The 230,686-nt window shown below is 57.0% G+C and carries 194 protein-coding genes, 1 pseudogene and 1 other annotated feature (2 of these 196 running past the window's edge); of the genes and pseudogenes, 82 read left to right on the forward strand and 113 right to left on the reverse strand.

The window, feature by feature from the left end:
- On the reverse strand, positions 1-860 hold the 5' portion of the coding sequence (gene pyrD, locus ACJ8M3_RS09365; RefSeq protein WP_089196856.1) for a quinone-dependent dihydroorotate dehydrogenase. 151 nt of this gene lie to the left of the window's left edge; 860 of the gene's 1,011 nt are visible here — the first part of the coding sequence; its start codon is at positions 858-860; its stop codon lies beyond the left edge, outside the window.
- Positions 861-1,118: 258 nt separating this feature from the next.
- Here pyrD and ssuE point away from each other — a divergent pair, with 258 nt between their 5' ends.
- Genes ssuE through ssuB form a run of 5 tightly spaced genes read left to right on the forward strand, consistent with a single transcriptional unit; the run spans position 1,119 to position 5,431 of the window.
- On the forward strand, positions 1,119-1,697 hold the full coding sequence (gene ssuE / locus ACJ8M3_RS09370; RefSeq protein WP_069100870.1) for an NADPH-dependent FMN reductase: 579 nt from the start codon (positions 1,119-1,121) through the stop codon (positions 1,695-1,697).
- Positions 1,698-1,721: 24 nt separating this feature from the next.
- On the forward strand, positions 1,722-2,687 hold the full coding sequence (locus ACJ8M3_RS09375) for a sulfonate ABC transporter substrate-binding protein (RefSeq protein ID WP_089196855.1): 966 nt from the start codon (positions 1,722-1,724) through the stop codon (positions 2,685-2,687).
- A gap of 19 nt (positions 2,688-2,706) precedes the next feature.
- The gene (gene ssuD / locus ACJ8M3_RS09380; RefSeq protein ID WP_016928301.1) at positions 2,707-3,855 is read left to right on the forward strand and encodes an FMNH2-dependent alkanesulfonate monooxygenase; all 1,149 of its coding nucleotides are present in this window, start codon (positions 2,707-2,709) and stop codon (positions 3,853-3,855) included.
- 11 nt (positions 3,856-3,866) lie between these two features.
- Positions 3,867-4,661 (forward strand): aliphatic sulfonate ABC transporter permease SsuC, encoded by a 795-nt coding sequence (gene ssuC / locus ACJ8M3_RS09385; RefSeq protein ID WP_033642581.1) that lies wholly within the window; start codon positions 3,867-3,869, stop codon positions 4,659-4,661.
- Complete coding sequence (gene ssuB, locus ACJ8M3_RS09390) at positions 4,658-5,431, forward strand: aliphatic sulfonates ABC transporter ATP-binding protein (RefSeq protein WP_089196854.1); 774 nt, start codon at positions 4,658-4,660, stop codon at positions 5,429-5,431. Before ssuC ends, ssuB begins: the two co-directional genes overlap by 4 nt.
- A gap of 52 nt (positions 5,432-5,483) precedes the next feature.
- On the opposite strand, the gene pepN is transcribed toward ssuB, so the two are convergent.
- Complete coding sequence (gene pepN / locus ACJ8M3_RS09395) at positions 5,484-8,102, reverse strand: aminopeptidase N (protein WP_047572033.1); 2,619 nt, start codon at positions 8,100-8,102, stop codon at positions 5,484-5,486.
- Positions 8,103-8,438: 336 nt separating this feature from the next.
- On the opposite strand from pepN, the gene ACJ8M3_RS09400 reads away from it, so the two are divergent.
- The 5 genes from ACJ8M3_RS09400 (at position 8,439) to ACJ8M3_RS09420 (ending at position 16,080) form a co-directional block, all read left to right on the forward strand.
- Positions 8,439-10,139 (forward strand): GGDEF domain-containing protein, encoded by a 1,701-nt coding sequence (locus ACJ8M3_RS09400; protein WP_042784121.1) that lies wholly within the window; start codon positions 8,439-8,441, stop codon positions 10,137-10,139.
- Between the two features lie 255 nt (positions 10,140-10,394).
- Positions 10,395-11,600 (forward strand): nicotinate phosphoribosyltransferase, encoded by a 1,206-nt coding sequence (pncB, locus tag ACJ8M3_RS09405; RefSeq protein WP_033642577.1) that lies wholly within the window; start codon positions 10,395-10,397, stop codon positions 11,598-11,600.
- Positions 11,601-11,817: 217 nt separating this feature from the next.
- A complete protein-coding gene (gene asnS / locus ACJ8M3_RS09410) occupies positions 11,818-13,218 on the forward strand; it encodes an asparagine--tRNA ligase (RefSeq protein ID WP_089196852.1) in 1,401 nt (466 codons plus the stop codon).
- Positions 13,219-13,519: 301 nt separating this feature from the next.
- The gene (ompC, locus tag ACJ8M3_RS09415; protein WP_046686781.1) at positions 13,520-14,644 is read left to right on the forward strand and encodes a porin OmpC; all 1,125 of its coding nucleotides are present in this window, start codon (positions 13,520-13,522) and stop codon (positions 14,642-14,644) included.
- A 245-nt stretch (positions 14,645-14,889) separates the two neighbouring features.
- Positions 14,890-16,080, forward strand: coding sequence for an amino acid aminotransferase (locus ACJ8M3_RS09420; protein ID WP_033642574.1), 1,191 nt, complete (start codon positions 14,890-14,892; stop codon positions 16,078-16,080).
- Between the two features lie 74 nt (positions 16,081-16,154).
- On the opposite strand, the gene ACJ8M3_RS09425 is transcribed toward ACJ8M3_RS09420, so the two are convergent.
- The 7 genes from ACJ8M3_RS09425 to cmoM all read right to left on the reverse strand — a co-directional run bounded on the left by ACJ8M3_RS09425 (position 16,155) and on the right by cmoM (position 26,884).
- A complete protein-coding gene (locus ACJ8M3_RS09425; protein WP_033642573.1) occupies positions 16,155-16,802 on the reverse strand; it encodes an MBL fold metallo-hydrolase in 648 nt (215 codons plus the stop codon).
- Positions 16,803-16,866: 64 nt separating this feature from the next.
- Positions 16,867-17,415 carry a YcbK family protein gene (locus ACJ8M3_RS09430; RefSeq protein WP_004928217.1) on the reverse strand — a complete coding sequence of 183 codons (549 nt, stop codon included), beginning with the start codon at positions 17,413-17,415 and terminating at the stop codon, positions 16,867-16,869.
- Positions 17,416-17,595: 180 nt separating this feature from the next.
- Complete coding sequence (gene ldtD / locus ACJ8M3_RS09435; RefSeq protein ID WP_072022477.1) at positions 17,596-19,404, reverse strand: L,D-transpeptidase; 1,809 nt, start codon at positions 19,402-19,404, stop codon at positions 17,596-17,598.
- Between the two features lie 221 nt (positions 19,405-19,625).
- On the reverse strand, positions 19,626-24,074 hold the full coding sequence (gene mukB / locus ACJ8M3_RS09440) for a chromosome partition protein MukB (protein WP_089196851.1): 4,449 nt from the start codon (positions 24,072-24,074) through the stop codon (positions 19,626-19,628).
- A complete protein-coding gene (gene mukE, locus ACJ8M3_RS09445) occupies positions 24,071-24,799 on the reverse strand; it encodes a chromosome partition protein MukE (RefSeq protein ID WP_004928226.1) in 729 nt (242 codons plus the stop codon). The genes mukB and mukE overlap by 4 nt, the downstream gene beginning before the upstream one ends.
- Positions 24,780-26,102 (reverse strand): chromosome partition protein MukF, encoded by a 1,323-nt coding sequence (mukF, locus tag ACJ8M3_RS09450; RefSeq protein WP_004928228.1) that lies wholly within the window; start codon positions 26,100-26,102, stop codon positions 24,780-24,782. Before mukF ends, mukE begins: the two co-directional genes overlap by 20 nt.
- Positions 26,099-26,884, reverse strand: coding sequence for a tRNA uridine 5-oxyacetic acid(34) methyltransferase CmoM (gene cmoM, locus ACJ8M3_RS09455; RefSeq protein ID WP_033642570.1), 786 nt, complete (start codon positions 26,882-26,884; stop codon positions 26,099-26,101). Before cmoM ends, mukF begins: the two co-directional genes overlap by 4 nt.
- A 152-nt stretch (positions 26,885-27,036) precedes the next feature.
- On the opposite strand from cmoM, the gene elyC reads away from it, so the two are divergent.
- Positions 27,037-27,810: an envelope biogenesis factor ElyC gene (elyC, locus tag ACJ8M3_RS09460; protein WP_042784114.1), complete on the forward strand. Its 774-nt coding sequence runs from the start codon at positions 27,037-27,039 to the stop codon at positions 27,808-27,810.
- A gap of 8 nt (positions 27,811-27,818) precedes the next feature.
- On the opposite strand, the gene ACJ8M3_RS09465 is transcribed toward elyC, so the two are convergent.
- The 6 genes from ACJ8M3_RS09465 to cspE form a co-directional block, all read right to left on the reverse strand.
- A complete protein-coding gene (locus ACJ8M3_RS09465; protein WP_047024941.1) occupies positions 27,819-28,715 on the reverse strand; it encodes a YcbJ family phosphotransferase in 897 nt (298 codons plus the stop codon).
- A 151-nt stretch (positions 28,716-28,866) separates the two neighbouring features.
- A complete protein-coding gene (gene kdsB / locus ACJ8M3_RS09470; protein ID WP_033642567.1) occupies positions 28,867-29,616 on the reverse strand; it encodes a 3-deoxy-manno-octulosonate cytidylyltransferase in 750 nt (249 codons plus the stop codon).
- Positions 29,613-29,795 (reverse strand): Trm112 family protein, encoded by a 183-nt coding sequence (locus tag ACJ8M3_RS09475; RefSeq protein ID WP_004928237.1) that lies wholly within the window; start codon positions 29,793-29,795, stop codon positions 29,613-29,615. Before ACJ8M3_RS09475 ends, kdsB begins: the two co-directional genes overlap by 4 nt.
- Before the next feature lie 297 nt (positions 29,796-30,092).
- Positions 30,093-31,319 carry a winged helix-turn-helix domain-containing protein gene (locus tag ACJ8M3_RS09480; protein ID WP_089196850.1) on the reverse strand — a complete coding sequence of 409 codons (1,227 nt, stop codon included), beginning with the start codon at positions 31,317-31,319 and terminating at the stop codon, positions 30,093-30,095.
- 113 nt (positions 31,320-31,432) lie between these two features.
- The gene (locus tag ACJ8M3_RS09485; RefSeq protein WP_004928241.1) at positions 31,433-31,654 is read right to left on the reverse strand and encodes a cold-shock protein; all 222 of its coding nucleotides are present in this window, start codon (positions 31,652-31,654) and stop codon (positions 31,433-31,435) included.
- Positions 31,655-31,876: 222 nt separating this feature from the next.
- Positions 31,877-32,086 (reverse strand): transcription antiterminator/RNA stability regulator CspE, encoded by a 210-nt coding sequence (gene cspE / locus ACJ8M3_RS09490; protein ID WP_004928244.1) that lies wholly within the window; start codon positions 32,084-32,086, stop codon positions 31,877-31,879.
- A gap of 525 nt (positions 32,087-32,611) precedes the next feature.
- Between cspE and hglS the strand changes: the two genes are divergently transcribed.
- Positions 32,612-34,018 carry a 2-oxoadipate dioxygenase/decarboxylase HglS gene (hglS, locus tag ACJ8M3_RS09495; RefSeq protein WP_033642565.1) on the forward strand — a complete coding sequence of 469 codons (1,407 nt, stop codon included), beginning with the start codon at positions 32,612-32,614 and terminating at the stop codon, positions 34,016-34,018.
- 2 nt (positions 34,019-34,020) lie between these two features.
- Here hglS and lpxK read toward each other — a convergent pair whose 3' ends face one another.
- From lpxK to ansB, 9 genes are all read right to left on the reverse strand, one after another.
- The gene (gene lpxK / locus ACJ8M3_RS09500) at positions 34,021-35,001 is read right to left on the reverse strand and encodes a tetraacyldisaccharide 4'-kinase (protein WP_033642564.1); all 981 of its coding nucleotides are present in this window, start codon (positions 34,999-35,001) and stop codon (positions 34,021-34,023) included.
- Positions 35,001-36,749, reverse strand: coding sequence for a lipid A ABC transporter ATP-binding protein/permease MsbA (gene msbA, locus ACJ8M3_RS09505; protein WP_033642563.1), 1,749 nt, complete (start codon positions 36,747-36,749; stop codon positions 35,001-35,003). The genes lpxK and msbA overlap by 1 nt, the downstream gene beginning before the upstream one ends.
- 35 nt (positions 36,750-36,784) lie before the next feature.
- On the reverse strand, positions 36,785-39,061 hold the full coding sequence (locus tag ACJ8M3_RS09510; protein WP_407028792.1) for a ComEC family protein: 2,277 nt from the start codon (positions 39,059-39,061) through the stop codon (positions 36,785-36,787).
- Between the two features lie 270 nt (positions 39,062-39,331).
- Entirely contained in the window at positions 39,332-39,616 is a 285-nt protein-coding gene (gene ihfB / locus ACJ8M3_RS09515) for an integration host factor subunit beta (protein WP_004928264.1), read from the reverse strand.
- A gap of 62 nt (positions 39,617-39,678) precedes the next feature.
- Positions 39,679-41,352 carry a 30S ribosomal protein S1 gene (gene rpsA, locus ACJ8M3_RS09520; protein WP_004928267.1) on the reverse strand — a complete coding sequence of 558 codons (1,674 nt, stop codon included), beginning with the start codon at positions 41,350-41,352 and terminating at the stop codon, positions 39,679-39,681.
- Positions 41,353-41,536: 184 nt separating this feature from the next.
- Positions 41,537-42,226, reverse strand: coding sequence for a (d)CMP kinase (gene cmk / locus ACJ8M3_RS09525; protein ID WP_101453232.1), 690 nt, complete (start codon positions 42,224-42,226; stop codon positions 41,537-41,539).
- A 258-nt stretch (positions 42,227-42,484) separates the two neighbouring features.
- A complete protein-coding gene (aroA, locus tag ACJ8M3_RS09530) occupies positions 42,485-43,771 on the reverse strand; it encodes a 3-phosphoshikimate 1-carboxyvinyltransferase (RefSeq protein ID WP_047572043.1) in 1,287 nt (428 codons plus the stop codon).
- 113 nt (positions 43,772-43,884) lie between these two features.
- Entirely contained in the window at positions 43,885-44,970 is a 1,086-nt protein-coding gene (gene serC, locus ACJ8M3_RS09535) for a 3-phosphoserine/phosphohydroxythreonine transaminase (protein ID WP_046686771.1), read from the reverse strand.
- 302 nt (positions 44,971-45,272) lie between these two features.
- On the reverse strand, positions 45,273-46,319 hold the full coding sequence (gene ansB, locus ACJ8M3_RS09540) for an L-asparaginase 2 (RefSeq protein WP_096242108.1): 1,047 nt from the start codon (positions 46,317-46,319) through the stop codon (positions 45,273-45,275).
- A 148-nt stretch (positions 46,320-46,467) separates the two neighbouring features.
- Between ansB and ycaO the strand changes: the two genes are divergently transcribed.
- The 4 genes from ycaO to pflA all read left to right on the forward strand — a co-directional run bounded on the left by ycaO (position 46,468) and on the right by pflA (position 52,910).
- Positions 46,468-48,231, forward strand: a complete 1,764-nt coding sequence (ycaO, locus tag ACJ8M3_RS09545; protein ID WP_033642559.1) for a 30S ribosomal protein S12 methylthiotransferase accessory factor YcaO — start codon at positions 46,468-46,470, stop codon at positions 48,229-48,231.
- 460 nt (positions 48,232-48,691) lie between these two features.
- Positions 48,692-49,552: a formate transporter FocA gene (gene focA, locus ACJ8M3_RS09550; protein WP_019454548.1), complete on the forward strand. Its 861-nt coding sequence runs from the start codon at positions 48,692-48,694 to the stop codon at positions 49,550-49,552.
- A 54-nt stretch (positions 49,553-49,606) separates the two neighbouring features.
- Complete coding sequence (gene pflB, locus ACJ8M3_RS09555; RefSeq protein WP_004928286.1) at positions 49,607-51,889, forward strand: formate C-acetyltransferase; 2,283 nt, start codon at positions 49,607-49,609, stop codon at positions 51,887-51,889.
- Between the two features lie 280 nt (positions 51,890-52,169).
- Positions 52,170-52,910, forward strand: coding sequence for a pyruvate formate lyase 1-activating protein (gene pflA, locus ACJ8M3_RS09560; RefSeq protein ID WP_031299859.1), 741 nt, complete (start codon positions 52,170-52,172; stop codon positions 52,908-52,910).
- 51 nt (positions 52,911-52,961) lie between these two features.
- Here pflA and ACJ8M3_RS09565 read toward each other — a convergent pair whose 3' ends face one another.
- Entirely contained in the window at positions 52,962-54,113 is a 1,152-nt protein-coding gene (locus ACJ8M3_RS09565; RefSeq protein WP_033642558.1) for an MFS transporter, read from the reverse strand.
- Positions 54,114-54,276: 163 nt separating this feature from the next.
- On the opposite strand from ACJ8M3_RS09565, the gene ACJ8M3_RS09570 reads away from it, so the two are divergent.
- Positions 54,277-54,642, forward strand: coding sequence for a DUF1801 domain-containing protein (locus tag ACJ8M3_RS09570; protein WP_033642557.1), 366 nt, complete (start codon positions 54,277-54,279; stop codon positions 54,640-54,642).
- A gap of 54 nt (positions 54,643-54,696) precedes the next feature.
- Here ACJ8M3_RS09570 and serS read toward each other — a convergent pair whose 3' ends face one another.
- The 5 genes from serS to lrp form a co-directional block, all read right to left on the reverse strand.
- On the reverse strand, positions 54,697-55,989 hold the full coding sequence (serS, locus tag ACJ8M3_RS09575; RefSeq protein ID WP_123061552.1) for a serine--tRNA ligase: 1,293 nt from the start codon (positions 55,987-55,989) through the stop codon (positions 54,697-54,699).
- 109 nt (positions 55,990-56,098) lie between these two features.
- Positions 56,099-57,385 carry a replication-associated recombination protein A gene (locus ACJ8M3_RS09580; protein WP_046897122.1) on the reverse strand — a complete coding sequence of 429 codons (1,287 nt, stop codon included), beginning with the start codon at positions 57,383-57,385 and terminating at the stop codon, positions 56,099-56,101.
- Between the two features lie 67 nt (positions 57,386-57,452).
- Positions 57,453-58,064, reverse strand: coding sequence for an outer membrane lipoprotein chaperone LolA (gene lolA / locus ACJ8M3_RS09585; protein ID WP_033642555.1), 612 nt, complete (start codon positions 58,062-58,064; stop codon positions 57,453-57,455).
- A 198-nt stretch (positions 58,065-58,262) separates the two neighbouring features.
- The gene (locus ACJ8M3_RS09590) at positions 58,263-61,865 is read right to left on the reverse strand and encodes a DNA translocase FtsK 4TM domain-containing protein (protein ID WP_101453229.1); all 3,603 of its coding nucleotides are present in this window, start codon (positions 61,863-61,865) and stop codon (positions 58,263-58,265) included.
- Positions 61,866-61,985: 120 nt separating this feature from the next.
- Complete coding sequence (gene lrp, locus ACJ8M3_RS09595) at positions 61,986-62,480, reverse strand: leucine-responsive transcriptional regulator Lrp (protein ID WP_004928318.1); 495 nt, start codon at positions 62,478-62,480, stop codon at positions 61,986-61,988.
- 55 nt (positions 62,481-62,535) lie between these two features.
- On the opposite strand from lrp, the gene ACJ8M3_RS09600 reads away from it, so the two are divergent.
- From ACJ8M3_RS09600 to infA, 6 genes are all read left to right on the forward strand, one after another.
- Positions 62,536-62,976, forward strand: coding sequence for a hypothetical protein (locus ACJ8M3_RS09600; RefSeq protein ID WP_129993320.1), 441 nt, complete (start codon positions 62,536-62,538; stop codon positions 62,974-62,976).
- Positions 62,977-63,134: 158 nt separating this feature from the next.
- A complete protein-coding gene (gene trxB, locus ACJ8M3_RS09605) occupies positions 63,135-64,106 on the forward strand; it encodes a thioredoxin-disulfide reductase (protein ID WP_019454557.1) in 972 nt (323 codons plus the stop codon).
- A gap of 240 nt (positions 64,107-64,346) precedes the next feature.
- Positions 64,347-66,113 carry a heme ABC transporter permease/ATP-binding protein CydD gene (cydD, locus tag ACJ8M3_RS09610; protein WP_102948074.1) on the forward strand — a complete coding sequence of 589 codons (1,767 nt, stop codon included), beginning with the start codon at positions 64,347-64,349 and terminating at the stop codon, positions 66,111-66,113.
- 2 nt (positions 66,114-66,115) lie between these two features.
- Positions 66,116-67,855, forward strand: coding sequence for a heme ABC transporter ATP-binding protein/permease CydC (cydC, locus tag ACJ8M3_RS09615; protein ID WP_198772162.1), 1,740 nt, complete (start codon positions 66,116-66,118; stop codon positions 67,853-67,855).
- Positions 67,856-67,884: 29 nt separating this feature from the next.
- The gene (gene aat / locus ACJ8M3_RS09620; protein WP_033650663.1) at positions 67,885-68,610 is read left to right on the forward strand and encodes a leucyl/phenylalanyl-tRNA--protein transferase; all 726 of its coding nucleotides are present in this window, start codon (positions 67,885-67,887) and stop codon (positions 68,608-68,610) included.
- Positions 68,611-68,715: 105 nt separating this feature from the next.
- Positions 68,716-68,934, forward strand: coding sequence for a translation initiation factor IF-1 (gene infA, locus ACJ8M3_RS09625; protein WP_002211347.1), 219 nt, complete (start codon positions 68,716-68,718; stop codon positions 68,932-68,934).
- 205 nt (positions 68,935-69,139) lie between these two features.
- On the opposite strand, the gene clpA is transcribed toward infA, so the two are convergent.
- Both clpA and clpS read right to left on the reverse strand, forming a co-directional pair.
- Entirely contained in the window at positions 69,140-71,419 is a 2,280-nt protein-coding gene (gene clpA / locus ACJ8M3_RS09630) for an ATP-dependent Clp protease ATP-binding subunit ClpA (RefSeq protein ID WP_004928343.1), read from the reverse strand.
- A 27-nt stretch (positions 71,420-71,446) separates the two neighbouring features.
- Positions 71,447-71,767: an ATP-dependent Clp protease adapter ClpS gene (gene clpS / locus ACJ8M3_RS09635; protein WP_004928347.1), complete on the reverse strand. Its 321-nt coding sequence runs from the start codon at positions 71,765-71,767 to the stop codon at positions 71,447-71,449.
- A 355-nt stretch (positions 71,768-72,122) separates the two neighbouring features.
- Between clpS and cspD the strand changes: the two genes are divergently transcribed.
- The gene (gene cspD / locus ACJ8M3_RS09640; RefSeq protein WP_004928349.1) at positions 72,123-72,344 is read left to right on the forward strand and encodes a cold shock-like protein CspD; all 222 of its coding nucleotides are present in this window, start codon (positions 72,123-72,125) and stop codon (positions 72,342-72,344) included.
- A gap of 87 nt (positions 72,345-72,431) precedes the next feature.
- On the opposite strand, the gene macB is transcribed toward cspD, so the two are convergent.
- Positions 72,432-74,378, reverse strand: a complete 1,947-nt coding sequence (macB, locus tag ACJ8M3_RS09645; protein ID WP_033642549.1) for a macrolide ABC transporter ATP-binding protein/permease MacB — start codon at positions 74,376-74,378, stop codon at positions 72,432-72,434.
- Positions 74,378-75,493 carry a macrolide transporter subunit MacA gene (gene macA / locus ACJ8M3_RS09650; RefSeq protein WP_442514651.1) on the reverse strand — a complete coding sequence of 372 codons (1,116 nt, stop codon included), beginning with the start codon at positions 75,491-75,493 and terminating at the stop codon, positions 74,378-74,380. The genes macB and macA overlap by 1 nt, the downstream gene beginning before the upstream one ends.
- Before the next feature lie 194 nt (positions 75,494-75,687).
- On the opposite strand from macA, the gene ACJ8M3_RS09655 reads away from it, so the two are divergent.
- Positions 75,688-76,641, forward strand: a complete 954-nt coding sequence (locus ACJ8M3_RS09655) for a VirK/YbjX family protein (protein WP_033642547.1) — start codon at positions 75,688-75,690, stop codon at positions 76,639-76,641.
- 14 nt (positions 76,642-76,655) lie between these two features.
- Here the strand turns inward: ACJ8M3_RS09655 and ACJ8M3_RS09660 are convergent, their stop codons facing one another.
- Complete coding sequence (locus ACJ8M3_RS09660) at positions 76,656-78,314, reverse strand: ATP-dependent endonuclease (RefSeq protein ID WP_033642546.1); 1,659 nt, start codon at positions 78,312-78,314, stop codon at positions 76,656-76,658.
- 187 nt (positions 78,315-78,501) lie between these two features.
- Between ACJ8M3_RS09660 and ACJ8M3_RS09665 the strand changes: the two genes are divergently transcribed.
- From ACJ8M3_RS09665 to ltaE, 5 genes are all read left to right on the forward strand, one after another.
- Positions 78,502-79,398 carry a lysine exporter LysO family protein gene (locus tag ACJ8M3_RS09665; protein ID WP_033642544.1) on the forward strand — a complete coding sequence of 299 codons (897 nt, stop codon included), beginning with the start codon at positions 78,502-78,504 and terminating at the stop codon, positions 79,396-79,398.
- Between the two features lie 181 nt (positions 79,399-79,579).
- Positions 79,580-81,229 (forward strand): hydroxylamine reductase, encoded by a 1,650-nt coding sequence (gene hcp, locus ACJ8M3_RS09670; protein WP_201884460.1) that lies wholly within the window; start codon positions 79,580-79,582, stop codon positions 81,227-81,229.
- A gap of 56 nt (positions 81,230-81,285) precedes the next feature.
- Positions 81,286-82,287 (forward strand): NADH oxidoreductase, encoded by a 1,002-nt coding sequence (hcr, locus tag ACJ8M3_RS09675; protein WP_197800340.1) that lies wholly within the window; start codon positions 81,286-81,288, stop codon positions 82,285-82,287.
- A gap of 199 nt (positions 82,288-82,486) precedes the next feature.
- Entirely contained in the window at positions 82,487-84,208 is a 1,722-nt protein-coding gene (poxB, locus tag ACJ8M3_RS09680) for a ubiquinone-dependent pyruvate dehydrogenase (RefSeq protein WP_198810749.1), read from the forward strand.
- 75 nt (positions 84,209-84,283) lie between these two features.
- Entirely contained in the window at positions 84,284-85,300 is a 1,017-nt protein-coding gene (gene ltaE, locus ACJ8M3_RS09685; RefSeq protein WP_442514652.1) for a low-specificity L-threonine aldolase, read from the forward strand.
- A 29-nt stretch (positions 85,301-85,329) separates the two neighbouring features.
- Here ltaE and ACJ8M3_RS09690 read toward each other — a convergent pair whose 3' ends face one another.
- Positions 85,330-85,677 carry a DUF1294 domain-containing protein gene (locus ACJ8M3_RS09690; RefSeq protein WP_099783632.1) on the reverse strand — a complete coding sequence of 116 codons (348 nt, stop codon included), beginning with the start codon at positions 85,675-85,677 and terminating at the stop codon, positions 85,330-85,332.
- 150 nt (positions 85,678-85,827) lie between these two features.
- Between ACJ8M3_RS09690 and ACJ8M3_RS09695 the strand changes: the two genes are divergently transcribed.
- Positions 85,828-87,267: a DUF2867 domain-containing protein gene (locus ACJ8M3_RS09695; RefSeq protein WP_047572070.1), complete on the forward strand. Its 1,440-nt coding sequence runs from the start codon at positions 85,828-85,830 to the stop codon at positions 87,265-87,267.
- A 158-nt stretch (positions 87,268-87,425) separates the two neighbouring features.
- Positions 87,426-88,436, forward strand: coding sequence for an NAD-dependent epimerase/dehydratase family protein (locus tag ACJ8M3_RS09700; protein WP_004928393.1), 1,011 nt, complete (start codon positions 87,426-87,428; stop codon positions 88,434-88,436).
- Here the strand turns inward: ACJ8M3_RS09700 and ACJ8M3_RS09705 are convergent, their stop codons facing one another.
- On the reverse strand, positions 88,437-89,273 hold the full coding sequence (locus ACJ8M3_RS09705; RefSeq protein ID WP_033642537.1) for an N-acetylmuramoyl-L-alanine amidase: 837 nt from the start codon (positions 89,271-89,273) through the stop codon (positions 88,437-88,439).
- A 187-nt stretch (positions 89,274-89,460) separates the two neighbouring features.
- Here ACJ8M3_RS09705 and ACJ8M3_RS09710 point away from each other — a divergent pair, with 187 nt between their 5' ends.
- A complete protein-coding gene (locus ACJ8M3_RS09710) occupies positions 89,461-90,951 on the forward strand; it encodes a DUF3300 domain-containing protein (protein ID WP_442514653.1) in 1,491 nt (496 codons plus the stop codon).
- Positions 90,952-91,004: 53 nt separating this feature from the next.
- On the opposite strand, the gene ACJ8M3_RS09715 is transcribed toward ACJ8M3_RS09710, so the two are convergent.
- On the reverse strand, positions 91,005-91,328 hold the full coding sequence (locus ACJ8M3_RS09715; RefSeq protein ID WP_442514654.1) for a heavy metal-binding domain-containing protein: 324 nt from the start codon (positions 91,326-91,328) through the stop codon (positions 91,005-91,007).
- Positions 91,329-91,487: 159 nt separating this feature from the next.
- Here ACJ8M3_RS09715 and ACJ8M3_RS09720 point away from each other — a divergent pair, with 159 nt between their 5' ends.
- The 8 genes from ACJ8M3_RS09720 (at position 91,488) to ACJ8M3_RS09755 (ending at position 96,742) form a co-directional block, all read left to right on the forward strand.
- Positions 91,488-92,030 carry a lipoprotein gene (locus ACJ8M3_RS09720; protein ID WP_033642535.1) on the forward strand — a complete coding sequence of 181 codons (543 nt, stop codon included), beginning with the start codon at positions 91,488-91,490 and terminating at the stop codon, positions 92,028-92,030.
- A 264-nt stretch (positions 92,031-92,294) separates the two neighbouring features.
- On the forward strand, positions 92,295-93,023 hold the full coding sequence (gene artP, locus ACJ8M3_RS09725; protein ID WP_089192582.1) for an arginine ABC transporter ATP-binding protein ArtP: 729 nt from the start codon (positions 92,295-92,297) through the stop codon (positions 93,021-93,023).
- Positions 93,024-93,055: 32 nt separating this feature from the next.
- On the forward strand, positions 93,056-93,787 hold the full coding sequence (artJ, locus tag ACJ8M3_RS09730; protein WP_033642533.1) for an arginine ABC transporter substrate-binding protein: 732 nt from the start codon (positions 93,056-93,058) through the stop codon (positions 93,785-93,787).
- A gap of 9 nt (positions 93,788-93,796) precedes the next feature.
- A complete protein-coding gene (gene artQ, locus ACJ8M3_RS09735; protein WP_025159684.1) occupies positions 93,797-94,513 on the forward strand; it encodes an arginine ABC transporter permease ArtQ in 717 nt (238 codons plus the stop codon).
- Positions 94,513-95,181: an arginine ABC transporter permease ArtM gene (gene artM / locus ACJ8M3_RS09740; protein WP_033650651.1), complete on the forward strand. Its 669-nt coding sequence runs from the start codon at positions 94,513-94,515 to the stop codon at positions 95,179-95,181. The genes artQ and artM overlap by 1 nt, the downstream gene beginning before the upstream one ends.
- Before the next feature lie 199 nt (positions 95,182-95,380).
- Positions 95,381-96,115 (forward strand): arginine ABC transporter substrate-binding protein, encoded by a 735-nt coding sequence (artJ, locus tag ACJ8M3_RS09745; protein WP_015377297.1) that lies wholly within the window; start codon positions 95,381-95,383, stop codon positions 96,113-96,115.
- 101 nt (positions 96,116-96,216) lie between these two features.
- Complete coding sequence (locus ACJ8M3_RS09750; RefSeq protein ID WP_004928423.1) at positions 96,217-96,468, forward strand: type II toxin-antitoxin system Phd/YefM family antitoxin; 252 nt, start codon at positions 96,217-96,219, stop codon at positions 96,466-96,468.
- Positions 96,458-96,742, forward strand: a complete 285-nt coding sequence (locus tag ACJ8M3_RS09755; protein WP_033633469.1) for a type II toxin-antitoxin system RelE family toxin — start codon at positions 96,458-96,460, stop codon at positions 96,740-96,742. The genes ACJ8M3_RS09750 and ACJ8M3_RS09755 overlap by 11 nt, the downstream gene beginning before the upstream one ends.
- On the opposite strand, the gene rlmC is transcribed toward ACJ8M3_RS09755, so the two are convergent.
- From rlmC to ACJ8M3_RS09800, 9 genes are all read right to left on the reverse strand, one after another.
- The gene (gene rlmC, locus ACJ8M3_RS09760; protein ID WP_442514655.1) at positions 96,739-97,866 is read right to left on the reverse strand and encodes a 23S rRNA (uracil(747)-C(5))-methyltransferase RlmC; all 1,128 of its coding nucleotides are present in this window, start codon (positions 97,864-97,866) and stop codon (positions 96,739-96,741) included. The two genes, ACJ8M3_RS09755 and rlmC, sit on opposite strands and share 4 nt — an antisense overlap.
- Before the next feature lie 68 nt (positions 97,867-97,934).
- A complete protein-coding gene (locus tag ACJ8M3_RS09765) occupies positions 97,935-98,414 on the reverse strand; it encodes a YbjO family protein (protein ID WP_047024958.1) in 480 nt (159 codons plus the stop codon).
- A gap of 161 nt (positions 98,415-98,575) precedes the next feature.
- On the reverse strand, positions 98,576-99,421 hold the full coding sequence (gene potI, locus ACJ8M3_RS09770; RefSeq protein ID WP_042784088.1) for a putrescine ABC transporter permease PotI: 846 nt from the start codon (positions 99,419-99,421) through the stop codon (positions 98,576-98,578).
- On the reverse strand, positions 99,418-100,380 hold the full coding sequence (potH, locus tag ACJ8M3_RS09775; RefSeq protein WP_046686755.1) for a putrescine ABC transporter permease PotH: 963 nt from the start codon (positions 100,378-100,380) through the stop codon (positions 99,418-99,420). Before potH ends, potI begins: the two co-directional genes overlap by 4 nt.
- Before the next feature lie 24 nt (positions 100,381-100,404).
- Positions 100,405-101,538 (reverse strand): putrescine ABC transporter ATP-binding subunit PotG, encoded by a 1,134-nt coding sequence (gene potG / locus ACJ8M3_RS09780; RefSeq protein ID WP_069100891.1) that lies wholly within the window; start codon positions 101,536-101,538, stop codon positions 100,405-100,407.
- Positions 101,539-101,658: 120 nt separating this feature from the next.
- Positions 101,659-102,768, reverse strand: coding sequence for a spermidine/putrescine ABC transporter substrate-binding protein PotF (potF, locus tag ACJ8M3_RS09785; protein ID WP_033650647.1), 1,110 nt, complete (start codon positions 102,766-102,768; stop codon positions 101,659-101,661).
- 406 nt (positions 102,769-103,174) lie between these two features.
- Positions 103,175-103,654 carry a YbjN domain-containing protein gene (locus ACJ8M3_RS09790; RefSeq protein ID WP_004938666.1) on the reverse strand — a complete coding sequence of 160 codons (480 nt, stop codon included), beginning with the start codon at positions 103,652-103,654 and terminating at the stop codon, positions 103,175-103,177.
- A 136-nt stretch (positions 103,655-103,790) separates the two neighbouring features.
- Positions 103,791-104,693, reverse strand: a complete 903-nt coding sequence (gene rimK, locus ACJ8M3_RS09795) for a 30S ribosomal protein S6--L-glutamate ligase (RefSeq protein ID WP_033642523.1) — start codon at positions 104,691-104,693, stop codon at positions 103,791-103,793.
- A gap of 56 nt (positions 104,694-104,749) precedes the next feature.
- Complete coding sequence (locus ACJ8M3_RS09800; RefSeq protein WP_033642522.1) at positions 104,750-105,064, reverse strand: YbjC family protein; 315 nt, start codon at positions 105,062-105,064, stop codon at positions 104,750-104,752.
- A 230-nt stretch (positions 105,065-105,294) separates the two neighbouring features.
- On the opposite strand from ACJ8M3_RS09800, the gene ACJ8M3_RS09805 reads away from it, so the two are divergent.
- Entirely contained in the window at positions 105,295-105,558 is a 264-nt protein-coding gene (locus tag ACJ8M3_RS09805) for a GrxA family glutaredoxin (RefSeq protein ID WP_004938676.1), read from the forward strand.
- A 39-nt stretch (positions 105,559-105,597) separates the two neighbouring features.
- Here the strand turns inward: ACJ8M3_RS09805 and ACJ8M3_RS09810 are convergent, their stop codons facing one another.
- Positions 105,598-105,987 (reverse strand): inner membrane protein YbjM, encoded by a 390-nt coding sequence (locus tag ACJ8M3_RS09810; RefSeq protein WP_033642521.1) that lies wholly within the window; start codon positions 105,985-105,987, stop codon positions 105,598-105,600.
- 294 nt (positions 105,988-106,281) lie between these two features.
- Here ACJ8M3_RS09810 and ACJ8M3_RS09815 point away from each other — a divergent pair, with 294 nt between their 5' ends.
- Positions 106,282-107,970: an aspartate:alanine antiporter gene (locus tag ACJ8M3_RS09815; RefSeq protein ID WP_004938680.1), complete on the forward strand. Its 1,689-nt coding sequence runs from the start codon at positions 106,282-106,284 to the stop codon at positions 107,968-107,970.
- A 477-nt stretch (positions 107,971-108,447) separates the two neighbouring features.
- Here the strand turns inward: ACJ8M3_RS09815 and ACJ8M3_RS09820 are convergent, their stop codons facing one another.
- The 5 genes from ACJ8M3_RS09820 to eco all read right to left on the reverse strand — a co-directional run bounded on the left by ACJ8M3_RS09820 (position 108,448) and on the right by eco (position 113,321).
- Positions 108,448-109,191, reverse strand: coding sequence for an ankyrin repeat domain-containing protein (locus ACJ8M3_RS09820; protein ID WP_442514656.1), 744 nt, complete (start codon positions 109,189-109,191; stop codon positions 108,448-108,450).
- 88 nt (positions 109,192-109,279) lie between these two features.
- Positions 109,280-110,053, reverse strand: coding sequence for an ankyrin repeat domain-containing protein (locus ACJ8M3_RS09825; RefSeq protein ID WP_123061522.1), 774 nt, complete (start codon positions 110,051-110,053; stop codon positions 109,280-109,282).
- Between the two features lie 88 nt (positions 110,054-110,141).
- Positions 110,142-110,915, reverse strand: coding sequence for an ankyrin repeat domain-containing protein (locus ACJ8M3_RS09830; RefSeq protein WP_046686750.1), 774 nt, complete (start codon positions 110,913-110,915; stop codon positions 110,142-110,144).
- A complete protein-coding gene (locus tag ACJ8M3_RS09835) occupies positions 110,912-112,393 on the reverse strand; it encodes a phospholipase (protein ID WP_442514657.1) in 1,482 nt (493 codons plus the stop codon). Before ACJ8M3_RS09835 ends, ACJ8M3_RS09830 begins: the two co-directional genes overlap by 4 nt.
- A 415-nt stretch (positions 112,394-112,808) precedes the next feature.
- Positions 112,809-113,321 (reverse strand): serine protease inhibitor ecotin, encoded by a 513-nt coding sequence (gene eco, locus ACJ8M3_RS09840; protein ID WP_103101110.1) that lies wholly within the window; start codon positions 113,319-113,321, stop codon positions 112,809-112,811.
- Positions 113,322-113,612: 291 nt separating this feature from the next.
- Here eco and ACJ8M3_RS09845 point away from each other — a divergent pair, with 291 nt between their 5' ends.
- Positions 113,613-114,347, forward strand: coding sequence for a phosphatase PAP2 family protein (locus tag ACJ8M3_RS09845; protein ID WP_047024962.1), 735 nt, complete (start codon positions 113,613-113,615; stop codon positions 114,345-114,347).
- 5 nt (positions 114,348-114,352) lie between these two features.
- Complete coding sequence (gene ybjG, locus ACJ8M3_RS09850) at positions 114,353-114,958, forward strand: undecaprenyl-diphosphate phosphatase (protein WP_033642512.1); 606 nt, start codon at positions 114,353-114,355, stop codon at positions 114,956-114,958.
- A gap of 39 nt (positions 114,959-114,997) precedes the next feature.
- Here the strand turns inward: ybjG and ACJ8M3_RS09855 are convergent, their stop codons facing one another.
- Complete coding sequence (locus ACJ8M3_RS09855; RefSeq protein ID WP_033642511.1) at positions 114,998-115,831, reverse strand: hypothetical protein; 834 nt, start codon at positions 115,829-115,831, stop codon at positions 114,998-115,000.
- Positions 115,832-116,048: 217 nt separating this feature from the next.
- Here ACJ8M3_RS09855 and deoC point away from each other — a divergent pair, with 217 nt between their 5' ends.
- The 4 genes from deoC (at position 116,049) to ACJ8M3_RS09875 (ending at position 121,388) form a co-directional block, all read left to right on the forward strand.
- The gene (gene deoC, locus ACJ8M3_RS09860; protein ID WP_033642510.1) at positions 116,049-116,729 is read left to right on the forward strand and encodes a deoxyribose-phosphate aldolase; all 681 of its coding nucleotides are present in this window, start codon (positions 116,049-116,051) and stop codon (positions 116,727-116,729) included.
- Positions 116,730-116,882: 153 nt separating this feature from the next.
- The gene (deoR, locus tag ACJ8M3_RS09865; protein WP_042784074.1) at positions 116,883-117,647 is read left to right on the forward strand and encodes a DNA-binding transcriptional repressor DeoR; all 765 of its coding nucleotides are present in this window, start codon (positions 116,883-116,885) and stop codon (positions 117,645-117,647) included.
- 981 nt (positions 117,648-118,628) lie between these two features.
- Complete coding sequence (locus tag ACJ8M3_RS09870; protein WP_033650641.1) at positions 118,629-119,927, forward strand: HAAAP family serine/threonine permease; 1,299 nt, start codon at positions 118,629-118,631, stop codon at positions 119,925-119,927.
- A gap of 93 nt (positions 119,928-120,020) precedes the next feature.
- Positions 120,021-121,388 (forward strand): L-serine ammonia-lyase, encoded by a 1,368-nt coding sequence (locus tag ACJ8M3_RS09875; protein WP_033642507.1) that lies wholly within the window; start codon positions 120,021-120,023, stop codon positions 121,386-121,388.
- 54 nt (positions 121,389-121,442) lie between these two features.
- Here the strand turns inward: ACJ8M3_RS09875 and ACJ8M3_RS09880 are convergent, their stop codons facing one another.
- The 9 genes from ACJ8M3_RS09880 to ACJ8M3_RS09920 form a co-directional block, all read right to left on the reverse strand.
- Positions 121,443-122,108 carry a response regulator transcription factor gene (locus ACJ8M3_RS09880; protein ID WP_060659724.1) on the reverse strand — a complete coding sequence of 222 codons (666 nt, stop codon included), beginning with the start codon at positions 122,106-122,108 and terminating at the stop codon, positions 121,443-121,445.
- Positions 122,105-123,493: an FKBP-type peptidyl-prolyl cis-trans isomerase N-terminal domain-containing protein gene (locus ACJ8M3_RS09885; protein WP_069100895.1), complete on the reverse strand. Its 1,389-nt coding sequence runs from the start codon at positions 123,491-123,493 to the stop codon at positions 122,105-122,107. Before ACJ8M3_RS09885 ends, ACJ8M3_RS09880 begins: the two co-directional genes overlap by 4 nt.
- Positions 123,490-123,912, reverse strand: coding sequence for a hypothetical protein (locus ACJ8M3_RS09890; protein WP_046686746.1), 423 nt, complete (start codon positions 123,910-123,912; stop codon positions 123,490-123,492). Before ACJ8M3_RS09890 ends, ACJ8M3_RS09885 begins: the two co-directional genes overlap by 4 nt.
- A gap of 24 nt (positions 123,913-123,936) precedes the next feature.
- Positions 123,937-124,491, reverse strand: a complete 555-nt coding sequence (locus ACJ8M3_RS09895) for a fimbrial protein (RefSeq protein ID WP_033642504.1) — start codon at positions 124,489-124,491, stop codon at positions 123,937-123,939.
- 50 nt (positions 124,492-124,541) lie between these two features.
- Positions 124,542-125,180: a fimbrial protein gene (locus tag ACJ8M3_RS09900; protein WP_046897038.1), complete on the reverse strand. Its 639-nt coding sequence runs from the start codon at positions 125,178-125,180 to the stop codon at positions 124,542-124,544.
- 74 nt (positions 125,181-125,254) lie between these two features.
- Positions 125,255-126,019 (reverse strand): fimbria/pilus periplasmic chaperone, encoded by a 765-nt coding sequence (locus ACJ8M3_RS09905; RefSeq protein WP_080350172.1) that lies wholly within the window; start codon positions 126,017-126,019, stop codon positions 125,255-125,257.
- Between the two features lie 79 nt (positions 126,020-126,098).
- The gene (locus tag ACJ8M3_RS09910; protein WP_074446877.1) at positions 126,099-128,633 is read right to left on the reverse strand and encodes an outer membrane usher protein; all 2,535 of its coding nucleotides are present in this window, start codon (positions 128,631-128,633) and stop codon (positions 126,099-126,101) included.
- Positions 128,634-128,680: 47 nt separating this feature from the next.
- Positions 128,681-129,217 (reverse strand): fimbrial protein, encoded by a 537-nt coding sequence (locus ACJ8M3_RS09915; RefSeq protein ID WP_033642500.1) that lies wholly within the window; start codon positions 129,215-129,217, stop codon positions 128,681-128,683.
- Positions 129,218-129,295: 78 nt separating this feature from the next.
- A complete protein-coding gene (locus tag ACJ8M3_RS09920) occupies positions 129,296-129,817 on the reverse strand; it encodes a fimbrial protein (RefSeq protein WP_025302212.1) in 522 nt (173 codons plus the stop codon).
- 664 nt (positions 129,818-130,481) lie between these two features.
- Between ACJ8M3_RS09920 and ACJ8M3_RS09925 the strand changes: the two genes are divergently transcribed.
- From ACJ8M3_RS09925 to ACJ8M3_RS09935, 3 genes are all read left to right on the forward strand, one after another.
- Positions 130,482-130,814 carry a hypothetical protein gene (locus tag ACJ8M3_RS09925; protein WP_046686743.1) on the forward strand — a complete coding sequence of 111 codons (333 nt, stop codon included), beginning with the start codon at positions 130,482-130,484 and terminating at the stop codon, positions 130,812-130,814.
- A gap of 232 nt (positions 130,815-131,046) precedes the next feature.
- Positions 131,047-131,865 (forward strand): fimbrial protein, encoded by an 819-nt coding sequence (locus ACJ8M3_RS09930; RefSeq protein WP_033633691.1) that lies wholly within the window; start codon positions 131,047-131,049, stop codon positions 131,863-131,865.
- A 19-nt stretch (positions 131,866-131,884) separates the two neighbouring features.
- Positions 131,885-132,376 (forward strand): fimbrial protein, encoded by a 492-nt coding sequence (locus tag ACJ8M3_RS09935; protein WP_226772988.1) that lies wholly within the window; start codon positions 131,885-131,887, stop codon positions 132,374-132,376.
- 102 nt (positions 132,377-132,478) lie between these two features.
- Here the strand turns inward: ACJ8M3_RS09935 and ACJ8M3_RS09940 are convergent, their stop codons facing one another.
- Complete coding sequence (locus ACJ8M3_RS09940; RefSeq protein ID WP_172428002.1) at positions 132,479-133,684, reverse strand: serine hydrolase; 1,206 nt, start codon at positions 133,682-133,684, stop codon at positions 132,479-132,481.
- A gap of 467 nt (positions 133,685-134,151) precedes the next feature.
- Here ACJ8M3_RS09940 and ACJ8M3_RS09945 point away from each other — a divergent pair, with 467 nt between their 5' ends.
- Together ACJ8M3_RS09945 and ACJ8M3_RS09950 are read left to right on the forward strand one after the other, a co-directional pair.
- The gene (locus ACJ8M3_RS09945; protein WP_033642499.1) at positions 134,152-135,519 is read left to right on the forward strand and encodes a pyridoxal-phosphate dependent enzyme; all 1,368 of its coding nucleotides are present in this window, start codon (positions 134,152-134,154) and stop codon (positions 135,517-135,519) included.
- Positions 135,520-135,531: 12 nt separating this feature from the next.
- Positions 135,532-136,677 (forward strand): trans-sulfuration enzyme family protein, encoded by a 1,146-nt coding sequence (locus ACJ8M3_RS09950; protein WP_089196833.1) that lies wholly within the window; start codon positions 135,532-135,534, stop codon positions 136,675-136,677.
- 59 nt (positions 136,678-136,736) lie between these two features.
- On the opposite strand, the gene ACJ8M3_RS09955 is transcribed toward ACJ8M3_RS09950, so the two are convergent.
- Positions 136,737-137,759, reverse strand: a complete 1,023-nt coding sequence (locus ACJ8M3_RS09955; RefSeq protein ID WP_033644235.1) for an isopenicillin N synthase family dioxygenase — start codon at positions 137,757-137,759, stop codon at positions 136,737-136,739.
- A complete protein-coding gene (locus ACJ8M3_RS09960; protein WP_071845076.1) occupies positions 137,704-137,940 on the reverse strand; it encodes a hypothetical protein in 237 nt (78 codons plus the stop codon). Before ACJ8M3_RS09960 ends, ACJ8M3_RS09955 begins: the two co-directional genes overlap by 56 nt.
- 107 nt (positions 137,941-138,047) lie before the next feature.
- Here ACJ8M3_RS09960 and ACJ8M3_RS09965 point away from each other — a divergent pair, with 107 nt between their 5' ends.
- Both ACJ8M3_RS09965 and ACJ8M3_RS09970 read left to right on the forward strand, forming a co-directional pair.
- Positions 138,048-138,704, forward strand: coding sequence for an HAD family hydrolase (locus ACJ8M3_RS09965; protein WP_033642497.1), 657 nt, complete (start codon positions 138,048-138,050; stop codon positions 138,702-138,704).
- A gap of 91 nt (positions 138,705-138,795) precedes the next feature.
- Positions 138,796-139,416, forward strand: a complete 621-nt coding sequence (locus ACJ8M3_RS09970) for a glutathione S-transferase family protein (protein WP_033642496.1) — start codon at positions 138,796-138,798, stop codon at positions 139,414-139,416.
- A gap of 13 nt (positions 139,417-139,429) precedes the next feature.
- On the opposite strand, the gene ACJ8M3_RS09975 is transcribed toward ACJ8M3_RS09970, so the two are convergent.
- Complete coding sequence (locus tag ACJ8M3_RS09975) at positions 139,430-140,530, reverse strand: PQQ-dependent sugar dehydrogenase (protein ID WP_089196832.1); 1,101 nt, start codon at positions 140,528-140,530, stop codon at positions 139,430-139,432.
- A gap of 131 nt (positions 140,531-140,661) precedes the next feature.
- On the opposite strand from ACJ8M3_RS09975, the gene ACJ8M3_RS09980 reads away from it, so the two are divergent.
- Both ACJ8M3_RS09980 and ACJ8M3_RS09985 read left to right on the forward strand, forming a co-directional pair.
- Positions 140,662-141,081 carry a GNAT family N-acetyltransferase gene (locus ACJ8M3_RS09980; protein WP_033642494.1) on the forward strand — a complete coding sequence of 140 codons (420 nt, stop codon included), beginning with the start codon at positions 140,662-140,664 and terminating at the stop codon, positions 141,079-141,081.
- A gap of 11 nt (positions 141,082-141,092) precedes the next feature.
- Positions 141,093-142,076, forward strand: coding sequence for a magnesium and cobalt transport protein CorA (locus ACJ8M3_RS09985; protein WP_089196831.1), 984 nt, complete (start codon positions 141,093-141,095; stop codon positions 142,074-142,076).
- A 74-nt stretch (positions 142,077-142,150) separates the two neighbouring features.
- Here ACJ8M3_RS09985 and ACJ8M3_RS09990 read toward each other — a convergent pair whose 3' ends face one another.
- The 4 genes from ACJ8M3_RS09990 to speB all read right to left on the reverse strand — a co-directional run bounded on the left by ACJ8M3_RS09990 (position 142,151) and on the right by speB (position 146,799).
- Positions 142,151-142,963: a nitrilase-related carbon-nitrogen hydrolase gene (locus ACJ8M3_RS09990; RefSeq protein ID WP_047572100.1), complete on the reverse strand. Its 813-nt coding sequence runs from the start codon at positions 142,961-142,963 to the stop codon at positions 142,151-142,153.
- On the reverse strand, positions 142,960-144,387 hold the full coding sequence (locus ACJ8M3_RS09995) for a purine-cytosine permease family protein (protein WP_089196830.1): 1,428 nt from the start codon (positions 144,385-144,387) through the stop codon (positions 142,960-142,962). Before ACJ8M3_RS09995 ends, ACJ8M3_RS09990 begins: the two co-directional genes overlap by 4 nt.
- A 16-nt stretch (positions 144,388-144,403) precedes the next feature.
- Positions 144,404-145,789, reverse strand: a complete 1,386-nt coding sequence (locus tag ACJ8M3_RS10000; RefSeq protein WP_089196829.1) for a sodium:solute symporter — start codon at positions 145,787-145,789, stop codon at positions 144,404-144,406.
- Positions 145,790-145,866: 77 nt separating this feature from the next.
- Entirely contained in the window at positions 145,867-146,799 is a 933-nt protein-coding gene (gene speB / locus ACJ8M3_RS10005; protein ID WP_442514658.1) for an agmatinase, read from the reverse strand.
- A gap of 249 nt (positions 146,800-147,048) precedes the next feature.
- Here speB and ACJ8M3_RS10010 point away from each other — a divergent pair, with 249 nt between their 5' ends.
- Positions 147,049-147,963 carry a LysR family transcriptional regulator gene (locus tag ACJ8M3_RS10010; RefSeq protein WP_089196827.1) on the forward strand — a complete coding sequence of 305 codons (915 nt, stop codon included), beginning with the start codon at positions 147,049-147,051 and terminating at the stop codon, positions 147,961-147,963.
- Between the two features lie 6 nt (positions 147,964-147,969).
- On the opposite strand, the gene ACJ8M3_RS10015 is transcribed toward ACJ8M3_RS10010, so the two are convergent.
- Entirely contained in the window at positions 147,970-148,794 is an 825-nt protein-coding gene (locus ACJ8M3_RS10015; RefSeq protein WP_033642487.1) for an SDR family oxidoreductase, read from the reverse strand.
- Between the two features lie 229 nt (positions 148,795-149,023).
- On the opposite strand from ACJ8M3_RS10015, the gene hisL reads away from it, so the two are divergent.
- From hisL to hisIE, 9 genes are all read left to right on the forward strand, one after another.
- Positions 149,024-149,071 (forward strand): his operon leader peptide, encoded by a 48-nt coding sequence (gene hisL / locus ACJ8M3_RS10020; RefSeq protein ID WP_100396937.1) that lies wholly within the window; start codon positions 149,024-149,026, stop codon positions 149,069-149,071.
- Positions 149,047-149,173: a sequence feature (His leader region), on the forward strand. (Overlaps the previous gene by 25 nt.)
- Before the next feature lie 70 nt (positions 149,174-149,243).
- Complete coding sequence (gene hisG, locus ACJ8M3_RS10025) at positions 149,244-150,143, forward strand: ATP phosphoribosyltransferase (protein WP_015377256.1); 900 nt, start codon at positions 149,244-149,246, stop codon at positions 150,141-150,143.
- A 4-nt stretch (positions 150,144-150,147) separates the two neighbouring features.
- Entirely contained in the window at positions 150,148-151,455 is a 1,308-nt protein-coding gene (gene hisD / locus ACJ8M3_RS10030) for a histidinol dehydrogenase (RefSeq protein WP_089196826.1), read from the forward strand.
- Positions 151,452-152,540: a histidinol-phosphate transaminase gene (hisC, locus tag ACJ8M3_RS10035; RefSeq protein ID WP_089196825.1), complete on the forward strand. Its 1,089-nt coding sequence runs from the start codon at positions 151,452-151,454 to the stop codon at positions 152,538-152,540. The genes hisD and hisC overlap by 4 nt, the downstream gene beginning before the upstream one ends.
- Complete coding sequence (hisB, locus tag ACJ8M3_RS10040; RefSeq protein WP_015377254.1) at positions 152,537-153,604, forward strand: bifunctional histidinol-phosphatase/imidazoleglycerol-phosphate dehydratase HisB; 1,068 nt, start codon at positions 152,537-152,539, stop codon at positions 153,602-153,604. Before hisC ends, hisB begins: the two co-directional genes overlap by 4 nt.
- A complete protein-coding gene (gene hisH, locus ACJ8M3_RS10045; protein WP_021504315.1) occupies positions 153,604-154,194 on the forward strand; it encodes an imidazole glycerol phosphate synthase subunit HisH in 591 nt (196 codons plus the stop codon). The genes hisB and hisH overlap by 1 nt, the downstream gene beginning before the upstream one ends.
- 5 nt (positions 154,195-154,199) lie before the next feature.
- The gene (gene hisA / locus ACJ8M3_RS10050) at positions 154,200-154,937 is read left to right on the forward strand and encodes a 1-(5-phosphoribosyl)-5-[(5-phosphoribosylamino)methylideneamino]imidazole-4-carboxamide isomerase (RefSeq protein WP_089196824.1); all 738 of its coding nucleotides are present in this window, start codon (positions 154,200-154,202) and stop codon (positions 154,935-154,937) included.
- Complete coding sequence (gene hisF, locus ACJ8M3_RS10055) at positions 154,919-155,695, forward strand: imidazole glycerol phosphate synthase subunit HisF (protein WP_033642483.1); 777 nt, start codon at positions 154,919-154,921, stop codon at positions 155,693-155,695. Before hisA ends, hisF begins: the two co-directional genes overlap by 19 nt.
- Complete coding sequence (gene hisIE, locus ACJ8M3_RS10060; protein WP_015377251.1) at positions 155,689-156,309, forward strand: bifunctional phosphoribosyl-AMP cyclohydrolase/phosphoribosyl-ATP diphosphatase HisIE; 621 nt, start codon at positions 155,689-155,691, stop codon at positions 156,307-156,309. Before hisF ends, hisIE begins: the two co-directional genes overlap by 7 nt.
- A gap of 73 nt (positions 156,310-156,382) precedes the next feature.
- Here the strand turns inward: hisIE and gndA are convergent, their stop codons facing one another.
- Positions 156,383-157,789 carry an NADP-dependent phosphogluconate dehydrogenase gene (gene gndA / locus ACJ8M3_RS10065; protein WP_004938815.1) on the reverse strand — a complete coding sequence of 469 codons (1,407 nt, stop codon included), beginning with the start codon at positions 157,787-157,789 and terminating at the stop codon, positions 156,383-156,385.
- Positions 157,790-158,049: 260 nt separating this feature from the next.
- Between gndA and ACJ8M3_RS10070 the strand changes: the two genes are divergently transcribed.
- Entirely contained in the window at positions 158,050-159,090 is a 1,041-nt protein-coding gene (locus tag ACJ8M3_RS10070) for an acyltransferase family protein (protein ID WP_089196823.1), read from the forward strand.
- A 72-nt stretch (positions 159,091-159,162) separates the two neighbouring features.
- Here ACJ8M3_RS10070 and ACJ8M3_RS10075 read toward each other — a convergent pair.
- From ACJ8M3_RS10075 to galU, 28 genes and pseudogenes are all read right to left on the reverse strand, one after another.
- Positions 159,163-160,179: pseudogene (locus ACJ8M3_RS10075) on the reverse strand (IS4 family transposase).
- 119 nt (positions 160,180-160,298) lie between these two features.
- The gene (locus tag ACJ8M3_RS10080) at positions 160,299-163,874 is read right to left on the reverse strand and encodes a GT99 family glycosyltransferase N-terminal domain-containing protein (RefSeq protein WP_089196822.1); all 3,576 of its coding nucleotides are present in this window, start codon (positions 163,872-163,874) and stop codon (positions 160,299-160,301) included.
- The gene (locus tag ACJ8M3_RS10085; protein ID WP_089196821.1) at positions 163,874-165,199 is read right to left on the reverse strand and encodes an ABC transporter ATP-binding protein; all 1,326 of its coding nucleotides are present in this window, start codon (positions 165,197-165,199) and stop codon (positions 163,874-163,876) included. The genes ACJ8M3_RS10080 and ACJ8M3_RS10085 overlap by 1 nt, the downstream gene beginning before the upstream one ends.
- Positions 165,189-166,022, reverse strand: coding sequence for an ABC transporter permease (locus ACJ8M3_RS10090; protein ID WP_089196820.1), 834 nt, complete (start codon positions 166,020-166,022; stop codon positions 165,189-165,191). Before ACJ8M3_RS10090 ends, ACJ8M3_RS10085 begins: the two co-directional genes overlap by 11 nt.
- A 122-nt stretch (positions 166,023-166,144) precedes the next feature.
- A complete protein-coding gene (locus tag ACJ8M3_RS10095) occupies positions 166,145-166,993 on the reverse strand; it encodes a glycosyltransferase family 2 protein (RefSeq protein WP_089196819.1) in 849 nt (282 codons plus the stop codon).
- A 170-nt stretch (positions 166,994-167,163) separates the two neighbouring features.
- A complete protein-coding gene (gene rfbD, locus ACJ8M3_RS10100; RefSeq protein ID WP_089196818.1) occupies positions 167,164-168,030 on the reverse strand; it encodes a dTDP-4-dehydrorhamnose reductase in 867 nt (288 codons plus the stop codon).
- Entirely contained in the window at positions 168,030-168,563 is a 534-nt protein-coding gene (rfbC, locus tag ACJ8M3_RS10105) for a dTDP-4-dehydrorhamnose 3,5-epimerase (protein WP_004938850.1), read from the reverse strand. Before rfbC ends, rfbD begins: the two co-directional genes overlap by 1 nt.
- Positions 168,564-168,977: 414 nt before the next feature.
- Entirely contained in the window at positions 168,978-169,994 is a 1,017-nt protein-coding gene (gene galE / locus ACJ8M3_RS10110) for a UDP-glucose 4-epimerase GalE (RefSeq protein ID WP_089196817.1), read from the reverse strand.
- Between the two features lie 396 nt (positions 169,995-170,390).
- A complete protein-coding gene (gene wcaJ / locus ACJ8M3_RS10115) occupies positions 170,391-171,788 on the reverse strand; it encodes an undecaprenyl-phosphate glucose phosphotransferase (RefSeq protein ID WP_089195471.1) in 1,398 nt (465 codons plus the stop codon).
- A gap of 62 nt (positions 171,789-171,850) precedes the next feature.
- Positions 171,851-173,224, reverse strand: coding sequence for a phosphomannomutase CpsG (gene cpsG / locus ACJ8M3_RS10120; RefSeq protein ID WP_089196816.1), 1,374 nt, complete (start codon positions 173,222-173,224; stop codon positions 171,851-171,853).
- A 14-nt stretch (positions 173,225-173,238) separates the two neighbouring features.
- Positions 173,239-174,663: a mannose-1-phosphate guanylyltransferase/mannose-6-phosphate isomerase gene (locus tag ACJ8M3_RS10125; protein ID WP_089194480.1), complete on the reverse strand. Its 1,425-nt coding sequence runs from the start codon at positions 174,661-174,663 to the stop codon at positions 173,239-173,241.
- Positions 174,664-175,271: 608 nt separating this feature from the next.
- Positions 175,272-176,648: a TolC family outer membrane protein gene (locus tag ACJ8M3_RS10130; RefSeq protein WP_089194479.1), complete on the reverse strand. Its 1,377-nt coding sequence runs from the start codon at positions 176,646-176,648 to the stop codon at positions 175,272-175,274.
- Positions 176,649-176,650: 2 nt separating this feature from the next.
- Positions 176,651-177,982 (reverse strand): HlyD family type I secretion periplasmic adaptor subunit, encoded by a 1,332-nt coding sequence (locus ACJ8M3_RS10135; protein ID WP_042784051.1) that lies wholly within the window; start codon positions 177,980-177,982, stop codon positions 176,651-176,653.
- 54 nt (positions 177,983-178,036) lie between these two features.
- Positions 178,037-179,803 (reverse strand): type I secretion system permease/ATPase, encoded by a 1,767-nt coding sequence (locus tag ACJ8M3_RS10140; RefSeq protein WP_033650615.1) that lies wholly within the window; start codon positions 179,801-179,803, stop codon positions 178,037-178,039.
- Between the two features lie 380 nt (positions 179,804-180,183).
- On the reverse strand, positions 180,184-182,823 hold the full coding sequence (locus ACJ8M3_RS10145) for a beta strand repeat-containing protein (RefSeq protein WP_089196815.1): 2,640 nt from the start codon (positions 182,821-182,823) through the stop codon (positions 180,184-180,186).
- Between the two features lie 310 nt (positions 182,824-183,133).
- A complete protein-coding gene (locus ACJ8M3_RS10150) occupies positions 183,134-184,111 on the reverse strand; it encodes a polysaccharide pyruvyl transferase family protein (protein WP_089196814.1) in 978 nt (325 codons plus the stop codon).
- Between the two features lie 11 nt (positions 184,112-184,122).
- The gene (locus ACJ8M3_RS10155; RefSeq protein ID WP_145957719.1) at positions 184,123-185,646 is read right to left on the reverse strand and encodes a hypothetical protein; all 1,524 of its coding nucleotides are present in this window, start codon (positions 185,644-185,646) and stop codon (positions 184,123-184,125) included.
- An 89-nt stretch (positions 185,647-185,735) separates the two neighbouring features.
- On the reverse strand, positions 185,736-186,794 hold the full coding sequence (locus tag ACJ8M3_RS10160; protein ID WP_158524116.1) for a glycosyltransferase: 1,059 nt from the start codon (positions 186,792-186,794) through the stop codon (positions 185,736-185,738).
- Positions 186,795-187,329: 535 nt separating this feature from the next.
- On the reverse strand, positions 187,330-188,349 hold the full coding sequence (locus tag ACJ8M3_RS10165; protein WP_145957718.1) for a hypothetical protein: 1,020 nt from the start codon (positions 188,347-188,349) through the stop codon (positions 187,330-187,332).
- Between the two features lie 61 nt (positions 188,350-188,410).
- Entirely contained in the window at positions 188,411-189,562 is a 1,152-nt protein-coding gene (locus ACJ8M3_RS10170; RefSeq protein ID WP_089196810.1) for a glycosyltransferase family 4 protein, read from the reverse strand.
- A 109-nt stretch (positions 189,563-189,671) separates the two neighbouring features.
- On the reverse strand, positions 189,672-190,733 hold the full coding sequence (locus ACJ8M3_RS10175) for a glycosyltransferase family 4 protein (RefSeq protein ID WP_320204662.1): 1,062 nt from the start codon (positions 190,731-190,733) through the stop codon (positions 189,672-189,674).
- A 90-nt stretch (positions 190,734-190,823) separates the two neighbouring features.
- Positions 190,824-191,993, reverse strand: a complete 1,170-nt coding sequence (locus tag ACJ8M3_RS10180) for an EpsG family protein (protein WP_158524115.1) — start codon at positions 191,991-191,993, stop codon at positions 190,824-190,826.
- A 71-nt stretch (positions 191,994-192,064) separates the two neighbouring features.
- Complete coding sequence (locus ACJ8M3_RS10185; RefSeq protein WP_145957717.1) at positions 192,065-193,153, reverse strand: glycosyltransferase family 4 protein; 1,089 nt, start codon at positions 193,151-193,153, stop codon at positions 192,065-192,067.
- Positions 193,154-193,292: 139 nt separating this feature from the next.
- Positions 193,293-195,482: a polysaccharide biosynthesis tyrosine autokinase gene (locus ACJ8M3_RS10190; protein ID WP_442514659.1), complete on the reverse strand. Its 2,190-nt coding sequence runs from the start codon at positions 195,480-195,482 to the stop codon at positions 193,293-193,295.
- Positions 195,483-195,498: 16 nt separating this feature from the next.
- Positions 195,499-195,933 carry an arsenate reductase/protein-tyrosine-phosphatase family protein gene (locus ACJ8M3_RS10195; RefSeq protein ID WP_089196805.1) on the reverse strand — a complete coding sequence of 145 codons (435 nt, stop codon included), beginning with the start codon at positions 195,931-195,933 and terminating at the stop codon, positions 195,499-195,501.
- Positions 195,934-195,948: 15 nt separating this feature from the next.
- The gene (locus ACJ8M3_RS10200; RefSeq protein WP_060440721.1) at positions 195,949-197,082 is read right to left on the reverse strand and encodes a polysaccharide export protein; all 1,134 of its coding nucleotides are present in this window, start codon (positions 197,080-197,082) and stop codon (positions 195,949-195,951) included.
- Positions 197,083-197,377: 295 nt separating this feature from the next.
- The gene (locus ACJ8M3_RS10205; protein WP_089196804.1) at positions 197,378-198,271 is read right to left on the reverse strand and encodes a sugar phosphate nucleotidyltransferase; all 894 of its coding nucleotides are present in this window, start codon (positions 198,269-198,271) and stop codon (positions 197,378-197,380) included.
- Between the two features lie 41 nt (positions 198,272-198,312).
- Entirely contained in the window at positions 198,313-199,212 is a 900-nt protein-coding gene (gene galU / locus ACJ8M3_RS10210) for a UTP--glucose-1-phosphate uridylyltransferase GalU (RefSeq protein ID WP_089196803.1), read from the reverse strand.
- 644 nt (positions 199,213-199,856) lie between these two features.
- On the opposite strand from galU, the gene ACJ8M3_RS10215 reads away from it, so the two are divergent.
- Positions 199,857-201,440, forward strand: a complete 1,584-nt coding sequence (locus ACJ8M3_RS10215) for a TerC family protein (protein WP_046686711.1) — start codon at positions 199,857-199,859, stop codon at positions 201,438-201,440.
- Positions 201,441-201,471: 31 nt separating this feature from the next.
- Here ACJ8M3_RS10215 and dcuC read toward each other — a convergent pair whose 3' ends face one another.
- The 4 genes from dcuC to udk form a co-directional block, all read right to left on the reverse strand.
- Positions 201,472-202,824, reverse strand: coding sequence for an anaerobic C4-dicarboxylate transporter DcuC (gene dcuC / locus ACJ8M3_RS10220; RefSeq protein ID WP_033642456.1), 1,353 nt, complete (start codon positions 202,822-202,824; stop codon positions 201,472-201,474).
- A 173-nt stretch (positions 202,825-202,997) separates the two neighbouring features.
- The gene (gene asmA, locus ACJ8M3_RS10225; RefSeq protein ID WP_089196802.1) at positions 202,998-204,830 is read right to left on the reverse strand and encodes an outer membrane assembly protein AsmA; all 1,833 of its coding nucleotides are present in this window, start codon (positions 204,828-204,830) and stop codon (positions 202,998-203,000) included.
- Positions 204,831-204,874: 44 nt separating this feature from the next.
- Positions 204,875-205,456, reverse strand: a complete 582-nt coding sequence (gene dcd, locus ACJ8M3_RS10230) for a dCTP deaminase (RefSeq protein WP_019454407.1) — start codon at positions 205,454-205,456, stop codon at positions 204,875-204,877.
- Between the two features lie 125 nt (positions 205,457-205,581).
- Positions 205,582-206,223, reverse strand: coding sequence for a uridine kinase (udk, locus tag ACJ8M3_RS10235; protein ID WP_033642454.1), 642 nt, complete (start codon positions 206,221-206,223; stop codon positions 205,582-205,584).
- Positions 206,224-206,455: 232 nt separating this feature from the next.
- Here udk and ACJ8M3_RS10240 point away from each other — a divergent pair, with 232 nt between their 5' ends.
- On the forward strand, positions 206,456-207,085 hold the full coding sequence (locus ACJ8M3_RS10240; protein WP_089196801.1) for a phosphatase PAP2 family protein: 630 nt from the start codon (positions 206,456-206,458) through the stop codon (positions 207,083-207,085).
- 45 nt (positions 207,086-207,130) lie between these two features.
- Here the strand turns inward: ACJ8M3_RS10240 and apbC are convergent, their stop codons facing one another.
- Positions 207,131-208,243 (reverse strand): iron-sulfur cluster carrier protein ApbC, encoded by a 1,113-nt coding sequence (apbC, locus tag ACJ8M3_RS10245; protein WP_004938926.1) that lies wholly within the window; start codon positions 208,241-208,243, stop codon positions 207,131-207,133.
- 159 nt (positions 208,244-208,402) lie between these two features.
- Here apbC and metG point away from each other — a divergent pair, with 159 nt between their 5' ends.
- The 10 genes from metG to sanA all read left to right on the forward strand — a co-directional run bounded on the left by metG (position 208,403) and on the right by sanA (position 221,306).
- A complete protein-coding gene (metG, locus tag ACJ8M3_RS10250; protein ID WP_046686707.1) occupies positions 208,403-210,430 on the forward strand; it encodes a methionine--tRNA ligase in 2,028 nt (675 codons plus the stop codon).
- A gap of 230 nt (positions 210,431-210,660) precedes the next feature.
- On the forward strand, positions 210,661-211,728 hold the full coding sequence (locus ACJ8M3_RS10255) for a sugar ABC transporter substrate-binding protein (RefSeq protein ID WP_047572131.1): 1,068 nt from the start codon (positions 210,661-210,663) through the stop codon (positions 211,726-211,728).
- 131 nt (positions 211,729-211,859) lie between these two features.
- On the forward strand, positions 211,860-213,074 hold the full coding sequence (locus tag ACJ8M3_RS10260; protein WP_442514660.1) for an MFS transporter: 1,215 nt from the start codon (positions 211,860-211,862) through the stop codon (positions 213,072-213,074).
- A 138-nt stretch (positions 213,075-213,212) separates the two neighbouring features.
- Positions 213,213-213,620 carry a CidA/LrgA family protein gene (locus ACJ8M3_RS10265; protein WP_033642448.1) on the forward strand — a complete coding sequence of 136 codons (408 nt, stop codon included), beginning with the start codon at positions 213,213-213,215 and terminating at the stop codon, positions 213,618-213,620.
- The gene (locus ACJ8M3_RS10270; RefSeq protein WP_033642447.1) at positions 213,617-214,312 is read left to right on the forward strand and encodes a CidB/LrgB family autolysis modulator; all 696 of its coding nucleotides are present in this window, start codon (positions 213,617-213,619) and stop codon (positions 214,310-214,312) included. Before ACJ8M3_RS10265 ends, ACJ8M3_RS10270 begins: the two co-directional genes overlap by 4 nt.
- A 137-nt stretch (positions 214,313-214,449) precedes the next feature.
- On the forward strand, positions 214,450-215,334 hold the full coding sequence (gene cdd / locus ACJ8M3_RS10275) for a cytidine deaminase (protein ID WP_060659738.1): 885 nt from the start codon (positions 214,450-214,452) through the stop codon (positions 215,332-215,334).
- A gap of 221 nt (positions 215,335-215,555) precedes the next feature.
- The gene (locus tag ACJ8M3_RS10280) at positions 215,556-217,253 is read left to right on the forward strand and encodes an NAD-dependent malic enzyme (RefSeq protein WP_089196799.1); all 1,698 of its coding nucleotides are present in this window, start codon (positions 215,556-215,558) and stop codon (positions 217,251-217,253) included.
- Between the two features lie 499 nt (positions 217,254-217,752).
- Positions 217,753-219,192 (forward strand): lipopolysaccharide biosynthesis protein, encoded by a 1,440-nt coding sequence (locus tag ACJ8M3_RS10285; protein ID WP_089196798.1) that lies wholly within the window; start codon positions 217,753-217,755, stop codon positions 219,190-219,192.
- Positions 219,193-219,387: 195 nt separating this feature from the next.
- Positions 219,388-220,329, forward strand: a complete 942-nt coding sequence (locus tag ACJ8M3_RS10290; protein ID WP_089196797.1) for a glycosyltransferase family 2 protein — start codon at positions 219,388-219,390, stop codon at positions 220,327-220,329.
- 233 nt (positions 220,330-220,562) lie between these two features.
- Positions 220,563-221,306, forward strand: coding sequence for an outer membrane permeability protein SanA (gene sanA, locus ACJ8M3_RS10295; protein WP_004938948.1), 744 nt, complete (start codon positions 220,563-220,565; stop codon positions 221,304-221,306).
- A gap of 66 nt (positions 221,307-221,372) precedes the next feature.
- On the opposite strand, the gene mglC is transcribed toward sanA, so the two are convergent.
- The 7 genes from mglC to ACJ8M3_RS10330 all read right to left on the reverse strand — a co-directional run bounded on the left by mglC (position 221,373) and on the right by ACJ8M3_RS10330 (position 229,745).
- Positions 221,373-222,383: a galactose/methyl galactoside ABC transporter permease MglC gene (gene mglC, locus ACJ8M3_RS10300; RefSeq protein ID WP_033650595.1), complete on the reverse strand. Its 1,011-nt coding sequence runs from the start codon at positions 222,381-222,383 to the stop codon at positions 221,373-221,375.
- Between the two features lie 11 nt (positions 222,384-222,394).
- Positions 222,395-223,903, reverse strand: a complete 1,509-nt coding sequence (gene mglA / locus ACJ8M3_RS10305) for a galactose/methyl galactoside ABC transporter ATP-binding protein MglA (RefSeq protein WP_004938959.1) — start codon at positions 223,901-223,903, stop codon at positions 222,395-222,397.
- Positions 223,904-224,002: 99 nt separating this feature from the next.
- A complete protein-coding gene (mglB, locus tag ACJ8M3_RS10310) occupies positions 224,003-224,995 on the reverse strand; it encodes a galactose/glucose ABC transporter substrate-binding protein MglB (protein WP_033650594.1) in 993 nt (330 codons plus the stop codon).
- Between the two features lie 265 nt (positions 224,996-225,260).
- Positions 225,261-226,298, reverse strand: a complete 1,038-nt coding sequence (galS, locus tag ACJ8M3_RS10315) for an HTH-type transcriptional regulator GalS (protein WP_033642442.1) — start codon at positions 226,296-226,298, stop codon at positions 225,261-225,263.
- Between the two features lie 127 nt (positions 226,299-226,425).
- Positions 226,426-227,598 carry a DUF418 domain-containing protein YeiB gene (yeiB, locus tag ACJ8M3_RS10320; protein ID WP_442514661.1) on the reverse strand — a complete coding sequence of 391 codons (1,173 nt, stop codon included), beginning with the start codon at positions 227,596-227,598 and terminating at the stop codon, positions 226,426-226,428.
- Between the two features lie 79 nt (positions 227,599-227,677).
- Positions 227,678-228,343: a GTP cyclohydrolase I FolE gene (folE, locus tag ACJ8M3_RS10325; protein WP_004938969.1), complete on the reverse strand. Its 666-nt coding sequence runs from the start codon at positions 228,341-228,343 to the stop codon at positions 227,678-227,680.
- Between the two features lie 244 nt (positions 228,344-228,587).
- A complete protein-coding gene (locus ACJ8M3_RS10330) occupies positions 228,588-229,745 on the reverse strand; it encodes a YbfB/YjiJ family MFS transporter (protein ID WP_033650593.1) in 1,158 nt (385 codons plus the stop codon).
- Positions 229,746-229,850: 105 nt separating this feature from the next.
- On the opposite strand from ACJ8M3_RS10330, the gene ptrR reads away from it, so the two are divergent.
- Positions 229,851-230,686, forward strand: the 5' portion of a protein-coding gene (gene ptrR, locus ACJ8M3_RS10335; RefSeq protein WP_016928453.1) for a putrescine utilization regulator PtrR. Its footprint extends 85 nt past the window's final position; only the first 836 of its 921 coding nucleotides appear in the window; it begins with the start codon at positions 229,851-229,853; its stop codon lies off the right edge, out of view.

Below are 230,686 nucleotides of genomic sequence, written 5' to 3' on the forward strand. Positions count from 1 at the left end.
TGCAGCTCGGTGGAGAGGCGACGGATCACTTCGGTGCTGCGTGATTGCAACGGACGCCCACTTAACCCGCCCGCTTGTTCGCAGTAATTCAGCCCTTGGATCAATTTTCGATCCAACGTGGTATTGGTGGCGATCACGCCATCGATATTATGCCGCACCAGGCTATCGGCAATTTGGATCAATTCTTCTTCAGAAAGATCCGGCGCGATCTTTACCGCCACCGGCACATATTTGTGATGGCGCGCATGTAATTCCTGCTGCTTATTTTTAATCGCAGCCAAAAGATCGTCTAACGCTTCGCCATACTGTAAGGATCGTAACCCCGGCGTATTCGGTGAAGAGATGTTAATCGCGATATATCCGGCATACGGATAAACTTTATCCATGCAGATCAAATAATCGTCTTTGCCCTGCTCGACCGGCGTGTCTTTATTCTTGCCGATATTGATCCCAAGAATGCCGCCGAAATGGGATTTCTTAACGTTTTCAACCAGATTTTCCACACCATGGTTATTGAACCCCATGCGGTTAATCAGGCCTTCCGCCTCAACCACGCGGAACAAGCGCGGCTTGTCGTTGCCCGGTTGCGGACGCGGCGTCACGGTGCCGACTTCCACATGGCCGAAGCCCATCGCGCCGAACGCATCGATGCATTCGCCGTTTTTATCCAGACCGGCGGCCAACCCCAGCGGGTTTTTAAACGACAACCCCATGCAGCTGACCGGTTTGGTCGGCACGGACTGACGGACAAGAAACGCTAATGGGGTGCCGGTAATACGGCTGAGCTGACGAAAGGTCACTTCGTGCGCGCGCTCCGGATCGAGCTGGAACAACGCTTTCCTGATGAGGGGGTAGTACATGGACTCTCCTGATTTCCCGGTTGCAAACCGGGGGCGTATTATCCGGTATCCCCCGCCTAATTGGAATTGATTAAAGGCAAAAAAAGCCGTTTTTACGCAATCGTTTTCCCTTGTCACTGCCAAATCGGCGCCAATCCGCTTTTACGCATATCCAAATCAAAAAATGAGATTTAAAAAACGCGCCCGGTTGCTGGTAGGTTTAAAACACTTCCCATTAATTTTCTAATTAAACCTAACTTTTAGTTATAAGGAGTGGCAATGCGCGTTATATCACTGGCCGGTAGCCCACGCATCCCATCACGTTCCGCCGCGCTGCTCTCGCTGAGTCAGAACTGGCTGCGGCAACAAGGGGTGGAGGTGACGGCCTATACCCTGCACGACTTCGATGCCGAAGATCTGCTGTACGCCAACTTCAACAGTCCGGCGATCAAAGCGTTTGCCGACCAGCTGGCGCTGGCCGACGGCCTGCTGATTTCCACGCCGGTTTATAAAGCGTCGTTCTCCGGGGCGCTGAAAACCTTGCTGGATCTGCTACCGGAACGCGCGCTGGATCATAAGGTGGTGCTGCCGCTGGCGACCGGCGGTTCTGTCGGCCACATGCTGGCGGTGGACTATGCGCTGAAACCGGTGCTGGCGGCACTGAAAGCGCAAGAGGTGCTGCATGGCGTGTTCGCCGACGACAGCCAGATCCAGCTGACCGGCGAAGGCGCCACGCTTACCGACGCCGTCGCCGCCCGATTGGAAGAAGCGCTCGCCAGTTTCTATTTGGCGCTTGGGCGCCGCAAACCGCCCGCGCTGCGCGTCGCGTCGCCGCTGACGGCGCGTCAAACCGCCTGAAACGCCTGGAAAAGGAGAGCCTGAATGAAAGAACGCAACGCTTTGCGACGTTGGCTGAGCGCCGCGGCCTTCACCGGCCTGCTGTCGCTGGTCTGGGCCAACGCCGCCGTCGCGCAGGATCCGGCGCAATTTCGCATCGGTTACCAGAAAGGATCGGTGAGTCTGGTGCTGGCGAAAAGCCACCGGCTGCTGGAGGAGCGCTTCCCCGCCACCCGCATTAGTTGGATTGAATTTCCCGCCGGCCCGCAGATGCTGGAAGCCTTGAACGTCGGCAGCATCGATCTGGGCAGCACCGGTGATATTCCGCCGATCTTCGCGCAGGCCGCCGGGGCGGACCTGCTGTATGTCGGCGTTGAGCCGCCCAAACCGAAGGCGGAAGTGATCCTGGTGCCGGAAAACAGCCCGATCAAAACCGTCGCCGATCTGAAAGGCCATAAGGTCGCATTTCAGAAAGGATCCAGCTCACACAACCTGCTGCTGCGATCGCTGCAAAAGGCCGGCCTGAAATTTACGGATATCCAACCCGCCTACCTGACCCCCGCCGATGCGCGCGCCGCATTCCAGCAAGGCAACGTCGATGCCTGGGCTATCTGGGATCCTTATTATTCCGCCGCGCTGCTGCAGGGCGGCGTGCGGGTGCTCGGCGACGGCACCGATCTGAACCAGACCGGTTCCTTCTATCTGGCGGCGCGCCCTTATGTCGAAGCCAATGGCGCCTTTATCAGCCAGGTCCTGACGGTGCTGACCCAGGCCGATGCGCTCACCCGCAGCGACCGGGCGCAAAGCGTGACCTTGCTGGCCAACGCCATGGGGCTGCCGGAACCGGTGATCGCCAGCTATCTGGATCACCGTCCCCCGACCGCCATCACACCGCTCGATGCGCATACGATCGCCGCGCAGCAGCAAACCGCCGACCTGTTTTACGCCAACCGGCTGGTGCCGGTGAAGGTCGACATCTCGCAACGCATCTGGCGCCCAAGCGCGCAATAAATACGGGAGAGCATTGACGATGAGCCTGAACGTTTTCTGGTTTTTACCCACCCACGGCGACGGCCACTATCTTGGCAGCGCACAGGGCGCTCGCAGCGTCGATCACGGTTACTTGCAACAAATCGCCCAAGCGGCGGACCGGCTGGGATTCGGCGGCGTGCTGATCCCCACCGGTCGCTCTTGCGAAGACTCCTGGCTGGTGGCCGCCTCGCTGATCCCGGTCACCCAGCGGCTGAAATTTTTGGTCGCGCTGCGGCCGGGTATCATCTCCCCTACGCTGGCGGCGCGTCAGGCGGCGACGCTGGATCGCCTGTCCAACGGGCGCGCCCTGTTCAATCTGGTCACCGGCGGCGATCCGGAAGAGCTGGCGGCGGAGGGGTTGCATCTCAGTCATGAAGAGCGTTACGAAGCCTCGACCGAGTTCACTCATATCTGGCGCCGGGTGCTGGAAGGTGAAACCGTCGATTTCCACGGCAAGCATATTCAGGTGAAAGGCGCCAAACTGCTGTTCCCGCCGGTGCAGCAACCGCGCCCGCCGCTCTATTTCGGCGGATCCTCCGCCGCCGCGCAGGATCTGGCCGCCGAGCAGGTAGAAATGTACCTCACCTGGGGAGAGCCGCCGGCGCAGGTCAAAGAGAAGATCGAAGAGGTGCGCGCCAAAGCGGCGGCGAAGGGCCGGCAGGTACGCTTCGGCATCCGTCTGCACGTCATCGTGCGGGAAACCACCGAAGAAGCCTGGCGCGCCGCCGATCGGCTGATCGCTCACCTCGATGAGGAAACCATCGCCAACGCGCAGCAGGCCTTTGCGCGCTTCGACTCCGTCGGCCAACGGCGCATGGCGGCGCTGCACGGCGGCAAGAAGGATAATCTGGAGATCAGCCCGAACCTGTGGGCCGGCATCGGCCTGGTGCGCGGCGGCGCCGGCACCGCGCTGGTGGGCGATGGCCCGACGGTCGCGGCGCGCATGCAGGAATACGCCGATCTGGGCATCGACACCTTTATTCTCTCCGGCTATCCGCATCTGGAAGAGGCCTACCGCGTCGGCGAACTGCTGTTTCCGCACCTCGATCTGGCGCAGGAGGAAACGCCCGCGCGCCTTCAACCAGTGCGCCCGCAGGGCGAAGTAGTGGCCAACATCTATGTTCCGCAAAAAGTGTCGCAGAGCTGAGGAGCGCCCCGATGGCAAAGAACGCGCAACGCATCCTGTACCGGCTGGCCCCTTGGGCGCTGCCGCTGGCGCTGGTGATCATCTGGCAAGTCGCCGTCGAAACCGGCTGGCTGTCCAACCGCATTTTGCCGGCGCCGAGTGCGGTGCTGGCCGCCTTCTGGCGCCTGAGCCAAAGCGGCGAACTGTGGCAGCACCTGAGCATCAGCAGCCAGCGTGCGTTGTTAGGCTTCGCCATCGGCGGCAGCATCGGACTGATTCTCGGCTTTATTACCGGGCTGTCGCGCTGGGGTGAACGCCTGTTGGACAGTTCGGTGCAAATGATCCGCAACGTGCCGCACCTGGCGCTAATCCCACTAGTGATCCTGTGGTTCGGCATCGATGAATCCGCCAAGATCTTTCTGGTAGCGCTCGGCACGTTGTTCCCGATTTATCTCAATACCTATCACGGCATCAAAAACATCGATCGCGGCCTGCTGGAGATGGCGCGCAGCTACGGTCTGAGCGGTTTTCGCCTGTTCACGCAGGTGGTGCTGCCGGGCGCGTTGCCGTCGATTATGGTCGGCGTGCGTTTCGCCCTCGGGTTCATGTGGTTGACGCTGATCGTCGCCGAAACCATCTCGGCCAACTCCGGCATCGGTTATCTGGCGATGAACGCGCGTGAATTTCTGCAAACCGACGTGGTGGTGGTGGCGATCGTGCTGTACGCCCTGCTCGGCAAGCTGGCGGACGTGGGCGCACAACTGCTGGAACGCGTCTGGCTGCGCTGGCATCCGGCCTATCAACTGAAACAGGGAGAAGCGCTATGACCCTTCCCGCTCGCCTTGCGCAAGGCACGCCGGTGACGCTGGAGTCCATCGGCAAACGTTACGGCAACCGCACCGTGCTGGATAACATTCAGCTACGCATCTCTGCCGGGCAGTTCGTGGCGGTGGTCGGCCGCAGCGGCTGCGGCAAGAGCACCCTGCTGCGTCTGTTGGCCGGCCTGGAACAGGCCAGCAGCGGCGCGCTGCTCAGCGGCAATGCGCCGCTTGCCGCCGCCAAAGAGGATACCCGGCTGATGTTTCAGGATGCGCGCCTGTTGCCGTGGAAAACGGTGATCGACAACGTGGGTCTGGGGCTGCGCGGCCACTGGCGCGACGCGGCGCTGCAGGCGCTGGCCGCGGTCGGTTTGGCGGATCGCGCCCGCGACTGGCCGGCGGCGCTGTCCGGCGGACAAAAGCAGCGGGTCGCCCTGGCACGCGCGTTGATCCACCGCCCCCGCCTGCTGCTGCTGGACGAACCGCTCGGGGCGCTGGATGCCCTGACGCGCATCGAGATGCAAGGGCTGATAGAATCGCTGTGGCAACAGCACGGTTTTACCGTACTGCTGGTGACGCACGACGTCAGCGAAGCCATCGCGCTGGCGGATCGGGTGATGCTGATTGAAGAGGGCCACATCGGACTGGATCTGAGCATCGATCTGCCGCGGCCACGCCGTAAGGGTTCAGCCAGGCTGGCGGAACTGGAAGCTGAAGTGCTGGAGCGGGTGTTATCGCCGCCGGTCACCGCGGCCAGCCCACGCCAGGCGGCGAATTGAACGAAAAAAGGGACGGCGCAGGCCGTCCCTTTGGGTATTCACGGTGAAAAGATTAGGCGTCGAGCGCCTTGCTGATCTTCTCGTACAGATCGCCGGACAGGTTTTCCAACCCTTTCAGCTGTTCCAACGCTTTGCGCATCAGCGCCTGGCGACCGGCGTCGTAACGCTTCAGGCGAATCAGCGGTTCGATCAGGCGCGCGGCGATCTGCGGGTTGCGCTGGTTGAGATCGCTGAGGATCTCCACCAAGAATTGATAACCGCTGCCATCCGCCGCATGGAACGCCGCCGGATTGCCTGAAGCGAAGCCGCCGATCAGCGAGCGGGTGCGGTTCGGGTTGCTCAGGCTGAACGAGCGGTGTTGCAGCAGCGCACGCACCTTGCTCAACACATCCGCCGATGGGCTGCTCCCCTGCAGCACGAACCATTTGTCCATCACCAGGCCATCCTGATGCCAGCGCTCGTCGAACGCCGCCAACAGCGCATCGCGACACGGCAACTGGGCCGCAACCGCAGCGGACAGCGCCGCCAGCGAGTCGGTCATGTTATCCGCCTGGCGATACTGTTCGCTCACCAGTTGGTCCGCCAGCGCCGCATCTTCGCCGAACGCCAGATAACCCAGGCACACATTGCGCAAGGCGCGCTTGGCGATGTCGGCGTGCTCCACGCGGTAGCCGTCGGTCTTGTTGGCGTGATACACCGCCAGCCACTCATCGGCCAACTCCCGCGCCAGGCAGCGAACGATCGCTTCGTGCACCGCGGCGATCGCTTCCGGATCGATGGTGGCGAACAGTTCAGCGATTTCGTTCTCCGACGGCAGCGTTAGGATCTGCGCCGCCAGCGCCGGATCCAGCGTCTCGTTCAGCAACACCGCACGGAACGCGTCGGCCACGTGCAGCGGCAGCGACAACGGCTGCTTCTGCTGGTGCCGCGCCACGTTCAGTTTGATGTAGGTCGCAAGCAGGCTCTGCGCCGCATCCCAACGCGCAAACTCATTGCGCGCGTGCTGCATCAGGAAGGTCAGTTGCTGATCGCTGTACGGATAATCCAGTTTCACCGGCGCAGAGAATTCACGCAGCAGCGACGGCACCGGCTTGTGCGCCACGCCGTCGAACACGAAGGTCTGCTCCGCTTCGGTGACGTTCAGCACGTTGTTGACCGGCAGGCCGCCCTTCTGCAGCGCGATGACGTTACCTTCGCTGTCGTACAGCTCGATATCCAGCGGGATATGCAGCGGCAACTTCTCAGGCTGATCGGCGGTCGGCGGGGTTTTCTGGCTGACATGCAGGCGATATTGCTGAGTTTCCGCATCGTACTCGTCGCGCACCGTCAACAGCGGCGTGCCGGACTGGCTATACCAACGGCGGAAGCGCGACAGATCCACGTTGGACGCGTCCTCCATCGCCTGTACGAAGTCATCGCAGGTGGCGGCGCTGCCGTCGTGGCGTTCGAAATAGAGCTGCATCCCTTTCTGGAAGTTCTCTTCCCCCAGCAGGGTGTGCATCATGCGGATCACTTCAGAACCTTTCTCATACACCGTCAGGGTGTAAAAGTTGTTCATCTCGATGACTTTATCCGGACGAATGGCATGCGCCATCGGGCTGGCGTCTTCGGCGAACTGCGCGCCGCGCATCACGCGCACGTTATCGATGCGGTTGACCGAACGCGAGCCCAGATCGGAACTGAACTCTTGATCGCGGAACACCGTCAGCCCCTCTTTCAGGCTGAGCTGGAACCAGTCGCGGCAGGTGACGCGGTTGCCGGTCCAGTTGTGGAAGTATTCGTGGCCAATCACTGCTTCGATGTTCAGGTAATCTTTGTCGGTGGCGGTTTCCGCCTTCGCCAACACGTATTTGGAGTTAAAGATATTTAACCCTTTGTTCTCCATCGCGCCCATATTGAAGAAATCGACCGCCACGATCATATAAATGTCGAGATCGTATTCCAGACCGAAGCGGGTCTCGTCCCACTTCATCGAGTTTTTCAACGAGGTCATCGCCCAGTCGGCGCGATCCAGGTTACCGCGATCGACAAACAGCTCCAGCGCGACCTTACGGCCGGAACGGGTGGTGAAACTGTCGCGCAGCACGTCGAAGTCCCCCGCCACCAACGCGAACAGGTAGCAAGGTTTCGGGAACGGATCCTGCCATTGCACCCAGTGGCGACCATCGGCCAATTCACCCTGGCCAATACGGTTGCCGTTCGACAGCAGGAACGGATAGCGCGCCTTGTCGGCCACGATGCGGGTGGTAAAGCGCGCCAGCACGTCCGGGCGATCCTGGTAATAGGTAATATGATGGAAGCCTTCGGCTTCGCATTGCGTGCACAGCGCATCGCCGGACAGATACAGCCCTTCCAGCGCGGTGTTTTTCGCCGGGTGAATATCGTTGACGATGGTCAGAGTGAATTGTGCCGGCAACGCTTCGACGATCAGCTGGTTATCCTGCTGACGATAGGCGCTCCACGGTTGACCGTCGACCTGAATGCTCACCAGCGTCAGATCCTCGCCATCCAGCACCAGCGGTGCGCCGGCTGCGCCCTGACGTTTGATTTTACTGACGGCGGTCACGCGCGTGGTTTCCGCGTCCAGACTGAAGTCCAAATCGATGTCGGTCGTGGTGTAATCGGGCGCGCGATAATCGTGGCGATATTTTGCCTGTGGCTGTTGTGTCATAAAAACCCTTAAACGTCTCAGTGAGTTATAGGTGCCAGGCCGCTCTTCTCCTCCGCGCCGTCGCTGGAGATTTCCCCTGCGGCGCTCGGCGAACCTGATTGTGAATAAACTGTATCACAGCTGGCTGAAAAGCCCAGATCCGCCGGGCAAGCGCGATAAAGAAATCAGAGGCAAATCATAGTTCACCCACCAGATGGCAGCGCGGGTGACCAATGGCTAAATAAAAATCAGCATTTAATGCTAAAAAACCGCCTTCGCGGCGCTCCGGCATTGTTGAGGCGGCACAGGCGGCATGATGGTATAATTGCCGAATCAGGCTCAGGGATGACTCGCACTATGAAAATCAAATACGCTATCTATTTTTTCACCCTGTGCCTGATGACCTCCTTCTCGCTGTTCATCGTCGAGGAACTGCTCGAAGCCCATACCGAGTACCGCGATAACCAGCTCAACCTGTATAAGATCGATCGCGCCAAAGAAATCTCCGAGGCCTTTCAGGCTTCGCTGCAGGCTCACCGTCTCAAACGCTTGAGCCTGATCGATCCGCAAATCACTCGCGCGCAGTGTCTGGCCGCCGATCGGGTGGCGCGCGAGAAAATCGCCCGGATCCGCGAGCATCTGAACGACACGGTCGCCAGGGAGCTGGGTGTGCGGCAAAAAATCGCCGCGCTGTCGATGATCGGCCTGATGGAACAGTTGCTGGATAACGACAACCTGCAGCTTTCGCAGGTCAACAACGCCAACGCCAACCTGTTCAATATCAACAGCGCCTACTACATCTCGCAAACCAGCAAGAGCTATTACCGCTACACCTACGATACCCGAATGGTGGATACCGACTCCTTTATGTTTCTCGAGGCCATTCGCCTCAACAACCGGCTGAATATGTCGCTGACGGAGTTAAGCGATCAGATTATCGACGTCAACGTCAGCCCACTCGATCGCAAAGACGCCTATCTGAAGTCCATTCAGTTGACCGGCGTCCTGAACGCGCTGAGCACCCGGTTGATCTTCATGAAGCTCAACTACGACGACGTGCAAACCACCAGCATCGTCAATCAGTTGCTCACCCAGGTGTCTACCGAACGCCTCAAGCAGATTACCGATGGGCTATACACCGCCATCAATACCCAAAAGCCCTATCCCGCCGCGCTGATCTCGCGCTATGTCGACGAGTTGAGCGGGCTTTCTCAGACGCTGTATCAACGCAGCTTCGAGCTGGAAACCGTCGCTTCGCGTCACAAGATTTATGACAGCCAGACCACCATTTACGGCATGATCGCGCTCGCCGGTCTGGGGGTGCTGCTGTTCATTTTGCCGGCGCTGGTGTTCTGCACCAACATCAACCGCTGGTTGACCAAAACCCACAACAATATCGTGCGGCTGTCGCGCGGCGAGATGAATATCGATCGCAACGACGCCTTCTACAGCCGGGAACTGATCGCCATCAGCGACGCCATTCAACAGCTCAGACAATATCAGTTGGACAAGGTCTCGCTGGAAAGCGAGAAACAGCTGCTGATTAAAGAGCTTGAGGCCTCTTCCTTCCTCGATCCGCTCACCAACATTTATAACCGCCGTAAATTCTTCCTCGAATGCCAGCTATTGGGCGACGGTAGCTACCCGCAGGCCTTTTGCCTGATCGATATCGACAACTTCAAACAGCTCAACGACAGCTACGGCCACGATGTCGGTGACCGGGCGCTGGTGGAATTCGGCCATCTGTTGCAACGCGCGTTTCGCGCCAGCGACATCTTCTGCCGCTACGGTGGCGAAGAGTTCGCGGTGCTGCTGGGCAACTGTTCGTTGGACAACGCGCGGGACATCATGGAGCAATTGCGCGCCCGCACCCATCGCCTGACGCTGAATCTGGCCGACGGGCGGCAAGTGCGTTTCACCACCAGCTGCGGCATTGCGCCGGTCAACGCGTTCACTGCGCTGCAGGCGGCGATCAAACAGGCGGACGAAGCGCTCTATTTTTGCAAAAAGAACGGCAAGGATCGGGTCAGCGTGCACACCCAGGCCGGGTTTATCTGATTTGTTGTTTAAAATAATTAACATTATAATTTTTATGACTAATTAGGCTAAGTCATTCACCTTACAGGCATATCTGGCTTTTTTCCCCCGCCGCCGTCGCCAGCCCGCCATAAAGGCACGTTTAATCCTCGACCCGCTTCGGTGATTTATGGTGTGATGCAGCTTCAATAACAGGATAATCCGGGTATACTCCACCCCCACTTTTATGATTATCCGGATTTGGACACGCGCCTGACGAGGATGCTGTAACGCGCTATGACTCAATACGCTTCCCCGATTTTGACATCACTGCTTGATACCGATGCTTACAAGCTTCATATGCAGCAAGCAGTGTTCCATCGCTATCCCGCGATCAGCGTGGCGGCGGAATTCCGCTGCCGCGGCGACGAACTGCTGGGCGAATATGCCGACGAGATCCGCGCGCAGGTCGCCCTGATGAGCCAGCTGGCGCTGACCGACGCCGAATTCGCTTACCTTTCGGGTCTGCCCTTCTTCCGTCAAGATTACCTGAGCTGGCTGCGCACGTTCCGATACGATCCGCAGCAGGTGACCATCGACAACCGCGACGGCAAGCTGCAAATCCGCATCGCCGGGCCGTGGCGTGAAGTGATCATGTGGGAAGTGCCGCTGCTGGCGGTGATCAGCGAAGTGGTGCACCGCCGGCGTTCTCCGCTGGCGACGCCGGAACAGGCGGTAGCCCACCTGCAAACCAAGTTGGCGCAGTTCAAGACGCTGGCGGGCGATTTGGATCTTTCACGCTTCAAGCTGATGGACTTCGGCACCCGTCGCCGTTTCTCCCAGGGCGTACAACAGGCCATCGTCAGCACCTTGCAGGCCGAATTCCCGTACCTGTCGGGCACCAGCAATTACGATCTGGCGCATCAGCTCGGCCTGGCGCCGGTCGGCACGCAGGCGCATGAATGGTTCCAGGCGCATCAGCAGATAAGCCCGGTGCTGGCCAACAGCCAGCGCGCCGCATTGCAGGCCTGGCTGGATGAATACCCCGATCAGCTTGGCATCGCGCTCACCGACTGCATTACCATGGATGCTTTCCTGCGCGACTTCGGCCCGCAGTTCGCCGAGCGTTATCAGGGGCTGCGCCACGATTCGGGCGATCCCGTCGAGTGGGGTGAGAAAGCCATTGCCCACTATCAGAAACTGGGCATCGACCCGATGAGCAAAACGCTGGTGTTCTCGGACAACCTGGATCTGGAAAAAGCGCTGGCGCTCTATCGCCACTTCTATCAGCGCATCAATCTCAGCTTCGGTATCGGCACGCGCCTGACCTGTGATATTCCGGGCGTTAAACCGTTGAATATCGTGATCAAGCTGGTCGAATGCAAAGGCAAACCGGTGGCTAAGCTCTCCGACAGCCCCGGCAAGACCATCTGCCAGGACCAGGCATTCGTGCGGGCCTTGCGCAAGGCCTTCGATCTGCCGCTGGTGAAGAAAGCCAGCTGAACCTTCTCTATATAGAGAGAAAGAAAGCCGGCCCGGTTTACGCGCCGGCTTTTTTGTTTTTATCCCGAACGCCCTCTTTTCAGTCAGCCGCGATAAATGTTGCGCCAATCCGATGATTTCTGCTTGTGCTCTGCACCGCGGCAAGTAACATAGCCATTACCCCCATATTCTTGGGTTGTAAGCTATTTCTAAACCAAATTATTAAAGAGAGAAATCTATGAGCGTAGTGCCTGTAGTCGACGTACTGCAAGGTCGTGCTGCGGTTGACAGTGAAGTCACCGTACGCGGCTGGGTACGTACCCGGAGAGATTCAAAAGCTGGTATCTCCTTCCTGGCCGTCTATGACGGTTCCTGCTTTGATCCGTTACAGGCCGTCGTTAATAATTCTCTGCCGAATTATCAGGATGAAGTGCTGCATCTGACCACCGGTTGTTCGGTTGAAGTCACCGGCAAAGTCGTCGCTTCACCGGGCGAAGGCCAGAGCTTCGAACTGCAGGCTACCGCAATCAAAGTGGTCGGCTGGGTCGACGATCCGGACACTTACCCGATGGCGGCCAAGCGCCACAGCATCGAATACCTGCGCGAAGTGGCTCACCTGCGCCCGCGCACCAACCTGATCGGCGCCGTGGCGCGCGTACGTCATACTCTGGCGCAGGCGATCCACCGCTTCTTCCATGAAAATGGGTATTTCTGGGTCTCTACTCCGCTGATCACCGCCTCCGATACCGAAGGCGCCGGCGAGATGTTCCGCGTGTCCACGCTGGATCTGGAAAACCTGCCGCGCACCGACAAAGGCACCGTCGATTTCAGCGAAGACTTCTTCGGTAAGGAAGCCTTCCTCACCGTTTCCGGCCAGCTGAACGGCGAAACCTACGCTTGCGCGCTGTCGAAGGTTTACACCTTCGGCCCAACCTTCCGCGCCGAAAACTCCAACACCAGCCGCCACCTGGCGGAGTTCTGGATGATCGAACCGGAAGTGGCCTTCGCTACGCTGGACGACGTCGCCGGCCTGGCCGAAAGCATGCTGAAGTATGTGTTCCAGGCGGTGCTGGATGAACGTGCCGACGATCTGAAATTCTTCGCCGAGCGCGTGGATAAAGACGCTATCGCTCGTCTGGAGCGCTTCGTGTCTTCCGATTTCGCCCAGGTGGACTACACCGAGGCCATTGAGATCCTGCTGGCCTCGGGCCAAACCTTCGAAAACCCGGTTTCCTGGGGCATCGATCTCTCTTCCGAGCATGAACGTTACCTGGCGGAGAAACACTTCCAGGCGCCGGTGGTGGTGAAAAACTACCCGAAAGACATCAAAGCGTTCTACATGCGCATGAACGAAGACGGCAAGACCGTCGCGGCCATGGACGTGCTGGCGCCGGGCATCGGCGAAATCATCGGTGGCTCGCAGCGTGAAGAACGCCTCGACGTGCTCGATCAGCGTCTGGAAGAGATGGGGCTGAATAAAGAAGACTACTGGTGGTATCGCGATCTGCGCCGCTACGGCACCGTGCCGCATTCCGGTTTCGGCCTGGGCTTTGAACGTTTAATCGCCTATGTCACCGGCGTGCAAAACGTGCGCGATGTGATTCCATTCCCGCGCACGCCGCGTAACGCAAGCTTCTAATTTATACGATCACACGTTTTTTAAACGATTTCGTTACAAAACAAAGGCCAGCATCGCTGGCCTTTCGCATTTTTTAATATTGACGCACGTCACAAAGTTCCCGAAAAATTACATTTGGTTACACATGTTTTCCTTTTGCAACCTGATTGGGACATTGGTATCATTTTCGTCCTAGATTAACCCGCCTGTGAATGGAACACTGCGTTCAGACACAGGACGACACCAATCTATCAACAATAGTTCCCAAAGAATTATTGGCGGCAGTGGCAAAGGTGTCCGAATAACACCAATGAGGGTAATAATGATGAAGCGCAACATTCTTGCAGTGGTAATCCCGGCTCTGTTGGCTGCTGGTGCAGCAAACGCAGCTGAAATCTACAACAAAGACGGCAACAAGCTGGATCTGTACGGCAAAGTTGACGGTCTGCACTACTTCTCCAAAGACAAAGGTAATGACGGCGATCAGACCTATGTTCGTTTCGGCTTCAAAGGTGAAACCCAGATTACTGACCAACTGACCGGTTACGGCCAGTGGGAATACAACGTTCAGTCCAACCACGCCGAATCTCAGGGCACCGAAGGCACCAAAACCCGTCTGGGCTTCGCCGGTCTGAAATTCGCTGACTACGGCTCCTTCGACTACGGCCGTAACTACGGCGTACTGTACGACGTGGAAGGCTGGACCGATATGCTGCCAGAGTTCGGTGGTGATACTTACACCTACTCCGACAACTTCATGACCGGCCGTACCAACGGCGTTGCGACCTATCGTAACAACAACTTCTTCGGTCTGGTTGACGGTCTGAACTTCGCTCTGCAATACCAGGGCAAAAACCAGAACGACGGCCGTGACGTCAAAAAACAAAACGGCGACGGCTGGGGCATTTCCTCTACTTATGACATCGGCGAAGGCGTAAGCTTCGGCGCTGCATACGCTTCTTCCAACCGTACCGACGACCAGAAACTGCGTTCCAACGAGCGTGGCGACAAGGCTGACGCATGGACCGTGGGCGCGAAATATGACGCCAACAACGTCTACCTGGCGGCAATGTATGCAGAAACCCGTAACATGACTCCGTTCGGTGGCGGTAACTTCACCAACACTTGCGCAGCGACTGAAAACTGCGGCGGCTTCGCTAGCAAAACTCAGAACTTCGAAGTGACTGCTCAGTATCAGTTCGACTTCGGTCTGCGCCCAGAAGTGTCTTACCTGCAGTCTAAGGGTAAAAACCTGAACGTCCCAGGCGTGGGTTCTGACCAAGATCTGGTTAAATATGTTTCTGTTGGCACCACTTACTACTTCAACAAAAACATGTCCACCTACGTTGATTACAAAATCAACCTGCTGGATGACAACGACTTCACCAAAGCAACCGGCATCGCAACTGACGATATCGTAGGCGTTGGTCTGGTATACCAGTTCTAAGTTGTCTCGCTTATCGGCGGTTCACCGTCGACTAAGTTAAAAAAACAGGGCTTCGGCCCTGTTTTTGTTTGTATCAGCCGGTAACTTTTTATCCTGCCGATTCCCCCTTCCCCATCATTTTTTCTGTCGAATCCTTCACGTTCATAAGATCGCGGTGTTTTTATCGCAAACGGTTGGCAAAGCCGATAACTGGCGCTACCCTGATGCTTCTGTCTGCTTAACTCCGAGATTTGGAAGCACCTGACATGTTTGAAAAAATCACCGCCGCACCCGCCGACCCGATCCTGGGCCTGACCGACATTTTCCGCGCCGACGCCCGCCCGAATAAAATCAATTTAGGCATTGGCGTTTATAAAGACGAAACCGGTAAAACCCCGGTGCTGACCAGCGTAAAGAAAGCTGAACAGTATCTGTTGGAAAATGAGACCACCAAAAACTATCTCGGCATTGAGGGCATCCCGGCGTTCGCCAGCTGCACGCAAGAGCTGCTGTTCGGTAAAGAGAGCCCGATCGTCGCCGATCGCCGCGCGCGCACCGCACAGACGCCTGGCGGCACCGGCGGCCTGCGCGTGGCGGCAGACTTTATCGCCAACCAGACCAGCGCCAAACGCATCTGGATCAGCAACCCAAGCTGGCCGAACCACAAGAACGTCTTTAGCGCCGTGGGCCTGGAAGTGCTGGAATACGCCTACTATGACGCCGCCAACCACGCGTTGGATTTTGACGGCCTGCTGAACAGCCTGAAACAGGCGCAGGCCGGCGATGTCGTGCTGTTCCACGGCTGCTGCCATAACCCGACCGGTATCGATCCAACGCCGGAACAGTGGGCGCAGCTGGCTGAACTTTCCGTCGCCAACGGGTGGTTGCCGCTGTTCGACTTCGCTTATCAGGGCTTCGCCAACGGCCTGGAAGAAGATGCGCAGGGCCTGCGTATTTTCGCCGCCAAACATAAAGAACTGATCGTCGCCAGTTCCTATTCGAAAAACTTCGGTCTGTACAATGAACGCGTCGGCGCTTGCACTATTGTAGCCGCCGATGCCGAAACCGCCGATCGCGCCTTCAGCCAGGTGAAAGCGGCCATTCGCGCCAACTACTCCAACCCGCCGTCACACGGCGCCGCCGTTGTCGCCACTATTCTGGGCAACGATGCGCTGCGCGCGATGTGGGAACAAGAGCTGACCGATATGCGCCAACGCATTCACCGCATGCGTCAGCTGTTTGTGAACACCCTGCAGGAGAAAGGCGCGCAGCAGGACTTCAGCTTCATCATCCAGCAGAACGGCATGTTCTCGTTCAGCGGCCTGACCAAAGAGCAGGTGCTGCGTCTGCGTGAAGAGTTTGGCGTTTACGCTGTGAACTCGGGTCGGGTGAACGTGGCGGGCATGACGCCGGACAATATGGCGCCGCTGTGTGAAGCCATCGTCGCCGTGCTCTAAGCGCGTCGGCGAAAGCCACCAGTTTGAAGGGGCGCGCTATGCGCCCCTTAATTATTTCTGCCGGGAAATGATCGTTACCACACCGCCGGCTCTTCGCGCAGGAACGGGTTGGTCTGGCGCTCGTGACCGAAGGTCGACATTGGACCGTGGCCGGGAATAAAGCGCATGTCGTCGCCTAACGGCAACAGCTTGGTGCGAATAGAGGCGATCAGCGCCTGATGGTCACCGCGCGGGAAGTCGCTGCGCCCCACGCCGCCGTTAAACAGCACATCACCCACCAGCGCCAAACGCGCCTGCTCATTGATAAAGACGATGTGGCCCGGTGTGTGCCCAGGACAATGCAACACCTTGAGCTTCATCTCGCCCACCTGCATCTCATCGCCTTCCGACAACCAACGGGTCGGGGTCAGCGGCGCACACTCTTCCAGCCCGAACATCCGGCTCTGCGCCGGCAAACCATCCAGCCAAAAAGCGTCCTCTTTATCCGGGCCGTAAATCGGCACCTGATAATGTTCCGCCAGCTCCGCCGCCGCGCCGACGTGATCCAAATGGCCGTGCGTCAGCAAAATCTGCGTGATTGTCACACCCTGCTTCGCCACTTCCGCTTTGATTTTTTCCGCTTCGCCGCCGGGATCGACCAACGCCGCCTGCTGCGTGTTTTCACACCAGATCAGGCTGCAATTCTGGCTAAAAGCGGTAACGGGAATAAGATGGTATTTCATAAGGCTCCAACGACAATAACGCCGCCTCCGCAAGGAGCGGCGTTATTCACTGAGGGCACCGCGATTACCAGCTCCGAACCGGGCCGGTATCGATGTGCACGAAGTTGCTACGTGGGTAATATCCTACACCACCAGCGCGCATTTTTAACGCCGCTTTACGGATATTACTCAATTGGATACCTTCAATATGGAAATCCATCGCCTGGCCCTTGGTATGGTAGCTGTGCTTGGCCACACCACGGCTGTGCGCGCGCAATTCGTTGTTGGTATCTACGGAACGGTAACCGGAGATCAGCTGCACCGGCTTGCTGGTACCCAGCAGCCCCTGCAGGCGATAGAGGTGATCAAACAAACTGGGATCGATCGATTTAACCTTGTTGGCGCGATAATCGCGGAACAGATGATTTAGCCGAACCAACTCTTCTTTATTGTAGCCTTTGCCGTCAAAGAACTCGGCTTTAATAGATTCACCGGTATTCAGGTTATTCAACACTAAAATACGCGGTCGAGCGGTGGAAAGACTGGCAAACGCCTGCCCAGGGAGCAGCGCTATGCCCATAGCTGCGCCGCCTAGCGCCAGCCATTTACGGCGATGATGATCAATTTTGTCCATGACTCTGTTAAACCCGGCAAGAATGTCAAAATAAATGCACAAAGCAGCGCACTGTCCGAACCATAACCGCCTGCGTATGCTGAGTCAACCCGCGATACGCCTAGGTTTACAGGCCCCCAGGTAAGAGGGCCTGCGGTATAGCCAAACATTCTGACCGTTATTTATTTATAATTACTGCATTTACTGCATTAATTTTTTGGCCTGAGCCAAAATTTGTGCGCCCGATCTCACCGTATTATCATAATTGTAAATATCTGTACGGAATTGCGGTTGGCCGTCATCCGAAACCCAGGCGGTCAGATAATACAGTTTTACGGGAATACGCTGGCGAATATTCACATAAGTAGTATTCCCTTCTTTCAGCGTGGAGGAAACGCGGCTATTGTTCCAGCCGGCATCCTGCAGCAGCATATTTGCCAAATCGGAAGCCTTGTTCACCCGCACGCAGCCGGAGCTGAGCGCGCGAATGTCTTTCTGGAACAGGCTGTGGTTCGGGGTATCGTGCAGGTAGATCGCGTCCGAACTCGGCATATTGAACTTGAAACGCCCCAGCGAGTTGGTGGCACCCGGCGCCTGGCGCACACGATACGGGAAGTTGCGCGCAGAGACCATGCTCCAGTCGATCATCGCCGGGTTGATCACCTCCGCATCGTTGCTCCAGCCCGACAGCACGGTATAGCCGTGTTTCTGGAAATAGTTACCGTCGCGCATCGCCTTCGGCACGATATCCTCACGCACCAGCGTAGTCGGTACGTTCCAAGGCGGGTTGACCACCACGTTGTTCAACGCGCTGCTCATCAGCGGTGTCTTGCGGCTCGGCCGCCCGACGATAACGCGGGAGGACAACACTTCGTTGCCGTTCTGGTAGTAGGTCAGCGAGTAGTTGGGAATATTCACCATAATGCCGGTGCCGACATGCCCCGGTAAAATTCGCAGACGTTGGATATTCAGCGCCAGCAGCGCGGCGCGGGTTTTCGGTGACACGTTGAGCCACTCGCGAGTGCGCACGCCGATCACGCCGTCCGCCGTCAGCCCCTGCCATTTCTGGAAACGTTTGACGCCCTCCACCAGCTCGTTGGTGTAGAGGTTGTCGCTCACCACGCTGCCGACCTGCGGCGGCGTCTGTTCAGCGGTCAACTCCGTCACTGGCGCCGCCGACGGACTGACCGTCACACGCCCCTTCTCTTCGTCTACCGTCAGCCCGCCGTCATCAGGCTCATTGCTCTTCGCCGAGACTACCGCCGGCTCCGGCTCGGCCTCCGGTGCCGAAGCGGCCAACATGCCGGTGCGCGTCAGGATCTCACGCAGCGCAGGAATATCGTTGCTCATTTGTCCTGGGCGCAGGCTCGGGCCGCTGCCCACCTGCGGCCAGGGGCGGTTATCCGCCAGCATATCGCGCAGCGCCTGATGCATCTTGGCGTATTGCGGGTGCTGCGGCGCGAGCGAATTCACGTAACTCAGCGTGCGCGCCTGACGCACCGCCAGCTGCCATTGGTTGATCACCGCAGTGGGCGGCAAGCTAAGCTTGTAGGGAATATTGCTGTACAGCCAACTGGTGCCGTTGGCGCCGATAGCGGACACGAACTGCAAATAGCCCAGCATCGCATCGGACAGCACCACATCGCGGCCTACGTCATTGAGCGCCGGATTGGTCAACATCTTCACCCATTGGGTGAACTGCGGCTGCACGCCGGACATCGCCAGCTCGGCCAGCTGCTGTTGAAACTGCTGAACGGCCTCGCGATCCTGCCACATCGGCTGCATATGATTCGCCGCATACAGCGGCGCCAGCGTGGAAAGGTAGTGCAGATCCATGCCGCGCGGCAACGCGGCCAGCAGTTCAGAACGGCTCTGCGCAACGGACATGCCTGCTGATGCCACCGGTAACGCCGTTACGGTGGCCAATGCGGAAAACGACGACACAAGACTACAGGCGATAGCGCCACTCAGCGCCAAACGTCGTAGAGAGTTTCCCTTTTTAAGCAACATCCCTTGCCCCCTGTATGCTCACAAAAAAAACGTCAAAAAACTGCATATAGCTTCAGTATACAAACAGAAAGGCCGTTTCGCCCTGCGGACGTCGAATTACTGTTTATCTGATTAAACTAACCGCTTTTCAACGGATAAAAAAGCAGGACTATCATCCACGCGCACAAAAAAATAGCCACCCTGCGGCGGCTATTTTCAGATTTTTAGGGCGTTTTTCTGCGTTACGGCGTTTCGACCGGCGCAGTGCCCAGCGCCGGCGGCTCGCTGGCGAAACCGCGCAGCCCCACCACGTGCACATGCTCGTGGTTCTGGAACACCTTACGCACCAGTTTATAGGTGGTGCCCTTCTCAGGACTGATGTTTTCCGGCGCCGCGATAATCAGCTGCATCTCCAGACGGTCACATAACTCGAACAGCGTGGCGATCGATTTGGCATCCAGACGCGCCGCTTCATCGAGGAACAGCAAGCGACATGGCGAGATGTCTTTACCGCGCAGGCGGCGGGATTCTTCTTCCCAGCTCTGCACCACCATCACCAGAATTGACATCCCGGTACCGATGGCTTCGCCGGTAGACAAGGCGCCGCTTTCCGCACGCAGCCAGCCGTCGGAGCCACGGTACACTTCCACTTCCATCTCCAGGTAGTTGCGGTAGTCCAGCAACTCCTCACCGATGGTCTGCGGCGTGCGCTGCCCCATATCGATCTGCGGATTCAGACGCTGATACAGCTTGGCCAACGCTTCGGAGAAGGTCAGGCGGTTGCTGTTGAACAGATCCTGATGCTGTTCCTGCTGCTCGGAGAGCACGTCCAGCAGGGTGGCATGCGCTTCGCGCACGTTGACGTTCAGACGGACGCTCTTCACCTGGCCGAAAGCAACGGCCTGCAACCCCTGGTTCAGCATGCGAATGCGGTTCTGCTCGCGCTGAATGGTTTTGCGAATGATGTTGGCCACGCTTTTCGAACTGATCGCCAGCTTCTGCTCGCGCGCGGTCAGTTCTTCGGTCAGACGGCCCAGCTCAATCTCCATCTGCTCGATGGCCTCGACCGGATCGTCGGTACGGATGATGTCCTGGCGGATACGTTCGCGCAGGTGTTGGTACACCGCGATATAGAACTGAATCTTACGCTCTGGCCGCTTCGGATCTTCCGACAGACGCAGCACGTCGCGCAGGTGTTCGTTGTCCGCCACCGCCAGACGCAGCGCGCCGAGCGCCTTATCCGACATCGAGCGCAGCTCGTCGCCATCCATATACGCCAGTTCGCGGCGATGCAGGCGGCGTTCCACGCCGTTGTCTTTCACCAGACGCATCACCGCGCACCAGCCCGCCTTGGCGGTCACCACCTGCTCGCGCAGCTGATGGTAGTCGCGTTCCAGCTTGCGCAGTTTCTTCTGCAGGCCATCCATTTCGGCTTCGCAGAAGGTCAGCTGTTTCTCCAACTGATTACGGCGAGCGCGGTTGTTGCTCAGCGCCGCATGCAGCTCGTCGCGGCGCTGACGCGCGCGCGCTTCCGCGTTGGCGTCGGCCTGCACGCCGATATCCACCAGCTCCTGGCTCAGCTCTTTCAGCATGTCGCGCTTGGCGTCATACGAGCTTTTCAGCGAGGCCAGCACCTGGCTGTATTGGGTGAACTGGGTTTGATATTGACGCAGCTGCTCACGGGCGCGGGCGCGTTCGGCTTCCGCCTGTTCCAGACGCTGGCGCAGCTTGTCGTTGAGATCGTTGTTGGCATTCTGCATGCCGGCGGAGTCGGTATAGCTGAAGTGCGCGCGACGCTGCACCACCTCTGTCAACGCGAACGCCTGCTGTTTGGCCTGACGCTGCACGCTTTGCGCCTGCGCGTAGTCCTGCTGCAGCTGTTCATGCTGCTGCGGATCGCTCTGCAGCACCGACAGCAGCGGCTCCAGTTTGGTCAGCGACACCCCGTGCTGTTGAATGTGGCGCGCGGCGTCCTGCGCTTCTTCCAGCTCTTCACGGATCTCGTCGACGCGATCCTGCAGCGTTTCATCGTTCAGCAACGACACCAGCGGCATCAGGCGGTTGAGCGCGGAAATGCCCTCTTTGGCCTGCTCGTACTGCTGGCGCTGCTGCTGATTCTGCGCTTCGTGATTGTTCAGCGCACGCTCGATCTCGCCGCGACGGGCGTTCAGATTGCGGATCTCCGCTTCCGGGTCAGCGTCGAACGCCACCGCCAGATGGGTGCCGATAAAGCGGCTGAAGGCCTGATGCGAACGCTGGGTTTTCTGCACGTCGAACGACAGCGTGGCATAGCGCTCCGCCAGCGTTTCACGCTCGGCATGCAGCACTTCCAGACGGTTTTCGCGCGCCGCGCGGCCGAACAACGGCACTTCCGGGTAGCGGGAATAACGCCACTGGCGATCGGCGATCTTCACCACCACCGCTTTGTCCTGCTCTTCGACGGCGAATACGCTGTCATCGAACGACTGCGGATCCCCTTCGATCAGGTAAAGATCTTCCGGGCAATCTTCCAGCCCTTCCAGCATCTCGCGCACCAGCGACAGATCCGGCACCACGATGGCGTGGCGCGAAGGGCCGTACAGCGCCGAGAAGTAAGGCGCGTCGTCGATGGTGACGTCATCGTAAATTTCCGACAGCAACACGCCGCCGAAACGTTCGGCCAAGGTGACCAGGCGTTGATCTTCCGCGCCGCCCGGCTGGCTGAGACGTTCGATCTGCGCTTCCACTTCGCGCTTGCGGGCCGCCACTTCGTCGCGCTCGACGGTGGTTTCACGCTCGCGCTCCAGCAGCTGCTGCATGTATTCGGTCACCTGCTGGCTGTTTTCCAGCGGCTCTCCGCTCTGATCGCTGAGCTGGCTCAGGGCGTCCTGCGCCGCCAGCCACACCGGTGCGCGCGCCGTCAGCTCACGGATGCGCTGCTGGATCTGCTCCAGCTCCTGGCGCATCTCCATGCGGCGTTCACCGGCTTCGCTGACGTTCTGCGACAGCGCTTCCAGGCGCTCTTCCAGCTCCTGCTGCAGCATGTCGAGATCGTCCGGCTGGTACTCCTGACCATGGCGTTTGCAAAATTCTTGCAGCAGCCGCTCGGCGTCCTGCTGCGAGCGCAGGCGCTGTTCCAGTTCGCTCAGGCGCAGTCGCAGCGGCTGAACGCGCTCGGCGAGGTGTTGCTGCGAAGGCCAGTCGCGCAGCAATTCGCGCGCGCACTGCCAGGCTTCGCTGCGGCTGACCTGGCCGGCGATTTTACCCACCAGCTGATAGGCCTGCTCGAACTGGCCGTGCGCGGCGTCGGCCACGCTCAGCTTTTGCTCCAGCATCAGCAGCGCTTCGGTCGCCTCCTGCTCACGAGCCTGGAAGGTGTCCAGCCACTGTTCGGCGTTGTCGGCGGTCAGGTCCGGCAGTTGGCACAGCGCGCGCGCGCGCTCCAACGCCTGCAGCGCCTGTTGGTACTGAATGGCGCGGGTCTGCTGCACGTCAAGCGCCTGCTGGTAGTCGGCCAGCTGGCTCTTCAGCTCGTCCACTTCCAGCTCGGCCGCTTCGGCGCGCGCTTCGTTCTCGGCCTGCTGCTCGCTCGCCTCGGCCACCACTTCGTTCTGCTCTTCCAGACGGTAGGTCAGCTCTTCCAGATCGGCTTCATAGCGTTCGATCTTCTCCTGCTGACGCATCGCCGTCTGCACCAGGTTCAGGTGGTCGCTGGCGGCCTGGTAATCGGTTTCCAGATCGGATTCGGCGCCGCTCTGCTCGCTCAGCTCACGCGCCATTTCCACATGGCGATACTGTTCGGCGGCCAGCTGCTTGCGGCTGCCCAACAGATCGCTGCGCAACGCCAGCGCGCCGTCCAGGTGGATGCGGCGTTCGTTGGCGTGGCGCATATAGTCCGCCGCCACATAGGAGGTGGCCTCGGAGATCAAATGCTTGAACAGGTCGCGATCCGACTGGGTAACGCGGATCGCTTCCAGCGTCATGCGGTTTTCGCGCAGCGCCGCTTCCATGTCCTGGAACGCCTTGCGCACGCCGCTGTTTTCCGGCAACAGGTAGTCGCGCAGCGAGCGGGTGATGGCGCTGGAGATGCCGCCGTACAGCGACGCTTCAATCAGACGATAGAATTTGCTGCGATCGGCGGACGAACGCAGGCGTTTCGGGATCACGCCCAGATCGAACATCAGCGAGTGGTAATCGGTGATCGAGTTGAACTGCTTGAACTGCACGCCTTCCATCTCTTCCACGCGCTCTTTCAACTCTTGCAGCGACAGCACGCGCGCCTGGCGCTCACCCACGGTCTGGGTCAGCAATTCAGTCGGCTGTACCGCGGTCGGCAGGCCCTGGATGGTGAAAGGTTTGATATCGACCTTGCGATCGCGTCCCGCCACCTGCTGCAGACGCACCCCAACCACCACGCGCTGGTGGCGCGAGTTGACGACGTCGAGGGTGGAGTAACATACGCCGGCGCGCAGCTTGCCGTGCAGGCCCTTGTCGCGCGAACCGCTGGTGGCGCCCGCTTCGGTGGTGTTACGGAAGTGCAGCAGCGTCAGATCGGGGATCAGTGCGGTGACGAAGGCCGCCATGGTGGTGGATTTCCCCGCCCCGTTCCCGCCGGACAGCGTGGTCACCAGCTCATCGAGATCAAAGGTGCGGGCAAAGAAGCCGTTCCAGTTAACCAGCGTCAGCGAGCGAAATTTACCGCGTTCAATCATTCCTGTTCATCCTCTGCACCGTCAGGAGCGTTATCAACCTGCTGATCCTCAGCGTCATTCTCATCGTTAAGCGACAGGCTGGTTTCAACCGGCATCGCCTCGCCGTCGCGAATCATGCGCAGCTGCGCTTCACGCGGATCGTCGCCGCTGCGCACGTCGGCGCCGAAGCGGAACACCGCCTCGGTAATGCGGAACTTGCTGCTGTCATTGCCCATGAAATAGACCATGCCGAGGCGGCGCAGGCGGTTGAGCGAGGTGCGCACCTTCTCGTGCAGCTTCTGCCGATCGAGATCCGAACCGGTGGAGCGCTGGTTGACGAACTTGAGCAGCTTGTTCTCATCCGCCAGGCTCAGCAGTTCATCGTACAGCTCCTGATGGCTGAAAATGCCTTCGTGCGCCAGGCGCTCGGGGCTGAGATACAGGTAACACAAGATCTTGCCGACCATCATATCCAGCTCGGACAGCACCGAACGCGGGATCAGCGTGGTGGAGCGCGGGCGCAAATAGAAGAAACCTTCCGGCGCCCGAATCAGCTCGACGCTGTAACGGTTGTAAAACTCTTCCAGCTCATCCTGGAAATCCATTAAAAAGGCGTGGTTGTCCAGCTCATCGATACCGATGTGACGACCCGCGCGCAGTTGGCTGTCCAGCGCCGGGAACAGCGAGTTGGACAACGCTTTGGCCAGCTTGACTGGCATTACTTGTTCAATATTTGTCGATGACATGGGCCTGGACCTTGGCTCCGTAATCATTGATTGCCTGCCATTCCGCCGGCAACCCTGAGAAATCTGCTTCAGCCACACCGAGGCGCACTGCCTGGTCGACCACTAAACGTGCCACGTCGAAATGACGCGCACGCGGATATTGCGCCAGGTAATCGCGCATCACCGCTGCAAGGTTGAGCGGCATCTGCTGTTCCTGGTACACCTTCAACGCCTCTTCGATCATCGCCGCCAGCTGTTCGCGAATCTCGCTGAACTCTTCGAACTCCAGATCCGGCGGCAGTTCCCCGGTCACTTCCTCGCTGCGCAGCGCCAGTTCTTCGTCGCGCATGTCCAGCAGACGATCGGCATTGGCATGAGTCAGCGCCCACGGGTGGTCGAAATAGGTTTGCACCGACTGGCGCAGGCGTTGGGCGAACACGCGGTTTTTATCCATATCGATAGCGGTACGGATAAATTTGTGCACGTGACGATCGTAGCCGATCCACAGGTCGATCGCCTGCTGGCCCCAGCTGATGATGCGATCCAGCTTGCTCTGCAGATCGAACACCAGCTTGTCGACGAAGCCGAGCTCCACGTTGCCGAGGGTTGCGTCCTGGATGCGCAGCAGATTGGCCTGCAGCTTGTCGCCCGCCGCATCCAGCGTATCCTGCAGTTCGCGCAGGGTGCCTGAGGTTTCCGACAGCAGCATTTCGCAGCTGGAGATCGCCGCCCGCCAGTCTTTGCTCAGCAGCGCCGCGATGTCGTTTTTCACGCTCTGCTGCTGCTCGTCCATCACGCGTTGCGTCATGTCGATGCTGTCGAAGATTTCCGCCACCGAATATTTCAACGGCGCGAACACGTTGCGGTGCCAATGGAAATCGTCGCCGCCCTCGTCGGCGGCATCGGCGGCGCGCTTCAGTTCCTGCGCCACGATCGACAGCTGCATCGACAGACGCAGCGTGGAGAATTCGCGTTGGCGAATATAGTAATCGGTAATGCCGATACCCAGCGGCGTCAGGCGGTAAATCGCGTTACCGTCCGCCAGTTCGCTGGTAAAGCGGTTCAACAGGCGCTGGCGCACCATGTCGTTGATCGCATTGTTGGCGCGCATCGCCACCGTTTCATGCGTCTGTTCAAAACCCTTGCTGACATGGCGAAATGCATCAACCAGCTCACCTTCGCTCATCTCGCCGTCCAGCCGTTCGCCATTCAGGGTGGCGATAGCGAGCAGAAATGCGAGACGCTCCGTAGGGAGCGAAATAGAGAAATCATTTTTCCGTGCCCAGGCGACCAGTTCGGGTACTGTCTGGGAAAATTCACTCATAGTTCGTCCTTCAGGTTTGGTTTATGCGCCATGACGTGAATATAGCGCCCCAAACTCACGTACGGCTCCTGCCGGCAATAGTGCTGTTCAAGCGCCAGTAACTCTTCAAATTTTTGGGTTTGCAGCTGTCTGCTCTGCAGATAGTCGTGGAACACCCGCACGCCGGTTTTGCCGCTGATGCGCATGCCCAGCTGTTCCAGCCAGCCGTAGACCAATAGCGGATCGTGCGGATATTGCGGCGACAGCGAACGCTTGCGGCGCCGTCTGACCTCGGGATCCACCAATTGGAAGTTACCCAACACCACGTTACGCATCAAGAGACCGTTGGCGTTGAAGAACATCAGCGACAGCGCGCCGCCCGGCGTCAGACAATCGCACAACGCCTGCAGCGCCGCCACGGGTTCAGCGATCCATTCAAGCACTGCATGAAACAATATCAGATCAACCGGCTGTTCCAAATGTTGAGCGATATCCTGCGCAGAACTTTGTACGAATTGCATGTTCTGGCTCACACCTTTCTGCTCCGCCAGCTGCGCGGCGCGCTGGATCATCTCACCAGAAAGATCGCACAACAACACCTGATGTCCTAATTCTGCCAGTTGGCAAGCCATATGGCCTTCACCGCCCCCGGCATCAAGGATGCGCAGCGGCCGCTGCGGCAACTGGGCCAGCAGCCCGGTCAGATCCTGCCAAACCACCGCCTGGCGGATTTTTCCTTTCGTGGTGCCGTAAATATTACGCGCAAATTTTTCAGCAATATCGTCAAAATTACGATCCTGCATGGACAACGGCTCCGCTGATCTCAGTCTTGTCGGCGGCAAAGCGCACGCCCATTCAAACCTGCTATTTTGGCACAGACTGGCTTAGAATGTATCTTCTTGCGGCCTGTTTATGCCTGGATGCCGTTTTTTCACTCAAAAGGATCTGATTTTCGATGCTGTTCAACCTGAAAAAGTTCTTTGGTGCTCTGCTGATGCCGCTGCCGCTGTTGATGCTGCTGATGGGGCTGGCGCTGCTGCTGCTGTGGTTCACCCGCTGGCAAAAAAGCGGTAAGACGATTTTCACGCTGAGCTGGCTGTTTTTACTGCTTTTCAGCCTGCAACCGGTGGCCGACCGCCTGCTGCGGCCGATCGAAGCCGAATACCAGACATATCGCGGCAACGATGCGGTCAGCTACATCGTGGTGTTGGGCGGAGGCTATACCTACAATCCCGACTGGGCACCCAGCTCGAACCTGCTCGGCAACAGTCTGCCGCGCGTGACGGAGGGCGTGCGGCTCTATCTGGCGCACCCTGGCGCCAGGATGGTGTTTACCGGCGCGCCCGGCGGACGCATGCAGAGCAACGCCGCCACGGCAGCGCTGGTAGCGGAAAGCCTGGGCGTGCCGCGCAGCGACATGGTGATCCTGGGGGAACCGCGCGATACCGAGGAAGAAGCCGCTCAGGTAGCCAAGTTGGTCGGCGAACACCCCTTCCTTCTGGTGACTTCCGCCAACCATCTGCCGCGCGCCATGCGTTTCTTCGAGGCTAAGGGCCTGCACCCGATCCCGGCCCCGGCCAACCAATTGGCGATCGACTCGCCGCTGAATATCTGGGATCGCGCCACGCCGTCGTCCATGTTCCTCGGCCATACCGAGCGCGCCTGGTATGAAACGCTGGGCAGTCTGTGGCAGCGGCTGAAAGGCGCGGATAGCGCCGGCGCCGAGTAAGGCCCCGTTCAACCGGCCAGCCAGGGCAGCAGCTGTTGCGACGCATAGTCGAACAGCTGCCGCTCCAGCTTGCCGGTATGGATCAAACGCCCTACCGCTTCCCACACCACGTACAGCCAGCGCCGCGCCAGGAAAGCGTCGGCGACCGGCGCCCGCTGCAGATAGCTGAACAACAGTTGGCTGGGCATGCCCGCTTCACAGAGGCGGAAAAGATCGTATTCGCGCGGCGCCCACAGCACCACACCGGGATTAAGCATCGCCAACAGCTGATCGCTTTTGGGATCTTTCAACATGCTGCGCAGCGACAGGTTACCGTGCACCAGGACGCAGGGATCGTCGAAACCGACGAAGAAATGGGTCAGCGCTTCGCGCGTGCGATACAGCAAACGCCGATCTGCCATGGTCAGCTGCGGGGTAGTGAGATTGACCACCGTCGCCCACAGCACTTCGACCCGCTGTTGATACCAGCAAAACCAGTCATTCTCCTGCGTACTGTCAACGGTGCCGACGCTGCCATGGCTGTCGATGCGGTGCCAGGCCAACATCCCGTCAACGATCTGCTCCATTAACATGTTCCAGCGATCCGGCGAACGCGTTGGCGCTTCGGCCGACACGCCGCGCAGACGCTCGATCAGCAGGATTTCCGTATACGGCGCCTGGTGGGTGCATACCACGCCGTACACCGTGGGCAGGCGGATATCCCCGTCGCGCGCCAGCATCGACAGCTTGTACGCCTCCTGCTGGGCGATGCCCTGGCAGATAAAACTTTTCGCCATCAGCGGGATAGCGTTGCCCTGGCGATCGTACAGTGAATACATGTGCGCATAAGGCTGCTCGCTCACCCGCTCCAGCCGGCTGACGGACTCACCCAGCACGATGCTCAGTTCGGCGCGTAACTGCTCCATAAGGCATTCACCTCAGGCTAATAAGGAGGTATGCGTAACATCATCGAACGGTGAGCGGAAAAATTCTTCAACGCAGATCAACAAAACGGGGATCAATAATGGGAGGTATTGCATCGTCGGCGCGTTGCGCGCCGCGCCGACGAAATCAGGCTCAGGGTTGAATGCTGTCGCGCACGCGCTGGAGATCTTCCGGCGTATCGACCCCCACGCTCGGGACCGCTTTCGCGACCGCCACGTGGATTTTTTCACCGTACCACAGCACGCGCAGCTGTTCCAACAGCTCGATCTGCTCCAACTGGCTCGGCGCCCAGCTGACGTAGCGGCGCACGAAACCGGCGCGGTACGCATAGATGCCGATGTGGCGCAGCAGGCTGTCGCCGATGCTCTCCTTCGATGCGGCGAAACGCTCGCGATCCCAGGGAATGGTGGCGCGCGAGAAGTAGAGCGCGTAGCCCTGCGCGTCCATCACGACCTTCACCGCATTGGGGTTGAATGCCTCTTCGGCGCTGTCGATCGGCACCGCCAACGTCGCCATGCCGGCCTGGCTGCCCGCCAGGTTTTCCGCCACCTGCCGCACGATAACGGGTGGGATCAGCGGCTCATCGCCCTGCACGTTAACGATGATCTGGTCGTCGGCAAAGCCGTAGTGCGCGATCACTTCCGCCAAACGCTCGGTGCCGGAATGGTGATCCGGGCTGGTCATGCACACTTCGCCGCCGGCGGCTTCTACCGCTTTGGCGACTTCAGGGTGATCGGTCGCCACGATGACCCGGCTGGCGCCGGACTCACGGGCGCGTTCCATCACGTGCACCACCATCGGCTTGCCGTGAATATCGGCCAGCGGTTTGCCCGGCAAACGGGTTGAGGCGTAGCGGGCGGGAATAATAGCGATAAAACTCATGCGTGCTTCTCGTCCAGCGACAGCGCACGCGCTTCATTTTCCAACAGCACCGGAATGCCGTCGCGCAGCGGGTAAGCCAACCCGTCCGCTTTGCACACCAGCTCCTGGTTTTCTTTATTGAAATAGAGTTTGCCGTTGCATACCGGGCAGGCAACGATTTCGAGTAAACGGTGGTCCATGCATCCTCCGCAAGGGGATAGGTCATCTGGGAAGGCTGTGAGGATAGCATAACGCCCGGCCTCAGGTTAATCATCGGCGGCACCAAGCCGCCGATATTTCCTCATGGCGCCCGCGCAACGGCTTGAACTGCGGCGCCACACGGCGTAGAATTTTGTGATTAAAATCACAAAAAAGACCGTAATACGTGATCAAACGTCTGCATAAAATCATCGCTCTGTTCGCTAACTTCAGCCACTGAGCCCCCTTTGTAACGAGCGGCGCTTAACTTCGTTTTACCCCACCGACGGCGTCGCTCGTTATCCCACTTCCCAGCCGGCTCCCCATTCAGCGGCCAACGCCGCCGGAATGTCGCCCAGCGCAACGCGTTGCGCGCCGTGCCAATGAGCCGTGCGCGCGATGGCTTGCCGGATATCCTGCGTTCGCTGTTTGCCGAAGCGCACCTGCGGCTCCGCATGGAAACTGATGATCTCGAAGATGCCCTGGCGTCGGTGCGCCTTGGCATCAATCCGCCCCACCAGGTCGCCCCGATGCAGCACTGGCAACGTGAAGTAACCGTAGCGGCGTTTTTCTTTCGGCGTGTAACACTCCAGCCGATAGTCAAAGTTGAACAGCTCCAGCGCCCGACGACGATCCCACACCACCGGATCAAAAGGCGACAACAGGCTGGTGACCGTCGATTTGAGTTTGCCCTGCTCCGCCAGCGGCAGCAGTTCCGCCAGTGATTCATGCACATAAAACGGCCCTTCCAGCCCCTCGACCCGCACCGGCATAATCTCGCCCTGCTCCTGCAGCGCTGCCAGCAAGGCTTTTGGCGCCACGCGCTTCAGCCGATAGTAGTCCGCCAACCACTCGGCGCGGAAAATGCCCAGATAGCGGCAGGTGCGGCACAGCATCTGCCGGCGCGCCTGTTCCACGGGCAGCGCATGCCGCGCATCGTCCCAGGCCGGCAGCAGCCTTTCGGTCAGATCGTAAACCCGGTGGAAGTTGCGACGTTCGGCCACCATCAGCTTGCCGGCGGTAAACAGGATCTCCAGATGCCGTTTCTCCGGTTTCCAGTCCCACCACCCGCTGTTGCCCTTCTTCTCGGCGCTGAAATCCGCGGAGCGCACCGGCCCCTGTTGTTCGATGTGCCGCAGCAAGCTGTCCATCGCCGCCTGGTGCTGCTGCACCCAGTCGGCGGAGTATTTCCAGCCCATATCATGCGGCGCCAGCATGCGGTGGCGCAGCAGACCAAAATCTTCGATCGGCAGGAAACAGGCCTCGTGCGCCCAATACTCGAACAGCTTGCGGCCGGCGAGCGCCTGCTCAAGCCACTCCGGCTGATAGGCTCCCAAACGGCTGAACAGCACCAGATACGGGCTGCGAGCAACGACGCTAATGGTATCGATTTGTAACAGCCCCATGCGCTGGATCGCACTCACGACATCATCGGGCCGAGCCTGGCGTTTAAGCGGAGAAAGTAGCCCCTGGGCGGCAAGGTGCAGCGCGCGAGCGGCGGTAAGGGAAATGGTCGGGGTGGTCATCCTGATATCCGTGGCGAGTAGGCAATGGCCTGATAATAGTGGATATCGCGGGATTTATCTTCGCCAGTGCTTGCGGGTGGCGACACCGGCACTGGCGAGGAAGGAGGATGCGATCAGAACGCGATAACGTCTGCCGCGGACAGCCCATGCGAGCTGCGATAGATCGAGAACTCAACGTTCTGACCTTCGTTCAACGACTTATTTTTGGTGTTGGCAATAGCGTTGCGATTGACATAGATTTCGTCGCTGCCATCTACCGGTGAAATAAAACCATAGCCTTCGGCCTGATTAAACCATTTCACACGGCCCATTTTTAACACAGTATTTTTAAACATAACTTATATCCTTTTACTTGAGCATCCTTGACAACGTCATTTTTTATATTGTCTGGACGCTACCAGCCCATCCTAAAGTTTTTCGTAACAAACCTCTCGTGAGCAAAAAATTAAAAAACCCGCACTAAGGCGGGCTTGTTGAACTTAATATCTTCCGCATGACTCAGCGCTGAGCGTCACCATGGTTGTATTAAGATCTCTTTATACGCGTTCCCTGTCTTCTTACAGAGCAACTACGTTGGCGGCAGCCGGCCCGCGCGGGCTGTCCTGGATGGTGTACTCGACGCGCTGGCCTTCAGCCAGGGTCTTGAAACCGTCGGTCATGATTGCGGAGAAGTGTACGAATACATCTTTGCCGCCATCGTGCTGCTCAATGAAACCAAAACCTTTGCTTTCGTTGAACCACTTAACTTGACCCGTCTTCTTAGACATTACTTTTACCTTTAAATATATTTACAAAATCTGCCATAAGAGGCAATTGCGGCCATTTCAGAAACATTACTTATGGGAGGTACTTAGAAGGTTCGTCTTTGAAGCGGAATCGGATGATAACGTTTTTGGAGGAACTGCTTAACTCTAAACTCGAACATAAATAGGTCTGGATTACAGGCCGACTTGCATTTACTCATAAAAATGGTGAATGCACAAGGGGTTTATTGCATTAAATTCATAAATACGCCGAATTTATTTTTATCCCTCTGAATATGCATGACTTAATTTAACGCTCGCCGCGGCCGAACCATCGCATTCCCCTCCTCACCGGGGCATCATTTGTCCGTCCGTGCGCTGCAAATGAGAGCTAACGCATAAAACTCTAATATGCTTGCCACGTCTATAACAAATCCCAAATCAGATGGCTAAACTTGAGGGGAAAACAAGGCAGACGGCTTTTTCGCCAGCACTTTTGCCGCTAAAAACACTATTTTTCAGATTATGCTGAATCAAGGAGCTATGCGCATGACCGCCCAGCAGTTCGTTTCACCTAATGAAATCCGCGCCAGATTCTCTCACGCGATGTCGGACATGTACCAAAAGGAGGTACCGCTGTACGGCGATCTGCTGGAACTGGTGGCGGAAACCAACCGACAGGTTCTGCGCGAAGATGCCGCACTGGCTCATCAACTGCAAATCACCGGCGAGATCGAACGCCTTGCGATGGAGCGCCACGGCGCGATCCGGGTCGGCACGGCGGACGAACTGGCCACCCTGCGCCGTCTGTTCCGGGTGATGGGCATGGCGCCGGTCGGTTACTATGATCTGTCGGTGGCGGGCGTTCCCGTGCACTCGACCGCCTTTCGCGCCGTACACGAAGACGCCCTGCAAATCAGTCCGTTCCGCGTGTTTACCTCCCTGCTGCGCCTGGAGCTGATAGAAGATCCCGCGCTGCGTGAGCTGGCTGAGCGCTTGCTGGCGCGCCGCCGCATCTTTACCGATCGCGCGTTGGAACTGATCGCGCTGCAGGAAGCGCAAGGCGGGCTAAATGAGGTGCAGGCGCAAGAATTTGTCGAACAAGCGCTGGAAACCTTCCGCTGGCACAACCAGGCGACGGTCAGCGCCGAAGAATACCGGCAGTTGCACGATCAGCATCGCCTGATCGCCGACGTGGTGGCGTTTAAAGGGCCGCATATCAATCATCTGACACCGCGCACGCTGGATATCGATCGCGTTCAGCAGGCGATGCCCGCCCGCGGCATTACGCCCAAGGCGGTCATCGAGGGCCCGCCGCGTCGCCGTCGCGCGATCCTGCTGCGCCAGACCAGCTTCAAGGCGTTGGAAGAACGCGTCGATTTCGTCGAGCATGACGGCCGCGTCGTCGCCGGCCATCATACCGCGCGCTTCGGCGAGATCGAACAGCGCGGTGTGGCGCTGACGACTAAAGGAAGAGAACTCTACGACCGTCTGCTGAAGGCCACCAACGATGCGCTGCAGGCGCCGCCGAGCGAGAAAAATGCCGAACGCTATTATCAGCTGCTGGAAGAAAACTTCCGGGCGTTTCCGGATGATTACGCCACGCTGCGCGAGCAACAGCTGGCCTGGTTCCGCTATTTCCCGACCGAATGCGGCCTGGCGGCCAAAGAATCACTGGATAAGCACAGCACCCTGGAGCAACTGATCGAGAAAGAACACGTTCGCTTCCAGCCACTGGTATATGAAGATTTTCTGCCGGTCAGCGCGGCGGGGATTTTCCAATCGAATCTGGGGGACAGCCGCCATACACAGTACAATGCGGCGTCAAGCCGGGCAGCGTTTGAACAAGCGTTGGGCAGTGAGGTGATCGACGAGCTGGCGCTGTATCAGCAAACCCAGCAGCGCTCGCTGGAAGCCTGCGCGCAAGCCTTGGGGCTTGTCACGCTGGCATCCTGAGATTACTTAGACAGCAGGGACTCGATATCCTGCAGCAGTTGCTCAGCCTGAGCGGACGGTAGCACCGCATCAACCGGTAGATACCACCAATTGGGCTGGGCAAAGGCGCGACACTTCACCGCGTCCTTCTCCGTCATCAACAGCGTTTGATCTGCATTAACCAACGCCGCCAGCTGCGCCTGCTGATATTCCTGATGATCGGCAAACGCCACTTCCTGCACGACTTCGACGTTCAACTTTTCCAACGTCGCGAAGAAACGCGGCGGATGGCCGATACCCGCCATCGCCACCACGCGCGGCAGCTCGGCCACCGGGCGACGTTCACCGCTCAGCAGGTTCACCGCATCACGCGCCTGCAGACGCATGGCAATTTCCCCGGCCTGCGCCACGCCGCCATTGGCGACGCGCGCATCGACGCTGCCAAGTCGCGCAGCGCGCTCGCGCATCGGCCCGGCCGGCAACCACCAGCCGTTACCGAACCGACGCACACCGTCGATGACCACCAGCTCGAAGTCACGCTGTAAAGCGTAGTGCTGCAAGCCGTCGTCGGTGATGATCACATCCAGCGGCTGTTGTTGCAGCAGAGCCTGCACCGCCTCGGCGCGCTTGGGCGCGATCGCCACGGGCGCCCCGGTACGCTGATAAATCAGCACCGGCTCATCACCCGCCTCGCGGGTCGACGTATTCTGACCCAGCACCAGAGGATAGACCGCTGACTTGCCGCCGTAGCCGCGCGACACCACCCCAACACGGTAGCCCCGTTGCTGCAGGTGCTCCACCAGCCAGATCACCATCGGCGTTTTGCCGTTGCCGCCGGCGGTGAGATTACCCACCACCACGACCGGCACCGGCGAACGCCAACTTTTACGCAGGCCGCAGCGGTAACTGAGGCGGATCAGCCAACTGAACAGGCCATACAGCCACGAGAGCGGCAATAGCGCCAGATAAAGCAGCGAACCGCCGGACCAGATGCGCTCAATCATTATTGACCAAACTGCATGCGGTGCAGCTGCGCATAGGCGCCCTGCCGCTCAAGCAACTCGGCGTGCTCACCGCGTTCGACGATGCGGCCGTCTTCCACCACCAGGATCTCGTCCGCCTTTTCAATGGTCGACAGACGGTGCGCGATCACCAGTGAAGTTCGGTCTTTCTGCAGTTCGTCCAGCGCGGCCTGAATGGCCCGCTCGGACTCGGTATCCAGCGCAGAGGTCGCCTCATCCAGGATCAGGATCGGGCAGTCACGCAGCAGCGCGCGCGCGATGGCGATGCGCTGGCGTTGGCCGCCGGACAGCATGACGCCGTTTTCACCGATCACCGTATCCAGGCCGTTTTCCATCTTGTTGATGAAGTCCATCGCGTACGCCATTTCGGCCGCTTTCTCGATCTGCTCGCGGCTGTATTCGCTCTCACGCGCATAGGCGATATTGTTGGCGATGGTGTCGTTGAACAGGTGCACGTTTTGCGAAACCAGGGCCACCTGATTACGCAGTGAGGCCAGGGTGTATTCGCGCAGATCGTGGCCATCCATCAGAATTTCGCCTTCCTGGATATCATAGAAACGCGTCAACAGGTTGGCGATGGTCGATTTCCCCGAACCGGAACGGCCCACCAGCGCTACGGTCTTGCCTTCGGCGATGTTCAGGTTGATATCACGCAGCGCCGGCGTTTCCTTCGACGGGTAGTAGAAGGTGACATTGCGGAATTCGATATCGCCTTTCGCGCGCTTCACTTCGCGGGTGCCGGTATCTTTTTCCTGTTCCATATCCAAAATGGAGAACAGCGTCTGGCACGCCGCCATCCCGCGTTGGAACTGGGCATTGACGTTGGTCAGCGACTTCAGCGGACGCATCAGCGCAATCATCGACGAGAACACCACGGTAATGGTACCGGCGGTCAGGGTTTCCATCACGCTTGGGAAGCTGGCGGCAAACAGCACGAACGCCAGCGCCAGCGAAGCGATCAGCTGAATGATCGGATCGGAAATCGAAGACGCGGAAACCAGCTTCATGCCTTGCTGACGCATGCGGTTGCTGACCGAATTAAAGCGCTCGGTTTCCACCTGCTGGCCGCCGAAGATCAGCACTTCTTTATGGCCTTTCAGCATCTGTTCGGCGCTGGTGGTCACCTGCCCCATCGTGTTCTGCATGTTCTTGCTGATGTTGCGGAAACGCTTGGACACCAGGCGAATGGCAATGGAGACGATCGGCGCCAGCACGATCAGGATCACCGACAACTGCCAGCTGTAATAGAACATCATGATGAACAGGCCAATGATCGAAGCCCCTTCGCGCACCACGGTCACCAGCGCGCTGGAAGAGGAGGAAGCCACCTGTTCGGAATCATAGGTAATGCGCGACAACAGGGTCCCGGTGGACTGTTGATCGAAGAAGGCCACCGGCATTCTCATCATGTGGCCAAACAGGCGGCGGCGCATCTGCATCACCACCATGCCGGAAACCCAGGAAATGCAGTAGCTTGAAACAAAGCTGGTTACGCCGCGCATCAACATCAGCGCGATGACGGCCAACGGCATCCACACCAGCACGCTGCTGTCGGTTTTTCCAAACCCATCGTCCAATAGCGGTTTAAGCAGAGACAGCATCAGCGTGTCCCCCGCTGCGTTCATAATCAACGCAATGGCGGCTACAATCAGCCCGGTCTTAAAAGGAGTGATCATCGGCCAGAGTCGACGGAATGTCTGCCAGGTCGAGAGATCTTTATCATTCATCATGCAAATACCAGCATCGGAAGAAATAGCGGCCTATTTTACTCATTATCACCCTCTACGCCAAACCGCTGATGGTACCAACGGGGCATTAATTGTTCGCGAAAGCCTTTAATTTGCCAATCGTTGTCGAAAAAAAGTACCGATAACTGGCCGGAGCGCGTCGTATCGCGCCATATAATGCCATTTGCCCGGTATCTGGCGACCACTTTACGCGCCGGCAAACGCCATTTGTTGTAACGAGATGCTGACGCCAATGCCGCCTGAGGATTAACCGCGCGCAGAAACGGCGGCGTGGAAGAGGTTCGGCTGCCATGATGCCCCACCTGCAACACCGTCGCCGCCAAGCGATCGCGCCGCAATCGGAGCAGCTGCGCCTCCGCCTTTTTTTCCGCGTCGCCGGTAAGCAGCAGGCTGTGTTTCCCGTCGTCGATACGGATCACGCAAGAGTCGTCATTGCCCGGCTTTTTACGCGTTTTCGGCGGCCACAGCACTTCGAATTGTAACCCTTGCCAGCGCCAGCGCTCACCGGCGACGCAGGGCAAGTGCCCCTCCCCGCGCATCGGGCTGCGTACCGTAGCCCCTGGAAACGCCCGTCGCACCGTCGGCAGGCCACCGGTATGATCGAGATGATCATGGCTGATAATGATCTGTTCCAATTCAATTCCCCGCCAGTTCAACATTGGCATAATATGCCGTTCGGCGGCGCTGCCGCCCGGCCAACGCTCGCCGGTATCGTACAGTATTCCCTTGCCGTTTCGCTCAATGACCACCGCCAAGCCGTGCCCGACATCGAGCATATCGACTCGCCAGCGGTATCCCGGCTCTTTTTCCCGCCACAGCACACAGCATATCGCTACCGTCGCCAGCCCCGGTGCATAACGCCGCCACCAATGAAAGCGCCAACAGACGACGATGAGCCACCCCGCCGCGCTGGCCAGCAGCGAGGCAGCCCCCAGATCCACCCAACCGCGTTGCAGGTAATGCAGCGGCACAAACACCCAGTGCAGCGTGAAGTCCGCCAGCCACCATAGCCCGTAGCTTAACGAGGGAAAGAAGCCAAATATCACCGCCAGCAAAATCAGCGGCACCGTCACCAATGAGACAATAGGTACCGCCCACAGATTGGCGGGTAGCGAGGTCAACGTCAGGCCCAGAAACAGCGCGGCCTGCATCGGCACCAGCAGCAGCGTCATGCCGAGCTGAATATGCAGCCAGCGCACCGGCGCCCAATACCAGGCCGACCGGAATCGCTCACCGAGCGGCGCCCATTCAAACCAAAAAATCAGGCAACCTACCGCCAGCACCGACAGCCAGAAACTGTCTGACAATACCGCCAGCGGATCGCACAGCAAAATCAGCCCGATACACCATAGCCACACCTGCCAGGAAGAACAATGAACGCCGCGCAGGCGCAGCAACATCCACAATGTCATGGCCAACACGGTACGCACCGCCGGCGGCTGGGCGCCCACCAACCAGACATAGATCAGCGTCGCCACCCAGCCCGCGACCAGGGGAAAACGATAGCCAATCAGATGGGAGGGAAGAAAAAACTGCAGCGCCCGCAGCGCAGCCCAGAACAAAATGGCGACCATCGCCACATGAAGCCCTGAAATGGCCATTAAATGCGCAATGCCGGTTTTCAGCATCAGCGTGCGTAAAGGCTGTTCCAGCGCGGTTCGCTCCCCAAACGCCAGCGCCAACAATACCGCCTTGTAACGCAGCTCACCGATGTTGGTTTCCGCATGGCTGATTATGCGCTGACGCAGGCTACAACCGCCATCCAGCAAACGGGCCTGCCTGACCAGGCCCGTCAACGGCTGGCGCTGTGCGATCGCCCAACGTTGGCTGTCGAAGCCCCCTTCATTGAGCTTGCCGTGCACCGGCCGCAAGCGCAGTTTCAATTGCCAACGCTGCCCGGCGCACAGCCGCTGCTGTTCCGGGGCCCATAGCGTGGTAAACATCAATGCAGGCGCCAGCCAATGGCCATCGATCCGCTCGATACGCATTAGCGTCTGCTTGCTGGCGGCCGGATTCAACGCGATGCTGCTTACCTGCACCACCGCCGTCACTTCCGGCCCGCGGATCAAACGCTCCATTTGCCCGATCAGGCTTCCGGCATTGAAAACCGCCCACGCGAACCCCAACCCCAGGTAGGCCAAATAACGGCAGAATGGCCTGCGCGTGCGCAGCAGTAAACAGACAACAAGCAAAAGCGGCCACAGCAGCCATTGCTCGGGCAACTGCGGTAAAACCAACAGCGGCAGGATGCCGCAGATAACGGCGAATATCGCCAGATCCAGCGAAATTTTGATCGCTTTTCTCCCATCGGCTCCGCCATGAGCAAAGACGCGTCACGGCAAGCAAGCAGGATCATTCAGGCGACACGTCGCCGCCAGCGGGCTTTAACGAAGATGCGCTGAACATGGCAGGATAAGAGAGATCTATGCAGGAGCCACATCGTCAATGCGGCGCAGTACGCAACTCGCGAGCGTATCGCGGAGAATTGCAGGCGAAAAAAAACGGCGCCTTACAGGCACCGTTTTATATTCTTTTCAAGCAACAACGCTATGAGCAGTCAGCGACTAGCCATAGATATTGGCGCGGTCACGCAACTCTTTGCCTGGTTTGAAGTGAGGAACGTACTTGCCGTCCAGCTCAACTTTGTCACCGGTTTTCGGGTTGCGACCTACACGCGGGGCACGGTAGTGAAGAGAAAAACTGCCGAATCCGCGGATCTCAATGCGTTCGCCCTCGGCCAGCGTAGCGGCCATGTGCTCAAGCATCTCTTTCACTGCATCCTCAACGGCCTTCGCCGGAATATGAGATTGCTGGCCAGCAAGTCTTTCAATAAGTTCAGACTTGGTCATAGTACCTCCAAGCTTTGCAGCTAAACTACCGTATCGGGGCGGTCAGAGACCGCCCCCCGTCATTACTCGCCTTTAGCCGCTTTGAAAGCTTCAGCCATTGCGTTAGAGAAGTTGCCTTCTTCCTGTTTGTTGTTAACAGTTGCGATGGCGTCTTTCTCGTCAGCTTCGTCCTTAGCACGTACGGACAGGCTTACAACGCGGTTCTTACGGTCAACGCCGGTGAATTTAGCTTCAACTTCGTCACCTACGTTCAGAACCAGAGTTGCATCTTCAATGCGGTCGCGAGAGGCTTCAGATGCACGCAGGTAACCTTCTACGCCGCCTGCCAATTCAACTGTAGCACCTTTGGCGTCAACTGCAGTGACTTTACCAGTAACAATAGCACCTTTCTTGTTCATAGACAGGTAGTTATTGAACGGGTCTTCAGCCAGTTGCTTCACGCCCAGGGAGATACGCTCGCGCTCTGCGTCAACTTGCAGAACAACCGCAGCGATTTCGTCGCCTTTCTTGTATTCACGTACTGCTTCTTCGCCTGCAACGTTCCAGGAGATGTCAGACAGGTGAACCAGGCCGTCGATGCCGCCGTCCAGGCCGATGAAGATACCGAAGTCAGTGATAGACTTGATTTTACCTTCAACGCGGTCGCCCTTGTTGTGGGTCTCTGCGAACTGCTGCCATGGGTTGGATTTGCACTGCTTCAGGCCCAGGGAGATACGACGACGTTCTTCATCGATGTCCAGAACCATCACTTCCACTACGTCGCCCACGTTAACAACTTTGGACGGATGGATGTTTTTGTTGGTCCAATCCATTTCAGAAACGTGTACCAGACCTTCAACGCCTTCTTCGATTTCTACGAAGCAGCCGTAATCAGTCAGGTTGGTTACACGGCCAGTCAGCTTGGTGCCTTCTGGGTAACGTTTCGCGATAGCAACCCATGGATCTTCGCCCAGCTGTTTCAGGCCCAGGGATACACGAGTACGCTCGCGGTCGAACTTCAGCACTTTAACAGTGATTTCATCGCCAACGTTGACGATTTCGCTTGGATGCTTAACGCGCTTCCAAGCCATGTCAGTGATGTGCAGCAGGCCGTCTACGCCGCCCAGATCAACGAATGCACCGTAGTCAGTGAGGTTCTTAACGATACCTTTAACTTCCATGCCTTCCTGCAGGTTTTCCAGCAGTTGATCGCGCTCAGCGCTGTTCTCGGATTCGATAACCGCACGGCGAGAAACGACAACGTTGTTGCGCTTCTGATCCAGCTTGATGACTTTGAACTCAAGCTCTTTGCCTTCCAGGTGCAGAGTGTCACGTACCGGACGCACGTCAACCAGGGAACCTGGCAGGAACGCGCGGATGCCGTTCAGCTCGACGGTGAAGCCACCCTTCACTTTGCCGTTGATAACACCGGTTACAGTCTCAGCTTCTTCGTAGGCTTTTTCCAGCGTGATCCAAGCTTCGTGACGCTTAGCTTTCTCACGGGACAGCAGGGTTTCACCGAAGCCGTCTTCAACAGCATCCAGAGCAACGTCAACTTCGTCACCAACCTGGATTTCCAGCTCGCCCTGGGCGTTTTTGAATTGCTCAGCCGGGATGGCAGACTCAGATTTCAGACCGGCGTCAACCAGTACGATATCTTTGTCGATAGCAACAACGACGCCACGAACGATGGAACCCGGGCGGGTTTCGATTTCTTTTAAGGATTCTTCAAAGAGTTGAGCGAAAGATTCAGTCATGTTGTTAATCTTCAGGGTTCTTTAGTTTAACGTCCATTTAGCGTCCCGCCGAATGGGGTTGTTTCACATACCCCGCCATTGGCTCCATGCCGACAGGGTTTAAGGTTACAGGGGTAAAATTTTACCCGATATATTGCGATACCGCTATGACAAATATGACAAAAAGCCAATAGCGCCGCCGCGCTTATTGCTGCGGCAACGCCAACACTTTCTGTGCATACGTCAACGCCTGCCGGATCACTTCTTCAATCGACATGCTGGTAGAATCCAGCACGAGGGCGTCAGAAGCGGGCACCAGAGGCGCGATAGGCCGATTACGGTCACGGTCGTCCCGTTCCTTTATCTCGGCTAAAAGACGTTCAAAGTTAACATTAAAGCCCTTTTCCTGCAACTGCAGCATGCGGCGGTGCGCGCGCTCCTCCGAGCTGGCGTCGAGGAAAATCTTGACCGGCGCGTCCGGGAACACCACCGTGCCCATGTCGCGGCCATCGGCAATCAGGCCGGGGGCCTCGCGAAACGCGCGCTGGCGGCGCAGCAGCGCCTCGCGCACGCGCGGAAACGCCGCAGCTTGCGACGCGGTGTTGCCGACGGTTTCGGTGCGGATCTCATTGCTGACGTCCTCACCTTCCAAAATCACTTGCAGCTTGCCCTCCTGGGCAACGAAGCGAACATCGAGATGTGCGGCCAGCGGAACCAGCGCTTCCTCAGAAGTGATATCCACCTGATGATGCAACGCCGCCAGCGCCAGCACGCGATAGATCGCGCCGGAATCCAGCAAACGCCAACCAAGGGACTCGGCCAACGCTTTACACAGCGTGCCTTTGCCTGCGCCACTTGGTCCATCAACGGTTATCACCGGGGCTGTAGCCGTCATTTCTCTCTCCTTCAGGTAGAAAACCTCACAGAGACACGGCGCGCTTCGACTCGAAGCCCGGGTGCTCTGTCACCTGCCCAATCAGGGGCAAATACGGTGGCGTATTATACGCTGCCCTACGGCGATCTGTTACCCTGGAACTGTCCGGTTGTTGAAAATAAGCGCACAACCGCGAAAAAGTATAGAAGAAACGCCGGTCGCCGGGGGTTAAAAACGATAAAGGCCCGCAAAGGGGCCTTAAAAGAAATGATCTGACGGTTACGCCGGCTGGCTGATGCGAGCCAGCTGTTCGAAATAGTCCGGGAAGGTTTTCGCGGTGCACTTCGGATCGAGGATCGTGACCGGGGTATCCGACAGCGCCACCAGCGAGAAGCACATCGCCATGCGGTGATCGTTGTAGGTGCCGATCTCGGCGAACTGCAGCTTGGCCGGCGGCACGACGTGAATGTAGTCTTCGCCCTCGTCCACTTCCGCCCCCACTTTACGCAGCTCGGTGGCCATCGCCGCCAGACGGTCAGTTTCCTTTACCCGCCAGTTGTAGATATTGCGGATGGTGGTCGGCCCCTCGGCGAACAGCGCCGCGGTGGCGATGGTCATCGCCGCATCCGGAATGTGGTTCATGTCCATATCGATGCCGCGCAGTTCACCGCGGCTGCACTCGATAAAATCGTCGCCCCAGGTGATGCGCGCCCCCATCTTCTCCAGCACATCGGCAAACTTGGTGTCGCCCTGCACGCTTTTGCGGCCGATGCCGGTCACGCGCACGGTGCCACCTTTGATCGCCGCCGCCGCCAGGAAGTAGGACGCGGAAGAAGCGTCGCCTTCAACCAGGTAGTCGCCCGGCGCGATATACGTCTGGCGCCCCTGGATATGGAACACCCGGTAGTTGTCGTGGCTCACCGATACGCCGAAGGTGCGCATCAGGTGCAACGTGATGTCGATGTACGGCTTGGAAACCAACTCGCCCTTGATGTGGATCTGCGTATCCTGCGGCGCCAGCGGCGCGGTCATCAGCAACGCGGTCAGGAACTGGCTGGAGACGCTGCCGTCGACGGTGACATCGCCGCCCCGGAAGCCGCCACGCAGGCGAATCGGCGGGTAATCGGTCTGCTCGAGATAATCAATCTGCGCCCCGCCCTGGCGCAACGCGTCCACCAAATGGCCAATCGGACGTTCTTTCATGCGGGGTTCCCCGGTCAGCACCACGTCGCCTTCACCGAGGCACAGCGCCGCCGCCAGTGGGCGCATCGCGGTGCCGGCGTTGCCGAGGAACAGTTCCAGCGGCTGGTCGGCCACCAGCGGCCCAGCCACGCCGGTGACTTCACACACGGTGCGGTCGGCGGAAAGCCGGTAGTTCACGCCCAACGCCTGCAGCGCATTCAGCATATGACGCACATCGTCGCTGTCCAGCAAGTTGGTCAGCCGGGTCGTTCCCTCCGCCAGCGCCGCCAGCAGCAGAGCGCGGTTAGAAACGCTCTTCGAGCCGGGTAAGTTGACGGTGCCATTGACCAGGGCGACCGGTTGTAACGTCAGGGAATCCACCATGTGAACAAAACTCTCCAATTCTGATAAACGAAACGGCTCCGGAATAATGCCGGAGCCGCTTTAATGCAAAAGGACAACAGCTTGGTCAGCCCGCGCCCGGCGAGCTGACGGGATCAACCGTGACGACGCTCGAAGTCGGTCATAAAGTCGGTCAGCGCCTGTACGCCGGCCAGCGGCATGGCATTGTAAATAGAAGCGCGCATGCCGCCAACTACCCGGTGACCTTTCAGCGCCTGCAGGCCGATAGCCTCGGCTTCGCTGAGGAACACCTTGTCCAGCGCCGCATCGGCCAGCTGGAACGGCACGTTCATCCAAGAACGATTGGCGATCGCCACCTGGCTGCGGTAGAAGTCGGATTTATCGATGGTCGCGTACAGCAGCTCGGCCTTGGCCTGATTGCGTTTTTGCATCTCCACCAGGCCGCCCTGCTCTTTCAACCATTTGAATACCAGCCCGGACAGGTACCAGGCGAAGGTCGGCGGGGTGTTGAACATCGAATCGTTCTCGGCCAGCACAGTGTAATCGAGGATAGACGGCACTTCTTTACGCGCCTTGCCCAACAGATCGTCACGCACAATCACCAGCGTCAGGCCGGCCGGGCCGATATTTTTCTGTGCCCCGGCGTAAATCACGCCGAAGCGGCTGACGTCGAGCGGGCGGGACAGGATGGTCGAGGAGTAATCGCCGATCACCACTTTGTCGCCGAAGTCCGGCGTTTCATCGATGGCTACGCCGTCGATGGTTTCATTTGGGCAATAATGCACGTAAGCCGCGTCGTCGCTCAGCTGCCACTCTTTCATCGGCTTGATGCCGCTCAGGCCGTCGATGCGGGTTTTCACGTCGATGACGTTCGGGGTGCAATACTTTTCCGCTTCCTTGATGGCGCTATGCGCCCAATAGCCGCCGTCGATGTAGTCGGCGGTGGCCTTGTCGCCCAGCAGGTTCAGCGGCAGCGCGGCGAATTGCGCGCGGGCGCCGCCGTGGCAAAACAGCACTTTATAGTTGGAGGGGACTTTCAGCAGATCGCGCAGATCCTGTTCCGCCTGCTCGGCTACGGCGATGAATTCTTTGCTGCGGTGACTGATCTCCATCACTGACGTTCCCAGGCCGTGCCAGTTGCACAGTTCCTGTTCCGCACGACGCAACACTTCCACCGGCAGCATCGCCGGGCCAGAGCTAAAATTATAAACCTGAGTCATTTCCCCTCACCACATTCACTGTTCGCCGCAGAAAAGCGACCTGTCGAAAAGACGCCCGAAGTTAACGCTCGCGTTAACCAACCCTTCGGTTTTATCACTCACGCCCCATGGCTGCAACGCTTATTCGCCCGCCGGCGGCAAACAGGCGCACCGGGTGATGACAGGCTCTGCGGTCGGCGCGTTTTTTTGGACGATAAAACCCTGCGACATGGGGAAATTCAGCGGGTTAACGCGGTGTTTTATGCTGTATTCAGCCGAGATGGCTGCGGGAGCCCGGACGGCCCCCGCAGGAGAGAAAACGATCAGTACTGATTGAACATTTGCTGGATCTGCTTCGCATCTTTGGTTTGCGTCAACGCCAGCTGCAGCAGAATGCGGGCCTTTTGCGGATTCAGCGTGCCGGCGGCCACGAAGCCGTACTTGGCGTCGTCCACTTCCGCATCCTCCGTGGTGGCGCCGGTCGGCACGCGCGAAGAACGCACTACCGCCACGCCGCTGTGCGCCGCCGTCGCCAGGGTGTCGAACACGGTTTTATACAGGTTGCCGTTGCCGACCCCGGCGCTGACGATGCCCTGGTACCCTTCGGCGATCAACGCCTTGACCGGCGCATCAGAGGCGTTGGCGTAGTTGTAAATGATGCCGACCTTCGGCAGTTCGTTCAGCTTGCTGACGTCGAACGGCGTCTCCCGGGTGTGCTTGCGCTGCGGCGAACGCTGATAATCGATCTTGCCGTTGTGGATATACCCGAGCGGGCCGAAGTTCGGCGACTGGAAGGTTTGCACGGCGGTGGTGCTGGTTTTGGTGACATCTCGTGCGTCCAGCACGCGGTCGTTCATCGCCACCAGCACCCCGCGGTTGGCCGATTGCGGATCCGCCGCCGTCACCACCGCGTTATACAGATTGAACGGGCCGTCGGCGCTCATCGCCGTCGCCGGCCGCATCGCCCCGACCAGCACTACCGGCTTGTCGCACTTCACCGTCAGATCGAGGAAATAGGCCGTCTCTTCCAGCGTATCGGTGCCGTGGGTGATGACGAAGCCGTCGGTTTTGCCGCAGTCGGCGTCAATTTTCTTCGCCAACGTCAGCCAGACCTGATCGTTCATGTCCTGCGAGCCGATGTTAACCACCTGCTCCCCCTGCACGTTGGCGATGTTCTTCAGCGCCGGCACCGCATCGACCAGCGCCTCGACGCCCAGTTTGCCCGCGGTATAGTTGGATTTCGTCGCCGAATCGCCGCCGCCGGCGATGGTGCCGCCGGTCGCCAGCAGGGTGATGTTGGGCAGCGCCAGCGCCGAGGCGCTGACGCCGGTCAACAAAAGGGTTAACACGCTGAGTTTCACTGATTTCATTAGATTTCTCCGTGACAGATAACTCGCTGAATTATGGCCTTTATCCTTAAAAAAACTGTGACTTTGCCGCCGCTTTAGGAATACGTGGAGCTCCAGCGTAAAACCCCGTATCATTGCGCGTTTTTAGTACGCGCAAAAAGTGAAGACAATGACGCAAACTTTTATCCCCGGTAAAGACGCCGCCCTGGAAGATTCCATCGCCCGTTTCCAGCAGAAACTGAGCGATCTCGGTTTCAACATCGAAGAAGCCTCCTGGCTGAACCCGGTGCCGCACGTATGGTCGGTGCACATTCGCGATCGCGATTGCCCGCTGTGCTTCACCAACGGCAAAGGCGCCAGCAAAAAAGCCGCGTTGGCCTCTGCGCTGGGTGAATATTTCGAGCGCCTGTCCACCAACTACTTCTTCGCCGATTTCTATCTGGGCAAGCAGATCGCCGAAGGCGACTTCGTGCACTACCCGAATGAGAAATGGTTCCCGATCCCAGCGGACGATGCGCTGCCGGCCGGCATCCTCGACGAGCGTCTGCACGCCTTCTACGATCCGCAACAAGAGCTGAGCGCCAGCGATCTTGTCGATCTGCAGTCCGGCAATGCCGATCGCGGCATCTGCGCGCTGCCGTTCACCCGTCAGTCCGATCAGCAAACGGTATACATTCCGATGAACATCATCGGCAACCTGTATGTTTCCAACGGCATGTCCGCCGGCAACACCGCCAACGAAGCGCGCGTGCAGGGCCTGTCGGAAGTGTTCGAGCGCTATGTGAAAAACCGCATTATCGCCGAATCCATCAGCCTGCCGGCGATCCCGGACGAGGTGCTGAACCGCTACCCGGGCGTGGTGGAAGCCATCGCCAAGCTGGAAGAGGAAGGTTTCCCAATCCTCTCCTACGACGCCTCGCTGGGCGGCAACTACCCGGTGATCTGCGTGGTGCTGTTCAACCCGACCAACGGCACCTGCTTCGCCTCGTTCGGCGCGCACCCGGACTTCGGCGTGGCGCTGGAGCGCACGGTGACCGAACTGCTTCAGGGCCGCAGCCTGAAAGATCTCGACGTGTTCACCGCGCCGACCTTCGATGACGAAGAAGTGGCGGAACACACCAACCTGGAAACGCACTTCATCGACTCCAGCGGCCTGATCTCCTGGGATCTGTTCAAGCAGGACGCGGACTATCCGTTCGTTGACTGGAACTTCAGCGGCAGCACGCAGGAAGAGTTCGCCACCCTGATGAGCATCTTCGACAAAGAAGACGCGGAAGTGTACATCGCCGACTACGAACACCTGGGCGTCTACGCTTGCCGCATCATCGTGCCGGGCATGTCCGATATCTACCCGGCGGAAGACCTGCTGCTGGCCAACAACAGCATGGGCGCGCACCTGCGCGATACGCTGCTGGCGTTGCCGGGCAGCGAGTGGGAGCCGGAAGAATACCTGGCGCTGATCGAGCAGTTGGACGACGAAGGGCTGGACGATTTCACCCGCGTACGCGAACTGCTGGGCATTGCCAGCGGCAAAGACAACGCCTGGTATACCCTGCGCGTGGGCGAGCTGAAGTCGATGCTGGCGCTGGCGGGCGGCGATCTGGATCAGGCGCTGATTTGGACCGAATGGACGCAGGACTTCAACGCCTCGGTGCTGAGCCCGGCGCGCAGCAACTACTACCGTTGCCTGCAAACGCTGTTGCTGCTGGCGCAGGAGCCTGAGCGCGAAGCGGCGCAATACTATACCGCGTTCGTGAAAATGTACGGCCAGGAAGCGGTGGACGCGGCCTCGGCCGCCATCAGCGGTGAAGAGCGCTTCAACGGGCTGTTCGCCGTCGATGCCGATCTGAAGGCGTTGCCGGCCCATCAGGCGCTGCTGGCGGCCTACGAGAAGCTGCAGGCGGCCAAGCGCCGTCACTGGGCCAAGGCCTAATCGCCATTGGGGGTACCGCCACTTTTGGGGTACCCTCCCGGTCAAACGCCGCACTCCGCTGCGGCGTTTTCATTTTGCGGTTTATTTCAACGCATTCTGTTTTATTTCCCCGCAGGAAAATAGGCGGTTAAACGAGCATAAGAATAAATAAACCGGCGATTGTTGCCGGACGGTGAAATAATAATTAACCGATAATTAAACTTTCAGCGACGAACGGCGACAAAACGCCTAAAAATTTAACTTTGACACCCTCGGCACATCGGGTGAATTCAAAAAAAATTGCAAACATTAAAAAATTGTTTTTTGTTTAAATTCAATAAATTAACCATAAAAAACCACACAGAAAACATGCCATTTTGGCGCTCTACTTCCCCGCCTTATGATCCAAATCAAATTTTCCCCTATACTGCTTTGCTAGTATCTCATTGCGTTGTTTTAACCCTTAAGAGCGAGAGTTAGTTTGAAAACTGACAGCCCATTCGATCTGATTTTACCTGCGGCAACGGCGAAAATCGCTGAAGATGCCGGCGTGTATAAAGCCACCAAACATCCGCTGAAAACGTTTTATTTGGCGATCACCGCCGGTGTCTTCATTTCCATCGCCTTCGTTTTCTACATTACGGCGACCACCGGCACCGCCGGCGTGCCTTTCGGGCTGGCGAAACTGGTCGGCGGCATCTGTTTCTCTCTCGGGTTAATGCTGGTGGTGGTGTCGGGCGCCGACCTGTTCACCTCTACCGTGCTTATCGTCATCGCCAAGGCCAGCGGCCGCATCAGCTGGGGCCAACTGGGCGCCAACTGGCTGAACGTTTATCTCGGCAACCTGGTCGGCGCGCTGTTCTTCGTGGCGCTGATCTGGTTCTCCGGCGAGTATATGGTCGCCAACGGCCAGTGGGGCCTGAATGTTCTGCAAACCGCGGACCACAAGCTGCATCACACCTTTATCGAAGCCGTCTGCCTCGGCATTCTGGCTAACCTGATGGTCTGCCTGGCGGTCTGGATGAGCTACTCCGGCCGTACCCTGACCGACAAGATGCTCGCCATGGTGCTGCCGGTCGGTATGTTTGTCGCCAGCGGCTTCGAACACAGCATCGCCAACATGTTTATGATCCCTATGGGCATCGTGGTCAAACACTTCGCCACGCCGGAATTCTGGCAAGCCGTAGGGGCGGTACCTGAGCAATTCGCTCATCTGACAGTAAGCAATTTCATCATCGACAACCTGATTCCGGTCACCATTGGTAACATCATCGGCGGCGGTCTGCTGGTTGGGTTGACTTACTGGGTAATTTATCTGCGCGGGGGCCGCGAACAGCACTAAGCTGTGAGTTACCGCGCGCAGAGTTAGAAATCCACAATCAAAGGTAGGTGTACAATGACCGAACTTAACGAGAAATTAGCCAACGCTTGGGAAGGTTTCAGCAAGGGTGACTGGCAGAATGAAGTCAACGTTCGTGACTTCATCCAGAAAAACTACACGCCTTATGAAGGTGACGAATCCTTCCTGGCTGGCGCAACTCAAGCCACCACCACCTTGTGGGACAAGGTTATGGAAGGGATCAAACTGGAAAACCGCACTCATGCGCCGGTTGATTTCGACACCAACGTTGCTTCAACCATCGTTTCTCACGACGCGGGTTACATCGCCAAAGAGCTGGAAACCATCGTGGGTCTGCAGACCGACGCCCCTCTGAAACGCGCGCTGATCCCGTTCGGCGGCATCAAAATGGTCGAAGGTTCGTGCAAAGTGTACGGCCGCGAACTGGATCCGCAGCTGAAAAAAGTGTTCACCGAATACCGTAAAACCCACAACCAGGGCGTATTCGACGTTTACACCAAAGACATCCTGAACTGCCGTAAATCCGGCGTGCTGACCGGTCTGCCAGACGCTTACGGCCGTGGCCGCATCATCGGCGACTACCGCCGCGTGGCGCTGTACGGCATCGACTTCCTGATGGCCGACAAGCTGAACCAGTTCAAATCGCTGCAGGAAAAACTGGAAAACGGCGAAGACCTGGAAATGACCATCCAGCTGCGCGAAGAGATCGCTGAACAGCATCGCGCTCTGGCTCAGATCAAAGAGATGGCCGCCAAATACGGTTACGACATCTCCGGCCCGGCCACCAGCGCCCAAGAAGCGGTGCAGTGGACCTACTTCGGCTACCTGGCCGCGGTGAAATCCCAGAACGGCGCCGCCATGTCCTTCGGCCGCGTGTCCACCTTCCTCGACGTGTTCATCGAACGCGACATCAAAGCGGGCAAACTGACCGAAGAGCAAGCGCAGGAACTGATCGACCACCTGGTGATGAAACTGCGTATGGTGCGCTTCCTGCGTACCCCTGAGTACGATGAACTGTTCTCCGGCGACCCAATCTGGGCGACTGAATCCCTGGCCGGTATGGGCGTCGACGGCCGTACCCTGGTCACCAAAAACAGCTTCCGCTTCCTGAACACCCTGTACACCATGGGGCCGTCTCCGGAGCCGAACATGACCATCCTGTGGTCTGAGAAGCTGCCGCTGAACTTCAAGAAATTCGCGGCGAAAGTGTCCATCGACACCTCTTCCGTACAGTACGAAAACGACGACCTGATGCGTCCTGACTTCAACAACGATGACTACGCCATCGCCTGTTGCGTCAGCCCGATGATCGTCGGTAAGCAAATGCAGTTCTTCGGCGCCCGCGCCAACCTGGCGAAAACCATGCTGTACGCCATCAACGGCGGCGTTGACGAGAAACTGAAAATGCAGGTCGGCCCGAAAGAAGCGCCGATGATGGACGAAGTGCTGGACTATGACAAAGTCATGGCCCGCATGGACCACTTTATGGATTGGCTGGCCAAGCAGTACGTGACCGCGCTGAACATCATTCACTACATGCACGACAAGTACAGCTACGAAGCTGCGCTGATGGCGCTGCATGACCGTGACGTTTATCGCACCATGGCTTGCGGCATCGCCGGTCTGTCCGTTGCGGCCGACTCCCTGTCCGCCATCAAGTACGCGAAAGTCACCACCATTCGCGACGAAGACGGCCTGGCTATCGACTTCAAAGTGGAAGGCGAGTACCCGCAGTTCGGTAACAACGACGCCCGCGTCGATGACATCGCCTGTGACCTGGTGGAACGTTTCATGAAGAAAATTCAGAAACTGCGCACCTACCGCAACGCGGTACCGACTCAGTCCGTACTGACCATCACCTCCAACGTGGTGTACGGTAAGAAAACCGGTAACACCCCGGATGGCCGCCGCGCAGGCGCACCGTTCGGCCCAGGTGCCAACCCGATGCACGGCCGTGACCAGAAAGGTGCAGTCGCCTCCCTGACCTCGGTAGCCAAACTGCCGTTTGCCTACGCGAAAGACGGGATCTCCTACACCTTCTCCATCGTGCCTAACGCGCTGGGTAAAGACGACGACGTGCGTAAAGCCAACCTGGCGGGCCTGATGGATGGTTACTTCCACCATGAAGCCTCCATCGAAGGCGGTCAGCATCTGAACGTCAACGTAATGAACCGCGAAATGCTGCTGGATGCGATGGAAAATCCTGAGAAATACCCTCAGCTGACCATCCGCGTCTCCGGTTACGCCGTGCGCTTCAACTCGCTGACCAAAGAGCAACAGCAGGACGTCATTACTCGTACCTTCACTCAAACGATGTAATAACGCCGACCGGGCGGGAGACCGCCCGGTGCCAACGTCGGGGCCGGTTCTGCCGGCCCTTTTCTCCCACCGCTCTCCCCTGACTCTGTGCGAGTCTGTTTTGCCGGACATCTATACTGAATGGATAGCCGGCAAAACAGTTATCCGGCAACTGACCGGCCGACAGGCATCATTACCCCCGGTGGCGGATCCCCCGCCGCTGCATCGCAGATACCTGGCCGGCGGCCACGCGCCTATTTTTAGACTGCGTTTGACAGTCCATATTGGAGAAAACCCCGCAATGTCAGTAACTGGTCGCATCCACTCCTTCGAATCCTGCGGCACCGTCGATGGGCCCGGGATCCGCTTTATCGTCTTCTTCCAGGGCTGCCTGATGCGCTGCCTCTATTGCCATAACCGTGACACCTGGGACACCCACGGCGGCAAAGAAGTGACCGTCGAAGAGCTGATGAAAGACGCGGTGGCCTACCGCCACTTCATGAACGCTTCCGGCGGTGGCGTGACCGCGTCCGGCGGCGAGGCGATCCTGCAGGCTGAATTCGTGCGCGACTGGTTCCGCGCCTGTCATGCCGAAGGCATCAACACCTGCCTGGACACCAATGGCTTCGTGCGCCGCTACGATCCGGTGATCGACGAATTGCTGGACACCACCGATCTGGTGATGCTGGATCTGAAACAGATGAACGACGAGATCCACCAGAATCTGGTCGGCGTCTCCAACCACCGCACGCTGGAATTCGCCCGCTATCTGGCGAAACGCAACCAGCGCACCTGGATCCGTTACGTGGTGGTGCCGGGCTGGTCAGACGACGATAAATCGGCGCACCTGCTGGGCGAGTTCACCAAAGACATGACCAACATCGAGAAAATCGAGCTGCTGCCTTACCACGAGTTGGGCAAGCACAAATGGATAGCGATGGGGGAAGAGTACAAACTGGACGGCGTACATCCGCCGAAGGCCGAGACCATGGATCGCGTCAAAGGCATCCTGGAAAGCTACGGCCACAAAGTGATTTACTGACTGACGCAGCGCCAAAGAAAAAACCGGCTCATGGCCGGTTTTTTTTTATGCTCAGGCGGCGGCGAACGGCGTGTGATGGCGATCCGGCTTCTGCTTTTTCAGCAGCATCAGCAGGTAAACCAACGCCACGGCGGCTATCATCACGAACAGCACGCGGTCGGAATAGTTCTGCATCAGCAGCGCCGTCATCGATGGGCCCAGCAAGCTGCCGATGGTATAACTCATCAGCAGCGCCTGGTTCATCGCCACCAGTTCGTGCGGCATTGCCTTCTCACAGGCCCAGGACATCGCCACCGGATACAGGGTAAAGCCGGCGCAGCCGAGGATGAACAGTGAAGGCGCCATAGCGTAGTTGCCGAGCATCGCCACGCTGGCGAGGATCACCACAAACACCTGAATGCGCAGCACCAGCAGGCGCCCGTAACGATCGGCCAGGCGCCCGACAGGCCATTGGCCGACGATGCCGGAGCTGACCAACAGCGCCATCCAGTAGCCGACGTTAGCGTCGCTCATGCCCTGATGAGAGAGATACAGCGGCATCAGGCCATACAGCGAGCCGAGCACGATGCCGGAGATGATGCAGCCGTTGATGCCCAGGCGCGCGCTGCGGCGTCTCAACATTGTCCATACCGCCGCCTGCTGCGGCTCGTCTTCATGGCGGTTTACCCGCGCGAACAACATCGGCAACATGGCGCTGATCACGATCGCGGTCACCCACGGCACCACATGCAGCAATTCGGTCGAGGTCATGCTCAACAGTAATTGGCCGGTCACCGTACCGAGGTAATAGACAATCATATAGGCCGCCAGCAGCTGGCCACGGTTGCTCAAATTGCCGCTGCGCAAAAGCGCGCTCTCCACGATCACCCAGATCCAGGCACACCCGACGCCGGCGAAGAAGCGCCAGCCCAGCCAGCTCCAGAAATCGATCGACAGCACCATGCCGGCGGTCGCGGCGGCGAACAGCAAACAAGAGAGATGATAGCTGCGGGTGAAGCCAACGCGCTGGATCAGTTTGCCCGCTACCAACGTGCCCAACAGGTTGCCGCTGAAATAAGAGGAACTGACCATACCCACTTGCCAGGTCGACAGCTGAGCATGGGTTAACCAAAGCGGCACTAACGTATTCAAAACGGCAATGGATACCGTGAGCAGCAAGAGGCCGCAGAGCAATAAGAGCACCGGGCGGGAGTAAGCGGACATAGTGAAATTGTGACCGAACGCGCAATGAGAGTGCGCGCATCATGCCACTGGCGATAAAAAAGTCAATCGCCTCTTATCATTCCAGCGCACGATTTGTTTCCGGCTAAGCGGCTGAAAAAGCGCTATGCTCAGCGCAGAGCGGATTTAACGACGGAGAAGCGAGATGATTCAGGCAAATAATGCGGCGGTCGAGACCTTGCTGGCAGACATCGGCAGCACGCACGGTGAGCTGCTGGAGATCGTACAACAGGTGCGTCGGGTCGCCACGGCGAGCGGCAGTGGCATCACCGAATCGGTCAAATACGGCGGCATCATGTTCTCGCATACTCAATTTTTCTGCGGCGTTTTCGCCTACCGCAATCACGTCACGGTGGAATTCGGCCAAGGGCACCGACTGGAAGATCGCTATCAGCAACTTGAAGGCAACGGCCAATATCGGCGGCACATCAAGCTCCACACGCCCGCCGAAGTGAAAAGCAAGCACCTGGCGGACTACATTAAACAGGCCTACGCGCTGGCGACAGACTGAATTTCCAACATAAAAAAAAGCGCCCGCAGGCGCTTTTTTCAAATGCTTTGCCGTTTAACCGATGTATTCCAGGCCGCCCATATAAGGACGCAGCACTTCAGGTACCTGAATGCGGCCGTCGGCCTGCTGGTAGTTTTCCAGCACCGCCACCAGCGTACGGCCAACCGCCAGGCCGGAGCCGTTCAGCGTGTGGACCAGACGCGGCTTCTTGTCGGCTTTGCTACGGCAGCGCGCCTGCATGCGGCGTGCCTGGAAGTCCCACATGTTGGAGCAGGACGAGATCTCGCGGTAGGTATCCTGCGCCGGCAGCCACACTTCCAGATCGTAGGTTTTGCATGCGCCGAAGCCCATGTCGCCGGTGCACAGCAGCACCTTGCGGTAAGGCAGGTTCAGCAGCTGCAGCACTTTTTCCGCGTGGCCGGTCAGCTCTTCCAGGGCATCCATCGAATCTTCCGGACGAACGATCTGCACCATTTCAACCTTGTCGAACTGGTGCATGCGGATCAAACCGCGGGTGTCACGGCCGTAAGAACCGGCTTCCGCACGGAAGCATGGCGTGTGCGCGGTCATCTTCAGCGGCAGAGTTTCCTCTTCCACGATCTCGTCGCGCACCAGGTTGGTCAGCGGCACTTCCGCCGTTGGGATCAGCGCGTAGTTGCTGCTGTCGGCTTCTTCTTCCAGCGGGCGGGTATGGAACAGGTCTTCGCCGAACTTCGGCAGTTGGCCGGTGCCGTACAGCGTGGCGTGGTTGACCAGGTAAGGCACGTAGGCCTCCAGGTAGCCGTGCTGTTCGGTGTGCAGATCCAGCATGAACTGGGACAGCGCGCGGTGCATGCGGGCGATTTGCCCTTTCATCACCACGAAGCGCGAACCGGTCAGCTTAACCGCGGCGGCAAAATCCAGCCCGCCGGCCATTTCGCCCAGATCGACATGATCGCGCACCGCGAAGTCGTATTGGCGCGGTTCACCCCAGCGGGTGACTTCCAGGTTTTCGCTGTCGTCTTTACCGTCCGGCACGGCGTCGTCCGGCAGGTTAGGCAGCGTCAGGGCATAATCGCGGATCTCGCTCTGCAGCGCATCCAGTTCCGCCTTGGCGGCATCCAGCTTGTCACCCAGCTCGTTCACTTCGCGACGCAGCGGCTCGATGTCTTCCCCACGCGCTTTGGCCGCGCCGATGGATTTCGATCGGGAGTTGCGTTCCGCTTGCAGCGTTTCAGTTTCTACCTGCAGAACTTTGCGGCGTTCTTCCTGCGAACGCAGCAGATCCAGATCGAGTTTAAAGCCTCGGCGAGCCAGTTTGACGGCGACTGCGTCTAGCTCATTACGCAGCAGATTGGGATCGAGCATGCTAATCCTGTGCTTGTTGTTATTGAAAGAAGTGTTGTTGTTCTATGCGGCTGATTTATAGCCGCATAAAAGAAGAGTGATACCCGCTAACCTTACCGCAACGGCCACGCTAGCGGTAGCGTTTTGTCGGGCTATTTTGATCCTGCTCAGCCAGCCATGCCAACTTTTCGCCGATTTTCCCTTCCAGCCCGCGCGAGGTCGGTTGGTAGTAGCGCGTGTTGGCCATTTCGGGCGGGAAGTAGTTCTCGCCGGCGGCGTAGGCGTTGGGTTCGTCGTGAGCGTAACGGTATTCCGCCCCCAGCCCCATTTCCTTCATCAGCTTGGTCGGCGCGTTGCGCAAATGCTCCGGCACGTCATAATCGGCCTGCTCTTTGGCGTCGCGCATGGCGGCCTTGAACGCGGTGTAAACCGCGTTGCTTTTCGGCGCGCAGGCCAGGTAAACAATCGCCTGCGCAATGGCGCGCTCGCCCTCCGCCGGCCCCACGCGGGTAAAACAATCCCAGGCGGCGATCGCCACCTGCATGCCGCGCGGATCGGCGTTGCCCACGTCTTCAGAGGCAATCGCCAACAGACGGCGCGCCACATAGAGCGGATCGCCGCCGGCGGTAATGATGCGCGCATACCAGTACAGCGCGGCGTCCGGCGCCGAACCACGCACCGATTTATGCAGCGCGGAAATCAGGTCGTAATAACGGTCGCCCTTGTTGTCGAAGCGCGCGCTGCGCTCGCCCGACACCTCCTTCAGCAGCTCCGGCGTCAGCACCCGTACGCCTTTGGCGTCGAGCTCCGCCATGTCCGCCATCATTTCCAGGCTGTTCAGCGCCCGGCGCGCATCGCCCCCCACCAGCTCCGACAGCAGGCGGCGCGTTTCCGCCGGCAGCTCGACGTTCTGGCCGCCAAAACCGCGCGCCTTGTCGTTCATCGCCTGATCCAGCACCTGGCCGATATCTTCGGCAGTCAGCGCCTTCAACAAATAGACGCGGGCGCGCGACAGCAGCGCCGAGTTCAGTTCGAACGACGGGTTTTCGGTAGTGGCGCCGATAAAGGTGATGGTGCCATCTTCAATGTGCGGCAGGAAGGCGTCCTGCTGACTTTTGTTGAAGCGGTGCACTTCATCGACGAACAGAATAGTGCGACGGCCGGCGTCGCGGTTTTGCCGCGCCCGCTCGATCGCCTCGCGGATCTCCTTGATCCCGGAGGTCACGGCGGAGATCCGCTCGACGTCCGCCTGACCATAACGGCCGATCAGCTCTGCCAACGTCGTCTTCCCTGTGCCCGGCGGCCCCCATAGAATCATCGAGTGCAGCTGCCCGGCCTCGATAGCGCGCGGCAGCGGCTTGCCGGCGGCCAGCAGGTGCTGCTGGCCGATATACTGCGCCAGCGTGGTCGGCCGCATACGCGCGGCCAACGGCTGGAACTCGTTCTGGGAAAAATCGAGCGACAGATTATTACTCACTTGCACCTCACTGGCGCTGGTCGTCCAGCGTCACCCCCTTCGGCGGGGTAAATTTGAATTTGGCCGGATCGGCGGTGACGTTCTGCTGGCTTTTCAGCGTATAAGCGCTGCGCTGGCCGTCCTGCTCCACCGCGGCGAAGCTGCGGATGGTGCCGCTGTTGGTCACGCTGATGGCGAACTGCTTCAGGTTGCCGCTGGCGGATTTCGGCGTCAGCTCGAAATCATCGCCCTTTTGCTTCACGTTGTACTGCTTCCAGTCGCTGGCATTGTTGCGGGTGATCAGCATAAACGGCGTATTGCCGGTGGCGTTCTTCAGCCAGGTCGCCGTCACCTGCTCAACGAACGGGTTATAGAACCACAGGGTTTGGCCATCGGAGACCAGCACGCTCTCATCGGGTGACGTCATGTGCCAGTTGAACAGGTTCGGCCGCTTCACCCACAGCTCGCCTTCACCCTGTTGCACCGCGGCCCCGTCGGCGCTGGTCACGGTTTGCGAGAAACTGGCGTGGAAACTGTTCACCTTCGCCAGGCGACTTTGCAGATCCTGTGCAGCGTCGGCCAGCACGGAGGTAGAAGCGAATCCCGAAAGCAGACAGCAGGCAACTAACAGTTTTTTCATTATTCCAGATACCTTATGAAATGCGTTAACCGCAAGGCGGCGCCGTGCGGGTCAAATCAACCCTTTACCCCGTTACTTTACCCGAAGCCGGCGAACGGCAGGTAGGCCAATGTTCCGAGAAGAAACGGGTTTACGCTTCTTTGCACAAGGGCCGCTTAAGCGGCCCTTTCTTATTGAGTTGCAATGGCTAAACGACCATCAATCGTGCCGCGGCGGCGCCAGCACCTCGCGGTTGCCGTTGTGCCCCTGCTCGCTGACAATGCCCTGCGCTTCCATCTGTTCAATGATGCGCGCGGCGCGGTTATAGCCGATGCGGAACTGGCGCTGTACGCCGGAGATGGAGGCGCGGCGTTTATCCACCACGAAATCCACCGCCTGATCAAACAGCGGATCCAGCTCTTCGTCACCGTCCATACCGCCGCCGGCACCGCCCTCGCCGTCTTCACCGCCGCTGAGAATGCCCTCTTTATATTGGGGCCGCTCGCGCGCTTTCCAATCCTTGACCACCGCGTGCACTTCCTGATCGCGCACGAATGCGCCATGTACGCGCACCGGGATCGAGGAGTTCGGCGCCAGATAAAGCATATCGCCCATGCCCAGCAAGGACTCGGCGCCCCCCTGATCGAGGATGGTGCGGGAGTCTATCTTGCTCGACACGGTAAAGGCGATACGCGTCGGGATGTTGGCCTTGATCAGGCCGGTGATCACATCCACCGACGGACGCTGGGTCGCCAGCACCAGGTGGATGCCCGCCGCACGCGCTTTTTGCGCCAGACGGGCGATCAGCTCTTCGACCTTCTTGCCGACCGTCATGATCAGATCGGCGAATTCGTCGACCATCACCACGATGTACGGCTCTTTCTCCAACACCGGCGGCGTGATGTCCATGCTGTCGGTCGGTTTCCAGAACGGATCCGGGATCGGACGCCCCATCGCTTCGGCCTGATCGACGCGTTCGTTGTAGCCGGCCAGGTTACGCACGCCCAGAGCTGACATCAGCTTATAGCGGCGTTCCATTTCGCCCACGCACCAGCGCAGCGCATTGGCGGCGTCTTTCATGTCGGTGACCACGTCGGTCAACAGGTGCGGAATGCCTTCGTAAACCGACAGTTCCAGCATTTTCGGGTCAATCATGATAAAGCGCACTTCTTTCGGCGTGGCCTTATACAGGATGCTCAGGATCATGGCGTTGACCCCGACCGATTTACCGGAGCCGGTGGTACCGGCGACCAGCAAGTGCGGCATTTTGCCCAGATCGGCCACCACCGGCTCGCCGGAGATGTCTTTACCCAATACGATGGACAGCGGCGACGGGTTGTCGCGGAAGGCCGGGCAATCCAGCACCTCGCGCAGGTATACCGTTTGCCGCTTGGCGTTCGGCAGCTCCAGACCGACATAAGGCTTACCGGGGATCACTTCCACCACGCGCACCGCCGAAGTCGACAGCGAGCGCGCCAGATCGCGCGACAGGTTGGAAATGCGCGCCGCTTTAACGCCCGGCGCCAGATCCAGCTCGAAGCGGGTGATGACCGGCCCCGGCAGGATGTCCACCACGTCGGCTTTCACGCGATAATCGGCCAGGCTGGCCTCCACCAGGCGCGCTTTCTGTTCCAGCGCGAAGGAATCGACCGGCTCCACTTCTTTCGGCGCTTCGGTCAGCAGATCCAGCGTCGGCAGAGGCGTGGTCGGTTTCTGCAGCGGCTGATCGTTGCGCATCAGGAACGGGTGAATCAAGCTGTCCATCGCCGGATGCTGCTCGGCCTGAGGTTGCTGAGGCTGCTGCACCTGCGGCTGTTGCTGCGGCTGCTGGTATTGTTGAGGCTGAGGGTGCGATTGCTGAGGTTGAGCAGCCGGCGCCGCAGGCTCAAACTGGCCGAACGGCACGTCGTCCTCTTGTTCGCTTTCCAGTTCAATGCGCTCTTCAAGCTGCGGCGACAGCGTGAACATCGGCTCGCTCGGACCATCGTCCACCAGATCCGCCATCGGCGAGAAGCTGAAAGCATTGCGGGTATCGACCGGACTGGCGGCCGGCGCCTGCGGAGCAGGCTCTTGCTGGCCATAACGCGCCTGCTGCTGCTCGGCGAATGCCTGACGCAGCGCGGCCTCTTGCCGCGCCGCTTCGTCGTCCTGCTGGTCTTCGCCGTAACGCTGGCTCTGTTGCTCGGCGAACGCTTTGCTCAGCTCAGCCTCCTGCTGAGCCTGTTCATCATCCTGCTCCGACGCGTAGCTTTCGCCGTAGCGCTGGCTTTGCTGCTCGGCGAACGCCTGGCGCAGCGCGGCTTCTTGCAGCGCCTCTTCTTCCTGCGGGTTCGCCGCCGTCAGCTGTTGAGGCTCCGCCTCTGTCTGGCGCTGTTCCTGTTCGGCCGCACGCTGCGAAGGCAGCTTGATGCCGTAGGAAGCCAGCTCACGACGGGTCGGGATGCGCACCGGGTTCGGCCGCGGCAGCTCAGGGCCGATGCCCTGCTTAACCTGCGGATTGCCGTCGCTGGTCGCCGTGAAGGCCGGCATAAAGGTCGCCGCCGCAACGCCCGCAGCAGCGGCTGCCGCCGTATCCGGCTGCGGTTTGGCGCCGGTGGCGCTGAAACCGCTCGAACTGCCGATGTCAACGCTGTCACGCTGTGCGGCGGTAAAATCAAAGGGAGAACGCGCCGGCGGCTGCGGCGCGGCCGGCTCTTGCCAGTTGCCAAGGCGCGGCTCATCGTCATCCTGATAAGGATCGACAGGACGCGTCGCCTTAGGCGCAGGCGTTTCTTCCGGGATCTCGAAGGAATACAGCGGCGGCGTAGCGTCTTGCGCCGGCGCACTTACCGGGTGCTGATTGACCGAGGCCGGCGCGGCCGGCGCCACCGTTACCGACGGCGCCTGAGCGGCGATCGGTGCAGCGACGGGCTCGTGGATCTCTGCCTTCACCGTCGGTGCAGGCGAAGCCACCGGCGCGCTGGGTGCGGCTTCTGCTTCAAGCTCGTCATCGTCGGCTCTCAGGCCGCTGAGCAACGGATCGGCGGCGTCTTCCGCCGCCGCTTTGGCGCTTTCGGTAACCGAAGGCGCGGAGAACAGCACGTCGTCATCGGCGGCCGCGGCTCCGACGGCGGTCGCGGCAACCGCTGCGGCGGCACCCTTCCCTGCCTGCTCAGGCTCGTCGTCAACGTAACGCTCGTCATCTTCGAAATAGCGCTCTTCGCGACGTGAGCGATTGGTCATCACCGTCGCAACGCCCAACACCGCCCCGCCGATCTTCTCGGCGATCACCAGCCAGGACCAGCCGGTAAACAGCGTCAACCCCGCCGCCCATACGCACAGCAGCGCCAGCGTAGCGCCGATGCCGTTGAACCACGGCAACATGGCGTTGCTCAGCAGGCTGCCGATCACGCCGCCGGAGGCGAAGTAATAGAGATCGTCAACGTTCAGCGCCGCCAACCCACAGGAGGTGAGCACTAACGCCAGGGTGCCGATCAGGCGCAGGGAAAGCGCGAAATAGTCGATGTAGTCTCTGTTGCTGCGTTGGCGATAAGCCGCCCAGCACAGGACCAGCATGATCGGCGGTATCGCGTAGGCGAGCACCCCGAAGGTGAAGAACAGCGTATCGGCCAACCAGGCCCCGACACCGCCGCCCAGATTGTGAATCGGCTCATGCCACGCGGTCTGCGACCAGCTTGGGTCAGACGGGTTGAAACTGACCAGCGCAGCCATGAGGTAAACGGCAAAAATCGCTACCACGATAAGCACAGCTTCCAGCAAACGCCGGCCACTGCTGAGTCTTTTCAGGGTAACTTCTTTATCTTCTGTATATTCCTGGCTCAAGAAAGGCTCTCCAGGTTCCTGTTAGCTGACATAGCAACAGCGCCGAGAAACTGCCCCGGCGCCGAAACTGTATGAATAAACAGGAGTGTAACCAATTTAATCAGGTTTTGCACCTGCACCTTACCGTGTTTTGATAACCAGACGGTTACTCTGTTTCACTTCTTCCATCACTACGTAGGTACGGGTGTCGTTAACCCCCGGCAAACGCAGCAAGGTTTCGCCCAGCAATTTGCGGTAAGCCGACATGTCCGGTACGCGGGTTTTCAACAGGTAGTCGAAATCGCCGGAAACCAGATGACACTCCTGAATCTCTTCAAGCTTCTGCACTGCCGAGTTGAATTGCTCAAACACATCCGGCGCGCCGCGGTTCAACGTGATCTCCACGAAAACCAGCAGGGACGCATCCAGATAATGCGGGTTCAGCAATGCGGTATAGCCATGAATGAAACCCTGGCGCTCGAGACGGCGCACGCGTTCCAAACATGGTGTAGGGGATAACCCCACGCGCTTCGAAAGCTCGACGTTCGAAATACGCCCATCCTTCTGCAGCTCATTCAGGATGTTGCGGTCGATACGGTCAAGATCTTTACCCGGGCGTTTCTTGTTGTCTGCCATTATTATTGTCTCTCTTATTTTCTTCCGTGCACTTGCCACACCCTAGCCAACGTCAATGTGTAAGGGTTCGTTCCAAGCGAAGACCCGATGCCTGTCATGTGCTTCTTCACTACCATCATTCCACGCCGCGCAGCCTGTCTGTCCAACTCCGCGCAGCGCCGGCAACGATGTTTCGGTCGAGAAAAAATCAGCAAACGCTTGCGCGCCCTGCTCCGCACTCCCGCTGCGTATCGTCGCCTTGCGGCGCAAATACGTACGATTTGCTGGTGTTACGGGGATAATTTCTTCTTCCTATGATGTTTTCGCAAATGCGCAGCGGATTGTCAAAGTAAAAGAAGCAAAATCAGAACAACGTACCGTCATGAAAAGTCTGCATCCCATTTTTGATTATGAATCGCTGGCTGATAAACCCCGGTCGGGAGCGGCGGAAGCCGCAGAGTGCGCCGTTTTTGCACGGTTGGCGATTCGCTGGCCGAATGCGGCTTTGATAAGTTAAATTTCTGCGTTCGACGACCGATTTACCGACAACGGATGCATTAATAGGCGACAACTATCATACAAATCGTTAACAACGTCGCCCGGCGCTTTTTTTACTGCGCCATTTTCCCTACAATCGGCTTCATTGTCCGCCATTGTGGAATAAAGAGGTTATTCATGGGCACGGCTAAACATAGCAAATTACTGATTCTGGGTTCCGGCCCGGCCGGTTACACCGCCGCCGTCTACGCGGCGCGCGCCAACCTGAACCCGGTGCTGATCACCGGTCTGGAACAAGGCGGCCAGCTGACCACCACCACCGAAGTGGAAAACTGGCCCGGCGACGCCGAAGGCCTGACCGGCCCGGCGTTGATGGAGCGCATGCGCGAGCACGCGGAGAAGTTCCAGACTGAAATCGTCTTCGACCACATCAACAGCGTCGATCTGCAGCAGCGTCCGTTCCGCCTGTTCGGCGACAGCGGTGAATACAGCTGCGACGCGCTGATCATCGCGACCGGCGCCTCCGCCCGCTATCTTGGCCTGCCTTCCGAAGACGCGTTCAAGGGCAAAGGCGTTTCCGCCTGCGCAACCTGCGACGGTTTCTTCTACCGCAACCAGAAAGTCGCGGTGGTCGGCGGCGGCAATACCGCCGTTGAAGAAGCGCTGTACCTGTCCAACATCGCCGCCGAGGTTCACCTGATCCACCGTCGCGACAGCTTCCGTTCGGAGAAAATCCTGATCGACCGGCTGATGGAAAAAGTGAAGAGCGGCAACATCGTGCTGCACACCGACCATACGCTGGACGAAGTGCTGGGCGATGAAATGGGCGTGACCGGCGTGCGTATCCGCAGCACCAAAGCGGAAAACGAAACCCGTGAGCTGGAACTGGCCGGCGTGTTCATCGCCATCGGCCACAGCCCGAACACCGGCATCTTCGGTGGTCAGCTGGAGCTGGAAAACGGCTACATCAAGGTGCAGTCCGGCATTCACGGCAATGCGACCCAAACCACTATCCCCGGCGTCTTCGCCGCGGGCGACGTGATGGATCACATCTACCGTCAGGCGATCACCTCCGCCGGCACCGGCTGCATGGCGGCGCTGGACGCAGAGCGTTATCTGGACGGCATCGCCGGCGCAGAAGTCTGCTAAGACGTTTTCATCATCGGCAAAAAGCGGCTCTCGAGCCGCTTTTTTTGTTTCTGGGTTCAGCAATCTCTCTCTCCCATCTGTTATAGCCATATTTGCCCGCTTTATTCTTTTCAGTCTGCCGGGTCACGAGGTAACATGAGGCCTCGCTTGTTTGTCGCCGATTGCGCCAAACACTATTATTTAACAGTACGTTAACCCAGCCCGTAACAAACGGGCGCCGGCGACGCAGACGCATATCTGATGAAAAAAACCAGACAGCAACAGTTAACCCGTTGGCTTAAAACCCAGAGTTCGTTAGCGCAGCGTTGGCTGCGCCTTTCCATGCTGTTGGGGCTGTTCAGCGGCCTGCTGATCGTGGCGCAGGCGTGGCTGCTGGCCAGCCTGCTGCACGCCCTGATCATCGAACATACCCCGCGTGAGCAACTGATCCCTTCGTTTATTTGGCTGGCCATCGCGTTCGCGCTGCGGGCGCTGCTGAGCTGGCTGCGGGAACGGGTCGGTTTTCTGTGTGGGCAGGTGATCCGCCAGCGCATGCGCCGGCAGGTGCTGGATAAGCTGCAGCAGCTCGGGCCGGCCTGGATCCAGGGCAAACCGGCGGGCAGCTGGGCCAGCATCATCGTCGAGCAGATCGAGGATATGCAGGACTATTACTCGCGCTATCTGCCGCAGATGTATCTGGCGGTGTTTATCCCGCTGCTGATCTTGATCGCCGTCTTCCCGATCAACTGGGCCGCCGGTTTGATTCTGTTGGCGACCGCGCCGCTCATCCCGCTGTTTATGGCGCTGGTGGGCATGGGGGCCGCCGACGCCAACCGCCGCAACTTTGTGGCGCTGGCGCGATTGAGCGGTAACTTCCTCGACCGCCTGCGCGGCCTGGACACCCTGCGGCTATTCGACCGCGCGCAGGCCGAAACCGCGCAGATCGCCAAATCCTCCGAAGACTTCCGCAGCCGCACCATGGAAGTGCTGCGCATGGCCTTCCTCTCCTCCGGCGTGCTGGAGTTCTTCGCGTCGATCTCCATCGCCGTAGTGGCGGTGTATTTTGGCTTTTCTTACCTCGGCGAACTCAACTTCGGCAGCTATGGCCTCGGCGTAACGCTGTTTTCCGGTTTTCTGGTGCTGATTCTGGCGCCGGAGTTCTTCCAACCGCTGCGCGATCTCGGCACCTTCTATCATGCCAAGGCGCAGGCGGTCGGCGCGGCGGAAGCGCTGGAAACCTTCCTCAGCGCCGAAGGCGAGCAGATGGGCAACGGCACGCGGAAGTTGCCCGCCGATCAATCGCTGACGCTACAGGCGAACGAATTGGAAATTCTGTCGCCGAACGGCGTGTTGCTGGCCGGGCCGCTGAGTTTCACCCTGCAACCGCAGCAGCGCGTGGCGCTGGTCGGGCTGAGCGGCGCCGGCAAAAGTTCGCTGCTCAATCTGCTGCTCGGCTTCCTGCCCTACCGTGGATCGTTGACCGTCAACGGCATCGAACTGCGTGACCTGTCCGCAGAGAACTGGAGGCAGCAGCTGAGCTGGGTCGGGCAAAACCCGCACCTGCCGGCGCAAACCTTGCGCGCCAATATCCTGCTGGGCTGCCCGCAGGCCGACGAAGCGCAGCTGCAGCAGGCGGTGGAACACGCCTACGTCAGCGAGCTGTTGCCGTATCTGCCGCAGGGGCTCGACACCGAAGTGGGCGATAACGCCGCCCGCCTGTCGGTCGGCCAGGCGCAGCGCGTGGCGGTCGCCCGGGCGCTGATCGGCCCGCGCCGCTTGCTGCTGCTCGATGAACCGGCCGCCAGCCTCGATGCCCATAGCGAACAACGGGTGATGCAGGCGTTGAATGCCGCTTCGCATCAACAAACCACCCTGCTGGTGACGCATCAGCTGGAAGATACCGAAGACTACGATCAGATTTGGGTGATGGATAACGGGCGTATCGTGCAACAGGGCGATTACGCCACCCTCAGCGCCCAACCGGGCCTGTTCGCCACTCTGATCGCCCACCGCCGCGGGGAGCTTTAATCATGCGCGTGTTGCTGCCGTTTTTGGCGTTGTATCGCCGCCATAGCCTGCTGATTAGCCTGGGCATCATTTTGGCGATCGTCACCCTGCTGGCCAGCATCGGCCTGCTGGCGCTCTCCGGCTGGTTCCTGGCCGCCTCTTCGCTGGCCGGATTGGCGGGTCTGCTGACCTTCAACTACATGCTGCCCGCCGCCGGCGTGCGCGGCGCGGCGATCTTCCGCACCGCCGGGCGCTACGCCGAGCGTGTGGTCAGCCACGACGCCACCTTCCGCGTGCTGTCGCACCTGCGGGTGTTCACCTTCAGCAAGATCCTGCCGCTGACGCCGGGCGGCATCGCCCGTTTCCGCCAGGCCGACCTGCTCAACCGCCTGGTAGCGGACGTGGACACGCTGGATCACCTTTATCTGCGGGTGATCTCGCCGCTGATCAGCGCGGCGGTGGTGATCCTGGTCGTCACTTACGGCCTGAGCTGGCTGGATCCTGCACTCGCCCTGACGCTGGGTGGCATTCTGCTGCTGCTGCTGCTGCTGGTGCCGCCGGTGTTCTATCGCGCCGGCAAACCGATCGGTGGCCAACTCACCGCGCTGCGCGGTCAATACCGCACCGACCTGACCGCCTGGCTGCAGGGGCAGGCGGAACTGGTGGTGTTCGGCGCCGTCAACGACTTCCGCAAGACGCTGAACGCCACCGAACAGCGGTGGCAACGCCGCCAGTGGCAGCAGGCCTCGCTGAGCGGCAAGGCGCAGGCGCTGATGATCCTCGCCAGCGGGCTGACGGTGACGCTGCTGCTGTGGCTGACCGCTGCGGGCATCGGCGGCGATACCCAACCCGGCGCGTTGATCGCGCTGTTTGTCTTCGCCGCGCTGGCGTCGTTCGAAGCGCTGATGCCGGTGGCCGGCGCCTTCCAGCATCTCGGTCAGGTGATCGCCTCCGCCACGCGGGTCAAACAGATCATCGATCGCCAACCGGAAGTCACCTTCCCTGCCGCCGGCCCGGCCGCTGCCGACCGGGCGCAGCTCAGCCTGCAGCAGTTGAGTTTCACCTACCCCGATCAGCCGCAGCCGGTGCTGCGCGACGTCACGCTTGAGGTGGCGGCCGGCGAACACATCGCCTTGCTCGGCCGCACCGGCTGCGGCAAGTCCACCCTGCTGCAGCTGCTGACCCGCGCCTGGCGCACCGACGGCGGCAAAATTCTGCTCAACGGCGAACCGCTGGAGGATTATGATGAAACCACGCTGCGCCGAATGACCACGGTCGTCAGCCAGCGAGTGCATATCTTCAGCGATACGCTGCGGGAAAACCTGCGGCTGGCCGCACCGGATGCCGACGACGCTCGCCTGAGTGACGTACTGCAGCAGGTGGGGCTGGGCAAATTGCTGGACAGCGACGGCGGGCTGAACGCCTGGCTCGGCGAAGGCGGCCGGCAGCTGTCCGGCGGCGAACAGCGTCGGCTGGGCATCGCCCGCGCGCTGCTGCATCCGGCCCCGCTGCTGCTGCTTGACGAACCGACCGAAGGGCTGGACGCCGAAACCGAGCAGCAGATCCTGGCGCTGCTGCGCCGGCATTGTCAGGGCAAGACGCTGATCCTGGTGACGCACCGCCTGTACGGCCTGGAACATCTCGACCGCATTTGCGTGATGGACGACGGCCGGATTGTCGAACAGGGCAATCACGCGGACCTGATGCGCCAGCAGGGCCGCTATGCCCGCTTTCGCAACCGTATCAGCAACCTGGCGCCTTAATCGGCCCGTAGAGGACGCAGAGACCCTGTATGCGCATCGTTAAGCTTTCCCCCCAGTCGCTGGCGTTTCCCTCGCCTGAGGGCGCCCTGCGCGATCCCAATGGCCTGCTGGCGATCGGCGGCGATCTCACGGCGCCGCGGCTGCTGGCGGCCTATGAGCGCGGCATCTTCCCCTGGTATTCGCCGGGAGAGGCCATCCTGTGGTGGTCGCCCGACCCGCGTGCGGTGCTGTTCCCGGCCGAGTTTCATCTTAACCGCAGCCTGAAACGCTTTCTGCGCCACGATCCGTTTCGCATCACGCTCAATCACGACTTCGCCGCGGTGATCGCCGCCTGCGCCCACCGGCCGGATGAAGGCACCTGGATCGGCCCGGAGGTGCAGCGCGCCTATCAGCATCTGCATCGCCTCGGCTACGCGCACTCGGTGGAGGTCTGGCAGGATGATCAACTGGTTGGCGGCATGTACGGCGTGGCGCAGGGCGCGTTGTTCTGCGGCGAATCGATGTTCAGCCGCGTCACCAACGCCTCAAAATGCGCATTGATGGCCTTTTGCCGCCATTTTGCCGCTTATGGCGGGGAATTGATTGACTGCCAGGTGCTGAACGCTCACACTGCCCGCCTTGGCGCGCGTGAAATTCCGCGCCGTCAATTCTTGCAGCAGCTCAGCACCCTTCAACGGCGGCCTTTGGCACCGGCGTGCTGGGAGCCGCAAGTCATATCCCCACAGCCGGTTGAACCGCCCTATCCAGTAAACTAATTGATGGAAACGGTGCAATGTTCACCGACACATCTTTACATAATGGGGGTTTTTCGGCATTATCTTGCCGGTTAAAAACTAAGGTAGTTAGACCTAGAGGATTCGATGGCCAAAGAAGACAATATTGAAATGCAGGGCACCGTTCTTGATACGCTGCCCAACACCATGTTCCGCGTTGAATTGGAAAACGGGCACGTGGTAACCGCACACATCTCCGGTAAAATGCGTAAAAACTATATCCGCATCCTGACGGGCGACAAAGTCACTGTAGAGCTGACCCCGTACGACCTGAGCAAAGGCCGCATTGTCTTCCGTAGCCGTTAATCGGCTCACCGCGCGCCACACGCTGGCGGCATCGAGGATGTAATCCCTCGGGAGCCCTTTCCGTTTACCCCCGCAGCGACGTTAAACAACGGGTTGCAGGTGCGCAGGTAAACTGAGAGGGCTCACTCGTTTCTGTTGTACGGTGAATCTCACCCATAAAAAAAGCGATGCCGAAGCATCGCTTTTTCTTTGCCTGAAGGCAGCCTTAGTGCACCGCGCCTTCGTCCGCCTTGCGCTTGGCGGCGCTGAGGAAGTGGTAAGTCAGCTGTTTCTTGTCCTTGTCCAGCTCGACCTTCACGGAACCGCCGTCCACCAGCGAACCGAACAGCAATTCGTTGGCCAACGGTTTCTTCAGGTTTTCCTGCATGACGCGCGCCATCGGACGAGCGCCCATCGCACGGTCGTAGCCCTTCACCGACAGCCAGTCGCGCGCTTCGTCGCTCACTTCCAGCGAGACGCCCTTCGCATCCAGCTGCGCCTGCAGTTCGACGATAAACTTGTCGACCACCTGCTGGATCACCTCGGTAGACAGATGGTTGAACCAGATGATGTTGTCCAGACGGTTGCGGAATTCCGGCGTAAACACCTTCTTGATCTCTTCCATCGCGTCGGTGCTGTTGTCCTGCTGCACCAGGCCGATCGACTTGCGTTCGGTTTCCCGCACACCGGCGTTGGTGGTCATCACCAGGATCACATTGCGGAAGTCCGCCTTGCGGCCGTTGTTGTCGGTCAGCGTACCGTTGTCCATCACCTGCAGCAGCAGGTTGAACACGTCCGGGTGCGCCTTCTCGATCTCATCGAGCAGCACCACCGCATGCGGATGCTTGATCACCGCATCGGTCAGCAGCCCGCCCTGATCGTAACCGACGTAGCCCGGAGGCGCGCCGATCAGACGGCTGACGGTATGCCGCTCCATGTACTCGGACATGTCGAAACGCAGCAGCTCGATATCCATCGCCTTGGCCAGCTGTACGGTGACCTCGGTTTTCCCGACCCCGGTCGGCCCGGCGAACAGGAAGGAGCCGACCGGCTTGCGCTCGTGGCCCAGACCGGCGCGGCTCATCTTGATCGCTTCCGTCAACGCTTCGATCGCCTGATCCTGGCCGAATACCAGCATCTTCAAGCGATCGCCCAGGTTTCTCAGCACGTCGCGATCGCTGGCCGACACCGTTTTCTCCGGGATGCGAGCGATACGCGCCACCACGGATTCGATATCGGCCACGTTGACGGTTTTCTTGCGCTTGCTGGCCGGCATCAACCGGCTGCGGGCGCCCGCCTCGTCGATCACGTCGATCGCCTTGTCCGGCAGATGGCGATCGTTGATGTATTTCACCGACAGCTCCACCGCGGCGCGGATCGCCTTGGCGGTATAACGCACGTCGTGGTGCGCTTCATACTTGGCCTTCAGGCCGTTGATGATCTGAACGGTCTCTTCCGCCGTCGGTTCGGTGATATCGATCTTCTGGAAACGGCGCGCCAGAGCGCGATCCTTTTCGAAGATGTTGCTGAACTCCTGGTAGGTGGTCGAGCCGATCACCCGGATCTTGCCGCTCGACAGCAGCGGTTTGATCAGGTTGGCGGCATCCACTTGCCCACCGGAAGCCGCACCGGCGCCGATGATGGTGTGAATTTCATCGATGAACAGGATGCTGTTCTGATCCTGTTCCAGCTGCTTGAGCAGCGCCTTGAAGCGTTTCTCGAAGTCGCCGCGGTATTTGGTGCCGGCCAGCAGCGAACCGATATCCAGCGAATACAGCGTGCAGTCCGCCATCACTTCCGGCACGTCGCCCTGCACGATACGCCAGGCCAGGCCTTCGGCAATGGCAGTCTTGCCCACGCCGGATTCGCCGACCAGCAGCGGGTTGTTTTTACGACGACGGCACAGCACCTGAATCGCGCGCTCCAGCTCACGATCGCGGCCGATCAGCGGATCGATGCCGCCCACACGGGCCAACTGATTGAGGTTGGTGGTGAAGTTTTCCATACGGTCTTCCCCTCCGGACTGCTCTTCGTTCACCGGGTTTTCCGCATTCGGCGCTTGGCCCGGCTCGTCTTTACGCGTGCCATGTGAAATGAAGTTCACCACGTCGAGACGGCTGACGTCGTGCTTGCGCAGCAGATAGGCCGCCTGCGATTCCTGCTCGCTGAAAATAGCCACCAACACGTTGGCGCCGGACACTTCGCTGCGGCCGGAGGATTGCACATGGAAGACCGCGCGCTGCAGCACGCGCTGGAAGCTGAGCGTCGGCTGAGTGTCGCGCTCTTCTTCGCCGGCGGGCAGCGTCGGTGTGGTTTGTTCGATGAAGGCTTCCAGCTCCTGGCGCAACGCGGCCAGATCCACCGTACATGCCTCGAGCGCTTCTCGCGCGGCAGGGTTGCTCAGCAACGCCAGCAACAGGTGCTCCACGGTCATAAACTCGTGTCTGTGCTCACGCGCCCTGGCGAAAGCCATGTTGAGACTGAGTTCCAGTTCTTGATTGAGCATAAGCACCTCCCCAATAGATTGCCTTATTCAGGCTTTTTCCAGCGTACAAAGCAACGGATGCTCGTTCTCCCTTGCGTACCGGTTCACATGGACGACTTTGGTTTCCGCCACCTCGGCGGTAAAAACACCACAGATCGCCTTGCCTTGATAGTGGACCGTGAGCATCAGTTGCGTTGCGCGTTCAATATCATAAGAAAAGAACTTTTGCAGAACGTCAATCACAAATTCCATCGGTGTGTAATCGTCGTTGTTAAGTATAACTTTATACATAGACGGCGGTTTTACCGCATCGATTTGTTTTTCTTCGGCCAAGTGTTCAAAGTTTAGCCAATCGTTGTTATTGCCCATCGCTGCTCATCTTCTCTGCTCTGCCCTCTGATATGGGGACAGGTTTCGGTTATTCAAAGTGGGGATAGTTACTATTTTATCATCTTCGGCATCGTCCCGCCGCACTGTAACGTGCGCAAAAAAACGGGCCAATTGTGACTGAATCGTGGCAATAGCGTTACCTGCTTCAAACTTTGGTGAACTGCTCCCCGCCGACAAAAGCCGATCCCTTGACGCCCCGATCATTTGCTCTAGAGTGTAAATTCGTGGCTGGTGGTCTTTTAACCACCCCTTGTCCACCCTGCTACTCGCCCACGGCGAGTGCGACATCAGTTATTCATCTCACTTAAAATAGCGTTGCGAGGGATGTAAAAGCATGGAGACGGGTACTGTTAAATGGTTTAACAACGCCAAAGGTTTTGGCTTCATCTGCCCAGCCGGCGGCGGCGAAGATATTTTCGCGCATTATTCCACAATCAAGATGGATGGTTACAGAACGTTGAAGGCGGGCCAGCAGGTCAGCTTTGACGTGCATCAAGGGCCCAAAGGCAACCATGCCAGTCTTATTGTGCCAGTGGAAAGCGAGGCGCTGTCCTAAACGCTTCCGGCAGCGTCGCGCTGCACTGACTCTGACTGCGATAAAAATGCCAGCCGCCGTGTGACTGGCATTTTTTATGCCTGTGACTTACTCGCGTGCCAGCGCATCGATCGGATTCAGCCGCGCGGCATTGCGCGCCGGCAGATAGCCGAACACCACGCCGATGCCGGTGGAACAGAGGAACGCACTCAGCAACGCCGCCGGCGGGAAACTGATCTGCCAACCCGGCAACACCAGCTGCACCGCCAAACCGATAGCGAACGACAACGTAATCCCCAGCGCCCCCCCCACCAGGCAAACCAATACCGCCTCGATCAGAAACTGCTGCAACACATCGCCGGAACGCGCGCCCACCGCCATGCGGATGCCGATCTCACGCGTGCGCTCGGTCACCGACACCAGCATGATGTTCATCACGCCGATGCCGCCCACCACCAGCGAAATCACCGCCACCAGCGTCAGGAACAGCTGCAGCGTGCGAGTGGTTTTCTCCGCAGTTTGCACCAGGCTGTCCATGTTATAGGTGAAGAAATCCTTCTTGCCGTGGCGCAACGTCAGCAGACGCGACAGCTGTTGTTCCGCTTCCTTGCTGTCGTAGCCGTCGCGGATGCGCACGGTGATCGAATCGAAATAGCTGTTGCCCATCAGCCGGTTGGCCATGGTGCTGTATGGCACCCACACGTTCAGCGTCTTGCTGCTGCCGAACATCGACTGCTTCTCTTTAGCCACGCCGACCACCGTCGCCGGCATGTTGCCCACCAGGATCACCTCGCCCACCACGTTTTTTTGGTGCGGGAACAGCCGCCGTTGGGTATTGGCGTCGATCACCACCGTCTGCGCCTGTGACTGCACCTGCATCGGGTCGATGCCGACGCCCTGGGTAAAGCTCATGCCGTACACGCGGAAGAACTGCTCGCTGACGCCGTTGACGTTGGCCGCCGCGTCGACGTTGCCCAGCCGCAGCCGCATGCTGCTGCTGATGCTCGGCGACAGCGCGCTGATGTACGGCTGTTCGCGCAGCGCGTCGAGATCGCCGTATTTCAACGATTGCCGGTAGGTCGGATCGTCGTCGCCGAAGTCCTTGCCGGGGTAGATATCGACGGTGTTGGTGCCGATCGATTTGATGTCCGCCAGCACCATCTGCTTGGCGGCGTCACCGATCACCAGGATCGATACCACCGAGGCGATGCCGATAATGATGCCGAGCATGGTCAGCGCGGTGCGCATCTTGTTGGCCGCCATCGCGCGCCAGGCCATGACCAGCGCTTCGCGAAAGCGGCCGCCCATCTGCCGCCAGGAAGGCGCCGCGGCGGCCAGCGTCAGCGGCTTGGCCTGGGCATCCTCCGACGGCGCCGGACGGGAATCGGCGATGATTTCGCCGTCGCGGATCTCGATGATCCGTTCAGCCTGACGCGCCACCGCCGGATCGTGAGTCACCAGGATCACCGTGTGGCCCTGGGCGCACAACTGTTTGAGGATCGCCATCACCTCTTCGCCGGAATGGCTGTCGAGCGCGCCGGTCGGCTCATCCGCCAGGATCACCTGCCCGCCGTTCATCAGCGCGCGGGCGATACTGACGCGCTGCTGCTGGCCGCCGGAAAGCTGGCTCGGCCGATAGTTGACGCGCTCCCCCAGCCCCAGACGGCGCAACAGCGCCTCCGCCCGTTCGCGCCGCGCCGCTTTGCCCAGCCCGGCGTACACCGCCGGCACCTCGACGTTATGCGCCGCGCTCAGGTGCGGCAGCAGATGATAACGCTGAAAGATAAAGCCGAAATGCTCGCGCCGCAGCTGCGCCAGCGCATCGTCGCTCAGCGTCGCCACGTCCTGGCCGGCCACCCGATAGACGCCGGCGCTCGGCTTGTCCAGGCAGCCGAGAATGTTCATCAGCGTCGATTTGCCGGAGCCGGAAGCCCCCATGATCGCCACCATTTCACCGGCGTCGATGCTCAGACTGATCCCCTTCAGCACCTCCACCGTCTGCTCGCCGGAACGGTAGCTGCGGCGGATGCCGTTCAGCTGCAACAGCGCCGCCATCAGCCGGCCTCCACGCCGCCGCGGCTGACGATCACCTCATCGCCCGCCTCGAGCCCGCTGAGGATCTGCACATCGATATTGTTGCGCAGGCCGATGGCCACCTCACGCTTCTCTTCCTTGCCCTGTTTCAGCACCGAAACGTGGTAGCGATTGTCGGCGATCTGATCGCCCAGCGCCGCCAGCGGGATCACCAGCGCCTGCTGGACGCCGGCCAGTTGAATGTGCACCTGCGCCGTCATTTGCAAGCGCAGCAGCCTTTCCGGGTTGGGCACTTCGAAACGCGCGTAATAGAAGATGGCGTTGTTGACCTTTTCCGGCGTCGGCTGAATGTCTTTCAGCACGCCGTCGAAGCGCCGGGTCGGATCGCCCAGCACCGTGAACCAGGCCTTCTGACCCGGCTTGAGGTTAATGACGTCGGCCTCCGAGACCTGCGCCTTCACCAGCATGGTGCCGAGATCCGCCAGCGTCAGAATGTTCGGCGCCTGTTGCGCCGCGATCACCGTCTGGCCCTGCAGCGTGGTGATCTGCACCACGTCGCCATCCATCGGCGCTTCGATGCGGGTATAGGCCAAATTGATCTTGGCGGTATCCAGGCTGGCCTGGTTGCGGGCGATCTGCGCATTGATGGTGCCTACCTGCGCCTTCTTCACCGCCAGCTGCGTCGCCGCCTGATCCAGATCCTGACGCGATACCGCCTGCAGTTTGGCCAGCGCCTGGTTGCGCTGCAGCGTAACCGCCGCCAGCTGCTGTTCCGCCTGCGCCTGCAGCAGCTGCGCATGCAGCTCGCGCAGCGTCGCCTCGCCTTCACGGATGCTGTTCTGCGCCTGTTGCGGATCGATAACCCCCAGCAACTGACCTTTTTTCACCTTGTCGCCGATCTCGACATACAGCTTTTCCAACTGCCCGCTGACCTGCGCGCCGACGTCAACCTTGCGCACTGCGTCCAGCTGGCCGGTCGCCAACACGTTCTGCTGCAGATCGCGCTTGGTGACCTTTACCGTTTTGAAATCGGTCGGCGCCGGATGGCGGAAGTGCCAAACGGCCGCCGCGGCAATCGCCGCAATCACCGACAGTGCGAGTATCCAGCGGCGTTTATGTCCTTTAAACCCTGTCAAAATTGACCTGCCTGTGCTTGTGAATATCGACCGCCCATTGCGGCGGCGGAGCTAAATTAGCACGCACCGTAGGGAATAACTAAACCTTAGCTCAACACAATGTGGAGACACGCTTGGTTACAGTTCGGCATTGAACTCCCGTTTAGTGAAGCCTTGATGAAATAGCGCCATTCAACACAGCCAAGGATTTCATCATGTCACAGCTCAGCTACCCACTCGCCTCCGCCCGGCCGCTTAACGGCTGGCAACTGATGACGGCGCTGATCAATGGCGAAAAGGCGCCAAGCAACGCCTGGAAAAAAACCTCGTTTCGCCTGAAGTTTCTCGGCCGTTCGCTGCTCAACTGGCGCACCACCAGCGGCCTGCTCAGCACCCTGGCCAGCAATCCGCTGCTGGAGGAGATCCTGAGCGCGCAGCCGAACCTGCCGTGCAAACTGCATCGTCCCTACCTGGCGGCCAACATGAGCAAGATCGAATGCCTGTTCGCCCTGCGCGATCATTACGATCTCATCGTACAGCGCATGCCGCTGAAGATGCGCCTCGGCCACCTCGGCCCGCACGCCTTCGTGCTGGCCAGCGCGATGGGCAAGAACGAAGCGCCGATCACGCTGGAGCTGGCGGCGATCGACAAACTGAATAAGGAAGGGGAAGCCACGCTGCTGCTGCGCAACGCCAACGGCGTGATGCTGGCGGAGATCACCTTTGCGCTGATGCATTATCAGCAGCAGCCGACGTTGTTCATCGGCGGCCTGCAGGGCGCGAACCATGACGTGCCGCACGCCGAGATCCAGCACACCACCAAAGAGTGTCACGGCCTGTTCCCTAAACGGCTGGTGCTGGAAGGCATCTGCACGCTGGCGCGGCACCTCGGCATCCGCCAGATTGTGGCGGTCGGCAACGCCACCCATATCTATCAAAACTGGCGCTACCAGAGTAAGAAGAAGGACAAGCTGCACGCCGATTACGATCAGTTCTGGCTGTCGATGGGCGCCAAACCGCTCGACAGCGGCTATTTCCTGCTGCCCGAACGCATCGCCCGCAAGCCGATCGAAGAGATCGCCAGCAAGAAGCGCGCCGAGTATCGCCGCCGCTATCAGCTGCTGGACGAGCTGGAACAGGGATTGGCGGCGCACTTCTGCGCCCGATAACACCCGGCGGGCCGTCAGTCCGCCCGGCCGCGCGCCAGCCAGATCACCCGTGAGAACATTTTCTTCAGCAGCGGCGGCACCGAGTCCGTGCCCCATTCGCCGGCCTGCATCGCGACCTCGATCGCCAGATCCGGCTTCGAAGAGTGGTGGACCGCTTTCAGGATCACCTTGCGCACCGGCATCTGCGCGTTGAGCGGCACCGACGCCATCCGGTGATAAACCGGGCCGAACCCTTCGCGGAACATGAAGTGCTCCATGTCCGGCGCCGGCAGCGCGGTCAGCCGATCGCGTTCGTTGTCTTCATGATTGTCCAGCAGGCTGCGCACGGTGTTGGCGTACTTTTTGCCCGCCTCATCGCCGTCCACCAGCGCATGCCACTCGATGCCCATGCGGCGGGCGAAGCGCAGCAGCGGCTTCAGGCCGCACTGAGCGAATTCGATGACCCTTACCCCTTCCGCCTCGAAATGATAGCCGCACTGGCGCGCCAGCTCGTTCAGCAGCCACACTTCGGTCTCGCCTTCCACCAGCAGCCAGCAGCGAGCGAACAGCGACGACGGCCGGTTGAAACGGATGTGAAACGCGATGCGCCGCCCGTCTTCGGCGCTCAACCCGCGCGGCCCGAGACGATAGGTCGCGACGCGGCCCGACTCGCGCACCAGCCGGCACACGTGCTCCACCGGCACCAGCGACACCAGTTCGCTGGAGTTGGTGGTGGTGATGCGCTGCAGCGGCAGCTGATTGAGCAGCCCCCAGGCCACCGAGAGCATGATCGGATGCAGGCGAGTTTCCGGGTCCTCCACCAGCAGCAGCGGCCGGGCGTGCGGGTCCAGCTTGACGTCGCCCTTGGCCTGCAGCAGGGTGGAAAACATGCCCAGCAGGATCAGACGCATGCTGCGGCTGTTCGGCTCGGCGACCATGCGGTTGATGCCGTCCAGCGCGCGCCAGGCGTCCTGCTCCGGTTCACCGCCGCGGCGGCGCGGCCGCGCCACCTGCGAGCTCTGCTCGGCAAAGTAGTGCTCGAGCAATTGCTGCATCGCCGCCAGCCCCTGACGCAGCTCGCCGTTGGTCAGCTTCTGCGGATTGCGCACCAGCTCGCGCGTCAGCTGATCCAGCTGCTGCGCCAACGCCTGGGTATCGGGTTTGCGTTCATCGCCGAGGCTGCTGGGGCGCAGGCGGCGAATAAAGCGCGCGTCGCGCAGGCGCAAAACCGGGTGGATGCGGATGATGGCGTGGGCCAGCTGTTCGATATGGTGCAGTTGAAAGGCGTTGCCGTCGGCGTCGAGAAAACCGCGCCAGGTACACACCGTACCGTCATCGGCCAGCTCGCCCTCGCAGCGGTAGTGAATGCGGCTCAGGCCGTCTTCCCCCTTGACCCACAACGGCGTCAGATGGCGGTAGCGCGGCAGGTGCGCGTGGCCGATGTCTTTCTCGCAGAAGGTGAATACCACCTGCAGGTGGCGCTCTTTGGCCGCCTCCTCACCGGGGGGAAAATGGAAGTCGTGCGCTTCAAATCGATACAGTTTCTGCTCCGGCGCCAGCAGCAGCGTCAGCGCATCCAGCAGGCTGGATTTACCCCAGGCGTTTTCGCCGAGCAACAACGTGTTATCGTCCAGCATCAGGGACAGCCGATTAATACCGCGAAAACCTACAATTTCGATACGCTCCAAGAACATCCGCCGCCTCCCGTGCGCGCCGTCGCCTCTTCAATGAGGCGACTTTCACAGAGCATGGTCAAAAAACCCCTTGCAGGTCAAGCGGCCAGCGTCAAATCTGCCGCTTTACTCCGGCCGGGCTTTTGGTTAGCGTGTGCTCCTCGCCGCTGTTCGTCGCGCATCAAAACTCAAGGACACTCGTTGCACCATGTACTCAGGACTGTTGATTATTCTGTTACCGCTGATTGTCGGTTACCTCATTCCCTTACGCCATCGCCCGCTGCTGGTGCTGATCAACCGCCTGCTGAGCTGGATGGTGTATGTGATCCTGTTTTTCATGGGCATCAGCCTGGCGTTTATGGAGAATCTCAGCAGCAATCTGATGCTGATCTTCCAGTACAGCGCAGCGTTCTTCTTCTGCATTCTCTGCGCCAATCTGCTGTTGCTGGCGCTGCTGGAGCGGCGCATGCCGTGGCGCAGCAGCCATAAACAGGAAAAGCTGCCTTCGCGCGTGCATATGGCGCTGGAGTCGCTCAAGCTGTGCGGCGTGGTGCTCGGCGGCTTCCTGCTCGGCCTGACGCAGTGGCAATGGCTGCAGTTCGCCCATAAAGGCAGCGAATATGCGCTGATCTTCCTGCTGTTGCTGGTCGGCATTCAGCTGCGCAACAGCGGCATGACGCTGCGCCAGATCGTGCTCAACCGCCGCGGCACGCTGGTGGCGCTGGCGGTGGTCGTCGCGTCTCTGGCCGGCGGCGCGCTGGCGGCGCAGCTGCTGGGGCTGCCGGTCAAGGCCGGGCTGGCGATGGCCTCTGGCTTCGGCTGGTACTCGCTGTCCGGCATTCTGATCACCGACGCCTACGGCCCGGTGATGGGCAGCGCCGCGTTCTTCAACGATCTGGCACGCGAGCTGGTGGCGATCATGCTGATCCCGACGCTGGTGCGCCGCAGCCGCTCCACCGCCCTCGGCCTGTGCGGCGCCACCTCGATGGACTTCACCCTGCCGGTGCTGCAGCGCAGCGGCGGACTGGACATGGTGCCGCCCGCCATCGTGCACGGCTTCCTGCTGAGCCTGCTGGCGCCGGTGCTGATCGCCCTGTTCTCCTGATCCTTTCCCCTTGGGGGCCACCCGGCCCCCAAAGCGTAATCATTCCCATCCGCACGGCAAAATTGCGCTAAATCAAACTTGCCCGCAGTAGTCGCACAAAAGCCTTTTGCAACCCCGATCGCCGATCTATGCTTTTAAACAAGCATTACAAATGCAACTTTAAAAATAAAAGGAAGCGACTATGTTCTGTGTGCAATGTGAACAAACCATTCGAACCCCGGCAGGCAACGGCTGCGCGTATGCTCAGGGCATGTGCGGCAAAACGGCGGAAACCTCCGATCTGCAGGATCTGCTGGTGGCGGCGCTGCAGGGCCTCTCCGCCTGGGCGCTGCAGGCGCGTTCGCTGGGCATCGTCGACCATGAGATCGACAGCTTCGCCCCGCGCGCCTTCTTCTCCACCCTGACCAACGTTAACTTCGACTCCCAGCGCATCATCGGTTACGCGCGGGAAACCCTGCTGCTGCGCGACTCGCTGGCCGCCCGTTGCCGGTTGCTGGATGGCGGCGTGCGCGTCGATCACCCGATGGCGGCGCTGCAGCTGGCCGGCGACGATATGCCTGCGCTGCTGCAGCAGGCGGCGCAGTTTGCCCTCGACAGCGACAAGGCCGAGGTCGGCGACGACGTACACGGTTTGCGCCTGCTGTGTCTGTATGGCCTGAAAGGCGCGGCGGCCTATATGGAACACGCGCACGTGCTCGGCCAGTTCGACGAACAGCTTTATGCCGACTACCACGCTTTCATGGCCTGGCTCGGCACCCAGCCGCGCGACGTCGACACCCTGCTGAACAACGCCATGGGCATCGGCAAGATGAACTTCAACGTGATGGCGATCCTCGACCGCGGCGAAACCCAAGCCTACGGCGATCCGCAGCCCAGCGCGGTCAACGTGCGCCCGGTGGCGGGAAAAGCCATTCTGATCTCCGGGCACGATCTGAAAGATCTGCGCATGCTGCTCGAGCAAACCGAAGGGCAAAACGTCAACGTCTACACCCACGGCGAAATGCTGCCGGCGCACGGCTATCCGGAACTGAAAAAATTCAAGCATCTGGTGGGCAACTACGGCAGCGGCTGGCAGAACCAGCAGACGGAATTCGCCAAATTCCCCGGCCCGATCGTGATGACCTCCAACTGCATCATCGATCCTAACGTCGGCAACTACGGCGATCGCATCTGGACCCGCAGCATCGTCGGCTGGCCGGGCGTCAACCATCTGGAAGGCGACGACTTCGGCGCCGTGATCCGCCAGGCTCAGGGCATGAACGGCTTCCCTTATACCGAGATTGAGCATCTGATCACCGTCGGCTTCGGCCGCCAGACGCTGCTGAACGCCGCCGATACGGTCATCGACCTGGTGTCGCAGAAAAAACTGCGCCACGTCTTCCTGGTCGGCGGCTGCGACGGCAGCCGCGACGAGCGCAGCTACTTCACCGACTTCGCCCGCAGCGTGCCGCAAGACTGCCTGATCATGACGCTGGCCTGCGGCAAGTACCGTTTCAATAAGCTGGACTTCGGCACGCTGGAAGGGTTGCCGCGCCTGCTGGACGTCGGCCAGTGCAACGACGCCTACTCCGCCATCATGTTGGCGGTCAAGCTGGCGGATACGCTCGGCTGCAGCGTCAACGAGTTGCCGCTCAGCCTGGTGCTGTCGTGGTTTGAACAGAAGGCGATCGTCATTCTGCTGACGCTGCTGTCGTTGGGGGTGAAAAACATCGTCACCGGCCCGACCGCGCCGGGCTTCCTGACCGACAACCTGATGGCGGTCCTCAACGAGAAATTCGGCCTGCGTCCGATCACCACCGTCGAGCAGGATATCAACGCGCTGCTCGCCTGATGCCGTTACGTTATGGGGCCGCCTGCGCCGGCCCCTTTGCTTTTTGAGGTGCCCCGATGACTCAACCCACTCCGCTTTGCCCGAACCGCATGCAGGTGCATTCCATCCGGCGTGAAACCGCCGACGTCTGGACGCTGAACCTGATCTGCGACGTTTTCTATCCCTATCAGGCGGGCCAGTTTGCGCTGGTCAGCATCCGCAACAGCGAGGAGACGCTGCGCGCCTATACGCTCTCCTCCTCGCCTGGCCAGAGCCGCTTTCTCAGCATCAGCGTGCGCTGCCTGCCGGACGGCGCCGGATCGCGCTGGCTGACGCAAGAGGTCAAGCCCGGCAACACGCTGTGGCTGTCCGACGCACAGGGCGAGTTCAGCTGCGAGCGTCACCCGGCCGATCGTTATCTGATGCTGGCCGCCGGCTGCGGCGTGACGCCGATCGTCTCGATGTGCCGCTGGCTGACCGCCAACCGTCCAACCTGCGATATCGCCGCGATCTTTAACGTGCGCACCCCCGCCGACACGATTTTCGCCGATCAGTGGCGCGCGCTGTGCGCCGCCCATCCGCAGCTGCGCCTGACGCTGATGGCCGAGCAGGATCTGCAACCCGGCTACCTCAGCGGCCGTATCGATGAACAGACGCTGCGGCAGGCGGCGCCGGATATCGCCGAACGCACGGTGATGACCTGCGGTCCTGCGCCCTACATGGATCAGGTGGAGCAGCTTTGTCGCCGGCTCGGCGTGCCGGCCGAGCGTTTCCATAAAGAGCAGTTCCACACGCCGACGGCGCAGGCCGATGCCACCGAAGGGCTGACGCTGCGCGCCGCCCGCCCGCTGCGCGAATTCCGCGTGCCGGTCGGCAGCACGCTGCTGGCGGCGATGGAGGCCCATGCCCTGCCGGTCAACGCCGCCTGTCGCGCCGGGGTGTGCGGCTCATGCAAAACCCGCATCCTCGAGGGCGACTACACCACCACCAGCACCATGACGCTGAGCGCGGAAGAAATAGCGCAAGGCTACGTGCTGGCCTGCAGTTGCCAACTGCAGGGTGACGTCACGCTGGCGTGATCCCCTGGCCCCATCACCGCGATGGGGCATTTATCGGCAAGTTCCCCGCGCCCAGCCCGGTTACACTTTTCCCCGTTCTACGCTCTTTACCCTTCCTGACCGCATCTCGTCCACAGCCGGTAAGCTATGCTTGCAGTTGTTCTGCTGCCACTCACCGGATCGAGTACACATCGTTTTTCAAACCATGTTTGGGGGAACCATGAAGCAAACCGTAGCCACACTGATCGCCAAAACGCTGGATCAAGCCGGCGTAAAACGCATTTGGGGCGTGACCGGCGATTCGCTCAACGGCCTTAGCGACAGCCTGCACCGCATGGGCACCATCGAATGGCTGGGCACCCGCCATGAAGAGGTGGCCGCCTTCGCCGCCGGCGCCGAAGCCCAGCTTACCGGCCAGTTGGCGGTGTGCGCCGGTTCCTGCGGCCCCGGCAACCTGCATCTGATCAACGGCCTGTTCGACTGCCACCGCAACCATGTGCCAGTGCTGGCGATCGCCGCACACATCCCTTCCAGCGAAATCGGCAGCGGCTACTTCCAGGAAACCCATCCGCAGGAGCTGTTCCGCGAATGCAGCCACTATTGCGAGCTGGTTTCCAACCCGGAACAGCTGCCGCGCGTGCTGGAGATCGCCATGCGCAAGGCGATCCTCAACCGCGGCGTCTCGGTGGTCGTCTTGCCGGGCGACGTGGCGCTGCGCATGGCGCCGGAAGACGCGACCCTGACCTGGCATACCCCGGCGCTGCCGCTGGTGCAGCCACCGATGAGCGAGTTGAACAAGCTGGCGGAAACGCTGAACAAGGCGAAGAACATCACCCTGATGTGCGGCAGCGGCTGCGCCGGCGCGCACGATGAAGTGGTCAAGCTGGCCGAGCTGCTGCAGGCGCCGGTGGTGCACGCGCTGCGCGGTAAGGAGCATATCGAATGGGACAACCCCTACAGCGTCGGCATGACCGGGCTGATCGGTTTCTCCTCCGGCTACCACGCGATGATGAACGCCGACACGCTGGTGCTGCTCGGCACCCAGTTCCCCTATCGCGCGTTCTACCCCACTAACGCCAACATCATTCAGATCGACATCAATCCCGGCAGCATCGGCGCGCACTGCCCGGTCAATATGGCGCTGGTGGGCGATATCCACACCACCCTCACCGCCCTTCTGCCGCAGCTGGAGCCGAAGCGCGACCGGACGTTCCTCGACAAGGCGCTGGAGCATTATCGCAACGCGCGCAAGGATCTCGACGGGCTGGCGACCGCCGGCGACGACCAACCGATCCACCCGCAGTATCTGGCGCAGCAGCTCAGCCACTATGCCAGCGACGACGCCATCTTCACCTGCGACGTCGGCACGCCAACGGTGTGGGCCGCCCGCTACGTGAAAATGAACGGCAAGCGTCGCCTGCTCGGCTCGTTCAACCACGGTTCGATGGCCAACGCCATGCCGCAGGCGATCGGCGCTCAGGCCACCGCGCCGGAGAAACAGGTGATCGCCATGTGCGGCGACGGCGGCTTCACCATGCTGATGGGGGATTTCCTGTCGCTGGCGCAGCTCAAGCTGCCGGTGAAGATCGTGGTGTTCAACAACAGCGTGCTGGGATTCGTGGCGATGGAGATGAAGGCCGGCGGCTACCTGACCGACGGCACCGATCTGCATAATCCGGACTTCGCGGCGATCGCCAACGCCGCCGGCATCAAGGGCATCCGCGTGGAAAAAGCCTCGGAGCTGGACGGCGCGCTGCAGGAGATGTTGGCGCACCCCGGCCCGGCGCTGCTGGACGTGGTCACCGCCAAGCAAGAACTGGCGATGCCGCCGCAGATCAAGTTCGAACAGGCGAAAGGCTTCAGCCTGTACATGCTGCGCGCCATCATCAACGGCCGCGGTGACGAAGTGGTCGAGCTGGCGAAAACCAACTGGCTGCGCTAAGCAAGCTGCCCCGGTGAAATAAAGGGTATATGATGCCATGTACCCTTTTCCTCTCCCTTATATTCCAGGAACCCTATGCTTATCGATCTACGCAGCGACACCGTCACCCGCCCCAGCGCCGCCATGCGCCAGGCGATGGCTCAGGCAGAAGTCGGCGACGACGTCTACGGCGATGATCCGACGGTCAACGCGCTGGAGGCGGAAGCGGTGCGTCTGTCGGGCAAAGAAGCGGCGCTGTTTCTGCCCAGCGGCACCCAGGCCAACCTGGTGGCGCTGCTGAGCCACTGCCAGCGCGGCGATGAATATCTGGTCGGCCAGCAGGCGCACAACTACAAATACGAAGCCGGCGGCGCAGCGGTGCTGGGCAGCATCCAGCCGCAGCCGATCGAGGCCGACACCGACGGCACGCTGCCGCTGGACAAGCTCGCCGCCGCCATCAAACCCGACGATATCCACTTCGCCCGCACCCGGCTGTTGAGCCTGGAAAACACCATAAGCGGCAGAGTCTTGCCGCAGGCCTATCTACAGCAGGCGTGGCTGTTTACCCGCGAGCGGCAGTTGGCGTTGCATATCGACGGCGCGCGCATCTTCAACGCCGCCGTGGCGCTGAACCTGCCGCTAAAAGAGATCGTGCAGTACTGCGACACCTTCACCATTTGCCTGTCGAAAGGGTTGGGCGCGCCGGTCGGCTCGCTGCTGTGCGGCAGCGAGGCTTTCATCCAACGCGCGCTGCGCTGGCGCAAGATGACCGGCGGCGGGCTGCGCCAGGCCGGCATTTTGGCGGCGGCCGGCCTCTACGCGCTGGAGCATAACGTCGCGCGGCTGCGCGAAGACCATGACAACGCGGTCTGGCTGGAGCAACAGCTGCGGCAGATCGGCGTAGAGATCGCCGATCCCGGTGCGCAGACCAACGTGCTGTACCTGCGCCAAACGCCGGCGCTGGCGGCCAAACTCGGCCCGTGGATGCGCGAACGCGGCGTGCTGATCAGCAGCGGCCCGCTGACGCGCATTCTGACCCACCTCGACGTCAGCCGTCAGGATCTGCAGCGGGTGGTCGAACTGTGGCGGGAGTTTCTTCAGCAGCACGCCTGATCGCTCGGGGCGCAGACCGCGCCCCGCACTCAGAAGATCCAGCGGCCGTAAACCCAGTACCACAGCCCCAGCACCGCCGCCAGATTGAGCGCCACGCTGAGGATGAACCAGGTTTTAAACGGCTGCTTCTGGGTCTTGTGGCGAAACAGCTGCTGCGCCAGCAGCGCGCCCAACCAGCCGCCCAGCGCACCGAACAGCAACAGCGTCGTCTCCGGCACCCGTCGCCATCCCTTGTGCGCCGCCAGCTTATCGCCGCCGTAGATCAGAAACGTCAGCAGGTTGGCCGACAGCAGCCACATCCACACCGGATGCGGCGAGAACAGGCTGGCGATCAGCGCCAGGCCCAGCAGGGCGTAACAAATCACATTGAGTTTCATGGCATTCGGTTTTTCGTGCGATAAGGGGCGCGTAGTGTGAACTCGCGCCGCGGCGGATGCAACCGGCTTATACCCATACAAAAAGTGCATTTAAACCCTGAATTTGGCATCCTGTCGTTCTGCCAATCCTCTACCGCACAAGGCGGCCCGATGACACCCCAACGCGTACTGGTTCTTGGAGCCAGCGGCTATATAGGCCAGAACCTGATCCCGCACCTGATCGAACAGGGGCACCAGATTACCGCCGCCGCGCGGCGCATCGAGTGGCTGCAGGAGCAGAACTGGCCGCAGGTCAACTGCCTGTATGTCGATCTGTACCGCCCGGAAACCCTGAGCGCGGCGCTGTGGGAAATCGATACGCTTTACTATCTGGTGCACGCGATGGGCGACGGCGACGACTTTATCGAGAAGGAACGCCAGGCGGCGGAAAATCTGCGCGATGCGCTGCGCAATGCCTGCGTCAAGCAGGTGATCTTTCTCGGCGCGCTGCAGCCGAACGACGACAGTTCGCCGCACCTGGCGGCGCGCCGCCTGACCGGCGAGATCCTGCGCCAGAGCGGTGTGCCGGTAACCGAGCTGCGCGCCGGCATCATCGTCGGCCCCGGCTCGGCGGCGTTCGAAGTGATGCGCGACATGGTCTATAACCTGCCGGTGCTGACGCCGCCGCGCTGGGTGCGCTCGAAGTCGTCGCCGGTGGCGCTGGAGAACCTGCTGGTTTACCTGGCCGATCTGCTGGCGCACCCGGCGGAGGAACACCGCATCTTCGACGTCGCCGGGCCGGAATACCTCAGCTATCAGGATATGTTCAAACGCTTTATCGCCATCAGCGGCAAGCGGCGCTGGCTGATCCCGATCCCCTTGCCGACGCGACTGATTTCAGTGTGGTTCATCAGCCTGATCACCTCGGTGCCGACGCCGATCGCGCGCGCGCTGATCCAGGGCCTGAAGCACGATCTGCCCGCCGACGGCAAACCGTTGCAGGCCCTGATCCCGCAACGTCTGCACACCTTCGATCAGGCGGTCACCGCCACGCTGCAGCGCGAACTGGAGGTGGTCGATTCCGCCGACTGGGGCTACGATCCGGCGGCGCGGGCCCGCTGGCGCCCCGGCTACGGCTATTACCCGAAACAGGCGGGATGTTCGCTCGACACCGCCGCTTCCAGCCAGGCGCTGTGGCAAACGGTGCAGCAGTTGGGGGGCGAGGAAGGCTATTTCTACGCCAATATCCTGTGGCGGATCCGCGCCCGCATGGACGACATGATCGGCAACGGCGTGGTCTATGGCCGCCCGGCGCGCGCGTCCCTGGCGCTGGGCGACGAGATCGACGGGTGGAAAGTCATCACGCTGAAGCCGCTGCGGCAGCTGGCGCTGCTGTTCGGCATGAAGGCGCCGGGGCTGGGGCGGCTGAGCTTCACCATTACCGATCGCGGCGATCGCCGCACGCTGGACGTGCGCGCCTGGTGGCATCCGGCCGGCTTCAGCGGGCTGCTGTATTGGTTCGCCATGATGCCCGCGCACCTGTTCATTTTTCGCGGCATGGCGAAGCGCATCGCGACGCTGGCCGAGAACCTGGACCGCCAACAGCGCTGAATGCCGTTCATTTGTCGATCAACCGCACAGTTTGCCGCTGTGCTTCGGGGCTTTCCGATTGCATAGCGCACGAAATCACGGAAGAATGGCATCTTATTTGCTGGGAGCGCCGCAAGCGCCCGCCGGTATTCCGATTTTGGGTGAGAATAGAGTCCGTTATGAAGGTATTGGTCACCGGTGCAACCAGTGGGTTAGGCCGTAACGCCGTTGAATATCTGCGCCGCCAGGGCATCAAAGTGCGCGCCACCGGTCGTAACCAGGCGATGGGTGGCCTGCTGGAAAAAATGGGCGCGGAGTTCATTCATGCCGATCTCACCAACCTAATCTCTTCGCAGGCCAAAGCGATGCTGGCGGACGTCGATGTGCTGTGGCACTGCTCCAGCTTTACCTCACCCTGGGGCACCGAAGAAGCCTTCGAACTGGCCAACGTCCGCGCCACCCGCCGCCTCGGCGAATGGGCGGCGGCCTATGGCGTGGCGCAGTTCATTCACATCTCTTCCCCGGCGATCTATTTCGACTACCACCATCACCGCAACGTAACCGAAGACTTTCGCCCGCAGCGTTACGCCAACGAGTTCGCGCGCAGCAAGGCCGCCGGCGAGCAGGTGATCCAGCAATTGGCGCTGTCCAATCCGCAGACCCATTTCACCATTTTGCGCCCGCAGGGCCTGTTCGGGCCGCACGACAAGGTGATGCTGCCGCGGTTGCTGCAGATGATCAAACGCTACGGCAACCTGCTGTTGCCGCGCGGCGGCGCGGCGATGGTGGACATGACCTATCTGGAGAATGCGGTGCACGCCATGTGGCTGGCGACGCTAAAAGAAGACACGCCGTCCGGCCGCGCCTACAACATCACCAACCAGCAGCCGCGTCCGCTTCGCACCGTGGTGCAGCAGCTGATCGACGATTTGGGCATGAAGTGCCGCATCCGCTCCGTCCCCTATCCGATGCTCGACATGATGGCGCGCGGCATGGAGCGCCTGGGCAGCAAAAGCGAAAAGGAGCCGGTGCTGACCCATTACGGCGTCGCCAAACTCAACTTCGATCTCACGCTCGATACCACCCGCGCGCAGCAAGAGCTGGGCTATCAGCCGATCGTCTCGCTGGAAGAAGGCATCGCGCGCACCGCCCGCTGGCTGAAAGATCACGGCAAACTGCACGGCCTGTAATCAACGCCACGCGCCGTACTTCAACAGCAGCGCATCGATAATCGCCTCACTCTCTGCATCCGGCTCGCCGCGCACATCGCCGGGCCGGAAATGCATCTGAAACGCCGCCAGCACGTTGCGCTGCTGCCGCGCATCCCACGACGGGTCGATCGCGTAGCCGTAACGCGCCAGCTTTTCGAGCAGCGGTGCCAGCGGCACCGGCGCCTGTCTGTCTCGCCCCGCCAGCAGCCGCTGCACGTCTGCCTCGTCCGGCCATGCGCCGATGCCGGCCTGCGCCAGTTGCCGCCAGGGGAACAGCGGGCCGGGATCCTGTTTGCGCTGCGGCGCGATGTCGCTGTGCCCCACCACGTCCTGCGGCTGAATGCCATAGCGTTGGATAATGTCGCGGCTCAGCGGAATCAACACGGCGATCTGTTCCGCCGTGTAGGGCTGCCAGTGGGTGAACAGCATGCTGCGGGTGAAACCCTTGTTGACGATTTCAATGCCGATCGAGGTGTCGTTGAGATTGCTGCGCCCGCGCCAGCCGCTGGTGCCGGCATGCCAGGCGCGCATCGCCTCCGGCACCAACCGGTACACCGTCGGTTTGCCGTGTTCGCGCTGCGGGTGCGCCGGCAACAGGTAGTGTGCGCTGACGTGTTCATCGGTCAGCGTTTTCAGTGATGAATGAAAGTCTTCCGCCGTATAGTGCATCACCAGAAACCGAATGCGCTGATCGGCGCCCTGCGCCTGATGCAAGGTTTCGAGCTGGTAAGCGCCACGATCGACGAGCGTGTCCTGCTGCGGATTTTGGCATCCCGCCAACAGCACGGCGGCGATGATCCCTGGCCAAATTTTCACTTATCCTCCTGATTGACGTCCGTGAAAGATGTAACGCGACGCGATTTATCTGTATCCAATCATCACGCTCATCGAGAAATAATGACAGATAGCGCCGATGTGCAAGCGAGTGTTGCTCCCGGCTGGCGGCCTTTCCCGCCCATGATAGTCTCAAAGTATCATCTGCGCTGAAAGAGCGGAGTCGAACATGTTCACGCCACGCTATCTGTCCTGGTTGCTCTGTGCCGCCATGCTGCCGCTCAGCGGCTGCGATCGGCAAAAAGTCGCCGATGCGATGGGCGGGAGCGCCCCGCCCTCGGCCGCGCCCGTCACGAGTGCCAGCGCGCCGGCCTATACGCCGCTGAGCGCCGATCAACTGTACCAGTTGGTCAGCCCGGTGGCGCTGTTCCCCGACAAGCTGCTGGCGCAGGTGTTGGCCGGCGCGGGCTATCCTGACCAAATCAGCGCCGCGGATGCCTGGCTGGCGCAAAACCGCGGCTTGCAACCGGCGGCGCTCAGCTCAGCGGCCGACGCTCAACCCTGGGATCCCAGCGTGCGCGGCCTGGTGCAATTCCCCGACGTGCTCGATCAAATGGCGAAAAACATCCCCTGGACCACCGCCCTGGGCAGCGCCTACCTAAACGATCCCACCGACGTGATGAACGCCATTCAGGTGATGCGTCAACGGGCGGCCAGCCAAGGCACGCTGAAAAACACCCCGCAGCAGCGCATCGTCGTGGCGCCGACGACGCATTATGTCGAACAGCAGCCCTATCGCCAGCGCGTGGTAGCGGCGCCGGGCGAAACCATCGTCATCGAACCCAGCCAGCCGGATACGGTTTACGTCCCGCATTATGATCCCTGGGTGGCCTACGGCACGCCGATCCCAGCCTATCCGAGCTATCGGTATCAACCTTCGGGCTACAGCGGCGGCGACATGTTGGCGGCCGGCGTGATCAGCTTCGGTGTCGGCATTGCGGTCGCCTCATTGTTCAATCAGCACAACAGCGGCTGGCACAACTGGGATATGCGCTGGGACGATCGACGCCAACCGGTGGTCTACCGCGATGCGCCCTACGTATCGCATTCCACCACCGTGGTGAATCGCGTCACCAACATCAACCAATATAACAACGTGAACACTGTGAATCGCAGCAGCACCAGCACGGTGAACAACTACAATACCGCCGCCGCGCCGGCGCCCCGCGTCACTCAACCGACGCCCATCGGCGCGCCGCAACAGCCGCACGTCGCGCCTGCGGCCCACGCGCCGATGACGTTGCCGAACTTTGCGCATACCCAGCCGGTGGCGCCTCACGTACAGCAGCCGGTAGCCATACACCAGCCGGTAGCGGCCGTCCCGCACGTGCGACAGCCGGTCATCGCGCCTCATGCACAGCAGCCGATGAGCACGCCGACGTTCACGCATGCCGTTCCGACGGCACCTCACCCGCAGCAGCCGACAGCCGTACATTCAGCGCCGCTACAGACGCATCCAATGCCGGCCGCTGCGCCGGTGCATCCAGCCGTCGCGCGCCCGCAGGTTCTGCAGGCCCCACACGTCGCTCAGCCGGTGATCCGCGAACCGGCAGCGCCGCAGCATCCGGCGGCGATAAGCCCGATGCCGCATCGCCAGGAGCCGGTGCCCACGAAGCCGCAGGAACACCGCCCAATCGTCGAGCAGCACAAGGTGGGATAAATCAAGAGGATGTCGCCCCGGCGGAATGGCCGGGGCGAAAAGAAAGCATGGCGTTAGCGGCTCACTTTCACCGCGGTGCCGCTGACGGTCACCATCAGCATGCTGCCGTCTTTACCAACGGTTTCATAATCGATATCAATGCCGACCACCGCGTTGGCGTCCAGCTCTTTCGCCTGGTCTTCCAGCTCTTCGAATGCGATCAGGCGCGCCTTGCGCAGCTCTTTCTCATAAGCGCCCGAGCGGCCGCCGACGATATCGCGCACGCCGGCGAAGAAATCACGAAAAATGTTGGCGCCGAGGATCGCTTCGCCAGTGACGACGCCGCAGTATTCGGTGATGGTAAACCCTTCCAGGGTCGGGGTAGTTGAAAGCTGCATCAGAACTCCTTGTTTGATTAATTCAACGTATCTATGACCAGAAGATTGGCATTATGTTCGCTTAATCAATGGCACGCAGTACGAATGCAAGGCCAAAAAACGCATTTATACTGTAAGCTATCGGTCTTCATGGTAGAGACTTTCACATAAGGTAATAAGATGAAAACAAAAACGATTGCGGCTGTTTTACCCTTAGCGCTGTTGCTGAGTGCCTGTACCACGGTGGAACCGGCATACAAGGATATCGGCACCCGCAGCGGCAGCTGTGTGGAAGGCGGCCCGGATACGGTCGCGCAAAAGTTCTATGACCTGCGCATCCAGCAAGGTTCCAGCCTGCCGGACAGCAACCGCCTGGCGCAGCTGCAGCCTTATCTGAGCAAAGTGCTGTATCAGGATCTGGTCAGCGCCGCTCAAAATCCGGGCAAGCATCAGATAACCGGCGATCTGTTCTCCGGCAACGCGCAAGGGCCAAGCAGCGCGTCCGTCGCCAGCGCCTCGACCATTCCCAACACCGATGCGAAGAACATCCCGCTGCGCGTTGACTTGAGCTACCAGAAAGACGCCAACAGTACCGTGAACTGGCAAGACGAAGTGCTGATGGTGCGTGAAGGCACCTGCTGGGTGGTTGATGATATTCGCTACCTGAATGTTCCAGCACACGCCACCAACGGCAGCGTGCGTCAGGTGCTGGAAAACCGATAACCCGCACTCCCCGGCCGACGCGGACCCGCCGCGTCGGTCGTTCCCGTCTCCCCTTGCGCCGCTCAGATTTCGTCCGATAGAAAAAATTTCGCTACCGATCTCACAGCCTGCGCCACAAATCCCCCCCCTCGGCCTGAGTCGCGGTATCTTGTGCTAATCTTTTACTGTCCCGCCGCACACTCATAAATTTTAACGCACAAAGATTGCATAAGTATTCTGTGGAAGTTAACATTTGCGGCATCAATGTCTATTCAATTCTGGCGCATGAGTATTCAACTTAACGGTATCAATTGCTATTACGGCGCTCACCAGGCGCTGTTTGACATCACGCTGGAATGTCCAGCCGGGGAAACCCTGGTGCTGCTTGGCCCAAGCGGCGCCGGGAAAAGTTCATTGCTGCGGGTGCTGAACCTGCTGGAAATGCCGCGTTCGGGTCAGCTAAAGATCGCCGGCAACCAATTCGATTTCAAGCAGGCGCCGGGCGAAAAAGCCATTCGCGAACTGCGGCAAAATGTCGGCATGGTCTTCCAGCAATACAACCTGTGGCCTCACCTCACCGTGGTCCAGAACCTGATCGAAGCGCCTTGCCGCGTGCTGGGTCTGACCAAGGCTCAGGCGATGGAGCGCGCCGACAAGCTGCTCAAGCGTCTGCGCCTGACCGACTTCGCCGATCGCTTTCCGCTGCACCTTTCCGGCGGCCAGCAGCAGCGCGTAGCGATCGCTCGTGCCCTGATGATGGAGCCGCAGGTGCTGCTGTTCGATGAACCGACCGCGGCGCTGGATCCGGAAATCACCGCCCAGATCGTCAGCATCATTCGCGAACTGGCCGGCACCGGCATCACTCAGGTGATCGTCACCCACGAAGTGGAAGTGGCGCGCAAGACCGCCAGCCGCGTGGTGTACATGGAAAACGGCCATGTGGTGGAGCAAGGCGACAGCAGCCACTTCACGCAGCCGCGGACCACCGAGTTTGCCAACTACTTATCACACTAACAATTAACTTGCTGTAATTTGGGGAGTTTGCGATGAAAAAACTAATAATCGCCGCCGTTCTGGCCGGCATCAGCGTTTCCGCCTCCGCAGCCGAAACCATCCGTTTCGCTACCGAAGCCTCCTATCCTCCATTTGAATTTATTGACGCCGGCAACAAAATTCAGGGTTTTGATGTCGATCTGGCCAACGCGCTGTGCAAAGAGATGCAGGCCGAGTGCACCTTCACCAATCAGGCGTTCGACAGCCTGATCCCAAGCCTGAAGTTCAAGCGTTTCGATGCGGTCATGGCCGGCATGGACATTACGCCGGAGCGTGAAAAGCAGGTGTTGTTCACCAAGCCGTACTACGATAACTCGGCGCTGTTCATCGCGCAGAAAGGCAAAATCGCCGACGTGGCGGCGCTGAAAGGCAAGAAAGTCGGCGTGCAAAACGGCACCACTCACCAAAAATACCTGACCGACAAGCACCCGGAAATCACCACCGTGCCTTACGACAGCTACCAAAACGCCATTTTGGATCTGAAGAACGGCCGCGTTGATGCGGTGTTCGGCGATACCGCGGTGGTCAACGAGTGGCTGAAGCAGAATGACGCGCTGGCGACAGTGGGCGCCAAAGTAACGGATAAAGACTACTTCGGCACTGGCCTCGGCATCGCGGTACGCCAGAAAAATACCGATCTGCAGGGCAAGTTCAACGCCGCCCTGGACAAGATCAAGCAGGATGGGACCTATGAAACCATCTACAAAAAATGGTTCCAGCAGTAATACGCCCCGATGAATGAATTACAACCTTTAGCAAGCGCCGCCGGCATGACCGTCGGCCTTGCCGTTTGCGCCCTGATCCTCGGGCTGATTCTGGCGATGCTGTTCGCCGTATGGGAATCGTCCCGCTGGAAAGCCGTCAGCTGGCTCGGCACCGCCTGGGTAACCGTGTTGCGCGGCCTGCCGGAAATCCTGGTGGTGCTGTTTATCTATTTCGGCTCGTCGCAGCTGCTGCTGATGCTCTCCGACGGCTTTACCCTTAACCTCGGTCTGTTTCAGTTGCCGATTCAGCTGGCGATCGACAATTTCGAAGTCAGCCCGTTCCTGTGCGGGGTGATCGCCCTGGCCTTGCTCTATTCCGCCTACGCCTCGCAGACGCTGCGCGGCGCGCTCAAAGCGGTGCCGCAGGGGCAGTGGGAATCCGGCCAGGCGCTGGGTCTCGGCAAAGCGGCAATCTTCTTTCGCCTGATCATGCCGCAGATGTGGCGCCATGCCCTGCCCGGCCTCGGCAATCAGTGGCTGGTGCTGCTGAAAGACACCGCACTGGTGTCGCTGATCAGCGTGAACGATCTGATGTTGCAAACCAAAAGCATCGCCACCCGCACCCAGGAACCCTTTACCTGGTACGTGATCGCGGCGGCCATCTACCTGCTGGTGACGCTGTTCAGCCAATACGTCATCAAGCGCATTGAACTGCGCGCCACGCGCTTTGAGCGGGGGCCGGTCTGATGATTGAATATTTACCGGAAATCCTCAAAGGGCTGCATACCAGCCTGACCCTGACCGTCGCCGCGCTGCTGGTCGCGCTGCTGCTGTCGCTGCTGCTGACGGTGATCCTGACGCTGAAAACGCCGGTTCTGACGCCGCTGGTCAAGGCCTATGTGACGCTGTTCACCGGCACACCGCTGCTGGTGCAGATCTTCCTGATCTACTACGGCCCCGGTCAGTTTCCGGCGATCCGCGACTACCCTTGGCTGTGGAACCTGCTGTCGCAGCCCTGGCTGTGCGCGATGATTGCGCTGGCGCTGAACAGCGCGGCCTATACCACGCAACTGTTCTACGGCGCGGTGCGCGCCATCCCCGCCGGACAATGGCAGTCGTGCGAAGCGCTGGGCATGTCGCGCCGGCAGACGCTGCGCATTCTGCTGCCGTTCGCCTTCAAGCGCGCGCTGTCATCTTACTCCAACGAAGTGGTGCTGGTGTTCAAAAGCACGTCGCTGGCCTACACCATCACGCTGATGGAAGTGATGGGCTATAGCCAGCTGATGTACGGCCGCACCTACGACGTGATGGTGTTCGGCGCCGCAGGTCTGGTGTACCTGTGCGTCAACGGCCTGCTGACGCTGCTGATGCGGCTGGTGGAGCGCCGCGCGTTGGCGTTTGAGCGCCGCAACTGAAGCCATCCCCCTCTCCAGCCCCGCCATTGCGCGGGGCTTTTTTTATCCCCATTGCAATATTTAATCATTTATATTGCATTTTAATTCACTCAATGGCAGGGTTATCAGCAGGTGTCCTCGCAAAAACCTCTGGCGATTACCAGTAAAAACAAACGATAGCGAAATAATCACTTTCAGGATCCAGACAGGAGCTCTACGCATGAAAAAACTGCTGCTTGCCGCGACGATGTTGGCCGGAATGACCTTTAACGCCACCGCAGCCGAGACTATCCGCTTCGCCGCCTCCGCCACCTATCCGCCGTTCGAATCGCTGGACGCCAACAACCAGATCGTCGGTTTCGATATCGATCTGGCCAACGCGCTGTGCAAGCAGATGCAGGCGCAGTGCACCTTCACCAACCAGGCGTTCGACAGCCTGATCGCCGCGCTGAAATTCAAAAAATACGATGCGGTGATTTCCGGTATGGATATCACGCCGGAGCGCAGCAAACAGGTCGCCTTCACCCAACCTTACTATGCCAACTCGGCGATTGTGATCGCGCAAAAAGGCAAGTTCAGCTCGCTGGCTGATCTGAAAGGCAAAAAGCTCGGCATGGAAAACGGCACCACCCACCAGAAATACATGCAGGACAAGCACCCGGAGATTAACACCGTCTCTTACGACAGCTACCAGAACGCTATTCTGGAGCTGAAAAACGGCCGTATCGACGGCGTCTTCGGCGATACCGCCGTAGTGAACGAGTGGCTGAAAACCAACCCGCAGCTGGCGCCGGTCGGCGAACATATCACCGATGCGCAATACTTCGGCACCGGCCTTGGCATCGCGGTGCGCCCGGACAATCAGGCGCTGCTGGCCAAGCTGAACGCCGCGCTGGACGCCATCAAGGCCGACGGCACCTACAAGGCCATCAACGACAAATGGTTCCCGCAGTAAGTCCGCATGTGGAGTCGCCATCCTTCGGCGGCTCCATCCGATTGCCACCCCATTCGGTTAGTGCTAAATTTGATACTAAATTTAGCATCAAGGATAACATCATGACGGTTCAACCCATTCTTGCCGACTCGGCTGTCAGCATCAGCGATTTTAAGAAATCGCCCAACGCCGCCCTTAAAGAGGCACAAGGGCAACCGGTCGCCGTCCTGACCAACGGTAAGATTTCGGGATATTACGTCTCTCCGGAAACCTGGGAGGCGATCGCGGAATACCTGGAAGATATCGAACTCGCTGAAATCGTTCGTTCACGGATGAACGGCAAACGCATTAAGGTCAATTTGGATGACTTATAAGCTTGAATTCGAAGAACATGCGCTGAAGGAATTTAAAAAACTGTCCCCGGTGATCCGGGAACAGTTCAAAAAAAAGCTGGCATCGGTGCTGGTTAATCCCCACGTCCCCGCCAACAAACTCGCCGGTTTGCCCGATTGCTACAAAATCAAACTCAGAGCCTCAGGCTTTCGTTTGGTATATCGCGTCATGGAAACGGAGATCGTGGTTCTGGTCCTGTCTGTGGGCAAACGCGAACGTTCAGCGGCTTACACGGCTGCCAAAAAGCGCCTTTAACGCCGCACCAACAGCGTCAACACTTCGTAGTGCGCGGTATGCGGGAACATGTCGAACAACTGCACCCGTTCGATGCGGTATCCCGGCAACATCTCGATATCTTTCGCCATGCTCTCGGCGTTGCAGCTGGAATACAGAATGTAATCCGGCGCCATCCGGCTCAAATAATCGCACAGCGCCTGGCCGATGCCGCGGCGCGGCGGGTTGACCAACACCAGCTGCGGCACCTGCCCTTCGGCGGTGGCGAAGCGGGTGGAATCGAGCGCCTGAAAATCGACCTGCAGTAACCCCAATCGCTGCGCCGACTGACGCGCGCAGGCGATCGCTTCCGCGCTGATTTCGATGCCGGTCAGGTGAGTTTGCGGCTGCGCGCAGTGCAGACCGAAACCGCCGACGCCGCAAAACAGATCCCACATGCTGTCGATACCCAGCGCGCGCACCCAGTCGCGGGCGGTGGCATACAGATCGGCGGCCACCTGCGGGTTGGTTTGGAAGAAGCTTTGCGGGCGGATGAACAGCGGCACCTGATTGAACTGTTCCTCCAGCGCCTGCTGTTCGGTCAGCGCGATCTCGCGCTCCCCTTCCATGATCGCCATATGCACCGGCTGAATATTGGCGGAGATCACCTTGAGCTGCGGCAGCTGCTGCTGCAGCCACGGCAGCGCGGCGCGCAGCTGCGCCAGCTTGGTTTCCGAGCGCAGCACGAAGCGCAGCATCACGCCGCCGTCGAGCGTGCTTTCGGTCAGCAGCAGGTATTTCAGCTCGCCGCGTTTGCGCGCCACGTTATACGGCGTCAGGCCGGCGCGGGCGATGAAGCTTTTCAGCACCGCAAACATCGGTGCAAAGCCGGCGGGATACAGCGGGCAATCGCTCAGATCGACCGGCGTGCCGTCACGGTGCAGCATGCCGAGCAGCGGGCGCTCCACGCTGCCGCTGACCACCATCTTGGCTTTATTGCGAAATGCGCTCAGTTCCCCCGCCGCCGGCTGCAGCCACTGTGCGACATCGCGCCCGGCCAGCAGCGATTGCAGGTGATGCTGTTTGTCGGCCAGCTGCTGCGGATAGGGCTTTTCCAGCCACTGACAGGAACGGCAGGTGCCCGCCGTATACAAAGCGCAATGCATGAAGATACCGTGAAGTCCAGGATGACGAATTAAGGGCGCAGAGTTTACCACTCTGCGCGCCTAAAATCTCACTTGCGCGCGGTGAAGAAGCGGCGGCTGGCGGTGGGGACGAACAGCAGCGCCAGGATCACCGCGTCGGGGATCTTTTGCAGGATCAGAACGTGCAGGATTTGGCCGCTGGTTTCCCCTTCCACGGTGAACACCTCGGGGAAGACACTGCCGATGGTGGCCAGCAGCAGGTAAAGCACCACGATGCACTGACAGGCCACGTAGCCCCAGCGCCCCCAGTTGCGGCCGCGCATCACCGCAAAACCGCAGCTGATTTGCAGGCACAGCAGCATCAGCCCGGCCAGAAAGATAAAGGTGGAATCCCACGCCTGCGCGCTGGTGCTGACAAACTCCTTCGCGCCGTCGACGCCCAGCTCGCCCAGCAGCAGCACCACGCTGATACACTTGATCGCCACCATGGCGGTGCCCGCCACCATCACCGGCACCGGCGCATCCGAAGTCGATCTTATTCCCTGCCCGCTTTTCAGCATGTCTGACATATCCGTGTTCCGCTACGACGCGCCACTGCCCCTACGCCTTTCACATTGCCGCGTTGTTGGCGGCAGTGTGAAATTCATTGGAGCCATTCAAATGGCGCATGTAAAGTCAGGTAGTTAGTTGCAATACTTATTGATTGCAAAAATAGCAGGTTTGTTACGATTCAGCTACGGGCCGCCCGCTGCAATTCACGCGATCGTTGTTTTTCCGAGCGCGCCATAAACCACCAGGCGATCAGGCCGAGAATGCCCACCACCAGCAGGATCAGGCTGGCCAGCGCGTTAATTTCCGGATTCACCCCCATGCGCACGCTCGAGAACACCAGCATCGGCAACGTGGTGGCGCCCGGGCCGGAGACGAAACTGGCGATCACCAGATCGTCCAGCGACAGGGTGAACGCCAGCATCCAGCCGGAGATCAGCGCCGGCGCAATCATCGGCAAGGTGATGACGAAGAACACCTTCAGCGGCGGCGCCCCTAGGTCCATTGCCGCCTCTTCAATCGAACGATCCACCTCGCGCAAGCGCGAACTGATCACCACCGCCACGTAAGCGGTGCAGAAGGTGACATGCGCGAGCCAGATAGTGAACATGCCGCGCTCCGACGGCCAGCCGAAAGCGTGCCCCATCGCCACGAACAGCAGCAACAGCGACAGGCCGGTGATCACGTCCGGCATCACCAGCGGCGCGGTCAGCATAAACGCAAAGCCGGTCGAACCGCGAAAACGGCCGAAACGCACCATCACCACCGCGGCGATGGCGCCCAGCACCACCGCGGCAGTGGCGGCGGCGGCGGCGATGGTCAGGCTGAGCCCCACCGCGCTAATCATCGCCGAATCGTGGAACAGTTCGCTATACCAGCGCGTGGACCAGCCGGCCCACACCGTCACCAGCTTGGAGCTGTTGAAGGAGTAAATCACCAGCATCAGCATCGGCGCATACAGGAAGGTAAAGCCGACAGTCAGGATGGCGATGCGCCACGGTGAACGCACTACCGGCAAGTTGTTCATGCCTGCCCCCCCATTTCCTTGTTCTGGTGTTTGTGGAACCACAAAATTGGCACGATAAGCAACAGCAGCATGATGGTGGCGACCGCCGAGGCCACCGGCCAGTCGCGGTTATTGAAGAACTCCTGCCACAGCACGCGGCCGATCATGATGCTGTCCGGCCCGCCGAGCAGCTCCGGGATCACGAACTCCCCCACCGCCGGAATGAACACCAGCATCGAGCCGGCGATGATGCCGCCGCGCGTCAGCGGCACGATCACGCTGAAAAAGGTTTTCAGCGGCCGGGCGCCCAGATCCAGCGACGCCTCCACCAGCGAGTAATCCAGCCGGATCAGCGCCGTGTAGATCGGCAACACCATAAACGGCAGGTAGGAATAGACGATGCCGATATACACCGCCAGGTTGGTGTGCAGGATCACCAGCGGCTGGTCGATCACCCCTAACCACATCAGAAAGTTGTTCAGCGTGCCGTTGTTTTTCAGAATGCCCATCCAGGCATAGACGCGGATCAGGAACGAGGTCCAGGAAGGCAGGATCACCAGCAGCAGCAGAATGTTGCGGGTCGACGCCTTGCTGTGGGCTACCGCCCAGGCCAGCGGATAGCCGATGATCAGGCAGCACAGCGTCGAAATCGCCGCCACGCGCAGCGACTGCAGATAGGCGTCGATATACAGCGGATCGTCGGTCAGCTGCAGGTAGTTGGCGAAGTTGAGCGCGATGTTCAGCTTGCCGTCCACCCAGCTCATCAGCTCGGTGTAAGGCGGCACCGCCATCGCCAACTCTGCCAGGCTGATCTTGAACACGATCAGGAAAGGCAGCATAAACAGCAGCGTCAGCCATAAATACGGCAGCGCGATCACCAGCTTGCGGCCATGGGCCATCAGCAGGCGATGGAACAGCGCCCTGAGGGCGCCGGGCGCTTTGGCCGGCGGTTCCGGCGCGCGTTCAGAAAGCAGGGTCATACGGGTTACTCCTCACCGGATCCACTACACCGTCAACACGACGCAGCTGTCGGTTTCCCAACATAGACGCACTTCATCGCCCCAGGTGGGCATCCCCTTGCGGAAACGATGGCCGTTTTGCAGCTGGGCGCTGATGATCTGCCCGCTGTGCAGCTTCACGTGGTAGATGGACAGATCGCCCAGATAGGAAATGTGCGCCACTTCCCCTACCGCGAAGTTGCAGCCGTCTTCCGGCACTTGTTCGCACAGCAGGATCTTTTCCGGCCGCAGCGCAACCTGGATCGGCACGCCGTCCACCACCGAGGCGTCCGGATCCACTTTGATCGCATGGCGCAACCCCGGGCTTTGCAGGATCAGCGCATCGTCGTGGCGCTCTTGCAGCACGCAGTCGAAGACGTTGACCGAACCGATAAATTCGGCGCTGAAGCGGCTGTTCGGATGCTCGTAGATCTCTTCCGGCTCGCCGATCTGCACGAACTTGCCGCGGTTCATGATGGCGATGCGCCCCGCCATGGTCATCGCTTCTTCCTGATCGTGCGTCACCATCACGCAGGTCACGCCGACGCGCTCGAGAATGTCGGTCACTTCCAGCTGCATGCGGTCGCGCAACTTCTTGTCCAGCGCGCCCATGGGTTCATCCAGCAGCAGCAGCTTCGGCCGCTTGGCCAGGCTGCGCGCCAGCGCCACCCGCTGCCGTTGGCCGCCGGAAAGCTGGTGCGGTTTGCGCCTGGCGTACTCCTGCATGTGCACCAGCGCCAGCATTTCCGCCACCCGTTCGGCGATCTCCGCCCGCGGCATTTTGTCCTGCTTAAGGCCAAACGCGATGTTCTGTTCCACGGTCATGTGCGGGAACAGCGCGTACGACTGAAACATCATATTGATCGGCCGCTGGTACGGCGGCACATGCGACATATCCTGCCCGTCGAGCACGATCTGCCCTTCCGTCGGCTGTTCAAAACCGGCCAGCATGCGCAGCAAGGTGGACTTGCCGCAGCCGGACGGGCCAAGCAGCGCAAAGATCTCACCCTTATAGATGGTGAGGCTGACGTCTTCGACCGCATTCTGCCCGTCGAAGGTTTTGGTGAGGTTACGGATTTCCAGCAGAGGGGTGAAAACCTTCTGCGACTTGGCTTGAGGACGAGGGATGGCGTCGTTCAATCGGGGTGCTCTCCGGCGTAAAGCGGCACAAAACCACGGCGAGCGCCGTGGCCCAAAACGGCAATGCAGGCGGGGAACACCCGCCTGCCGGTTTACCGACGATGGGGGGCTCCCCCATCATCACTTCCCGCTTTTAACTTTAGTCCATGCGCGGGTAATGACACGGTCCAGCTTCGGCGACTGCACGTTGAGCGTGAACAGCTTGGCGCGCAAATCGGCCGGCGGATAGACGTTCGGGTTATCGCGCACTTCGGCGTTCACCAGCGGCGTGGAATCTTTCACCGCATTGGCGTAGTAAATGTGATTACTGATGTCCGCCATCACGTCCGGCTTCAGCAGGAAGTTCAGGAACTGGTAGGCGGCGTCCTTGCTTTTGGCGTCCGCCGGCATGGCGAACATGTCAAAGTAGGTCAGCGCCCCCTCTTTCGGGATCGCATAGGCCACATTCACGCCGTTCTTCGCCTCTTTGGCGCGGTTGGCCGCCTGCATCACGTCGCCGGACCAGCCGATCGCCACGCAGATGTCACCGTTCGCCAGATCGTTGATGTACTGAGAAGAGTGGAAATAGCGGATGTTCGGCCGCAGCTTCAGCAGCAGATCGTTGGCCGCGCCGGTGTAGTCCGCCGCGTTGGTGCTGTTGGGATCTTTGCCCAGATAATGCAGCACGGTGGCGTAGACCTCGCTCGGCGCATCGAGGAAGGAGACGCCGCAGCTCTTGAGCTTCTCCAGGTTTTCCGGCTTGAAGATCAGATCCCAGCTGTTGACCGGCGCGTCTTTGCCCAGTACCGCCTTCACCTTGTCGACGTTATAGCCGATGCCGGTGGTCACCATCATGTAAGGGATGCCGTATTTGTTGTCTTTGTCGTTATGCGCCACCAGCTTCAGCATCTCGGGATCGAGATTTTTGTAGTTGGGGATCTTGCTCTTGTCGAGCGGCTCGAAAATGCCGGCCTGCGACTGACGCTCGAGGAAGTTGGATGAAGGGACTACCAAATCGTAACCGGTGCTGCCCGCCATCAGTTTGCCTTCCAACACTTCGTTGGAGTCAAAGACGTCGTACACCACTTTGATACCGGTTTCTTTCTGGAATTTGGCCAGGGTATCCGGCGCGATATAGTCGGACCAGTTATACACGTGCAGCGTTTTCTCTTCGGCTGACGCCGTGACGGACGCGGCCATCAACAGACCGGCAACCACACCCGATAACCACTTTTTACGTTGGGTGACCATCCGTAACTTCCTCCAAAACAGGGTAAATCATAGAATTGAACTTGTATCTGCAGCGATACAAAACCTTTCCTGATTGAGCGCAATCGTTGCAACCGCGAAATGAATGGCTATGCATATGATTGCATGCGCCTTTTTGCACTGCCCTGCTCGCGTGGTTACAAGGGAAATCGCAAGCCCTTTGCAGAATCAGCAGCATAGCCGCTGCCATCGCAACCCGCCAGCCCCCAGGGTAAAAAACGCCATTTATCGATTTTTTATGCAATTTTTCTCTATGTGATACGGCATTAACGGCGTAAAAGCCGAGAAAGATCGGGCGGCAGAGGCCAAAGTGCAGAATATTTAATTGCGGAGGGGAGTCACGGCAGCATGCCGCCGGAGCGACGGCATGCTTAAGGTACAGCGAGGATCAGTGCAGCATCGGCTGACGCACGGCGCCAGCGGGGATCTCTTCTTCATCCCCCATAAACAGCAGATCGTTCGCCCGCGCCTCGAGGATCACCATCGAGACCTGCTCTTCGCCCTGCTGCATGAAGTGGGTGAACTGCTCGTAGGTGATGCCGACCGCCACGCTCAGCGACTGGCAGACGATCAGCTTCGGCAGGTTGTCGTCCTGAATGTCGACAAAGGCCTTGATGGTCAGCGAGCTGGCGTTGATCTGGCTCAGATCCGCCACCAGCGGGATCAGCGCGGTCGGCTTCACCTCGGCCAGCGCGGAGAACAGAATGACGTTGTCCACCAGATCTATCTTGGCGTCGAACACGCCGTCGAAGTTCTGCATGTGCGGCAGGTGCAGCGCCTGGCAGGAATCGCACTCAAAGAAAGAAATGCCCGACTGATCCAGCCAGCGCCGCAACAGCGCCAAATCGGGGACAATGAGTGAATCCATAATAACCAGCCTCACAATATTCAAAACGCGAAAAGGCGCATAGCTTACGGAATATTCACCCGATACGCCACGATCAATGCGGCTTAATTCACTAATTAAGATATTGCTCGGCGGGAAAAGCGCAACACGCGTACCGTCAGCCGCCCGATTTCAGGCGGAACCCCGGCCGGCCGCGCTGCTCGATGTATTCGATCATCATGCCGGCAATGTCCAGCCCGGTAGTGGTTTCCACCCCTTCCAGCCCCGGTGAGGCGTTGACCTCCATCACCAGCGGGCCGCGCTCGGCGCGCAGGATATCCACCCCGGCGACGTCCAGCCCCAGCGTGTTCGCCGCTTTGACCGCAATCGCCCGCTCCCTGGCGGTGATGGTCACTTTGCGGGCGCTGCCGCCACGGTGCAGGTTGGAACGAAACTCGCCGGGCTTCGCCTGCCGCTCGATGGCGGCCACCACCCGGCCGCCCACCACCAGGCAGCGCACGTCGCGGCCCTGCGCTTCGCGCACGTACTCCTGCACCAGAATATGGGCGTTCAGGCCGCGAAAGGCGTCGATCACGCTTTCCGCCGCCTGGCGAGTTTCCGCCAGCACCACCCCGATGCCCTGCGTGCCTTCCACCAGCTTGACCACCAGCGGCGCGCCGCCGACCAGTTCGATCAGATCGCCGGTATCGTCCGGTGAATGGGCGAAACCGGTGATCGGCAGATCGATACCCTGCCGGGCCAACAGTTGCAGCGAACGCAGCTTGTCGCGGGCGCGGGTAATGGCCACGGATTCGTTGAGCGGGTAGCTGCCAAGCAGCTCGAATTGGCGCAGCACCGCGGTGCCGTAAAAGGTGATGGCGGAACCGATGCGCGGGATCACCGCGTCATAACGCTCCAACTGACGGCCGCGATAGTGAATGGTCGGCGCCGCCGGGTTGATGTTCATATAACAGGAAAGCGGATCGATGATATCGATGCTGTGCCCGCGATCTTCCGCCGCTTCACGCAGCCGCTTGCACGAATAGAGCGATCCGTCGCGAGAAAGAATGGCAATTTTCACTCGTCACCCCAAAAAGGCCAACGCCTGCCCCGCAGGCGGGTTAGCGGCCGCGGCGCTCAGGCGCGCGGATCGCTGTCCTGATGATTTTTCGATGCGTCCGCATCTTGCGGCTTGCGGCGATCGTTTTCCGGCGGCAGGCCGCCGCGCATCAGCGGCCCGAACCCCTGCACCACGCGCCATACCAGAAACGCCGCCGCCGGCACCATCAGCGCCACGCCGAGGAAAATCATGCCGACCGCCGCCTGCTGCGACGCCAGCCAGCCCGGCAGCTGCAGGTGCCCGTGAATACTGAGGTAGGCCAATACCAGCATCACGATGCCCAGCCCTTCCAACACCAGCACCGGGCGCGGTAAGTCACCGAATGAACGCATATTTTTCTTCTCCAGAAGGTCTGCCCCCAGTGTAGTGAATTCCCGTCGACGGCGACAGCCCCGGCAGACTAATTGGTTACATGAATCAGATTAACAGGTAATTCCTGCTTTTTTTTCACCGCCTCAACGGGCATAGTAGGCGCCATCTGACGCAGGTAATGACTTTTTCGGTGACGGGATGTCGTTGCGGTAGCGAACAATTTTTTGAAAATCCAATTAAGGAGCGTTGCATGTTTGCAGTAATCTTCGGGCGTCCTGGCTGTCCTTATTGTGTCCGCGCTAAAGAACTGGCGGAAAAACTGACTGAAGAACGCGACGATTTCAACTTCCGTTACGTTGACATCCACGCGGAAGGCATCACCAAGGCCGATCTGGAAAAAACCGTCGGTAAACCGGTTGAAACCGTGCCGCAGATCTTCCTGGATGAGAAGCACATCGGCGGTTGCACCGATTTCGAAGCTTACGCTAAAGAACACCTGAACCTGTTCCAGTAAGTTTTTGAACGACAAAAAAGGCGCTTAACGCGCCTTTTTTTATTGCCGCTGCCGCCGATGCAGCTGCTGGAGCGTGTGCAACAGACCGAGGGCGAACAGCATCAGCATCGCGCCGAACACGCACCAGAACACCGCGCTGGTGGCGTAAGCCAGCTCCTGCCAGAACGAATAGGACGGCGTCAGCCAGAAGTGACGGATCAGCAGGCAGAGCGGCAAGGCATAAAGCGCCCCCAGCAGCGGACACAGCAGCCGCTTGCGGCTCGACAGATAGCTGGCGATCGCGCCGGGGATCACAAACAGCAGCAGGCCGGTTTCCCCGTGGTGCTCATGATCCGTGCTGCCGAACAGGCCGGTTTGCTGGCCGAGAAACACCAGGTTGAACAACAGAAAACAGCTGAGAATGCCCAGCCAATATCGATAACTCGTCATGCGAATTCTCCCCCGCCCAATTACCGCATCAATAGAAATCAGCCCGGCCACCCGTTAGGTGACGCTGAACCGAATTTTTTCCTTGGTCAAAAGAGAGTTAAATGCGCACGGCGGCGCAGGAAATCAGCTTTCTGTGCTGGCTGTCATCGGTCATAGCGTCTAGAATGAACGCCGCCGAACGATGGTTCGCTTCGCTTTCTGCTGGTGGTGATTTATGACGTCGTTTTAAGGCTGAATTTATCTCTTATAGTTATCTATATCAAGCACTTACTGGTAAACAATAAGTTATCCTCCGTGAACATAAACGTCGCTAGTTTGTTAAACGGTAACTACATTCTGTTACTGTTCGTGGTACTCGCGCTGGGGCTGTGCCTCGGTAAACTCCGTCTGGGCTCCGTCCAACTCGGTAATTCCATTGGCGTTTTAGTGGTTTCCCTGTTGCTCGGCCAGCAACACTTCGCCATTAACACCGAGGCGCTGAATCTCGGCTTCATGCTGTTTATTTTCTGCGTCGGGGTGGAAGCCGGGCCTAACTTTTTCTCGATTTTCTTCCGCGACGGTAAAAATTACCTGATGCTGGCGCTGGTAATGGTCGGTTCGGCGATGGTGATCGCCATCGGTCTCGGCAAGCTGTTCCACTGGGACATCGGCCTGACCGCCGGCATGCTGGCCGGCTCGATGACCTCCACGCCGGTGCTGGTGGGGGCCGGCGATACGCTGCGCAACACCATCGTCAACGGCCCGGCGCTGCTGGCGGCGCAGGATCATCTGAGCCTCGGCTATGCCCTCACCTACCTGATCGGTCTGGTCAGCCTGATTTTTGGCGCGCGCTACCTGCCGAAGCTGCAGCACCAGGATCTGTCCACCTCCGCCCAGCAAATCGCTCGTGAACGCGGCCTGGACACCGACAGCCAGCGCAAGGTCTACCTGCCGGTGATCCGCGCCTACCGCGTCGGCCCCGAGCTGGTGGCCTGGGCCGACGGCAAGAACCTGCGCGAGCTGGGCATCTACCGCCAGACCGGCTGCTACATCGAACGCATCCGCCGCAACGGCATTCTGGCCAACCCGGACGGTGACGCGGTGCTGCAGGTGGGCGATGAGATCTCGCTGGTCGGCTACCCGGACGCCCACGCGCGGCTGGATCCGAGCTTCCGCAACGGTAAGGAAGTGTTCGATCGCGATCTGCTCGACATGCGCATCGTGACCGAAGAGATCGTGGTGAAGAACAGCAACGCAGTGAACAAACGCCTGAGCCAGCTGAAGCTGACCGACCACGGCTGCTTCCTCAACCGCGTGATCCGCAGCCAGATCGAAATGCCGATCGACGACAGCATCGTGCTCAACAAAGGCGACGTGCTGCAGGTGAGCGGCGACGCGCGCCGGGTGAAGAGCGTGGCGGAGAAAATTGGCTTTATCTCGATTCACAGCCAGGTGACCGATCTGCTGGCGTTCTGCGCCTTCTTCATCATCGGCCTTTTGATCGGCCAGATCACCATACAGTTCAGCAACTTCTCGTTCGGCATCGGCAACGCCGCCGGCCTGCTGATGTCCGGCATTATGCTCGGCTTCCTGCGCGCCAACCACCCGACCTTCGGCTACATTCCGCAGGGGGCGCTGAACATGGTGAAAGAGTTCGGCCTGATGGTGTTTATGGCGGGCGTAGGCCTGAGCGCCGGCGCCGGCATCGGCCACAGCCTGGGCGCGGTCGGCGGCCAGATGCTGATCGCCGGGCTGATCGTCAGCCTGGTGCCGGTGATTATCTGCTTCCTGTTCGGTGCCTACGTGCTGCGCATGAACCGCGCCCTGCTGTTCGGCGCGATTATGGGCGCCCGCACCTGCGCACCGGCGATGGAGATCATCAGCGATACCGCGCGCAGCAACATCCCGGCGCTGGGTTACGCCGGCACCTACGCCATCGCTAACGTGCTGTTAACGCTGGCGGGTTCACTCATCGTGGTGCTATGGCCGGGCATACTCGGCTGATCGATTAGCGGGAGAGATGGATCGGCGATAAAAATATTTTGATTTTTTTGTCGCCGGCCAGAACTTTCGTTGGGGGCCGCAGTCTGAATTAGTGCCACTGCTTTTCTTTGATGTCCCCATTTTGTGGAGCCCGATAATCCCGCCTTTTAGGTTCAAGATTATCGGGTTTTTTGTTGCCTGAAGCAGCCCGCAACACCTGCTGTCGCGGCCTCGTCGTCAGGCATAAAGCATCCTATCTCTGAGCGTCGCTTACGCCAGCCTCCCTATCAATGTGCAGGTTTCAACATAGAAACGCTGCTTGTGGGTTCGCCACTGTTCAAAGAGATGGCGTCACAAACGGGACTTAACAACAGCACTCTCGTCGCCGTCGGCTGGGTGCTCTTTGGTGGCTCATTCCATCATCTTCCTGTATATCATAACGTCATGTTACTGCACTGGAAGAAGACCAGCATTGTCCCCCATGATAGTCGAGACTATCTAATTCACCTGTTTTATTTTTTCTTTAATTTTAATTAGTTTCTTTATATACGCATTGCTCTTATCCCCTTTAGCTATTTCCGCAGAAATCAGCGAGAGGAAGCTGTCATTAAAATCATCTTTGGCTAATGGATTAGCTCCATGAGCCAACAGAACCTCAATGTGTTCTGGGCAACTGTTATACAGCGCATTAATTAATGGCGTTCTGTTCATAGCGCCTTTGATATTAACATCAGCTTTGTAAGCTATTAGAGTACTCAATGTCTCTGTATTAACCGCTTGAAAACTTTTGAAAATTATTGGCTGATTGTTTATTTCATCCCTTGCATTAGGCGATAGTCCGCCTTCAAGCATAGCCTGTATCCAGACGCCTTTATCCGCTTTCATGACATACTCAGCCGGGCTACTTCTCCCTTCCGGCCTTGGCTGCAATGGGTCTGCTCCCGCCTTGACCAAATCCGTAATGATCTTGAGCCGCTCTGGCGTGTTCTTGTCAAAGATAGCGTTATTGATCGCCCAGAATAGCAACGTCATATCCGCCTTAGCCGGCCGATTTAACGTTTCTTTGCTTACCGTCGATAAAACCTTATCCAGCTTTTTTCTGTCACCCTCGTAGATGATATTGGCGATGTCCAGCTGCGTCCCTTCAAAATAATCTTGTGGCTGTAGATCCCTACCTTGTTCGCATCCCTGCATCATGAGCATCGACAGCAACATGATAATGATAAGAGCCCTGTGCCTCATGCCATCTCCATTTTAAGCGTAACCACGGTTCAACTTTGCTTTTTCACCGTATCAGCATCCCTCTATGCCCTTGAATACTGAGAACGGCTTATTGACTGACAGGGAGAGGTGGCCATTTCCCACCACGCTTAATTAGCTCGTCTTTGATACGCTCAAGAGACGCTTTCGCCTCACTACCGTCCGGGCTTCTATTAATCAGCCGTTGCAGTTGATTGCCCATCGTCCAACCCGAGTTGCCTCTTATATCACTATCGGCGCCTTTTTCTAATAGAAGAATGACGTGGTCATAGGAGTGATAATCTAAAGCATCGATGAGCAGCGTATCACCCAATGAATTTCTTATATTTATATCAGCGCCATGCTCCAACATGACCTCTAATGTCTCTGTATTTTTTGCAAAGATGCTATTGAATATAATGGGTTGATTATGAACCTTATCCTTAGCATTTGGAGAGAGCCCGCCCTCTAACATAGCTTTTATCCATACGCCTTTATTCGCCTTCATAACAAATTCAGCTGGGCTACTCCCCCCCTCAGTTCTTGGCTGCAGTGGATCTGCCCCCACCTTGACCAAATCCGTAATGATCTTGAGCCGCTCTGGCGTGTTCTTGTCAAAGATAGCGTTATTTATCGCCCAGAATAACAACGTCATCTCCGCCTTGGCCGGTCGATTTAACGTTTCTTTGCTCACCGTCGATAAAACCTTATCCAGCTTTTGTCTGTCACCCTCGTAGATGATATTGGCGATGTCCAGCTGCGTCCCTTCAAAATAATCTTGTGGCTGTAGATCCCTACCTTGTTCGCATCCCTGCATCATGAGCATCGACAGCAACATGATAATGATAAGAGCGCTGTGCCTCATGCCATCTCCATTTTAAGCGTAACCACGGTTCAACTTTGCTTTTTCACCGTATCAGCATCCCTCTATGCCCTTGGATACTGAGAACGGCTTATTTACTGACAGGGAGAGGTGGCCATTTCCCACCACGCTTAATTAGCTCGTCTTTGATGCGCTCAAGAGACGCTTTCGCCTCACTGCCGTCCGGACTTCTATTAATCAGCCGTTGCAGTTGATTGCCCATCGTCCAACCCGAGTTGCCCCTTATATCGCTATCGGCGCCTTTTTCTAATAGAAGAATGACGTGGTCATAGGAGTGATAATCTAAAGCATCGATGAGCAGCGTATCACCCAGTGAATTTCTTATATTTATATCAGCGCCATAATCCAACATGACCTCTAATGTCTCTGTGTTCTTCGCAAGAATACTTTTAAATATAATTGGCTTATTGTTGACTTTATCTTTTGCATTAGGAGATAGCCCCCCATCTAACATGGATTTTATCCAGATTCCCTTATCTGCTTTCATAACAAATTCAGCGGGACTACTTCTCCCTTCCGGCCTTGGCTGCAGTGGGTCTGCTCCTGCCTTAACCAGATCTGTAATTATCTTAAGCCGCTCTGGCGTGTTCTTGTCAAAGATAGCGTTATTTATCGCCCAGAATAGCAACGTCATCTCCGCCTTGCCCGGTCGATTTAACGTTTCTTTGCTTACCGTCGGTAAAACCTTATCCAGCTTTTGCCTGTCACCCTCGTAGATGATGTTGGCGATGTCCAGCTGCGTCCCTTCAAAATAATCCTGCGGTTGTAAATCCATACCTTGTTTGCACCCCTGAATGATGAGCATAGACACTAGCATCGTGATAATGAGTATGATTTTTTTCATATTCGTTCCTTGATTGTGGCAATGTCATCGTCTTTCTCATTTTCAATGCATTGTATCGCCTGGTCTATACCGTGCTTATCCAGCAGTGAACCTGTTCCACCGGGAAGCGTGTGCTTTACTCCCACGGCGTCAGGCGCCAACATGGACAACCGCTCTTTCGCCATCACCGCCGGGGGATAAAATTTAAGGTCTTTGGCATCTTCCCACAAATCAACCTCCTGCAGCTTGGTCAACAGCTCCCCTTTTACGCGATACGCCTGAATATTATCGGCGCTGCCTATTATAGAGCCACCGTATTTTTCGACGGTTCCCGCATTCAGACCTGCTGCATTAAACGTCCAAGCCGGTTTGCCGCTGGCTATGGAGGTCGCAGAGGCCATACCGCCTCCTAATGAATGACCCGCAACGTCAATATTTGATACTTTCGAAATTTTATCGCCAATTATAACGGCTTGTTTATAGTATTCAGAATTAAACCCCAACCCCTGAGCGCCGTTATTTGACCAGTCACTCAGGTTTTTAATCCCTGACAAATCGCCGTTCAATAACGCTTTCTGGGCAGCCTTGCTTATTCCCTCCGGGAACTCGGGCGCACGCGATCCGCGGAACACCACCGTCGGGTTCATCGCTTTGCCAAAGACCTTCTCATCAGGCTGATAAACCCGAGCCAGAAAGCCCGGCGTATCCTCATCGTCATAGAGCATATCTTTGCTTAAACCGAGTTTACCCAGCGCCCCATCATTGTTACTGATATCCTTCCAGCCTTCAGGGATGTCTATCGTGTCCTTGAGCGGGTTAGTGGTCTTATAGACATTCTCAGCCAACTTCGCCTTTTCGACCGCGACGTTGTTCTCCGCCAGGCGCTGTGCCGCCATGCGCGCATCCGGGTAAATGCTGCGGTTGCCTCGCCCTATCAGGTACTGGCGTTCTTGCCAGCGTTCTGCCTTGGTCAGTGGACGGATGGCCTGCACCGTGGCGGCAACGGTTGCCACTGCGGTCGCGATGGCTTGTTGCAGAGGGGGATTCCGGGTCGTACTCTGCCTCGCCGGCAGCACCGTCGGTTTTGCCCGGTGGCCATAGCGGCTGACCATTTCTTCATAGCGGGCGATCACGCGCCCGGTAGGATAAAAGGCGGGAAGAGAGCTGCCTGGGTAGCGCTGTAATCGGCCTTCCGCGTCGACGTAAAAGGCATATTTCGTCGGCGTCCAGGTGCCGATTCCCTGATCAATCGCCAGCAAGCCGCCCCGGTTGATCTCATCGAGTACGCTGCGCTTCATAGCCACGTCCTCACGATAACCGGTGACGCCAATCCCGGATTGAGTATTGCGGGTAATAGGATACCGGCTGCTTATCGATATGCCGGCTGCGCCGCCGAACAAATAGTGCCGTTCCAGCTCATGCCGCGCTGCTGTCGGGTTAAGTATCCTGGAAAAGCTTTCCGGCGCCGTGTGTTCAGAGGAGAAATGAATCAGTTTCATACGGTGCCTGCCCACTCGCAGGGTTCCGTGGTCGGCACAGGCGCACCATCATCAAGCAACTCGCCAGGTGTGCGGCTTTTACGGGGCTCGTCGAGCGTTAGCGAACGATAACGCATTGGATATCCTTATCTTCTGTGTCATTCCATTAATAGGGAATGCGCAAAATTATCACACTTCAGTAAAGATTTCTTTGCTCTATTTCTATACGCGCGCATCCTCTCCCATCCATGCAGCTGCGTGCTTCCTGTGCCCTTGTGAAGAGGTATTGACTTGCGTATTTCGTTGCCATGTCGCGCCTAAAAGCCACGTCCGAAAGCAATCAGTCGAGTGTCAAAGATGCGGGAATGATAAGGAGACAGGAAGGAGAAAGGCTCCGCCAACCAGGAATGGCCAGCAGAGCGGCGTCAGGCGGCGGTTATTTCTGCTCAGCCTGGCTTACGGTGTCTTCGGCTTTCCAGATGCGGTATTTCACTTCCGCGTCTTTCGGCGCATACACCACGATCGGCAGGCGGCTGTTGTAGCGCTGCATCGCGGCGTCGCCCAGGTTGGCGGCGATGAATTTCTTGGTCTTGGTATTGTCCTGGCAGGCCATCATGGTCGAGGCCGGTTCAGACAGCTTCTCCAGCACCAGGTAGTCGTAACCCCAGCCGGACAGGGTTTTGGTCTCCAGCGTGCCGCCAATCATATGGCGGTTGCAGTCCACTTCCAGCGTCTTGCCGATCAGCAGTTCTACCTTGTAGTTCTCTTCGTGCTCTTGCTTCGGCAGGTAGATCACCTGGCGATTCATGCCCTTCTCGGCTTTCGGGTAAGGCGCGACTTTTTCCAGCGGCTGTTTGCTCATGTCTGCGTCATCGCCAGAGGTCGCCGCCATAGCGCCAGCGGAAACGGCCATCAGCAGGCCGGAAAATACAACGGATGCCTTGTTCATGTTTTATCCCTACACTTTGTCAAATAATCCGACTATAAACTAATACACTACCGCCAAGCCCGCCACAGGTTTAATCTTCTTTACAATAGGTGATAAATAGTGACAATCGCCTGATATAAACCGTTAAGCGGAGCAATTAGCCAGCACACCCTCGGGTTAAGACGAGAAAAACAAGCGATTACCTTCGCACAAGCGGGTGTATCAGATAGGATTTTCTTGCCGGCGGACTAAGGTTTTCTTAAGACAGAATTATTACAGTGACGTCATTCAATCCTGTCACCGAGCCTGCGCGTGAATCCAGAATCGTCATTAAATCAATCCTCAACGACACCGCAAATTAAGACAACCGCCCTTTACTCCCTGTCGACATCCTTTTACCGTTGGCAGGTTTTTGGCCTGCTGATCAGCGGTCTGGTGTTTCTGTGGCTCTCCCGCAACGAACAGCTGGATTGGGCGATCAGCAACTATTGGTACGATGCCGCCAGCGGGCATTTCCCGTGGCAAAACAATTATTGGCTGGATCTGATCAATCACCGCCTGTTGAAACAGATAGTGATCGTAGGCGCGGTGCTGACGCTGTTTTGGGGCATCTATCGCCGCAGCGCGCGCCTGATCGTGACCATGCTGCTGATTGGCATCGGCCCGCTGGTGGTGGGCATTCTCAAAGCCACCAGCGCGCACTCCTGCCCGTGGGATCTGATTGAGTACGGCGGCAAAGCGATGTCCTTCCCGCTGTTCGGCGCGGTACCGGCGCTGCCGGGCCCCGGCCGCTGTTTCCCCGGCGGGCACGCCTCGAGCGGTTTCGCGGTGATGGCGTTGTTTTTCCTGTTTTATCCGCAGCGTCCGCGCCTCGCCTGGTGGTGTTGGTGCGGCGGCATCGCGCTTGGCATGGTGATGGGCTTTGGTCAGATCATGCGCGGCGCACATTTTCTTACCCATAACCTGTGGGCGGGTTGGTGGGTTTGGTTAAGCCAGTTGGCTATTTATTGGACGGTTAGCGGCTATTGGCGCCGCAAGACGAGGTAACGGTTATGGAACAGTTGAACCATTTTCTTTTCGCCTGGATCAATGCGACTCCGGCGTCTCCCGAATGGATGATCGATTTCGCCACCTTTTTGGCGCGCGATCTGATCATCATCGTGCCGCTGCTGATCGTCGGTCTTTGGCTGTGGGGGCCGCAAAGCCAGCTGGTTTCGCAACGCCAGGTGGTAGCGAAAACCACTATCGCGCTGCTGTTCGCCATGCTTGCCGCTTCCGCTATCGGCGCGCTGCTGCCGCATGAGCGCCCGTTCGTCGCCGGCGTTGGTTATACCTTCCTGCCACACGCGCCGGACAGCTCGTTCCCGAGCGATCACGGCACCGCCATCTTTACCTTCGCGCTGGCGTTCCTGTTCTGGCACCGCGTTTGGTCCGGCGTGCTGCTGATGATCGTCGCCGTCGGCATCGCCTGGTCACGCGTTTACCTCGGCGTGCACTGGCCGCTGGATATGGTCGGCGGTTTCCTGCTCGGCCTGGTGGGCTGCCTGTTCGCCCAACTGGTGTGGAATCTGTTCGGCGATGTCATCGCCGACAGGCTGTCGCGCCTGTATCGTTTCCTGTTCGCCTTCGCCATTCGCCGCGGTTGGGTGAAAGAGTAACCGCACAACATGACAGGGGCGTTACCGCCCCTGCTTATTTCACACCACGCCGGTGGTCACGCAGAACGCCCGCGTTTTTCCCGCTCCCAGCATCACTCCCTCACCCTCTGGCGCATTCGGGCGGCAGTTTGCCGGCTGGATAAAGGAAAGCAACTGCCGGTTGCCCTGAACGGCGATGCGCCGGAGACCATAGTTGAATTGCCCGGTGGCGAAACGCGTTACATAGCGCCGGCCTTGCGGCGCCAGCATAAAGAATTCGGCTCGGTCCACGTAGCGAGACAGATCCTCGGAACACAGCAGTTCCTGCCCGAGCGCCTCCCCCAACAGCGCCGGCGTCGGCAAGTTTTGGCGGAATACCGCGTCGGGAATGCAATCGTAGTTGAGGCGGCACACATAGCGCAGCGGCTGCGGCCGATCGGCCAGATTGGTGACTTTCATCTCAATGGCGAACTGCGCGCTCTGCGCCGCCAAACGCAGCGCCGGGCCGATGCGCCATCCCTCGCCCAACCGCTCGCCTTCGCCCTGCAACGTCAGCTCGTCGCCCGCCAGCTGCAGCCACACGCGTTGCATCTGGAGCGATGCGCCGTCGTGACTCGGCCAGGCGGGGCAGAACGCGGCGACATCATCGCGCTTTCTTCCGGCGCCCCGCCCGCTGCGGCGGCCCGATTTCAATGAGTAACCGTCAAATTCAGCATCCCAAATCGCCAGGCCCTGATACGGCAAGACCGTCAGTGCCCCGCGCCGATTCGCCAGCGTCAGCATTGGCCCGCGCTCTGCGCAGCGATGGGCGCTCACCGCGAAATCCGCATTGCGGAACAGCGCCTGCCGATGCGCCCCGAACGCGGCAGGAACCAGATCAATGTTGATTTTCATCGTTTTCCCTCGACATTTCGCCCGCGCAGGCCGCGAGCGGCCGCTGAAAATGTTATTTAAATAACAAATACACCTCCCCTAAGTTATACATATAACAGTGAGATAACTATGATCTCGTCGACATTTTTCAAATCCCGCTAGGTTTACCCGCATTGTAATGTTATTATTTTCACATCCTCTATCAACGCTCTTTTCTCAACTTCATTAAGGAACCGCGATGACCTCCGAAAACATCGATTACGCCCGCTATGTCGACCACACCCTGCTGGCCATGGACGCCACCGAAATGCAGATCGCCAAACTGTGCGAAGAAGCCCAGCAGCACAACTTCTATGCGGTGTGCGTCAACTCCGGCTACGTGCCGTTGGCAGCCCAGCTGCTGCAGGAAAGCACCGTGAAAGTCTGCTCGGTGATCGGTTTCCCGCTGGGCGCCGGCCTGACCGTCGCCAAAGCCTTTGAAGCCAAAGCGGCGATCGCCGCCGGCGCGCAAGAGATCGATATGGTGATCAACGTCGGCTGGCTGAAAAGCGGCCTGCTGGACGAAGTGAAAGCCGACATCGCCGCCGTGCGCGAGGTTTGCGCGGCGATCCCGTTGAAGGTAATATTGGAAACCTGCCTGCTCAGCGATGCGCAGATCGTCCAGGTTTGTGAAATGTGTCGCGAACTCGATGTCGCCTTCGTTAAAACCTCCACCGGCTTCAGCACCGGCGGCGCTCGGGAAGAGCACGTCAAACTGATGCGCGAGACGGTGGGCAGCGAAATGGGCGTGAAAGCTTCCGGCGCCGTGCGCGATCGCGCCACCGCCGAGAAGATGATCAAAGCCGGCGCCACGCGTATCGGCACCAGCTCCGGCGTTGCCATCGTATCCGGCGCGCAGGCGGCGGCTGGCAGCTACTGATCGTCGGCGCGCCTTGACGGGCGCAGCCAATACACTCCGATGCGGGACAATACGGGCGGCCGATGCGGCCCGATATTGCCCCGCATCGTTGTGTTTAGCGCCGGAAACGGCGGCACGCTTTTTTACCTCTACTACCTGTGGGAAGACGGATCTATGGAAACGCGGCGCGAAGAACGTATCAACCGGTTAGTTCAGGCGTTAAAACGCGCTGACAAGATCCACCTGAAAGAAGCCGCCGCGCTGCTGGGGGTCTCGGAGATGACCATTCGCCGCGATCTGAGCGCCGAGCCGGCGGCGGTGGTGCTGCTCGGCGGCTATGTGGTGACCGATCCGCGCAGCAACGGCGTGACCAACTACTTCGTTTCCGATCAAAAAGCCAAACAGGTCACGGAGAAACGGCGCATCGGCCTGCTGGCGGCGCCGTTGATCAATGAAAACGACACGGTGTTTTTCGACTGCGGGACCACCACCCCGACGATCATCGACGCCATTGCCGACGAGCTGACCTTCACCGCCGTGTGCCATTCGCTGAACACCTTCCTGGCGCTGCAAGACAAACCGAATTGCAAGGTGATCCTGTGCGGCGGCGAGTTCAAACCGAACAACTACATCTTTTCCAGCGTCGGCGGCCGCAATGAGCTCGATCACATCTGCCCGAACATCGCCTTTATCTCCGCCGCCGGTCTCAGCCTGCGGCACGGCGCCACCTGCTTCAACTTCGACGAACTGGAGATGAAGCATCGCGCGATGGCGATGGCGCAGCAAAAGATCCTGGTGGCGGATCACAGCAAGTTCGGCAAAATCAAGCCGGCCTGTATCGGCCCGCTGACGCAGTTCGATCGGGTGATCACCGATCGCCAGCCGGACGCCGACTTCATGGCGTTCTTCAACGATAACGCCATCGCTACCCGCTATTGATCCCCCTTCAGCGCCGTCGGAAGCGACGGCGCGCCGCTGAAATCTCTCTTTTCCCACAGCCCGCGATGAACAAATAATGCGCAATCGATACGCATTTTTCGCTTATCCTCACGCAACATCAGGTTAATAAAATGCAACAGGTCACCCGAGTGATTATTTTCTCTCTGGTCAAACCCGCTTTCGGCTGGATGAATTAACGACTATTTATGGCTTTTATATGATAAATCGCGCCAAAGACCGGGATGTTTAAATAAACGGCCGGTTAGGCTATTGCAGCAAATCTCGCCAATACCTGTTAGCTATCTGTTATTTATATGATGAATGGTTACGCATTTTTATCCGCTAACCACGTAAGTAATTTCCCTTCGTTACTAGCGGCGATTTTCAATGAAACTCCTTTAAAAACAAATAAATACATCTCATTTGACTTAAAAATACAATGTGATCTACGTCACTAAAACTGCTTAATCCGGGTTTTTAGCTAGATCCAAAACCACGCATAAAATATATTGCTCGGCTTGCTGCTGAGCACAGCGCTTTATCCGGCTGATTATTGTACAAGCCGCATAATCGCAGAAATTTTTATGAGAGCGTTCTCAGCACAAAATCTTACACAAATGTGCAACAAATGCGCGAAAAATCGATGAAAAAGCAGATAACTGCACACATTACGCATTTGAGAGCAGGATCACGGTTGTTTCTACTGTAAATCGTTATCTTGCCGCCAACAAAAATCGACAGGCAAAGACCTGTCGGCAGCGGTAACGACTTTTATCACCCCGTGGCGGTGAAAAGTCTTTGGTGAATTACCCGGCGCTGTGCCTGTGGTAATGAACACAATAAACAACCAGGGGGACGCCAAAACATCCCCGCAAGCAACACCTGATTCTTACCGCAAGCGTTGCCTGAATAGGACGTTTGACGGTTTAACCTTAAGTTTTGCCTTTTAATTTTAAATTCGTGTTCACTTCGGAGATATTTATGGACACTACACAGACCGGCACAATTGCCTCTGCGGCTTCGGGTTCCAGCACTACCTGGCGTAAAACGGATACCATGTGGATGTTGGGCCTGTACGGCACCGCCATCGGCGCAGGCGTCCTGTTCTTGCCAATCAACGCCGGCATCGGCGGTTTGATTCCTTTGATCATCATGGCCATCATCGCTTTCCCGATGACCTTCTTTGCCCACCGCGGCCTGTGCCGTTTCGTTCTGTCCGGTAAAAATCCCGGTGAAGACATCACCGCCGTGGTAGAAGAGCACTTCGGCATCACCGCCGGTAAACTGATTACTCTGCTGTACTTCTTCGCCATCTACCCGATTCTGTTGGTTTACAGCGTGGCGATCACCAACACCGTCGACAGCTTCATTACCCACCAGTTGGGCATGACGTCGCCGCCGCGCGCCATCCTGTCGCTGATCCTGATCGTCGGCCTGATGACCATCGTGCGCTTCGGTGAGCAGGCCATCGTGAAAACCATGAGCATCCTGGTCTTCCCGTTCGTGGCGGTGCTGATGCTGCTGGCGGTATACCTGATCCCTAACTGGACCGGCGCCATCTTCGAAAACGTGTCGCTGTCCGGCAGCGGTACCGGCATGGGTCACGGCCTGATCATGACCCTGTGGCTGGCAATCCCGGTGATGGTGTTCTCCTTCAACCACTCGCCGATCATCTCCGCCTTCGCCGTCGCCAAACGCGAAGAGTACGGCGCAGACGCCGAGAAGAAATGCTCCCGCATTCTGGCTTATGCACACATCATGATGGTGCTGACCGTGATGTTCTTCGTGTTCAGCTGCGTGCTGAGCCTGACGCCGGAAAACCTGGCGGAAGCCAAGGCGCAGAACATCTCGATTCTGTCTTACCTGGCCAACCACTTTAACAACCCGATGATCGAGTACATCGCGCCGGTTATCGCCTTCGTCGCCATCACCAAATCGTTCCTGGGCCACTACCTGGGCGCCCGTGAAGGCTTCAACGGCCTGGTCGCCAAGTCGATGAAGAGCCGCGGCAAAACCGTCAGCACCGCCAAGTTGAACCGCATGACCGCTATCTTCATGCTGGTGACCACCTGGATCGTCGCCACCCTGAACCCAAGCATCCTGGGCATGATCGAAACCCTGGGTGGCCCAATCATCGCCATGCTGCTGTTCCTGATGCCGATGTACGCCATCCGTAAAGTGCCTGCCATGCGCAAGTACAGCGGCCACATCAGCAACGTGTTCGTGGTTGTGATGGGTCTGATCGCCATCTCTGCCATCGTGTTCAGCCTGCTCGGCTAATCACGCCCGGCCGGCGCCGCTTGCGCGCCGGCCCTCCCGCACTCCCCCATTTCCCGTATTCACCGCCTGAAACCTGAAGAAGGAGGCGAGACCATGGTCAGCGTTTTCGATATTTTCAAAATCGGTATCGGCCCATCCAGCTCCCACACCGTTGGCCCGATGAAGGCCGGCAAACAGTTCGTCGACGAGCTGATCGCGCACCAGCAGTTGCAGGACACCACCCGCGTGGTGGTCGACGTCTACGGTTCGCTGTCATTGACCGGTAAAGGTCACCACACCGACATCGCCATCATCATGGGCCTGGCCGGCAACCTGCCGCACGATGTAGACATCGACAGCATTCCGGGCTTTATTCGCGACGTTGAGCAACGCGGCCGCCTGCCGCTGGCCAACGGCCACCACGAGGTGGATTTCCCGCTGCACGGCGGCATGAACTTCCACAGCGACAACCTGCCGCTGCATGAAAACGGCATGCGCATCCGCGCCTTCGCCGGTGAACGCCTGCTGCACAGCAAAACCTATTACTCGATCGGCGGCGGTTTTATCGTCGACGAAGAGCACTTCGGCCAGTCCGCCGAGGGCGCTACGCCGGTGCCCTATCCGTTCAAATCAGCGCACGATCTGCAGCAGCATTGCAAGGAGACCGGGCTGTCCTTGTCCGGCCTGGTGATGCAAAACGAGCTGGCGCTGCGCAGCAAGGCGGATATCGACGCGCATTTCGCCGATGTCTGGCAGGTGATGAGCGCCGGTATCGAGCGCGGCATCAACACCGAAGGGCTGCTGCCCGGCCCGATGAAAGTGCCGCGCCGCGCCGCCGCGCTGCGCCGCATTCTGGTGACCGGAGACAAGAACAATATCGATCCGATGAACGTGGTCGATTGGATCAACATGTTCGCGTTGGCGGTCAACGAAGAGAACGCGGCCGGCGGCCGCGTGGTCACCGCGCCGACCAACGGCGCGTGTGGCATCATCCCTGCGGTGCTGGCCTACTACGACAAGTTCATCCGCCCGGTGAACGCCAACTCCTACACCCGCTATTTCCTGGCGTCCGGCGTGATTGGCGCGCTGTACAAGATGAACGCCTCGATCTCCGGCGCCGAAGTCGGTTGTCAGGGGGAAGTGGGCGTGGCCTGTTCAATGGCGGCGGCCGGGTTGACCGAGCTGCTCGGCGGCAGCCCGGCGCAGGTGTGCATCGCGGCGGAGATCGCCATGGAGCACCATTTGGGGCTGACCTGCGATCCGCTCGCCGGCCAGGTTCAGGTGCCGTGCATCGAACGCAACGCCATTTCCGCCGTTAAGGCGGTCAACGCCGCACGCATGGCGATGCGCCGGACCAGCGAACCGCGGGTTTGTCTGGATAAGGTGATCGAAACCATGTACGAGACCGGCAAAGACATGAACGCCAAATACCGCGAAACCTCACAGGGCGGGCTGGCGATCAAGGTCGTGGCCTGCAACTGATCGCCACGGCGAGGCACTTAAGGCGCCGGCCGGTGTGACTTGGCCGGCGCCGTTTCAATAGCGATCCTTTCCTGCCGCAACGCCGGGCTGAATGCCCGCGCGAAGCCCCACAGCCCCGGGACGAGCGCTGTGCCGCAGCCAGCCGTAAAGTTCGGCATTACGCCGGAATCCCATTTTGCGCATGACGCTCATCTTGTGATTGCTGACCGTCTTCACGCTAATATCCAGCATCCGAGCGATTTGCGTGACTCCCATCTCCCGCGTCATGCAGCGCATGATCTCTTGTTCGCGCAACGTCAAGCCCCGGTGTTGGCATGCGCAGTTCCTGCCACAGTTCAGTCTGCCCGGCCATTTGCTGCGCCGCTCCAGCTCGGCGCTCACCTGATACAGCGCCGAAACCAACGGCATATCGTGGTAGATGACGCCGGCCTCCAGCGAGCAGCGGTTACCGACGGTGCGTTTATGCCGTCCCTCCGGCGTTCGCAACGAGAAATACAGCGTTTTACGCCCCACGGGCTGCGCCTCAGAGAGGTGACAAAAACAGCTTTGCACGCCGGGAGGAAAATAGCAGAACACCAGATCGGCTTCATGAGCCTGCCGCGCATCCACTAACAGCGTGCGCTTGCCGTAAGTGCTGAAGTGCAGCGCCAGAGCCTCTTGCCAACCGGCGCTGAAGTATCGATTCTCATCAAATAACGCGATTTTTATCATCGTGTTCATCCCTGCCCTCCCGCCGTGTCGGCTTCCCGTTTAACCGCCTGGACGCCCTTTGCCGGCGCCTGGCTGTTGTCGATGCGCAATTCATAAACCATGGTGGCGTTGGGCGGCACCTTCGGCGGGTAGCCGGTTTCACCGTAGGCCAGCGCCGGCGGCACGACCATCGTCAACGAGCCGTGGTTGTGCAGATGACTTATCGCCTCCCGGAACAGCGGCGGGTATTCGGACAGCGGTTGCGACAGCACCTTGCCGCTCAGATCCATATCCTGGATCACCGTGCCGTCGGTCAGCTTCTCTTTCACCACAACATCGACCACCGCCGTTGGCGCCAGCGCCCCCTCCCCGGCATAATCCACCCGATACCAGAAGCCCATCGCCGACTGCTTTACGCCCTTTTGTTGACTGAACTGCGTCAGGTAATCGTCATCGCGCCGCCGCTGCTGGTTAACGCGTTTCTCACGCGCGGCCACGGCGGCGGCATCCGCCTGCGCCGTCAACGTATTCAGTTCCTGCGGCGACAGCTGCAAACGTCCCGACACGCTGTCGATAACGCCCGCCAACAGGCTGTCGCGATCCACCGGCACGCCCCAGCTTTGACGCTCCGTCATCAACCCCTGAATATCCCGCCCCAGCGCACTGCCCGCCGCATAGGACAAACGCTTGCGTTCATCCTTCAACTGCTCCGGCGTCATCTCCCATTGCAGCCGCTTACGCAACGCCAGCAGGTCTTCGCGCGCCTGCTGAGTCGCCTTCTGCTCACCGGCCCGCTTCTGCTCGCTTTCTTCCAACGCGGCGCGCAGAGCGTGCAACGCCTCCTGGTGCTCGCGTTGGCGCTGTGCAAGCGTTTGTGCCGATGCCTGTGCGGCAGACTCAAGTTCGGTGACGCGCCGTTCGGCCTGCGCCGCCGTCGCTCTGCTTTTGGCGGTTTCCTGCGTCGCCTGACGCAACAGCGCCTCGGCGCGCTGCGCGTCGGGCGAACCGCGCCAGGCGGCGCCCAGCCCGGCGATCCACTGTTGAAGCGTTGACGAGTCCGGCAACGCCGCGACGGGTGGCGCCGCTTTCTCCGCCCGCAGCGCGGCGAGCTCCTGGCGCAGCGCCGTCAGCGCCATTCGCTGGCGCGCCAGCTGTTGATCGCGCGCCAATAACTCCTGGCTCAGCGTAAACGTTTTGGCCGGTGAGGTGGATTGGCTGTTGTCCGACAGGCGCTTCGCCGGCTCACGCTTTTTTTTCCCTGACTCACGGTCGTCCGGCGCCGTTTTTTCGGTCGCCGGACCGATATTCTGCCGTTGATACTGCTCGGCAAACTGCAGCAGCGCCGGCACGCCGTCGTCCGCTTGCGCGACGCCGGCGAACAGCAAAGCGACACAGCCCAGCAGACGCAGCCTCATTTAACCTGCTCCCCGCGATCCGCCAGCCCGGTCAACACCGCCTGATTCACCCCGGCACACAGATAGTTGACCTTGTAGCGATACAGCGCATCCACCGTCTCCTGCGTGTCACCGTTTACCCGGGCGCGCAGGTTGGCGTACTGGGAAGCGCCGCTCATCAGGCTGTCGAACGCCTGTTTGTAGCGCTGATACTGTTTCTCGTTGATCGTGCGCAACGCGCCCAGTTGCTCCTGACACTGCCGCAGTTGCTCGGCCTCACGTTGCTTGCGCAACACCTCTTCTGACGGAGGTTGCGCAGCCTGATTTTGGGTGTTCACGGCAGGCTTGCCCGGCTTTTGGCTTTGGCAAGCGGCGGCGCTCAACGCCAACAGGCACAGCATCCCCATGCGCAGGGCGTGATTGACGTGCTTTCTCATCATTGCGTTTCTTGTCCTTGTAGGCGCTTATTCGTATTCCAACGTGAAGGTGGCCACCGCGCTGAAGGTGCCGCGGCCGATGGACTTCGTCTGGATGGCTTCCGGCTCTCCCTGCACATAGGCTTGCAGCGTGAGTGTGGTGTTGCCGGCGTTCAGACGGAATTTATCGCTGGCGCGATTGAGCGGCAGCGCCTTGCCGCTGCTGTCCTCCAGCCCGATGCCGATCCCCGACGCCAGGCTGCCGCCATCCAACGCCAACAGGCCGGGCAGTTTGGCGTTCTCAGTACCGGTAAACGTAATGGCCACCGTATTGCCCAGGCTGAGATCGCACTCGGTCAGGTGCAACGCGAAGGTTTGGCTGTGGGTGCGGGTGTTCAGGTACAGGTATTTGTCGACGATGGTGCCGAAATCCAGTTGGATGTCCTCATCCCCCGGTTGTATGACACACGGCTCGGCCACCAGCGTACCGTGAAAGCGCATGTTTTCCGCCGCAGCCGCCGGCTGCGCCATCATGCCGGCCAGCATCACCATGCCGGCTCCCAGCAGCGCGCTTCGGCGCCGGTTCGTCTCTGTCGCGCGCATGACGCCACTCCCTTTGGTTATGCTTGCGCCTGCCAGGCGCAAGCGGCGTATTAGTCGTAATAAAGACGGAAATCGATCGCCGCGCGGTAAGCGCCGGCGCTCAGCGTCGCCGGAGTGCGCACCGGCGTCACCGTATACGTCAGGGTGTTTTGTCCCGGCGTCAGCAATACCGGTTTGTTGCGCGCGCCGAGGCGGACCGGCAGACCGCGGGCATCCGCCAACTGCAACCCCAAACCGGTGACGCCGGCGACCCTGACCAGACCCGGCGCGTCGTCATCCGTCGGCGCGGAAAACGCGACGGACACCGCAGGCTGGCTGCCGCTCCAGGCCAGAACCCCGGTCCAGGCGTCGCGGTTGCTCGCCGGCGCCCGCAGGCAGTCTTTCAGCGTCAGCTCGAAGGCGACCGGCGTGCCGCGATCGCCCGGGCGCTGGAAGTGCGCCGTTCCCGTCTCGCCCAGCCATACCTCCTGGCGGGCGGTGGTCATTTCCAGGCTGCAGGCGCTTTCCGTTAACGCGCCGTAGACGTGGAGCGTGCCGTTCGCCCCCTCAACGTCCCAGTTATCCACCGCGCGGGCCGGCGGCATCAGCATCAACATCGTGCCCGCCGTCAGCGGCACCATCAGCGCGGCCAACACCGTCAGGCCAATAGTGCGTCGCTGATGACGTTCATAGGCCTTTCCCAACAGCATGGGGTTCTTTCGTTGCATGATTCGTTCACTCCGCTGTGTTCATGACTTGGTCTTACCTGCTTGCGCGCGGCTCGTCATTTGGCGACCGGCACGACCTGGCAGGCATTGCCGGCGCAGCGGAAGTTCAACTGCGGCCGACCACCGTAATCGTTGATGTACGCCAGCGACGGGCCGCTGCCGAGGCTCGCGGCTGAGACGTTCAGCGGGGCGCTGGCCTTCGGCGCCACCATCAACGGTTCAAAGCCGGCGGCCCCTTTCCCGCCCTTGCCGGCGCTCGCCTCAACGATCGTCACGTAATACGGGGTCGGATTGTTCACCACGTACTTGTCACCCTGCCGGGTCAGCGTCAGCTGCTCCTGCCACGGTGCGGCGTTCTTTTTCGGGGCGAGCGCCGCCGGGCGATAAAACATTTTGATGCGCGTCTGCAACGCTATCTGCAGCGTGTTCGGCTTATTGCTGCGCGGCGGGATCTCGCGCAGGTTGAAGTAATACAGCGTCTCCCTGTCCTGCGGCAGCTGACGCGCCGCCGGCAGCGACTGGATCTTCACCTGGCTCGGTTTGCCCGGCTCCACCCGCTGCACCGGCGGCAGCACGGTGAAAGGGCTTTGGATCTTGTTGCCGCGATCGTCTTCAATCCACCCCTGGGCCAGATAGGGCAATTGCTTATTCTGATTGCTGATGTTGAGGCTGACCGTTTTCTGGTCGCCGTCGAAAATCACGCGCGTGCGATCCAGCGCGATAGCCGCATGGGCGGGCAGGCCGATCGCGCCGATCGTCAACGCGGCGGCGAGCGAGCTCAAAAGGGAAACGGTCTTTCTGGTCATAGTCAGATTCATCATGTCTTCACGGTTCCAGTCAGCCGAAGGCGGGCGATTCCGCCCCGGCGGTTTAGCGGCGAAGCACGCTCCGCCGGGGGTATCAGTTGGCGTTCTCCGCCGGCTTGTTACCGGTGAGAGGACGGCAAGGCAGCAGCAACGTGTTCATCAGCATTTCGGCCGGCAACGGCGCCGGCAGCTGGATTTCACACTGCGCCGCGCCGTTCCAGTGCACGCTCATGCGCTCGCCGGGGTTGAGGCCGGACAGGTAAACGCTGCCGCCGTCATTGATGATGCCGGTCTCCTGTTTGCGGGCATTCAGCACCGTGGCGCCAAACGGCGGCTCACTGCCGTCCGCCAGCTTGACGATCGCCATCGCCTTCTCGCCGGCAATCACCTCGAACTTGCGGTAGCCGATGGCCCCCTCGGTCAACGTGGCCTGCACCACGGAACGCGTCGCCTCGACGTTGTCGCCCAGGCTGTTGAGATCGATGCTGGCCTTGTTGCGGTAGTAGCTGTTCACATCCGCCACCACCGCCTTGCCGTAACGGTTGGTCAGCACCGTACTGCCGTAGCCACGCACCGGCACGCCGGCGACGCCTTCGGTATCGAGCAGCAAGCGCGTGCCGCCCGGCGTATTGACGCGATGCAGCACCGCCCCTTCCGCCGCCATCGTCAGGCCGCCCTGCGCGCCAATGCCGACGGCGCTATAGCGGCCGGCCTGGTAGCTGGCGTTGGCGTTGATCTGCGCCATATCGCCCTGATGGCTGTAATACCCGCTGGCGGTCGCCCCACTGCGCGCGGCGCCCGCGCTGATCTGATAGTTGTTGTGTTCATCGACCCGGTTGTAGTAACCGACCCGATGAGCGTTCTCTTCACGATCGAGCGTCATGTTGTAACTGAGCGTCCCGGCGCTGCCCCAGGGCAGCGACAGCGACAGGTACATCCCGTCGTCGTTGCGCTCGTTGTAACGGTTGCGATAGGCCGACAGCGATACGCTGACGTTCTTGAAATCGCCGATATCGAAGTAGCGCGATACCATCAGGTTGTAACGATCGTTCGGCGCCCGATCCCAATAGGTTTGGTGGCTGTAGTTGAGATAGGTGCTGAGCCCCAGATCGCGGAACTGTTTGTTGAAGGTGATGGTGTACATCTCCTTGCTCTTGCCGCTGCGTCCCCCTTCGTAACGCGCATCGAGGTAGTCCCCCATGCTCATGAAGTCCTCCTGGGAGAAGCGGTAACCGGCGAAGGTGACCTGGCTGTCGTATTCATCGAAGTTCTTCGAATAGCTCAACCGATACGAACCGCCGGTAAGCGTGCCCTCCTGCGGCAAACGCGCGCGCGACTGCGTGGCGTCGAACGACAGCGCCCCCAGCGCCATCAGATCGCGCCCGATCCCCAGCGACAGCGCGTTGTAATCGCCGCCGGCGATGCCACCGCCGTACAGCGACCAGCCGTTGCTGATGCCCCAGGAGAACTCGCCGGTGCCGAACATCGGCCCGCGCAGGTGATGCCCCCACTCCGACGGTTTGCCCGTCGCCAGCTTGTAACGCACCGTGCCCGGGCGCGTCAGGTAAGGAATGTTGGCGGTGTTCATCTTGAACTCCTGCACACTGCCGTCCTGCTCTTCGACGCGCACGTCCAGCTCGCCGGAAACGGCGTCGTTGATGTCCTGAATGCGGAACGGCCCCGCCGCCACTTGCGTTTCATACAGCACGCGCCCTTGCTGGCTGACCACCACCTTGGCGTTGGTTTTCGCCACGCCGGTCACTTCCGGCGCATAGCCGCGCAGGTTGGGCGGCAACATGCTGTCGTCGGATCGCAGACTGACGCCGGTAAAGCGCAGGCTGTCGAAAATGTCGGAGTTCAGGTAATCCTCCCCCATCGTCAGCCGCGAACGCAGCGCCGGGATCGCCCGATAGGCGTAATAGCGGCTCCAGTCGAACTGTTTGTCAGTCGGCTGAGAAGATCCGGTCTGGTGGTTGAGGTTGGCCTGCCAATCGGCGCGCAGGCGCCAGGCGCCCAGGTTGGCGCCGCCGGTGCCGTTGCCGCTCAGGCTGTAGCTGCTGCCGCCTTTCTGGTGCTTTTGCGTTTGGGCGTTGACGTTATAGTCAAACAGCAGCCCGGGAATACCGTCATCCCAGCGAGAAGGCGGATCCCAGTTTTCCGAGCTGTACTCCAGATAGGCCTGTGGGATGTTGAGATACAGCGCGGAACTGGCGAGATCGCCGCGCGCTTCCATCCCCGCCAGACTGGAGGCGTCAAGGCAGCGGCCGCCGTGTGTCCAGTTAAGCGTGCTTAACAGCTTTTCTTTCAGCCCCAGTTGGTTGACCAATGCCGGTGAAAGACAGGCTTCACTGCCTTTAGGATCGTTCTCAGGCGCCAAAAACGTCACCGGCTGTTCCGGCAGGTCGTTCTTATTGACGTGCACCACCATGGTATAAACGCCCGGCATGATGTAGCCGCTGCGCGTAAATTGGCTCAGATCGATATTTTTACGATCGTTGATGTCTAATACGTCAGTATTGAATTGAATAACGTCGGCGGCATAGACCAACGCGATCGGATTTCCCAGAGAAAGGGCAACACAGAGCCCCAAAGCTTGAAGACGAAATAACTTCCCTGCCGGTGAAAGCATAATAAAAGTCCTTTCAATAACGAATTAACCGTCAGTACGAGAAAAAATCAAAAATAATCCAGCTTAAAACGCACTGTGGAAAAATACGCTCCCGCCTTCAACGGCTGATGATTCGGCATCAACGTCATGGAATAATTCAGCACTCTATTTCCCGGTATTATTCCTTCCATCGGTAAGGGTTTCCCTGGAATAACCGGCGTGCCGTTGCTGTCTTTTATCTTCAATGCGACGCCGCGCGCCTCGCCCTGTACGCCAAACAGAGCGCCTTCCGCATAACCATCAAACGTGACCTGAAAGAATTTCCAATCAGGTTTGTTTTCCGGCCGTTCCAAAATGCAGTTGACCAATTCAATACTGAAAGGTTTGGTCATCCCCTGGCCGTCACGAATGATCTGCCCGAGAGGAAGAGTGTCCATATCGATCGTCTGATCGCGGCTGCCGGCGGCAATGGCGCAGGCGGTATCGATAATGGCGCCGTGCATACTGACCTTGCCCCACCCCTGCGCGGCGGAAGTTGCATAGCCGGGCGCAAACGCCAACGACGCCAAAAGAACGGCACCCGCTCGATTCCTTGGTAAAAACATCGCGACATTCCTTTGACAGGGAGATTCACCAGGCATGCGGCGAACCCCATGCCTGGTTGATTAAGCCTTCGGACTCACTTACTGATAAGCCAGGGTGAAATCGGCTACGGCGGTGAAGTCGCCCGGAACGATGGCGGCGGAAGCGCCTTCGCCCTGCAGGTAGGCGGCGAAATGCAGGGTGTTGTTGCCGGTGTTCAGAGTCTGCGCGGTAGTCGCTTCACCCAGTTTGATCGGCTGACCATTGTAAGAGATGGCTACGCCGGCGCCGCTGGCGGTGCCCGCGATGCCCAGCAGATCCTTATCGGTAGACGATGCTACGCCGCTGAAGGTGGTTTTAACGGTTTTCAGGGTGGTGATGTCGCACTGCTCCAGCTTGATTTCAAACGGACGCGGGTTGGATTTGCCGCCGTTTTTCAACGCCACGTTGGACACCTGGCCCAGATCAACGGTCTGATCGATCGACTCAGGCGCAATAGAGCATGGCGCATCAATAATAGAGCCCGTGAAGGTGACCTTACCGTGTCCCTGATCGGCTGCCTGTGCAAAAGAACTTGCGCCAAATGCAATCACTGCAGCCATCATGATTTTGTTAAGTTTCATAGAACCTATATTCCTTATAAGAAAAAATGCATATTCCAATCAAGAAAAAGAGCAACAGGAAACCTGCTCGCGCTTATATGTGCGCAGCCCTGATTCTTTAGCATCTTGCTAGTTGGTTAACTGCCAAAACCCAAAGGCACCGACAATAAAAAGTCGATAACGGTAAGTCTGCAGCGGCCCACCCATTAATGAATTCGTCCTATAAAAATAAACGAAATCACAACGAGCAGGGGCCAATACTTTCTAATCCGCCCTTCTTGTCCGGCGATGAATATTCTGGCAAATGCCTCTCAGCAAAAAAAGGCTTTTTTTGATCAAGGCGAACATTCGCAATTTATTTCCTAATTAAAGTTAATTTACTGTTATTTTTAGGCTCATAGATCGTAAAAAATACTTTTATAGAGCAATATCCTGTTTTTGCGAGATTCACAAGTAATCAGATCGCAAAGTGGCACTTTGTGAATATAATAAACCAAAATTTTAGGTTTCTGCGTGACGCCCCCCCTGCCTGAACATAGGTAAAAACGGGGCGGGCAACGCCTTTTTTTTCAATCCTGATAAATCGATAGGAATTTTCTTTGTTCGCGTTTTACCTCGTTGTTGGTAGACGGCGAATGTTTGTTTTTTCTTAGGAATACGGCAATCGGAATACAGAGGAAGTGCTATGGAAGCGTTATCTCCGAAACAAAAGGAAATACGGCAATTGCAGCACGATCTGCTGCAAACATTATTCGCGCAATCGCCCCGTCAATGTCCCGTCGCCGGGCCGCCGCCACAGCAGCAGTGGCTCTCGACACGGCAACTGGCCAATGCCGTCAACGTCGGTGTTTACCGGGCTCGACGGCTGTTATTGGATCTTGTCGCCCGACAAGAAGTGATTGTGACGGACGGCTCCATCAACAACTCGTTGAGGTGGTATCCCACCGCGTTGTTAGGCGGTGGCGATAACAACGGCATACCCAACAAAGATGCATCTCACTCTCCTTTAACGGAATAAATATGGCCAGCCGGCCTGATTGGCAATATTTCATTGCGGAGTAACGCCGCACACCATTTATATATATCGGGATATTATCGTGAGAAAAACAGCCCTGCTATTTTTACGTTGCTGCCTGGCACTCTCTTTCTTCCTGCTGTTTGGCAACGCCAACGCATTTACTTGCCGCACGTCCGATGGCGGACTTATTCCCCCAGGGGGATCGGCCACGCCGGTTGACGTCCGGGTTCGCATCGGGCCGCAGCTTTCTTATGGCAAAAACGAAATCGTCAACGTCAGCCAGGTCACCTGTAAAAACGACGTCGCGAGCTGGTACGACTATCTCAAAACCGATAGCCCGGCGCTGTCGATGAACGGCGCGATTTTTGGCTCGATCGGCAGCGGCACGACCATCAACGGCAGCGACTATAACTCCCCGGTGCCTGCCGGCATCAGCGTACTCAGCCTCACCGGCTTGCAGACCCAGTCTGTCGCCATCCGGGTCTATATCGTGTTGAACCGTTTCCCAACGCCGGACATCAAGGTGAATAAGGGTGATGTCATCGGCCAAATCAACTTTATTCAGACCAACGATCAACCGGGCTGCCCACAGTGCGGCGTTTATCGCTGGCGCCTGATCGCCGACAACGACGCCTACTTCGTCACCACCAGTTGCACCATCAACAACGGCCAGCAAATTAATGTCGATTTTGGTCAGATCCGCCAGGACTTCCTGACCCAGAGCGCCAACGACGCCCAGATCAAACAGGACAAAGCGCTCAGCTACCAGTGCGACGATCAGAGTGCGACGCAGGATATTCTGATCCGGATGGTCAGCGACGCCAGCGGCTTCTCCAGCGATTTTATCAAGACCACCAACCCCAACGTCGGCGTGGCCATGGTGCACAACGGCGCGGTGGTAAAGCCCAACAATGCCTTCAGAACGCGCATCGTCAACGGTCTGGGCAACGACACCGTCACCTTTGTGCCGGTGAAGAACAATGTCCCTTACACCAGCATCGCCACCGGTCCGCTGTCGGGCTCGGCCACGCTGATCTTCAGCGCACCTTGAGACGGGAGCCAGAATGAACATGACGATAAAAACGGGCTGCGCCCTGCTGTTGGCGCTGGAATTGATTAGCTCGGCCGCTCAGGCCGCCGATCAGGGCACCAAAGTCAACATCACCGCCACCGTGGTGGCGCCTCCGCCTTGCGTGATCAACGACGGGCGCACCATCGATATCGACTTCGGCAAGGTCGGCATCAAACGCATCGACGGCAGCCGCTATATGCAACGCATCGATTACAGCATCAAATGCGAGTTTCTGGATAACAGCCGCCAGTTGAAAATGAAGATCATGGGCAGCGCGGCGGCCTTTGACAACAGCGTGTTGACCAGCAGCGTCACTGGATTGGGCATCAAGCTGTTGGCCAACGGTAAGGCCTTCGCCATCAATACGCCGCTGAACATCGACTACGCCAATCCGCCGACGCTTGATGCAGTGCCGGTGAAAAACAGCGCCGTCACCCTGGCGGAAGGCGACTTCTCCAGCGGCGCCACCATGCTGGTGGACTATTTTTAAAGCGCCGCTTCGGCCGGATACTGAAAATAAAAAAAGCCGCAACGTCTCCGTTGCGGCTTGGTCGAGGATGGTGCGCCCGGGGCGCTCCTTACATCAGGCTATTCAGCCGAAGATCCCGCCGAACCACTGGCTCAGCTTCATCATCACCATATCCCAGATGCGGCTGAAGAAGTTGCCCTCTTTCACCTCTTGCATCACCACCAGCGGGTGCTGTTCGATGGTTTTGCCGTCCAGCTGGAAATCGATGGTGCCGACCACCTGGTTTTTCGCCAGCGGCGCTTCCAGCGTCGGTTGGGTCAGCTTGTAGCTGGCCTTCAGGTTTTTCATCTGCCCTTTCGGAATGGTGACCGAGGCGTCTTTCGCCACGCCGAGCGGCACTTCGCTGACGTCGCCGAACCACACTTTCTGGGTGACGAACGGTTTATCGGCCTTGATCGGCGTCGCGGTTTCATAGAAGCGGAAGCCCCAGGTCAACAGCTTTTCGCTTTCGCTAAAGCGCACGCGATCGCTCGGCGCGCCCAGCACCACCGAGATCAGGCGCATCGGGCCGTCGGTGGCGGACGCCACCAGGTTGTGACCGGCGCCGCTGGTGTAGCCGGTCTTGATGCCGTCGACGTTCAGGTTGCTGCTCCACAGCAGACGGTTGCGGTTAATCTGGCGGATCTTGTTGAAGGTGAACTCTTTCTCTTTATGCAGCGCGTATTCGTCCGGCACGTCGCGGATCAGCGCCTGACTCAACAGCGCCATGTCGCGCGCGGTGCTGTACTGCCCTTCCGCATCCAGGCCGTGCACCGTCAGGAAGTGGGTATTCTGCAGGCCCAGGGATTTGGCGTAGTTGTTCATCAGGCCGACGAACGAATCCTGGCTGCCCGCCACGTAGTCCGCCAGCGCGATGCTGGCGTCGTTGCCGGACTGGATCACGATGCCCTTATTCAGTTCCAGCACCGGCACCTGATCGCCCGGCTTGATGAACATCAGCGAAGAGCCGCGCAGCGCCGGGTTACCGGGCGCCCAGGCGTCTTTGCCGACGGTGACCATGTCTTCCGGCTTGATCTTGCCGGCCTTGATCGCCTGGCCGATCACGTAGCTGGACATGATCTTGGTCAGGCTGGCGGGATCGAGACGCGTATCGGCATTGCCTTCGGTCAGCACTTTGCCGCTGTTGTAATCCATCAGAATGAAGGCCTTGGCGTCTACCTGCGGCGGCGCCGGCGGCTCGGCCGCGTGTACGGCCGGGGTGGCCAGCAACAGGATGCCTACGCTGAAGGTCAGTTTTTTCAGGGAAGTGGATAAGTTTTTTTTCATCATGACGTCGCCAGAGTGTCCATTCAAAACCATTGAAATAGCGTTAACTTTCAAACATGTTCACGTTTTAAGCCAACCAGCGAGAGTGGCCCGGTGCGCGCGTGCCGGCCGCAACCCCCTGCGGCGCCCGTAGCGGGTAACACAACACACCGAAAATGCCCTTGCTGTGAGTTTATGTGATTTATCTTATTTTTGCAGGGTTTAGCGTGAATTTTCAGCATTTTTACATAACTGTACGCAGGCACGCATTTATCGTTCAAAAAAGCATCGAGACGCGCACTTTCGCCCCCATCCACGGCTAAACGGCCAAGCATCTGCACCGCTAAACATCTGCGCTTCCATACGTCTAAAAAAGATTAATATATTCCATAATGGCATATAGAACCGTTATTTGTTCTTTTTAAAGCGCTTATCCTCAGCGCTATCATCCGCACAACGACTTTTATACCGAATAATCCTGGAGATGAGTCATGGCGATCCCCCATTCCGTCATCGAGATGATTGGCAATACCCCGATGTTGGAACTGACCCAGTTTGATACCGGCCCGTGCCGGCTGTTCGTCAAGCTGGAGAACCAAAACCCCGGCGGTTCGATCAAAGACCGCGTGGCGCTGTCGATGATCGAGCAGGCCGAGCGCGACGGCAAACTGCAGCCGGGCGGTACCATCATCGAAGCCACCGCCGGCAATACCGGCCTGGGGTTGGCGCTGGTGGCGGCGCTGAAAGGCTATAAGCTGCTGCTGGTGGTGCCGGACAAGATGAGCCGCGAAAAGATCTTCCACCTGCGCGCGTTGGGGGTAGAGGTGTTGCTGACCCGTTCGGACGTCGGCAAGGGGCACCCGGCTTATTATCAGGATTACGCTAAACGCCTGGCCGGGGAGATCCCCGGCGCCTTTTATATCGATCAGTTCAATAACCCGGCCAACCCGGCGGCCCATACCACCACCACCGCGCCCGAACTGTGGCGGCAGATGGATCATGACGTGGACGCCATCGTGGTCGGCGTCGGTTCCGGCGGCACGCTGGGCGGGTTGAGCCGCTATTTCTCCGAGGTTTCGCCGCAGACGGAATTCGTGCTGGCCGACCCTGCCGGCTCTATCCTGGCGGACTATCTCGACCACGGCCAAATCGGCGAAGCGGGCAGTTGGCTGGTGGAAGGCATCGGCGAAGACTTCGTCCCGCCGCTCAGCGACTTTGACCAGGTGCGCCACGCTTACCGCATCGGCGATGAAGAAGCCTTCACCACCGCGCGCGATCTGCTGCGCAAGGAAGGCGTGCTGGCGGGCTCCTCCACCGGCACCCTGCTGGCCGCCGCTCTGCGTTACTGCCGCGCGCAAACCGAACCCAAGCGGGTCGTGACCTTCGTTTGCGACAGCGGCAACAAATACCTGTCTAAAATGTATAACGACCACTGGATGCTGGAGCAGGGCCTGCTGAGCAAACCGCAGCACGGCGATCTCCGCGATCTGATCGCTTATCGCCACGACGAAGGCGCCGCCGTTTCCGCCGCGCCGGACGACACGCTGGCGATCGTGCACGCCCGCATGCGGCTGTACGACATCTCGCAGCTACCGGTGCTGGAAGGCGATCGGGTGGTCGGATTGATCGATGAGTGGGATCTGCTGAACGCCGTCCAGGCCGACGCCGCCCACTTCAGCCTGCCGGCCGGCAGCGCGATGACCAAGCAGGTCCAGACGCTGCAAAAGGAAGCCGGCTACGAGGAATTACAGGCCACCTTCAACCATGGCCACGTCGCGGTGGTGCTCGACGGCGAGCGCTTCCTCGGCCTGATTACCCGCACAGACGTGCTTAACGCCTGGCGCCAAAAATTACGTTAATAAGGATCCATTATGGCCAAGTTTGATACGTTGACCGTTCACGCCGGTTACACCCCGGACGCGACCGGCGCAGTGATGCCGGCGATTTACGCCACCTCCACCTACGCCCAACCGGCGCCGGGCGAACATACCGGCTACGAATACTCCCGCAGCGCCAACCCAACGCGCACCGCGCTGGAAAGCGCCATCGCCGAACTGGAAGGCGGCAGCCGCGGCTACGCCTTCGCCTCCGGTCTGGCGGCGTGCTCCACGGTGCTGGAGCTGCTCGATAAAGACAGCCACCTGATCGCGGTAGACGACCTGTACGGCGGCACCTATCGCCTGCTGGAAAAAGTGCGCAGCCGCACCGCCGGCCTGCGCGTGACTTACGTGTCGCCGGCGGATCTCGCCGGGCTGGAACAGGCGATCGAGCCGGATACCAAAATGATCTGGGTGGAAACGCCGACCAACCCGCTGCTCAAGCTGGCGGATCTGAGCGCCATCGCCGCGATCGCCAAAAAGCATCAGCTCATCAGCGTGGCGGACAACACCTTCGCCTCGCCGTATCTGCAACGTCCGCTGGATCTGGGCTTTGACGTGGTGGTGCACTCCGCCACCAAATACCTTAACGGCCACTCCGATGTGGTGGCGGGCGTCGCGGCGGTGGGGAATAACCCGGCGCTGGGGGAACAGCTCGGTTTCCTGCAAAACGCGGTCGGCGGCATTCTCGATCCGTTCAGCAGCTTCCTGACGCTGCGCGGCATTCGCACTCTGGCACTGCGCATGCAGCGCCACAGCGACAGCGCGCTGCGCATCGCCCAGTGGCTGGAGAGCCAGCCGCAGGTGGAAAACGTCTATTACCCCGGCCTGCCGAGCCATCCGCAGCATGAGCTGGCGGCACGCCAGATGACGCGCTTCGGCGGCATGATCTCGGTACGGCTGAAAGGCGACGACGCCTATGCGCGCCGGGTCATCCAGCGTTCGCGCCTGTTCACCCTGGCGGAAAGCCTGGGCGGCGTGGAAAGCCTGATCAGCCAGCCGTTCAGCATGACGCACGCCTCCATTCCGCTGGAACAGCGCTTGGAAACCGGCATCACGCCGCAGCTGGTGCGCCTGTCGGTAGGGATTGAGGATGTGGAAGATCTGATCGCCGATCTGCAGCAGGCGCTGGCCGAATAATCACCGCATCAGCGCACCATCAGCCCGGCCGACGCGCCGGGCTTTTTTACGCCCGGCGTTCAGACGCCGATGACGTCCTGATAAAAACGGTGCGCCACATCGGGGTGAGAGCGGATGCGCCCTTTCAGGTAATTGTCGCCCACGTCGCGAAACAGCGGGTTGAGCGGATCGCTGGCCGGGCCGCGCGCCTGCGCCGCCAGCTGCGGCGGCAGTTGATACAGCGGCACCACCGCGTCCAGCCGCGCGCCGAGGAAGAAAGCGATCGACAACCTGTCGCGCCCCGCCGGCGGCGTTTCCACCCGGTGCACCGTGGCGCGCAGGTAGCCGTTGGTCGCGAGTTCCAGCAGCTCGCCGATGTTCACCACGAAGGTGTCTTCACGCGGCTGCGCGTCTATCCATTGCCCTTCGCTCACCTCTACCTGCAGCCCTTTTTGCGCGTCCTGCAGCAAAAAGCTGAGAAACCCGGAGTCCTTGTGCGCGCCGACGCCCTGTGCGCTGCCGGTGGCGTCCCGCCCCGGATAGCGGATAAGTTTGATGTGCTCGTTGGGCTTCTCGCCGTACAAGCGATCGAACGCCTGCTCCGGCAGCGACAGCGCCAAAGCGAAAGCGCGCAGCAGCCGCAGCGACATGGCGGTCATGGCCTGTTGCCACTGCAGCAGCAGCGGTTTCAGCGTCGGCAGCGCCGCCGGCCACTGGTTTGGCCCCTGCAGGCGCGCCCAGCGCGGCGTGTCATCAGACAGCGTCAGCGCCGGGCGCTCGGCGCCGATATCGAACTGCTCGCGCCAGTCAGGCTGCCCGCGCGTGAGTTCCGCCGCCGCCCGGTTGTAACCGCGAAAGTGCGGTGAATGCACCATCTGCACCGCCAGCTTGTCGGCTTCCGGCAGGGCGAAGAATTGCCGCGCGGCGTGCTGCAGCCGCGCATTCAGCGCGCCGTCCACGCCGTGGCCGCGCAGATAGAAAAAACCGACGTCGCGAGCCGCCGCGCGCAGATCGTCGAGAAAGGCGCGCCGTTGGCGCGCATCACCGTCAAGCTGCGAAAGATCCAGCAGCGGCAGCGTCTTCTGCGTCGTCAGATGCGTCATCATGCGGTTCCTCTTCTTCCCCGATCACGATCGGGCTGCCATACAGGCGAATAATCAACATTGTCACTCCCCAGCGGGTAGCTGCATTTGCTTCATAGTTATCACCGCGCTCGCCGGAGCGGCCAATATTGTTGCGTTCTAAGTTATGCAAACGTTCAACAAACTGTCGCAAAACCGTCATCAATGTTTCTTATGCTCTGCGCAATTTCGCCGACGCCGCTGGCTGGCGACGTGCGCTATCCGCTATCCTGTAAACGACCTCATACCCTGCCTGCCGGAGAAATACTGATGGATTTAGCCTTATTCGACCTGGATGAAACCCTGATTGACGATGACAGCGCCAGCCTGTGGATCCGCTGGCTGGTCGGCCAGGGGTTCGCGCCGGCGGAGCTGGAACTGCAGGAGCAGCAGCTGATGCAGCTCTATTATCAGGGCAAGCTGTCGATGGAGGACTACATGCAGGCCACGCTGGCGCCGCTGGCCGGCCTGAGCGTGCAAACCGTGGCCGGCTGGGTGCAGCGTTACATCCGCCGCGACATCCTGCCGCGCGTCTATCCCGCCGCCCGCGAACGCCTGCAGTGGCACCGCGAACGCGGCGACTGCATCCTGGTGATCTCCGCCACCGGCGAGCATCTGGTGGCGCCGATCGCCGAACAGCTCGGCGCCGACGATGCGCTGGCGATCGGCGTGGAAATCAGCGATGGCCGCTTCACCGGCAACACCTACGGCACCATGACCTATCAACAGGGCAAGGTGATCCGCCTGCAGCACTGGCTGGCGCAGCACCCGCACCTGAAGTTCGAGCACAGCCACGGCTACAGCGACTCTCTCAATGACAAGGCGATGCTGCAATTCGTCGACAGCGCCACGGTGATCAACCCCGACAGCGAACTGAGCGCGCTGGCGGCGGAGCGCGGCTGGGAAGTGTGCCGCTGGGAACGCTGAGCGGCAGACAAAAAGTGCCCTGCGGTGTGACAAAAAGCGCGTTGTGGCGTAGGTATAGAGGGTCCTTATTATCCGCTAACGGAGTTATCCCATGCTGACCATTTGGGGTCGTGAGAATTCGAACAACGTCAGGAAGGTGCTGTGGTGCGCCGCCGAATTGGGGCTCAACTACACCCACATCAACGCCGGCGGGGCGTTCGGCAAAGTCAACGAAGAGAGTTACCGCGCGTTGAACCCGAACGGCCTGGTGCCGCTGCTGCAGGACGATGACTTCGTGCTGTGGGAGTCCAACACCATCGTGCGCTACCTGGCGGCGAAATTCGGCGACGCGACGTTCTATCCGCAAGATCTGCAGGCGCGCGCCGCCGCCGAGAAATGGATGGACTGGACCACCTCGACGATTGTCCCGGCCTTCACCATCGTCTTTTGGGGCCTGATACGCACCGCGCCGGAGCTGCGCGACATGGCGAAAATCGAAACGGCGATCGCCACGCTGGAAAAACACTTCGACGTCATCGAACAGACGCTGGCGCACCAGCCTTACCTCTCCGGCGGCGCGTTCGGTTTCGGCGATATCCCGCTCGGCAGCTTCGCCTACGCCTGGTTCGAAATGCCGATCGCCCGCCGCCCGCGGCCGAACATGGAGCGCTGGTATCAGCAACTGCGCGCACGCCCGGCCTACCAGCGCGGCGTGATGAGCGCACTCACCTGACGCGTGCGGGGCGTTACGACGCCCCGACCTTCAGCAGCTTGCCGTCCCGTTCGTCCGTCAGCAGATACAGGTAGCCATCCGGCCCGCTGCGCACCTCGCGGATGCGTTCGCCGCGATCGCCCAGAAGCCGCTCTTCCGCCACCACCTTGTCCCCCTTCAGCGTCAGGCGAATCAGTGCCTTTTGCGCCAGTGCGCCGATGAACAGCGAGTGCCGCCAGGCGGGGAAGCGCTGCCCATCATAGAACGCCATGCCGCTGAGGCCGGGCGAAACCCGCCAATAGTGGAGCGGTTGTTCGGTGCCGGGCACCCGCTCCCCTTTCGCCTCGGGGATCGGCTGGCCGGAATAGTTGATGCCGTAGGTGGCCAGCGGCCAGCCGTAGTTTTTACCCGGCAGCGGGATGTTGAGCTCATCGCCGCCGCGCGGGCCGTGCTCATGCTCCCAGATTGCGCCACTCCACGGGTTCAACGCCAGCCCTTGCGGATTGCGATGGCCGTAAGACCAAACCTCCGGGCGTTTACCTGCCTGGCCGACCCAGGGGTTGTCCGGCGGCACGGCGCCCTCGGCGGTCAGCCGCACCAGTTTGCCCTGCAGTTTGTCGGTCTCTTGCGCCGTCGGCCGCTGATTGTTTTCGCCCAGCGTGATAAACAGGTAGCCTTGCCGATCAAACGCCAATTTGCCGCCGAAGTGATTGCCGACCGACAGCTTGGGCTGCTGACGGAAGATCACCTTAAAGTTTTCCAGCCGCGCGCCATCGTCGCTCAGGCGGCCATAGCCGACCGCCGTGCCGGCTTTGCCGCCCTCGCCCGGTTCGGCGAAGCTGAGATACACCCGGCGGCTGGCGGCGAAATCGGGCGCCGGCAGCACCTCCAGCAGGCCGCCCTGCCCTTCGGCGTAGACCTGCGGCACACCGGAGATCGGCGGCGACAGTCCTTTATCCTGCTGCCACAGCCGCAGCCGGCCGGGCCGTTCGGTGATAAGCAGGCCTTGTTCCGCCGGCAAGAAGGCCAGCGACCAAGGGTGTTCCAGGCCGTCCTGCAATTGGCTGACCGTCGGCGCGGCGTGCGCCAGGCCGCTGCACAGCAGCAAACCGGCCAGCAGAGTCAATCGGGGCATGGCGTCCTCCTGAAGATGAAATGACCCGTTTAGTGTAGCCCACTCAGCGGCCACGGTCGTTTGCATTACATTTCAACGGGTTGCCTTTTAGCCGCCATGTGCTTAAGTTAATCCATTACCCAGGAGGAAAAATGGACATTACCGTTACCGACGCGATCGACGAACAAACCCTCGATGCGATCAGGCAAGGCCTGCGCGCTTACAACCTGCCGCATATCGACGCCAGCCACCGCAAGCCGCTCAGCGTCTATGCGCGCGACGAAGCCGGCGCGGTGATCGGCGGCCTGACCGCCGAAACCTGGGGCAACTGGCTGAGCGTCGAGTGGCTATGGGTGGCGGATACCCAGCGCGGCAGCGGCCTCGGCGGCCGACTGATGCGCGCCGCCGAGCACGAGGCGCAGGCGCGCGGCTGCCGCTACGCCCGCCTCGACACCTTCAGCTTTCAGGCGCGGCCGTTCTACGAAAAGCTCGGTTATCAGCTGCAAATGACGCTGAAAGAGTATCCGGTGGAACATGAGTGTTATTTACTTACCAAAACGCTGACTGATTAATGGATGGACGGATGGACAGCAAAAGCATGGTGGTGAACTGTGTAGCGTACAAAGCCGGCCAACGGCTGGGCGAAGTGACCATCGACGATATCAGTGAGGTGGTCAAACAGCCCGACACCTTCATCTGGCTGGGATTAAGGCAGCCGGAGCCGGCGTTTATGCGCAAGGTGCAGGCGGAGTTCGGGCTGCACGATTTGGCGATCGAAGACGCGCTGTGCGCGCACCAGCGGCCGAAGCTGGAGACCTACGGCGACTCGCTGTTCATCGTGGTGAAAACCGCGCAGTGGGGCGAGCACGACGAAATCGAATACGGCGAAACCCACTTCTTCGTCGGCAAAAACTTTCTGGTGACGGTGCGCCACGGCGCTTCGCCCAGTTACGCGCCGATCCGCGCCAAGGCGGAAGAGAACCACAAGCAGATGTGCCGCGGGCCGGGCTTCGCCCTCTATTCGGTGTTGGACTTCGTGGTGGATAACTACCGCAGCGTGGTGGCGCGCTTCGAGAGCACCATCGAGAACATTGAAGCCAACATGTTTCAGTCAGAGTTCGATCAGGCGGCGATCGAGAACGTCTATACCCTGCGCCGCCATCTGCTGGCGCTGCGCAACGCCGCGCTGCCGATGGATGAAATTTGCAACCAGCTGATCCGCCTGCACGAAGAGGTGATCCCGAAAGAGCTGCGCGCCTACGTGCGCGACGTGCAAGATCACGCCCATCAGGTGGTCAGCAATATCGACGACATGCGCGAAATGCTAACCAACGCCATGCACGTCAACCTGGCGCTGGTGACGGTCAAACAAAACGAAGTGGTGAAACGGCTGGCGGGTTGGGGGGCAATCTTGGCCATCCCGACGGTGGTCTTCAGCCTGTACGGGATGAACTTCGCCGACATGCCGGAACTGAAGTTCCCGTGGGCCTATCACGCCACGCTGGGAGTGACCGCCGTCGGCTGCATTTTCCTGTATCAGAAACTGAAGAAATCGGGCTGGCTGTAAGCGTCAGAACGGCGCTTTTCCCGCCGACGAAAACGATCGCGGGGCGGCTGGGATCACCAGCCGCCCCCGTTGCTTCAATACAGCATCGGACGCCGATCGCGATGCACGTGATTGTGGCGGCCGATGTGCTTGTCATCAGCCGCGCCGATATCCATCGATGCCAGCACCATGCCTTCGCCTGTCAGGCTCTGCGTCAACGGATAGCCGTCGGCGTCGACGATCACCGAACCGCCGATCCACGCAACGCCGCGCTCCGTTTCGCAACGATCGCACACCGCGATGAACAGCCGATTGACGGCGGCGTTGGCCTGCGCCTTCACCATCTCCGCCGGCCGTTCGCCCTGCGGGCGCGGCGCCAGCGGCCAGTTGACCGGCGCGCACAGCAGCTGAGCACCGGCCAACGCAGGCAAGCGCACCCACTCCGGAAACTCGAGGTCGTAACAGATCATCACCGCCAACCGGCCAAAACGCGTCTCGACGACCGGCGGCGGCCGATCGCCGGCGGTAAAGATCGAACTCTCTTCATGCCACAGGTGCGCTTTGCGATAAATCGCCCTCACCCCCTGCGCATCGATCAACGCCGCGCTGTTGGCCACCTCGCCATCAGGCAGGCGCTCGCAAAAACCGGCGACGATCGCCACATCCAGCTCACTCGCCAGGGCACACCACAGGCTAAGGCTGGGCCCATCTTCGGCCTCGGCCAACGCCCGCGCCTCCGCCTTGTCGCGCAGCACGTAGCCGCTGTTCACCAACTCCGGCAACACGATGACGTTGGCGCCGCGCTGCGCTGCCCGGCGGATCGCCTGGGCGGACAGCGCCCGATTATGTTCCGCTTCCCCTACCCGCAGCGCCAACTGGCAGCATGCGACGCTGATTTTTTCCTTCACTCCCGTTCTCCTTCCAATAATCCCTCGCAACGCAACGCCACCCGCCGTTCGGCTTCGAGATCGAGCTTTCGGCACATGACGACATAAACGCTCCCGGCCACCAGCAAGCCGATCAGAAAAGCGATATCCGCGCCGCCCAGTAAAACAGCAAAGGGGCCGGTGTAAAAGCCCAACGTCATGAACGGCACCATCGCCAGCAGGCCGATCGCGTAGGCCGTCAGACCGGAGCCGCCCCAACGGCCGTAGATCCCCGCCGGGTTGAAGATTTCACCGATCGCGTAATGCCCGCCGCGGACCACGTAAAAGTCCATCAGATTCACCGCCGTCCAGGGCACCAGGAAATACAGCATCAGCAGCACGAAGGTATTGAAGCTGGCGAGATAGCTCGCCGGGATAGCCAACGCCACCGCGAACACCGTCAGAGCGACGACGCCGATGCCGGCCATGCGTAATTTCAACGTTGGCGTCACTTTACGGAACGCGTCAATCGCGCTGAGGCTGGTCAGCATTGCGCCATAACAGTTGACCGCCATGATACCGACCAGCGAAGGCACGGCGATAAGCACAGCCAGCGTGCCGAACCCCGGATAGATGCCATTCCCCACCGCCTGTACGCTGCCGATCGCATCGGGAGCCGGTAAGGCTGAGGCCAGAAACGCGCCCAGCGACATCAGCCAAAGCGCCGATCCGGCCGCCCCCAGATAAGTCCAAAAGATCACGTTGGCCGACGGCGTTTCATGCGGCAAATAGCGCGAGTAGTCGGAGACATACACCGCGTAGCTGATCTGGTAGCCGGCGGCCGCCGACAGCTGAATCAAAAAAGCCGCCCACGAAAAATGCCCGGCGCCGACGACGGCGTCCATCCGCAGCGACAGCACGGCACCGACCGTCAGCACGCCGAACACCGCCATCATCACATAGGTCAGCCAGCGCTGCACCGCATGCAGCATATCGTGGCCGACGATCGCCAACAGCACGGCCACCGCGATCAGCAACGCATACCAGGGCGGACGGTGACCCGGCAATACCGTGTTGATCGCATCGGTCGCGAGAATAACGTTGAACACGTTGAAACCGATGTAAACAAACACCACGGCGGCAAAGGGAACGATGGCGCCACGCAGGCCGAATTGGGCCCGCGACTGGATCATCTGTGGCAGCCCCATGCGCGGCCCCTGATTGGCATGACACGCCATGAAGAACGTGCCGAACCCCACGCCGACGACAATGGCCAGCATCGAATAAAGCGCGCCCAACCCCAACGCCGGGCCGGTGAAACCGACCACCATCGTCGTCAAAACGAAATTACCGGTGAACCAAAACGGCGCCTGATGCCAAACCTTGCCATGCCGCTCGTGACGGGGCACATAGTCTATCGAGCGCACTTCAATTTTTGGGCGTGGCGCCACATTGCGATTGTTCATGTCCCACCTCGTCGTTTCAACGCTCGGTTTGGGTCTGCAGCTGCGGCGCCGGGCGGCTCAGCAGGCTGCCCAGCACGAAGGCGACGCCGCCGCCCAGCAGACCGCCGTAGATTGGGCTGTTGGCGTCGATGCCGTGCCAGATCATCAGCCCCACCACGCACAGGCTGCCGGTCAGCATGCTGGCGATGGCGCCGGCGCTGGTGGCGCGCGGCCAGAAGATAGCCCCCACCAACGGGATCAGCATGCCGCCCACCAACAGGTTGTAAGCCAGCGTTAGCGCCGCCAACACGTCGCGCACCACAAACGCCAGCCCCAGCATGACCGCGCCCATGAAAAGCGTGGTGAAGCGCCCGGCGGCCAACCCGCCGGAAGGTTTGCACCGGATGGCCGGCAACACGTCCTCCAGCGCGATGGTCGAAGAGGCCAGCAGGCAGGCGCTGGCGGTGGACATCAGCGCCGCCAGGGCCGCCGCGGCCACCAGCCCGCTGACGCCGACCGGCAACACCGCCTGCGCGATGGCGGCGAAGGCGCCGTCGGTATTACTGAGCGACGGCAATACGATCTTGCCGGCCATGCCGATCAGCGCGCCGGTCACGCCGTACAGCACGCAATAGACGCCCGCCCCCAGCCCGGCGAAGCGCGCCACGTTGGCGCTGCGGGCGGTGAACACCCGCTGCCAGATGTCCTGACCGATCAAAATGCCGAAGAAGTAGATCAGGAAAAATACCAGAATAGTATCCAGCCCGAACGACGACAGCTGGTAGTAACCGGCGGGCAGCAGGCTGGTGAACGCCTCCCAGCCGCCGGCCTTGACGATGCTCATCGGCATCAGCACCAGCATCATGCCGACGGTCATGATGATGAACTGAATGATGTCGGTCAGCGTCAGCGACCACATGCCCCCCAGCGTCGAATACAGCACCACCAGCCCGCCGCCGAGCAGGATAGACGCGCTGAACGACAGGCCGAACATCACCTGCATCACGCTGCCGATGGCGATGATCGAGGTCACCGCCACCATCAGGTCATACGCCAGCATGATCGCGCCGCTGGTGACCCGCGCCGCCGGGTGATACCGCCGCGACAGCACCTGGCTGACGGTGTACAGCTTCAGCTTGAGCAGCGGCTTGGCCAGCACCAGGCTCAGCACCACAATGCCCAGCCCGAGCGCGCCGCACAGCCAGACGCCGGAGATGCCGTAGGTGTAGCCGAGCTTGACGCTGCCGATGGTCGACGCGCCGCCGAGCACCACCGCCGACAGCGTGCCCAGATACAGCCCCGGCCCCAGGTTGCGCCCGGCCACCAGATACGCCTCTTTGGAGTTGGCGCGGCGAATGCCCATCCACCCCACCGCGCCTATCACCAGAAAGTAAATCACCACAACCAGCAGATCGAGATTCATGGGTACCTCCACTCCGTTGTTATTGTTATCAGGGGGCCCGACGCAACCGCTCCGCCGGCAGGGTCAGTACGCCGGCCTCAGCGAGCCGGCAGCACGCACAGCATTTCAAACAGCAGGTTGGCCGCCAGCAGCGCCGTATTGCCGGAACGATCGTAAGGCGGCGACACCTCCACCACATCGCCGCCAATCAGGTTCAGCCCACGGCAGCCGCGCACGATCTCCAGCCCTTGCCAAACCGACAGTCCGCCGACCTCCGGCGTGCCGGTGCCCGGCGCGAAGGCCGGATCCAGCCCGTCGATATCGAAACTGAGATAAACCGGCGCATCGCCCATCTGCTCGCGGATCTCCGCCATCAGCGGCGTCAGCGACCGATGCCAGCAGGCTTCGGCCGGCACCACGCGGAAGCCCTGGCGCCGTGACCAATCGAAGTCATCCGCCGCATAGCCGCTGCCGCGCAGACCAATCTGCACCACTTTTTCCGGCGCCAGCAGCCCCTCCTCAAACGCGCGGCGGAAGGTGGTGCCGTGCGCCAGCTGTTCGCCAAACATCTCCTCGTTGGTGTCGGAATGCGCATCGACGTGGATCAACCCGACCGGACCATGTCGATGGGCGATGGCGCGCAGCACCGGCAGCGTCAGGGTGTGATCGCCGCCGAGCGTCAACGGCGTGCAGCCGTGCGCCAGGATCTCGTGGTAAGCCGCCTCGATGCGCCGTACGCTGTCCGCCAGGCTGTAGGGGTTAATGGCGACGTCCCCCAGATCGGCCACCTGCAGCCGTTCGAATGGGGCGGAGCCGGTGCCCATGTTGTAGGGGCGGATCATCACCGACTCCTGGCGGATCTGGCGCGGGCCATAGCGGGTGCCGCTGCGATTGGAAGTGCCGATATCCAGAGGAATGCCGACAAAGGCGGCGTCCAGATCACGCGCCTGATCGGCGGCGGGCAGGCGCATCATGGTGGGGAGACCGGCAAAGCGCGGCATGTCGTTGCCGCTTTGGGGTTGGTTCAGCATGGCGTTTCCTTGTCTTGGGCTTGCGATAAATTGAAACATTTAAGCAACATTCGCAGACTACCCCGTTGACCGCACCGGCTACCATTCCCGCTTTTGCATGTAAACATCGAAAAACACGATGTAACTAACCCATTGAAGCATTGATTTTTATTTCAATCTCATGCCATAAGAAAGGCCATATCTTCAGCGCTGCGCCTATTTCTTCGATGTTAAAAATGGGTTAAGCGGCCGACGTTCTGCGGAGGGGCGATGCTCACTAACCTAAGCGATATCGATCTAAAGCTGTTGCGGGTGTTCGTCGCGGTGGCGGAAGCCCAGGGCGTCAGCGCCGCACAGGAAACGCTGCTGATGAACCAATCCACCATCAGCACCCATCTGGCCTCGCTGGAAACGCGACTGGGTTTTCGCCTGTGCCAGCGCGGGCGCTCCGGCTTCCGGCTGACGCCAAAAGGGGAACGCATGCTGATCGCCTGCCGCTCCTTGTTCAACGCCGCCCGCGACTTCACCCGGGTCAGCCAGTCGCTGAACGGCCTGCTGACCGGCGATCTGCAAATTGGTCTGGTGGATAACCTGGTTTCACTGCCGGGCAACCCGTTCAGTCAGGCCATCAAGCACTTTCAGCGGCGCCACCAGGACGTGCAATTGCAGTGCCGCATCTGTTCACCGAACGAGATTGAACAAGGGCTGCTGCACCAGCAGCTCGATCTGGGCATCGGCTACTTTGGCCAGCAGTTGGAGGCGTTGCGTTATCAACCGTGGCTGGAGGAGACGCAGGCGATCTATTGCAGTGAGGATCACCCGCTGTTCGCGGTGGAAGAACCCGAGCGCGAGCAGATTGAAAACGCGCGCTGGGTCAAGCGCGGCTACCTGCTGGCGCAGCAGCTGTGCCCGATCGCTCCGCCCCATCTGGCGGCAGTGGCTCACCACATGGAGAGCGTCGCCCATCTGGTGCTGAGCGGCACCTGTCTCGGTTATCTGCCCACCCACTATGCGGCGCGCTGGGTGGAGCAAGGGCTGCTGCGGCAGTTGGGCGGCGCAGCGCTCTCTTACCGCGCCACGCTCAGCCTGGTCAGCCGCCCCGTCCAGCCCGACGAGGCGTTGAACGCGCTGCTGGAGGATTTGGCGCGCGCCGGCGAAAAAAAGCCCCGCATGTGCGGGGCCTGACGGACGTTAACTGACCGGCATGCGCGCCGGATCGGGATACTGGTATTCAAAACCCAGCTCGTTGCAGATGCGGTTGCCGTCCACCAGCCGCTCATCCTGTTCCGCTTCGTCGGCAAACTGCGGCGGCTCCAGGTGCAGCTGCTCGGCCAGGGCCGGATAGAAATCGCGCTTGGCCGGATGACGCGGCGCGCACAGGTTGTACACGTGGCCCCCCTTCGGCAGCTTGAGCAGCAGTTGGATGGCGGCGATGACGTCGTCCTGATGCACCAGATTCACCCCCTGCGACCCGCCCTTCACATCGAGCTTTCCCGCCAGGAAGCGGCCGGGGTGGCGATCGGCGCCCACCAGCCCCGCCAGGCGCAGAATGTCCACCGAGGTATTCGGCAGCTCGTGCAGCCAGCGCTCCAGCTCGGCCAATACCCGGCCGGACGGCGAGACCGGCCGCAGCGGCGACTCTTCGCGCAGCGTGCCGGCGGTTTCGCCATACACCGAGGTGGAACTGGTGAAGATCACCCGCGGCACGCCGAAAGCCATTGCGCTGTCCACCAGCATGCGCACCGCATTGAAATAGTTCTCGCTGCCTTCGACGGTGCGGCGCGCGGGCAGCGTGACCACCAGCGCATCCACGCGCAGCAACGACGCCAGATCGTCCGGATCGCAGATCAATTCCGGCGTCAGCTCCAACTGATAACATTCGATGCCGCTCATCCGCGCGGCCTCGACGCCGTCCGGCGTGGTTTTGCTGCCGACCACGTCGTACCCGCGGCCCATCAGCGACAACGCCAGCGGCATGCCCAACCAACCCAGACCAATAATGGCTACCTTTTTCATCCTCTTCCTCTCCTGAAGATCGCAGCGCCCTGCCCTTAAGGCTACGCCACTGCGCGCGGCGATACAATCTGACCGGCTTAAGGTTAGGTAAAGCCGTGTGTGGCTAATAACTCAACCTGTTTCAATAAATTAAATTTATGACGATAAAAAAGAGTTGCACGGCGGACAGCGGATAGTTTAGCTTAATTGCCATACGGTTTTTTACCGACTTTTGCTGAGAGAAAACACCATGACACGCGTTCAGTTCAACCACCATCATCACCATCACCCTGACTAGTCTTTCAGGCGATGTGTGCTGGAAGACGGTTTGTTAATCTTCCAGTGGCGCGCAGAACGCAAGAGAGAGCCCTCGGAAGATTTCTTCCGAGGGTTTTTTTTTGGCTCCGGACAGACAGACAGAATAGTTTTTACAATAAATTCATAAAATTACAGATTAAACAGAGGTTACCATGCTGGACAAGACACGTTTACGGATCGCAATGCAGAAGTCGGGCCGCCTGAGCGATGAATCCCAGGAACTGCTGGCGCGCTGCGGCATCAAGATTAACCTGCAGCAGCAGCGTCTGATCGCCTTCGCCGAAAACATGCCGATCGATATCCTGCGCGTGCGCGACGACGACATTCCGGGTCTGGTGATGGACGGCGTGGTCGATCTCGGCATCATCGGCGAGAACGTGCTGGAAGAAGAGCTGCTCAGCCGCCGCGCCCAGGGTGAAGACCCGCGCTACTTCACCCTGCGCCGCCTCGATTTCGGCGGCTGCCGCCTGTCGCTGGCCACCCCGCTCGACGCCGAATACGCCGGCCCGCAAAGCCTGCAGGACGCCCGCATCGCCACCTCTTACCCGCACCTGCTGAAGCAATACCTCGACAAACAGGGCGTGCGCTTCAAATCTTGCCTGCTGAACGGCTCGGTGGAAGTGGCGCCGCGCGCCGGCCTGGCCGACGCCATCTGCGATCTGGTCTCTACCGGCGCCACGCTGGAGGCCAACGGCCTGCGCGAAGTGGAGGTGATCTACCGCTCCAAAGCTTGCTTGATCCAGCGCGACGGCGAAATGCCTGAAGCCAAACAGCAGCTGATTGACCGCCTGATGACCCGCATTCAGGGCGTGATCCAGGCGCGCGAATCCAAATACATCATGCTGCACGCGCCGAGCGAGAAACTGGACGAGATCGTCGCGCTGCTGCCGGGCGCCGAACGCCCGACCATTCTGCCGCTGGCCGGCGCGCAGAACCGCGTGGCGATGCACATGGTCAGCAGCGAAACCCTGTTCTGGGAAACCATGGAAAAACTGAAAGCGCTCGGCGCCAGCTCGATTCTGGTGCTGCCGATTGAAAAGATGATGGAGTAACGCCATGTCGACCTTCAACACGCCGATCGATTGGGCGACGTGCAGCGCCGAACGCCAGGCCGAGCTACTGATGCGTCCGGCGATCGCCGCTTCCGACAGCATCACCCGCACGGTGAACGAGATCCTCGACAACGTGAAGGCCAACGGCGATCGGGCGTTGCGCGACTACAGCGCCCGTTTCGACAAGGCGGAAGTCTCGGCGCTGTGCGTCAGCGCCGAGCAGATCGCCGCCGCCGCCGCGCGGTTGGGCGACGACATCAAACAGGCGATGGCGGTGGCCGTCGCCAACGTGGAAACCTTCCACAACGCGCAGCGACTGCCGCCGGTGGACGTCGAAACGCAACCGGGCGTGCGCTGCCAGCAAGTGACCCGCCCAATCGACTCGGTGGGCCTGTATATTCCCGGCGGATCGGCGCCGCTGTTCTCCACCGTGCTGATGCTGGCGACGCCGGCGCGCATCGCCGGCTGCCGCCGGGTAGTGCTGTGCTCGCCGCCGCCGATCGCCGATGAGATCCTGTATGCGGCGCAGCTGTGCGGCGTGCAGGAAGTGTTTCAGGTCGGGGGCGCGCAGGCGATCGCCGCCCTGGCGTTCGGCACCGAAAGCGTGCCGCGCGTGGCGAAGATCTTCGGGCCGGGCAACGCCTTCGTGACCGAAGCCAAGCGGCAGGTCAGCCAGCGCCTTGACGGCGCGGCCATCGACATGCCGGCCGGTCCTTCAGAAGTGCTGGTGATCGCCGACGCCGGCGCCACCCCGGCGTTTGTCGCTTCCGATCTACTGTCGCAGGCCGAGCACGGCCCGGATTCGCAGGTGATCCTGCTGACGCCGGACGCGGCGATGGCGCAGGCGGTGGCCGACGCGGTGGAAAGCCAGCTGGCCGAGCTGCCGCGCGCCGACACCGCCCGCCAGGCGCTGGCGAGCAGCCGCCTGATCGTGGCGCGCGATCTGCCGGAGTGCGTGGCCATCAGCAACCGTTACGGCCCGGAGCACCTGATCATTCAGACCCGCAATGCGCGCGATCTGGTGGACAACATCACCAGCGCCGGTTCGGTGTTCCTCGGCGACTGGTCGCCAGAGTCCGCCGGCGATTACGCCTCCGGCACCAACCACGTGCTGCCGACCTACGGCTACACCGCCACCTGCTCAAGCCTCGGGCTGGCCGATTTCCAAAAACGCATGACGGTGCAGGAGCTGACGCCGCAGGGCTTCAGCAACCTGGCCGCCACCATCGAGACGCTGGCTGCCGCCGAGCAGCTGATCGCCCACAAGAACGCCGTGACCCTGCGCGTCGCCGCCCTGAAGGAGCAAGCATGAGCATCGAAAAACTGGCGCGCGCCAACGTTCGCGAGCTGACCCCTTATCAATCGGCGCGCCGCCTCGGCGGCAAGGGCGACGTATGGCTGAACGCCAACGAATACCCGACCGCCCCGGAATTCCAGCTGACCGCGCAAACCTTCAACCGCTATCCGGAGTGTCAGCCGGCGCAGGTGATCGCACGCTACGCCGCCTATGCCGGGGTCAAGAAAGAGCAGGTGCTGGTCAGCCGCGGCGCCGATGAAGGCATCGAGCTGCTGATCCGCGCCTTCTGCGAGCCGGGCAAAGACGCCATTCTGTTCTGCCCGCCGACCTACGGCATGTACGCCGTCAGCGCCGAAACCTTTGGCGTGGAGCGCCGCACCGTGGCCGCCCAAGAGGACTGGCAGTTGGATCTGCCGACCATCGCGGACAGCCTGGACAACGTGAAACTGATCTACGTCTGCAGCCCGAACAACCCGACCGGTAACCTGATTGACCCGGACTCTCTACGCAGCCTGTTGGAGCTGGCCAAAGGCAAAGCGATCGTCGCGGTGGACGAAGCCTATATCGAGTTTTGCCCGCAGGCCTCGGTGGCCGGGTGGCTGAGCGACTACCCGCACCTGGCTATTCTGCGCACGCTGTCGAAGGCCTTTGCGCTGGCCGGCCTGCGCTGCGGCTTTACGCTCGCCAACGAAGATCTGATCGCCCTGCTGCTGAAGGTGATCGCGCCTTACCCGCTCTCGACGCCGGTGGCGGATATCGCCGCGCAGGCGCTGAGCGAAGAAGGCATCCGCACCATGCGCCAGCGCGTCACCGACATCGCCGCCACCCGCAGCTGGCTGCAGCAACAGCTGGAGAAATGCGCCTGCGTCGAGCAGGTTTTCGCCAGCGACAGCAATTACCTGCTGGCCCGCTTCACCGGCTCAAGTAATGTGTTTAAAAGCTTGTGGGATCAGGGCATTATCTTACGAGACCAAAACAAACAGCCCGGGTTGTCCGGCTGCCTGCGCATCACCATAGGCACCCGCGACGAATGTCAACGCGTGGTGGACGCCTTGTCCACCCTGCCCGGTGCCAACCAGACTCGCCAGGAGCCAATGTGAGCCAAAAAATCCTCTTTATCGATCGTGACGGCACGCTGATCGCCGAGCCACCGGAAGATTTCCAGGTTGACCGCCTGGACAAGCTGGCGCTCGAGCCGGACGTGATCCCTTCCCTGCTGGCGCTGCAACAGGCAGGGTATCAGCTGGTGATGATCACCAATCAGGATGGGCTCGGCACCGCCAGTTTCCCGCAGGAAACCTTCGATCCGCCGCACAACCTGATGATGCAGATCCTCAGCTCGCAGGGCATTCAGTTCGCCGATGTGTTGATCTGCCCGCACCTGCCGGCGGACAACTGCGACTGCCGCAAGCCGAAGACCGCGCTGGTGAAGGGTTACCTCGAACCCGGCGTGCTCGATACCGCCCACAGCTACGTGATCGGCGATCGGCCGACCGACGTGCAGCTGGCAGAAAACATGGGCATTCAGGGGCTGCGCTACCAGCGCGGCGTGCTGGGCTGGAAAGAGATCGTGCGCCAGCTGACCCTGCGCGACCGTCATGCGCGGGTTAACCGCGTGACCAAAGAGACGCAGATCGATGTCAACGTCTGGCTGGATCGCGAAGGCGGCAGCAAAATCAAAACCGGCGTCGGCTTCTTCGACCACATGCTGGATCAGATCGCCACCCACGGCGGCTTCCGCATGGAGATCGACGTCAAAGGCGACCTGTATATCGACGATCACCACACCGTAGAGGACACCGGCCTGGCGCTGGGCGAAGCGTTGAACAAGGCGCTGGGCGACAAGCGCGGCATTGCCCGCTTCGGCTTCGTGCTGCCGATGGACGAGTGTCTGGCGCGCTGCGCGCTGGATATCTCCGGCCGCCCGCACCTGGAGTACAAGGCCGAGTTCAACTATCAGCGCGTCGGCGATCTCAGCACCGAAATGGTCGAGCACTTCTTCCGCTCGCTCTCCTACACCATGGGTTGTACGCTGCACCTGAAGACCAAAGGCAAAAACGACCACCACCGGGTCGAAAGCCTGTTCAAAGTGTTTGGCCGCACGCTGCGCCAGGCGATCCGCGTCGAGGGCAATACCCTGCCGAGCTCGAAAGGAGTGCTGTGATGAACGTGGTGATTTTGGATACCGGCTGCGCCAACCTGGCCTCCGTCACCTATGCGGTGCGGCGCCTGGGCTATCAGCCGGAAGTGAGCCGCGATCCGGAGATCGTGCTGCGCGCCGACAAGCTGTTCCTGCCGGGCGTCGGCACCGCGCAGGCGGCGATGGATCAGCTGCGCGAACGCGATCTGATCGAACTGATCAGGGCCTGCACTCAGCCGGTGCTGGGCATCTGCCTCGGTATGCAGCTGCTGGCGGCCAGCAGCGAAGAGAACGGCGGCATAACGACGCTCGGCCTCATCGATACGCCGGTAAAGCAGATGACCGACTTCGGCCTGCCGCTGCCGCACATGGGTTGGAACCAGGTATCCGCGCAGGCGGGCCACCATCTGTTCCGCGGCATCGATGACGGCGCCTACTTCTATTTCGTTCACAGCTATGCGATGCCGATATGCCCCAGCACCATCGCTCAGGCGAACTACGGCGAGCCCTTCACCGCCGCCGTGCAAAAAGACAACTTCTTCGGCGTGCAGTTTCATCCAGAACGATCTGGAGCGGCCGGCGCGCAACTGTTGAAAAACTTTCTGGAGATGTAGGTAGCATGATTATTCCGGCTTTGGATTTGATCGACGGCAACGTGGTGCGTTTGCATCAGGGCGATTACGGCCAACAGCGCGACTACGGCAACGATCCGCTGCTGCGCCTGCAGGACTATCAACAACAGGGCGCCCAGGTGCTGCACCTGGTCGATCTGACCGGCGCCAAAGATCCGGCCGCGCGCCAGATCCCGCTGCTGCGCAAGCTGCTGGCGGGGGTTAACGTGCCGGTGCAGGTCGGCGGCGGCATCCGCAACGAGCAAGACGTCAGCGCCCTGCTGGAGGCCGGCGCCACGCGCGTGGTGATCGGCTCCACCGCGGTGAAACAGCCGCAGTTGGTGCAAAGCTGGTTCGAACGCTATGGCGCCGACGCGCTGGTACTGGCGTTGGATGTGCGCATCGACGCGCAGGGCGTGAAGCGCGTGGCCATCAGCGGCTGGCAGGAAGACTCCGACGCCACGCTTGAACAGGTGGTAGAGCTGTTCCTGCCCTACGGGCTGAAACACGTGCTGTGCACCGACATTTCGCGCGACGGCACGCTGGCCGGTGCCAACGTGGCGCTGTATCAGGAGATCAGCCGCCGCTATCCGCAAGTGGCCTTCCAGGCCTCAGGCGGCATCGGCAATCTGGACGACATCGCCCAGTTGCGCGGCAGCGGCGTTGCCGGCGTGATCGTCGGGCGCGCCCTGCTGGAAGGTAAATTTAGCGTTGAGGAGGCGATTGCATGCTGGCAAAACGGATAATCCCGTGTCTGGATGTTAAAGACGGGCAAGTGGTGAAAGGCGTGCAGTTCCGCAACCACGAAATCATCGGCGACATCGTGCCGCTGGCGCAGCGCTATGCGCAAGAAGGCGCGGACGAGCTGGTGTTTTACGATATCACCGCCTCGAGCGACGGCCGGGTGGTGGACAAAAGCTGGGTGTCGCGCGTGGCGGAGGTGATTGATATTCCGTTCTGCGTCGCCGGCGGCATTAAAAGCGCCGAGGACGCCAGCCAGATCCTGTCTTTCGGCGCCGACAAAATCTCCATCAACTCACCGGCGCTGGCCGATCCCGATCTGATTAGCCGCCTGGCGGATCGCTTTGGCGTGCAGTGCATCGTGGTGGGCATCGATACCTGGTTCGACAGTGAAACCGGCAAGTATCACGTCAATCAATATACCGGCGACGAGAGCCGCACTCGCGTCACCCAGTGGGAAACCCTCGACTGGGTGCAGGAAGTGCAGCGCCGCGGCGCCGGTGAGATCGTGCTGAACATGATGAACCAGGACGGCGTGCGCAACGGTTACGATCTGCAGCAGCTGCGCCGGGTGCGCGAGGTCTGCAAGGTGCCGCTGATCGCCTCCGGCGGCGCGGGTACGATGGAGCACTTCCTGGAAGCGTTCCGCGATGCGGACGTCGACGGCGCTCTGGCGGCATCGGTGTTCCACAAACAAATCATCAATATCGGCGAACTGAAAAGGTTCCTGGTCGAACAAGGCGTGGAGATTCGCGTGTGCTGACAGAACAACAGAGAAACCAGCTGGACTGGGAGAAAACCGACGGCCTGATGCCGGCCATCGTGCAACACGCCGTTTCCGGCGAAGTGCTGATGCTGGGTTACATGACGCCGGAAGCGCTGGCGACCACCGAGCAGAGCGGCAATGTCACCTTCTTCTCGCGCACCAAGCAGCGCCTGTGGACCAAAGGCGAAAGTTCCGGCCACTTCCTCAAGGTGGTCAGCATCACGCCGGACTGCGATAACGACACGCTGCTGGTATTGGCCAACCCGATCGGCCCGACCTGCCACCTGGGCAACAGCAGCTGCTTCCACCCGGCCGCCAGCGACTGGACGTTCCTCTATCAGCTGGAACAGCTGCTGGCGGAACGCAAGCATGCCAGCCCGGACAGCTCATACACCGCCAGCCTGTACGCCAGCGGCACCAAACGCATCGCGCAGAAGGTCGGGGAAGAAGGCGTGGAAACCGCGCTGGCCGCCACGGTCAACGATCGCGAAGAGCTGACCAACGAGGCCTCGGATCTGATCTATCACCTGCTGGTGCTGCTGCAGGATCAGGATTTGGATCTGAGCGCGGTGATCGGCCGGCTGCGCGAGCGGCATCAGAAAAAAGCGTGACATTAAATCACGCGCAATAAAAAGCCGCCGGGCGTTAACCTCGGCGGCTTTTTTTATCGCTCAACGAGTGGGCTTATTCCATCCATTCGGTATGGAACACGCCTTCCTTGTCGATGCGTTTGTAGGTGTGCGCGCCGAAATAGTCGCGCTGCGCCTGGATCAGGTTAGCCGGCAGCACCGCTGAACGGTAGCTGTCGTAGTAAGCGATCGCGGCGGAGAAGGTTGGCGTAGGGATACCGTTCTGCACGGCATAGGCCACCACGTCACGCAGCGCCTGCTGGTACTCGTCGGCGATTTGCTTGAAGTATGGAGCCAGCAGCAGGTTGGCGATATCGGCATCCGCTGCGTAAGCGTCGGTGATCTTCTGCAGGAACTGGGCACGGATGATACAGCCGGCGCGGAAGATCTTGGCGATTTCGCCGTAGTGCAGATCCCAGTTGTTTTCTTTGGACGCGGCTTTCAGCTGAGAGAAGCCCTGCGCGTAGGATACGATCTTGCCCAGATACAGCGCGCGACGCACTTTCTCGATGAACTCGGCTTTGTCGCCGGTGAACGGTGCCACTTTCGGCCCGGTCAGCACTTTAGACGCGGCAACGCGCTGATCTTTCAGCGAGGACAGGTAGCGTGCGAACACCGATTCGGTGATCAGCGACAGCGGTTCGCCCAGATCCAGCGAGCTCTGACTGGTCCACTTGCCGGTGCCTTTGTTGGCGGCTTCGTCCAGTATCACATCGACCAGGTATTTACCCTCTTCGTCTTTCTTGGTGAAGATGTCTTTGGTGATGTCGATCAGGTAGCTGTTCAGCTCACCCTTGTTCCACTCGGCGAAGGTTTCGGCCAGCTGCTCGTTGCTCAGGTTCAGCGCCTGCTTCAGCAGAGAATAGGCTTCGGCAATCAGCTGCATGTCGCCGTATTCGATGCCGTTGTGCACCATCTTCACATAGTGGCCTGCACCGTCAGCGCCGATGTAAGTCACGCAAGGCTCACCTTCCGCAACCGCAGCGATTTTCTCCAGGATCGGCGCCACCAGCTCGTAAGCTTCTTTCTGGCCGCCAGGCATGATGGAAGGCCCTTTCAGCGCCCCCTCTTCACCGCCGGAAACGCCGGTGCCGATGAAATTGAAGCCCTGGTCGGACAGTTCGCGGTTACGACGGATGGTGTCCTGATAGTAGGTGTTGCCGCCATCGATCAGGATATCGCCCTTGTCCAGATGCGGAGTCAGCGAGGCAATGGTTTTATCCGTCGCTTCGCCCGCTTTCACCATCAGCAGGATGCGGCGTGGTTTTTCCAGCGATTCAACAAACTCTTCAACGGTGTAATACGGCGCCAGGTTTTTGCCCGGGTTCTCAGCGATCACTTCGTCAGTCTTGTCGCCAGAACGGTTGAAAATGGAAACGGTGTAACCACGGCTCTCGATGTTCAGCGCGAGGTTGCGGCCCATTACCGCCATGCCGACAACGCCGATTTGTTGCTTGGACATTTAGGAACTCCTGTCTGAGGATGACCCTGCCGGCAACGTCGGCCAGCAGGTTTTGTGATGTGGCACACATGTTAACTCAGGATTGAGCCGCGTGGGTAGTGATTGGTGCGATAGGTCACATCACAGCACAAATTCATAGCAAGTAAACTCAAATTTTGTTACACATATTAACAAAAAGTGGAGTCAATGAGGGGAATAACTTTAAACTTGAAGTGAGATGAACTAAAATCCAGCAACCCATTTTTTGTGTAAAAAAGAAAATGAAACCTCTCTATTCTCATCAAAAAAACTGTTTTGATGTTATTCGTATTTTTGCAGCATTCCTTGTCCTTTACTCGCATCATTTTGCTTTGAGTGGCAAAGCCGAACCGTCTTTTCTGGGCTTTGAAAGCTTCGGCGGATTGGCCGTTGTCATATTCTTTGGCGTTTCCGGGTATCTGATCGCTCAGTCCGGGATGAGAAGCGGGAGCTTTGTCTCGTTTATGGAAAAGAGAATAAAGCGAATATTTCCGGCGCTTATCGTATGCAGTCTCGTTTTATACATTGCCTTAGGTTTAGCTTTACAACCTGGAAACGTCTTCACTAAAAGATCGTTGATTGCGGCGATTAACCTGGTCGCCTTGCGCGGTGCTGACCCAATCACTATGGCGCAGCATTATATTTATCCTAACGCGATAAATGGCAGTCTCTGGACACTGCCGTTAGAGTTCGCTTGTTATCTTATTCTTGCCGTCGCTTTTTGCTTCGCAAAAAATATCAAGCCAATACTCGTTGTCCTGCTCTCCATGGTGGCACTTACTATTTATCTCCTGTCAAACCCAACGACACTCGGCTTTTATTCAATTTCGCTGCAACTGTTTACGCCACGTGCCGTCGCCTTCTTCTGCGGTGCCTTAATGGCATTAACAGAAAGCAGTTGGAATAATAGAAACGCCAAGAAATTCCTCTTCACTTCAGGCATCGTTTTACTTTATGTACTGAAAGGGAGTTATGAATTACGGGTTTTAGGCTATCTCATCATTCCTACATTGGTCATCATCATTGGTGTCTCGCTGACGGACAAGCTTATCTATGGTCGATTTGATTACTCTTATGGCGTATATATTTATGCGTTCCCTGTACAGCAAATCGTTATAAACCATACATCGTTAGGTTTTTATAGCAGCATGTTGTTCAGCGCTTTAATGACCCTGCTTCTCGGCGCTTTATCCTGGCATCTCGTAGAAAGACGCTTCCTGCGCAAGAAAGCGATACCGTCGACCACATCTACTATTAATACGGACGAACTGGCTATCAAGTAGGCCAATAGCGCCGTTGGAAAATCCCCTCGCTCTATTTGCTATACAAAATCCGGCGCTTAAGCCTAATGCTTGTCAGTTAAGCTTTTGAGGAAGCCGCAACGTATAACGTTGCGGCTTCTTTTTTTACTGCCCGCGGGTAACGTCTTTGCCGTCGAGAAGGAAGTACGAAGCTCCCCGCCATTGCCAGGATATCATTCATTATCTTCGGGGCTTTCCCTGGGGCAACTTGCCGGAAACAGGCTCAGTTTGGCTGTCAAATATAACGCAGCCTGTTTAAAACCGATTTGATAAGGCTCTACATGCTTCAGGCTGTTAGCCATCTGCGCCATCATGAAGCGCAGCAGGTTATACGCCAACGCCACGCCCCACAGCTCCTGCCTGTCCAACTCCGGCTTTTTGCTTCTCAGAGTCAGTTCGTTCTGCAGCAGATATTGTTTTATCTCCCTGAAGCCATGCTCTATTTCCCAACGATGCCCATACAGGTCGACGATATCGGCTTTGGGGTAGCGTAGCGGATCGCACATCGAGGTCAAGATTTGGACTTTCTTGCCATTAACCTCTTTGCTTATCAATCTGGCTACCAGTATTTCCGGGGCACCCGGCCATTTCTTGCGGGCCTGCGGACTTAACTTCAACTCAACGAGCTCCTGTCCCGCTCACAGCCTCTCCCGTACGTGATACTGCGCATCTTTGCGCAGTGGGAACATCCAGTGTTTTTCCGTTCCCGAGGCGCTCCAGTGATGGAGGAGTCCCAGCGCATAAAAACCTTTATCCAGTATCGTCAACGACTGCTCCGGTGTCTGCTCAGCCACCTGTGCAGCAAGGTCAACCTCACTGGTTTCCGAGACGCTGCCGAAGCTCACGCCTGTCAGCAAGTGACTGGTGACCTCCATCTGGCAAACCATGCCAGGGACATACCGACCACGGCCCAGACCATCATTTGCATGGGAAGACGGCGTTTACGGAGAGTCACAATCCGTTATCAGCGAGGCATTCATCGCTAAGCTCGGGTGAGAGCAAGTCGGAAAGCGCAGCGAATTATTTGGGGGAGAATTTAAGAACGGTATCAAGAGCCTGACTCAGCAACATAAAAAAATCCGTAATCTCAGAGAGATTACGGATTCTTACACAGCGACAGGATCGTTCAAGTGATCCTTAACTGATCTATAGCGCCAGTTTTTTATACAAGAAACTCACCCTCTGTCTCATTAACTGATGATCTCATGGATCGCTCTGCGCGACAGAATTCGCTTCACGTAGCGCTGCAAACGATAAGGCACCAATTTGACGCCCCAAGCCAATGCCGGGTGTTTGCTCAACCGCCACAGAATGGCCAGCAGTTTTTCCTTACGACCTTGCGGTGCAGCTGGCGTTACCGCAACAACTTCCACATAGGCAGAGGCGTAAACGGATGCCAGCAGGGCTTTATAATCGATACGCCCCAACTCACTTTCCCGCAGCCAATCAGCCTGCAGATAACCGTCCCGATAGAAGTCCCCTACGCGTTCTGCGTGAGAAAGATCCAACAATGCCGGCGCATTAGCGGCCGCAAAGAAAGCTTGCGGATCGGCACGCAGAGAACGCCAGAGCTCGCACATTTTCTTGGCGGAAGTGTCCCAGGCAATCACCCGACTATCGCGGCGGCCGACAACACGTTCGCCGAAAGCGCCAATGTTCGGAACGACAACGGGAATACCGTACTCAAGCGCGATGCTGAGCGTATAACTATAAGTTTCAGGCCATTGAGCCGGGTACCAAATGACGTCCGGCTTGATCTCATCCAGCTTCTGCTGCAGATCGCGGCTTGAATAGGCGCCATGACCTTTGACGGCATCGCACAGCGGGCGGAAAGCGTAGCCTAACAGATGAAACTCGATATCTTCGTGTTTCAAGTCATTGGCGACTTCATCCAACATCAATGCGCCTTTTTCACGGCTGATCGCCCCCAACACAAGGACCTTCAGCTTCTGCCCCTGCTGATAGGTGGACTTGACTTCAGGATACGGAGCGGCAACCTCATAATCCGGATGCCAGGCAATGACACTTTTTTGTGCGCAACTCGGAAAATCGCGCATAAAGCGGACTTGCGTATCGGCAGAAGGGAAAATAACCCGCTCGGCATTTTCGATCCATGGCAGCAGTTTTGCGCGCCATTGTTCCGCCGACAACCCGCCTGGAATCTGATAGTGTTCACTGCATAGCTTATCGCGGGTCGCAACGACATCACCGGCGAAGATGCCGTTTTTATCGGTTAACGTTGGATTCGCGTTCACGAAATAATAATCGTGAATCGTAATGTCATAGGTGCATGACAAGCTATTTTTCAACTCGCCAATTTTATCGGCAACGCCGATCATATGATGAAAATGAATGTGCCCAACGCCAATAAAGCGCAGCAGGTTGACCAGCGTGTCATAACCCTGGGCGACATCAATAATGAACTTCTCGCGGTACACGGCCTCGTTCGTATTTAACGACAATGCAACGCTGCGCCCTTCCTCTTCCGGCGTTAACAGCAGGAAATGCGCCTTATCTTTATAAAACTTGACCAACTCATGCAAATGCTGGGTAACACCACCGCCCATCTTATGAGAGACCAACAAGACTTTGCTGACGTCTTTCTTGGCCAAAATACGCAGTAACATCTGTTGGCGAGCTTTTTTTGCCGGATCGTGAGCGATGAAATCCATCACGTCTTTCGTGTAGTTGGGATGGAGTTCGTTCAGCAACTCAAGAGCTCGCGTTTTGCGCGGGTTCTGTTCGCCTGCGAAGCTCACGCCGCCTTTGTGATAAACAAAGACGTTGAGCTGATGGAAGTTAGGCCATCCGGCTTTTGCCGCACGCTGGCACCAGTCGTTTTCCTCGCCATAACCTCGTCCAAAGGTTTCGACGTCAAAATACCCGACCTCATTCAAACAATCCCGGCGGATATACATGCAGAAGCCGACACCGGTCGGCACTTCCACCAGGTTGTTTTCTCTACCGTAAGTCGAGAACTGATCGTCCAGCTGCTGTACGTTCATTCCCATAAAGAGTTCATTGTCTTCACAGAAATTAGGGAAGCTGCAAATGGTCGCATTGTTTGAAAACGGTGTGATGCTGCCGACCCGGCTACGTGAATAAGCCGCTTCACGAATACGCTCCAGCCAATCATTAGCGACTTCAACATCGCTATTGAGCAACAAGACATCCCGCTTCGGATTGAGCTTCATGCCGCGGTTCACCGTTGCCACAAAGCCCAGGTTTTGCTCGTTTTCAAGCAGTTTGAAACGCGCCGTCTCTGCCCGCTCCCGTAGCCACTGAGTCAGCTCCGGCTCCGGCGAAGCATCGTTGATGACCACCAATTGCGCCCAATGCGGCAAAGTGGCCAGCGCGGACTCAATGCACTCCTGGGTCTCTTCTAATCCACCGTACACAGGGACGACGACGTCGACGATGATCTCTTCGGATTGCTCGCTGACCACAGCCTCCAACTCGCCGACTTTTTCTTCCAGAACGCCGATCTCAGCCTGTTTGGCTGCCAATGCCGAGTTCAAATCTTCAATTGTGTTCATTAAAGTACAAACAGTCCTTTCAACACTTCCATCTTCAATAATGGAAGAGGCCTTTTTTTCCATTTCCGCATCACGCATGCCATCACCACGGGTAATATAATAATTGACGTGTTTCGTTATTATTTCCGCTTCATCAGGAGAGGAAAGCCGGAAACGAATATAGTTGATATCAAACAATAACTCAAAAGGCACCAAATAGGAGAATAGGTAGAAGGCAAGGCGCTTTACCTTCTCTGCCTGATTGGCGACATTACAGAAAGCGTATGAGCAATCGCCCAATACGGTCACTGGAGTGTCCAACAACATCGCTTCCAGGCCAACACTGGAGTTAATCGTCAGAATATGTTTGCAACGCTGAATAAAGTCGATGCTGTTTGCCGAATGGTCGATGACATCATGCCCTTCCTGCAACGTAAAGCGACTGCCAGGGTGGCTACGAATCAATCGCTTCCCAGGGAAAGTGAACTCGGCATAGTCCAGCAATGACTGATTATTGAACGAATTGCTGAACGCGATGATATTGGAATCATTTTCAACCTGAAGCGCAATACCGACATCAAACTTGTCTTCCGCTCGATCTTCATCACCTTGAGGCATCACCAAAGGCTGGCCGGTAAAGAACTCGCGGAGTTGCTCCACTTGAACGTTCATATTGAAACGGTAATCGCTACTCAGATAGCGTCTTTCCGCCTCCGTATTGCCGTTTACCCCACTAAAGTCAAAATAAGCAGTCGCCAAATACTCCGGCGAGCGCAATGGCCCCAACTCAAGATTGACGACTTTAATATTTCTTCTTTTCGCAGCCGCATTCAAGGATGGGCAATTACACCATGTCAGCACGCACTCGATATGACTTTCCTGACTGAGAGCAGCAAACAGTGCCGTCTCAAGCTCAGGAATCACCTCGGTGATGAACGTCTTAAAGAGGACATCTGGGTTGTTAAAGCATTTTCCCATGTAGTGACTGAAAAACGACTCATCAATCACACTGACTTTATGCTTTGCACTCAACTGGTCAAGGTCGGGCAACTGGAAGCCCAAGCGCTTTTGTGAATCGTCCTCAAGTTCCCAACGCCTCTCACGTTCCCATTGTTCAAGGGGGGACAAGTAATCATTGCCCATCATGAAATAAACGGGATCTTTCATCGAGCTCAGGACGCGATAGAAAAACCACAAATAGGGTGCTTTAACGCCTCTAAAGGGGTAAGCCGGTAAGAAAACGCTGATCATTATGACACTCCATCGGCAACGATTTGGATTGGAGCATGGATCACGCCACCGAGCTCTCGTGAGGACCAGTACTTAATTTTTCCAATAGGCCTGCGCTGATCAAGCTCTTCTCGCTCGCCATTATTAAAGCACGCCAGACCGCAGTGGATGAGATAATCACCGGCGTTAATCGGCAACTTGACTTTGTATTTCAACGTTTGCAAACCCGGTTGCAGCGTCAGAGGGTGCCCGGCGCCGATGTTGTTATCCCCCCAAATATCGCCCCCCTGAGCGCGAGAAATCGAGATCCCCAAAACAACGTCGCTGATCGTCTCTGAAGACGCCAGGGTAAAGTTAAAGTACAGCTCTTCACCCGATTTCACTAAAGGCTTGTCAGCCAGGGGGGTGCCATCACTTTTAATGACAGAGAACGACTCGATAATCGCCCGCGCACTACCAAAACGCTTTTCATCCACTTCAGCATTGATCGACGTCTGTTGCAGGGCGCGGAGCTCCTCAATCCCATAGCTGGCGGAAGAGTCGACGGTGGAAGAGACCACTGGCTCCTGTTTCTTTTCAGAAAGCAGCATGCCCTTTTCATAAGCCAACACCGCGGCCAGGACATCCGTCGTATCACCGATCAGTTGGCCGTCGCTCATAACCAGACAGCGATCGGCGTATTCCAGAATGCTGCCGGTTGAATGGGTCACCATAATGATGGTTGTCCCCTGCTTCTTCAGTGCTTCCATCCTTTTAAAGCATTTATACTGGAATCCGATATCTCCTACCGCCAACGCTTCATCGACGATTAAAATCTCGGGATCAATACAGGCTTGCACCGCAAACGCCAAGCGCACATACATTCCGCTGGAATAGGTTTTTACCGGCTGGTCGATAAACGCGCCAATATCTGCGAAATCGAGAATACTTTGAAACTTGCGATCGATCTCAGCCTTGCTTAACCCCAGTACGCTGCCATTAAGGTAGACGTTATCTCGGCCAGTAAATTCAGGATTGAACCCCGCTCCCAACTCCAGCAAGGCGGCGATTCGGCCATTGACGCTAATGTCACCGGTCGTCGGTGTCAGCGTACCGCAAATCATCTGAAGCAGCGTGGACTTGCCCGCCCCATTTCTGCCGATAATGCCAACGGTCTCTCCACGGTTGATGGTGAAAGACACATCCCTGAGTGCCCAAAACTCACGGAAATAAGTACGGCTTTCTTTTCTCGCGACGCGCTGCAGCTTAGGGGCAAAGAACTGCTTCAGACGGTCACGCGGACGAGAGTAGATCTGGTAGCATTTGCTTAAATTGCTAACCTGAATCGCAACATCGTTAGAGGACATCTGCAAACCCCTTTCTGGTTTTCTGGAAGAAAGCATAACCCAGCCAAGCCACTAACATCGCGGCCAACGTATAGACCGCCAGGCCACTCCAGTTGGGCATCTGACCCCAGATCAAAATATTACGCGCTTGTTCGATGATAAATGTCAGAGGATTGAGCATAATCCAGATGCGATACTTCTCAGGCAGCGCGGTGATAGGGAAGAAGACTGGGGATAAAAACATCATTACGGTGGTAATGATTACCGTAGTCTGGCCGACATCACGGATAAATACCCCAAGTGAAGCCAGGATCCATCCCAAACCAAGGCAAAAAATGACCAGCGGCAAGAAGACCAACGGCACGAACACCAACGTCCAATGCAAATAGCCGTTGAACAGGAAAAAAGCGCTAAGCAGAACCAGCAGGCTAATCAAAGTGTGAAACAGGGCAGCACATAAGCTGATCACCGGCAAGGTTTCCAAAGGAAACACCACTTTCTTCACGTAGTTAGTATTTCCCAGAATGATCTGCGGGGCACGGTTCACGACCTCAGCAAAAAAACCGTGAACAATCATGCCGACAAAGAGAATCACGGCAAATTGGGTGCGGCTTTCATCTCCTCCGACAGACCAACGAGCTTTAAAAACGACAGAGAAGACAAAAGTATAGACAACGAGCATAAACAAAGGGTTTAAAAACGACCAGGCCAGTCCCATCGCGGAACCTTTGTAGCGGCCGATCACTTCGCGTTTGGTCATCTGCAGAATCAACTGCTTGTAGCCCCATATGTTACGCACTAAGGAGAGCGGTGATATTGGTTGATTTTTATGCGGATTACTCATTCCCCTGCCCCCTGTATGATCACGGCAGTATGTATCACCGCCATAAACTCATTAAAAATAATCATAATCAACACCTTAATACTTTTAACTCGCCGTCTTTACACTTTTTCTCGCGATGTATGCTACCGCTTGCGACCGTTTTCTTTCATAGGAATGCTCTTTAAGCATTGCTGGTTATAGTGGCGGCGCTGACGATCAAAAAACCACCCCCACTTGCAAAAGTAGGCAACGGCAGAGCGTAAATGATGGCCCAGCAGCACCAGATTTTTATAAGACCCTTTGCCGAAGACATGTGTGATTTGCGCTCCCGAAAAGTAGATGATGTCGCTATGCGGCAAAGCCCGGCGACAGAGATCGACATCTTCCATATACATGAAAAAGCGCTCGTCAAATCCACCCAACTTTTTCAGCAACGGTGACGCTATCAGCATGAAACACCCTGAAACGGTCGGTACGGCAAACGTTGAATCATAATCAGCAGCCTGGAGCTCATAGGCTGCATCCATCTTAGCCCCTAAACGGGGGATAAAGCGGCGCAACAGCAGATTTGCCGGCGTCGGCAGCAATCGGCAACTGTACTGAAAGCGGCCATCACTGTAATGTATCCGCGGAGAGACAAACTGATGCTTCCCTTCGCTGGCGAACTGATGCAAACCCGCCAACGCGCCGACTTCAAAACTGATATCCGGGTTGCAGATCAAAAAATACTCGCAGGAGTCAAGGTAACGCTCCATCGCCAGGTTGTGCCCGTGACCAAATCCGCCATTTCCTTTAGCAGAGATGCAGCTGATACGGGTATTATTCAAGGCATCGGCCCAATCGGCACCGCCATTATTGACCAGAATAATCTTATCAACGCAGCGCTCCGCCAAAAGAGACGTCAAGGTACCCGCCACCTGCTCATAGCTGTGGTTGAATAAAACGATAGATGCAACGATCTGAAATTGAGATTTTTCTTGGTCTACAGCCATGCTGTATCTAGTTCCTAAACCCGTAATTTACCGCAGTCACAAAGTCATGCCATTAGGGTGGTTAAAAGACTGAACGTCAGGCCCATAAGCGCTGTTAACATTTCATCAACATGCAAAAACGCCAAAGGGGATAGCATTATCCCCTTTAATCTCATCCATTTGAAGGATTATCACTGAGATAATATCTTCTGGATTACAGTTTTAAGCTGCTGTTCCCATGGGCTAGGCTTCAGATCCAGCGCACAAATCTTGCTGGTGCTCAGAATCGAATACGCTGGCCTGGATGCGGGCGTTGGATATTCATGGGTTGCGATAGGTTTGACACCCACCTTATGCGGGTAACGAGCAGATGTTTCCGCCTCCCGAAAGATAGCGCAAGCAAAATCGAACCATGAAACGGCGTTATCGCCGCAGTAATGATAGATGCCATAAGGCAATTGAGGATGGGACAGCATAGCGATGACCGTCGCTGCAATATCTCCCGCATAGGTTGGGCAGCCGAACTGGTCGCTCACCACGCCCAACTCCCCTCTCTGCGCGCCGACTCGCAGCATGGTTTTCACGAAGTTGTTGCCGTACTCGCTGAAAACCCAGGCCGTTCTGATCACGACGGTTTTCGGATTAGCTTGTAATGCTGCCCGCTCACCCTCGAGTTTCGTCTGCCCGTAAACGCTCTTGGGCGAACAAGGTGTCTCTTCACAATACGGTTCCGATGAAGTGCCGTCAAAGACGTAATCGGTCGAGATGTGTATGAAAGGAATGTCTAACTTCGCCGCCGCAGCAGCGAGGAAGCCGGGGCCGAACGCATTGATTGCCCGAGCCTTTTCAGGTTCTGATTCCGCTTTATCCACCGCAGTATAAGCCGCAGCATTGATAATGGCATCCGGTACTAGCTGCTCAACCGTCGCCGAGACGGCGGCGGAGTCCGCGATATCCAATTGCTGGCTGTCCATCGCCACCAGGGTCCAATTGGCAGGGAAACGATCGATAATACAGCGCCCCAACTGCCCTGCAGCACCGGTCAAAAGTACACGCATTAAAAAAGCTCTCTAAACAGTTTTCCCTGCAGATCCTTTGGCGACAACAGCGGCTCGCTGACTGGCCATTCGACACCTACTTCCGGATCGTTCCACAGCAGGCACCCCTCATTACTTGGATCATAGTAATCAGTGCATTTATATTCAAAATCAGCCGAGTCCGAAACTACGACAAAACCATGGGCGAGACCAGGCGGAACCCAAAGCTGGTTTTTGTTCTCTTCGGACAGGTAGACGCCAACCCACTTTTTGAACGTCGGCGACTCGGGACGAATATCGACGACCACATCGTAGACCTCGCCGCGTACCACCCTCACCAACTTACCTTGCGGTTTTGCCGTTTGAAAATGCAATCCCCGCAAGACACCACGCGCTGAACGGGAGTGGTTATCTTGTACGAACTCCGCATCAATGCCGAGCAACTCCTGATATCGACTTTTTTGGAATGTTTCCAAGAAAAAACCACGCTGGTCGCCAAACACTTTGGGTTCAATCAGCTTTACACCTTCAACCTGCGTCTCTATCACTTTCATTAGAAATTTACTCACGAAAAACGTTACCCAGAGACCTAGAATTATGTTTATAAACACGCGCCGCCACCGAGTTTACACTTCACGTTTGAGGTCTTTTTGAACGAACCTTAAACAAACTCGCGTGCATATGACAGAAATAATATAGGGTCCGCGAAGGTTTGAGAGACTAGCACAATTTGCAAAAACATCCGACACCGTAACGTAAAAAAATACGCAAAATCTTTGCGACCGCCGTCCAGAAGCTTGTTTTAATATCTTGTTTTAAAATGAAAAACGATAAAATTCAGCAGAAAATATCGCATATTATCTAAGGGACTGCTTACAATTTATCAAGCATTGCTTACTGATTACCCAATGGCCGTTTGGGCCCTTTCATTTATCCTTTCCGATAAACGGCAGGGCCAAATTGCGGGTTCAGCGCTGAAAACCCTTAGGATTTTTCTTCTGCCAGTTCCAAGTATCACGCATCATGTCATCGAGACTCCGGCTCACTTTCCAACCCAGCTCCTGATAAGCCAGATCGGCATTCGCCCAAAACGCGGGTAGATCGCCTTCGCGGCGCGGCAATATTTGGTAAGGGATTGTTACCCCAGATGCTTTCTCAAACGCCTGAACCATCGCCAGTACAGAATGCCCTACGCCAGCCCCCAGGTTGTAGGCCTTAAACCCATTGATCTTCGGCAGATGATCCATCGCTTTCAGATGGCCTTCGGCCAGATCCATAACATGAATGTAGTCACGCTCACCCGTACCGTCTTTCGTCGGGTAATCTCCACCGAAAATCCCCAGTTTATCTAACTTACCGATCGCTACCTGCGAGATGTAAGGCAGCAGGTTATTGGGAATACCGTTAGGATCTTCGCCGATCAAGCCCGATTCATGGGCTCCAACCGGGTTAAAGTAGCGTAAAGCAATAATCGAAAATTGCGGCTCAGCCTTGGCGAAATCCTGCAGGATCTGCTCTACCATCAGCTTAGACGTGCCATAAGGGCTGGTCGTGCCACCAATTGGCGTAGTCTCGACGTAGGGCACCGGCGAGTTGGCACCATAAACAGTGGCGGAGGAACTGAAGATGAAATCATGTACGCCGGCACGGCGCATAGCATCCAACAGTACTAGCGTGCCGGTGACATTATTCTGATAATACTCAATCGGTTTGCGCGTTGACTCTCCCACTGCTTTGAGGCCGGCGAAGTGAATGACGGCCGTAATCGGGTGCGCTTCAAAGATCCGATGCAGGCATTCCTCATCCTGGACATCGCCTTGATAGAACACCGCCGCTTTCCCCGTCAGCTTTTCCACGCGGTGTAACGATTCCGCGGAAGAATTCGACAGATTGTCCAACACCACCACATCTTCGCCACGCTCTAGCAGAGATAAAACGGTATGAGATCCGATGTAACCGGCTCCACCGGTGACTAAAATTGTCATGCAAGCTCCTTTGTTCACGTCTAAGCCTAGATGCTACCTGTAGGATGTGCTCTTATTCTAGTGGGATTAGTGATGATAAACATCAGATTAGTTCTGGTTTTTATTATTCATTGATGACAGAGACTCGCTAGCCACTGCTATCCTCTTTCAACCTGAAAATCAGACTTAAACACAGATACGAGGATAAATTAAAATCAATACAATAGTATCACTTTACTTTAAAACACTCTCGTACCATATGCCCATGAAACATGTCAAAAAAAGAATGGGAAGTATTAAGAAGATGAGGGAAAAGATGGGGGGAGATAATCAGGAGAGCTGTCTGTAACATTTAACATCAAAGTAGTGACTAGCAACTAGCCACCACTTTGACACCCACATTATCGGTCATATCAATTAATAAGCCGACTTATGTATAAAACCTTTAAATACAGTAAGGAAAATTATTTTAAGATCTAACCAAATACTCCAGTCTCGGATATATTCAAGATCATATTCTACTCGCTTTTGCATTTTATCCAAAGTGTCAGTTTCTCCCCGCCAGCCATTAATTTGAGCCCAGCCAGTTATTCCTGGCTTGACTTTGTGTCGGAGCATATAACCTTCGATAAGATTTCTATATTGTTCGTTGTGTGCCACAGCATGCGGCCTAGGTCCAACGATCGACATTCCACCAATAAGCACATTGAAAAATTGCGGCAGCTCATCTAAAGAGGTACGTCGTAAGAATGCACCTACTTTAGTCACCCTGGCATCCCCTTTCTTTGCCTGAATAACTACGTCATTATTTTCCATGACAGTCATAGATCTAAACTTCCAAACCTTGATAGGTTTACCATCCATGCCATACCGTGTTTGTCGAAATATAACAGGACCATGAGACGTGAACTTGACAGCGAAAGCGATCAAAGCCAGTACCGGTGAGATAAATATCAATATCAGCATCGACAGAATAATGTCCTCAGCCCTTTTAAAAACTTTATTTATTCCATTTAGCGGAGTGTCAAATAATGGAACAACGGGAACCCCATTCACCTCTTCAGTTCTTGATTGCAAAATATTAAACGTAAAGACATCAGGAATAAACATAACAGAACAAGTTGTATCTGTTAACTTGCTGAGTATCTTCTTGAATTTATGCTCTTCGCTCATTTTCATTGCGATGTATACATAATCAAGTCGCCCCTGACGAGCATCCTCGATCAGTTTATCTAGGTCACCGCAGTACGTTATTTCATTATCATCGTGACTTTGTACATCATCGTATATACCTTCAACGATAAATCCTAACCAAGGTTCTTCTTTAAAATTTTTTAGCAATCTGACACCAATAGGCATCGAACCCGCAACAGCTACCTTACGATTGTTATATCCCAAATTTCTAATCATCCCAACCAAAAAACGGATTGCAGAACGACAGAATGTAAACCCGAGGCATACAGAAAGATACCAGTATAAGAAAACTTCGAATGTAAAGCTAGAACTCGGCATGAACGACGTGATACCGGCAGTAACCACTAAACTTAGCGTCCAATTTTTAAGTATAAGCCGAAGTTCTGATGAAAATTTCCCGCCACGCCAAGAGCGATAAAAATCTGTTATGCCGCCTATCATTTGAAAAGCGACTAACGCTATGAGCGCAACCAAAATAGCCTCATAGTTAAAGTTAAACCCATTTATTTTACTTACAACAAATCCACCAAAGAAAATAATAGAGATATCAGAAAAACGCTGAACCATCGATATGAGAGATGCATTTGCTTTGGAATGCGCCCGCTGATGCTGTATTTTCATAATAAAATTACTCTTATTAAAATGATGCGCAATTACTATGTAATAAAAGCGCACCCTTTAAATTATAAAATCAATAGATTCAAAACTTCCTTAACCTTTTCTTCCATCAATTTCTTATTATTTCTAGATTCAACGTTAAGCCGAACCACAGGCTCTGTATTTGAGGAGCGTAGGTTGAAACGCCACTCTGGGAATTCAATGGTTACACCATCGGTATAATCGACCGAACTTGCTTTAGAAATATAATGTTTTTTAACACCCTCAATCGAAATTTCTGGATTCGACAGTTTAATATTGATCTCACCAGAAGACGGATAGGCAGCAATACGATCCTGAACCAGCTGCCCCAGAGTTTGTCCCTTCACGCTGACCAGTTCGGCAACCAGCAGCCACGGAATCATGCCACTGTCACAATAAGCAAAATCTCGGAAATAGTGGTGGGCGCTCATCTCTCCGCCATAAATGGCATCTTCCGCACGCATACGTTCCTTAATGAAAGCATGGCCGGTTTTCGACATCACGGGTACGCCCCCCGCGTCGGTGACCACATCTATGGTGTTCCAGCTCAGACGCGGATCATGGATAATCTTCGCCCCTGGCTGTTTCTGCAGGAAAGCCTCCGCCAGTAACCCGACGATGTAATAGCCTTCGATGAAATCGCCTTTTTCATCAAACAGGAAGCAACGATCGAAATCACCGTCGAACGCGATCCCCATATCAGCGCCATACTCGCGCACCGCATCGGCGGTATCAGCGCGACACTCTGGCAGCAGTGGATTTGGAATACCATTGGGGAAAGTGCCGTCCGGCTGGTGATGTACCTTGATAAACTCCAATGGTACGCCTTGTGCCTTCAGTTGCGCCTCAATGGCATCGATCACATGCCCTGCCGCACCATTGCCCGAATTTATCACCAACTTCAACGGTTTGAAGTTGTTCACATCGATATAGGAAAGAATGTGCTCTACATAAGCCCCTAACACATCCTGCCGTACGTAGCTGCCGCGCGTTGCTGTTGCTGCCAGCGTCTGAAACTGATTTTTTTCCGCCAGCTCTTGGATCGCTCGTAATCCGGAATCGCCGCTAATTGGGCGAGAGCCTTCGCGCACCAACTTCATACCGTTATAATCGATAGGGTTATGGCTGGCGGTCACTTCCACGCCACCATCCGTTTTCAAATAAGTCGTGGCGAAATAGATTTCTTCGGTACCGGTTAAACCGATGTCGATAACGTCGGAGCCCGCATCCTGTAAGCCTTTCGCCAGCGCCAGTTTCAGGCTTTCGCTAGTCAAGCGTACATCGCTGCCCAATACGATAGACTTGGGCTTCAAATACTCGCCGTAGGCGCGCCCAATACGGTACGCGATGTCCTCATTCAGTTCTTCGCCCAGTTTTCCGCGAATGTCATAGGCTTTAAAACACGTCAACTTTTTCATCAAAGATTCCTTAATTAGGTTCTGCCATATCGATCGTGTAATCGTTCGATATCATCCTCTTCCAGATAGCGTCCCGATCTGACTTCAATCATTTCCAGATTGATTTTCCCTGGATTTTCCAATGTGTGCACGCTGCCAGCAGGAATAAAAGTTGACTGATTTTCGGACAGAAAGAACTCTTTATCATCGACATTCACTTTCGCCGTTCCGCTAACCACTACCCAATGCTCCGCACGGTGTAAATGGCGTTGTAGCGAAAGCCCCTCGCCAGGGCGCACGATGATTTTTTTTACCTGGAAGTGAACGCCACTGTCGATATCGCAAATTTTCCCCCACGGACGGTAAGAGGAGGAATGTTGCCGGAAATGATGAAGATTGCGCTTTTTCAGTTCCTCGACGATTTTCTTTACCTCTTGAACCTTATCTTTGGTAGCAATAAGCACGGCATCGCTGGTCGTAACAACAACCATGTCATGCAACCCTATCGTAGCCACCAGAGCAGAGTCAGAAGATATGTAATTGTTATTTGAATCAATGGAGATAACCTCCCCAACATTCACATTTCCCGAATGGTCCTTTGCAGATACATCCCACAATGACGACCACGATCCGACATCACTCCATCCTGCATCGATCGGGATCACAACGGCATCCTGGGTTTTTTCCATCACGGCATAGTCAATGGAGTCACTCGGGCAGCATTGGAAGGTTTCTTGCTCCACGCGAATGAAATTCATATCGCGTTGGCTCTCCATGACTGATTTTTTAGTCGCTTGGTAAATCTCCGGGCTAAATTTTTCCAGCTCGCTGAGAAATTTCTCCGTCTTGAACATAAACATGCCGCTGTTCCAGCTATAATCGCCGGAAGCGACATATTCTTTTGCTTTTTCCAGACAAGGCTTCTCAACAAAGGCATCAACTTTGAAGCACTCCTTGGAGAGGCTGTCACCACGTCTAATATACCCATAACCCGTCTCTGGATGCTGAGGGATAATACCAAACGTCACCAGCCGATCTTGTGTGGCAAACTGAGTAGCCGTATTGATTGCCTCATGAAAATTGCTCACTTTCGTGATCAAATGATCGGCAGCCAATACCAAGAGCATACCGTCAAAGGCTTCTTCTGCCGCCAGATGAGCCGCCAAAGCCACAGCTGGTGCAGTATTCCGCCCCATAGGTTCCAAAATTATATTTGTCCCCAGTTGGCCGATCTCACGCAACTGTTCTGCGACCAAAAAACGGTGCTCTTCGTTACATATCACTAAAGGTGCCGCAATCTCTAGATTGGAAGCATTCTGCAAGCGCACCAACGTCTGCTGCAATAGGCTTAAACCACTATCGTCAATCGACAGAAATTGTTTAGGAAAAGATTCTCGAGACAAAGGCCATAAGCGGCTACCCGTTCCTCCGGCCATAATTACCGGGACTATCTTGGACATAATTTAACCCTTCGCTAATCTGTTATTTCAACATGAGCTTTAATAACTATTATTTTTGATAAGAAATAGGAAAATCAGTGCGTTCGAAAATAATCTTTAAAATTGTTAATGTGATAATTCTCAAAACCCTGCAAATGACTGGTAAGATTTTTCAAACCAATAATAAGAATAACCTGAGGACATAATGTTAATATCAGGAACGTGACTTACTATTATACAACATGGCTCCAGCACTCCGAGTGAGGCCCTGGCACTGACAGCATCAAATCGAAAAAACAAAAGCCATAAGAATCAATAAATTAAAAAATACAACGCTACCGCCCTTGGCTTCCAGTTACCAATCACTGATGTATGCGTCCACTTGTTGCCATTAATGGTCACTACTACGATGTTTGTCACCAGGCAAACATCGCATACCAAGCGGCGATAAGGCGTGTTAACACATCACCACATCTGACTTCATAAGGCTTATATAAGACAGGGAGGCTATTTTTATCTCACCTCGCCAATCAAGCGATAACATAACGTATAAACACAAAAAAGAGCAGCTTTGAACTGCTCTTTCAGATTTATACTTAGGGTTGGCAACCTGTTCGCCGAATTATTGTTCAGCGTCCTGCAGAAAAATATTGCGCGACGCGCAGCACATCCTTCTCGTCCAAGGTGCCGGAATCGCTCAACAGGGTAATCCAAGACTTGATATAGGTGTATTTGGCGGAGGCCAAGTCACGTTGGGCGCTGTAGAGCTGCTGTTCGGCGTTGAGCACATCGACGTTGACGCGCTGCCCCGCCAACACGCTCTGCCGGGTCGCCGTCACCTGCGTAGTCGCCGACTTCACCGCCAATTCGTAGGCCGCCAGTTTGGCACGACTGCTGATGCACAGATTGAACTGCTTGCGCAGATCGTTCAGCGTCGTGCCGACTTGCGTGTCCATTTCGGCCATCGCCTGGCCGTAGCGCGCCGCGGCCTGCCGGGTGGAGGCCGCCACGCCGCCGCCGGAGTATATCGGCAGGCTCACCTGCACGCCGATGCTGTCGGTACGATATTTCTGGTTAACCGTGTTATCGCTACTGGAGTCGTTTTCCGAATGCGAAGCGTAAAGTTGCACGTTCGGCATAAAGCCGGCGCGATTTCTCTCCACTTCGTATTTCGCCGCATCGACGCCATGGCGCGAGGCGGCCAGCACTGGGTTGTTTTCCAGGGCGATCTTTTGCCACTCTTCAAACTTCGACGGGATCAGCGGCGCCACCTTGAATTGCCCTGGCCGTAAGCTCTGCAGCTCATCCAATTGATTCAACGGCACGCCGATGATCACCTCCAGCTCACGCTGCGCAGCGTCCAGCGCGTCGCGCGCTTCTATCACCTGCGCCTCTGCCAGGCTGTAGCGCGCCTGCGTTTCGGAGACGTCGGTCAGGGTCCCCTCACCCGCGCTCATCAGACGATCGTTCAACGCCAACTGTTCTTTATAGGCTGCTTTCTGCGCCTCGGCCAAGGCGATTTGATCTTTGGCATAGGCCACTTCGACATACGCGCTGATCACCCTCACCGCCAGATCGAGCAGTTTGCCGCGATAGCGCTCATCCGACATCATCGTCTGCGCCACGCCGCCTTTATAACGCGCATAGGCCTCATAATCGAACAGCGGCTGCGTCAGCGTCACCGAGCTGGAGTAGCTGCGGTACTGCTGGCGCCGCGTCGCTTCCGTAATGTTGCCAAAGAAGTCGCTTTGTGGATATTTCTGGGTTTGCCAGTTACGCGGCGAATTCTGGTAATTCAGCGATACCTTCGGCAGCAGCCCCGCCCTGCCGATATTTTCGTTTTCATCTCCCGCTTCTTTCTCTTTTATAGCCGCCCGAAAAGTCGGGTCCTTTTCTAATGCCAGCGAATATGCGTCTAAAATCCCTATCGAATAAACCGGCGCAGACATCGCAAACAAAAGGGTGCCGATAACCAGACCGGCAGCCTGTCGTTTTGAATGAATCAAAATTATTCCTCGGTTAATGAAGTATGAGCGCGATCCAAAATAGGTTTAAACAGATAGCTCAGCAGCGAGCGCGACCCCGTTTTCACGAACACCTCCACCGGCATCCCCGGCTTGATGTCCTCGCCACTGAGCATTTTCATGCCCTCCGGCGAGACCGTGACCTGCATCTGGTAGTAAGGTTCGCCATTGGTTTTGTCGACCAGACGGTCGGCGGAAACCAACGTGACCGTTCCCGGAATTTTCGGGGTTTTGTTTTGGTTGAAGGCGGTAAACATCAGATCCACCGGCAACCCGTTGTACACCTTATCGATCAGGTCGACTTTGAGGCGAGAATCCACCACCAAAGTCGCCTGGCTGGGCACAACGTCCATCAGGTGGTCACCCGCTCCCACGACGCCCCCCTGAGTGAAGATATTCAATCCGACCACGGTGCCGTCCACCGGTGAGGTGATGGCAGTGTTGCCCAGATCGAAATCGGCCATTTGCAGCTTGTTGCGGAACTCGCTGGCGTCCATTTGGGTTTGCGCCAGCTGCGTTCTGACCTCGCGCTGATAATCTGCAAAGCGCTGATCGATGCGTTGCTGAGATTCCTGCAGTTGCTTTTGCAATTGGCCAATCCGCCCGACGGTTTCGTCGATACTGCTGTTCACCTCGGCGAACTGGCGTTGAATTTCCAGGTAGCGGTTACGCGGCAGATATCCATCCGCGGCCAACTGCTTCATGCTATTCATCTGTTCACGCAAACTGGAAAGCTGGATCTGTTTGTTGGCACGCGAATCCTGCAGGCCTTTCAACTGGAAGCGGATCCCGTCCATCGACTGCTTATAGCCGTCGATTTCACTTTGCAGCCCTTGGCGGCGGGAAGCGAACAGCTGCGTTTGCAGCGCAATAATCTCCGCGACGCGCGGCTGATCCTTGATCTTGGCGAAGATCGGGGAAAACGTGACATTGCCCAGCCCGTCCCGTTCAGCAAGCAGGCGCCCTTCGGTAGCCAAGGTGGTGTAGTACTGATCGCGCAGCGAATCGACCTGCGCTTGCGCCTGCACCTGGCTCAGTTGCACCAGCACCTCGCCGGCTTTCACCTTATCGCCGTCTTTCACCGCGATATTTTTGATGATGCCACTGGCCGGAGCCTGCACCGTTTTACGATTGCCGGAAACGGTTACCGAGCCCGGCGACGCCACCCCTTTATCCAGAGGCGCAAACGCCGCCCAGGCCAAGAAGCCGAACACGCCCACTCCCAGCGCCAACCACCCCAGGCGGGTATAACGACGCTCATCCAACGGGATCTGTTCTGAGTACGAGTCATGCGGCTCGCCAATATGCGTAGACATACCAACTCCTTTGACTGCCGGCGACGCAACGGCGCCGCCAGGCGAGTTCACGGCTTAATTAGTTTGAGTTTTAGGGATATCGCCTTCATCCGGCTCGGAGTTCACCGCACGCACCGCCTGCGGAGGCACCTGCGCTTTTTGCGCATTCGCCAGGGCCTGCAATACCTGCTGCGTTGGGCCAAATGCATTGACGTTCCCGTTAACCAGCAGCAACAGCTTGTTGGTCATCGCCAGCAGATTGGTGCGGTGAGTAATCAGGATCACCGTTTTATTGCGCTGTTTAAGGAACGTAATGGCCTGGTTCAACGCCCGCTCACCGGCATCGTCCAGATTGGAGTTGGGTTCATCCAGCACGATAAGAGACGGATCGCCATACAGCGCACGCGCCAAACCGATACGCTGTTTCTGGCCGCCGGACAACCCGGCGCCACCGCTGCCGATCACCGAATCATAGCCATTGGGGAAGCGCAGAATCAGCTCATGCACGCCGGCCAACTTGGCGGCCTCAATCACTTTCTCCGAGTCCAGCTCGTTGAAGCGGGCGATGTTCTCCGCGATGCTGCCGGCGAACAGTTCAATATCCTGCGGCAGATAACCGATATAGGGCCCCAACTCGTCCTTGTTCCACTGGTAGATGTCGGCATTGTCCAGTCGCACGATGCCTTCACTGACCGGCCAGATGCCGACCAATAGACGCGCCAGCGTCGATTTGCCGGAGGCGCTTGGCCCAATAATCCCCAGCACGTCTCCCGGCTGAACGGCGAAACTGACGTTATGCAATACCGCGCTCCCCTTCGAGCCCGGCGGCGTAGCGGTCACCCCTTCAACGGAAACCACCCCTTCTGGCCGCGGCAGCGACATGCCGGTACCGCGAGGCGGATGCTGTTCCAGCAGGCGCACCAGACGCTGATAAGCCAGCTTGGCGGAGCTCCAGCTTTTCCATACGTTAATCACTTGCTCGATCGGCGCCAGCGTGCGCCCCATCAAGATGGAACCGGCGATCATCATGCCCGGCGTGATGTGCCCATCGATCGCCAGCCAGCCCCCCAGCCCCAAAACCAGCGACTGGAGCGACAAACGCACAAACTTAGTGATCGATGTCACCCGCGATGCCCGCTCGCTGGCGATACGCTGACTATTCAGGAAGCGCTGGTGTAAACCGAACCAGCGTCCCTTCAGGTTAGGCAGCATCCCCAGTGCTTCGATCACTTCGGCATTGCGCAAATTCGTGCTGGCCAGATTGCCTGACATGATTGAAAGCCGGCTGGCATCCGCCAGCGGCTTCTTCGACACCACTTCGTTGATCACCGCCAGGGCGATCAACAGCAAGGAGCCCACCAAGGCGAACAACCCCAACCAAGGGTTAAACAGGAAAATCACCAGCAGATAGATCGGGAACCAGGGCGCATCGAAGAAGGCAAACAGCGCACTACCGGTCAGGAATTGGCGCACGTTGGTCAGATCGCTCAGCATCTGGCCGGCATCGGACGAGCCGTTCTTTAAATTCGCCTCGTAAGCCGCCGTATAAATGCGCGTATTGAGGCGCATGTCCAGCTGGCTGCCGATGCGGATCACCACCATGCTGCGCACGTATTCCAGCAAGGACATCATGCCGAACATCCCCAGCATGATCAGCGTCAGCATTAACAGCGTGATTTCATTGCGCGAAGGCAGCACCCGGTCGTAAACCTGGAGCATGTAAATGGAAGGAACCAGCATTAACAGGTTAATAAACGCAGTAAATATACCAACGGTCCAGAAGACTTTGCTGCGTGTACGTATAACATCCGCAATTTCGTTGCGCGGGATAAATTGATTCACGTTCTGCCCTTACATCATGTGCACTGTCAGTCCAATCCGCATTGACCCCCTACCTAAAGAAATTCCTAAAAAAAGAATTATCCCGAGAAGGCTCACCCCAAAGAAATGCCCGAGACTGCAGATACTTTCGTTAACTATAGGTAGAGAAAGTGAAAACCGGCAAGGTGGGTCATAAAAAAAAAGCCGGTCAACGCGCCTGACAAAAGCCCAACAAAACAATGCGATATGAGAAAATAAAAGCAGGGAGGGAAGAGAACGAAATGGAATAACTTAGAGAGGATGACGCCGCTCACAAAATTAAACATGCGGGGGATTACGCCCCCGCATTATTTAACCCCAAATAGTTCCACATGGAATTATTTGTTATTGCAACTTTACCCCTAGGCGTAGTGCAGAGTATCCACCAATTGCTGGTGGTTCTGGCCAGTCAGGTAAATGACCGTATCGTTGGCATCCAGCGTGTGGTTATTGTTATTGTCAATAATCACATAGGAGTCAGCATTGTTACCTGTCCCGCTGAACACCACAGAGGCCACACCCACTTTCCCGGTCAGCGAGTTTGGATTGCTCAGCCCCAGGATGCCGCCCAACAGGCCGACGACGCCGGTAGTCAGACCGCCAACCAACGATCCCAACAGCGCATCCAGCGTATCTGCAGCGCGAGTACCGTAGTCTGATACCGCAGTGCCGGTATTGGACAAGGTCAGGCCGGAAGCGGCATCGACGATCTTGTCTTTCGCGGTGCTGAAGTCGGTGATGGTGACCCCCGCCTGCGAGTTACTGGATTTCAGATCGTAAGTATTCGCTCCGTTACCGCCAGTCAGCGTGGTGTTACCCAGCACGTTGAAGCTGTCGGTCGTCGACGTCCCTTCCACCGTCAATTGGTAACCGTTCAGACCCAGCGTGTTCAGCAGCGGAGTCAGCAGCGCCGTGGTAGCCGCACTCAACGGCAAGGCTTTCAGCAGTTGCACGATAATACCGTCACCGGTACCCGCATGGCTTGAATCCAGGTTCAAACCACCGGTATTGGCAGAGGCATTGATGTCGCGCACGTTGCTGTATCCCGCGCCCACGGTCAGGTTCAACGCATGGTCGCCGGTCACGTTGATATTCTGAACCTGCGCGTTGGTGCCTGCCAGAGACAGAATATTGCTGAACGCACCGGTCCCACCTGAAGCCACGTTCACCGTCGTCAGCGCGGTGCCCAACAGCGCACTGCTGCTGCTGTTCAGGCTGATGGCGCCGGCATTCACGTTCGCCGAGCTCACCGCATCAAAGTTGATGTTGAAGTGGTCGGTGGCGTTTTGGACGAAGGTGAAGTTCAGCGTACTGGCGGAGGTCGCGTCACCTTTCACTTCCAGCTGTGCGGCGTTACCGCCGGCGGCGTTGATGACGTTGACGTTAGCCAGGCCGGAGATCACGAACCCTTGCGCACCCAGGTTGGTCGCTGCCGCGTTCTGGGTGACAGTGCCCCCCGTGGTGCCTTCCACCGTGGACGTGCCGTTGGTCAGGCCAAAGTCGAAGGTGTTGGTCGGTGTTGTGACGGTAGTGGTAGTCGGTGAACCAACCAGCGGTGTCGTAATCAGCGTACCAACAGACTTGCCGATATAACCGGTCAGATCAATCTGCTCGAAGTTCGAGAAGTTGTTGGCGTTACTGGTTACGGTGCTGGTACGAACGCCCAGGGCGTTCTGGTTGGTCACCACGGTTTTGGTGATGAAGTTGGCGGAGATGGAGTCCGTCCCTGCGCCGCCGTCAGCCTTGACGGTATTGGCGACGGTGTTGGCCCCGCCGGCGACGGCGTTACCCGCCCAATGCAGGCTGTCGTTGCCGGCGCCGAGGTTAAACTTCGCCGTGCCGGTCGCGATGTTTGCCGTCGAAGTGACGACTACGTTATCCGCACCCGAGCTGGCGTTCAGGATCACGTTGCCGTTATTGACCGTTACCGCAACCCCTGGGTTAACGCCGTTATCAGACAGGTTAACCGTAGCCGCGCTGGTGCCGTTGATAGTCAGGTTGGCCAGGTGATCGGCAAACTTCAGGTTGACCAGGCTGGCTGTGCTCGCATTGAGTTGAACATCAGTCAATACCGCCGTTTCAGCATTGCTGATCTGGTGTGACAGCCCCGAGTTGATCGTACCAATGGCATTACCACCGGAAGCAGATGACGACAAGGCTGCAGCAGTGTTGTAAACCAGACTGGTACCAATCTGGTACTCAAAGGCATGCTGTTGCGTAACTGTAGTGGCATCGGTAGCCGTCGAGTTACGTAAGTCATTGATGATAGCCTGCGTAATGACAGATTTGTTCGTTCCCAAGGCGTTATAAGTCGCTAGTTGAGAAGCAGTAGCGTTCACACCATACACACCATTAAAAATGTGCTGGATGAACGCATCACCAGTTAAGTTAGCGCCTTTCTGCTGAAACTCAGAGGAAGCAAGAAGTTTTTGAGTCAGAAGCGCGAATGTGTTTCCTGGCTGCAATAAGTAAGTAGTCCAAAAACTCAAACCACTGGCGTCGGCAGCTCGATAAGGAGCAGCCAAATAAAGCGAGGCAACCTGCTCTTGATTGGCCAGCGCTACGCTCCACTGATTCCACGCCGCAGTACCGTAATTACTATACAGCAGAGCATCAACGTGGTTGTCGAGGGTGGTTTGTGCAGCCAGGTTAGTACTGTCGAACTGCTTATAGTTTAATAAGTTATCAATTGCGCTATAGATAGCACTATTCAGCGACGTAGTACCCAAAATGCCCTGGAGAACGCTGTCAGCCGGTGCAGTACCATAAACCTTGGTATAAACCGTTCTTAAAATATCCAATGAAGTGCTTGAGCCATACAAGGCTTGCCCTTCAGCAGAAGCCAGCAGGTTACCCACGTATGTCTGTGCGGTAATTTGTCCCGTCCGAATTTGGCCAGCATCAGCATCAAAAGCCGCTGGACCGGTAAAAGTACTATGACCCAGAACAGCATATTGAATCGCTGCCACAACCTTCTGGTACAGCAAAACTTGAGAAGCCATAAGTATATCCTCAAAATTAAAAATTTATTTCAGATATCAAAAAGTTAACATAAATAAAAAAATAAACATGCGAATGCACGCCAGTTAAGGAAAGATCAAAAAAGCAGGGTTGTCAAACAGCAAAAAGAAAACAAACTAAAGATAATCCTATAAGAAAAAACATTAATGAATGAAAACAATCCACATAAACACTTACTTAACAAGCAATACATTTCCTTGCGAATAATAACGCACGAAACAGTATAGAGCATGATTAAAAAAGAAATAAAAACTCAACAAAAAACTCTCTAGTAAGATTATTAAAATAACACTAATCAATAAACTTCATACAATCCCTAATCAAAGAGCATGAATAATCAAGATGTTTATCGCCATTCGCGACAACTGTATCATTATTTATTTTATCGTTTGGCAAACCAAAATTTCTCGTCACCCTCCCTCTACTATCAACATCAATTCGATTAAAAAAATCAAGCAGACCATCAAATCGGCAATTATCTATCTTGTTTTTAAAGCCACCATTGATAAAAATGACAGGTGTCCCCATCGCCAAACAAGGCAATGCGGTATGAATACGTGACGTGACAACCAACTTAGCCGAAGAAAGTTTTATTAAAAAATCATGAGCCATTTCAATGCCGACTTCATAGGGAGCGTAAGGAACTATTTGAGTCACTACTTTGACTTTCCTTAATAGCTCCGCATCGAAGCATTCCTTAAGAACCTTTTTCTTATGAAAAAACTCTGCCACACGCCCATTAAGAATTCGTTTGGCCAATCGCAGAGGTTGCCGCATGAGTTCAAACGGTGTCAGGGCGTCATACATAACATCAACAAAATAAATATCATCCGAGCAGGAATTTCGCTTATATGTTTTGCCTAATGTCAAAGTCATACACCCCGAGTAATATGCAGGTATACCATATTTCTCGAGCAAGCTTACCGTATAGAAATCCCGGCATCCTATAGGAGCATGTTGCTTCAGGTGATAAATAGTTTCAGCAGAAAATATTTTATTTTCAACCGAAGCATTGATATGCACAGACGTATAAAAGGGATAAACATTACAGGAGGGTGGGAAATTTTCTGGTGAGTCCATATACCATGCATTCATTATCACCTTCACTGGCTCCCCATGATAACTACCTATAGCATCACGTGGAATTGGGATATCACACGAAGGGAGAAACTGCCTGGCGGCAAGGGTTTGTACATAATCACCTAAATTAATCCACCCTCTTTTACGGTAAAGATCACTTTCGTAAGTCAGAAATCCATACTTTGTCATTACAACCCCCTCTAACTGTACTTCAGTTTCCTAAGCAACTTGAGAAATGATGCTCTATCATCAGAATCAAAAACGATAAAGAAGAACATTATAGCAACAAAAAACAAGTTAAAAAAAGAAACCATTAACAAAGAAAAATAACCATCAGGAATCTTATCTTTAATATAAAGACAAGTCAAAACTGAAATTATTGCCACAATCAAAAATTTTGGGAGAAGCTTAACCAAAAAAACATTCAGATTACAGAGAGGAAAAATACTTTGCGTCCACAAAACTCTTAACACGAGCAGTATCAGCACGCACAGCGCCCTTATAAAAAGAACAAAATAGATTGAATAATGCAAGAAAAATAAAGCGGTCATCAACAGAACGGAAAACCCAAGAATAAGAGATATGACCAATTGATATCTTTTTAACTCCCCCTTTGTATATATAGCAGTAACAAAAGGATTGGATAAGGAATCAATGAACGCATAAACAATGACAATTCGAATAAAACCGGGGAGATAATCTGGCACATCACCAAGCCATACAGTACTCACGAAATCAGCAAAAACAAAAACAGGCACACCTGACAATATCGAGGCAAATGCAGTCAGCTTGCAAGATAGAAAAATTAAGCAATTCATCTCATCATAATGCCCCAAAGAGCCACTCTTAATTATTTTCGGAGCAAAGGCCATTTGCAGAGCACCAGTAACCCGATTAAAGGCGTTCAGGACCTGTTCAGCTAACCAGATAGAAGCATTAGCGACCAACCCTACAAAGTAATAAGCTAAGAATGCAATTGATTGGGAAACACTTACAATACTGAACGCACCTAACAATGGCCAACGAGAGAATAACAGAACCTCCTTTAAAAAGACCAAGTCAATATCTCTTGAGAAAAACCCTCTATATAACCGAACGTATTTTGAACAAAAATAAACGTACACAATAAAAACAAAAACAAAACCAATGAGAACAAGACAAGAATAAGAAACAACTTTATTTTGAAAGTCGAAAGACGAGAATATAAAAACCATCAACCAACGTTGAAAAGCATCAAATACTCCAACCTTAGCAAAAAAAGACATCTTTTCCGTGGCGAGAAAGTATCCCATAAGAGGTGTCTGCATAATTTGAAAAAGGAGTGTTATTATTGTGAATTGGTACAACAGGAAGATATCGTTAGTGCTTACAGTTGAAGAATTCACTTGCGACAAAACAAACCATAAGCCTACCGTTTCCGCCAAAAAAAAGACAAGGATACAGATCCCCAAGTACATAATAATAATAGAGGCAAACCTTTTTTCAAATTGCTCACTTTCTTTTGCCACCTCAACAGTAAGAAATCTTTGCGTGGAAAGTGAAAAAACATTTTGAATGAAAGCAAACAAAAAGATGACACTACTAACAAGGCTATAGAGACCAAAATCAGAGACGCCAAGAGAATTTAGCGCCATACGCGAGGTATACAAAGTGACAAACATCAATATCAACGTTCGGCCATATAAAGCAAAAGAATTAAGCAGCAACGTTTTCCTATTATTCACGTCCCCTCCCTTCCTGTTCACTGGCGTCATATTTCAGTCAACAAGGAAAATTTTTAACACCCTTATAAAAATAGAAAGGTATACGCTGATTATGTCACTTTTTTATTTTCCCTCTTGAAGAAAAAATCTGATATTTTCTTACTCAACTCATACGCTTCGAAATCTGCACTGCCAATATTATAAAGTGAGTCATCTTTAAGATAATTAATCATTCCATCTCTAGCTGGTGAGATAACAGGTATATTTCTCGCCAAAGACTCAAGCATTATTAATGGAACCCCTTCATATCGTGATGGAATGACAATGAAGTCTATATCTTTAGAATCTGTCCAAACATTATTTTTCCACCCTAAGAAAACGACTTGGATGTTCGGAGAGAGGTTAGCAGCCAACTCCCTTAATCGCTTGAGATCCGGGCCATCGCCAAAAACTCGTAATTCAAGAGGGAATTTGATATTTTTTAATGCGTTAATAAGTATATCCTGTCCTTTTTGACGAAAAAGCACCCTCCCCGCCATGACAACTTTCAACGTTTCATTTGATGGTATAAACTCATATCCTACGCCTCTTATTTCAGACATTTCTGGCCTGGTGACAAAATTCTCCAAAACCCGGACAGCAGCATTACTATTTTTGGTAGTGATATCCTTAGCTGTCGCATCGCAGATGGTGAAAAAACAGTTGCAGTTTTTATATACGAATTTGGCAAAGAAATCTTTAACGGAAGGAGCCCAGCTATCCATCTTTTTGAAGCTATGCGTATAGGGAAGGTAACTAATAATATTTTTCATCCCCAGAATTTTCCCTGCATTGATAAAAACAGCACCAAATTCTATATCGCCTTGAATTACAAAGGTGAAGTCATGTCGTTTTTTTATCCTAGTAAGGAAACTGGCCGCATGAAAAATATGCTTTGGATTCAAAAAGGCATGAATTATTTCTATATTTCCATGGCGAACATCATGGAAATCGTGTTTTATTTCTGACGCTTGCAATAGCTCAGATAACTTTTTGTTATCAAAGGGAATGTAGCACACTATCTCTATCCCTTTTTTCTTGAATCGCCTTAGATGAGCGACCGTCATTAATTCATGACCACCGAGAATGGATGCTGTAAAAATAACTGCGACTCTCCTGCCTTTTAACATACACCCTCGTAAAACAGCTAGAACCATTAACAGCCCAGAAAAGTATAGCAACTGAGGAGAAAAACACTGGAAAGATTATCCCCAAATAACCAAAAACATCCATTTTTATTGGCGGATTCTTTGCCTCAGCTCACATTTTTACACATAATAATATTCTTACCATGATTAAAATAAAAATGCAAACAGAGTCATTTTTTGCCTCCTCGGCCTAATCCATGTAAAGCAATCGGGGAGTAATTACATGATTTAATAAGAAAAAATTTGGAAAAAGAAAAGGCAAAGGAATGAACAAGCAAAAAGGAGGTGCATAGCACGAGTGAGGATAACTGCTGAGGTGGGAAGCCTAAAAAAACCACTTTGGACTGGTAAAAATAGAAAAATGTGCTAACAGCGGACAAACGTATCTTTTACAATATAATAACTCTTGATAAGTTAGCACCCTCAATTAACTGCGCACAAAAAAAGCCATGTTTAAAAATAAACATGGCTTTTATCTGTTATACACTTGGCAACTACAATATAAGCATATGATTATTTAACGCTCAGCGCCACTGTTTATCGTTTTTAAAGCACCGCTAAACTCTTTCGTCACCATTTTTTCTGACAAGTCATTATTGAGGATGCCGAAGCTATTTTCTCTCTTATTCTTATCACTACCATCATCGATAAAGTCATACCACCAGACACCGGCAATATAGTTCATTTTGCTTGCTAATGTCATATACTCATAAGCGTACTGTGCAACTTCACTGTCAGTCAGGTTAGCGCCACCTGGATAGGCTGGATATCCAACCTCTGTAATATAAAACGGCACCATTTTTCCAACAATTTGGCTCAACTCTTCCTGATAGAGTTCGATTCGTTTAAGATTAAATTTTGGGTCGGCAACCGTTCTGTTCTGATAAGAATAGGGATGAAGAGAAATACCATCAACATAGTTGAGAATGCCCAATTTAACCAACATTACTCCCCACTCTTTATCATCGTTACCAAGAGGATTGAAACCACCTGCAATAACTTTAGCTGCAGGGTTCTCTTTTTTGACTGCCAGTGAAGTTGCCTTAACTAGCTGAAAATAAGCCTCAGCAGAGGCTTCACTCACGGCCTCGTTCGAGTTGGCACTACGATGCGACCATTCATTCCAAACTTCGAAGATATCAGCCTGACCTTTAAAATGCCTTGCCGTCCATGCTGCATAATTCACGAAAGCTGCTGACGCTTCTGGTGTAAGTGGTTTGCCGCCACCGTAGTTCTTATTCCCATAATCCAATATAATTAAAGGGGAAATCCCACTTTTTTTAGCGATACTGATAACACGGTCGGTCGTATCTTTTGAGCTATTCAGAACACCTTTTTGAATCTCGACCAAGCTCCATGGATAGTCGGTCCGAAAGGATTTAACATGGTACTTCTCCATCAAACCGATAAGTTCCTCAGCACTTCCTTTAAATTGATTAGGGTGTACACCAACACCAGGATAGAATGCGTATGAGTATCCAAAGCCTGAGGCAATATAAATTGAAGCAATCAGGAGAATATGCACTAATTTTTTCATGATAAAAACCTCTCAAAAGCCTGGCATGTGGGCCACTAATATTATCTAGAGATAACTCATATCAGTACTCAATCATTTTTGAGCTATTGAACACCTTCCATTTATCACTTATATATTTCTCCATTTCCTTATGGAAACGTGAAACGGAAAATCGTAAAGCATTATCACGACAATCTTGGGGTAGAATAGATGACTCAATGTTTTCAAAATGCTCGATAGCTTCGACAACAGAAGTAACGGTTTGATTGGCAAAAAATACCCCTGTCGCTTTCGATACACCAAATGGACGCACCGTTTCTAAGGAGCCACCTTTGCCAAAGGCAATCACTGGCGTGCCACAGGCCTGAGCTTCAACAGGTGTAATGCCGAAATCCTCTTCAGCAGCAAATACAAATGCCTTAGCTTTCTGCATACACTCAAGCATAACCTCATTTGACTGATAGCCGAGAATCTCGACATTGCTTTTAGCTTTTGCCTTGATTTTAGCCATTTCAGAACCATCGCCAATCACAACAAGCCTTTTATCAGGCATGTGACCAAAAGCTTCGACGATTAAATCGATCCTTTTATAGGGAACCATACGTGATGCAGTAAAATAGAAGTCTTCTTTGTTTTCCTGATAGGAAAAACGCTCGACATCAACCGGTGGATATATAGTGTCTGCATCTCGACCGTAGACTTTTTTAATTCGCCGAGCAATAAAATCAGAGTTAGCGATAAAATGGTCAACGCCGTTAGCGGTGCGATAATCCCACATTCTCACTTTATGCAGAATCCATCGCGCAAGATGTCCTTTCACCCCCCTGTCCAGACCTGACTCTTTCAGGTATTGATGCTGTAAATCCCACGCATAACGTATAGGGGAATGAACGTAACTGATATGCAACTGGTCTGGGCCTGTCAGGATCCCTTTTGCTACTGCGTGACTGCTTGATAGCACAATATCATGCTTTGAAACATCAAGCTGCTCTATCGCAAGTGGCATAAAGGGTAGATACTTCTGGTAAGCTTTTTTTGATTTAGGTAATTTTTGAATAAAAGTTGTTGTTGCTTTTTTTCCATGGAAAAAACTGCGGGCATCGTCTGAAAGAAAATCGACCACAGAGTAAAGATCAGCCTCTGGATACATGTCTATAAACTCTTTTATGACACGCTCTGCCCCTGCATAGGTTACTAACCAATCGGCCACAACGCCAACACTTGGATTACTCATCTCGGATTCACCTTAAAAGCCAACATTAATAGCCGCTATAGTTTTAACGGATTAATAATTTCAATTTTTCAATATGGAATTATCCCGTACTTTTTACCGTCACGCTTAATTACAGAACTTCTGAAATAATTTTATTCAGTTTTTCAGCAGAAGAGCTCCAGGAAAAACGGGTAACATTATTCTCACCCTTTCTTTTCAGACTTTCTCTCAGAGATGCATCCTTGTCTACAGACTCCAGAGCTTCAATAATTTCTGCTTTTGAATCAGGTGAAAAGTACACAGCACTGTCGGCAAGCACTTCCTTCAAAGAAGCTCGATCTGATGATATAACGGGACAACCGCAAGCCTGGGCCTCCAACGGAGGTATCCCAAAGCCTTCATAAAATGATGGAAATGCAAAAAATTTGGCATTCTGATAAAGAGCAACCAACTCGTCGTCGTTAACCCGACCGAGAAACTCAATCCTTGGGTCATCTTCAGAGAATTTTACTTTACTGAAAGTACCGGCTCGATCACCTATAATTTTCAATTTAATATCGAGGTTGCTTGCAGAGAATGCCTCGATTAACCCATGAAAATTTTTATGATAATTAGGTGAAGATACGGCAAGCACATATTGATTACTACTATCTATACTGTTGCCTAAAGACGGCTGTGGTGGCTGAAACTCCTTACTAACTGCATTGCTTATTACTTCTACCCGCTTGTTTTCACAACGATAAAATGTCGAAATTTCTTTTTTAGAAAATTCACTGACTGTTAGCAAACATTTCGAGTTTTTTATCATAATAGGAACTAAAGCCCTATACCATAACCGGAACGGCTTCGAGAAACTTTCAGGGAATCGGACATAGGTGATATCATGGTGTGTAACTATTTTGTTCTTATAGAATGCAGGAGCAGTACTACATAGGTTAAGAAGTAACGGAGAATTTAATCGCTTCAGGTATTTGGGCAAAGTAAACTGCTCCCAAAAATGCCCGTTACCACCTTTAACTTCTTGCACATTAAAGTTAGATAGAAACTCTTTTTTCACTACCTGAGTTTTTTCAGGTACAAGGAAGACGACATCATTCCGTATGCCAGCTAGCGCTTTCCCGACCTCTTCGGCAAAACGTTGTACACCGGTTGTCTTTTGGGTTAAAAACCTACCGTTAATATAAATCATCATCCCCTCTTTAACACATCCGGATATGGCTTGCCTGATTTTATTGAACTCATAACTCATCCTAGACGTAAAAATCAGATTCTCACCCTATGGTTATCTAACAAAGTAAAATGCATTTTCGGATATCCAGGGATAGCTATACCATAAATCAAATCCGTCGTTATTATTTGTATAATAAACACCTAATGTCAGCACCCTAAAAACACAGTAAATGACCAAGAAATATCTCAGCACTATACTCATTCTGTAGGCGGAAAGAAAAAGAATGTAACCTAACGCCACCGTCCCTAACATCAAAAATATCCGACCAGACATCAACGGTATTGGTAACCAGATAATATAAATTGCACCACCATAATAGAGTAAGCTCTTCCAATCCTTATGCTTTTCAGAAAAGAAAAATATTGAAGCGATCAACATGACAACCAAATATTTGACATACGAATCTATTCTGTCAAAACTAAATAATGAAACCCGGCCATAATACTCAAGCTTAAATGCCAAGATCCCAATAACCGGCAGACCAGTCAAGGAGGAAGAAAACTTAACGAGCAGAGAGAAAAGAACCAAAACAACCAGAAAGAACAAAACCATTAAATTCTTTTTCTTTCTGTCTTCTGACATCAAAATACGAATGATGAAATAAATCGGTATAGAGGATAAATGTGCAAAAGATGCCAGAAGAAGGGAGAGAATTCCCATCTTGCTACGTAACGTATAAGAAAGAGCAAATAACAAAAAAGGCGTTGCCAACATTTGGCGCATTAACAATGTGCTAATTGTGAACATGTAAAATGTCAGTGATGCCGCGATGCATAGTGACTTTAACTTGTCATCTACCCTATTCAAACCAAATTTTTCTAGCCATAGATAGAAAAGGAAGCTGTTGAGCAGCGCAACAAAGAAAAGAATGCTACTAGGATGAAGGTTTCCAAAAATCATTACCAGAATTTTAAAATAAAGCGAGAGTAAGAACTCCACACCTCCGGCGTATTGAAATATTGTTCCACCATGAAGAATAGAAAGATAAGAAGCATAATAATGGCCGAAGTCATCACTTGCTGATGTCAGATGTACTCTCGAAGCAGAAACCAGAACCCCACAGACCAATGCAATAAGAGAGAAGTAGACCCTTATTGGTTTCGCATTACATAAATCAGAAACGGTTAGCAATAAAATAATAGAGATATAGTAGCCTAACAATGGGGAGAATGGAAAGACTACGATAGGAAAAGTCATAAGCAGCGCGAATAGCACTGGCATAACTCTTATATTCCCGAATGTACCATATGTACTAAGCATAAATTTTTTACATCTCTTTTTATAATCGGTTGCTAGAAATATTTCGCAAGGGCACTGGCCTTATATTTCCATGAATATTTTCCAATATCCTCGCTGGCAGAAGATTCAATTTTCTCACTGCTGGCAGCCATATCGAACGCATATAAGACATCGTTTTCGTCGTGATACTTATATAAACACCCAATAGAAGCATTCAAGTTAATATTGGAATAAATCACACTCAGCCCCGAAGATAAATACTCCCAGAGTTTCATAGGACTACGCCCTACGTTGGCCTGGCTTGAATTGAACAATAGAAGCCCTATTTTATGTTCATTGAGAATGTCACAAACATTTCCATAGTCAATTTCGCCATGGAAGATGACATTACTGTTTTGCCTCTTTATTTCTTCGACACTCTGGCGATACTTTTCATCGATGGGGCCAAATATATCAAAAATGAAATCTGGTCGATTACTGGCAAGGAATGCCAACATTCCAAAGTCAAAGCGGAAATCAAGCGCCCCAACATAAACCGCGTTATTCCGATATCCGCTATTTTTATTATAGAACTCTCTTGAATCATAGCCATTTTCAATGACAGCACAGGTTTTCCCCTCTATAACTGAAGGGTAATTCTTGAAAAGATTGTCCTCAACCACGTTAGAGGTACTGACAATACAATTTGCTCTTTGTATAATCCGTTCCTCATACGACCTTATCTTTTCCCCTGCGATCGACAAATAATCATCTGTAGGTCTGTAAATTAATTTTGTGTAAGTCATTCTCTTTATGTACGGCTCAAAAAAAGGCGTATCGCAGATTATTACATCGTAATGTTTATCAAAAAAATCTCCTGGGGTAAACAACCGCATCGAAAGAAGATTCACCTTTGATAAAAAATAATTATATTTTATTGTAATTGGCAATAATGCTCTTATATTTACTACTTTAACACCCTCGTTGGTTTTCTTGCTACCCGTATTATTTTTTCTTCTTAATACCCAATGAATAAAGCTAAACGGCACCCCAGAAAAACTCACCTGACGTCCTTCGCTTTGTAGTTCATTAGCATAGTGATGGCTACCGATTTTAAAGGTAGATATGCTTCTTGTGTGACTCAGTATGAGAATGCTTTTCATAAAGTGGTACTCTAAAGAATAACAATTATTTGGTGAAACACGTCATAGAAGCGCCATGTTTCAGATATTAAAGGCAGCTACATTGACCAAGAAAATAAAGCTGACATTGATTTAGAATGTCAGCTTTAGTCTTCATCAATTACTTTTTATCTGAATAAGAGTAGCCGTAATGATTGTAGCCATAGCCATAGTAGCTACTTGCTTTTTTCACCATGCCATTCAAGATGCAGCCTTTAACTACAACACCACTCTGTTCAAAGCGCTTGATCGAAACCTCAATTTCCTTCGCGGTATTTTGCTCAAATCTGGCAACCAACAATGTTGTCCCGGCATAGCCACCGATAATCGCCGCATCCGTCACAGCTAAAATTGGCGGCGTATCAATAACAATCAAGTCATAATGCTTGTCAGCCCAAGTGAGCAATGACGCTAAGCGTTCATGCATAAGCAGCTCCGCAGGGTTAGGCGGCACCTGCCCACGAGAAATAAAGTCAAAATTAGCAGAAGCAACGTTCTTTATCGCCTGTTCTACCGGGATTTTTCCTGACAACACATCTGAAAGGCCATCAGTATTTTCGAAACCAAAATTCTTGTGTATATAACCTTTACGCATGTCGGCATCAATGAAAAGAACCTTCTTGCCTGTATTGGCGATCACGGCGGCCAGGTTACTACTCACAAAGGTCTTACCCGCATTTGGGCTGGCACCAGAAATCATCAATACTTTATTGTTGGCTTCCATCATCGCAAAGTGCAGGCTGGTACGTAAACCGCGTATCGCCTCCACAGCCAAATCAGCAGGGTTTTCAACTGCAAGAAATACTGCATCCTTCCGGTTATTTTTAACCGTCGAAATGGACTTGATCTTTTTCTTGCTGTCCAAGCTTTCCTTGATCAACCATTCAGAAACCGGAACGCTCGCATAGACGTTGATACCAAGCTCTTCAAGCTGTTCTGGCGACTCAATACCCCGACGCAAGAACATATTCGCAAGGATTAGGCCAACAGAGAAAACACCGCCCAAGACTAAACTGATCAAAATAATGAGCGCTTTCTGCGGTTTAACCGGCTTAGGTGCAGTTATCGCAGAATCAATGATTCGGACATAACCAATTGCACTGGACTTAGCAATGCTTAGCTCCTGTTGCCGATTAAGTAACTGCATGTACACAGCTCGCCCCGACTCCACATCACGACTTAACCGCAATACTTCTTGTTGTGTTTCAGGCATAGCGGAAACACGCTTGTTCAATTTCTTCTTTTCCTGTTCCAACGTGCTACGTTTTTCTAATAAAGCTTTGTAGGTTGGATGACTTTGCGTGTACAGCTGAGAAACTTCCGCCTCGCGAATCGTCAACTCGTTCAATTGATTATCAACATTGACAATCTGGTTTAAGACAGACTGAGCCTCAAGATTCAAGTCCACGGAATCTTTCTGTTGCCGGTATTGATTAAGCTTGCTTTCGGCAATATCCAGGTCTGAACGGACTTTAGGCATTTGCTCCTGCAAGAAATCGAGGCTCTTGGCATCCTGCGCAGCTTGACGAGCAATGTTCTGTGCCATGTAGATGTTGGCAATGCTATCAAGAATCTCGCGAATTTTAACGGGATCTTCGCCTGTCAACGTCAGGGATAACATCCCTGTATCCTTACCCTGGTCAGCAACAGAGTAAACTTTAAGTAGCTCATTAATTACTTCAAGTTTGCTCTTGTATTTTACGGTAAACTTCGTCCCCGGTTCAGCATCAATTGCATTCACCATCAAGGAAATACCGTTATTCTCTAACAGCTCACCAACATGGCCTTCCAGGCTAATTGCATCGTTTTCAACTTTGTAACGTTTGTTGTCAAGAACGGTCAAAATGATCTCAGGAACACCTTTAGCATTTTCGTTGGCAGGCAAATAGAGTCGGCTAATGTCTAATTTACCGGCTTTTTCTCCATTTAAACGAGACCAACCTTTGCCAAAGACAGGGAAATAATCTTGTTCTACGCTCGCCTGCAAGTTCAATTCATCAACTGCTTTCCCCAAAATCATTCGTGATTGCAATAAAGCAATTTCTGGCGCAGATTGAGGCTGGCTATCTGGCAAAATTTGACTGAGGCTATTTAAAATCGCATTTCCCTGCTTCTGTTCAACTTGAAGCATTGCATCAGCGCGATAAATGGGCGTAGAGAAAAGGCTATACAGAACACCGAGCGATAAAAGAAAAGACGTGACTGTAACAATCAACCATCTATTATCAATTAGTTCTCCGACAAGGCGCCCCATGTCGATACTTTCTGATTTCTCGGTTCCCGAATGAGTTACTTTAATTTTTTCTGACATTGGTAATCCTGAATAGCTATCGGCTTAAGGCGTTAGCCCATTTTTTGGCTGATTCATCAAGAAGCTTAAATACAAATTCGAAAGCCTCATGGCTTTGGCGATAAGGGTCAGCAATTTCACGCTGGCCTAGCCAATGGCCAAATAACATGGTTTTCCCCCTAACCTCAGGGACCAATCGGCATACGGCATCAATATGCCCCTTTTCCATTACAAGAATCAGGTCATACTCACGGCACAGAGATGAGGTAAGCTGCTTCCCCTGGTGCCCATCCAAAGAAAGCCCATGACGTTGAGCAATATCGGCGGCTGTCGCATCCGCAGGTTTATCCACTAAGGCCCCAAGCCCTGCGGAGGTTATTTTTTTATCTGGCAACATTTTTTTTAGCAACCGCTCCCCCGTGGGGGAACGGCATATGTTACCTACACAAACCACTAAAATTGAATCAAACATTTTAGTTAGCCTCAACTACCAGTTATGGATACGCTGAGTACCTTCGGTAAGACTGTTATAACCAGAGATAGTCGGCAGCAATTGAGTGACTACGCGGTTCCAGCGTGCGAGCGGTGCAGTAGTGACATAAACAATATCGTAAGGTTGCAACTGGAATTCTGTCCCCATAACCATTGCCGTGGCATCCGAGGCATTTAGCTGATAGATATTCGCGAGTTTTTTACCTTCAGCGCCACGCAGCGGACGAATAACAAATACCCCCGTCGCATCGGCAAAGTTCTGATCCATACCTTCCGCATTGCCGAGCGCTTCAGTCAAGGTCATACCGCTTCGATCCATTTTCAAGGTGGCTTGCTTTTTAACCTCACCCATAACGAAAACTTTCAGATCGTCATTTCGCGGAACGTAGAGGATATCACCAGGGTAAAGCAGATGGTTTTGTGTCAAATCCCCACGTTGCATCAACGCCTGCAGAGAAATACGCTGTTCTCTGCCATTGTGCGTTAACACCACGTTACGCCAATCCGCATTTTCGGAGAGCCCACCCGCGGCATTGATCGCATCCATAATAGTCAATGGCACGTTCGTAATAGGTTGCTGACCAGATTTGGCGACTTCACCAGTGACATAAGTTTTTTGCGAGCGGAAAGCGGCAATGCTGACATCAACCTGCGGGCTTTCGATATATTGCGCCAACCTGTTGGCAATTTCGATCCGAACCTGCGCCATGGTCTTGCCGACAACTTTCACTTTGCCGATATAAGGATAAAAAATGGTTCCATCGGAATTCACCCAGTTACCGGTATCACTGGCACTGCGATATTGCCCAGCAGGTGTAGTTAACTCAGGGTGGTCCCAAACCGTGACCATTAAAACATCGCCGATACCGATTCGGTATTCATAGTTCTGCAATTCACGCTCAAGTGAAGCGTTAGTTTGTGCAACAACAGGTTTGGGTCGCATTTTTTCAACCAAGCCTGGTGTCATTGGATAAATATTAACCAGCTTATCGAGATCAAAATCGCTATCTTGCTGTTTGACAACCTCTTTACCACTGGTTGAAAGATGAGAGCCCGGCACGATAGTACAGCCGCTAACCACACTGATAGATACCAGAAGCGGTATCAGTTTCCATTGTTTTTTTGCCATCGAGTTATCATCACTTTCAAAGTAAAAAATGCATGTAATGCCAAGCCCCAGGCCAACCATGGCACCTACTGCGGCACTCAGCGAAATGAGTTGTCAATACTCGCACGAAGGCACTCTAAGATGCGCGTTCATTGAGCAAGTGTTGAATTCAGATTTGTTAGACTTAAACTCTCGGAGCATTATTGCATAATTCTTAAAAAAAAGAGCAGCGGCAAGCCCGTCGTTCTTGTCCTAAACATAGCAGCGACCAGTTAAGCATCGTTCTCAACCGGTCATTAAGGGTAATCGATATACTTTACAAAGAAAGCCGCTCAGCCCACTCACGGAAGGCTTTACCCTGCGTTGGATGGCGTAAGCCATAGGTCACGAATGCCCGCAAGTAACCTAGCTTCTCACCGCAGTTAAACGACTCACCAACCAACGCTGAGGCCTCGACCGTCTGATGCTTCAGTAATTCGGCAATCGCGTCCGTCAACTGAATGCGCCCCCAGACGCCCGGCTCGGTTTTTTCCAAAATGGGCCAGATAGCGGCTGAAAGCACGTAGCGCCCAACGGCTGAATAGTTGGATTTCAGCTGGACACCGCTGTCCGGCTTTTCGATGATAGCAGTAATGGGTGAGGATTCGCCTGGCTGCAACACATTGTTCTGGCACGCCACAACGGAGTAATTGCGCAAAACGCGCTCATCCACAGGCTGTATCAACACCTGGCTCAATCCCGTCTCTTCAAAGCGGGAAATGAGATGCGCCAGGTTATCTTTTTTCAGATCGGCTTTAGCATCGTCAAGCAACACATCCGGCAACAGTACCACGAAAGGAGAGTCTCCGATCAGTGGTTTGGCACAAAGCACTGCATGACCCAGCCCTTTAGGTTGCCCTTGCCGAATATGCATCAACGTTACGCCTTTCGGCGTTATCGATTGGACTTCATCCAACAGCTGGCGCTTAACGCGTGCCTCGAGCATCGCTTCCAATTCAAAGGACGTATCGAAATGGTTTTCTATTGCATTTTTAGATGAATGCGTAACCAGAATGATCTCTTTGATACCTGCCGCTACGCACTCATTAACAATATATTGAATCAAAGGCTTATCGACGATCGGCAACATCTCTTTAGGAATCGCTTTGGTCGCCGGTAGCATATGCATACCCAGGCCAGCGACAGGAATGACAGCTTTCAACTTGGTCATGCTCGTCCTCTTCAATCTTGTGAACGTACTCAGCCACAATGTTAGTTGTTATTCAAGGCCAGCTTCAACCATCGCGAGAAATCTTCACCTTCTGTGGCATGGCGCAGACCATATTGCACAAAGGCCTTCATATAACCTAGTTTATCGCCGCAGTCGTGTGATTTACCGCTCATATGGAAGGCTTCCACTATTTGCTCATCCATCAGCATGGCGATAGCATCGGTCAACTGGATCTCATCGCCGGCGCCAGGCGGCGTCTTCTCGAGCAGCGGCCAAATAGCGGCGGAAAGTACGTAGCGCCCCACAACCGCCAAGTTAGAAGGCGCTTCCTCACGCGAGGGTTTTTCAACCACTGCCGACATCGGGGCACTTTCGCCTGCAGCCAGTGCTACTCCCGCACAATCCACTACGCCATATTTTGACACATCCTGCTCTGGCACCGGTTCAACCATGATTTGGCTGCACCCTGTAGCCTCAAAACGCTGGATCATTTTAGCCAGGTTTTCTTTACGCAGATCCGCGGTGGCGTCATCCAGCAACACATCCGGCAACAAGACGACAAAAGGGGAGTCCCCTACCATGGGTTTCGCGCACAATACCGCATGCCCGAGCCCTTTCGCTTGCCCCTGGCGCACCTGCATCACAGTCACATCCGGCGGACAAATGTTTTGCACTTCGTCCAGTAGCTGGCGTTTTACACGCGCTTCCAGCACGGCTTCCAATTCGAAAGAAGTGTCAAAATGGTTTTCAATCGCATTCTTGGACGAATGAGTGACCAATACGATATCTTTGATACCAGCGGCAACACACTCGCTGACGATGTATTGGATAAGTGGCTTATCGACCACCGGCAACATTTCTTTAGGGATCGCCTTGGTTGCCGGCAACATACGAGTTCCTAAACCCGCCACTGGGATCACAGCTTTCAGTCTTTTCTGCATTTTTACTTCCACAAGCAATTAACTGATTTATATAGTATAAACCACACATTTTAGGCAAAGCATGGCAACGCAAACTATTCGATCAGACACGCTACCGCCCTTGGCTTATAGCTGCCAAAACGCTGTTATGAAAATTCCTGTCGCAATCCAATGAACGCTAAGCACGCTTCTGTACATAACTAAGTGCGCGCATCACACGTTGGTATTTCACAGCTTAAAGAACAACGAGAATCTATGCCCTTATAACCGAAAAACACGAGTTATCTTCGCTTATATGGCTAAGATTCTTATACTATTGACTTGCTGATACAAGCCTTAGATACCCGTGGTTAGGTGTTTTCAGAATAAGACTACTAACGCGTAGTAGCCATGTTAATAATAGCATAAGAAACCTATTTCAATACTTTGAAATTATTAAGGTTTAAGGCATGTTTCTTTTATGAACAGTCACGTTCGCATTCTTATACATCGTTATCCCGCTAAGCCGGATACACTTAAACGTGATTCAGATTACTGAGCACTTTTGTCAGCCAAAATAACCTGTTTTCATCCACGTCCTCTCGATTAGAGTTGAATTTTGCCGCCTCAGCGCCCATCATTCCCGTGCGGCATAAGCCGTAGAACTTACAGGTGAAATTGGGCGTATGGAATGGATCGCTGATCCAACAATTTGGGCCGGCCTGGCCACATTGGTCGTGCTGGAAATCGTTCTGGGTATAGACAACCTTGTCTTCATCGCCATTCTGGCGGATAAACTACCAAAACAACAAAGAGATAAGGCTCGTGTCGTCGGTCTGTTGCTGGCGCTGGTGATGCGTCTGGCGTTGCTCGCCTCCATCTCGTGGCTGGCGACGCTGACCAAACCGATGTTCATCGTCGCAGAACACCCCTTCAGCGGCCGCGATCTGATCATGCTGGTCGGCGGGATATTCCTGCTGTTCAAAGCCACCATGGAGCTGAACGAGCGGCTGGAGGGCAAGGATGAAGAGCAGCATGGCACACGCAAAGGCGCGCGCTTCTGGCCGGTGGTGGCGCAGATCGTGGTGCTGGATGCCGTCTTCTCGCTCGACTCGGTGATCACCGCGGTCGGCATGGTCGACCACCTGGCGGTGATGATGATCGCGGTCTGTATCGCCATCGGCCTGATGCTGCTGGCCAGCAAACCGCTGACGCGCTTCGTCAACGCTCACCCGACTATCGTCATTCTGTGCCTGAGCTTCCTGCTGATGATCGGTTTCAGCCTGGTGGCGGAGGGCTTCGGCTACCACATTCCGAAAGGCTATCTCTACGCGGCGATCGGCTTCTCGGTGATGATCGAAGCATTGAACCAACTGGCGCAGTTCAACCGCCGTCGTTTCCTGTCGAAGGTGCGGCCGCTGCGCGAGCGTACCGCCGAGGCGGTACTGCGCATGCTGAGCGGCAAACATGAAGAAGCCGAGGTCGACAGTCATTCCGCCAATCTGCTGGCCGACAGCGACAGCGAAAACGGCGAGATCTTCAATCAGCAAGAGCGGCGCATGATCGAACGCGTGCTGGGTATGGCGCAGCGCACGGTCAGCAGCATCATGACCTCGCGTCACGACGTCGAATACCTTGAGCTGAACGATCCGCAGGAGAAGCTGACGCAATTGCTGGAGCGCAATCAACACACGCGCATCGTGGTGGTAGAAAGCAGCGCCAGCGATGAGCCGTTGGGCGTTATCCACACTATCGACGTCCTCAAACAGCAGCTGGCGCAGGCGCCGCTGGATCTGCGCGCGCTGATACGCCAACCGTTGATCTTCCCGGAACAGCTCACGCTGTTGAGCGCCCTTGAGCAATTCCGCCAGGCACAGACGCACTTTGCCTTTGTGGTCGATGAGTTCGGTTCCGTCGAAGGCATCGTCACCCTGACGGACGTGATGGAAACCATCGCCGGCAACTTGCCGGAGGCCGGCGAAGAGGTGGATGCACGCCACGACATTCAGCAAAACGAGGACGGCAGCTGGATCGCCAACGGCTATATGCCGCTGGAAGATCTGGTGTTGTACCTGCCGATGCCGCTGGAAGAAAAGCGCGAATACCACACGCTGGCGGGGCTGCTGATGGAACACAGCCAGCGCGTGCCGCAAGAAGGCGAACAAATCACGATCGGTGACTACCTGTTCGAGCCGTTGGAGGTCAACAGCCACCGTATCCTGAAAGTGAAAATCACCCCGCCTCCCCCACCGGAGGACTACGAGGTTTAACATTGAGGCCGGGCATTGCCCGGCCTTGGTTTTACTGGGGAACCAGCAACTCCGTCGCCACGATCACCACCACCAGCCCGACAATCACCGGCACCGAAGTGCGCTTCACCACGTCGAACGGTGAGATTTTCGCCATGCCGGAGACCGCCACCACCACGCCGGAGACCGGCGACAGCGTGCGGCCGAGGTTAGACGCCTGCAGCATCGGGATCACCAGATAAGCCGGGTTAACGCCCATTTGCGCCGCCAGTTTCGGGATCAGTTCGACAAACGCATAGAACGGCGCATTGCCGGAGCCGGTGGTCATGGCCGCCAGCATGGTGATCACCACCAGCACCAACATCATGATCAAACCGCCGGTGCCGAACGACTGCGCCAGCCCGATCAACCCGCTGATAAAGCCGACGGTGCTCAACCCTTGCGCGAAGACCCCGGCGGCCACCAACAGCATGACCACGCTGGCGAATGCGTCCGCCATGCCGCGATAGGCTACCTCCAGGCCGCTGAATACCTGTTTCGCGCTGAAACTGCGCACGAACTCAATCAATGCCGCCAACAGTATGCAACCCACCAACACGGTAATGATGTGCAGCTCCGGTCCCCATTTGCCGTCGAAAATCAGCACGCCGAGGATCGGTGTAAACGGCAATATCGCGTAAAATCCCGGCGCATGGGTTTTGATTTCGCTGACGTCCATGATGTGATGCTGTTCATTGCTCTTTCTGTCGAGATAACGCTGCCAGAAAAAATGCGCCACAGCCATGCAGACAATGGCGGCAATCGAGATAGGCAGCGTGGTTTTGAACGCGAAGTCCACCAGCGGCATCTCCGCCGCTTTGGCCGCCAGCACCACGTCGCCGGACGTCGGCGCCAGAATAATCGCCGCCGGCGAAGCGCAAATGGCAGCCGCCGCGCCGCGACTGATGCCCACGTTCACCATCAACGGGAACAGCGTCGCCATCAGCAGCACGCCGAGGCCGGTGGCGGAAGAGACCGCCAGCGACATCAGGCAGGCGACAAAATACGCCGCCACCATCAGCAGATAAGGCGAATTGATCATCTGCAGCGGACGCGAAGCCAGCTTGACGACCACGTCGTTGGCGCCTATATGCGTCATGTAGGCGGCAAAGCCGCACAGCATCATGATCATCATGCCGAGATCGCCGCCGCGGCTCATCAGCAAAATCTTGACGTATTCAATCATATCGGTCGCGCGCCAGCCGGTTGAGGCGGCGCCGGACGGCAACAGCGTTTTCCCCATCAGGGCGCTGATGCCGAGCAGCAGCAGCCCTCCCACCAACAAGACGCCGGTAGCGGAATATCCCTTGATAATATAACGGCCCACGCCCGCCGCGACTGCGGCGCCAATAAGGAGCTCTATCATGTTTCCTCAACTCGTCATTTTTTCGCGCTCAAGCGCACAGTAATAGCAAAACTGGCCCCTACTCTGCACAAACTGAGCAGAGGTCTTCATGACCTTCATCAAGGTAACGGAGAGAAATTATCGCGGGAACCGCGATATTGACGCGGGCCACACTGTGGCCCGCATCGGAGGGATTACAGCTTGTCGAGCAGCTTTTTCAGATCCTGACCTTCGCGCGAATCCTTGTTCTTTTCAGCCCATTTGTTCAGCGCATCTTTAGCCCGATCCTGCAGCGTTTTACGCAACACTTGATCGACCTGCAGTTGATAATTGAGCTGTTGCCACGGCCCATAGACCCGCAGCGGGATCGGCGTTTTTTGCAGTTGCTCGATCAGCTCGCCGCGCCCTTGCCATCCGCCGGTGACGCGCACGTTAAGCGCCATATCGCACTGTTTGCCCGGCATATCGATGCTGCCGGCGCCGGTCAGCGCCAGCAAAGGCGAATCCGCCGTCAGACCGCTGAGCTTGATCGTGCCTTGATTCAGGCTGGCCTGCGCCGAGACGTTTTTGACCTCGGTATAACGCTGATAGCTGTCTTGCCCGCGCACGCTGTTATCGTTGCGCGCCACAGCCTGCTGGATCAGCTGCTGAATGTTCAGGCCATGCAGCTGCGCATCCTGCATCGCCAGCTGCGCCGTACCGCGCCAGCGGTGCTCAAATGACTGTGAAGAGAGGCGATCGCCGGTCAAATCCCCTTTCATGCTGAATTTGCCGGTCAACATCTGCGGCATGTCGAAGGCTTTGAGCACCGTGCCCAGTTCAACCTGGTTCAGCGCCGGCTGCACGCTGATCACCGGTTTATTGCCGCGCGCGTCCAGCGAGCCCGGCAAGGAGAAATCACCGCCGGCCAATTGTCCGGCGAGTTTATGCAGCGTCAGCAGTCCGCGTTGGTTGTCCGCCACGACGGCCAACTGAGAGACGTTCATACCGCGATAGGTCAACTGCGCGGCCTGCAGATTCAACTGCGCATTGAAATCGCGCAGCGCCTCTAAATTCTGCTGCCGATCGTCAACCTGGCTGGCGATCACCGGCGCGGAAGTCACGGCGGGTTGTTCGGCGGTATTGGTGCTGGATTGCCAGCCGGAGAGCGCATCGAGATCGAGGTTAGCCGAATTGAGGTTCACCACATAGCCGGGCACCGCCCCCAGCGTGGCGCTGATATCGCCGGTCAATTGGCTGTTATTGGCACTGACGCTCAGCTGACTGACGGCAATCTGCGCCGGCGTCTGCTGATAGACCACCTGCGCATTGCCCTCTCCCTGAATACCGCCGTTCGGAATATCCGCACCCGCCAGTTGATAATTGAACTGGGTGACTTTGGCGCCAATCTGGCGAGGGAACTGCTGCAAGTCGACATCGGCCGCCATGCTGAAGGTCAGGTCGCGCTGATCGCGGTTGACCCGGCTGGAAAGTTCCAGCTGCGCCTGTCGCGTCTGCGTTTGTTGCAGGGTGAGATTGATATCCCGGACATTGATTTGCTCATTGTCGGCGCGCTGCCAAATCAGCAGACTGTCCACGACCCGCAGATTATCGATATCGAACTTCCAGGCCGCGTCTGTCGCGTCTGTACCAGTGCCGGCCGGCGCGATCGGGGCATCCATCTGCGAATGCTCTTCGCTATCGGGCGTGAGGCGAATGACGGCGTTTTTCAGCATCACCTGTTTCACAAACAGCTGATGCGACAGCAGAGGCAACAGTTTGACATCGAGGCGCATATTTTCCGCGCTCACTACCGGCGCTTTCGCGCCCGGCGCGGTCAGCGTCATGCGCCCGGCCAAAATGCTGAGCTGCGGCCAGATATGCCAGCGCAGGTCGCCTTCGAGCGTCAGCTGATAGCCGCTCTTCTGCTCGACCTTTTTGACCATGTAACCGCGAAAATCATTCGGATTGACCAGCAGTACCAGCGCGGACATCCCCGCCACCACGACCACCAGTAAAATCGCCAATGTCGTCAGTAATCTTCTCATGCCACCCTCTTGTCAGCGCCACACCGACGGTGCATCCCGCGCCGTTAGTCCTTGTCGATTCGACTGGCTACTGCGCCCTGCTGATCGCGATATTTTGCGTCCTGCCGGCTGTTGTATGGCCGGGCCGCCGGGCCGGACAACGGTTCAAAGCTCAAGGCCCCGATCAGCATGCCCGGCCGCAGCGCCAGCGGCAGCTTGCCGGAGTTGTAAAATTCCAGCACGATGCGTCCGTGCCAGCCCGGATCGATACGGTGCGCAGTGACGTGCACCATCAACCCCAGGCGCGCCAGAGAAGAACGGCCGTCGAGCCAACCCACCAGATCGTCCGGCAGCGTCACGGATTCGAACGTCACCGCCAGGGCCAGCTCGCCGGGATGAAGGAAAAACGCCTCGCCTTCCGGCAGGACAATCTCGTCGCTCATCACGCGATCCAACGCGGCGCTGACTTCGTCTTTCGGCCCGCTGAGATCGATAAAAGGCGCGGTATGGCCGCTGAATACGCGGAACTGGTTGCCCAAACGGACATCTACTGTGGCCCCGTTGATGCGTTCGAGCGGCGGACGCGGGGAAATCACCAGTTTCTCGCTATCCAGCCAGGCTTCTATATCGCGGTCGCACAGTCTCATGTCTCTCTTCTCCATCAAAACGCGTAACTAAACAAAAATTGCCACACAACGGGCGAAAGGTCTACGCCGGGGTGCAAATAGTTGGCCACCGGCCGGAAATACACATTTCCGGCCATTAAGCGGCATTATTCAAAGAATTGGCTGATTTTGGCTTTCAGAATATCGATCGCGATGCGGTTTTTGCCACCGCGCGGGACAATGATATCGGCGTACTGTTTGGAAGGTTCGATAAACTGCAGGAACATCGGGCGCACGGTCTTCTGGTATTGCGCCATCACCGAATCCATCGAGCGGCCGCGCTCGTTGACATCGCGCTTCATGCGGCGCATCAGGCAGATATCCAGCGGCGTGTCGACGAAGATCGAGAAATTCATCTCCTGGCGCAAGCGGATATCCGTCAGCAGCAAGATCCCTTCCAGAATAATGACTTTTTTAGGTTTCAGGTGGACGGTTTCTTTCTTGCGCGTGTGCTCGGTGTAGCTGTACAGCGGCAGTTCGATCGCTTTGCCCGCCTTCAGCATCTGCAAATGCTGGAACAGCAGGTTGTGATCCATGGCGCTCGGGTGGTCATAGTTGGTTTTGACCCGTTCTTCCATGGTCAGGTGACTCTGGTCTTTATAGTAACTGTCTTCTGGAATAACGCCGATGTGCTCATCGCCGACCTGCTCGCGGAGTTCGCGGTACAACGTGCTGGCAATAAGGCTTTTTCCGGAGGCAGATGCGCCAGCTATACCAATAATGACGCACTGATGCGGATTGTCAGTCATAAAATTAAAGACCTGATTTCGTAATGTGAAGGGAGGGAACTAAAACGCGACAATTATAGGGAGTCGTCGGGGTTTGCGCCACTGTATATTGCGCGACGGCGGGCGAATTCAGGCGATCGCGCCCTACCGGCGATATGACATTTTAAGAATCTCACGGCTAGGGCAATGCCCCGCAACAGGTTACACTCCTGCGCTGACTTAGGGACCCCGTAGTCTTTCATCGGAGAATGATGTGCTGGATTGGTATTTTTTGACTTTTTTCGGCGACAGCATGCTGCTGCTGCCCTGCGCGCTGATTCTGTTTTTGTTGCTGATCGTGTTTTCCGCCACCCGCGTTGCAGGCTGGCAATGGGCGCTGATTTTCGGTTTCACCGGCGGGCTGGTCTGCCTGTCCAAGTTGGCCTTTATGGGCTGGGGCATTGGTAGCGCAAGTTATGACTTCACCGGATTCAGCGGCCATTCGGCCCTCGCGGCAAGCATCTGGCCACCATTGCTTTGGACGTTGACCGGTCGCTTTTCCCACCCCATTCGTAGCATCGCTTTACTGACCGGGTGGATATTGCCTTTCACCATCGGCGTGTCGCGCCTGGAAATCCGCGTGCATTCGGTATCCGAAGTCATCAGCGGGCTGATTTTAGGCTACCTGGCCAGCGCGCTGTTTTTATGGCTGCAGCGAGGGAAAGCGCGACCACAGCTTGCCTGGCCGCATTTGGTCATCGCGCTGGCCTTGCCGTTGGCGCTGATGGGGCAGCGGCAGCCGGCCCCCACTCAGGGATTGCTGGAACATATCGCCAAAACGCTGGCGCAGATCGAACGCCCTTATACCCGTGCCGACCTGCACAAGCCTACCCCTACCCCATAAAAAAACCCGGCGTTTAAGCCGGGTTCTTGCATTGCGATAGGCTGATTACAGCGCGCGGAACGCAATCTCCGTCGGGATCGCCTCGCCCTGCCAATACATCTGCGCCGCCACGCGGCCGGCCAGTTGACGATACATGTCGGCGAATTCGCTCTCCGGACGGCTGATCACCGTCGGCGTACCGCGATCCAGATCTTCGCGCAGCGAGATATGCAGCGGCATCTGCCCCAGCAGACGGCTGTTATATTTCTGCACCAACTTCTCGGCGCCGCCGGTGCCAAAGATCGGCTCATGGTGGCCGCAGTTACTGCAGATGTGCACGCTCATGTTTTCCACGATGCCCAGCACCGGCACATGCACTTTCTCGAACATCACGATGCCCTTGGCGGCATCCAGCAGGGCGATATCCTGCGGCGTGGTGACCACCAGCGCGCCGGTCACCGGAATGTTCTGCGACAGCGTCAGTTGAATGTCGCCGGTGCCCGGCGGCATGTCCAGCACCAGGTAATCCAGATCCGGCCACAGCGTATCCTGCAGCAGCTGCATCAGCGCCTTGCTGGCCATCGGGCCGCGCCACACCATGGCGTTGTCGTCGGTCACCAGATAACCGATGGAGTTGGTCGCCAGCCCGTGCGCCATGATTGGTGCCATGTGCTGCCCGTCCGGCGAAGTCGGCCGCTCATGTTCGGTGCCCAGCATATTGGGGATAGACGGGCCGTAGATGTCGGCATCCAGAATGCCGACCTTGGCGCCTTCGGCGGCCAGCGCCAGCGCCAGGTTGACGGCGGTGCTGGATTTCCCCACCCCGCCTTTGCCGGAACTGACGGCGATGATGTTGCGCACGCCTTTGATCCCGGCTTGGCCGTTGGCGCGTTTCAGCGTCGTGATATCGTGTTTCAGCTTCCAGTCGATGGCGGCGGCGCCGGTCACACGCAACAGCTCAGGGCCGACGCTCGCCTGCAGCGCTTCAAAACCGCTCTGCCAGGCAAACGGCATCGTCAATTCGATATGCAGTACGTCGTCCAATAATGCGCAGTGATGAATAGCCTTCAGCGCAGTCAGGTTGTTTTTCAACGTCGGGTGTTCAAAGGCGGCCAGTACACCGGTCACCAGGGCGCGCAGAACTTCGGGGTTGGTCTGCTCAGGGGATTTTGCGTTCATCCCGGCTCCTTGATTTTGAATGGGTAGCTTCCGGCTAAGCATACCAGAACTGCGCGGCGGCTGGCGCGTATAACCTGTAAGAAACCGCCCTAGCAGCGAAGGGCGCGATCGGTTAACATCGAAGGCCCTTTTATTCATTACAGAAAGCAAGTTCTCACTATGGCTCAAGTCGCGAAAAAATTATTGGTGACGTGCGCGCTACCGTACGCAAATGGTTCCATCCATCTCGGCCACATGCTCGAGCACATCCAGGCGGATATCTGGGTGCGTTACCAACGAATGCGCGGCCACGAAGTGCATTTCATCTGCGCGGACGACGCGCACGGCACGCCGATCATGCTGAAAGCGCAGCAACTGGGCGTTAAACCGGAAGAAATGATCGCGGAGATGAGCCAGGAGCACCAACAGGATTTCGCCGGCTTTGGCATCAGCTATGACAACTATCATTCGACACATAGCGATGAAAACCGTGAGCTGTCCACCCTGATTTACAGCCGCTTGAAAGAAAACGGGTTTATCAAGAACCGCACCATTTCTCAGCTGTACGATCCGGAGAAAGGCATGTTCCTGCCGGACCGTTTCGTGAAAGGCACCTGCCCGAAATGCAAATCGCCGGATCAGTACGGCGACAACTGCGAAGTGTGCGGCGCCACCTACAGCCCGACGGAACTGATCGATCCGAAGTCCGTGGTTTCCGGCGCGACGCCGGTGATGCGCGACTCTGAGCACTTCTTCTTCGACCTGCCGGCCTTCAGCGAAATGCTGCAGGCGTGGACGCGCTCCGGCGCGCTGCAAGAGCAGGTGGCAAACAAGATGCAGGAGTGGTTCGAATCCGGTCTGCAGCAATGGGACATCTCCCGTGATGCGCCTTACTTCGGCTTCGAAATCCCGGATGCGCCGGGCAAATACTTCTACGTCTGGCTGGACGCGCCGATCGGCTACATGGGCTCCTTCAAGAACCTGTGCGACAAGCGCGGCGATCTGGACTTCGACGAGTTCTGGCGCAAAGACTCCACCACCGAGCTGTACCACTTTATCGGCAAGGACATCGTCTACTTCCACAGCCTGTTCTGGCCGGCGATGCTGGAAGGCAGCCAGTTCCGCAAACCGAGCAACCTGTTCGTGCACGGTTACGTGACGGTGAACGGCGCCAAGATGTCCAAGTCGCGCGGCACCTTCATCAAGGCCGGCACCTACCTGCAGCACCTCGACGCCGACTGCCTGCGCTATTACTACGCCGCCAAGCTCTCTTCACGCATTGACGACATCGATCTCAATCTGGAAGACTTCGTGCAGCGCGTCAACGCCGACATCGTCAACAAGGTGGTGAACCTGGCTTCGCGCAACGCCGGCTTTATCAACAAGCGCTTCGGCGGCAAGCTGGCCGACACCCTGGCCGATCCGGCGCTGTACCAGACCTTCGTCGACGCGGCACAGAGCATCGCCGAAGCCTACGCCGCCCGCGAGTTCAGCCGCGCAATCCGCGAAATCATGGCGCTGGCCGATCTGGCCAACCGCTATGTGGATGAGCAGGCGCCGTGGGTGGTGGCGAAGGAAGAAGGCCGCGACGCCGATCTGCAGGCCATCTGCTCGATGGGCATCAACCTGTTCCGCGTGCTGATGACTTACCTTAAGCCGGTGCTGCCTTCGCTGACCGAACGCGCCGAAGCGTTCCTCAACGCCGAGCTGAGCTGGGACGCGATCCCGCAGCCGCTGCTGGGCCATCAGGTGAACGCGTTCAAAGCGCTGTTCAACCGCATCGATCTGGACAAGGTCAACGAGATGGTCAGCGCCTCGAAAGAAGACATGGCCGCCGCCAAGCCGGTGACCGGCCCGCTGGCTGACGATCCGATCCAGGAAACCATCACCTTCGACGACTTCGCCAAGGTCGACATGCGTATCGCCCTGATCAAGAGCGCCGACTTTGTCGAGGGCTCCGACAAGCTGCTGAAGCTGCAGCTGGATCTGGGCGGCGAATCGCGCCAAATCTTCTCCGGCATTCGCTCCGCTTACCCGGACCCGAAAGCGCTGGAAGGCCGTCTGACCATCATGGTCGCCAACCTGGCGCCGCGTAAAATGCGCTTCGGCGTGTCAGAAGGCATGGTGATGGCGGCAGGCCCTGGCGGGAAAGAGATCTTCCTGCTGAGCCCGGACAGCGGCGCGCAGCCTGGCATGCAGGTCAAGTAATCGCGCAGATGCGCGGCGTAGGGAGGGTCGAGCTTGCTCGGCCCTTTTTTTTTTTTATTGCCCCAACCCCCACGTTATAAGCATGAAGAAAAAGTCATAACCGCCCTGATTCCCCTGCCCGCCGCATCCGGCTATGATGCTCCGAAACCCAAAATAGACGTCCAGACAGAAAGACTGCTATAACAGACCTTCACCGGGATCGTTTCCCTGCTTTTTTGGAGCCTATAATAATGAAAAACCTCAAGACTTCGCTGCTCGCCCTCAGTCTGTTGTCCGCCCTGCCGCTGCAGGCGGCGGAAAACGCCACCGTACCCGCCGCCATCGCTCAGCATCAGGGGCCGGTGCGCATCGCGGTGATCCGCAACCTCGGATCCGACGACAACACCACGCAATTTTTGGCGGGCGCCATTCAGGAAGGGCGCAAGCTGGGCTTCAAGGTGGATACCTTCCTCAGCAACGGCGACGACGCGCGCTTCCAGGACTTCGTCAATCAGGCTATCAGCCAGAAATATGACGGCATCATTCTCTCGCAGGGGCGAGCCCCCTATTCCACCGACCTGGTCAAGCGCATCGCGGCGGCCGGCATCGCCGTCGCGGCTTTCGATACCGACGTCAGCGGCAGCGTTCCCGGCGTCACCGTCTCGCAGCAGGACGACGCTTCACTGGCCAATGCCTCCTTCGGCCAACTGGTGAAGGATTTCAACGGCCAGGCCAATATTGTCAAGCTGTGGGTGGCCGGCTTCCCGCCGATGGAGCGCCGTCAGGCCGCTTACCAGCAGTTGCTGAAACAGCATCCGGGCATTCATGAGCTGGAATCGATCGGCGCGGTCTCATCCGACGTGCAGGGCGATACCGCCAACAAGGTGGGCGCGGTGCTGGCGAAATACCCGAAAGGCAAGATCGACGCCATCTGGGGCACGTGGGACGCCTTTACCCAAGGGGCTTACAAGGCGTTGAAAGAGAACGGCCGCACCGAAATCAAGCTGTACAGCATCGATATCTCCAATCAGGATTTACAGCTGATGCGCGAGGCCGGCAGCCCGTGGCAGGTCAGCGTGGCGGTGGATCCGAAGCTGATCGGCGCGGTCAACCTGCGCCTGGTGGCCAACAAGATCGCCGGGGAAAGCACGCCGGACAACTATCAGTTCAAAGCGGCGGTCATTCCGCAGGCGCTGCTGCTGGCGCAACCGGGGCCGGTCAACGTCGCCGGCCTGGCGAAGATCATCCCCGGCTGGGGCAGCAGCAGCGATTTCGTTCAGCCGTGGTTCGCCACGCTGCAGGCCGAACACGGTAAATAATGCTGTTTTTCACGAGGCTGCCGACGCAGCCTCTGTTTTTTAGATAAATATCGGCAGCCCCCTTCCGTCCCCGCCAAAATGCGCTATGTTATCTGCATCGCCCAATAACTGTATGCATAAACAGGTTTAAAATGAAGGGATTCCCCTCGCTGATCAACGTACTGCTGGCCAGTTCGCTGGTGTTGACCATCGGCCGCGGCGTCACGCTGCCGTTCATCACCATCTACCTCACGGAGCACTTCCAGCTGTTGCCGAAAAGCGTGGGCGTGATCCTGGGCGTCAGCCTCACCCTCGGCATCATCGCCAGCCTGTACGGCGGTTATCTGGTGGACAAATTCAGCAAAAACCGCCTGATCCTGCTGTCGATTTTATTGTTCGCGCTGAGTTTCTTCGCCATTCCCTGGATCCCGCGTCCCGGCGGCGTGATCGTGGTGCTGGCGATCCTGCATACCTGTTATTCGGTGCTGAGCATCACCATTAAGGCCTGTTTCGCCGACTGGCTGCCGGTCGAGCAGCGCATCAAGGCTTTCTCAATCAACTACACGCTGGTCAACGTCGGCTGGGCGATCGGCTCTGCGCTCGGCGTTCTGGTGGCCGGGCTAAGTCCGCTGCTGCCGTTCTACCTGTCAGGCGGCCTGGCGCTGGCGACGGTGACGGCGCTGAGCCTGCGCTTGCGCGGTGGTGAACAGCGCCCGGCACCCAGCGCCGCCGCACCGGCCGCGCTGGCCAACTTCCGCCAAACGCTGGCCATCTTGCGCAGCGATCGGCGGCTGATCTACTTCACCCTCGGCAGCACGCTGGGCGCGGTGGTGTTCGGTCAGTTCACGGGCTATCTGTCGCAGTACCTGATCACCGTCTCCAGCACCGAGTTCGCCTACAAAATCATCGGGTTGGTGATGATTGTCAACGCCGGTATCGTCATCGCCCTGCAATACCTGCTCAGCCGCGGCATGCGCCAGGAGAATATGCTGCGCTGGCTGGCGCTGGGCACGCTGTTTTTCATCGTCGGGCTGCTCGGTTTTATGGTGGCCGGCCAGGCGATCTGGCTATGGCTGGCGGCGATGGCGGTGTTTACCTTAGGCGAGATCATCGTTATCCCGGTGGAATACATGTTCATCGACTTTATCGCGCCGCCGCACCTGAAAGGCAGCTACTATGGCGTACAGAACCTCAGCGCATTGGGCGGCGCCATCAACCCGGTGCTGTGCGGGGTCATGCTCAGCTACGCCGCGCCGCCGCTGATGTTCGTGATGCTGATCGTCGCCGCGCTGCTCAGCCTGCTGTTTTTCTTCCTCGGCCATCGTTTGGCGGAACGTTCTGCGGCAACGGCCGAAGACGCGCGCTGACCCTGCCTGCAACTCTCAAAGCAGGATGTCAACCCGCCGATCGCGCATGGCAGGCATAGCGAGAATTCATAGTGCGATCTGTGGCGTGGCTCACAGTTTAATTGTATGATGAATTCATCGGTTAAACGGGAAAAGACAATGGCCAACGTGCTCACACTGTGCTGGAAATACCTCAGGGCCCTGCTCCTCATCTACCTGTGTCTGTTCGTCGGCAACGCAGTGGCGGCGCTGCTGCCGTTCGCCATTCCCGGCAGCATCATCGGCATGCTCTTGCTGTTCGCGCTGCTCTCCACCCAGATCCTGCCGGCCAAATGGGTTAAACCCGGCTGTCATTTGCTGATCCGCTACATGGTGCTGCTGTTCGTGCCGATCGGCGTCGGCGTGATGAAATATTACGACCAGATCGTCGCGCATCTGGGCCCGCTGGTCATTTCTTGCCTGATCAGCACGCTGATGGTGCTGGTGGTGGTCGGCTATACCTCACACTATTTTCACCGCGAGCGCCGCATTGCCGGCAAGCCCGACGACACGGAGGGCAACTCATGATCCACGAAATCTGGTGGTCGCTGCCGCTGACGCTAGCGGTCTATTTCGCCGCGCGCTGGCTGGCGCGCAAGTTGAACATGCCGCTGCTCAATCCGCTGCTGGTTTCCATGGCGGTGATCATCCCACTGCTGCTGCTCAGCGGCATTTCCTATGAGCGCTACTTCCAGGGCAGCAGGATCCTCAACGATCTGCTGCAGCCGGCGGTCGTCGCGCTGGCCTTCCCGCTGTATGAGCAGTTGCACCAAATCCGCGCGCGCTGGAAGTCGATTATCACGGTGTGCTTCATCGGCAGCCTGACCGCCATGATCAGCGGCGGCGCCATCGCCCTGTGGTTGGGCGCCACGCCGGAAATCGCCGCCTCTATCTTGCCGAAATCGGTCACTACGCCGATCGCGATGGCCGTCGCGGACTCGCTCGGCGGCATTCCGGCGATCAGCGCGGTTTGCGTTATTTTCGTCGGCATCCTCGGCGCCGTGTTCGGCCACACGCTGTTCAACCTGTTGAAAATCACGACGCCCTCGGCGCGTGGCCTGGCGATGGGCACGGCTTCCCACGCGCTGGGCACCGCGCGCTGCGCGGAGATGGACTATCAGGAGGGCGCCTTCGGCTCGCTGGCGCTGGTGATCTGCGGCATCATCACCTCGCTGCTGGCGCCATTTGTGTTTCCGGTGCTGTTGCATCTGTTCGGTTGATCAGGGTGAAACTTGCGATACATCTCGCATTTACGCCTTTTATTGCATTGATTTCATCATTTAAGAGACATTGATCACACTTTAATGTCTCTGGCCTGCCTAGAATGTGATCCCGTTAACCTGTAGAGAGACCTTCCATGCATCCGCGTTTTCACACCGCTTTCAGCGCACTGCCCGCGACACTGCAATCCGCCCTGCAGCCCTATCTGGACGCGTCCGACTTTCCGGCGATGTTCACGGCCGAGCAAGCGGCGGCGATCCGCTCAGGCTGCGGGTTGGACGATGACGCGCTGGCATTCGCGCTGCTGCCGCTGGCGGCGGCCTGCTCGTTAACCCCGATATCGCATTTCCACGTCGGCGCCATCGCGCGCGGGCAAAGCGGCAATCTCTATTTCGGCGCCAATATGGAATTCAGCGGCGCGCCGCTGCAGCAATCCGTACATGCGGAACAAAGCGCAGTGACTCACGCCTGGCTGCGCGGCGAAAAAGCGCTGGCCTCGATTACCGTCAACTATACGCCGTGCGGCCACTGCCGCCAGTTTATGAATGAGCTGAACAGCGGCGGCGCGCTGCAAATCCGTTTGCCTGGCCGCGCGCCGGCCACGCTGGCGGACTATCTGCCGGACGCCTTCGGCCCGAAAGATCTGGATGTCGCCTCACTGCTGATGGACGAGGTCAATCACGGGCATCAACTGCCGCTGAACGATGCGCTGACGCAAGCGGCGCTGGCGGCGGCCAACCGGAGCCACGCGCCGTACAGCAACGCCCACAGCGGCGTGGCGCTGGAAACGGCAGACGGCAATATCTACGCCGGCCGCTATGCGGAAAACGCCGCTTTTAACCCGAGCCTGCCGCCGCTGCAGGCCGCGCTGATCCTGCTGAACCTCTCCGGCGGCGACTGCCGGGCTATCCGTCGCGCCGTCCTGGCTGAACCGCAGGACGCGAGCATCAGCCAGTGGGATGCCACCCGCGTCACCCTGGCGGCGCTGGGTTGCCAAAACGTCAGCCGCGCCCCCTTCTAAGCGCACGACGGCGGAGCCATTCGGTTCCGCCGCTAACAGCACTGCCAGCCAAATACAATGCCCCGACGCCGCCAGAGACACTTTCTTTAGTTAAAAAATCATTTGATTGTCGATAATTACGCCAACCTGGTTCATCATCGGGCAACAAATGCTGTACATCTTCTCTTTATCTTTTAGGATCGTCGGCAATACAGTTATCTGATACGTGAAGAGTAAAACTGATGGAACTAGAATACGAAAGCAAACGCCCGCTCTACATCCCTTACGCCGGCCCGATTCTGCTGGAATTTCCGCTGCTGAACAAAGGCAGCGCTTTCACCGAGGAAGAACGTAGCCACTTCAACCTGCACGGCCTGCTGCCGGAAGCGGTGGAGACCATCGAAGAACAGGTGGAACGCGCCTACCGTCAGTATCAGGATTTCAAGAACGATAACGATAAGCACATCTACCTGCGCAACATCCAGGACACCAACGAAACCCTGTTCTATCGCCTGCTGGACTCGCACCTGAGCGAGATGATGCCAATCATCTACACCCCGACCGTCGGCGAGGCCTGTGAGCACTTCTCCGATATCTACCGCCGCGCGCGCGGGCTGTTCATCTCCTACCCGAACCGCGATCGCATCGATGACATGCTGCAAAACGCCACCAAACAGAACGTCAAGGTGATCGTGGTGACCGACGGCGAACGCATTCTCGGCCTGGGCGACCAGGGCATCGGCGGCATGGGCATTCCCATCGGCAAGCTGTCGCTGTATACCGCCTGCGGCGGCATCAGCCCGGCCTATACCCTGCCGGTAGTGTTGGACGTCGGCACCAACAACCCGCAGCGCCTCAACGATCCGCTGTACATGGGCTGGCGCCATCCGCGCATCTCCGGCGAGGAATACCACGCCTTCGTCGAAGAGTTTATTCAGGCGGTCAAACGCCGCTGGCCGAACGTGCTGCTGCAGTTCGAAGACTTCGCGCAGAACAACGCCACCCCGCTGCTGAACCGCTACCGCGACGAGATCTGCTGCTTTAACGACGACATCCAGGGCACCGCCGCGGTCACCCTCGGCAGCCTGATCGCCGCCAGCCGCGCCGCCGGCAGCCAGCTGCGCGATCAGACCGTCACCTTCCTCGGCGCCGGTTCCGCCGGCTGTGGCATCGCCGAGCAGATCATCTCGCAGATGAAGTCCGAGGGGTTGAGCGAAGACGAAGCGCGCGCCCGCGTATTCATGGTTGACCGTTTCGGCCTGCTGACCGACAAACTGCCGAACCTGCTCGACTTCCAGAGCAAGCTGGTGCAGAAGAGCGACAACCTGGCCGGTTGGGAAACCGCCAGCGACGCCATCTCGCTGCTGGACGTGGTGCGCAACGCCAAGCCGACCATTCTGATCGGCGTTTCCGGCCAGCCAGGGCTGTTTACCGAAGAGCTGATCCGCGAGATGCACAAGTACTGCGAACGCCCTATCGTGATGCCGCTGTCCAACCCAACCTCGCGTGTGGAAGCCCGTCCGGAAGACATCATCAACTGGACCGACGGCGCCGCCCTGGTCGCGACCGGCAGCCCGTTCGCGCCGGTAAGCTACAAAGAGCAGCTGTACCCGATTGCTCAGTGCAACAACTCCTACATCTTCCCGGGCATCGGTTTGGGCGTGCTGGCCTCCGGCGCCACCCGCGTCACCGACGCCATGCTGATGGCCGCCAGCCGCGCGCTGGCGGATTGTTCGCCGCTGGCGACCGACGGCCACGGCGCGCTGCTGCCGAATATCGACGATATTCAGGGCGTATCCAAGTGCATCGCCATGGAAGTGGGCAAAGCGGCGCAGCTGCAGGGTGTGGCGATCGTCACCTCCGAAGACGCACTGTCGAAAGCCATCGAGCACAACTTCTGGCGGCCGCAGTACCGCAGCTATAAGCGCACCTCGTTCTGAATTATCCAGGCCTATCGTAGCCTTCCCTGCGTCTGCAACGATAGGCCTGAAATTTTCTTAGCCATAGCGGTCCGGCCAGGACTTTCTTATCAAGGCACATTGCACGAATACCGAGGTAGTGATTGCCACAATCCACCAATCACTACCCTTCTGTGTACCGAGCATTAAGGCTGCAATGCTGGCGACCTCATGGCTATGGATACATTTTCACCACCTTACAAGCAAACTTCACGACTCGATTCTGAAGTCGCCCTTCGCCAATCTCAACCTATTCTGATAATGCTCTCTGCTCCTATAGAATCCTTGAAAAATGTGACTTGCTATGTCTAAATACCCCATAAATTATTTTTTAGGGCATACTATTTTGAAAAATAAAACAGTACTTATCATCTTGAAGAGATTTCGTATTTTCAATTAATTTTTTATTGGCGGGGCACTTTTTTATTGTTTTTTAATATGAACATTATTTTCAGGGTTTGAATTAGCATTAAGGTTTTTTATGAGCGCATTAAGTAATGCAAAGTGGGTAACTCTGTCACAAATGGGTAAGGTTTTCACCCAGTTAATGAGCATGCTCGTTCTGGCAAGGCTGATTCCCCCCGGGGAATTCGGTTTAATGGCCATGGCTTATGTCGTGATTAACTTTTCCCTTTTGATCAGGGATTTGGGCACCTCTGCGGCCATCATTCAACATCGTGATTTAAAGAACAGCACAATTAACGCTATTTTTGGTCTCAACATTACAATGGGGACAATCATAGCCATTGTAATTGTAATTTTCTCACCGCTAATTGCACATTTATTTAAAGAACCACGATTAGTCGAGGTATTGCTTCTCTTGTCCATTTCATTTCCTATTGCCAGTAGCGGTTCTACCCACCTGGCGTTATTGGAAAGAAATTCAAAGTTTATGACAACTTCTTTGATTGAGTTGTCCGCAGGTATTATTTCTCTCATCGCTGCGATTATACTTGCATATATGGGGGCTGGCGTATATAGTCTTGTCGTATCAAACTTACTGACGGCAATTATATCAACAACCCTACTTTGGATAAAAAGCGATTGGCGACCAAGCCTAAAGAAAATTTTTAACAGAGAAGAGTTGAAATTAATTTTCTCCTTTAGCGGTAATCTTACACTATTCAATTTTGTCAATTACTTCTCCAGAAATGCCGACAGCATGCTTATTGGTCGTTATATGAGTGCTAGTGTTCTCGGCTCTTATTCTCTGGCTTACAGAATCATGCTATTTCCACTTCAAAACCTAACTTTCATTGCGTCCCGCTCACTGTTCCCTATAATGAGTCGTCAGCAAGACAATGAAGCAGAAGTCAAAAAGCTGTTTCTGAAATCAATCGATGTAATTACATTCCTTGTTTTTCCTCTGATGGTAGGTCTGGCAACGCTAAGAGAACCGTTCTTTAATATTGTTTTCGGACCAGAGTGGGCATTGAGTGCCACAATTATGCTCTGGTTGGCACCTACAGGAATTGTTCAGTCTCTGACCAGTTCTACCGGTGCAGTTTTAATGTCTAAAGGGCGCGCAGGGATATTGTTGATGTTAGGTTTCCTTGGCTCTTTCCTACTATTAAGTGCATTCATCATCGGTGTACAATACGACATTATTACACTCACTATGCTGTATTTCGTTGCTAACGTAATAAACTTCATTCCGGCAATGTCTATCACAATGCGGCTATTAGGGGGTAACCTGTTTGAGGTTATTGTCAGACTCATTGGACCAGGAATTTGTTCAGGGATCATGTTTGCAGCACTCTACTGGCTGTTACACCTCTCCCACTTAAAAATTGAGATAAATAGCATATTTTCATTGATTTGCGTATCATTGTTTGGTGCAGTTATATACTTCGTCACATCAATATTTTTCTTACGCGATAGAATTAATTATTTCAAAAAGGCTGTACTAAAAAAAGTATAAACTCACAGGGCCGGGGAACAACTCCCGGCCCTGTTGACGACAGAAAGTAGAATTGGCCAGTCATCTCATTATAACAAATGCGTCATTAATTCTCGGATCTTCCCCACAAATTTTAATCAATGCGTTTTTTTTGTTTAAAAAAATTTCTAATCGTGTTAGTCTAATTAAAACTAATCCCGATTGAGTTTAATCAATATGAACCCTAAAGTTAGCATTATTATAGCGAGCTATAATACAGACAAATACATTGTTGAGTGTGTGAACTCTGCGCTTGGGCAGGATTACGAAAACATTGAAGTCATCGTTGTCAATGATGGATCAACTGATACCACTGAAGAGTTATTATCCGAACTTGCTCACAATAACGCTAAACTGAAAATTTTGACGCAAAAAAACCAGGGACAGTCAGTCGCCAGGAACAATGGGCTAACACTGGCTACAGGCGAGTTCGTCATTTTTCTCGATAGTGATGATGCCATTGATAACTCATTGATATCAAAATGTATCTCGGCACTTAATGCGACTAAGAGCGATATTGTTTTCTTTAATGGTGAAAGTTTTTACGATAGTGCAGATGATGAGCTTACGGCAGGTTTTGCTCCTAAGTACATTAGAAATACCCGCTTGTGTGAAGAGGCGATGGATAGCCATACTTTTTTCAAAAGGTCATGGAAATTAAATAACTATACGGTAAGCCCGTGCATGTTCATTTCCAGAACGCAACTTGTAAAGGATAATCCTTTTTATCCGGGCATCGTGCATGAAGATAATTTATTTACTACTAAGATCCTTCTATCACAGAAATCCAAAATTATTTGTATAAACGATATTCTTTACAGAAGACGTATACGCCCTAATTCAGTCATGACATCAAAGAAGAGCGAACGAAATGCGATTGGTTATTTAACTGTGGCGAAAAAAATGACCGCACTGCGCTCTCAAACGGATGATGAATTGAACGCTTGCTTAAATAGTTTTATTTCTCATTGTGTTAGCTCATCACTCAATGATGCTAAGGCCTGCTTCAAACGTTTACCTAAAGAGCTGAAGAAAGAGTATCTGGAAGTCATCAAAGATATTGGTTTGATGAATGTCAGGAAAAAAACCTTAGCCAAGTTTATTTTATCTTACTTTTAAAACGTCACTAAAAGTTAACCCTGAGCGCTGAGTTTCAGGGTTTTTTTTCATTTTTATCTACCAACTCCGTCTGTGTGTCCCCCTTTCAACCAGAGCCGATCAATTTTTTTCAGCCCGAACCGTCGAAAAATGCGGCGACGCGCGTGCTTCAGGCGGTTCGCGTCTTGCGTCGGTCGGTCAGGTAAAGTAGCCTTGATCCATCTTTTTCAGCCCGGCGCGCGTAAGGCAACAACATGTGGAAACGCCTGATAATCAGCCTGTTCATCATCATTGCGGTGTTGATGGGCTCGGCTATTGCGCTCGATCGCTGGATCAGCTGGAAAACCGCGCCTTACGTCTACGACGAACTGCAGGAATTACCGCATCGCCAGGTCGGCGTAGTGCTCGGCACCGCCAAGTATTATCGCACCGGCGTGATCAACCAGTATTACCGTTACCGCATTCAGGGAGCGATCAACGCCTATAACAGCGGCAAGGTGAAATACCTGCTGCTGAGCGGCGACAATGCCCAGCAAAGCTATAACGAACCGATGACCATGCGCCGCGATCTGATCGCCGCCGGCGTGGCGCCGAGCGATATCGTGCTGGATTACGCCGGCTTCCGCACCCTGGATTCCATCGTGCGCACCCGCAAGGTGTTCGACACCAACGATTTCATCATCATCACCCAGCGCTTCCACTGCGAGCGCGCGCTGTTTATCGCCCTGCACATGGGCATTCAGGCGCAGTGTTACGCGGTGCCGTCGCCGAAGGACATGATGACGGTGCGCGCCCGCGAGATCTTCGCCCGTCTGGGCGCGCTGACCGATCTGTACATCCTCAAGCGCGAGCCGCGCTTCCTCGGCCCGCTGATCCCGATCTCCGCCATGCACACCGTGCCGGAAGACGCCCAGGGTTATCCCGCCGTGTCACCGGAACAGTTGGTGGAGCTGGAGCACAAGCTGAAAGAAGAGAAACAGAAAGCCAAACAGCCTTGACGCAGCAAACGCCCAAAAGAAAGGCCGGCATATTTTGCCGGCCTTGTCGTCTCTGCTGCGGTAGATCTACTTCTTCTTGGCGTATTTCAACGAGTCCAGCGCCACGGCGAAGATGATGATGCTGCCCTTGATGATGTACTGCCAGTACGGGTTGATGCCGATATAGGTCAGGCCGTAGTTGATGACGGTAAAGATGATCACCCCGGTCACCACGCCCCACACCGTCCCCACCCCGCCGGCAAACGAGACGCCCCCCACCACGCAGGCGGCGATGGCGTCCAGCTCATACATAAAACCGAGGTTGTTGGTGGCGCTGCCGATGCGCCCCGCTTCCAGCAAGCCGCCGAAGGCATAGAACACGCCGGACAGCGCATAGATCATGATCAGGTTCAGCGGCACGTTGACGCCGGACACTTTGGCCGCTTCCGGGTTGCCGCCGATGGCGAAGATGTTCTTGCCGAAGCGGGTCTTGGTCCACAGGATCCAGACAAATATGATGGCAATCAGCGCATAGAAGGTGATGTACGACAGCTTGAAGTCGCCGAAGCGCAAGAAGCCTTGGGCAAAGGTGGAGAACTTCGGATCGAAGCCCGCGACCGGCGACGCGCCGACCGAATCGTAATACAGCGAGTTGATGCCGTAGACGATGATCATGGTGCCCAACGTGGTGATGAACGGCGTCACGTTGAGGTAGGCGATAATCAGGCCGTTAACCAGGCCGATCACCGCGCCGACCGCACACACCAGCAGGATGACCACGGGAATCGACCAGGTTTCCATGTGCGGGAACACTTTGTTGACGTTATCCATCGACTGCAGCAGCGTGGCCGCCACCACCGCCGCCAGCCCCACCTGCCGCCCGGCGGACAGGTCGGTGCCCTGGGTCACGATCAGCCCCGCCACGCCCAGCGCGATGATGATGCGCACCGAAGACTGCGTCAGGATATTGCTCAGGTTCATCAGGCTGAGGAAAGTGGGGTCCTGAATGATGATGATGCCCAACAGCACCAGCAACACCACGTAAATGCCGCCTTCCTTGAAATAGGTAAATAAGGTTTTTTTATTTAGCGCGTTCATAATTCGAATCCTTAAAGGTGCAGGGAGGCAAGACGTAAGATTTCATTTTGCGAGGTCTGTTTGGTGTTAACGATGCCCGCAACCTGGCCGTTGCTCATCACCAAAATGCGGTCGGTGATCCCCAAAAGCTCCGGCATTTCGGACGAGACGATAATGATCCCCTTGCCCTTCTTCGCCAGCTCGGTCATCAGCTGATAGATCTCGAACTTGGCGCCCACGTCGATGCCGCGCGTCGGTTCATCCAGCATCAGGATCTCCGGCTGCGTCAGCAGCCAACGGCCGATGATCACCTTTTGCTGATTGCCGCCGGACAGCGAGCCGATATGGGTGTGATGCCCCGGCGTTTTCACCCGCATGGCGTCGATCACCCACTGGGTGTCGCTCTTCATCCGCGCGTTGTCCAGCAGGCCGAGCTTGTTTTTATAATTGCGGATGTTGGAGATCAGCGAGTTGAAACCCACGTCGAGGTAGGCGTAAATCCCGGTGGATCGGCGCTCTTCGGTCACCAGCGCGAAACCGTGGTTAATCGCTTCGTTGGCGCTGTGGTTGTCGATCGCCTTGCCGTGCAGCTTGATAGTGCCCGCCACCTTCTCGCGAATGCCGAACAGCGTCTCGACGATGTCGGTGCGCTTGGCGCCCACCAGCCCGGCGATGCCGAGGATCTCGCCCTGGTGCAGATCGAAGGACACATCGCGGATCGAAGGCTGGCGCAGCGACGTCAGGTTCTTCACCTCGAGGATCACCTCACCCGGCGTGTTCTGCCTGTCGGGGAAACGCTGGCTCAGCGAGCGGCCGACCATCATGGCGATGATCTTGTCCATATCCAGCCCTTCCAGCGGCTGGGTGGCGATCCACTGGCCGTCGCGCAGCACCGTTATCTCGTCGCACAGCTGGAAGATCTCTTCCATCTTGTGCGAGATATAGACGATGCCGCAGCCGCGCTCTTTCAGCTTGCGGATGATGGTGAACAGGTGATTGACCTCTTTCTCCGTCAACGAAGAGGTCGGTTCGTCCATGATGACGATCTTGGCGTCATAGGAAAACGCTTTGGCGATCTCGATCATCTGCATCTGCGACACCGACAGGTTGCCCACCTTTTCGCGCGGGTTGATGTCGATATCCAGCTCGTCGAAGATCGCCTGAGTGTCTTTGAACATCTTGTCCTGATCGACGAACAGGCCTTTGGTCGGGTAGCGTCCCAGCCACATGTTGTCCATCACGGTGCGCTGCAGCACCAGGTTCAGCTCCTGATGCACCATGGAAACGCCGTGCTCCAGCGCTTCCTTCGAGCTCTTGAAGTCGATTTCCCGGCCCTGAAATACAATGCTGCCGCTGTCTTTTTTGTAAATGCCGAACAGGCATTTCAACAACGTCGATTTCCCCGCGCCGTTCTCCCCCATCAGGGCGTGAATGGAGTGCGGACGGACGCGTAAATTGACATTGTCCAAGGCTTTGACGCCGGGAAATGACTTACAAATATCCGTCATTTCCAGCAAAAATTCGCGTGAGCTATCGGCCATAAATACACCTGGCTTAACGATCTTGCAGTCGTAAACATCCCCGCCGGCGGTATCCCTGGTGTTGGCGCCGCAGGCGGGGTCTTAGCGGGATCTCAATTCTTATTTAATGAACTGAGACAGGTTGTCTTTATCTACGCCGACGTAAGGGATACGCACGACTTTATTTTCGATTTTATATTGGGTGCCTTCGGTGGCCGGTTTGCCCGCCGCCAGGTTTTTCGCCAGCTCGAAGGTGGCCTTCGCCTGATTGTCGGCGTCATTCAGCACCGTGCCCGCCATCGCGCCGGATTTCACCAGCGCCAGCGCTTCAGGCAGCGCATCCACGCCGAACACCGGAATACTGGTCTTGTTGTGCGCTTTCAGCGCTTCCACCGCGCCCATCGCCATGGCGTCGTTGTTGGCGATCACCACTTCGATCTTGTTGGCGTTCGGGCCGGAGAGCCAGGCGTCCATCTTGTCTTTCGCCTGCGCGGTATCCCACATCGCGGTATCCAACTGCAGCTGTTGGGTCTTGATGCCTTTCTCGTTCAGCGTTTTCACCACGTAGGTGGTGCGCGCTTCGGCATCCGGGTGGCCCGGCTCGCCCTTCAGCAGCACGAATTGGATCTGGCCGTCTTTGTTCAGATCCCAGGCCGGATTGGCTTTCCAGTGTTTGGCGATCAGTTCGCCCTGGATCACGCCGGACTCTTTGGAATCGGTGCCGACGTAATACGCCTTGTCATAGCTGTCCAGCGCTTTGCGGGAAGGTTCTTTGTTGTAGAACACCACCGGGATATCGTTTGCGCGCGCCTTATCGATAACCACCGGCGCCGCGGCCGGGTCGACCAGGTTGATCGCCAGCGCTTTCACGCCCTTGGCCAGCAGCACGTCGATCTGATCGTTCTGTTTGGACTGATCGTTCTGCGAGTCATTCATCAACAGGGTAACGTCCGGTGAAGCCTTGGCGTCTTTCTCGATCGCTTTGCGCACCACCGACATGAAGTTGTCGTCGTATTTGTAAATCGTGACGCCAATACGGGTATCAGCATGGGCTGCGGCGCCAAACATCATGGCAGCGGCCATGGCGGCCAGGGTGAAAACCTTCTTATTCATTGTCAATCTCCGGTTCTGTGTAGGGTATTACTCGTCTTTGAGCCAATGGTCACCGGCAGTGCGCGCACCCCAGGCCAGGCGATTTCCACTCAACACCTGTCGTCCGTGGATCTTGTTATTTCCGAGAAATGCTGTGTCAGCGCGAGATAAACGGTTACAGCGGCAAGGGCCTTTGCGCCTGAAAACGCCTAGAGCATAGACGGCGTGATGTTAATATTCTGTGAATTTTCTCACAGATTGAAAACGGTTACACAAGATTAAATCGTCAGAGAGTGACCGTCGCCTCACTTTGCCAGGGGGCGACAGAATGGCGCCGCACCAGCGTCGGCATGAACAGATGGCTCGCCTGCGGCTCCGCCAGGCCTGCTGCGCCCTGTAATGCCAGCTCGGTCGCCAACGTGGCCATCGAAACGATCGGGTAACGCACCGTGGTAAGTTTAGGGCTGGTGTAGCGCGCGATGGGAATGTCGTCGAAGCCGATCAGCGAAAAATGCTGTGGCACCGTGATACCGTTTTCTTTCAGCACCGCCATGGCGCCGGCGGCCATGGCGTCGTTGTAGGCAAACACCGCGCTCAGCTGTAAGTTGCGCCCCAGCAGCTCGACCATCGCCGCCTCGCCGCCCTGCAGATCCGGCGAACCGTACGCGCGCCAGCTGTCGGGCGTCGCCAGCCCGGCGGCGGCCATCGCCTGCGCATAGCCTTGCTGACGCAGCGGCCCGTCTTCGATCGGGTGATTGGAGCCCAGATAACCGATGCGCCGATGGCCCTGCGAGAGCAGAAGACGCATCGCCATGTCAGCGCCGCAGACGTTGTCCAGCCCAACGCAGCGCGGCTCATAGCCGGGGATAATCCGATTGATCAGCACCATGCCCGGCACCTGCTCCAGAAAGCCGATCAGTTCGGCGTCGCTCAAGGCTTTGGCGTGAACAATCAGGGCGTTACAGCGCTGACGGATCAGCACTTCGATCGCATGGCGCTCTTTGTCCGCCTGATGATAACTGTTGCCGATCAGCAGATACTTGTGGTGTTTCTGCGCCACCGTGTCTACCGCTTTCACCAGCGCGCCGAAGAACGGATCGGACACGTCCATCACCACCACGCCCAGCGTATCGCTGCTTTGGGTCGCCAGCGCCTGTGCATTGGCGTTGGGGCGGTAGCCCAGTTCCGCCACCGCCTGCAGCACCTGTTCGCGCGTCTCTTTGCTGGTCAGCGCGCTGTGATTGAGCACGCGAGACACGGTCGCCACGGAGACGCCGGCGCGTTTCGCCACGTCGCGAATAGTGATCGGATGAACTGGAGGCATGCGGGATCCTGAAATCGGGGTAGTGGCCGGTGGCGCTATCCTACCCCGATTGACCCGCAGCTCTGCGTGAATTACGTCACAGGAAAGAAAACGTTTACATACATTTTTTTAACCTGCCGATGGGCGCTCACTTCAGCGCTTTGGATTCCGTTTCACCGGCGGCCATCTGCGTCAATTTGCGCCACAGCCATTCCATCGGCCCCTGTTCGAAGTAACGCAGCCACAGTGCGGAAAAGACCAGGTTGACCCACCAGACCAGCGGCACAAACGCCAACAGCTGAAGCCGGTCGAACTGCTCATAGAGGCCAAAGCGATAAAACAGCGTAGTGCAGATCAGCGTTTGCAACAGGTAGTTGCTCAGCGCCATGCGCCCCACCTGGCTCAGCCAGTGGGCGATGCGCAGGCGCGACAGCGCGGGCCAGAAACCGTAACACAGCGCCAGATAGCCCAGCGCCTGCAGCGGCGCGCCCAGCTCGCGCGGCACCTGCAGCAGGAAACCGCTCCAGCGATAGTCCCAGTGCACCTGCCATTGCAGCGCCACCGCCGGCAGTTGGATCAGCACGGACAGCGGCAACAGCCACGCCGCCTGCCGCAGGTAATAGCCGGAGGAATAGCTGCCGCGCAGCCAGCCGCTGCGCATCAGCCCGGCGCCGAACAGCATCAGCCCCGCCAGCTCCCAACCATACTGCGCGCCGATGGCCAGCAGGCTGGACGAGAGCAGATCGGCGCGGCTGCGCCAGGCTTCGAAACCGCCCTGCAGCTTCCAGAACTTCTCGTACTGCAACTCCGCCACGCCCGGCTGCCAGAAGCTGCCCGGTTCACCGTGCGAGACAAAACCGAGCAGCAGCAGCACCGCCACGCCGATCAGGTAGAGCACCACGCCGGTTTTCAGCAGTTGGAGTGTGTCTTTGGCTTCGCGGATCATGCGCCAGCACACCAGGCCGATAAGCCCGTAGGCCAGCAGAATGTCGCCGTCCCACAGGAAGATGGCGTGCGCGAGGCCGAACAGCACCAGCCACGACAGCCGCGCGCGGATCCAGCTTTTGCCGCGCCGCAGCAGCATTTGCAGCCCGGCGCCGAACAGCAGCGCGAACATCGCCAGGAACTTGGCCTGGGCGAAGAGATCCAGCAGCGCCCAGGTCCAGGCGTCGCGCGATGACGGCATCCCCAGATAGGCCGGATTGAGGTAGGCGGCCTTCGGCAAGCCGAAGGCGCTGATGTTCAGCAATAAGATGCCGAGGATGGCGATGCCGCGCACGCAGTCCAGCGTGGCGATGCGCGGCAGAGGATGACTGTTCATTTTTTATCGCTGTCTTCCGCTCATGAAAAAGGCGCCCGCAGGCGCCTGTTGTCGTTTTGCGAGTCGCCCCGCAACGCCATCACCCCTGGTGATGGCGCACCGCGCGCAGGAACTCCTGGCGGGTATTTTGGCTGGACTTGAACAGCCCCCCCAACGAGGTGGTGGTGGTGGCGCTGGTCGCGTCGCGAATGCCGCGCGCTTTGACACAATAATGGACTGCATCGATCGATACCGCCACGTTATTGGTGCCGAGCAGGGTCTGCAGCGCAACCAGGATCTGCTGGGTCAGGCGCTCTTGCACCTGCGGACGCTGGGAGAAGAACTGCACAATGCGGTTGATCTTCGACAGACCGATCACCGAGTCTTTCGGGATATAGGCCACGGTGGCCTTGCCGTCGATGGTGACGAAGTGGTGTTCACAGGTGCTGGTCAGCGTGATATCGCGCACCGTCACCATCTCATCCACCTTCATTTTGTTCTCAATGACGGTGATTTTCGGGAAGTTGGCGTAGTCCAGACCGGAGAAGATCTCGTCGACATACATTTTGGCGATGCGATGCGGCGTTTCCGCCAGGCTGTCGTCAGACAGATCGAGATTCAGCAGCTGCATGATTTCGGTCATGTGCTCTTTGATGCGACGCTTGCGCGTTTCGCGATCCAGCACTTCCCCGCGCAGCGGTGTCTCCAGACCACGCTCTTCCAGTGCCGCATGCACCAGCGCGGCTTCTTTACTTAATGATGTCATGTATTTGTTCTCCTGCGGACGGAACCCGCCGGCGGCCTGATAGGGCGTGCGGCCGGCGAATTGCTTGCTCTCGTGACGGCAGAGTTTTCGTGGTGGATAACGTGAACCCGGTCAAGATTTTGCCCCCACTGTAGATGAGAGCGCGGCGATTATCCAGTGATAGTGCTTCATCCAGAGGTGAAATCTTCGCATTTAGCACAATCAGGCCGGCTGCGGGTCTCCACGCTTTTTGTATGGATTTTAATCACCGAGTCGCCGTTTTTTGCGCCAACCGCCGCGCCGGGGTATTCACCGCCAGCCCTCCGGCCACCAACAGCGCTATCACCGCCACATACAGCGCCGGTTCCAACCGATGGGTCAAGGCGGTCGACAGCGCCGACAGCATCGGCCCAACCAGCTGGCCGATCGCATAACCGGTGGTCAGCAATCCGGCCATGTAACGCGCATGGCGCGGCGCCAGTTCACGGCCGTGCTGAAGGGCGAGCTGCACCACACAGAGGAAACCGCCGCCGGTCAGCAACGCCCCGAGCGCCAGGCCGGCCACGCCCGGCACCACTTCGGCGCTCAGTACGCCGAGCGCCTGTACCCACAGCGTGATCGCCAACCGGGTTTGGGTAGTCAGCCGATGGCGGGTCACAATGCCGATAACGATCCCCAGCACCGCCGCGCCGCCGAACACCGGCCAGACGAACTGTGCGAACAGGCTGTCGGGAAAACGCGCCGCCGCCATCTGCGACAAGAAGGTCGCCGGCAGGATATAGCCGAAGCCGGCCAGGCTGTAGCTCCACACCAGACGCTTGAGCGCCGGCGTCAGCAGCAGCGGCTCCGGGGCCACGTCCGGGCGATGCAGCTCGCCGCTGCGCGGCAGAAAGGCGCTAATCCCCCCGACCAGCACCAGCGCCAGCCCGCCATACACCAGCCAGGCCTGCGCCGCCGTCAGCCCCAGCGCGTTGATGCCCACCGCCAGCATGCCGCTGAGGAAGATGCCGGCGCCCGGCCCGGCGAACACCGCCGCGCTCAGCGCCGGCCGGCCGTAGTGCGCCAACCGCTCGTTGGTCCAGGCCGCCACCAGCACCATCGCCCAGCCGCTGGCCCAGCCGATGACGAAGCGCAGCGCGCCGTGGGTCCATTCATCCTGCGCCAACGCCGACAGCAGCGTCAGCGCCATCGCCCCCCATACGCCCAGCCACAGGCGCCGCTCGACGTGGCGCGTGGCGCGCATCGCGTCGTAGGCGCCGCACAAATAGCCCAAATAGTTGATCGCCGCCACCAGCCCGGCGCCGGTCAGGCTGAACTGGTGGTCAGCGATCATCAGCGGCACCTGAGGGGTGAAAGCGAAGCGGCCAATGCCCATCGCCACGATCAGCGCGGCAAACCCGCTCAAGGCAATACGTAAAGCCATACCGGTATCCAAAAGGTTAAAAGAAAGTTGCCAGTATCATGCCGCAGTATTAAACTCACAAAAACTGAATAATAGTTATCAAGTTCATCACGAAACGAGAATATTATGGATCTGACTCAGCTTCGCATGTTCTGCTGCGTAGCGGAAACCGGCTCGGTCGCCCGCGCCGCCGAGCAGCTGCACCGCGTGCCGTCGAATCTGACCACCCGGCTGCGCCAGCTCGAGCAGGAGCTGGGCGCCGATCTGTTTATCCGCGAAAAACAGCGCCTGCGCCTGTCGCCGATGGGCCATAACTTTCTGTGCTACGCCAATCGCATCCTGGCGCTGAGCGACGAGGCGATGAGCATCACCCATGCCGGCGAACCGGCGGGCAACTTTGCTCTCGGCTCGATGGAGAGCACCGCCGCCACCCGCCTGCCCTCGCTGCTGGCAGCTTACCACCAGCGTTTCTCGCAGGTGTCTCTGTCGCTGACTACCGGCACCTCCGGCGAAATCGCCGATCGGGTGCGCGCCGGCACGCTGGCGGCAGCGCTGGTCGACGGCCCGGTGCCCTATGACGAGCTAAACGGCTGCATCGCCTATCCTGAACATATGGTGGTGATCTCCTGTCTCGATCACGCGCCGATCCACAGCGCCAAAGACGCCAACGGCGAAACGCTGTTCGCCTTTCGCGCCAGCTGTTCCTACCGCCTGCGGCTGGAGGCCTGGTTCAAGCGCGAAGGCGCGCGGCCGGGGCAGATCATGGAGATCCAGTCCTATCACGCCATGCTGGCCTGCGTCGCCAGCGGCGCCGGGCTGGCGATGATCCCGCATTCGGTGCTCAGCCTGCTGCCGGGCCATGAGCGGGTTCGGGTTCACACCCTGCCGCCGGACGTGGCCGACACCGCCACCTGGCTGCTGTGGCGCCGCGACGCGTTCGGGCCGAACGTGCGCGCGCTGAA

Source organism: Serratia sp. CY55921, from assembly GCF_052167655.1.
GTDB classification, from domain to species: Bacteria; Pseudomonadota; Gammaproteobacteria; order Enterobacterales; family Enterobacteriaceae; genus Serratia; species Serratia ureilytica.

What these genes read in the sequence shown, in the direction of transcription:
- ssuE (WP_069100870.1), top strand. Translation starts at nt 1,119, where the DNA reads ATGCGCGTTATATCACTGGCCGGTAGCCCACGCATCCCATCACGTTCC.
- ACJ8M3_RS09375 (WP_089196855.1), top strand. Translation starts at nt 1,722, where the DNA reads ATGAAAGAACGCAACGCTTTGCGACGTTGGCTGAGCGCCGCGGCCTTC.
- ssuD (WP_016928301.1), top strand. Translation starts at nt 2,707, where the DNA reads ATGAGCCTGAACGTTTTCTGGTTTTTACCCACCCACGGCGACGGCCAC.
- ssuC (WP_033642581.1), top strand. Translation starts at nt 3,867, where the DNA reads ATGGCAAAGAACGCGCAACGCATCCTGTACCGGCTGGCCCCTTGGGCG.
- ssuB (WP_089196854.1), top strand. Translation starts at nt 4,658, where the DNA reads ATGACCCTTCCCGCTCGCCTTGCGCAAGGCACGCCGGTGACGCTGGAG.
- pepN (WP_047572033.1), bottom strand. Translation starts at nt 8,102, where the DNA reads ATGACACAACAGCCACAGGCAAAATATCGCCACGATTATCGCGCGCCC.
- ACJ8M3_RS09400 (WP_042784121.1), top strand. Translation starts at nt 8,439, where the DNA reads ATGAAAATCAAATACGCTATCTATTTTTTCACCCTGTGCCTGATGACC.
- pncB (WP_033642577.1), top strand. Translation starts at nt 10,395, where the DNA reads ATGACTCAATACGCTTCCCCGATTTTGACATCACTGCTTGATACCGAT.
- asnS (WP_089196852.1), top strand. Translation starts at nt 11,818, where the DNA reads ATGAGCGTAGTGCCTGTAGTCGACGTACTGCAAGGTCGTGCTGCGGTT.
- ompC (WP_046686781.1), top strand. Translation starts at nt 13,520, where the DNA reads ATGATGAAGCGCAACATTCTTGCAGTGGTAATCCCGGCTCTGTTGGCT.
- ACJ8M3_RS09420 (WP_033642574.1), top strand. Translation starts at nt 14,890, where the DNA reads ATGTTTGAAAAAATCACCGCCGCACCCGCCGACCCGATCCTGGGCCTG.
- ACJ8M3_RS09425 (WP_033642573.1), bottom strand. Translation starts at nt 16,802, where the DNA reads ATGAAATACCATCTTATTCCCGTTACCGCTTTTAGCCAGAATTGCAGC.
- ACJ8M3_RS09430 (WP_004928217.1), bottom strand. Translation starts at nt 17,415, where the DNA reads ATGGACAAAATTGATCATCATCGCCGTAAATGGCTGGCGCTAGGCGGC.
- ldtD (WP_072022477.1), bottom strand. Translation starts at nt 19,404, where the DNA reads ATGTTGCTTAAAAAGGGAAACTCTCTACGACGTTTGGCGCTGAGTGGC.
- mukB (WP_089196851.1), bottom strand. Translation starts at nt 24,074, where the DNA reads ATGATTGAACGCGGTAAATTTCGCTCGCTGACGCTGGTTAACTGGAAC.
- mukE (WP_004928226.1), bottom strand. Translation starts at nt 24,799, where the DNA reads ATGTCATCGACAAATATTGAACAAGTAATGCCAGTCAAGCTGGCCAAA.
- mukF (WP_004928228.1), bottom strand. Translation starts at nt 26,102, where the DNA reads ATGAGTGAATTTTCCCAGACAGTACCCGAACTGGTCGCCTGGGCACGG.
- cmoM (WP_033642570.1), bottom strand. Translation starts at nt 26,884, where the DNA reads ATGCAGGATCGTAATTTTGACGATATTGCTGAAAAATTTGCGCGTAAT.
- elyC (WP_042784114.1), top strand. Translation starts at nt 27,037, where the DNA reads ATGCTGTTCAACCTGAAAAAGTTCTTTGGTGCTCTGCTGATGCCGCTG.
- ACJ8M3_RS09465 (WP_047024941.1), bottom strand. Translation starts at nt 28,715, where the DNA reads ATGGAGCAGTTACGCGCCGAACTGAGCATCGTGCTGGGTGAGTCCGTC.
- kdsB (WP_033642567.1), bottom strand. Translation starts at nt 29,616, where the DNA reads ATGAGTTTTATCGCTATTATTCCCGCCCGCTACGCCTCAACCCGTTTG.
- ACJ8M3_RS09475 (WP_004928237.1), bottom strand. Translation starts at nt 29,795, where the DNA reads ATGGACCACCGTTTACTCGAAATCGTTGCCTGCCCGGTATGCAACGGC.
- ACJ8M3_RS09480 (WP_089196850.1), bottom strand. Translation starts at nt 31,319, where the DNA reads ATGACCACCCCGACCATTTCCCTTACCGCCGCTCGCGCGCTGCACCTT.
- ACJ8M3_RS09485 (WP_004928241.1), bottom strand. Translation starts at nt 31,654, where the DNA reads ATGTTTAAAAATACTGTGTTAAAAATGGGCCGTGTGAAATGGTTTAAT.
- cspE (WP_004928244.1), bottom strand. Translation starts at nt 32,086, where the DNA reads ATGTCTAAGAAGACGGGTCAAGTTAAGTGGTTCAACGAAAGCAAAGGT.
- hglS (WP_033642565.1), top strand. Translation starts at nt 32,612, where the DNA reads ATGACCGCCCAGCAGTTCGTTTCACCTAATGAAATCCGCGCCAGATTC.
- lpxK (WP_033642564.1), bottom strand. Translation starts at nt 35,001, where the DNA reads ATGATTGAGCGCATCTGGTCCGGCGGTTCGCTGCTTTATCTGGCGCTA.
- msbA (WP_033642563.1), bottom strand. Translation starts at nt 36,749, where the DNA reads ATGATGAATGATAAAGATCTCTCGACCTGGCAGACATTCCGTCGACTC.
- ihfB (WP_004928264.1), bottom strand. Translation starts at nt 39,616, where the DNA reads ATGACCAAGTCTGAACTTATTGAAAGACTTGCTGGCCAGCAATCTCAT.
- rpsA (WP_004928267.1), bottom strand. Translation starts at nt 41,352, where the DNA reads ATGACTGAATCTTTCGCTCAACTCTTTGAAGAATCCTTAAAAGAAATC.
- cmk (WP_101453232.1), bottom strand. Translation starts at nt 42,226, where the DNA reads ATGACGGCTACAGCCCCGGTGATAACCGTTGATGGACCAAGTGGCGCA.
- aroA (WP_047572043.1), bottom strand. Translation starts at nt 43,771, where the DNA reads ATGGTGGATTCCCTGACGTTACAACCGGTCGCCCTGGTCAATGGCACC.
- serC (WP_046686771.1), bottom strand. Translation starts at nt 44,970, where the DNA reads ATGACTCAGGTTTATAATTTTAGCTCTGGCCCGGCGATGCTGCCGGTG.
- ansB (WP_096242108.1), bottom strand. Translation starts at nt 46,319, where the DNA reads ATGAAATCAGTGAAACTCAGCGTGTTAACCCTTTTGTTGACCGGCGTC.
- ycaO (WP_033642559.1), top strand. Translation starts at nt 46,468, where the DNA reads ATGACGCAAACTTTTATCCCCGGTAAAGACGCCGCCCTGGAAGATTCC.
- pflB (WP_004928286.1), top strand. Translation starts at nt 49,607, where the DNA reads ATGACCGAACTTAACGAGAAATTAGCCAACGCTTGGGAAGGTTTCAGC.
- pflA (WP_031299859.1), top strand. Translation starts at nt 52,170, where the DNA reads ATGTCAGTAACTGGTCGCATCCACTCCTTCGAATCCTGCGGCACCGTC.
- ACJ8M3_RS09565 (WP_033642558.1), bottom strand. Translation starts at nt 54,113, where the DNA reads ATGTCCGCTTACTCCCGCCCGGTGCTCTTATTGCTCTGCGGCCTCTTG.
- ACJ8M3_RS09570 (WP_033642557.1), top strand. Translation starts at nt 54,277, where the DNA reads ATGATTCAGGCAAATAATGCGGCGGTCGAGACCTTGCTGGCAGACATC.
- serS (WP_123061552.1), bottom strand. Translation starts at nt 55,989, where the DNA reads ATGCTCGATCCCAATCTGCTGCGTAATGAGCTAGACGCAGTCGCCGTC.
- ACJ8M3_RS09580 (WP_046897122.1), bottom strand. Translation starts at nt 57,385, where the DNA reads ATGCGGCCGACCACGCTGGCGCAGTATATCGGCCAGCAGCACCTGCTG.
- lolA (WP_033642555.1), bottom strand. Translation starts at nt 58,064, where the DNA reads ATGAAAAAACTGTTAGTTGCCTGCTGTCTGCTTTCGGGATTCGCTTCT.
- lrp (WP_004928318.1), bottom strand. Translation starts at nt 62,480, where the DNA reads ATGGCAGACAACAAGAAACGCCCGGGTAAAGATCTTGACCGTATCGAC.
- ACJ8M3_RS09600 (WP_129993320.1), top strand. Translation starts at nt 62,536, where the DNA reads ATGTGTAAGGGTTCGTTCCAAGCGAAGACCCGATGCCTGTCATGTGCT.
- trxB (WP_019454557.1), top strand. Translation starts at nt 63,135, where the DNA reads ATGGGCACGGCTAAACATAGCAAATTACTGATTCTGGGTTCCGGCCCG.
- cydD (WP_102948074.1), top strand. Translation starts at nt 64,347, where the DNA reads ATGAAAAAAACCAGACAGCAACAGTTAACCCGTTGGCTTAAAACCCAG.
- cydC (WP_198772162.1), top strand. Translation starts at nt 66,116, where the DNA reads ATGCGCGTGTTGCTGCCGTTTTTGGCGTTGTATCGCCGCCATAGCCTG.
- aat (WP_033650663.1), top strand. Translation starts at nt 67,885, where the DNA reads ATGCGCATCGTTAAGCTTTCCCCCCAGTCGCTGGCGTTTCCCTCGCCT.
- infA (WP_002211347.1), top strand. Translation starts at nt 68,716, where the DNA reads ATGGCCAAAGAAGACAATATTGAAATGCAGGGCACCGTTCTTGATACG.
- clpA (WP_004928343.1), bottom strand. Translation starts at nt 71,419, where the DNA reads ATGCTCAATCAAGAACTGGAACTCAGTCTCAACATGGCTTTCGCCAGG.
- clpS (WP_004928347.1), bottom strand. Translation starts at nt 71,767, where the DNA reads ATGGGCAATAACAACGATTGGCTAAACTTTGAACACTTGGCCGAAGAA.
- cspD (WP_004928349.1), top strand. Translation starts at nt 72,123, where the DNA reads ATGGAGACGGGTACTGTTAAATGGTTTAACAACGCCAAAGGTTTTGGC.
- macB (WP_033642549.1), bottom strand. Translation starts at nt 74,378, where the DNA reads ATGGCGGCGCTGTTGCAGCTGAACGGCATCCGCCGCAGCTACCGTTCC.
- ACJ8M3_RS09655 (WP_033642547.1), top strand. Translation starts at nt 75,688, where the DNA reads ATGTCACAGCTCAGCTACCCACTCGCCTCCGCCCGGCCGCTTAACGGC.
- ACJ8M3_RS09660 (WP_033642546.1), bottom strand. Translation starts at nt 78,314, where the DNA reads ATGTTCTTGGAGCGTATCGAAATTGTAGGTTTTCGCGGTATTAATCGG.
- ACJ8M3_RS09665 (WP_033642544.1), top strand. Translation starts at nt 78,502, where the DNA reads ATGTACTCAGGACTGTTGATTATTCTGTTACCGCTGATTGTCGGTTAC.
- hcp (WP_201884460.1), top strand. Translation starts at nt 79,580, where the DNA reads ATGTTCTGTGTGCAATGTGAACAAACCATTCGAACCCCGGCAGGCAAC.
- hcr (WP_197800340.1), top strand. Translation starts at nt 81,286, where the DNA reads ATGACTCAACCCACTCCGCTTTGCCCGAACCGCATGCAGGTGCATTCC.
- poxB (WP_198810749.1), top strand. Translation starts at nt 82,487, where the DNA reads ATGAAGCAAACCGTAGCCACACTGATCGCCAAAACGCTGGATCAAGCC.
- ltaE (WP_442514652.1), top strand. Translation starts at nt 84,284, where the DNA reads ATGCTTATCGATCTACGCAGCGACACCGTCACCCGCCCCAGCGCCGCC.
- ACJ8M3_RS09690 (WP_099783632.1), bottom strand. Translation starts at nt 85,677, where the DNA reads ATGAAACTCAATGTGATTTGTTACGCCCTGCTGGGCCTGGCGCTGATC.
- ACJ8M3_RS09695 (WP_047572070.1), top strand. Translation starts at nt 85,828, where the DNA reads ATGACACCCCAACGCGTACTGGTTCTTGGAGCCAGCGGCTATATAGGC.
- ACJ8M3_RS09700 (WP_004928393.1), top strand. Translation starts at nt 87,426, where the DNA reads ATGAAGGTATTGGTCACCGGTGCAACCAGTGGGTTAGGCCGTAACGCC.
- ACJ8M3_RS09710 (WP_442514653.1), top strand. Translation starts at nt 89,461, where the DNA reads ATGTTCACGCCACGCTATCTGTCCTGGTTGCTCTGTGCCGCCATGCTG.
- ACJ8M3_RS09715 (WP_442514654.1), bottom strand. Translation starts at nt 91,328, where the DNA reads ATGCAGCTTTCAACTACCCCGACCCTGGAAGGGTTTACCATCACCGAA.
- ACJ8M3_RS09720 (WP_033642535.1), top strand. Translation starts at nt 91,488, where the DNA reads ATGAAAACAAAAACGATTGCGGCTGTTTTACCCTTAGCGCTGTTGCTG.
- artP (WP_089192582.1), top strand. Translation starts at nt 92,295, where the DNA reads ATGAGTATTCAACTTAACGGTATCAATTGCTATTACGGCGCTCACCAG.
- artJ (WP_033642533.1), top strand. Translation starts at nt 93,056, where the DNA reads ATGAAAAAACTAATAATCGCCGCCGTTCTGGCCGGCATCAGCGTTTCC.
- artQ (WP_025159684.1), top strand. Translation starts at nt 93,797, where the DNA reads ATGAATGAATTACAACCTTTAGCAAGCGCCGCCGGCATGACCGTCGGC.
- artM (WP_033650651.1), top strand. Translation starts at nt 94,513, where the DNA reads ATGATTGAATATTTACCGGAAATCCTCAAAGGGCTGCATACCAGCCTG.
- artJ (WP_015377297.1), top strand. Translation starts at nt 95,381, where the DNA reads ATGAAAAAACTGCTGCTTGCCGCGACGATGTTGGCCGGAATGACCTTT.
- ACJ8M3_RS09750 (WP_004928423.1), top strand. Translation starts at nt 96,217, where the DNA reads ATGACGGTTCAACCCATTCTTGCCGACTCGGCTGTCAGCATCAGCGAT.
- ACJ8M3_RS09755 (WP_033633469.1), top strand. Translation starts at nt 96,458, where the DNA reads ATGACTTATAAGCTTGAATTCGAAGAACATGCGCTGAAGGAATTTAAA.
- rlmC (WP_442514655.1), bottom strand. Translation starts at nt 97,866, where the DNA reads ATGCATTGCGCTTTGTATACGGCGGGCACCTGCCGTTCCTGTCAGTGG.
- ACJ8M3_RS09765 (WP_047024958.1), bottom strand. Translation starts at nt 98,414, where the DNA reads ATGTCAGACATGCTGAAAAGCGGGCAGGGAATAAGATCGACTTCGGAT.
- potI (WP_042784088.1), bottom strand. Translation starts at nt 99,421, where the DNA reads ATGAACAACTTGCCGGTAGTGCGTTCACCGTGGCGCATCGCCATCCTG.
- potH (WP_046686755.1), bottom strand. Translation starts at nt 100,380, where the DNA reads ATGACCCTGCTTTCTGAACGCGCGCCGGAACCGCCGGCCAAAGCGCCC.
- potF (WP_033650647.1), bottom strand. Translation starts at nt 102,768, where the DNA reads ATGGTCACCCAACGTAAAAAGTGGTTATCGGGTGTGGTTGCCGGTCTG.
- ACJ8M3_RS09790 (WP_004938666.1), bottom strand. Translation starts at nt 103,654, where the DNA reads ATGGATTCACTCATTGTCCCCGATTTGGCGCTGTTGCGGCGCTGGCTG.
- ACJ8M3_RS09800 (WP_033642522.1), bottom strand. Translation starts at nt 105,064, where the DNA reads ATGCGTTCATTCGGTGACTTACCGCGCCCGGTGCTGGTGTTGGAAGGG.
- ACJ8M3_RS09805 (WP_004938676.1), top strand. Translation starts at nt 105,295, where the DNA reads ATGTTTGCAGTAATCTTCGGGCGTCCTGGCTGTCCTTATTGTGTCCGC.
- ACJ8M3_RS09810 (WP_033642521.1), bottom strand. Translation starts at nt 105,987, where the DNA reads ATGACGAGTTATCGATATTGGCTGGGCATTCTCAGCTGTTTTCTGTTG.
- ACJ8M3_RS09820 (WP_442514656.1), bottom strand. Translation starts at nt 109,191, where the DNA reads ATGAGGCACAGGGCTCTTATCATTATCATGTTGCTGTCGATGCTCATG.
- ACJ8M3_RS09825 (WP_123061522.1), bottom strand. Translation starts at nt 110,053, where the DNA reads ATGAGGCACAGCGCTCTTATCATTATCATGTTGCTGTCGATGCTCATG.
- ACJ8M3_RS09830 (WP_046686750.1), bottom strand. Translation starts at nt 110,915, where the DNA reads ATGAAAAAAATCATACTCATTATCACGATGCTAGTGTCTATGCTCATC.
- ACJ8M3_RS09835 (WP_442514657.1), bottom strand. Translation starts at nt 112,393, where the DNA reads ATGAAACTGATTCATTTCTCCTCTGAACACACGGCGCCGGAAAGCTTT.
- eco (WP_103101110.1), bottom strand. Translation starts at nt 113,321, where the DNA reads ATGAACAAGGCATCCGTTGTATTTTCCGGCCTGCTGATGGCCGTTTCC.
- ybjG (WP_033642512.1), top strand. Translation starts at nt 114,353, where the DNA reads ATGGAACAGTTGAACCATTTTCTTTTCGCCTGGATCAATGCGACTCCG.
- ACJ8M3_RS09855 (WP_033642511.1), bottom strand. Translation starts at nt 115,831, where the DNA reads ATGAAAATCAACATTGATCTGGTTCCTGCCGCGTTCGGGGCGCATCGG.
- deoC (WP_033642510.1), top strand. Translation starts at nt 116,049, where the DNA reads ATGACCTCCGAAAACATCGATTACGCCCGCTATGTCGACCACACCCTG.
- deoR (WP_042784074.1), top strand. Translation starts at nt 116,883, where the DNA reads ATGGAAACGCGGCGCGAAGAACGTATCAACCGGTTAGTTCAGGCGTTA.
- ACJ8M3_RS09870 (WP_033650641.1), top strand. Translation starts at nt 118,629, where the DNA reads ATGGACACTACACAGACCGGCACAATTGCCTCTGCGGCTTCGGGTTCC.
- ACJ8M3_RS09875 (WP_033642507.1), top strand. Translation starts at nt 120,021, where the DNA reads ATGGTCAGCGTTTTCGATATTTTCAAAATCGGTATCGGCCCATCCAGC.
- ACJ8M3_RS09880 (WP_060659724.1), bottom strand. Translation starts at nt 122,108, where the DNA reads ATGAACACGATGATAAAAATCGCGTTATTTGATGAGAATCGATACTTC.
- ACJ8M3_RS09885 (WP_069100895.1), bottom strand. Translation starts at nt 123,493, where the DNA reads ATGAGGCTGCGTCTGCTGGGCTGTGTCGCTTTGCTGTTCGCCGGCGTC.
- ACJ8M3_RS09890 (WP_046686746.1), bottom strand. Translation starts at nt 123,912, where the DNA reads ATGATGAGAAAGCACGTCAATCACGCCCTGCGCATGGGGATGCTGTGC.
- ACJ8M3_RS09895 (WP_033642504.1), bottom strand. Translation starts at nt 124,491, where the DNA reads ATGCGCGCGACAGAGACGAACCGGCGCCGAAGCGCGCTGCTGGGAGCC.
- ACJ8M3_RS09900 (WP_046897038.1), bottom strand. Translation starts at nt 125,180, where the DNA reads ATGCTGTTGGGAAAGGCCTATGAACGTCATCAGCGACGCACTATTGGC.
- ACJ8M3_RS09905 (WP_080350172.1), bottom strand. Translation starts at nt 126,019, where the DNA reads ATGATGAATCTGACTATGACCAGAAAGACCGTTTCCCTTTTGAGCTCG.
- ACJ8M3_RS09910 (WP_074446877.1), bottom strand. Translation starts at nt 128,633, where the DNA reads ATGCTTTCACCGGCAGGGAAGTTATTTCGTCTTCAAGCTTTGGGGCTC.
- ACJ8M3_RS09915 (WP_033642500.1), bottom strand. Translation starts at nt 129,217, where the DNA reads ATGTTTTTACCAAGGAATCGAGCGGGTGCCGTTCTTTTGGCGTCGTTG.
- ACJ8M3_RS09920 (WP_025302212.1), bottom strand. Translation starts at nt 129,817, where the DNA reads ATGAAACTTAACAAAATCATGATGGCTGCAGTGATTGCATTTGGCGCA.
- ACJ8M3_RS09925 (WP_046686743.1), top strand. Translation starts at nt 130,482, where the DNA reads ATGGAAGCGTTATCTCCGAAACAAAAGGAAATACGGCAATTGCAGCAC.
- ACJ8M3_RS09935 (WP_226772988.1), top strand. Translation starts at nt 131,885, where the DNA reads ATGACGATAAAAACGGGCTGCGCCCTGCTGTTGGCGCTGGAATTGATT.
- ACJ8M3_RS09940 (WP_172428002.1), bottom strand. Translation starts at nt 133,684, where the DNA reads ATGATGAAAAAAAACTTATCCACTTCCCTGAAAAAACTGACCTTCAGC.
- ACJ8M3_RS09945 (WP_033642499.1), top strand. Translation starts at nt 134,152, where the DNA reads ATGGCGATCCCCCATTCCGTCATCGAGATGATTGGCAATACCCCGATG.
- ACJ8M3_RS09950 (WP_089196833.1), top strand. Translation starts at nt 135,532, where the DNA reads ATGGCCAAGTTTGATACGTTGACCGTTCACGCCGGTTACACCCCGGAC.
- ACJ8M3_RS09955 (WP_033644235.1), bottom strand. Translation starts at nt 137,759, where the DNA reads ATGACGCATCTGACGACGCAGAAGACGCTGCCGCTGCTGGATCTTTCG.
- ACJ8M3_RS09960 (WP_071845076.1), bottom strand. Translation starts at nt 137,940, where the DNA reads ATGACGGTTTTGCGACAGTTTGTTGAACGTTTGCATAACTTAGAACGC.
- ACJ8M3_RS09965 (WP_033642497.1), top strand. Translation starts at nt 138,048, where the DNA reads ATGGATTTAGCCTTATTCGACCTGGATGAAACCCTGATTGACGATGAC.
- ACJ8M3_RS09970 (WP_033642496.1), top strand. Translation starts at nt 138,796, where the DNA reads ATGCTGACCATTTGGGGTCGTGAGAATTCGAACAACGTCAGGAAGGTG.
- ACJ8M3_RS09975 (WP_089196832.1), bottom strand. Translation starts at nt 140,530, where the DNA reads ATGCCCCGATTGACTCTGCTGGCCGGTTTGCTGCTGTGCAGCGGCCTG.
- ACJ8M3_RS09980 (WP_033642494.1), top strand. Translation starts at nt 140,662, where the DNA reads ATGGACATTACCGTTACCGACGCGATCGACGAACAAACCCTCGATGCG.
- ACJ8M3_RS09985 (WP_089196831.1), top strand. Translation starts at nt 141,093, where the DNA reads ATGGACAGCAAAAGCATGGTGGTGAACTGTGTAGCGTACAAAGCCGGC.
- ACJ8M3_RS09995 (WP_089196830.1), bottom strand. Translation starts at nt 144,387, where the DNA reads ATGAACAATCGCAATGTGGCGCCACGCCCAAAAATTGAAGTGCGCTCG.
- ACJ8M3_RS10000 (WP_089196829.1), bottom strand. Translation starts at nt 145,789, where the DNA reads ATGAATCTCGATCTGCTGGTTGTGGTGATTTACTTTCTGGTGATAGGC.
- speB (WP_442514658.1), bottom strand. Translation starts at nt 146,799, where the DNA reads ATGCTGAACCAACCCCAAAGCGGCAACGACATGCCGCGCTTTGCCGGT.
- ACJ8M3_RS10010 (WP_089196827.1), top strand. Translation starts at nt 147,049, where the DNA reads ATGCTCACTAACCTAAGCGATATCGATCTAAAGCTGTTGCGGGTGTTC.
- ACJ8M3_RS10015 (WP_033642487.1), bottom strand. Translation starts at nt 148,794, where the DNA reads ATGAAAAAGGTAGCCATTATTGGTCTGGGTTGGTTGGGCATGCCGCTG.
- hisG (WP_015377256.1), top strand. Translation starts at nt 149,244, where the DNA reads ATGCTGGACAAGACACGTTTACGGATCGCAATGCAGAAGTCGGGCCGC.
- hisD (WP_089196826.1), top strand. Translation starts at nt 150,148, where the DNA reads ATGTCGACCTTCAACACGCCGATCGATTGGGCGACGTGCAGCGCCGAA.
- hisC (WP_089196825.1), top strand. Translation starts at nt 151,452, where the DNA reads ATGAGCATCGAAAAACTGGCGCGCGCCAACGTTCGCGAGCTGACCCCT.
- hisH (WP_021504315.1), top strand. Translation starts at nt 153,604, where the DNA reads ATGAACGTGGTGATTTTGGATACCGGCTGCGCCAACCTGGCCTCCGTC.
- hisA (WP_089196824.1), top strand. Translation starts at nt 154,200, where the DNA reads ATGATTATTCCGGCTTTGGATTTGATCGACGGCAACGTGGTGCGTTTG.
- hisF (WP_033642483.1), top strand. Translation starts at nt 154,919, where the DNA reads ATGCTGGCAAAACGGATAATCCCGTGTCTGGATGTTAAAGACGGGCAA.
- gndA (WP_004938815.1), bottom strand. Translation starts at nt 157,789, where the DNA reads ATGTCCAAGCAACAAATCGGCGTTGTCGGCATGGCGGTAATGGGCCGC.
- ACJ8M3_RS10070 (WP_089196823.1), top strand. Translation starts at nt 158,050, where the DNA reads ATGAAACCTCTCTATTCTCATCAAAAAAACTGTTTTGATGTTATTCGT.
- ACJ8M3_RS10080 (WP_089196822.1), bottom strand. Translation starts at nt 163,874, where the DNA reads ATGATCAGCGTTTTCTTACCGGCTTACCCCTTTAGAGGCGTTAAAGCA.
- ACJ8M3_RS10085 (WP_089196821.1), bottom strand. Translation starts at nt 165,199, where the DNA reads ATGTCCTCTAACGATGTTGCGATTCAGGTTAGCAATTTAAGCAAATGC.
- ACJ8M3_RS10090 (WP_089196820.1), bottom strand. Translation starts at nt 166,022, where the DNA reads ATGAGTAATCCGCATAAAAATCAACCAATATCACCGCTCTCCTTAGTG.
- ACJ8M3_RS10095 (WP_089196819.1), bottom strand. Translation starts at nt 166,993, where the DNA reads ATGGCTGTAGACCAAGAAAAATCTCAATTTCAGATCGTTGCATCTATC.
- rfbD (WP_089196818.1), bottom strand. Translation starts at nt 168,030, where the DNA reads ATGCGTGTACTTTTGACCGGTGCTGCAGGGCAGTTGGGGCGCTGTATT.
- rfbC (WP_004938850.1), bottom strand. Translation starts at nt 168,563, where the DNA reads ATGAAAGTGATAGAGACGCAGGTTGAAGGTGTAAAGCTGATTGAACCC.
- galE (WP_089196817.1), bottom strand. Translation starts at nt 169,994, where the DNA reads ATGACAATTTTAGTCACCGGTGGAGCCGGTTACATCGGATCTCATACC.
- wcaJ (WP_089195471.1), bottom strand. Translation starts at nt 171,788, where the DNA reads ATGAAAATACAGCATCAGCGGGCGCATTCCAAAGCAAATGCATCTCTC.
- cpsG (WP_089196816.1), bottom strand. Translation starts at nt 173,224, where the DNA reads ATGAAAAAGTTGACGTGTTTTAAAGCCTATGACATTCGCGGAAAACTG.
- ACJ8M3_RS10125 (WP_089194480.1), bottom strand. Translation starts at nt 174,663, where the DNA reads ATGTCCAAGATAGTCCCGGTAATTATGGCCGGAGGAACGGGTAGCCGC.
- ACJ8M3_RS10135 (WP_042784051.1), bottom strand. Translation starts at nt 177,982, where the DNA reads ATGTCTACGCATATTGGCGAGCCGCATGACTCGTACTCAGAACAGATC.
- ACJ8M3_RS10145 (WP_089196815.1), bottom strand. Translation starts at nt 182,823, where the DNA reads ATGGCTTCTCAAGTTTTGCTGTACCAGAAGGTTGTGGCAGCGATTCAA.
- ACJ8M3_RS10150 (WP_089196814.1), bottom strand. Translation starts at nt 184,111, where the DNA reads ATGACAAAGTATGGATTTCTGACTTACGAAAGTGATCTTTACCGTAAA.
- ACJ8M3_RS10160 (WP_158524116.1), bottom strand. Translation starts at nt 186,794, where the DNA reads ATGTTAAAAGGCAGGAGAGTCGCAGTTATTTTTACAGCATCCATTCTC.
- ACJ8M3_RS10165 (WP_145957718.1), bottom strand. Translation starts at nt 188,349, where the DNA reads ATGAAAAAATTAGTGCATATTCTCCTGATTGCTTCAATTTATATTGCC.
- ACJ8M3_RS10170 (WP_089196810.1), bottom strand. Translation starts at nt 189,562, where the DNA reads ATGAGTAATCCAAGTGTTGGCGTTGTGGCCGATTGGTTAGTAACCTAT.
- ACJ8M3_RS10175 (WP_320204662.1), bottom strand. Translation starts at nt 190,733, where the DNA reads ATGATGATTTATATTAACGGTAGGTTTTTAACCCAAAAGACAACCGGT.
- ACJ8M3_RS10180 (WP_158524115.1), bottom strand. Translation starts at nt 191,993, where the DNA reads ATGCCAGTGCTATTCGCGCTGCTTATGACTTTTCCTATCGTAGTCTTT.
- ACJ8M3_RS10185 (WP_145957717.1), bottom strand. Translation starts at nt 193,153, where the DNA reads ATGAAAAGCATTCTCATACTGAGTCACACAAGAAGCATATCTACCTTT.
- ACJ8M3_RS10190 (WP_442514659.1), bottom strand. Translation starts at nt 195,482, where the DNA reads ATGTCAGAAAAAATTAAAGTAACTCATTCGGGAACCGAGAAATCAGAA.
- ACJ8M3_RS10195 (WP_089196805.1), bottom strand. Translation starts at nt 195,933, where the DNA reads ATGTTTGATTCAATTTTAGTGGTTTGTGTAGGTAACATATGCCGTTCC.
- ACJ8M3_RS10200 (WP_060440721.1), bottom strand. Translation starts at nt 197,082, where the DNA reads ATGGCAAAAAAACAATGGAAACTGATACCGCTTCTGGTATCTATCAGT.
- ACJ8M3_RS10205 (WP_089196804.1), bottom strand. Translation starts at nt 198,271, where the DNA reads ATGACCAAGTTGAAAGCTGTCATTCCTGTCGCTGGCCTGGGTATGCAT.
- galU (WP_089196803.1), bottom strand. Translation starts at nt 199,212, where the DNA reads ATGCAGAAAAGACTGAAAGCTGTGATCCCAGTGGCGGGTTTAGGAACT.
- ACJ8M3_RS10215 (WP_046686711.1), top strand. Translation starts at nt 199,857, where the DNA reads ATGGAATGGATCGCTGATCCAACAATTTGGGCCGGCCTGGCCACATTG.
- dcuC (WP_033642456.1), bottom strand. Translation starts at nt 202,824, where the DNA reads ATGATAGAGCTCCTTATTGGCGCCGCAGTCGCGGCGGGCGTGGGCCGT.
- asmA (WP_089196802.1), bottom strand. Translation starts at nt 204,830, where the DNA reads ATGAGAAGATTACTGACGACATTGGCGATTTTACTGGTGGTCGTGGTG.
- dcd (WP_019454407.1), bottom strand. Translation starts at nt 205,456, where the DNA reads ATGAGACTGTGCGACCGCGATATAGAAGCCTGGCTGGATAGCGAGAAA.
- udk (WP_033642454.1), bottom strand. Translation starts at nt 206,223, where the DNA reads ATGACTGACAATCCGCATCAGTGCGTCATTATTGGTATAGCTGGCGCA.
- apbC (WP_004938926.1), bottom strand. Translation starts at nt 208,243, where the DNA reads ATGAACGCAAAATCCCCTGAGCAGACCAACCCCGAAGTTCTGCGCGCC.
- metG (WP_046686707.1), top strand. Translation starts at nt 208,403, where the DNA reads ATGGCTCAAGTCGCGAAAAAATTATTGGTGACGTGCGCGCTACCGTAC.
- ACJ8M3_RS10255 (WP_047572131.1), top strand. Translation starts at nt 210,661, where the DNA reads ATGAAAAACCTCAAGACTTCGCTGCTCGCCCTCAGTCTGTTGTCCGCC.
- ACJ8M3_RS10260 (WP_442514660.1), top strand. Translation starts at nt 211,860, where the DNA reads ATGAAGGGATTCCCCTCGCTGATCAACGTACTGCTGGCCAGTTCGCTG.
- ACJ8M3_RS10265 (WP_033642448.1), top strand. Translation starts at nt 213,213, where the DNA reads ATGGCCAACGTGCTCACACTGTGCTGGAAATACCTCAGGGCCCTGCTC.
- ACJ8M3_RS10270 (WP_033642447.1), top strand. Translation starts at nt 213,617, where the DNA reads ATGATCCACGAAATCTGGTGGTCGCTGCCGCTGACGCTAGCGGTCTAT.
- cdd (WP_060659738.1), top strand. Translation starts at nt 214,450, where the DNA reads ATGCATCCGCGTTTTCACACCGCTTTCAGCGCACTGCCCGCGACACTG.
- ACJ8M3_RS10280 (WP_089196799.1), top strand. Translation starts at nt 215,556, where the DNA reads ATGGAACTAGAATACGAAAGCAAACGCCCGCTCTACATCCCTTACGCC.
- ACJ8M3_RS10285 (WP_089196798.1), top strand. Translation starts at nt 217,753, where the DNA reads ATGAGCGCATTAAGTAATGCAAAGTGGGTAACTCTGTCACAAATGGGT.
- ACJ8M3_RS10290 (WP_089196797.1), top strand. Translation starts at nt 219,388, where the DNA reads ATGAACCCTAAAGTTAGCATTATTATAGCGAGCTATAATACAGACAAA.
- sanA (WP_004938948.1), top strand. Translation starts at nt 220,563, where the DNA reads ATGTGGAAACGCCTGATAATCAGCCTGTTCATCATCATTGCGGTGTTG.
- mglC (WP_033650595.1), bottom strand. Translation starts at nt 222,383, where the DNA reads ATGAACGCGCTAAATAAAAAAACCTTATTTACCTATTTCAAGGAAGGC.
- mglA (WP_004938959.1), bottom strand. Translation starts at nt 223,903, where the DNA reads ATGGCCGATAGCTCACGCGAATTTTTGCTGGAAATGACGGATATTTGT.
- mglB (WP_033650594.1), bottom strand. Translation starts at nt 224,995, where the DNA reads ATGAATAAGAAGGTTTTCACCCTGGCCGCCATGGCCGCTGCCATGATG.
- galS (WP_033642442.1), bottom strand. Translation starts at nt 226,298, where the DNA reads ATGCCTCCAGTTCATCCGATCACTATTCGCGACGTGGCGAAACGCGCC.
- yeiB (WP_442514661.1), bottom strand. Translation starts at nt 227,598, where the DNA reads ATGAACAGTCATCCTCTGCCGCGCATCGCCACGCTGGACTGCGTGCGC.
- folE (WP_004938969.1), bottom strand. Translation starts at nt 228,343, where the DNA reads ATGACATCATTAAGTAAAGAAGCCGCGCTGGTGCATGCGGCACTGGAA.
- ACJ8M3_RS10330 (WP_033650593.1), bottom strand. Translation starts at nt 229,745, where the DNA reads ATGGCTTTACGTATTGCCTTGAGCGGGTTTGCCGCGCTGATCGTGGCG.